Annotated in this window: 202 protein-coding genes, 2 tRNA genes and 3 pseudogenes (1 of these 207 running past the window's edge); 106 read left to right on the top strand and 101 right to left on the bottom strand. The window is 68.2% G+C overall.

Translation table 11 applies throughout. The features are described from left to right. Positions 1–119: 119 nt before the first annotated feature. Positions 120–1640, top strand: a complete 1521-nt coding sequence (gene adh / locus J2126_RS13830) for an aldehyde dehydrogenase (RefSeq protein ID WP_209487511.1) — start codon at positions 120–122, stop codon at positions 1638–1640. A gap of 385 nt (positions 1641–2025) precedes the next feature. Here adh and J2126_RS13825 read toward each other — a convergent pair whose 3' ends face one another. Then, the gene (locus J2126_RS13825) at positions 2026–2319 is read right to left on the bottom strand and encodes an ArsR/SmtB family transcription factor (protein ID WP_348634304.1); all 294 of its coding nucleotides are present in this window, start codon (positions 2317–2319) and stop codon (positions 2026–2028) included. A 113-nt stretch (positions 2320–2432) separates the two neighbouring features. Here J2126_RS13825 and J2126_RS13820 point away from each other — a divergent pair, with 113 nt between their 5' ends. From J2126_RS13820 to J2126_RS13805, 4 genes are all read left to right on the top strand, one after another. After that, positions 2433–2636 (top strand): YgaP family membrane protein, encoded by a 204-nt coding sequence (locus J2126_RS13820; RefSeq protein WP_209487509.1) that lies wholly within the window; start codon positions 2433–2435, stop codon positions 2634–2636. Between the two features lie 51 nt (positions 2637–2687). Further along, positions 2688–3725: an efflux RND transporter periplasmic adaptor subunit gene (locus tag J2126_RS13815; protein WP_209487508.1), complete on the top strand. Its 1038-nt coding sequence runs from the start codon at positions 2688–2690 to the stop codon at positions 3723–3725. 2 nt (positions 3726–3727) lie between these two features. Beyond that, on the top strand, positions 3728–6967 hold the full coding sequence (locus J2126_RS13810) for an efflux RND transporter permease subunit (protein ID WP_209487507.1): 3240 nt from the start codon (positions 3728–3730) through the stop codon (positions 6965–6967). 98 nt (positions 6968–7065) lie between these two features. Then, positions 7066–7141: transfer RNA gene (locus tag J2126_RS13805), tRNA-Ala, on the top strand. Between the two features lie 386 nt (positions 7142–7527). On the opposite strand, the gene J2126_RS13800 is transcribed toward J2126_RS13805, so the two are convergent. After that, positions 7528–8289 (bottom strand): phosphodiesterase, encoded by a 762-nt coding sequence (locus tag J2126_RS13800; protein WP_209487506.1) that lies wholly within the window; start codon positions 8287–8289, stop codon positions 7528–7530. Positions 8290–8621: 332 nt separating this feature from the next. Here J2126_RS13800 and J2126_RS13795 point away from each other — a divergent pair, with 332 nt between their 5' ends. The 8 genes from J2126_RS13795 (at position 8622) to J2126_RS13760 (ending at position 17376) form a co-directional block, all read left to right on the top strand. Then, entirely contained in the window at positions 8622–9920 is a 1299-nt protein-coding gene (locus J2126_RS13795; protein ID WP_209487505.1) for an ABC transporter substrate-binding protein, read from the top strand. A 64-nt stretch (positions 9921–9984) separates the two neighbouring features. After that, on the top strand, positions 9985–10887 hold the full coding sequence (locus tag J2126_RS13790) for a carbohydrate ABC transporter permease (protein ID WP_209487504.1): 903 nt from the start codon (positions 9985–9987) through the stop codon (positions 10885–10887). 8 nt (positions 10888–10895) lie between these two features. Further along, positions 10896–11783 carry a carbohydrate ABC transporter permease gene (locus J2126_RS13785; RefSeq protein WP_209487503.1) on the top strand — a complete coding sequence of 296 codons (888 nt, stop codon included), beginning with the start codon at positions 10896–10898 and terminating at the stop codon, positions 11781–11783. A 9-nt stretch (positions 11784–11792) separates the two neighbouring features. After that, positions 11793–12866 (top strand): ABC transporter ATP-binding protein, encoded by a 1074-nt coding sequence (locus J2126_RS13780; protein WP_209487502.1) that lies wholly within the window; start codon positions 11793–11795, stop codon positions 12864–12866. A 15-nt stretch (positions 12867–12881) separates the two neighbouring features. Continuing rightward, the gene (locus tag J2126_RS13775) at positions 12882–13694 is read left to right on the top strand and encodes a DeoR/GlpR family DNA-binding transcription regulator (RefSeq protein ID WP_209487501.1); all 813 of its coding nucleotides are present in this window, start codon (positions 12882–12884) and stop codon (positions 13692–13694) included. Beyond that, positions 13666–14493, top strand: coding sequence for a histidinol-phosphatase (hisN, locus tag J2126_RS13770; RefSeq protein WP_394030804.1), 828 nt, complete (start codon positions 13666–13668; stop codon positions 14491–14493). The genes J2126_RS13775 and hisN overlap by 29 nt, the downstream gene beginning before the upstream one ends. A gap of 133 nt (positions 14494–14626) precedes the next feature. Beyond that, positions 14627–16315, top strand: a complete 1689-nt coding sequence (locus J2126_RS13765; RefSeq protein WP_245327325.1) for a Na/Pi cotransporter family protein — start codon at positions 14627–14629, stop codon at positions 16313–16315. A 227-nt stretch (positions 16316–16542) separates the two neighbouring features. After that, on the top strand, positions 16543–17376 hold the full coding sequence (locus J2126_RS13760; RefSeq protein WP_209490155.1) for a transglutaminase-like domain-containing protein: 834 nt from the start codon (positions 16543–16545) through the stop codon (positions 17374–17376). A gap of 21 nt (positions 17377–17397) precedes the next feature. On the opposite strand, the gene J2126_RS13755 is transcribed toward J2126_RS13760, so the two are convergent. Then, positions 17398–18438 carry a helix-turn-helix transcriptional regulator gene (locus J2126_RS13755; protein ID WP_209487499.1) on the bottom strand — a complete coding sequence of 347 codons (1041 nt, stop codon included), beginning with the start codon at positions 18436–18438 and terminating at the stop codon, positions 17398–17400. Positions 18439–18942: 504 nt separating this feature from the next. On the opposite strand from J2126_RS13755, the gene J2126_RS13750 reads away from it, so the two are divergent. From J2126_RS13750 to J2126_RS13710, 9 genes are all read left to right on the top strand, one after another. Continuing rightward, on the top strand, positions 18943–19770 hold the full coding sequence (locus J2126_RS13750; protein WP_209487498.1) for an outer membrane beta-barrel protein: 828 nt from the start codon (positions 18943–18945) through the stop codon (positions 19768–19770). A gap of 135 nt (positions 19771–19905) precedes the next feature. Beyond that, complete coding sequence (locus tag J2126_RS13745; protein ID WP_209487497.1) at positions 19906–21156, top strand: Hsp70 family protein; 1251 nt, start codon at positions 19906–19908, stop codon at positions 21154–21156. Positions 21157–21278: 122 nt separating this feature from the next. Next, positions 21279–23792, top strand: a complete 2514-nt coding sequence (locus J2126_RS13740) for an alpha/beta hydrolase (RefSeq protein WP_209487496.1) — start codon at positions 21279–21281, stop codon at positions 23790–23792. A gap of 72 nt (positions 23793–23864) precedes the next feature. Then, on the top strand, positions 23865–24719 hold the full coding sequence (locus J2126_RS13735) for an alpha/beta fold hydrolase (RefSeq protein ID WP_209487495.1): 855 nt from the start codon (positions 23865–23867) through the stop codon (positions 24717–24719). A 206-nt stretch (positions 24720–24925) separates the two neighbouring features. Then, a complete protein-coding gene (locus J2126_RS13730; protein WP_209487494.1) occupies positions 24926–25690 on the top strand; it encodes a hypothetical protein in 765 nt (254 codons plus the stop codon). A gap of 46 nt (positions 25691–25736) precedes the next feature. Next, positions 25737–26873: an AraC family transcriptional regulator gene (locus J2126_RS13725; RefSeq protein WP_209487493.1), complete on the top strand. Its 1137-nt coding sequence runs from the start codon at positions 25737–25739 to the stop codon at positions 26871–26873. A 133-nt stretch (positions 26874–27006) separates the two neighbouring features. Continuing rightward, positions 27007–28011: a formylglycine-generating enzyme family protein gene (locus tag J2126_RS13720; protein WP_432445329.1), complete on the top strand. Its 1005-nt coding sequence runs from the start codon at positions 27007–27009 to the stop codon at positions 28009–28011. 10 nt (positions 28012–28021) lie between these two features. Continuing rightward, positions 28022–29491, top strand: a complete 1470-nt coding sequence (locus J2126_RS13715) for an arylsulfatase B (RefSeq protein WP_209487492.1) — start codon at positions 28022–28024, stop codon at positions 29489–29491. A 69-nt stretch (positions 29492–29560) separates the two neighbouring features. After that, a complete protein-coding gene (locus J2126_RS13710) occupies positions 29561–30310 on the top strand; it encodes an endonuclease/exonuclease/phosphatase family protein (RefSeq protein WP_209487491.1) in 750 nt (249 codons plus the stop codon). On the opposite strand, the gene J2126_RS13705 is transcribed toward J2126_RS13710, so the two are convergent. Both J2126_RS13705 and J2126_RS13700 read right to left on the bottom strand, forming a co-directional pair. After that, complete coding sequence (locus J2126_RS13705) at positions 30296–31756, bottom strand: ATP-binding protein (RefSeq protein WP_348634302.1); 1461 nt, start codon at positions 31754–31756, stop codon at positions 30296–30298. The two genes, J2126_RS13710 and J2126_RS13705, sit on opposite strands and share 15 nt — an antisense overlap. Continuing rightward, a complete protein-coding gene (locus J2126_RS13700; protein WP_209487490.1) occupies positions 31753–32472 on the bottom strand; it encodes a response regulator in 720 nt (239 codons plus the stop codon). Before J2126_RS13700 ends, J2126_RS13705 begins: the two co-directional genes overlap by 4 nt. A 270-nt stretch (positions 32473–32742) precedes the next feature. On the opposite strand from J2126_RS13700, the gene J2126_RS13695 reads away from it, so the two are divergent. The 4 genes from J2126_RS13695 to J2126_RS13680 all read left to right on the top strand — a co-directional run bounded on the left by J2126_RS13695 (position 32743) and on the right by J2126_RS13680 (position 39917). Beyond that, positions 32743–34953, top strand: coding sequence for a PepSY domain-containing protein (locus J2126_RS13695; RefSeq protein ID WP_209487489.1), 2211 nt, complete (start codon positions 32743–32745; stop codon positions 34951–34953). Positions 34954–35060: 107 nt separating this feature from the next. Further along, positions 35061–36638 (top strand): efflux transporter outer membrane subunit, encoded by a 1578-nt coding sequence (locus tag J2126_RS13690; RefSeq protein ID WP_348634301.1) that lies wholly within the window; start codon positions 35061–35063, stop codon positions 36636–36638. A 5-nt stretch (positions 36639–36643) separates the two neighbouring features. Beyond that, positions 36644–37903, top strand: coding sequence for an efflux RND transporter periplasmic adaptor subunit (locus tag J2126_RS13685; protein WP_209490149.1), 1260 nt, complete (start codon positions 36644–36646; stop codon positions 37901–37903). Positions 37904–37916: 13 nt separating this feature from the next. Then, positions 37917–39917 carry a MacB family efflux pump subunit gene (locus J2126_RS13680; protein WP_209487487.1) on the top strand — a complete coding sequence of 667 codons (2001 nt, stop codon included), beginning with the start codon at positions 37917–37919 and terminating at the stop codon, positions 39915–39917. A 12-nt stretch (positions 39918–39929) separates the two neighbouring features. Here J2126_RS13680 and J2126_RS13675 read toward each other — a convergent pair whose 3' ends face one another. Beyond that, complete coding sequence (locus J2126_RS13675; RefSeq protein ID WP_209487486.1) at positions 39930–40799, bottom strand: tetratricopeptide repeat protein; 870 nt, start codon at positions 40797–40799, stop codon at positions 39930–39932. 455 nt (positions 40800–41254) lie between these two features. On the opposite strand from J2126_RS13675, the gene J2126_RS13670 reads away from it, so the two are divergent. Beyond that, complete coding sequence (locus tag J2126_RS13670) at positions 41255–43609, top strand: TonB-dependent receptor (protein ID WP_245327323.1); 2355 nt, start codon at positions 41255–41257, stop codon at positions 43607–43609. A 76-nt stretch (positions 43610–43685) separates the two neighbouring features. After that, positions 43686–44369 (top strand): Fe2+-dependent dioxygenase, encoded by a 684-nt coding sequence (locus tag J2126_RS13665; RefSeq protein WP_209487485.1) that lies wholly within the window; start codon positions 43686–43688, stop codon positions 44367–44369. An 80-nt stretch (positions 44370–44449) separates the two neighbouring features. On the opposite strand, the gene J2126_RS13660 is transcribed toward J2126_RS13665, so the two are convergent. The 6 genes from J2126_RS13660 to J2126_RS13635 form a co-directional block, all read right to left on the bottom strand. After that, the gene (locus J2126_RS13660; protein WP_209487484.1) at positions 44450–44893 is read right to left on the bottom strand and encodes an SRPBCC family protein; all 444 of its coding nucleotides are present in this window, start codon (positions 44891–44893) and stop codon (positions 44450–44452) included. Between the two features lie 94 nt (positions 44894–44987). Further along, on the bottom strand, positions 44988–47201 hold the full coding sequence (gene paoC, locus J2126_RS13655) for an aldehyde oxidoreductase molybdenum-binding subunit PaoC (protein WP_209487483.1): 2214 nt from the start codon (positions 47199–47201) through the stop codon (positions 44988–44990). Between the two features lie 3 nt (positions 47202–47204). Continuing rightward, on the bottom strand, positions 47205–48155 hold the full coding sequence (locus J2126_RS13650) for an FAD binding domain-containing protein (protein ID WP_209487482.1): 951 nt from the start codon (positions 48153–48155) through the stop codon (positions 47205–47207). Continuing rightward, the gene (gene paoA / locus J2126_RS13645) at positions 48152–48793 is read right to left on the bottom strand and encodes an aldehyde dehydrogenase iron-sulfur subunit PaoA (RefSeq protein ID WP_209487481.1); all 642 of its coding nucleotides are present in this window, start codon (positions 48791–48793) and stop codon (positions 48152–48154) included. The genes J2126_RS13650 and paoA overlap by 4 nt, the downstream gene beginning before the upstream one ends. A 230-nt stretch (positions 48794–49023) precedes the next feature. Beyond that, positions 49024–50619: a DHA2 family efflux MFS transporter permease subunit gene (locus tag J2126_RS13640; RefSeq protein WP_209487480.1), complete on the bottom strand. Its 1596-nt coding sequence runs from the start codon at positions 50617–50619 to the stop codon at positions 49024–49026. Between the two features lie 33 nt (positions 50620–50652). Next, positions 50653–51897 (bottom strand): HlyD family secretion protein, encoded by a 1245-nt coding sequence (locus J2126_RS13635; RefSeq protein ID WP_209490145.1) that lies wholly within the window; start codon positions 51895–51897, stop codon positions 50653–50655. A 160-nt stretch (positions 51898–52057) separates the two neighbouring features. Here J2126_RS13635 and J2126_RS13630 point away from each other — a divergent pair, with 160 nt between their 5' ends. After that, positions 52058–52735, top strand: a complete 678-nt coding sequence (locus J2126_RS13630; RefSeq protein WP_209487479.1) for a TetR/AcrR family transcriptional regulator — start codon at positions 52058–52060, stop codon at positions 52733–52735. Between the two features lie 81 nt (positions 52736–52816). Then, on the top strand, positions 52817–53443 hold the full coding sequence (locus J2126_RS13625; RefSeq protein WP_209487478.1) for a hypothetical protein: 627 nt from the start codon (positions 52817–52819) through the stop codon (positions 53441–53443). Between the two features lie 23 nt (positions 53444–53466). On the opposite strand, the gene lldD is transcribed toward J2126_RS13625, so the two are convergent. The 3 genes from lldD to J2126_RS13610 all read right to left on the bottom strand — a co-directional run bounded on the left by lldD (position 53467) and on the right by J2126_RS13610 (position 56461). Beyond that, positions 53467–54642, bottom strand: coding sequence for an FMN-dependent L-lactate dehydrogenase LldD (gene lldD, locus J2126_RS13620; RefSeq protein ID WP_209487477.1), 1176 nt, complete (start codon positions 54640–54642; stop codon positions 53467–53469). Then, a complete protein-coding gene (locus J2126_RS13615; protein WP_209487476.1) occupies positions 54639–55406 on the bottom strand; it encodes an FCD domain-containing protein in 768 nt (255 codons plus the stop codon). The genes lldD and J2126_RS13615 overlap by 4 nt, the downstream gene beginning before the upstream one ends. Positions 55407–55537: 131 nt before the next feature. Next, positions 55538–56461, bottom strand: a complete 924-nt coding sequence (locus J2126_RS13610) for a cation diffusion facilitator family transporter (protein WP_209487475.1) — start codon at positions 56459–56461, stop codon at positions 55538–55540. Positions 56462–56723: 262 nt separating this feature from the next. Here J2126_RS13610 and J2126_RS13605 point away from each other — a divergent pair, with 262 nt between their 5' ends. The 4 genes from J2126_RS13605 (at position 56724) to J2126_RS13590 (ending at position 60753) form a co-directional block, all read left to right on the top strand. Continuing rightward, positions 56724–57962: an ABC transporter substrate-binding protein gene (locus tag J2126_RS13605; RefSeq protein ID WP_209487474.1), complete on the top strand. Its 1239-nt coding sequence runs from the start codon at positions 56724–56726 to the stop codon at positions 57960–57962. A gap of 96 nt (positions 57963–58058) precedes the next feature. Further along, the gene (locus J2126_RS13600; protein ID WP_209487473.1) at positions 58059–58679 is read left to right on the top strand and encodes a helix-turn-helix domain-containing protein; all 621 of its coding nucleotides are present in this window, start codon (positions 58059–58061) and stop codon (positions 58677–58679) included. 209 nt (positions 58680–58888) lie between these two features. Then, positions 58889–59974, top strand: coding sequence for an Ldh family oxidoreductase (locus J2126_RS13595; protein WP_209487472.1), 1086 nt, complete (start codon positions 58889–58891; stop codon positions 59972–59974). Positions 59975–60099: 125 nt separating this feature from the next. Then, positions 60100–60753, top strand: a complete 654-nt coding sequence (locus J2126_RS13590; RefSeq protein WP_209487471.1) for a pyridoxamine 5'-phosphate oxidase family protein — start codon at positions 60100–60102, stop codon at positions 60751–60753. On the opposite strand, the gene uxuA is transcribed toward J2126_RS13590, so the two are convergent. The 6 genes from uxuA to J2126_RS13560 all read right to left on the bottom strand — a co-directional run bounded on the left by uxuA (position 60732) and on the right by J2126_RS13560 (position 68834). Continuing rightward, the gene (uxuA, locus tag J2126_RS13585; RefSeq protein WP_209487470.1) at positions 60732–61949 is read right to left on the bottom strand and encodes a mannonate dehydratase; all 1218 of its coding nucleotides are present in this window, start codon (positions 61947–61949) and stop codon (positions 60732–60734) included. The two genes, J2126_RS13590 and uxuA, sit on opposite strands and share 22 nt — an antisense overlap. Before the next feature lie 592 nt (positions 61950–62541). Next, complete coding sequence (locus J2126_RS13580; RefSeq protein ID WP_209487469.1) at positions 62542–63756, bottom strand: ABC transporter substrate-binding protein; 1215 nt, start codon at positions 63754–63756, stop codon at positions 62542–62544. A 25-nt stretch (positions 63757–63781) separates the two neighbouring features. Further along, the gene (locus J2126_RS13575; protein ID WP_209487468.1) at positions 63782–65263 is read right to left on the bottom strand and encodes an FAD-dependent oxidoreductase; all 1482 of its coding nucleotides are present in this window, start codon (positions 65261–65263) and stop codon (positions 63782–63784) included. Positions 65264–65299: 36 nt separating this feature from the next. Then, entirely contained in the window at positions 65300–66508 is a 1209-nt protein-coding gene (locus tag J2126_RS13570) for a CaiB/BaiF CoA transferase family protein (RefSeq protein ID WP_209487467.1), read from the bottom strand. Then, positions 66505–67347 carry a citryl-CoA lyase gene (locus tag J2126_RS13565; RefSeq protein WP_209487466.1) on the bottom strand — a complete coding sequence of 281 codons (843 nt, stop codon included), beginning with the start codon at positions 67345–67347 and terminating at the stop codon, positions 66505–66507. Before J2126_RS13565 ends, J2126_RS13570 begins: the two co-directional genes overlap by 4 nt. 8 nt (positions 67348–67355) lie before the next feature. After that, the gene (locus J2126_RS13560; RefSeq protein WP_209487465.1) at positions 67356–68834 is read right to left on the bottom strand and encodes an aldehyde dehydrogenase; all 1479 of its coding nucleotides are present in this window, start codon (positions 68832–68834) and stop codon (positions 67356–67358) included. Positions 68835–69004: 170 nt separating this feature from the next. Here J2126_RS13560 and J2126_RS13555 point away from each other — a divergent pair, with 170 nt between their 5' ends. Next, entirely contained in the window at positions 69005–69673 is a 669-nt protein-coding gene (locus tag J2126_RS13555) for an IclR family transcriptional regulator (RefSeq protein WP_209487464.1), read from the top strand. A 64-nt stretch (positions 69674–69737) separates the two neighbouring features. Next, positions 69738–70067 carry a hypothetical protein gene (locus J2126_RS13550; RefSeq protein ID WP_209487463.1) on the top strand — a complete coding sequence of 110 codons (330 nt, stop codon included), beginning with the start codon at positions 69738–69740 and terminating at the stop codon, positions 70065–70067. Here the strand turns inward: J2126_RS13550 and J2126_RS13545 are convergent. Continuing rightward, a complete protein-coding gene (locus J2126_RS13545; protein ID WP_209487462.1) occupies positions 70051–71991 on the bottom strand; it encodes a helix-turn-helix domain-containing protein in 1941 nt (646 codons plus the stop codon). The genes J2126_RS13550 and J2126_RS13545 overlap by 17 nt on opposite strands. A gap of 319 nt (positions 71992–72310) precedes the next feature. Here J2126_RS13545 and J2126_RS13540 point away from each other — a divergent pair, with 319 nt between their 5' ends. The 3 genes from J2126_RS13540 to J2126_RS13530 all read left to right on the top strand — a co-directional run bounded on the left by J2126_RS13540 (position 72311) and on the right by J2126_RS13530 (position 75751). Beyond that, complete coding sequence (locus J2126_RS13540) at positions 72311–73567, top strand: CaiB/BaiF CoA transferase family protein (RefSeq protein ID WP_209487461.1); 1257 nt, start codon at positions 72311–72313, stop codon at positions 73565–73567. A gap of 1 nt (position 73568) precedes the next feature. Beyond that, a complete protein-coding gene (locus tag J2126_RS13535) occupies positions 73569–74333 on the top strand; it encodes an enoyl-CoA hydratase/isomerase family protein (RefSeq protein ID WP_209487460.1) in 765 nt (254 codons plus the stop codon). Between the two features lie 164 nt (positions 74334–74497). Continuing rightward, positions 74498–75751 carry an ABC transporter substrate-binding protein gene (locus J2126_RS13530; protein WP_432445328.1) on the top strand — a complete coding sequence of 418 codons (1254 nt, stop codon included), beginning with the start codon at positions 74498–74500 and terminating at the stop codon, positions 75749–75751. 51 nt (positions 75752–75802) lie between these two features. Here J2126_RS13530 and J2126_RS13525 read toward each other — a convergent pair. Continuing rightward, positions 75803–76021: pseudogene (locus J2126_RS13525) on the bottom strand (transposase); the annotation flags it as partial. A 238-nt stretch (positions 76022–76259) separates the two neighbouring features. Further along, entirely contained in the window at positions 76260–76910 is a 651-nt protein-coding gene (locus J2126_RS13520; protein WP_209490140.1) for a TetR/AcrR family transcriptional regulator, read from the bottom strand. A 96-nt stretch (positions 76911–77006) separates the two neighbouring features. On the opposite strand from J2126_RS13520, the gene J2126_RS25790 reads away from it, so the two are divergent. Further along, on the top strand, positions 77007–77633 hold the full coding sequence (locus J2126_RS25790; protein ID WP_348634299.1) for an AAA family ATPase: 627 nt from the start codon (positions 77007–77009) through the stop codon (positions 77631–77633). Between the two features lie 201 nt (positions 77634–77834). Here the strand turns inward: J2126_RS25790 and J2126_RS13510 are convergent, their stop codons facing one another. Beyond that, on the bottom strand, positions 77835–78068 hold the full coding sequence (locus tag J2126_RS13510) for a hypothetical protein (protein WP_245327321.1): 234 nt from the start codon (positions 78066–78068) through the stop codon (positions 77835–77837). Positions 78069–78287: 219 nt separating this feature from the next. On the opposite strand from J2126_RS13510, the gene J2126_RS13505 reads away from it, so the two are divergent. The 6 genes from J2126_RS13505 (at position 78288) to J2126_RS13480 (ending at position 84899) form a co-directional block, all read left to right on the top strand. After that, on the top strand, positions 78288–78698 hold the full coding sequence (locus J2126_RS13505) for a hypothetical protein (protein ID WP_209487458.1): 411 nt from the start codon (positions 78288–78290) through the stop codon (positions 78696–78698). A 114-nt stretch (positions 78699–78812) separates the two neighbouring features. Continuing rightward, positions 78813–79001: a hypothetical protein gene (locus J2126_RS13500; RefSeq protein WP_209487457.1), complete on the top strand. Its 189-nt coding sequence runs from the start codon at positions 78813–78815 to the stop codon at positions 78999–79001. 4 nt (positions 79002–79005) lie between these two features. Beyond that, entirely contained in the window at positions 79006–80130 is a 1125-nt protein-coding gene (locus J2126_RS13495; RefSeq protein WP_209487456.1) for a hypothetical protein, read from the top strand. A 2-nt stretch (positions 80131–80132) separates the two neighbouring features. Beyond that, entirely contained in the window at positions 80133–83726 is a 3594-nt protein-coding gene (locus tag J2126_RS13490) for a hypothetical protein (RefSeq protein WP_209487455.1), read from the top strand. Positions 83727–84156: 430 nt separating this feature from the next. Then, entirely contained in the window at positions 84157–84582 is a 426-nt protein-coding gene (locus tag J2126_RS13485; protein ID WP_209487454.1) for a terminase small subunit, read from the top strand. A gap of 104 nt (positions 84583–84686) precedes the next feature. Further along, the gene (locus J2126_RS13480; RefSeq protein ID WP_209487453.1) at positions 84687–84899 is read left to right on the top strand and encodes a hypothetical protein; all 213 of its coding nucleotides are present in this window, start codon (positions 84687–84689) and stop codon (positions 84897–84899) included. Between the two features lie 493 nt (positions 84900–85392). Here the strand turns inward: J2126_RS13480 and J2126_RS13475 are convergent. Further along, positions 85393–86147, bottom strand: a protein-coding gene (locus tag J2126_RS13475) for an IS5 family transposase (RefSeq protein ID WP_209487452.1) whose coding sequence is annotated in 2 segments (ribosomal slippage) — positions 85393–85814 and positions 85814–86147 — 756 coding nt in all. Because the reading frame shifts where the segments join, the coding sequence is not laid out codon by codon here. A 425-nt stretch (positions 86148–86572) separates the two neighbouring features. On the opposite strand from J2126_RS13475, the gene J2126_RS13470 reads away from it, so the two are divergent. Continuing rightward, the gene (locus J2126_RS13470) at positions 86573–88144 is read left to right on the top strand and encodes a sensor domain-containing diguanylate cyclase (protein ID WP_209487451.1); all 1572 of its coding nucleotides are present in this window, start codon (positions 86573–86575) and stop codon (positions 88142–88144) included. An 82-nt stretch (positions 88145–88226) separates the two neighbouring features. On the opposite strand, the gene J2126_RS13465 is transcribed toward J2126_RS13470, so the two are convergent. Continuing rightward, on the bottom strand, positions 88227–88517 hold the full coding sequence (locus tag J2126_RS13465; protein ID WP_209487450.1) for a hypothetical protein: 291 nt from the start codon (positions 88515–88517) through the stop codon (positions 88227–88229). A 145-nt stretch (positions 88518–88662) separates the two neighbouring features. After that, entirely contained in the window at positions 88663–89415 is a 753-nt protein-coding gene (locus J2126_RS13460) for a carbonic anhydrase (protein ID WP_209487449.1), read from the bottom strand. A gap of 229 nt (positions 89416–89644) precedes the next feature. Between J2126_RS13460 and J2126_RS13455 the strand changes: the two genes are divergently transcribed. The 4 genes from J2126_RS13455 to J2126_RS13440 all read left to right on the top strand — a co-directional run bounded on the left by J2126_RS13455 (position 89645) and on the right by J2126_RS13440 (position 92264). Continuing rightward, positions 89645–89887, top strand: coding sequence for a hypothetical protein (locus tag J2126_RS13455; RefSeq protein ID WP_209487448.1), 243 nt, complete (start codon positions 89645–89647; stop codon positions 89885–89887). A 139-nt stretch (positions 89888–90026) separates the two neighbouring features. Further along, positions 90027–90800, top strand: a complete 774-nt coding sequence (locus tag J2126_RS13450) for a hypothetical protein (RefSeq protein ID WP_209487447.1) — start codon at positions 90027–90029, stop codon at positions 90798–90800. A 320-nt stretch (positions 90801–91120) separates the two neighbouring features. Continuing rightward, positions 91121–91564 carry an SH3 domain-containing protein gene (locus J2126_RS25785; protein ID WP_209487446.1) on the top strand — a complete coding sequence of 148 codons (444 nt, stop codon included), beginning with the start codon at positions 91121–91123 and terminating at the stop codon, positions 91562–91564. Positions 91565–91712: 148 nt separating this feature from the next. Continuing rightward, on the top strand, positions 91713–92264 hold the full coding sequence (locus J2126_RS13440; protein WP_209487445.1) for a hypothetical protein: 552 nt from the start codon (positions 91713–91715) through the stop codon (positions 92262–92264). Here J2126_RS13440 and J2126_RS13435 read toward each other — a convergent pair. Further along, entirely contained in the window at positions 92261–92497 is a 237-nt protein-coding gene (locus J2126_RS13435; protein ID WP_209487444.1) for a helix-turn-helix transcriptional regulator, read from the bottom strand. The genes J2126_RS13440 and J2126_RS13435 overlap by 4 nt on opposite strands. Before the next feature lie 105 nt (positions 92498–92602). Between J2126_RS13435 and J2126_RS13430 the strand changes: the two genes are divergently transcribed. Next, the gene (locus J2126_RS13430; RefSeq protein ID WP_209487443.1) at positions 92603–92887 is read left to right on the top strand and encodes a hypothetical protein; all 285 of its coding nucleotides are present in this window, start codon (positions 92603–92605) and stop codon (positions 92885–92887) included. A gap of 322 nt (positions 92888–93209) precedes the next feature. After that, a pseudogene (locus J2126_RS13425) lies at positions 93210–94025 on the top strand (hypothetical protein); the annotation flags it as partial. A gap of 158 nt (positions 94026–94183) precedes the next feature. Here J2126_RS13425 and J2126_RS13420 read toward each other — a convergent pair. Both J2126_RS13420 and J2126_RS13415 read right to left on the bottom strand, forming a co-directional pair. Next, positions 94184–94273: transfer RNA gene (locus J2126_RS13420), tRNA-Ser, on the bottom strand. 204 nt (positions 94274–94477) lie between these two features. Beyond that, positions 94478–96916: a transketolase gene (locus J2126_RS13415; protein WP_245327318.1), complete on the bottom strand. Its 2439-nt coding sequence runs from the start codon at positions 96914–96916 to the stop codon at positions 94478–94480. Between the two features lie 152 nt (positions 96917–97068). Between J2126_RS13415 and J2126_RS13410 the strand changes: the two genes are divergently transcribed. The 5 genes from J2126_RS13410 (at position 97069) to J2126_RS13390 (ending at position 103435) form a co-directional block, all read left to right on the top strand. After that, positions 97069–97530, top strand: a complete 462-nt coding sequence (locus J2126_RS13410) for an Lrp/AsnC family transcriptional regulator (protein WP_209487442.1) — start codon at positions 97069–97071, stop codon at positions 97528–97530. A gap of 25 nt (positions 97531–97555) precedes the next feature. Beyond that, positions 97556–98365 carry a DUF72 domain-containing protein gene (locus J2126_RS13405; protein ID WP_209487441.1) on the top strand — a complete coding sequence of 270 codons (810 nt, stop codon included), beginning with the start codon at positions 97556–97558 and terminating at the stop codon, positions 98363–98365. A gap of 135 nt (positions 98366–98500) precedes the next feature. After that, the gene (locus J2126_RS13400; RefSeq protein WP_209487440.1) at positions 98501–99538 is read left to right on the top strand and encodes an HlyD family secretion protein; all 1038 of its coding nucleotides are present in this window, start codon (positions 98501–98503) and stop codon (positions 99536–99538) included. Beyond that, complete coding sequence (rbbA, locus tag J2126_RS13395; RefSeq protein WP_348634298.1) at positions 99535–102264, top strand: ribosome-associated ATPase/putative transporter RbbA; 2730 nt, start codon at positions 99535–99537, stop codon at positions 102262–102264. The genes J2126_RS13400 and rbbA overlap by 4 nt, the downstream gene beginning before the upstream one ends. A gap of 1 nt (position 102265) precedes the next feature. Beyond that, entirely contained in the window at positions 102266–103435 is a 1170-nt protein-coding gene (locus J2126_RS13390) for an ABC transporter permease (RefSeq protein ID WP_209487438.1), read from the top strand. 214 nt (positions 103436–103649) lie between these two features. On the opposite strand, the gene J2126_RS13385 is transcribed toward J2126_RS13390, so the two are convergent. The 3 genes from J2126_RS13385 to J2126_RS13375 form a co-directional block, all read right to left on the bottom strand. After that, positions 103650–104096 carry an RrF2 family transcriptional regulator gene (locus tag J2126_RS13385; RefSeq protein ID WP_209487437.1) on the bottom strand — a complete coding sequence of 149 codons (447 nt, stop codon included), beginning with the start codon at positions 104094–104096 and terminating at the stop codon, positions 103650–103652. 75 nt (positions 104097–104171) lie between these two features. Continuing rightward, complete coding sequence (locus tag J2126_RS13380; RefSeq protein ID WP_209487436.1) at positions 104172–104777, bottom strand: septation protein A; 606 nt, start codon at positions 104775–104777, stop codon at positions 104172–104174. A 111-nt stretch (positions 104778–104888) separates the two neighbouring features. After that, positions 104889–105560: a transglycosylase domain-containing protein gene (locus J2126_RS13375; protein ID WP_209487435.1), complete on the bottom strand. Its 672-nt coding sequence runs from the start codon at positions 105558–105560 to the stop codon at positions 104889–104891. Positions 105561–105687: 127 nt separating this feature from the next. On the opposite strand from J2126_RS13375, the gene J2126_RS13370 reads away from it, so the two are divergent. Continuing rightward, positions 105688–106614 (top strand): polyprenyl synthetase family protein, encoded by a 927-nt coding sequence (locus J2126_RS13370; RefSeq protein WP_394101383.1) that lies wholly within the window; start codon positions 105688–105690, stop codon positions 106612–106614. A gap of 51 nt (positions 106615–106665) precedes the next feature. Here the strand turns inward: J2126_RS13370 and J2126_RS13365 are convergent, their stop codons facing one another. The 7 genes from J2126_RS13365 to J2126_RS13335 all read right to left on the bottom strand — a co-directional run bounded on the left by J2126_RS13365 (position 106666) and on the right by J2126_RS13335 (position 111598). Beyond that, positions 106666–107289, bottom strand: a complete 624-nt coding sequence (locus J2126_RS13365; protein ID WP_209487434.1) for a 2,3-bisphosphoglycerate-dependent phosphoglycerate mutase — start codon at positions 107287–107289, stop codon at positions 106666–106668. A 17-nt stretch (positions 107290–107306) separates the two neighbouring features. Further along, positions 107307–108134 carry a 4-hydroxy-tetrahydrodipicolinate reductase gene (gene dapB / locus J2126_RS13360; protein ID WP_209487433.1) on the bottom strand — a complete coding sequence of 276 codons (828 nt, stop codon included), beginning with the start codon at positions 108132–108134 and terminating at the stop codon, positions 107307–107309. Between the two features lie 131 nt (positions 108135–108265). Then, positions 108266–108910: a DUF1330 domain-containing protein gene (locus tag J2126_RS13355; RefSeq protein WP_209487432.1), complete on the bottom strand. Its 645-nt coding sequence runs from the start codon at positions 108908–108910 to the stop codon at positions 108266–108268. Between the two features lie 11 nt (positions 108911–108921). Further along, the gene (pyrF, locus tag J2126_RS13350; RefSeq protein ID WP_209487431.1) at positions 108922–109644 is read right to left on the bottom strand and encodes an orotidine-5'-phosphate decarboxylase; all 723 of its coding nucleotides are present in this window, start codon (positions 109642–109644) and stop codon (positions 108922–108924) included. Next, positions 109641–110222: a histidine phosphatase family protein gene (locus J2126_RS13345; RefSeq protein WP_209487430.1), complete on the bottom strand. Its 582-nt coding sequence runs from the start codon at positions 110220–110222 to the stop codon at positions 109641–109643. The genes pyrF and J2126_RS13345 overlap by 4 nt, the downstream gene beginning before the upstream one ends. Positions 110223–110271: 49 nt before the next feature. Next, positions 110272–110889: a class I SAM-dependent methyltransferase gene (locus J2126_RS13340; RefSeq protein WP_209487429.1), complete on the bottom strand. Its 618-nt coding sequence runs from the start codon at positions 110887–110889 to the stop codon at positions 110272–110274. A gap of 64 nt (positions 110890–110953) precedes the next feature. Further along, positions 110954–111598 carry a TetR/AcrR family transcriptional regulator gene (locus tag J2126_RS13335; RefSeq protein WP_209487428.1) on the bottom strand — a complete coding sequence of 215 codons (645 nt, stop codon included), beginning with the start codon at positions 111596–111598 and terminating at the stop codon, positions 110954–110956. Positions 111599–111678: 80 nt separating this feature from the next. Between J2126_RS13335 and J2126_RS13330 the strand changes: the two genes are divergently transcribed. Continuing rightward, entirely contained in the window at positions 111679–112656 is a 978-nt protein-coding gene (locus J2126_RS13330; protein WP_209487427.1) for an NAD-dependent epimerase/dehydratase family protein, read from the top strand. A gap of 13 nt (positions 112657–112669) precedes the next feature. On the opposite strand, the gene dnaJ is transcribed toward J2126_RS13330, so the two are convergent. The 3 genes from dnaJ to dnaK all read right to left on the bottom strand — a co-directional run bounded on the left by dnaJ (position 112670) and on the right by dnaK (position 116236). Beyond that, entirely contained in the window at positions 112670–113812 is a 1143-nt protein-coding gene (dnaJ, locus tag J2126_RS13325; RefSeq protein WP_209490132.1) for a molecular chaperone DnaJ, read from the bottom strand. A gap of 4 nt (positions 113813–113816) precedes the next feature. Continuing rightward, on the bottom strand, positions 113817–114257 hold the full coding sequence (locus J2126_RS13320) for a hypothetical protein (protein WP_209487426.1): 441 nt from the start codon (positions 114255–114257) through the stop codon (positions 113817–113819). Between the two features lie 83 nt (positions 114258–114340). Next, positions 114341–116236 carry a molecular chaperone DnaK gene (dnaK, locus tag J2126_RS13315; RefSeq protein WP_209487425.1) on the bottom strand — a complete coding sequence of 632 codons (1896 nt, stop codon included), beginning with the start codon at positions 116234–116236 and terminating at the stop codon, positions 114341–114343. Positions 116237–116453: 217 nt separating this feature from the next. Here dnaK and pncA point away from each other — a divergent pair, with 217 nt between their 5' ends. Beyond that, the gene (pncA, locus tag J2126_RS13310) at positions 116454–117116 is read left to right on the top strand and encodes a bifunctional nicotinamidase/pyrazinamidase (protein WP_209487424.1); all 663 of its coding nucleotides are present in this window, start codon (positions 116454–116456) and stop codon (positions 117114–117116) included. Between the two features lie 22 nt (positions 117117–117138). Here the strand turns inward: pncA and J2126_RS13305 are convergent, their stop codons facing one another. Beyond that, the gene (locus tag J2126_RS13305) at positions 117139–117522 is read right to left on the bottom strand and encodes a VOC family protein (protein WP_209487423.1); all 384 of its coding nucleotides are present in this window, start codon (positions 117520–117522) and stop codon (positions 117139–117141) included. Positions 117523–117600: 78 nt separating this feature from the next. Beyond that, a complete protein-coding gene (locus tag J2126_RS13300; RefSeq protein ID WP_209487422.1) occupies positions 117601–118116 on the bottom strand; it encodes a hypothetical protein in 516 nt (171 codons plus the stop codon). A gap of 216 nt (positions 118117–118332) precedes the next feature. On the opposite strand from J2126_RS13300, the gene J2126_RS13295 reads away from it, so the two are divergent. The 10 genes from J2126_RS13295 to J2126_RS13250 all read left to right on the top strand — a co-directional run bounded on the left by J2126_RS13295 (position 118333) and on the right by J2126_RS13250 (position 129109). Beyond that, a complete protein-coding gene (locus tag J2126_RS13295; RefSeq protein WP_245327315.1) occupies positions 118333–118947 on the top strand; it encodes an alpha-ketoglutarate-dependent dioxygenase AlkB family protein in 615 nt (204 codons plus the stop codon). Between the two features lie 111 nt (positions 118948–119058). Beyond that, positions 119059–120009 carry a hypothetical protein gene (locus J2126_RS13290; protein WP_209487420.1) on the top strand — a complete coding sequence of 317 codons (951 nt, stop codon included), beginning with the start codon at positions 119059–119061 and terminating at the stop codon, positions 120007–120009. Positions 120010–120077: 68 nt separating this feature from the next. Continuing rightward, complete coding sequence (locus J2126_RS13285) at positions 120078–121463, top strand: sensor histidine kinase (RefSeq protein WP_245327314.1); 1386 nt, start codon at positions 120078–120080, stop codon at positions 121461–121463. After that, on the top strand, positions 121460–122470 hold the full coding sequence (locus J2126_RS13280; RefSeq protein WP_209487419.1) for a HupU protein: 1011 nt from the start codon (positions 121460–121462) through the stop codon (positions 122468–122470). The genes J2126_RS13285 and J2126_RS13280 overlap by 4 nt, the downstream gene beginning before the upstream one ends. Beyond that, positions 122467–123924, top strand: coding sequence for a nickel-dependent hydrogenase large subunit (locus J2126_RS13275; RefSeq protein WP_209487418.1), 1458 nt, complete (start codon positions 122467–122469; stop codon positions 123922–123924). The genes J2126_RS13280 and J2126_RS13275 overlap by 4 nt, the downstream gene beginning before the upstream one ends. Positions 123925–123945: 21 nt before the next feature. Continuing rightward, positions 123946–126240: a carbamoyltransferase HypF gene (gene hypF, locus J2126_RS13270; protein ID WP_245327313.1), complete on the top strand. Its 2295-nt coding sequence runs from the start codon at positions 123946–123948 to the stop codon at positions 126238–126240. Positions 126241–126294: 54 nt separating this feature from the next. Next, positions 126295–127263, top strand: coding sequence for a 16S rRNA (cytidine(1402)-2'-O)-methyltransferase (gene rsmI / locus J2126_RS13265; protein WP_209487416.1), 969 nt, complete (start codon positions 126295–126297; stop codon positions 127261–127263). After that, complete coding sequence (locus tag J2126_RS13260; protein ID WP_209487415.1) at positions 127256–127657, top strand: YraN family protein; 402 nt, start codon at positions 127256–127258, stop codon at positions 127655–127657. Before rsmI ends, J2126_RS13260 begins: the two co-directional genes overlap by 8 nt. 79 nt (positions 127658–127736) lie before the next feature. Continuing rightward, positions 127737–128681 carry a glutathione synthase gene (gene gshB / locus J2126_RS13255; RefSeq protein ID WP_209487414.1) on the top strand — a complete coding sequence of 315 codons (945 nt, stop codon included), beginning with the start codon at positions 127737–127739 and terminating at the stop codon, positions 128679–128681. A gap of 116 nt (positions 128682–128797) precedes the next feature. After that, on the top strand, positions 128798–129109 hold the full coding sequence (locus J2126_RS13250; protein WP_209487413.1) for a polyhydroxyalkanoic acid system family protein: 312 nt from the start codon (positions 128798–128800) through the stop codon (positions 129107–129109). A gap of 6 nt (positions 129110–129115) precedes the next feature. Here the strand turns inward: J2126_RS13250 and J2126_RS13245 are convergent, their stop codons facing one another. Next, positions 129116–129898, bottom strand: coding sequence for a class I SAM-dependent methyltransferase (locus J2126_RS13245; RefSeq protein ID WP_209487412.1), 783 nt, complete (start codon positions 129896–129898; stop codon positions 129116–129118). 137 nt (positions 129899–130035) lie between these two features. Here J2126_RS13245 and J2126_RS13240 point away from each other — a divergent pair, with 137 nt between their 5' ends. Then, positions 130036–131568, top strand: a complete 1533-nt coding sequence (locus tag J2126_RS13240) for a YifB family Mg chelatase-like AAA ATPase (protein ID WP_209487411.1) — start codon at positions 130036–130038, stop codon at positions 131566–131568. 104 nt (positions 131569–131672) lie between these two features. Here J2126_RS13240 and J2126_RS13235 read toward each other — a convergent pair whose 3' ends face one another. Next, positions 131673–132281: a hypothetical protein gene (locus tag J2126_RS13235; protein ID WP_209487410.1), complete on the bottom strand. Its 609-nt coding sequence runs from the start codon at positions 132279–132281 to the stop codon at positions 131673–131675. Positions 132282–132605: 324 nt separating this feature from the next. On the opposite strand from J2126_RS13235, the gene J2126_RS13230 reads away from it, so the two are divergent. Both J2126_RS13230 and arfB read left to right on the top strand, forming a co-directional pair. Then, positions 132606–133724, top strand: a complete 1119-nt coding sequence (locus tag J2126_RS13230; RefSeq protein ID WP_245327311.1) for a GNAT family N-acetyltransferase — start codon at positions 132606–132608, stop codon at positions 133722–133724. A 55-nt stretch (positions 133725–133779) separates the two neighbouring features. Then, positions 133780–134202 carry an alternative ribosome rescue aminoacyl-tRNA hydrolase ArfB gene (arfB, locus tag J2126_RS13225; RefSeq protein WP_209487409.1) on the top strand — a complete coding sequence of 141 codons (423 nt, stop codon included), beginning with the start codon at positions 133780–133782 and terminating at the stop codon, positions 134200–134202. Between the two features lie 17 nt (positions 134203–134219). On the opposite strand, the gene recN is transcribed toward arfB, so the two are convergent. From recN to murB, 8 genes are all read right to left on the bottom strand, one after another. Next, positions 134220–135902 carry a DNA repair protein RecN gene (gene recN, locus J2126_RS13220; protein WP_209487408.1) on the bottom strand — a complete coding sequence of 561 codons (1683 nt, stop codon included), beginning with the start codon at positions 135900–135902 and terminating at the stop codon, positions 134220–134222. Between the two features lie 6 nt (positions 135903–135908). Further along, positions 135909–136793, bottom strand: coding sequence for an outer membrane protein assembly factor BamD (locus tag J2126_RS13215; RefSeq protein WP_281066339.1), 885 nt, complete (start codon positions 136791–136793; stop codon positions 135909–135911). Positions 136794–137267: 474 nt separating this feature from the next. Next, positions 137268–138203 (bottom strand): UDP-3-O-acyl-N-acetylglucosamine deacetylase, encoded by a 936-nt coding sequence (gene lpxC / locus J2126_RS13210; protein WP_209487407.1) that lies wholly within the window; start codon positions 138201–138203, stop codon positions 137268–137270. A gap of 502 nt (positions 138204–138705) precedes the next feature. Continuing rightward, entirely contained in the window at positions 138706–140508 is a 1803-nt protein-coding gene (ftsZ, locus tag J2126_RS13205; protein WP_209487406.1) for a cell division protein FtsZ, read from the bottom strand. Positions 140509–140593: 85 nt separating this feature from the next. Then, positions 140594–141919 carry a cell division protein FtsA gene (gene ftsA, locus J2126_RS13200; protein WP_209487405.1) on the bottom strand — a complete coding sequence of 442 codons (1326 nt, stop codon included), beginning with the start codon at positions 141917–141919 and terminating at the stop codon, positions 140594–140596. Continuing rightward, the gene (locus J2126_RS13195) at positions 141916–142734 is read right to left on the bottom strand and encodes a cell division protein FtsQ/DivIB (RefSeq protein ID WP_245327310.1); all 819 of its coding nucleotides are present in this window, start codon (positions 142732–142734) and stop codon (positions 141916–141918) included. Before J2126_RS13195 ends, ftsA begins: the two co-directional genes overlap by 4 nt. A gap of 188 nt (positions 142735–142922) precedes the next feature. Then, positions 142923–143852, bottom strand: coding sequence for a D-alanine--D-alanine ligase (locus tag J2126_RS13190; protein ID WP_209490122.1), 930 nt, complete (start codon positions 143850–143852; stop codon positions 142923–142925). A gap of 97 nt (positions 143853–143949) precedes the next feature. Then, positions 143950–144909 carry a UDP-N-acetylmuramate dehydrogenase gene (gene murB / locus J2126_RS13185; RefSeq protein WP_245327309.1) on the bottom strand — a complete coding sequence of 320 codons (960 nt, stop codon included), beginning with the start codon at positions 144907–144909 and terminating at the stop codon, positions 143950–143952. 120 nt (positions 144910–145029) lie between these two features. On the opposite strand from murB, the gene J2126_RS13180 reads away from it, so the two are divergent. Further along, complete coding sequence (locus J2126_RS13180; RefSeq protein WP_209487404.1) at positions 145030–145692, top strand: sulfite oxidase-like oxidoreductase; 663 nt, start codon at positions 145030–145032, stop codon at positions 145690–145692. A gap of 187 nt (positions 145693–145879) precedes the next feature. Here the strand turns inward: J2126_RS13180 and J2126_RS13175 are convergent, their stop codons facing one another. Beyond that, positions 145880–146800, bottom strand: coding sequence for a LysR family transcriptional regulator (locus tag J2126_RS13175; protein WP_209487403.1), 921 nt, complete (start codon positions 146798–146800; stop codon positions 145880–145882). Positions 146801–146951: 151 nt separating this feature from the next. On the opposite strand from J2126_RS13175, the gene J2126_RS13170 reads away from it, so the two are divergent. The 3 genes from J2126_RS13170 (at position 146952) to J2126_RS13160 (ending at position 152570) form a co-directional block, all read left to right on the top strand. Further along, on the top strand, positions 146952–147794 hold the full coding sequence (locus J2126_RS13170) for an alpha/beta hydrolase fold domain-containing protein (protein ID WP_209487402.1): 843 nt from the start codon (positions 146952–146954) through the stop codon (positions 147792–147794). 28 nt (positions 147795–147822) lie between these two features. Further along, on the top strand, positions 147823–149112 hold the full coding sequence (locus J2126_RS13165; protein WP_209487401.1) for an efflux RND transporter periplasmic adaptor subunit: 1290 nt from the start codon (positions 147823–147825) through the stop codon (positions 149110–149112). 257 nt (positions 149113–149369) lie between these two features. After that, positions 149370–152570 carry an efflux RND transporter permease subunit gene (locus J2126_RS13160; RefSeq protein ID WP_209487400.1) on the top strand — a complete coding sequence of 1067 codons (3201 nt, stop codon included), beginning with the start codon at positions 149370–149372 and terminating at the stop codon, positions 152568–152570. Between the two features lie 176 nt (positions 152571–152746). Here the strand turns inward: J2126_RS13160 and otnK are convergent, their stop codons facing one another. The 3 genes from otnK to J2126_RS13145 all read right to left on the bottom strand — a co-directional run bounded on the left by otnK (position 152747) and on the right by J2126_RS13145 (position 158012). Further along, entirely contained in the window at positions 152747–154039 is a 1293-nt protein-coding gene (gene otnK, locus J2126_RS13155; RefSeq protein WP_209487399.1) for a 3-oxo-tetronate kinase, read from the bottom strand. A 202-nt stretch (positions 154040–154241) separates the two neighbouring features. Continuing rightward, complete coding sequence (ppc, locus tag J2126_RS13150) at positions 154242–157019, bottom strand: phosphoenolpyruvate carboxylase (RefSeq protein ID WP_209487398.1); 2778 nt, start codon at positions 157017–157019, stop codon at positions 154242–154244. A 102-nt stretch (positions 157020–157121) separates the two neighbouring features. After that, on the bottom strand, positions 157122–158012 hold the full coding sequence (locus J2126_RS13145) for a hypothetical protein (protein WP_209487397.1): 891 nt from the start codon (positions 158010–158012) through the stop codon (positions 157122–157124). A 162-nt stretch (positions 158013–158174) separates the two neighbouring features. Between J2126_RS13145 and J2126_RS13140 the strand changes: the two genes are divergently transcribed. The 3 genes from J2126_RS13140 to J2126_RS13130 all read left to right on the top strand — a co-directional run bounded on the left by J2126_RS13140 (position 158175) and on the right by J2126_RS13130 (position 159484). Then, positions 158175–158519: a hypothetical protein gene (locus tag J2126_RS13140; RefSeq protein ID WP_245327308.1), complete on the top strand. Its 345-nt coding sequence runs from the start codon at positions 158175–158177 to the stop codon at positions 158517–158519. A 37-nt stretch (positions 158520–158556) separates the two neighbouring features. Next, complete coding sequence (locus J2126_RS13135) at positions 158557–158829, top strand: hypothetical protein (RefSeq protein ID WP_209487396.1); 273 nt, start codon at positions 158557–158559, stop codon at positions 158827–158829. Between the two features lie 127 nt (positions 158830–158956). Further along, a complete protein-coding gene (locus tag J2126_RS13130) occupies positions 158957–159484 on the top strand; it encodes a prolyl-tRNA synthetase associated domain-containing protein (RefSeq protein WP_209487395.1) in 528 nt (175 codons plus the stop codon). 41 nt (positions 159485–159525) lie between these two features. Here the strand turns inward: J2126_RS13130 and J2126_RS13125 are convergent, their stop codons facing one another. Continuing rightward, the gene (locus J2126_RS13125) at positions 159526–160152 is read right to left on the bottom strand and encodes a hypothetical protein (RefSeq protein WP_209487394.1); all 627 of its coding nucleotides are present in this window, start codon (positions 160150–160152) and stop codon (positions 159526–159528) included. A gap of 72 nt (positions 160153–160224) precedes the next feature. Between J2126_RS13125 and J2126_RS13120 the strand changes: the two genes are divergently transcribed. Both J2126_RS13120 and J2126_RS13115 read left to right on the top strand, forming a co-directional pair. After that, positions 160225–160779 carry a DUF2975 domain-containing protein gene (locus J2126_RS13120; RefSeq protein ID WP_209487393.1) on the top strand — a complete coding sequence of 185 codons (555 nt, stop codon included), beginning with the start codon at positions 160225–160227 and terminating at the stop codon, positions 160777–160779. Positions 160780–160801: 22 nt separating this feature from the next. Next, positions 160802–161038, top strand: coding sequence for a helix-turn-helix domain-containing protein (locus J2126_RS13115; protein WP_209487392.1), 237 nt, complete (start codon positions 160802–160804; stop codon positions 161036–161038). On the opposite strand, the gene J2126_RS13110 is transcribed toward J2126_RS13115, so the two are convergent. Next, a complete protein-coding gene (locus tag J2126_RS13110; protein ID WP_209487391.1) occupies positions 161035–161439 on the bottom strand; it encodes a winged helix-turn-helix transcriptional regulator in 405 nt (134 codons plus the stop codon). The genes J2126_RS13115 and J2126_RS13110 overlap by 4 nt on opposite strands. A gap of 160 nt (positions 161440–161599) precedes the next feature. Between J2126_RS13110 and J2126_RS13105 the strand changes: the two genes are divergently transcribed. Beyond that, positions 161600–162436: an SDR family oxidoreductase gene (locus J2126_RS13105; protein ID WP_209487390.1), complete on the top strand. Its 837-nt coding sequence runs from the start codon at positions 161600–161602 to the stop codon at positions 162434–162436. 132 nt (positions 162437–162568) lie between these two features. Here the strand turns inward: J2126_RS13105 and J2126_RS13100 are convergent, their stop codons facing one another. Together J2126_RS13100 and J2126_RS13095 are read right to left on the bottom strand one after the other, a co-directional pair. Then, positions 162569–164260: an acyl-CoA dehydrogenase family protein gene (locus J2126_RS13100; protein ID WP_209487389.1), complete on the bottom strand. Its 1692-nt coding sequence runs from the start codon at positions 164258–164260 to the stop codon at positions 162569–162571. A 202-nt stretch (positions 164261–164462) separates the two neighbouring features. Continuing rightward, the gene (locus J2126_RS13095; protein ID WP_209487388.1) at positions 164463–165536 is read right to left on the bottom strand and encodes an FUSC family protein; all 1074 of its coding nucleotides are present in this window, start codon (positions 165534–165536) and stop codon (positions 164463–164465) included. Positions 165537–165834: 298 nt separating this feature from the next. On the opposite strand from J2126_RS13095, the gene J2126_RS13090 reads away from it, so the two are divergent. Then, positions 165835–166707 carry a YihY/virulence factor BrkB family protein gene (locus J2126_RS13090; protein ID WP_209487387.1) on the top strand — a complete coding sequence of 291 codons (873 nt, stop codon included), beginning with the start codon at positions 165835–165837 and terminating at the stop codon, positions 166705–166707. A 7-nt stretch (positions 166708–166714) separates the two neighbouring features. After that, a complete protein-coding gene (locus J2126_RS13085) occupies positions 166715–167191 on the top strand; it encodes an MmcB family DNA repair protein (RefSeq protein WP_209487386.1) in 477 nt (158 codons plus the stop codon). Positions 167192–167293: 102 nt separating this feature from the next. On the opposite strand, the gene J2126_RS13080 is transcribed toward J2126_RS13085, so the two are convergent. After that, positions 167294–167842, bottom strand: a complete 549-nt coding sequence (locus J2126_RS13080; RefSeq protein ID WP_281066338.1) for an ActR/PrrA/RegA family redox response regulator transcription factor — start codon at positions 167840–167842, stop codon at positions 167294–167296. Positions 167843–167924: 82 nt separating this feature from the next. Then, positions 167925–169265: an ActS/PrrB/RegB family redox-sensitive histidine kinase gene (locus J2126_RS13075; RefSeq protein ID WP_209487385.1), complete on the bottom strand. Its 1341-nt coding sequence runs from the start codon at positions 169263–169265 to the stop codon at positions 167925–167927. A gap of 188 nt (positions 169266–169453) precedes the next feature. Here J2126_RS13075 and J2126_RS13070 point away from each other — a divergent pair, with 188 nt between their 5' ends. Together J2126_RS13070 and J2126_RS13065 are read left to right on the top strand one after the other, a co-directional pair. After that, the gene (locus tag J2126_RS13070) at positions 169454–170878 is read left to right on the top strand and encodes a polyhydroxyalkanoate depolymerase (protein ID WP_209487384.1); all 1425 of its coding nucleotides are present in this window, start codon (positions 169454–169456) and stop codon (positions 170876–170878) included. Positions 170879–170939: 61 nt separating this feature from the next. Continuing rightward, entirely contained in the window at positions 170940–171707 is a 768-nt protein-coding gene (locus J2126_RS13065; RefSeq protein WP_209487383.1) for a M48 family metallopeptidase, read from the top strand. Between the two features lie 27 nt (positions 171708–171734). On the opposite strand, the gene J2126_RS13060 is transcribed toward J2126_RS13065, so the two are convergent. The 3 genes from J2126_RS13060 to J2126_RS13050 form a co-directional block, all read right to left on the bottom strand. Further along, on the bottom strand, positions 171735–172145 hold the full coding sequence (locus J2126_RS13060) for a DoxX family protein (RefSeq protein WP_209487382.1): 411 nt from the start codon (positions 172143–172145) through the stop codon (positions 171735–171737). 99 nt (positions 172146–172244) lie between these two features. After that, positions 172245–173297, bottom strand: a complete 1053-nt coding sequence (locus J2126_RS13055; RefSeq protein ID WP_209487381.1) for an AbrB family transcriptional regulator — start codon at positions 173295–173297, stop codon at positions 172245–172247. Positions 173298–173314: 17 nt separating this feature from the next. Next, positions 173315–174550 (bottom strand): pyridoxal phosphate-dependent aminotransferase, encoded by a 1236-nt coding sequence (locus tag J2126_RS13050; RefSeq protein WP_245327307.1) that lies wholly within the window; start codon positions 174548–174550, stop codon positions 173315–173317. 271 nt (positions 174551–174821) lie between these two features. Between J2126_RS13050 and J2126_RS13045 the strand changes: the two genes are divergently transcribed. Further along, positions 174822–175424: a malonic semialdehyde reductase gene (locus J2126_RS13045; protein ID WP_209487380.1), complete on the top strand. Its 603-nt coding sequence runs from the start codon at positions 174822–174824 to the stop codon at positions 175422–175424. A gap of 62 nt (positions 175425–175486) precedes the next feature. Here the strand turns inward: J2126_RS13045 and J2126_RS13040 are convergent, their stop codons facing one another. From J2126_RS13040 to J2126_RS13005, 8 genes are all read right to left on the bottom strand, one after another. Next, entirely contained in the window at positions 175487–177094 is a 1608-nt protein-coding gene (locus tag J2126_RS13040; RefSeq protein ID WP_209487379.1) for an ABC transporter substrate-binding protein, read from the bottom strand. A gap of 78 nt (positions 177095–177172) precedes the next feature. Then, the gene (gene truB / locus J2126_RS13035) at positions 177173–178279 is read right to left on the bottom strand and encodes a tRNA pseudouridine(55) synthase TruB (protein ID WP_209487378.1); all 1107 of its coding nucleotides are present in this window, start codon (positions 178277–178279) and stop codon (positions 177173–177175) included. Continuing rightward, positions 178276–178731 (bottom strand): 30S ribosome-binding factor RbfA, encoded by a 456-nt coding sequence (gene rbfA, locus J2126_RS13030; RefSeq protein ID WP_209487377.1) that lies wholly within the window; start codon positions 178729–178731, stop codon positions 178276–178278. The genes truB and rbfA overlap by 4 nt, the downstream gene beginning before the upstream one ends. Positions 178732–178902: 171 nt before the next feature. Beyond that, the gene (infB, locus tag J2126_RS13025) at positions 178903–182106 is read right to left on the bottom strand and encodes a translation initiation factor IF-2 (RefSeq protein ID WP_209487376.1); all 3204 of its coding nucleotides are present in this window, start codon (positions 182104–182106) and stop codon (positions 178903–178905) included. Beyond that, entirely contained in the window at positions 182103–182867 is a 765-nt protein-coding gene (locus tag J2126_RS13020) for an RNA-binding protein (RefSeq protein ID WP_348634297.1), read from the bottom strand. Before J2126_RS13020 ends, infB begins: the two co-directional genes overlap by 4 nt. Positions 182868–182886: 19 nt before the next feature. Then, positions 182887–184479: a transcription termination factor NusA gene (gene nusA / locus J2126_RS13015; protein ID WP_209487375.1), complete on the bottom strand. Its 1593-nt coding sequence runs from the start codon at positions 184477–184479 to the stop codon at positions 182887–182889. Continuing rightward, the gene (gene rimP, locus J2126_RS13010; protein ID WP_209487374.1) at positions 184479–185351 is read right to left on the bottom strand and encodes a ribosome maturation factor RimP; all 873 of its coding nucleotides are present in this window, start codon (positions 185349–185351) and stop codon (positions 184479–184481) included. Before rimP ends, nusA begins: the two co-directional genes overlap by 1 nt. 605 nt (positions 185352–185956) lie before the next feature. Further along, complete coding sequence (locus J2126_RS13005) at positions 185957–186454, bottom strand: universal stress protein (RefSeq protein WP_209487373.1); 498 nt, start codon at positions 186452–186454, stop codon at positions 185957–185959. A gap of 181 nt (positions 186455–186635) precedes the next feature. Here J2126_RS13005 and J2126_RS13000 point away from each other — a divergent pair, with 181 nt between their 5' ends. The 3 genes from J2126_RS13000 (at position 186636) to pnp (ending at position 190083) form a co-directional block, all read left to right on the top strand. Next, positions 186636–187073 (top strand): GlcG/HbpS family heme-binding protein, encoded by a 438-nt coding sequence (locus J2126_RS13000; protein WP_209487372.1) that lies wholly within the window; start codon positions 186636–186638, stop codon positions 187071–187073. Positions 187074–187399: 326 nt separating this feature from the next. Beyond that, a complete protein-coding gene (gene rpsO / locus J2126_RS12995) occupies positions 187400–187669 on the top strand; it encodes a 30S ribosomal protein S15 (protein ID WP_024281319.1) in 270 nt (89 codons plus the stop codon). A gap of 233 nt (positions 187670–187902) precedes the next feature. After that, positions 187903–190083 (top strand): polyribonucleotide nucleotidyltransferase, encoded by a 2181-nt coding sequence (gene pnp / locus J2126_RS12990; protein ID WP_209487371.1) that lies wholly within the window; start codon positions 187903–187905, stop codon positions 190081–190083. A gap of 116 nt (positions 190084–190199) precedes the next feature. Here pnp and J2126_RS12985 read toward each other — a convergent pair whose 3' ends face one another. Both J2126_RS12985 and J2126_RS12980 read right to left on the bottom strand, forming a co-directional pair. Further along, the gene (locus tag J2126_RS12985; protein ID WP_209487370.1) at positions 190200–190520 is read right to left on the bottom strand and encodes a YbaB/EbfC family nucleoid-associated protein; all 321 of its coding nucleotides are present in this window, start codon (positions 190518–190520) and stop codon (positions 190200–190202) included. Positions 190521–190621: 101 nt separating this feature from the next. Next, entirely contained in the window at positions 190622–192496 is a 1875-nt protein-coding gene (locus tag J2126_RS12980; protein WP_209490110.1) for a DNA polymerase III subunit gamma/tau, read from the bottom strand. 180 nt (positions 192497–192676) lie between these two features. On the opposite strand from J2126_RS12980, the gene J2126_RS12975 reads away from it, so the two are divergent. Then, entirely contained in the window at positions 192677–193900 is a 1224-nt protein-coding gene (locus tag J2126_RS12975; RefSeq protein WP_209487369.1) for a TIGR03862 family flavoprotein, read from the top strand. Here the strand turns inward: J2126_RS12975 and J2126_RS12970 are convergent. The 4 genes from J2126_RS12970 to J2126_RS12955 all read right to left on the bottom strand — a co-directional run bounded on the left by J2126_RS12970 (position 193890) and on the right by J2126_RS12955 (position 199164). Then, positions 193890–194447 (bottom strand): DUF924 family protein, encoded by a 558-nt coding sequence (locus tag J2126_RS12970; RefSeq protein ID WP_209487368.1) that lies wholly within the window; start codon positions 194445–194447, stop codon positions 193890–193892. The two genes, J2126_RS12975 and J2126_RS12970, sit on opposite strands and share 11 nt — an antisense overlap. Beyond that, entirely contained in the window at positions 194444–195613 is a 1170-nt protein-coding gene (locus tag J2126_RS12965) for a CobW family GTP-binding protein (RefSeq protein ID WP_209487367.1), read from the bottom strand. The genes J2126_RS12970 and J2126_RS12965 overlap by 4 nt, the downstream gene beginning before the upstream one ends. Positions 195614–195780: 167 nt before the next feature. Then, positions 195781–197145 carry a D-alanyl-D-alanine carboxypeptidase family protein gene (locus tag J2126_RS12960; protein WP_245327305.1) on the bottom strand — a complete coding sequence of 455 codons (1365 nt, stop codon included), beginning with the start codon at positions 197143–197145 and terminating at the stop codon, positions 195781–195783. A 222-nt stretch (positions 197146–197367) separates the two neighbouring features. Further along, the gene (locus J2126_RS12955) at positions 197368–199164 is read right to left on the bottom strand and encodes a glucan ABC transporter ATP-binding protein/ permease (RefSeq protein ID WP_209487365.1); all 1797 of its coding nucleotides are present in this window, start codon (positions 199162–199164) and stop codon (positions 197368–197370) included. A gap of 160 nt (positions 199165–199324) precedes the next feature. On the opposite strand from J2126_RS12955, the gene J2126_RS12950 reads away from it, so the two are divergent. Then, on the top strand, positions 199325–200038 hold the full coding sequence (locus J2126_RS12950) for a TetR/AcrR family transcriptional regulator (RefSeq protein WP_245327304.1): 714 nt from the start codon (positions 199325–199327) through the stop codon (positions 200036–200038). 3 nt (positions 200039–200041) lie between these two features. Here J2126_RS12950 and J2126_RS12945 read toward each other — a convergent pair whose 3' ends face one another. The 5 genes from J2126_RS12945 to ahcY form a co-directional block, all read right to left on the bottom strand. Next, on the bottom strand, positions 200042–201058 hold the full coding sequence (locus tag J2126_RS12945; protein ID WP_209487363.1) for a phosphotransferase family protein: 1017 nt from the start codon (positions 201056–201058) through the stop codon (positions 200042–200044). Next, positions 201055–202272, bottom strand: coding sequence for an acyl-CoA dehydrogenase family protein (locus J2126_RS12940; RefSeq protein ID WP_209487362.1), 1218 nt, complete (start codon positions 202270–202272; stop codon positions 201055–201057). The genes J2126_RS12945 and J2126_RS12940 overlap by 4 nt, the downstream gene beginning before the upstream one ends. A 128-nt stretch (positions 202273–202400) precedes the next feature. Beyond that, a complete protein-coding gene (locus J2126_RS12935) occupies positions 202401–203444 on the bottom strand; it encodes a lysylphosphatidylglycerol synthase domain-containing protein (protein WP_209487361.1) in 1044 nt (347 codons plus the stop codon). Between the two features lie 184 nt (positions 203445–203628). Next, positions 203629–205515, bottom strand: coding sequence for a potassium transporter Kup (locus tag J2126_RS12930; protein ID WP_209487360.1), 1887 nt, complete (start codon positions 205513–205515; stop codon positions 203629–203631). A gap of 471 nt (positions 205516–205986) precedes the next feature. Further along, complete coding sequence (gene ahcY / locus J2126_RS12925; protein ID WP_209487359.1) at positions 205987–207384, bottom strand: adenosylhomocysteinase; 1398 nt, start codon at positions 207382–207384, stop codon at positions 205987–205989. 574 nt (positions 207385–207958) lie between these two features. Here ahcY and J2126_RS12920 point away from each other — a divergent pair. Further along, positions 207959–208546, top strand: a complete 588-nt coding sequence (locus J2126_RS12920) for a CarD family transcriptional regulator (protein WP_209487358.1) — start codon at positions 207959–207961, stop codon at positions 208544–208546. Between the two features lie 556 nt (positions 208547–209102). Here J2126_RS12920 and J2126_RS12915 read toward each other — a convergent pair. Together J2126_RS12915 and J2126_RS12910 are read right to left on the bottom strand one after the other, a co-directional pair. Continuing rightward, positions 209103–209939 carry a glutaminyl-peptide cyclotransferase gene (locus tag J2126_RS12915; RefSeq protein ID WP_209487357.1) on the bottom strand — a complete coding sequence of 279 codons (837 nt, stop codon included), beginning with the start codon at positions 209937–209939 and terminating at the stop codon, positions 209103–209105. Positions 209940–210063: 124 nt separating this feature from the next. Next, complete coding sequence (locus J2126_RS12910; RefSeq protein WP_209487356.1) at positions 210064–211671, bottom strand: gamma-glutamyltransferase family protein; 1608 nt, start codon at positions 211669–211671, stop codon at positions 210064–210066. Positions 211672–211841: 170 nt separating this feature from the next. On the opposite strand from J2126_RS12910, the gene J2126_RS12905 reads away from it, so the two are divergent. Then, positions 211842–212084, top strand: coding sequence for a hypothetical protein (locus tag J2126_RS12905; protein ID WP_209487355.1), 243 nt, complete (start codon positions 211842–211844; stop codon positions 212082–212084). A 6-nt stretch (positions 212085–212090) separates the two neighbouring features. On the opposite strand, the gene J2126_RS12900 is transcribed toward J2126_RS12905, so the two are convergent. Continuing rightward, the gene (locus J2126_RS12900; RefSeq protein ID WP_209487354.1) at positions 212091–212768 is read right to left on the bottom strand and encodes a nitroreductase family protein; all 678 of its coding nucleotides are present in this window, start codon (positions 212766–212768) and stop codon (positions 212091–212093) included. A gap of 615 nt (positions 212769–213383) precedes the next feature. Between J2126_RS12900 and J2126_RS25625 the strand changes: the two genes are divergently transcribed. The 3 genes from J2126_RS25625 to J2126_RS12885 all read left to right on the top strand — a co-directional run bounded on the left by J2126_RS25625 (position 213384) and on the right by J2126_RS12885 (position 216018). After that, the gene (locus tag J2126_RS25625; RefSeq protein ID WP_348634296.1) at positions 213384–213920 is read left to right on the top strand and encodes a cold-shock protein; all 537 of its coding nucleotides are present in this window, start codon (positions 213384–213386) and stop codon (positions 213918–213920) included. Positions 213921–214069: 149 nt separating this feature from the next. Continuing rightward, positions 214070–214261 carry a hypothetical protein gene (locus J2126_RS12890; RefSeq protein ID WP_209487352.1) on the top strand — a complete coding sequence of 64 codons (192 nt, stop codon included), beginning with the start codon at positions 214070–214072 and terminating at the stop codon, positions 214259–214261. 128 nt (positions 214262–214389) lie between these two features. Beyond that, positions 214390–216018, top strand: a complete 1629-nt coding sequence (locus J2126_RS12885) for an AMP-binding protein (RefSeq protein ID WP_209487351.1) — start codon at positions 214390–214392, stop codon at positions 216016–216018. A 6-nt stretch (positions 216019–216024) separates the two neighbouring features. On the opposite strand, the gene J2126_RS12880 is transcribed toward J2126_RS12885, so the two are convergent. Next, on the bottom strand, positions 216025–216792 hold the full coding sequence (locus tag J2126_RS12880) for an aldolase/citrate lyase family protein (protein ID WP_209487350.1): 768 nt from the start codon (positions 216790–216792) through the stop codon (positions 216025–216027). 33 nt (positions 216793–216825) lie between these two features. Further along, positions 216826–217938, bottom strand: coding sequence for an NAD(P)/FAD-dependent oxidoreductase (locus J2126_RS12875; protein ID WP_209487349.1), 1113 nt, complete (start codon positions 217936–217938; stop codon positions 216826–216828). A gap of 172 nt (positions 217939–218110) precedes the next feature. On the opposite strand from J2126_RS12875, the gene J2126_RS12870 reads away from it, so the two are divergent. From J2126_RS12870 to J2126_RS12855, 4 genes and pseudogenes are all read left to right on the top strand, one after another. Further along, entirely contained in the window at positions 218111–219298 is a 1188-nt protein-coding gene (locus J2126_RS12870) for a pyridoxal phosphate-dependent aminotransferase (RefSeq protein WP_209487348.1), read from the top strand. A 9-nt stretch (positions 219299–219307) separates the two neighbouring features. Next, on the top strand, positions 219308–220012 hold the full coding sequence (locus tag J2126_RS12865; RefSeq protein ID WP_209487343.1) for a lysozyme inhibitor LprI family protein: 705 nt from the start codon (positions 219308–219310) through the stop codon (positions 220010–220012). 58 nt (positions 220013–220070) lie between these two features. Then, positions 220071–221015, top strand: a complete 945-nt coding sequence (locus tag J2126_RS12860; RefSeq protein ID WP_209487341.1) for a sugar kinase — start codon at positions 220071–220073, stop codon at positions 221013–221015. Between the two features lie 4 nt (positions 221016–221019). Further along, a pseudogene (locus J2126_RS12855) lies at positions 221020–221330 on the top strand (HigA family addiction module antitoxin). Positions 221331–221351: 21 nt separating this feature from the next. On the opposite strand, the gene J2126_RS12850 reads toward J2126_RS12855, so the two are convergent. The 6 genes from J2126_RS12850 to J2126_RS12825 form a co-directional block, all read right to left on the bottom strand. Continuing rightward, entirely contained in the window at positions 221352–222851 is a 1500-nt protein-coding gene (locus tag J2126_RS12850) for a phosphomannomutase/phosphoglucomutase (protein ID WP_209487339.1), read from the bottom strand. Positions 222852–222977: 126 nt separating this feature from the next. Continuing rightward, on the bottom strand, positions 222978–224504 hold the full coding sequence (locus tag J2126_RS12845) for an acetyl-CoA hydrolase/transferase family protein (RefSeq protein ID WP_209487337.1): 1527 nt from the start codon (positions 224502–224504) through the stop codon (positions 222978–222980). Between the two features lie 84 nt (positions 224505–224588). After that, positions 224589–225359: a DUF429 domain-containing protein gene (locus J2126_RS12840; RefSeq protein WP_209487335.1), complete on the bottom strand. Its 771-nt coding sequence runs from the start codon at positions 225357–225359 to the stop codon at positions 224589–224591. A 4-nt stretch (positions 225360–225363) separates the two neighbouring features. Next, positions 225364–226635 (bottom strand): extensin-like domain-containing protein, encoded by a 1272-nt coding sequence (locus J2126_RS12835; RefSeq protein ID WP_209487334.1) that lies wholly within the window; start codon positions 226633–226635, stop codon positions 225364–225366. Between the two features lie 250 nt (positions 226636–226885). Continuing rightward, positions 226886–227137, bottom strand: a complete 252-nt coding sequence (locus tag J2126_RS12830) for a hypothetical protein (protein WP_209487332.1) — start codon at positions 227135–227137, stop codon at positions 226886–226888. Between the two features lie 121 nt (positions 227138–227258). Further along, positions 227259–227597, bottom strand: a complete 339-nt coding sequence (locus J2126_RS12825; RefSeq protein ID WP_209487330.1) for a hypothetical protein — start codon at positions 227595–227597, stop codon at positions 227259–227261. A gap of 257 nt (positions 227598–227854) precedes the next feature. Between J2126_RS12825 and J2126_RS12820 the strand changes: the two genes are divergently transcribed. Then, positions 227855–228031, top strand: a complete 177-nt coding sequence (locus J2126_RS12820; protein WP_209487323.1) for a DUF1328 domain-containing protein — start codon at positions 227855–227857, stop codon at positions 228029–228031. Between the two features lie 217 nt (positions 228032–228248). Here J2126_RS12820 and J2126_RS12815 read toward each other — a convergent pair whose 3' ends face one another. Together J2126_RS12815 and J2126_RS12810 are read right to left on the bottom strand one after the other, a co-directional pair. After that, positions 228249–228518: a YMGG-like glycine zipper-containing protein gene (locus J2126_RS12815; RefSeq protein ID WP_024276680.1), complete on the bottom strand. Its 270-nt coding sequence runs from the start codon at positions 228516–228518 to the stop codon at positions 228249–228251. Between the two features lie 102 nt (positions 228519–228620). Further along, the gene (locus J2126_RS12810; RefSeq protein ID WP_209487321.1) at positions 228621–229022 is read right to left on the bottom strand and encodes a hypothetical protein; all 402 of its coding nucleotides are present in this window, start codon (positions 229020–229022) and stop codon (positions 228621–228623) included. A 179-nt stretch (positions 229023–229201) separates the two neighbouring features. On the opposite strand from J2126_RS12810, the gene otsB reads away from it, so the two are divergent. Beyond that, on the top strand, positions 229202–229984 hold the full coding sequence (gene otsB / locus J2126_RS12805; protein WP_245327893.1) for a trehalose-phosphatase: 783 nt from the start codon (positions 229202–229204) through the stop codon (positions 229982–229984). 5 nt (positions 229985–229989) lie between these two features. Then, positions 229990–230686, top strand: partial view of an alpha,alpha-trehalose-phosphate synthase (UDP-forming) gene (gene otsA / locus J2126_RS12800; protein WP_209487313.1) — the 5' end (the start) only. The gene runs 779 nt beyond the window's last position; the window shows 697 of its 1476 coding nt (coding positions 1–697); its start codon is at positions 229990–229992; its stop codon lies beyond the right edge, outside the window.

Raw genomic sequence — 230686 nt, 5'->3', positions numbered from 1 at the left:
CGCTGATAAAATCAAGACACGGCAGCATCTTCCCGCGCCGCAAATAAAGGCGTGCGGCGCACATTCGAGAACTGGCACGGCCGCTGCAAATCCTCCGGCACCACCAACGGGAGGAAAAAATGAACAGCCCAGCCTTTCTTTCGAGCGCCCACACCTCGCCCTTCAAGCCGCGCTACGGCAACTTCATCGGCGGCACCTTCGTCGAGCCGGTCAACGGCCGCTATTTCGAGAACACCTCCCCGATCACCGGCAAGGTGATCTGCGAGGTGCCGCGCTCCGACGAGCATGACATCGAGCGCGCCCTCGACGCCGCCCATGCCGCCAAGAAGGGCTGGGGCCGCGCCTCCGCCGCCGACCGCGCGCTGGTGCTGCTGAAGATCGCCGACCGCCTGGAGGCCAACCTCGACCTCCTCGCCCGCGCCGAGACCTGGGACAACGGCAAGCCGATCCGCGAGACCACCCTGGCGGACATCCCGCTCGCCATCGACCATTTCCGCTATTTCGCCGCCTGCGTCCGTGCCCAGGAAGGCACGCTGGGCGAGATCGACCACGACACCATCGCCTATCACTACCATGAGCCCCTCGGCGTGGTGGGCCAGATCATCCCCTGGAACTTCCCCATCCTGATGGCCGCGTGGAAGCTTGCCCCGGCGCTTGCCGCCGGCAATTGCGTGGTGCTGAAGCCCGCCGAGCAGACCCCCGCCTCCATCCTGGTGCTCGCCGAGCTCATCGCCGACCTCCTGCCCCCCGGCGTGCTCAACATCGTCAACGGCTTCGGCCTGGAGGCCGGCAAGCCGCTGGCCTCCTCGCCGCGCATCGCCAAGATCGCCTTCACCGGCGAGACCGGCACCGGCCGGCTCATCATGGGCTATGCCGCGCAGAACCTCATTCCGGTGACGCTGGAACTGGGCGGCAAGTCGCCCAACATCTTCTTCTCCGACGTGGCGGCCGAGGACGACGACTTCCTCGACAAGGCGGTGGAAGGCTTCGTCATGTTCGCCCTCAACCAGGGCGAAGTCTGCACCTGCCCGAGCCGCGCGCTGGTGCAGGAGAGCATGTTCGACAAGTTCATGGAGAAGGCGCTCGCCCGCGTCGCCGCCATCAAGCAGGGCTCGCCGCTCGATCCTTCGACCATGATCGGCGCGCAGGCCTCCTCCGAGCAGATGCACAAGATCCTGTCCTACATCGACATCGGCCGCGCGGAAGGCGCGCAGGTTCTGGCCGGCGGCGAGCGCAACATGCTCACCGGCGAGCTGGCGGACGGCTTCTACGTGAAGCCCACCGTCTTCCTCGGCAAGAACAACATGCGCATCTTCCAGGAAGAGATCTTCGGCCCGGTGGTCTCCGTCACCACCTTCAAGGACGAGGAAGAGGCGCTCCACATCGCCAACGACACCCTCTTCGGCCTCGGTGCCGGCGTGTGGACCCGCGACGGCTCGCGCGCCTATCGCGTCGGTCGCTCGATCGAGGCGGGCCGCGTGTGGACCAACTGCTACCACGCCTACCCGGCCCACGCGGCCTTCGGCGGCTACAAGCAGTCCGGCATCGGTCGCGAGACCCACAAGATGATGCTCGATCACTACCAGCAGACCAAGAATTTGCTGGTCAGCTATTCGCCCAAGAAGCTCGGCTTCTTCTGATCCGGCTTTCGTTGCGACGCGTTTTCTTCAGGCGAACCGGCCTCCCCTTCGCTCGAAAACGCGCCAGACTTGCCCCCTCCCGGGGCTTCACCGGGGGTGGCCGTGGCCCCGCGCGCGTTTAGTTTCACCGTCCCATCGGCGCGCGCGGCGGCCTCGAACAGCGGCCATCCCCGGCTTTTTCTTCCAGAGCGTGCAATAAAACGGAGGGCCGACAGCCATGCGCTACGACCGTAGACCCGTTTCCCCCGGGTCTGCGGCGTCGGTGCCTGGGCGGCCCGAGACGTGCCCTGCCCCGGCCAAGCCACGCCGACCGCGAAGCGCTGATCCAGGAGCCGGCGCCGGGCCATGACACTGCGCCGACGGCACCGCGCCGACGGCACCGCCCTCAGCACTCCACCCGCCCCGGACAGAAGGCCTTGTGAAGCGCGGCGATCACCGCCAGCACCTCCTCCCGCGCGATGCGATAGAACACGCTGGTGCCCTCCCGGCGCGCCTCCACCAGCCCGTCCGATCGCAGGCGCATGAGCTGCTGCGACATGGGCACCTGCTCGATCGCAAGCTCATCGCGCAGCTGCGCCACCGATTTCTCGCCATCCACCAGCGCGCACAGAACCAGCAGGCGCTGGGGGTGCGAGAGGCTGCGCATCAGTTCGGCCGCGCGCTCGGAGGCCGGGATCATATCAATAACATTCATAGTCTTGAATTTATGATAATTGAATGTTAGATGCAATGCCAACGCGGGGAGGCCCGCACGAACGGGGCGCCCGGAGAGGCGCCCACCGGAGCAGGATAATGTCTGTCGATCGCATCGTCATGATGTTTGCGGGTTTCATGGTGCTGGCGTCGCTCGGCCTCGGCCTCACCGTCTCCCCTTACTTCTTCTGGCTGACCGCCTTCGTGGGCGCGAACCTGATGCAGGCGTCCGTCACCGGCTTCTGCCCGGCGGCCATGCTGCTCAAGAAGCTGGGCGTGAAGCCCGGCGTCGCCTTCACCTGATCCGTTAGTTCAGACCCCCGCCCGGCGCGAGGCCGGGCAGAGAGAGCCACCATGTCCCTGCGCTTCATCCCGCCCGCCGCGGCCCTTGCGGCGGCGATGGCCGCCCTTTTGCCCGTCGCCGGAGCCACCCAGACCGCCCGAGCCGCCGACTTCACCGTCCGCAGCGTGGAGGTGCCGGAGCTGAAGGGCGTGTTCGGCGAGGTGAAGAGCCGCACCGTGGTGCCCGCCCGTGCCCGCATCGGGGGCACGGTGCGCGCCGTCTCCGTCTCCGAGGGCGACAGCGTGAAGGAGGGCGACGAGATCGCCCTGGTGGTGGACGACAAGAACGCCCTCACCCTCAACGCCGCCGACGCGAAGATCAAGGAGCTGAAATCCCAGCTCGAAAACGCGAGGACCGAGCTGGACCGCGCCCAGCAGCTCCTCGCCCGCGGCGTCGCCAGCCAGGCCCGGCTCGATACCTCGAAGACCCAGTTCGATGTCGCCACCAACCAGGTGACGGCCGCCGAAGCGGACCGCGCCGTGATCCTGCAGCGCGCGCGCGAGGGCGCGGTCATCGCCCCCGCCGATGGCCGCGTCCTCACCGTTCCGGTCACGCCCGGCAGCGTGGTGCTGGCGGGCGACGAGATCGCCCGCGTCGCCTCCGGCCCCTATTATCTCCGGCTGTCCTTGCCCGAGCGGCACGCCACCTCCATCCGCGAGGGCGGCACGGTGCGCATCGGCGAGCGCGGCATCTCGCAGGACAAGGCCGGGACGCCCGCCACCGCCCGGCCCGGCCGCATCGTGAAGGTCTATCCGGAAATCTCCAGCGGCCGCGTGATGGCCGATGTGGAGGTGGATGGCCTCGGCACCTACTTCGTCAACGAGCGCACCCTCGTGTGGGTGGAGATCGGCAAGCGGGCGGTGCTCGCCGTCCCGGCCGGCGCCGTGCGCACCGCCCACGGCATCGACTACGTGACGCTGGTGACGGCGCGCGGGCCGCTCGACGTGCCCGTCATCCTCGGCGCGCGCTTTCCCGGCGATGACGGCGAGCGGGTGGAAATCCTCACCGGCCTCAAGGACGGCGACGTGATCGCCACGGCGGGGCGCTGACCATGGGCGAGACCTCTCACGACAACCGCCCCCTCGGCATCGCCGGCGTGCTCACCCGCGCCTTCATCGCCTCGCCCTTGACCCCGCTGCTGCTCATCGCGGCCTTCGCCTTCGGCCTCATCGCGCTGGTCACCCTGCCGCGCGAGGAGGAGCCGCAGATTTCCGTGCCCATGGTGGACATCCGCGTCTCGGCCCAGGGGCTGAAGGCGGAAGACGCCGTGAAGCTCGTGACCGAGCCGCTGGAGACCATCGTCAAGGCCATCGACGGGGTGGAGCACGTCTATTCCAACACCGAGGACGACGGCGTGCTCGTCACCGCCCGCTTCCTCACCGGCACCAGCCCGGATGCCGCCATCCTGCGCGTCCATGAGAAGGTGCGGGCCAATCTCGACCGCATCCCGGTGGGCATCACCGAGCCTTTGATCGTCGGCCGCTCCATCGACGACGTGGCCATCCTCGTGCTCACCCTCGTGCCGAAGCCCGACGCGGCCTCGCGCTGGACCGCCAACGACCTGACCCGCGTGGCGCGGGAGCTTCAGGCCGACATCGCGAAGCTGCCCGACATCGGCCTCACCTACATCGTCGGCGAGCAGCCGGAGGAAATCCGCGTCGCGCCCGATCCCGAGCGCCTGTCCCTCTACGGCATCACGCTCGCCCAGTTGCAGGGCAAGCTGGAGGGCGCCAACCGCACCTTCAACACCGGCACCGTGCGCGAGGCCAATGGCCAGCGCACCCTCGTCGCCGGCCAGACGCTGCAGACTCCCTCCGAGATCGGCGCCATCCTCCTCACATCGCGGGACGGCCGCCCCGTCTATGTGCGCGACGTGGCGGACGTGAGCCTCGCCACCCAGCCGGCGGAACACTACGTCACCCATATCGAGAAGGGGCCGGACGGCCTCACCCGGCGCCCGGCTGTGTCGCTCGCCATCGCCAAGCGTCCCGGCACCAATGCGGTGGTCATCGCCGAGGCGGTGCTCCGCCAGATCGAGGCCGCGCATGGCTCCGCCCTTCCCGCCGACGTGGAGGTGAAGGTCACCCGCAATTATGGCGAGAGCGCCAACGAGAAGGCCAACGAGCTGCTGCTGCATCTCGGCCTCGCCACCGTCTCCATCGTCGTGCTGGTGGGCTTCGCCATCGGCTGGCGCGAGGCGCTGGTGGTGGCGGTGGTCATCCCCACCACCATCCTCCTCACCCTGTTTGCCGCCCGCCTGATGGGCTACACGCTGAACCGGGTGAGCCTGTTCGCGCTCATCTTCTCCATCGGCATCCTGGTGGACGACGCCATCGTCGTCATCGAGAACATTGCCCGCCACTGGGCGATGAAGGATGGGCGGTCGCGGGCGCAGGGGGCCATCGACGCGGTGGCGGAGGTGGGCAATCCCACCATCGTCGCCACCCTGACCGTGGTGGCTGCCCTCCTGCCCATGCTGTTCGTCTCCGGCATGATGGGCCCCTACATGAGCCCCATCCCCGCCAACGCCTCGGCGGCGATGGTCTTCTCCTTCTTCGTCGCCGTCATCCTCACCCCCTGGCTGATGCTGAAGATCGCCGGGCGGGCGAGCGGCGATCCCGGCCACGGGGAGGCCGCCGATGGGGGCCGGCTGGGGCGCTTCTATGTGCGGGTGGCGAAGCCCATCCTCTCCTCCCGCGCCCGGGCGGGGGCCTTCCTCGCCACCGTGGGCGTGGCGACCCTCGCGTCCCTGAGTCTCTTCTACACCCACGCGGTGACGGTGAAGCTGCTTCCGTTCGACAACAAGACCGAACTCGCCGTGATTCTCGACATGCCGGCTGACACCTCCGTCGAACGCACCGATTCCACCCTGAACACCCTGGTGAATGCGCTCTCGAACCTGCCCGAATCCGTCTCGTTCGAGACCCATGCCGGCACTGCAGCGCCGTTCAACTTCAACGGATTGGTCCGCCACTACGGCCTCAGGTCCGCTCCGAGGCAAGGGGACATCCAGATCAACCTGAAGGCGAAGGGGGAGCGCTCCCGCAGCAGCCACGAGATCGCGCTCGATGTCCGCAACAGATTGAAATCAATCGAACTTCCTTCGGGCTCCTCGCTCAAGGTGGTGGAGCCGCCGCCCGGTCCGCCGGTGCTCTCGACCCTCCTCGCCGAGATCTATGGCCCGGACCCCGAGACCCGCCGCGCGGTCGCCCGAAAGGTGCGTCAAGCTTTTGAAAACGTTCCCTTTATCGTGGACGTGGACGACAGCTTCGGCACCCCGGGAGAGCGCGTCCGCCTCGCCATCGACCAGGACAATCTCGAATTCTACAAGGTGGAACAAGGGGATGTGTACGACGCCATCCGCACCATCTTCGCCGGCGGCACCCTGGGCTATTCCCACCGCGGCAACGGCCGGGCGCCGATCCCGATCCGCCTCGAAATGTCCAAGGGAAACAACGTCATAGACGAGCGAACCCTGGCGACGCCCGTCCCCGCCAACACCCTTCCCGGCGGCCGCGGCGTGGTGGAACTGGGCGACGTCGTGAGCGTCGTCCGGGAACCCGCCTCCTACCCCATCTTCCGCCACAACGGCCGCCCCGCCGAGATGGTCACGGCCGACCTCGCGGGGGCTTATGAAGCGCCTGTCTACGGCATGCTGGCGGTGTCCAAAGCCTTGGCGGATATGAATTTCGGCGATCTGCCAAAGCCGGAGATCGCCCTCCATGGACAACCCTCCGACGAGGCGAAACCGACACTTCTGTGGGACGGCGAGTGGGAGGTGACGTGGGTCACCTTCCGCGACATGGGCGGCGCCTTCATCGTCGCCATCCTCGGCATCTACATCCTGGTGGTGGCGCAGTTCGGCTCGTTCAAGCTGCCGCTCGTTATCCTCACGCCTATCCCTTTGACATTCATAGGGATAATGACCGGACACTGGCTGTTCGGCGCGCCCTTCTCGGCCACATCCATGATCGGCTTCATCGCCCTGGCCGGCATCATCGTGCGCAATTCCATCCTCCTGGTGGACTTCATCCGCCACGCCCGCGCCCCCGGCCGGCCGCTGGAGGAGGTGCTGCTGGAGGCGGGCGCCATCAGGTTCAAGCCCATCCTCCTGACCGCTTTGGCGGCGATGATCGGCGCGGCGGTGATCCTGACGGACCCCATCTTCCAGGGCCTCGCCATCTCCCTCCTGTTCGGCCTCGCCTCATCCACGGCATTGACCGTATTGGTGATTCCCGCGATCTACGTGGTGCTGAGAGGCGGGCGCGCAGGAGGCTCGCGGAACGCATGACGCGGAACGGTGGATAGCCCGTGAATCCCGTCCTCTCGCGGATCATCCCCGCTTGACAGCATGGGCCCCCGAATCATAAATGGCGCCTCCCAAGGTTCGGGGCCGTAGCTCAGATGGGAGAGCGCTGCAATCGCACTGCAGAGGTCAGGGGTTCGATTCCCCTCGGCTCCACCAGTTAAATTTCATAACAAACTGAAATATAACGAAAATCCTTCCCTGCAACAATTTGTGCCCCAGCACGGGCGTTAGCTCGTGATGGTCCATGGTGGGCACAAGCGGGATTAGCCCGGCTCCCATACCCAGTTCTGGATCTGCGCGGTGAGCGCGCACTTGCCCTGTGGCAGGACCGGGCCGGGGTGGTTCGCGATCATCCTGCCCGCAGGAGTGGCGCGGCAATCAACTCGTAAGAGCCGGTGTCAAGCAGCTTGGGGGACCCGCCAGCCTGGGATCCGCCCCCGCACCTGGCCATTTTGGAAGCTCGTCTTCCAACAGCAAGGCAATTGGGCGTGGCAACACACCAGCGGACAAAAGGTCTCTTCTCAAAGGCCAGAGCCCCCTGTTCAGGGGCCGGGCACGAGATAGGACGTGAGCGCGCCATTCACCATCGTGTGGAGCGCGATCTGCGCCGGCTCCTGAACGATGCGGAAGCCTGACCCAACGGGATCGAATTCGAACTGATGTGCGGCGGCGGGGGCGATGAAGGCCCGGTGCCCTGCAAAGATGCCGCCGATCGCCCGATGCACATGGCCGCTCAGGATTGCGAGGATGTCGCTGCGCCCTTCCAGCAGCGTCCGCAACTCGCCTGCGCCTTCCCGAACCCCGATGGCATCCATGGCGGCAATGCCGATCTGGAACGGCGGGTGATGCGTGAAGATGAGCGCAGGCTCCCCATCGACGCCGCCCAGCACGCCCTTCAGCCATGTCAGTTGCGCCGGTCCGATCGCCCCGTGGCCGTGCCCTTCGACCAGCGTGTCCAGGCCGATGACACGCATTCCCGGAAATCCGACCGCGAGGCCCAGGTGGTCCTGCTCCGTCCCGACATGCCCGGCCAGACCGCGGCGCATCGGCGCGCGCAGATCGTGATTGCCCGGAACGGCGAGGAAGGGGATACCCAGCTCGCGCAACCCCGCCCGCGCGAAGGCGTATTCCTCTTCCGTGCCCGTCTCCGTGAGGTCCCCGCTGACGAGCAGGAGGTCGGGTCGAGGCCGGAGGGCGGCGACACGGGCCATGAGGGCGCTGAAGGCCGCGCGCGTGTCGATCTTGCCTCCGACCCTCTCGCCGGCGACCGTGACGTGGAAGTCGGTGAGCTGCGCGATCAGCATTTTTTACTCCAACACGCGCCGCGCGAGAGCGGGGCTCTGGCCACATGAACAGACGGTCGGAGTCTAGCCATCCCGCCTCTGTCGGTCGATGGCGATGATGGAAAATGTGGTTTTTTGTGCATCTTGCCCAATTTATGGCCTCGATTTCCAACATTCCCTAAAGTTACAGTCGCATCACTGTCACGGTCCCGATCCAAAAATGCGCCGCGCCCAGGTCCAATGCGACGCAGCGGCGCCTCCCTCGGGAGTTCTGTCACAAGGCTTACCAGCTGCCGTTCGGCAGCCGGAGATGTTCGCCTCCTCGATGCCCCCATCGCCCTGAGAGGAAAGAGATGTCGGTTATTTCAACATTTCCCCACATTTCCCGGCGCGGCCTTCTTCTCGGCGCGGCGGCTGCCACGGTGACCGGCCTCGGCGGCCGTGCCGCGTCCGCTGCGGACAAGGTGAAGCTGCAGTTCATGTATCCGGTGGGGGTGTCGGGTGACATCAACCGGATCGTGACGGGAATGATCTCCAAGTTCAACGCTGCCCATGAGAACATCGAAGTAGAGGCGATCTACGCCGGCAGCTACGACAACACCGAGCAGAAGGTGATCACGGCTCTGGGCGTCGGCGACCCGCCCGCCACCTGGCTGCCCATCAACTCGGCGCTGCAGACGTTCCTCGGTCTCGATGCCCTCGCGGACGTGACGGGCAAGGCCAAGGCGGCCGACATCTATCAGGACTTCCTGCCCGGCTTCCTCGAGACCTGCGTGTCCGACGGCAAGCTCTACGGTCTGCCGTTCCAGCCGTCGACGCCGGTGCTCTACATCAACAAGGCGGCCTTCAAGGCGGCCGGCATCGAGAAGGCGCCGGTCACCTGGACCGAGCTCCTGGATGTCGCCAAGGCCCTCACCGTTCGGGAGAATAACGAACTGAAGCGCTGGGGCCTGACCATCGGGGGCGGCTGGCACGACTGGATTTTCGAATGCTACTGCCGCCAGAACGCCCTGGTGCCGTGGACCAAGGACAAGGTGCTGTTCGACAAGCCGGAGGCCGTCGACGCGCTCGAATTCTGGGTGAAGATGGTTCAGGCGGGCGTGATGCCCCCGGCCTCCACCTGGGAAGGCTCGGCGAACGACTTCATGGCCGGCCGTACCGCGATGCTCTATCATTCCACGGGTTCGCTGACCAACCTGCGCAAGTCCTCGCCTTTCGAGGTGGACGTGGCCTTCATGCCGAAGAACAAGACCTTTGGGGCCTGCCAGGGCGGCGGACCCATCATGATCGCCAAGAAGCAGACCGACGCCCAGATCGAGGCCTCCTGGACGTTTGCCAAGTGGATGACCTCCACCGAAGTGCAGTCGCAGTGGGGTCGCGACACCGGCTATCTCGCCGTGCGCAAGTCGTCTTGGGAAACGCCTGAAATGAAGGCGTATCTGGAGCAGGTGCCGCAGGCCAAGGTGGCGTTGGAGCAGGCCGCCTATGCCGGTGCATTTCTCCAGGTGCCGGGCTATCACAAAGTCCGCGAATATCTCAAAAGCGCTCTCGACCGCACGCTCGCCGGCTCCATCAAGCCGGATGCGGCACTGAAGGAGGCGGCGGACAATTCCAACCGCGAGATCCAGCGCCTGTTGCGCCGGCGCTCCTGACACGACCAACGCGCCCCCCGGTGGGCGCCAACTCCTGCCCGTTCAGCCCCGCATGAGGATCGGCATGGTCACAGGTCACGCACTGCGAGCCCGCGTTTCGGAGGCCGGGCTCGCCTATCTGCTGCTTCTGCCCTCGCTGATCTTCCTCTGTGCCTTCACCTATTGGCCCATCGTCCGGTCCATATGGTTCAGCTTCCATGACGTCATGCTCGGGTCCGACAAGATCTTCTTCCTCGGACTTGAGAACTACCAGCGCCTGTGGACGGACGGCCTGTTCTGGAAGTCGCTCGGCAACACGGCCTTCTACACGCTGGTGACCATTCCCAGCGCCATCGCCTGCGCTCTCCTGCTGGCGGTCGCCCTCGACAGCAAGCTGCGCGGTATGACCTTCTACCGCTCGGCATTCTTCTATCCGGTGATGATCCCTTCGGTGGCTGCCGGCATGGTCTGGGTGTTTCTCTATGCCCCAGGCTACGGACCCATCAACGATGTTCTTGCCTTGCTGGGTCTTCCTAAACTGGAGTGGCTCTACAACAGCAACACCGCCATGATCGCGATCATCATCATGAGCATCTGGAAATATTCCGGCTACTTCATGCTCATCCTGCTCGCGGCGCTGCAGATGGTCCCCGATGACCTCTACGAAGCGGCGCGGCTGGACGGCGTCTCCGCCTGGCACCGCCTGGTGCACATCACCATCCCGCTCATTTCGCCGACGCTCTATTTCGTCATCATCATAGGGCTTCTGCACTCCTACCAGATCTTCGACTACGTCTACGTGATGACGCAGGGCGGACCGGCGGACGCCACCAACGTGCTGACCTTCTACATCTACCAGAACGGCTTCCAGTATCAGGACATCGGATACGCCTCGACGCTGGCGAACGTGCTGCTGTTGTTCGTGGGCGGCCTCATCTCCCTCGTGGCGCTGGTCTTCGGCCGGCGCGTCCATTATCTCGGGCGCTGAGGCGGGCCATGGCGACCATGCAGGATCCCATCGAAATGTCGGCTGCCGCAGGTGGCTCCCGCAGCTTGTCCGGCGTCCTCGCTGCCGTGAAGAGGAACTGGCTGCACTTCGTTCTTCTGCCGCTGCTCGCCGTGTGGGCCAGCCCGCTGGTGTGGATCGTCGTCACCTCCCTGAAGACGAGAGTGGAGGTCTTCGATCCCAACGCCGGCTTCCTGCCCGCCGTGGCGCAGTGGAGTAACTATCCGGCCGCGCTGGCCGTTGCCCCCTTCGGCACCTATCTCATCAATTCGATACTCGTGACAGGCGGCATTCTCGTCTGCGAGCTCATCACGATTACGCTCGCGGCCTATGCCTTCGCGCGGCTGAACTTCCCCGGGAAGAATATTCTCTTCACCCTGTTCCTGCTGCAGATCATGTTTCCGATCTACGCCACGTTCCTCACCAATTTCGTGACGGTGCGGGAACTCGGCATCCTGAATTCCCTGCCCGCCCTGATCGTACCCTTCGTCGCCTCGGGCTACGGCACCTTCATGCTGCGCCAGGCATTCCGGCAGGTGCCCACCGAGCTTGCCGACGCGGCACGACTGGACGGCTGCGGACATCTCGGCATCCTATGGCACGTCTATCTGCCGCTGGTGAAGCCGACGCTCGTCGCCTTCTCCATCATCGCCGTGGTGACGCACTGGAACGACTATATGTGGCCGCTGCTCGTCACCAATTCGGAAAGCGTGCGCACGTTGCCCATCGGCCTCGGGCTGCTCGCCAAGTCCGACAGTGGCGCCGACTGGACGCGGCTGATGGCGGCGACGGTCGTGGTGGTGTCGCCGCTCCTGATCTTCTTCGTCATTTTCCAGCGCCGCTTCGTGGACAGCTTCATGCACGCGGGTCTGAAGTAGAGGTTGAGCATGGCCGAAGTCGTTCTTCAGGGGGTCAGTAAGTCCTACCAGGGCCGAGCCACCGTGCACGGGCTCGACCTTGCGGTGGCGGACCGGGAATTCATGGTGCTTGTGGGCCCGTCCGGCTGCGGCAAATCCACCACCTTGCGCATGATCGCGGGCCTTGAGGAGATCACCTCGGGCCGGCTGCTCATCGACGGGCGAGACGTGACCCACGCCGAGCCGCAGAAACGCGACATCGCCATGGTGTTCCAGTCCTATGCGCTCTATCCGCACATGTCGGCGTATCAAAACATGGCATTCGGCCTGTTGAAGGCGTCGAAGCTGCCCAAGGCGGAAGTTGACAAGCGCATCCACGAGGCCGCGGAGATCCTTCACATCACGCACCTTCTGGACCGCAAGCCCAACGTGCTCTCCGGCGGCGAGCGTCAGCGCGTGGCCATTGGCCGGGCACTCGTGCGTCAGCCCAAGGTGTTCCTGTTCGACGAGCCGCTCTCCAACCTCGACGCGAAGCTGCGCACCCACATGCGGGCCGAGTTGAAGCGCCTGCACCGCGAGCTGGGCCTCACCGTCATCTATGTGACCCATGACCAGATCGAAGCCATGACGCTGGGAACGCGGGTCGCGATCCTCTCCGAGGGGCGGCTGCAGCAGCTCGGTGCGCCCATGGAGCTTTATCTGCGCCCGGCCAACACCTTCGTCGCCACCTTTATCGGCTCGCCTGAGATGAGCCTCCTGCGCTGCGCGCTGCTCCCCAATGGAACGGGCAGTGTGATCCAGCATGCCTCTTTCGGCGCCCACGTGCCGGCGCGTGCGGATGTCAGCGAGGTCTTCCTCGGCGTCCGCCCGGAAGAGGTACTCCTCGGCGCCGCCGACGGCACCGCCATGGCGCACGGGAGGGTGGAGCGCACGGAGCTCATCGGATCGGAGGCACTGACCGAGATCCTCGTGGGCGACGATCGCTTGATGGCCCGAACGGCGGTCATGGCCGCGCCGGCTATCGGCGCGACGGTCGGTGTGAGCTTCGACATGGCGCGCGCCCGCCTGTTCGACGCGGCCTCAGGCCGCTCCCTGCCGCACTAGGAGGCGAGACGCTCCATGGCCCAGACCGTGCGGCAACAAGAGATCGTGGATCTGCTTCGCGAACGCCGCTCCGCCACCATCACCGATCTTGCCGAACACTTCGCGGTGTCGGACGAAACCATCCGGCGCGATCTCAGGGCGCTGTCCGAAGCCGGCATGGTGGACAAGTTCCACGGCGGCGTTCGCCTCAACGTCGCCGATTGGGAGGCCCCGTTCGACCGCCGCCTGCGGGAACAGGCGGCAGCAAAGCGGCGTATTGCCCACGCGGCGGCGGATCTGGTGGAGGAGGATGCCACCATCCTCCTCGACAATTCCTCCAGCTCCTGCTTCCTCGCGCAGGCGCTGGCACCGCGTGCCCGGCGGCTCACCGCCATCACCTTCTCCGTGGAGGTGGCGCAGATTCTCTCCTCCGCCGGGCGGCACCATCGCGTGATCCTGCCGGGCGGGGAGCTGCGCGCCGAGGACCGCACCATCGTGGGCCCATCCGCCATCGATTTCGCCTCTCAGTTCACGCCGAGCCTGTTCGTGATGTCGGTGGCCGCCGCCAATGCATCGCGCGGCTGCATGGATTTCGACCTGTTCGAGACGGAATTCAAACGCGCCATGATCCCGCTTGCGGACAAGGTGATGCTGCTGCTGGACAGCTCGAAATATGCCAAGCCGGGCCTCATCCAGGTGTGCGAGTGGAGCGCCGTGAACATCCTCGTCACCGAGGAGGGGCCACCCGCCGCCGTCCGCGCCGAGTTGAAGCATGCCCGCATCGTCCCCGCCCCGCCGCTCACGGAGAATGGCGACGGCCATGGTCGCAGGCCCGCTTATGCCGACTAGCAACCGCCCTGAACTCGTCGCCTTCGCAGGCCAATTGGCTGACATCGCGCGACCGCTGGCGATGGCGCACTTCCGCACCCCCCTCGGCATCCAGTGGAAGGCGGACGCAAGCCCCGTCACGATTGCCGATCGCGCGATCGAGCGTGCGCTGCGCGCGGCCATCGCCCGCCGCTTTCCCGCCCACGGCATCCTCGGCGAGGAGGAGGAGGCCGTCGGCCTGGAGCGGGAATTGGTGTGGGTGGTGGATCCCATCGACGGGACCAAGAGCTTCATCACCGGGCTGCCCCTTTTCGGCACGCTCGTCGCCCTCCTGGTGGCGGGGCGACCCCACGTCGGCGTCATCGAAATGCCGGCTCTCGGTGAGCGGTTTGTCGGCGCGAGAGGCGAGGACACGCGGTTCAACGGCATTGTGTGCCGAACCAGCGGCGTGACGCGGCTCGGCGATGCGCGGCTGTGCGCCACCGCCCCCGACATGTTCGACAGCATCGAGGCACCTGCCTTCTCCGCCTTGGCCGACAAGGTCGGCCTGCGTCGGTTCGGCGGCGACTGCTACGCCTATGGGCTGTTGGCCTGCGGCCATGTGGACCTCGTCGTGGAGGCGAGCCTCAAGCCCTATGATTTCATGGCGCTGGTGCCGGTGGTCGAGGGGGCCGGCGGCGTCATCACCGACTGGGACGGAGCGCCACTCACGCTCTCCTCCGGGGGAAGGGTCATTGCTGCGGCCAATGGCGCCCTTCATGCGCAAGCCCTCGCAATTCTGAGCGCAGCCCGCGAACCGGGCTCGCGTCTCGCGGGTTGAACAAGGGATGTCCCTTCCACGCGCACATATTGCAGCGCAATATAGATGGCTAAGATTCTGAGATTCCGTTCTGGCGTGCGCGTCCTGACTTCGCCTGCGCCGGGGAGACGAGGTCATGTGAACGGAGGTCGCCATGAGCTCCTCGATGAGCTTTTCCCTCACGCTGATCGACCTCGCGGGTTTCGCAGCCCTGTTGCTGTGGGGCATCCACATGGTTCAGAGCGGCGTGATGCGAGCGCTCGGGCCGCGGCTGAAGATGGTGCTCGGCCGTGCGCTGGCGGGACCGCTCAAAGGCTTCTGCGCCGGCGCGCTGGTCACCACCCTTCTACAGAGCTCAACCGCAACCGCGCTCATGGTCTCCGGGTTCGCTGCGGCGGGCCTGGTGGCGCTGGTGCCAGCGCTGGCGGCCATGCTTGGCGCCAATATCGGCACCAGCCTGATCGTGCAGGTCCTGTCGTTCAACGTCGCCGCGCTCGCGCCGGCGGCGATCCTCGGCGGGCTCATCCTGTTCCGCAAGGGCGTCGGCACCAGCATGCGCGATCTCGGGCGTGTGCTGATCGGGCTGGGCCTGATCGTGCTGGCGCTGCACGCCCTCGTGGACCTGCTGCGGCCGCTGGAAGACGCGCCGAGCATCCGGATGCTGCTCGGCGCCCTGGCGACCGTGCCGGCGCTGGACGTGATGCTCGCGGCCATCCTGACATGGGCGGTGCATTCCTCGGTCGCCGTGGTGCTCATCACGGCCTCGCTGGCAGCGCAGGGGGTGGTGCCACCAAACGCAGCAATCGCCCTCGTGCTGGGGGCGAACCTCGGCAGCGCCATCGCGCCTGTGGTGGAAGTGATGGGCAGGGACGATCCCGCCGCCAAGCGCCTGCCCATGGGCAATCTGATCAACCGCGCCGTCGGCGTCGCCGTGGGCGTGGCCTTGATCGAGCCTATCGGCCGCCAGATGGTGCTGTGGCAACCCGACCTCGCGCGGCTCGCCATCGACTTTCACACGCTCTTCAACGTTGTCACCGCGCTCGTCTTCCTGCCTCTGCTCGGTCCGTTCGCGCGGCTGCTCGAGCGGCTCTTTCCCGACCGCGATCTTGCCGACGATCCGACCCGGCCGCGTTACCTCAATCCGGCAGCAACCGAGACGCCGGTGGTGGCGCTGGGCGCCGCGACTCGCGAGGCTCTGCGCCTTGCCGACGCGTTGGAGGAGATGCTCGACACCGCGGCCCGCGCCCTTCTGAGCGGAGAGCGGCGGCATATCGCCGAGACGCGGCAGGGGGACGACGTTCTCGATCGACTCAACCGGGAAATCCGCTCCTATCTGGCCTCCATCGATCCAGACGATCTGTCGTCCGCCGACAGGCGGCGCGTGGAGGAGATCCTGACCTTTTCCGCCAATCTGGAGCAGGCGGCCGACGTGGTGTGCGGGCGGCTGATGGCCGAGGCGGGCAAGCGTCTCAAGCGCGGCATCTCCTTTTCGACGGCGGAGGAAGGGGAGATTGCCGCCCTCATCCAACGGCTGAAGACGAACGTGCGCCTCGCCGCCTCACTCTTCATGACCGCCGATCCCCGCGCGGCGCGCCTGCTCGCCATGGAGAAGGCCGCCTTTCGGGAAAGCGAGACCGCAGCGGCACGTCTGCATTTCGACCGGCTGCGTCATGGTCTTGCCGCCCACGCCGAAGCGAGTGGTCTCAGTGCCGACATCGTGCGCGACCTGAAGCTGGTGAACTCTCATGTGGTGGCCGCGGCCGCCTATCCCGTTCTCGCCCGCTCGGGGGAACTGCGCGACAGCCGGCTGGCTGAACCTGGCTCTGCGCTGAGTAGCGGGTAAAAGCTTCGGCCGGAGGGTTAGAGCATCATCAAGGCGCGCAGCGCGGGCTAGTCTGCTCAAAACTGGACAGCCGGGAGCTGGGGCATAACACAACGAAGGTTTGCCGGATCGATTCCAACGCGACAACCCGATTGGAGGTAGCCGAAGGCAATTCGCATCGGAAGCGGAACAATACGCGTTGCGCGGAGTCTCCTCACCGCCTCCAGGCCCACCGATGGGGACGGAAAATGCGCTTTGCCGTGCGATCAAGCCTCCAGTACGACGTGAAGTCTCCCGCCGTTTTCATTCTGAACGTCGAGGCGGCCGCGCTGCATCGCCAGCGCATCATCGTCGAAAGCCTCACCCTCAATCCCGCCTTCCCCATCGAACGCTTCGCGGACGATGAGGGCGGAAGCCGGTTCATCCGCGTGAATGCCGAGCCCGGGCCGTTTCATGTCAGCTACCACGCGGTCGTCGAGGTCGACATGATCGACGAGGCGCCGGAGAGCATTCAGGAACTGCCGGTGGGCGATCTGCCGCTGGACATCATGCCTTATCTGTATCCGAGCCGCTTCTGCCAGTCGGACCTGCTCGGCCGCTTCGCCCGTCGCGAGTTTGGCGAAATCGAGCCCGGCCACTCTCGCGTGACCGCCATCTGCAACTGGATTCACGACCACGTCGACTACGTGCGCGGATCGAGCGATTCCCAGACCTCGGCCTATGACACCATGGTCCTGCGGGCCGGCGTATGCCGCGACTTCGCGCACCTCGGGATCGCTTTCTGCCGCGCGCTCAACATTCCCGCCCGCTTCGCCAGCGGCTATGCGTGGCAGCTCGATCCGCCGGATTTCCATGCGGTGTTCGAGGCCTATCTCGGAGGGCAGTGGTATCTTTTCGATGCAACGCGGCAGGCCGCGCTCCAGGGTCTGGTTCGCATCGGTGTCGGTCGCGACGCGTCGGACGCGGCTTTCGCGACGATCTATGGCGATGCCGAATTCAAGGGCATGTCGGTCGGCATCGATGCGGTCGACGGCGATGCCGAGGCCGAAGAGCCGACCACCCGCGCCGTCAGTGTCGCCTAGCAAAATGATGGCGCGAGGCGGCTATTCCGCCTCTTCGCCGCCGGCCAACCGGCCACCCGGTGCACTACGCCGCAGGCGGCTCGGGGACGTCTTGGTCCAGCGGCGGATGGCGCGGCTGAAACTGGCGTTGGAGCCATAGCCGACCTCGGCAGCCACGACCCGGATGGCGCTGCCGTCAGCCGTGAGGCGGGCGATGGCCTGCTCGGCCCGCACCTTGTCGATCAATCCGGACAGGCTCGTGCCTTCGGCCGCCAGCCGCCGCTGCAGCGTGCGGCGGCTCATGAACGCGAGGTCGGCGATGTTGGCGAGGTCGGGCTCCGCGCCGGCCTCCATCAAGGCCGGCAGGATAGTGGTGATGGAGCCGGCCAGTGTGCCGTCACCGCGGATCACGGCCGAACCCGGAGGGACGACCGTGTCGGCAAGCTGGCGGCCATTCATATAGGGCCGGTCGAGCACCGCGTCGGAGAAAAGCATGGTCACCGTCCGGTTGGCCGCCGGCATTGTCTCGCATCCGAACTGGGCGCTCATGCCGTCCACGCCGTGATGCGGATGAGGGGTCAGCTCGACCCGTTCGACAGATGGGCCCGCATGGCCGGTCCGCAGGACCACGGTGCGGATCAGCGCCGCCACATATTGCTGCACATAGCACAAATGCTCGGGGTCGACCGGCACACGGAAGGCATGGCGCACCGCGCCGCCGCCGGGATGGGGCGTCAGAGTGAACAGCTCGTGCGAGCCGTGGTGCTGATAGGCGCGCTCCACCTTGGTGAAGGCCTCGCGCGGGGTGCGGGAGGACATGACCAACTGGCCCAGCAGACCCAGTTCCTCGATCCCGGCATGGGCGACCATGCGGCCGGGCACGTCGTGGCCCTCGCGCCGGACAACATCCATCAGCAAGCGGATTCCCGCCATGAGGGGGATCGGACGTTCACGATCCTCGATCAGGCCGGACGGCAATCCGGCAGCACGGAGCATCGGGTCGAGCGGATGTCCGCCATCGCGCAGCCAGACCATGATCGGTGCGATGGCGCCAGCGCGCACCAGGGGCAGAGTGGTGGTCACGAACGAACTTCTCTCGCTCTCTTTGCGCCGAATAGGCTCCACCCTTGCGCGCCCGGCACCGGTGGGGCGGTCTCCGCTCAAGCTGATCCGTGACCAGAGTGTTCACACGCTTTCATCGTGGCGTTCAAGATCAAATCCGGCCTGCCGTCCGGGCGCGGGTTCAAACCCACGCGAATTGGAACGAGGTGACCAAACGTCAATGATTATAACGACGCACGCGAGAGGCCGCTGCCCTCTTGGTCGGCTCCGGCGCGAGTCGTCCCGCCGTGGCGTTGGAGCCACACTTCGGCGCCATCAGCGCGGGCGGGGCAGTTAAGGACGCGCGGCTGCGCTAGGATGCGACGAATGGCGGGTGGGGGCCTGCCGCAAACGCTGCCAACGGCATAAGCTCGACACGGGGGAATGATGGTCCGGGGGTATCAACTGGAAGCCGAGGTCGTGGGTGGCGCGACTGGGAATGGCCTGTCCGGCACGGGCCGTCGCCGCGCGGAGGGGCGTCGGGCCATGGGGCTGCGGACGGCGATCGCCCTGCTGGTCGCCGGCGCGGTGCTGGCCATGGCGCCGGACCGGGCCGCCCGCGCTGCGGATCTGGGGGCCGCGGCCGCACCGGCGCCGCAGCCTCAGGCGGAGTCGGGCTGGCAATATCAGGCGACCTTTTACCTCTGGGCCACCGGCATCGATGGCGACGTCGGCATCCGGAATCTGCCGCGCATCCCGGTCAACATCACCTTCGGCGACGTGATGGAGAATTTCCAGGGCGCCATCATGGGCAATTTCCTCGCGAAGAAGGACAATTGGACCCTTTTCGCGGATGTGTTCTGGTCGCAGCTCGGCAGCAGCAAGACCCTGTCGACCGCCGGCGCGCCGGTGGTGGACTTCAACCAGCGCCTGTTCATCCTGTCCGGAGCCGCCGGCTACCGGCTGCCCGTCGGCGATGCCGATTTCGACCTTTCCGCCACGGCCGGCTTCCGCTACCAGCGCCTGTCGGCCAACACCTCCATCACCTCGCTTTTCGTGCCGTTCGCCGTCTCGGAAGCCGACAGCAAGGACTGGCTGGACCCGACCTTCGGCCTCGCCCTCCAATGGAAGCTGAACAAGCAGTGGTTCGTGAACGCCCTCGCAGACGTTGGCGGCTTCGGCCTGCCGGCAAGCTCCAAGCTCTCCTCGCAGGGACTCATCGCCGTCGGGTACAACTGGAATGACACATGGTCGACGGCGCTGGGGTACCGGGCGCTGTACACCGACTACCAGTCCATCACCTCGCCCACCCGCGACTTCCGCTACAACACCACCATGCACGGGCCGTTCATGAGCATCGGCTACCATTTCTGAGCCGCGCGACCGCCCGGGTGACAGCGTGGCGCCCGGGCGCCATCCGCCGCTTTCCATCGCTCCGTCTCTTGCGCTGCAGCGAGACTTGGTCTAGCTAGCCCGGCCTTCCGCACCCGCATACGGCAAGGAGGCCCGATGAACGCCTGCGGCCTCGATTTCGGCACCTCCAACACGACCCTCGGACTGAACGGTCCCAACGGCCCGCGCCTCGCGCGGCTGGAGGGCGCATCCGACACCCTGCCGAGCGCCATCTTCTTCCCCTGGAGCGGCGCGCCGCTGGTGGGCCGCGCCGCCATGGCCGCCTATGTGGGCGGCGAGCAGGGCCGCCTGATGCGGGCCCTGAAATCGGTGCTCGGCACCTCCCTCATCGAGGAGACGACGCCGGTCGGCCGCCGCCGGCTCGGCTTCAAAAGCGTCATCGGCGAATTCCTTGCCGAGGTGAAGGCGCGCGGCGAGGCCGAGGCGGACGGAGCGCTGAGCGCGGTCGTCCTCGGCCGGCCGGTGCATTTCGTCGATGGCGATGCGGAGGGCGACAAGCGCGCCGAGGAGACGCTGGGCGCGATCGCCCGCGACATCGGCTTCACTGATCTCTCGTTCCAGTTCGAGCCCATCGCCGCCAGCCTCGATTACGAGCGGCAGGTGGCGGGCGAGGAATTGGCGCTGATCGCGGACATCGGCGGCGGCACCTCGGACTTCTCCATCGTGCGCATCGATCGCGGTCACCAGAACCGCGCCGACCGTGCCTCCGACATCCTCGCCAACGAGGGCGTGCGCATCGGCGGGACCGATTTCGACCGGCAGCTTTCGCTCGCCGTGGTCATGCCCCTCCTCGGCCACGGCAGCCCGCTGAAGCGCCAGGGCCTCGCCATGCCGGCGGCGCTCTACCACGACCTCGCCACCTGGTCGGCCATCAACCGGCTCTATGACGGGCGCACCGCGCGCTCCATCCGCGAGCTGGAGCGCGCAGCGGCGAAGCCGGAACTCGTTTCCCGCCTCGCCCGGGCGGTGGAGGAAGAGCGCGGCCACGGCCTCGCACTCGATGTGGAGGCGGCGAAGATCCGCGTCGCCGAAGATGGCGCCACGGAGCTTGATCTCGCGGTGCTGGAGGCGGGGCTTTCCGTCGGCATCTCCCACGACGATCTCATCGCCCACACCGGGCTCCTCGCCGAGCGCATCGCCGGGCGCATCGCGTCCTGCCTCTCGGCTGCGGGGCTCGCGGCGGACGCCATTGACGCCCTGTTCCTCACCGGCGGCTCGACGCGCCTCGCCCATGTGCGCGCGGCCATCTGCGCGTGCGTCCCGCAGGCCCGGGTGATCGAGGGCGACACCTTCGGCTCGGTCGGCACCGGCCTCGCCATTGAGGCCGCGCGACGCTACGGCGGCTAAGGGTCCGCGCCGCCCACAGGTTGCGCGCCTCGTTTCAACAGCCATGCTTCCCTTGGGCGCGGGGGCGTGCTGTTCTCTCCTCCAGACGGCGGCGATGACAGAGACCGGCCGCAGGAGGAAACATGAGGTATGCCATAGCCTTGGGCCTCGCGCTCGCCGCGACGGCCCTGTCCGCGACCACCCCTGCCGCCTACGCCCAGACGCCCGCCGCGTCGCAACAGCCTCTCACCGGCGCCTGCTCCCAGCAGAGGCTTTGCCAGCTCAAGAAATTCTACGAGGTTGCCAACTTCCGCATCGGCGGCCGCTATGATCTGTCGAGCCCGGACAAATGGGCGAACGGCGGGGAAGGCGGCACGACGCTGGAATCCCTCGGCGCCGGCCCGGCGAAGACCGCCTACATCGCGCTCGGCACGCCGAAGCGCAACGCCGCGGGCGAGATCACCAACGCGGTGGTGATCAACTCCTTCTATTCCGGCGACGCCACCGACATGTACGCCCAATGGGTGGAGGGCACGGCGCTTTCCGGCGGCTCGGTGATCGGGCCGGGCAAGCCCATCGATACGGATCAATATTATGTGGTGCTGGTGGATGCCCTTGGCCTCTGGGGCACCAGCAAGCCCTCCGAAGGGCTGGGGCAGAAGTTTCCGCAATACAGTTACCAGGACATGGTTCAGGCGAACTACCGGATGCTGCGCGACCATCTGAAGGTCGCCCGTGCCTCCCTCGTCACCGGCGTCTCCATGGGCGCCACCCAGACCTATGTCTGGGGCGTGATGCACCCGGACTTCATGGACGGCCTCATGCCCATCGGCGGCACCAGCCAGTCGGACGGCGAGGATCCGGTGGGCAACTGGACCTTCCAGCTCATGTCGGCGGCCATCGAGAGCGATCCGCAGTGGCGCGCCACCGGCGGCAATTACTACAACCTGCCCAAGGACAAGCATCCCAACCAGGGCGTCGCCTTCGGCTGGTCGATCCTCAACCTCACCGGGTTCGACTTCCAGCACCGCTCACAACAGGACTGGTCGACGGTGCAGCGGGATGTCTTCTACTGGAACCCGCCCAATCCGCAGGCGGGCGCCGCCATCGCCGCCCGATCGCTGCTGTTCGATGCGGTCGACCTGCTGTGGCGCAACCGCGCCGGCGAGACCTACAACATCAATGCCGAGCTGAAGCGCATCAAGGCGCGCACCCTCGTCATGCATATCGAGAACGACCAGTGGCTCACCTTCGACCGCGCCAAGCGCACGGTGGAAAAGGTGCCCGGCGCGGACTTCGTGCATGAGAAGAGCCCGGTCGCCCATTACGGCGTCTTCCCCATCCTGAAGAACCGCCAGTTCGATCCGACTGTCGCCAGCTTCCTCGGCGACGTGTCGCGCCTCACCCGTAATCGCGAGATGGCGGCCAAGACCTACCGCACCCCCTCGGTCGCGTCCGACATCACGCCCGACAAGTCCTTCTGGAATACGTTCGTCACCTATCCCTTCCCGGTGAAGAAGACCAAGGCGAAGGACGGCCGCGGCGTCGAGTGGGACATCGGCTACATGGACGAATATGCCGGCACGGCGGCCAATCCCGACGTACTGGTCATCGTCCACGGCAAGGGCGCGTTTGGCGGCCACTACGGCAACATCATGCGCATCGCGCTGGAGCGCGGGTTGCGCGTGATCGCCGTGGACATGCCCCATTACGGCATGTCCGGCCCCGGCAACCTGGACAAGAGCCCCGCCCGCACCCTGCAGGACATGCGCGACGTGCTGCACGCGGTGGTGGTGAACCAGCTGAAGGTTCCCAAGGCCGCCTATCTCGGCCATTCCATGGGCGGGCAGATCGTCCTCGGCTATGCCCTCACCTGGCCGGATGCCGTCACGAAGCTGATCCTCGAAGCCCCGGCCGGGCTTGAGGAATATCCCCGAGAGGTGACGGTCGCGCCGGGCAAGAAGCTTGATCTGTTCGATCCGGCCTTCGCCCATGATTTCGACGCCTGGAAGAAGGCGTGGGACCAGACCGGCCTGCGCGAGCGGGAGAAGAACCTCACCGCCCAGCAGATCGACGATTTCTACCACTTCCGCAGCCGCGATCCCGTGACCGGGGCGGTCACGCCCCAGCGCAACGGCTACTTCCTGCGCGACAGCGAATATGCCCGCCTCCACACCGCCCAGCGCATCGGCATGATCAAGGGCGATCCGCGCGAACTGCAGCAGTGGGTGGATGTGTTCACCTTCGATATCTACGCCATGGTGGCGGAGTTGCAGGAGAAGGATCCGCAGAGCCTCTACAAGCGGCTCACCGAGATCAAGGTGCCGATCTTCCTCGCCTTCGGCGACAAGGAGCCCTTCATCCCCGGCACCGCCTTCAACGGGCTCACCGACCTCTCGCGACAGCTCGTCCTGCCCTTCATGCGCCGCATGAACACGGCGGGGCGCGACGTGCAGGTGAAGATCTATCCCGGCACCGCCCATTTCATCCACACGGACGAGCCGGTCGCCTTCGCCGAGGATGTGGTGGACTTCGTCGAGACCGGACGCGTCCCCACCGGCGCGCCGGCCAGCATCGACCGCCTCATCCACGGTGCGCCCGCCGCCGCAGAGGCCGCCCCGGCCAAGGCAGCTGCGCCGACCGGGCTGAACAAGTAGACGAGCGGTATTCGGTTTGCGCGCCATCCCGGGCGCGCGAACCGCCCTCGGCACGCATCTGACGGAGGGCTCATGCAGACGCTTGACGCGAACGGCCTTCGCCTCGCCTACCGGGAATGGGGCTCGGGGGACACGATTGTCCTCTTCATCCACGGCAATCTCGCCAGCAAGGAGTGGATCGAGCTGGCGGCCCCGCATTTCCCGCGCGGCGTGCGCACCGTGGCGGTGGACTGGCGTGGCTGCGGCGACAGCGACAAGCCCGCGCCTGCCGCCGATTTCTCCAACTATTCCATCGCCCAGCATGCCGATGACATGATCGCGGCGCTGGATGCGCTCGACATCTCCTTCTGCCACCTTGCCACCCACTCCACCGGCGGCATCATCTCCACGCGGATGATCCTGAAGCAGCCGGACCGCTTTGGCCGGGTCTTCTCTTTGTCGCCGGTCGGCCCTCAGGGCATCGACTTCAAGCCCGAGCAGTCGGCCTTCTTCGGCCAGATGAAGGAGAGCTACGACGTCACCCGACAGGTCATGGCCATGACGGCGCCGAGCCTGTTCGTGGACGAGACGCTGGCGAACGGACCCGCCCGCTTCATTGCCGACGCCGGCGCGCGGGCCGGCCTGTTCGACCGGATCGTAGATCAGGTCTGGGCGGTATCTGACGGCATCTGGTTCGGCACGCCCGACACGCTCACCAAGGAGGCGAGGAGCGGCGAGCTGAAGGGGAAGATGGGTTCCATCCGCCATCCTCACCTCGTGGTCTGGGGCATGCGCGACGGCGTGATCCAGGAGGCGGACATGACGGAGATGGCCACGGTGATGCCCGATTGCCGCTTCGTGGCCGTGCCCGGCATCGGCCATTGCATGAATCTGGAAGCACCCAAGCTCTATGCCGGCTATTTCGGTGCATGGTTCGGCGGGTTCTAGCTGCACGCCAGCCCACCGCGCAGCACCGTGGCGCGTGGGGCAAAGACGCCGGCTGCCAGAGCCGGCGACTCATGGCATCCCTGGTGCAGGCTCAGCCCTGCCGTGCGCGAGGGCCGCGCGCGTGCGGCGCGCCCCCACGACAGCTTGCCCGCACGAGGCGCGGGCATAGCGGCTCCACATCACAATCAACAGGAGATATGCGGTCCATGCAGCGTTTAACGGTCCGGGCACGTCACGCCCTCGCTCTCGCCGCCGCGCTCGTGATGGCCGGCTCGGCCGCTGTCGCACAGGAGGCGGCCAAGCCGGCCGCGCCGGCGCAGCACGTCCCGCTCCAGAAGGTCATCGGCACGCCCCATGCCGACCGGCCGATCCCCTCGCTTGCCGTCATAAATGCCGCCGGCGCCAAGCTGGACGGCGGCAAGCTCACACTCACCGGGGTTGCCGCCAACACCATCGTCTTCGCCGACAGGCCCGTGCGCGCAGCGGGGCATGAGACACTGGTGCAGTTCCTGATGCAGTGGGACGAAGGCAAGGACAGCTTCGCCGTCGATCCGCCCAACGCCACCGTGTCCGTGCTCGGCGGCAGACCCGGCGAGGTCTCCGATGCCGTCGTGGTGCTCAAGGCGCCCAAGCTCGAGGGAACGACGCTCACCTTCGACGTGAAGGTGCTTGAGGGCAGCCTCACGCCCGGCGGCCCGGTGGCGCTCTTCATCGATGCCTGGGCCGTGCGTGGCTCCTATGGCGGCGGCGTCGCCCATGTGGGCGGTTATGGCTACCATGGCGGAGCTTATTACCACGCGCCGGTCTATCACGGCGCCTGGTATGCCCATCCGTACCCGGTTGCCGCCCCGGTCTATCCGGCGGGCGCGGCGGCGGCGGGTTTTGCGGCGGGTGCGGCCATTACCGCGGGTGCTGCGGCAGCGGCCGCCGCTCCGCGTTGCGGCTATTATCCCTACCCGCCCTGCTACTGATCAGGATATCGGAGGCCGCAGGAGGACCTTGACCGCCGGGCACCGCATGGCCTTCATAGCCGTGCGGGCCGGGGGGCCGGCGGTGGCGGGAGACCGTTTCGACCGCCGGACCATCTGCGCGCGCGTCATGCGCCCGCACCGGAGCGAGAACCTGATGTGGGACCGTCATCCGATCCGGCTCTCGCTCGTCCACATGCTGCCCGCCATCGCCGATGACCACGGGGTGCCGCTGGCGCCTCTGCTGGGGCGAGCCGGTCTCCCGGATGCAGCTCCAGCCGAACAGCTCCTCGGCGGGGATCGCGTCGTGGCCCGCGGCCAGGTCTCGACGCTGCTGTTCCATCTCGCCCGGCGCAGCGGGGACGCTGCCATCGGGCTCGACCTCGCGGCCGCCGCCGATCCCATGCGCCTCGGCCTCGCTGGCCGCGCGCTGTTTGCCGGCCGAACGCTGCGTGAGTGCTTTGACGCCCTGCATCACCAGATGCCGGACCTGCAAGGTGGCGTCTCGGTCGCCATCGAGGAGCGGGACGGCGTCGCCCGCTGGCGCCATCGGCTGGTGGACAGCGACCCCGATCATGCGCAGGTGCTGAACGAGGGCATCGGCGCGTTCACCCTGGAAGCACTGCGCGCCATCACGGGTGGTGATGCGGCGCCGGTCAACATGCGTTTCGCCCACCGGGCGAAGGCGCCGGCGACGCTCTACGAGGATCGGCTCAATGCCGGCGTCAGCTTCGGCGCGGGCGAGGGCATCGAGATCATGTTCGATGCCCGATGGCTCGACCAGCCGAACCTGCTGTATGCCCCGGCCCCCCAAGGCGCCGCCGCGAGCTTGCCGCCCGCGCCCGTGGCTCTCGACGACGATGCCCTGATCGCCATGGTCGATGCCCTGTTCGACAGCGCCGCGCTGTCCGGCACCCTCTCGCTGGTGGATACGGCCCGAAGCCTCGGGCTCTCCCCACGCACCCTGCAGCGGCGGCTCGCCCGGCTGGGCACCTCCTACGAAGTGCAGCTGGACAGCTGGCGGCACGCGCAGGCGAGGCTGCATCTGGGCGGATCGTCGGTGCCGGTGGCCTCGGTGTCGCGCGCCTTGGGCTATGGCCATCCGGCGCATTTCGTTCGGGCCTTCCGGCGCTGGGAGGGGCGCACGCCGCTCGCCTTCCGGTCCGCCGCAGGGCTGGAGCGGTGAGGCGCGATGGCGCGAAATGGCAATTGAGGACCCACCGCCCCAGCCGCTAGAGCAAGAGCCGGCTAAGACCGTGGCATGCGGGGGACATGAACGGGCGCAGGCCGAGAGCGGAACGGGCGCAGGCGGAGAGGTCATGCACGGGCAGAACGACTGCACCGTCGCACATCAGGGGACTGGCTCCGTCGAGCACGCACCAGCCGCGGCCGGCGATCCGGACATGATCCGGATCGCCGGCGGGCTGTTCCGCATGGGCTCGGACGATCACTATCCCGAAGAGGCGCCGGTCCATCAGGTGCATGTGGACGCCTTCCTCATGGACCGCACCCCCGTGACCAATGAGGCCTTCGCCCGCTTCGTCGCGGCCAGCGGCTATGTCACGGTGGCCGAGCAGGCGCCCCATCCCGAAGACTATCCCGGTGCCGACCCCGCCCTGCTGGTGCCCGGCTCTCTGGTCTTCCGCATGCCCGCCGGTGCAGGCGATCCCGACGATTGGACCCGCTGGTGGCAGTTCGTGCCCGGCGCATCCTGGCGCCACCCGCAGGGCCACGGCAGCGATCTTTCCGGTATCGAGGACCACCCCGTCGTCCACGTCTGCCACGCGGACGCGGCGGCCTATGCGGCATGGGCCGGCAAGGCGCTGCCTACGGAGGCGGAATGGGAGTTCGCGGCGCGCGGCGACCTTGACGGCGCGGCCTTCGCCTGGGGCGGCGACGAACTGGCGCCGGGCGGCATCCATCGCGCCAACACCTGGCAGGGGCGCTTCCCGATGGAGAACCTCGCCGAGGACGGCTTCGTCGGCACATCGCCCGTCACCGCCTTCCCGGCCAACGGCTTCGGCCTCCTCGACATGATCGGCAATGTCTGGGAGTGGACCGACGACTGGTATCGCCCGCGCCATCCCGCGCCGGCGGCCAAGGCCTGCTGCCTGCCGCGCAACCCGCGTGGCGGGACGATCGAAGACAGCCTTGAATGGGCCAACCCCGGTCTCGCTTTGCCCCGAAAAGTGCTCAAGGGCGGCTCACACCTCTGTGCGCCCAGCTATTGCCGACGCTATCGGCCCGCCGCGCGCCAGCCCCAATCCCTCGATACCGGCTCCGTTCACATCGGCTTCCGCTGTGTGCGGCGCTTCACCAGCTGAGAGGTTTCAAGTGACCGAGCGTGATGAGAGGATCGATGCGTCCGCCCCGAGCCGGCGCGACGTGCTCGCCGGCAGCGCCGGCTTCCTCGCCGCCGTCGCCGGCCTGTCCCTGCTCGCACCGGGCGCGCGGGCGCAGGGCGTGCCGCGTCCGCACATCCTCTACATCCTCGCCGACGACCTGGGCTTCGCCGACGTGGGCTTTCACGGCTCGGACATCAGGACACCGAACCTCGACCGCCTCGCCGCCGGCGGCGCGAAGCTCTCGCAATTCTACACCCAGCCCTTGTGCACGCCGACCCGCGCGGCGCTGATGACCGGACGCTATCCCATGCGCTACGGCCTGCAGGTGGGCGTGATCCCCTCCGGCGGCACCTACGGCCTTGCCACCGACGAATTCCTGCTGCCGCAGGCGCTGAAGGACGTGGGCTACCGCACCTCCCTGGTCGGCAAGTGGCACCTCGGCCATGCGGATCGCAAATACTGGCCCCGCCAGCGCGGCTTTGACAGCTTCTACGGTCCGCTGGTGGGCGAGATCGACCATTTCAAGCACGAGGCGCACGGCGTCACCGACTGGTATCGCGACAACACGCTGGTGAAGGAAGAGGGCTACGACACCGACCTGTTCGGTGCCGAGGCCGTGCGGCAGCTGAGCGCCCACGACCCCAAGGCCCCGCTCTTCCTCTATCTGGCCTTCACCGCGCCGCACACGCCTTACCAGGCGCCGCAGGCCTATCTCGACATGTACGCGCACATCGCCGACCCCTCCCGGCGGGCCTATGCGGCGATGGTCACCGCCATGGATGACCAGATCGGCAAGGTGGTGGCGGCGCTTGAGGCCCGCGGCATGCGCGAGAACACGCTCATCGTCTTCCATTCGGACAATGGCGGCACCCGCAACAAGATGTTCGTGGGCGAAGGGGCGCTGGCCGGCGATCCGCCCCCCAACAACGCCCCCTATCGCGACGGCAAGGGCTCGCTCTACGAGGGCGGCACCCGCGTCGTGGCGCTGGCCAACTGGCCGGGCCGCATCAAGCCGGGGCAGGCGGATGGCGTGATGCATGTCGTGGACATGCTGCCCACCTTCGCCAAGCTCGCGGGCGCGGACCTCAAGCAGGCCAAGCCCCTCGACGGCAAGGACGCCTGGGCCGCCCTGACGGCCGGCGCCCCCGGTCGCGACGAGCTGATCTACAATGTGGAGCCGACGACCGGCGGCGTGCGCCAGGGCAAGTGGAAACTCGTCTGGCACGTGCTGCTGCCGCCGAAGGTGGAGCTGTTCGACCTCGACGCCGACCCGGAGGAGAAGACGGACCTCTCCACGCAGAACCCGGCGAAGGTGGCCGAGCTGAAGGAGAAGGTGGTCGACCTGGCGCGCACCATGGCGCCGCCCCTGTTCTTCTCGACCGCCCTCAAGGCCACCCTCTCCGCCCCACTCGCGACGCCCGACGCCGGCCTCTATCGGATGGAGATGGAGGACGACTGAGGCATTGCCGCCACTGTGGACGCGGGCTAACACCCGGCCGGGGCCGATGCCCGGCCCGCGGCGGCGGCAATGAGTTCGATCAGGATCCTTCTCTGGAACGTCCAGTGGCAACGCGCCCGCACGGATCGCGGCGCGGCGATCCGCTCCATTATCGCCGCCCATGACCCGGACCTGATCTGCCTCACCGAAAGCAATCTCGACCTGCTCGACGAGACGGGACGCATCGTGTCGGATGCGGACTTCGGGTACCCCATCCGGGAAGACCGCAGAAAGGTTCTCCTCTGGAGCCGCTGGCCCTGGCAGGCGATCGACAATTTCGGCGATGCCGCCCTGCCCAAGGGGCGCTTCGTGCGTGGCCGCCTTGCAACGCCGTATGGACCGCTCGACGTGATTGGCGTCTGCATTCCCTGGAGCGCCGCCCATGTCAGCACCGGGCGACGCGATAGCCGCCCCTGGCAGGAGCACACCCGCTACCTCGACGGCCTCAGCCACATCCTCGACCGAGCGGACGCCCCTGCCCGCACCATCCTGCTCGGCGACTTCAACCAGACCATTCCGCGCCGCCACGCGCCGATTGCGGTGTTCGAGCGGCTGGAGGCCATCATGAGACCGCGTTTCGCGATTGCCACGGCAGGCGCGATTGCCGGTTTTCCCACCGCCGCCATCGACCACGTGGCGCACGGCCGCGACCTCGCACCGATCTCGGTCACTGTTCTGCCCAACCAGACCGATGACGGGCGGCGCCTTTCCGACCACACAGGCCTGCTTGTCACCCTCTCGCTTGAAGCTGTGCAGCTCCCGGCCTCAGGCCGCTCCTGATCCGGAGCCGACTGTCGGCAGCACGATCTTCGCACACAGGCCGCCGCCGGGGCGGTTGGCGAGGGTCAGCTCGCCGCCGTGGGCCTTGACGATGCTGCGGGCGATGGCGAGGCCGAGGCCAATGCCGCCGGTCTCCGTGCTGCGCGAGGGCTCCAGCCGCACGAAGGGCTGGAACGCCTCCTCGAAGCGATCTTCCGGAAGGCCGGGCCCATCGTCCTCGACCCGGATCGCGACCGTGCCGGCGACCGGCGCCTGAACGGACACCACAGCTTTTCCGCCATAGCGCACCGCATTGTCCACGAGGTTGCGGAGCGCCCGCCGCAGCGCGACCGGGCGGCACGGCAGGAGGATGGGCGCCGAAAGCACGCCGGCGGCATGCTCCGCCATCTCGGCATCGGCGCCGACGCCGGCAAATTCGTCCACCACTTCGGCGCACAGCTCCGCGATGTCCACCGTGCGGGTTTCCTCGCTCGTCGCCTCCGCACGGGTGAAGGCGAGCGTCGCCTCGCAGATGGCGACCAGTTCGTCGATGGTGGCGATGATGTCGTTGCGCACCTCCGCGTCGTCCACGAACTCGGCCTTGAGGCGCAGCGTCGTGAGCGGCGTGCGCAAATCGTGGCTGATCGAGGCAAGCAGGCGCATCCGGTCGCGCATGAACTGGCTCAGGCGCTGCTGCATGGTGTTGAAGGCGCGGGTCGCCGCAGCCACCTCGGTCGGCCCGTGCACATCGAGAGGCGGAACGGTCTCGCCCCGGCCGAAGCGCTCGGAGGCATCGGCCAACGAGCGCAGGGAGCGGGTCTGCAACCGCACGCAGGCCACCGTCACCAGCGAGACGGCCAGCGCCGAGATCAGGAAGGAGAGCACGATGGGCCGGCTCCAGATCCCTGGCAGGCCGACCACCGCATCCATGTGCAACCAGCGCTGACCGGAGAGCGGCACGCTGAGCGCCACCACGCCCAGTCCCGGCCGCAGCGGCTGGACAGGCCCACCCGTGCCGCGGCGCAGCCAGGGGAAATCCTCGCTGCTGCGCTCGGGGCAGCGGCGATCCCAGAGGCCATCGGTGCGGATGCGCACGGCCGGCGGTCCCTTGCCGACGCCATGCAGGCGGCGCCCCAGCAGGCGGGCGAGGCCCTCTTCCGTCAGCGTCATTTCGTGCGGATCGGGCGGATCGTCGGAAACCCAGGCGCAGGTGCCCCGCGTCGTGAAGGCGCCGGCGAGCCGGTCGGCCTGCTCCTCGGGCATGGATTCGATGAGGCGGGTGAGCGTCACCGTCTGGCTGAGGGCCTGTCCGCGCACGATGCCGGCGACCACGGCGTCGTGCTCGCTTTGCAGCACCAGCACGAGAAGCCCCTGCGCCAGCGCCAGCGTCGCCACCAGCAGCAGCACCAGCCGCCCCGCGAGACTGCCCGGCCAGATGAAGCGCAGCAGCCGGTTCCGTGCGCTCACGCCTCCACCTCCACCGGCGCGGCGAAGACATAACCGTCGCCCCACACCGTCTTGATGAGGGCGGGGTTCTGCGGATCACGCTCGATCCGGCGGCGCAGCCGGCTCACGAGGTTGTCGATGCTGCGGTCGAATACCTGGGCCGGCCGGCCGGCGGTGATGTCGAGCAGTTGGTCGCGCGAGAGCACCACGGACGGCCGGGTCACGAAGGCGAGCAGCAGCCGGAACTCGGCGCTGCCGAGGCGCGCCTCGCTGCCGGTCTCGTCCAGCAGCACGCGCCGGCCGGGGTCGAGCTGCCAGCGGTCGAAGCGATAGAGCGTGGGCTCGCCCTGCTGTGCCCGGGCCGGTCCCTGCGCGCGGCGCAGGATGGCGCGGATGCGGGCGAGCAGCTCGCGCGGGTTGAACGGCTTGGTGACGTAATCGTCCGCGCCCAGTTCCAGCCCGACGATGCGGTCGGTCTCTTCGGCCACGGCGGTGAGCAGGACGACCGGAATATCACTCCCCTGCCGAAGCTGGCGGCACAGGGTGAGGCCGTCCTCCCCCGGCATCATGATGTCCAGCACCACAAGGTCGAACGTGCCGGTGCGCATCTGCTGGCGCATGTCCACGCCGCCGGACGCGACGCTCACCCGGAGCCCGTTGCGTGTCAGGTACTTGGCGAGGAGCTCGCGGATCTCGCGATGGTCGTCGACGACGAGGATGTGCGGCGTGCGTTCCATTTGCCGTGGGGTTTCTGGTCTCTCTTGGGAGCGGGATGCGGATGCCGGCCGCGCTGCCCGCCGGCGACTTGAGCCGACAGGCCGGCGCGCCGCCACCGCGAATTTGTATCCAACTGTATCAGCCGCCCCGCATGGGACGAACATTTACGAAGCGACCGCCGCGGGACAAATTTTCCAGACGCGGATAAGGCACAACATCCGCAACGAAGCCTAGCCAGACCGCCCCGCGCGTCCAGCCAGCACGCTTAGGTTCCGTCTGGAGCAGCGAAGATGTCCTTTGCCACCGTGCGCCGCACGCTGATCTTCCTCCACCGCTGGATCGCGCTGATCCTCACGCCGGTCTTCCTCGTCATCATCCTCACGGGGGCGGTGCTGTCGTTCCGCCCCATCCTCAATGACGCGCAGGGACCGCGCCCCGGCGCCTCCGTGGACGTCGCGGCCCTCGGCCGGCTCCTCGGCGCCGTCGAGAAGGCGGGACAGCCCGGCGCTATCAGTGTGGTTGAGGGCGGCCGCGCGCTGCGGGTGATGGGGCAGGATCCTGCCGTCGCCGGCCGGTGGGACATGGCCACCGGCGACCACACGCCCGCGCCTGCTGGCGGCATCGATATCTTCCGCACCGCGGAGGGACTGCACAAGACACTGCTGCTCGGCCTCGGCCTCGTGGTGGAGGTGGCGAGCTTCCTCATGCTCGGGATCATGATCGCCGGGCCGTTTCTGGCCTGGCTGCGCTTCCGCAACAGCCTGATGGGCTGGCACACCGCCGTGGGCTGGCTCCTGCTGCCGCTCACGCTCACGTCGCCGGTGACGGCGGTAATGCTCTCCCTCCACATCGGCACCGGATCGCGGCCCGAGCTGCCGCGGACCAAGCGACCCGTGACCATCAGCCAGGCCCTCGACATCGCCGGGCGCGACCTCGACATCAGCCGCCTCGCCGGAGCCCGCAGGTTTCGCGGCGGCACGGTGATGCTGCAGCTCGCGCCGGATGCCGCCGGCCGGAATGGGGGCGGTTTCGTGGTGACGGATCAGAGCGTCACGCCCCTCGTCGGCGGCCCGAGCCTTGTGAAGCAGATCCATGAGGGTACGTGGGGCGGCGCTTGGTCGGGCGCACTGAACTTCGGAATTTCGCTGGCACTTCTGGGGCTTACGGTCACCGGCCTGTGGTCCTGGGTGCGCCGCAAGGCGCGCAACCGGACGCGGCCGGTGAAGGGCGGCGGGGACATCCTCGTCGCGCATGCCAGCCAGACCGGGACGGCGGCGCGGCTCGCCAAGGCGCTCTTCGAGGGGCTGGTCGCGGGCGGCGAGAAGGCGACGCTGGCCCCCATCGGCGCGTTGAAGCCGGTGGATATCGCCCGCTTTCCCCTCCTGCTCGTCGTCGCCTCCTCCACCGGGGAGGGGGAGGTGCCGGACGGGGCACGCGCCCTGTTGAAAAGGCTGAAGCCGAACGATTTCAAAGGCATGCGCTTCGCGATGCTCGCCCTCGGCGATCGCAGCTACACCCATTTCTGCGGCGGTGGCCAGCGCCTCAGGGCAGCGCTGGTGGCGGCCGGCGGGGTGGAGGCACTGCATATGCGGGAGGCCGACGGCGATCCCTCCGCCGCCTTCCTCGCCTGGGCGGATACGGTGCGCGGCGAACTCGCCCTGAACTGCGACATGGCCGGCCTGCTGCCGGTCTCCGCGCCGGTCGCCCTCACGGTGGCGGAGCGCCAGCGCCTGGATGCGCCGGATGCCGCCAACACGCAGGAAACATGGAAGATTTGGCTGGAAGGGGCGCAGGATCTCGCCTTCCGCCCCGGGGATCTGGTGCGGATCGCGGCGGGTGCGGGGGAGCGGCCGCGCTCCTATTCGGTGGGCAGCTCCAGCCGGATCGACCCGCGCCGCATCGCCCTGACCGTGCGCCTGCACGACTGGACCGAGGATGGTGCGCGGCACTACGGGCGCGTCTCCGGATTCCTGTTACGTGAGGCAAAACAAGGGGTTACGGTGGAAGCCCAGATCGATCCGCATCCCGCATTCAACCCGCCGGACGATCCCGCACGCGCCATCGTGATGATCGCCGCCGGCTCGGGCATCGCCCCGTTCCCGGGCTTCATCGCGGAGCGGCGGGCCTCAGGGCGGGCGGGACCGGCGTGGCTGATCTTCGGCAACCGCCATCGTGACGGCGATTTCCTGTGGCGGGATGCCTTCGAGACGGCCCTGGCCGACGGCACGCTAACCCGCATGGACACTGCATTCTCGCGCGATCCCGATGACGGCGCGCGGGTGCAGGACCGGCTCAGGGAGCAGGCCGCGACCGCGTTCGACTGGCTCGTGGAGAAGCAGGCCATGGTCTACATCTGCGGCCGCAGGGCCATGTCGGAGGCGGTGCTGGCGGCGCTTGCGGACGTGCTGGTGACGGAGGGCGGACTGAAGCCGGAGGCGGCGCGGGTGGAGATCGAGCAGTGGATCGGCGCGGGGCGGGTCCGCATGGACACGTTCGACTGATGCCCCATAGTGGCGCAGTTTCACCGGGTTTCCGGTGGGTGTCAGGCCGGCGTTCGGGTTCAGATTCGAATCGAGGTTTGGATTCGGGGCGGGAAGGCAGGTTACGCGTGCATCGTTTCGAAGGCCGATCTGGCCCGGCGACCGCCGCCGCGGCCGGACGCTCCTCCGGGAGACCCCTCCGGGTCGCCCCGGGCAGCCTCGCCCTCGTCCTCGCGGCCCTCACCCTCTCCGCCTGCGCGGTGGGGCCGGAATATGACACGCCGGCGCTCACCCTCCCCAGCCAATGGGGCGCGACGGCGAAGACGGGGGAGGCCGCGCCCCAGCTGAAGGCATGGTGGCGGCGCATGGGCGATCCCATGCTCGATGCTTTGATGGCGGAGGCGGTCGCCGGCAATCTCGATGTGGCGACCGCCAAGGCCAATGTGCGCGCCGCCCGCGCCTCCTACCGCCAGCAGGTGGGATCGCTGTTCCCGCAGGTCACCGGCAACGCCTCCGGCACGCGGGGCGACAGCGGCGGCGGGGTCTCCACCGGCGGCGACGTCACCGTGGACAACAGCTACGGCCAGTATCAGGCCGGCCTCGATGCCAGTTGGGAGATCGACCTGTTCGGCGCCAACCGCCGGGGGGTGGAGGCGGCGGCCTACAATGTGGATGCGGTGGTCAACGACCTCGACGCGGCGCTGCTGACGCTGGTGGGGGATGTCGCCTCCTATTATGCGGACGTGCGCGGCTATCAGGCGCAGATCGCGCTGGCCCGCCGCACCGCCGCCTCGCAGCGGGAGACGGAGGCGCTCACCCGGCGCAAGCTCGATGCCGGCGCCGCCTCCGCCGTGGACCTTGCCAACGCCTCCGGCCTCGTCGCCTCCACCGAGGCCAACATCCCGGAGCTGGAAGCGTCCCTCGCGGCGGCCATCCACCGCATCTCTGTGCTCACCGGCCAGCCGCCGGCGGCGCTCATGCTGCGGCTGTCGCGGGTCAAGCCCGTCCCCTCCCCGCGCCTGCCGGTGCCGCGCGGCATTCCGGCCGATGTGCTCACCAACCGGCCGGACGTACGGGCGGCGGAGCGCCAGCTCGGCCAGTCCACCGCCCTCATCGGGCAGGCGGAGGCGAACCGCTATCCGGCCATCAGCCTCTCCGGCAACATCGACACCACCGGCTCGCAGCTCGGCAATCTCGGCCGCGCCTCTTCCATCAGCTGGGCCTTCGGGCCGACGCTCACCGTGCCGATCTTCACCGGCGGGCAATTGAAGGCACTCGTGGATGTGGCGGAGGCCAATCGCGACGTGTCCTTCATCGCCTACCGGGCGAGCGTGCTCACGGCGCTGGAGGATGTGGAGAACGCCTCCGTGTCGCTGACCCAGCAGCGCCTCAAGACCGGCAAGCTGACCATTGCCGCCACCTCCTACCGGGAGGCGGCGCGGCTCTCGCGCGCGCTCTACGAGAACGGCTCCACGAGCTTCCTCGACGTGCTCACGGCGGAGCGCTCGCTTTATTCGGCCGAGACGCAGCTCATCCAGAGCCGGGTCGCGACCACCAAATATTACATCGCCCTCAACAAGGCGCTCGGCGGCGGCTGGGACGGGGTGGTCGATACCTCGAAGCCCGAAGTGGTGGACCAGAACACCGGCCCCCACTTCGCCCGCATCGTGCCGCCCGCGAGCAGTGACGGGAGCGCCCGACCGTGAACGCCATGCCGCCCCTCGACGAAACCCGCGCGCCCGCCGCCACGGGCACGAAGAAGAAACCCCGGCGCCGCCTGTGGCGCTGGCTGGCCCTCATCCTCCTCATCGCCGCCGGCGCCTATGGCTACAGCCGCTACACCGCCCCTGTGCCCGGCGCCGGGCTGATGAGCGCACCCGTCACCCGCGGCAATCTGGAGGAGACGGTGCTGGCTTCCGGCACGCTGAAGCCCTCCAACCTCGTGGCGGTGGGCTCGCAGGCCTCGGGCCGCATCCTCGCCATCAAGGTGAAGCTGGGCGACACGGTGAAGAAGGGCGACCTCATCGCCCAGATCGACTCGGTCACGCAGGAGAACGCTTTGCGCACGGCGGAGGCCTCCCTCGCCAACACCCGCGCCCAGAAGGCGGAGAAGGAGGCGACCCTCGTGCTGAACGAGCAGACCCTTGCCCGCCAGAAGACCATGGTGGCGCAGAAGGCCGTCTCGCAGGCGGACTACGAGGCGGCCGATTCGGCGGTGAAGGTCACCCGCGCGCAGCTCGCGGCGCTCGATGCCCAGATCATCTCCGCGCAGGTGGCGGTGGACACCGCCCGCGCCAATCTCGGCTACACCCAGATCACCGCCCCGGCCGATGGCACCGTGCTCGCCCTGGTGGCGCAGCAGGGCCAGACCCTGAACGCGAGCCAGACGGCCCCCACCGTCGCCATCCTCGGCCAGCTGGACGTGATGACGGTGCGCGCGGAGATTTCCGAGGCGGACATCATCAAGGTGGCGCCGGGAATGCCCCTGTGGTTCACGGTCGTCGGCGCGCCGGACGAGCGGCACACCGCCAAGCTCGGCTTCATCGAGCCCGCGCCGGAGAGCCTGAAGAACGACAGCAGCTTCTCCACCACCAGCAGCAGCTCTTCGTCCTCCTCGTCCTCCACCACCTCGTCGGCGATCTATTACATCGGCGTGTTCGACGTGCCGAACCCCAAGGGGCAGCTGCGGACCTACATGACGCCCGAGGTCCACATCATCCTCGGCCGGGCGGAGAATGTGCTCACCGTGCCCGCCACCGCCCTGGAGCGCGCCGGCAAGGGCTGGCGGGTGCGCGTGCTCAATGCCGACGGTTCGGTGGAGCGCCGGCGTGTGGAGGTCGGCCTCAACGACAAGGTGACGGCGGAGATCCGCTCCGGCCTTCAAGAGGGTGAACGCGTGGTGACGGGCGAAGCCGTGGCCGGCGGTGGCGCCGGTGGCCCGCCCCGCCGCCCGCCCATGGGCGGGCTGTGAGGGAGCCGCCGGCATGAACATATCCCTTGCTCCGCCCGTGGCCGGAACCGGCGAGGCGCCGCTCATCCAGCTCAAGGGCGTGTGGCGCGAATATCCCTCCGGCGAGGGCACCATCGCGGCGCTGAAGGGCATCGACCTCGACATCGCGCGCGGCGAGATGGTGGCCATCGTCGGCGCCTCGGGCTCCGGCAAGTCCACGCTCATGAACATCCTCGGCTGCCTCGACCGGCCCACCTCCGGCAGCTACCGGGTGAGCGGCAAGGAGACGGCGGCGCTGGAGCCGGACGAGCTGGCGGCGCTCCGGCGCGAGCATTTCGGCTTCATCTTCCAGCGCTACCATTTGCTGGGCGAACTCTCCGCACTCGGCAACGTCGAAATTCCAGCCGTCTATGCCGGCGCCAATGCCGAGGCGCGGCGCGAGCGGGCGGAGGCCATCCTCGCCCGGCTCGGCATGGCGGATCGCACCGGCCATCGGCCGGGCCAGCTCTCCGGCGGCCAGCAGCAGCGCGTCTCCATCGCCCGCGCGCTGATGAACGGCGCCGACGTGATCCTCGCCGACGAGCCCACCGGCGCGCTCGATTCGAAGAGCGGCGCCGAGGTGCTGCGCATCCTCGACGAGCTGAACGCGGAAGGCCGCACCATCATCATCGTCACCCACGACATGAAGGTGGCCGAGCGGGCGCAGCGCGTAATCGAGATCCGCGACGGCGAGATCGTCGCCGACCGACCCTCGGCCGCCGCCCGCACCCGCATCGTGAGCGAGCCCAAGCCCGCCGCCGCACCGGCCTCGCGCCTCGCCCGCTGGCGCGCCTTCGGCGACCGGCTCTATGAAGCCTTCATCATGGCGCTTCTGGCCATGAACGCGCACCGGCTGCGCACCTTCCTCACCATGCTGGGCATCATCATCGGCATCGCCTCGGTGGTGTGCGTGGTGGCGCTGGGCGAGGGCTCGCGGCAGAAGGTGCTCGCCAACATCTCCAGCCTCGGCACCAACACGCTGGAGATCTTCGCCGGCCGCACCTTCGGCGACACACGCTCGGGCCGCATCACCACGCTGGTGGTGGCGGACGCCGACGCCCTCGCCCGCCAGCATTATGTGGCGGCGGTGACGCCGACCGTCTCCAAATCCACCACCGTGCGCTACGGCGGCACCGAGGCCAGCGCCCTCATCAACGGCGTCGGCGACGGCTATTTCGCCGCCAAGGGCGTGCGGCTGACGCAGGGCCGGCTGTTCGACGCCGACAGCGTGCGCGGGCGCGAGCTTGATGCGGTGATCGACGAGAACACCCGCCGCACCCTGTTCCAGGACGTGCCCGGCGGGCCGCTCGGCAAGGTGATCCTCATCGGCGACGTGTTCGCCCGCGTGGTGGGGGTGGCGGCGCCCCAGCAGGGCGGGTTCGGCTCCAGCCAGAACCTCTCCGTCTATCTGCCCTTCACCTCGGTGCAGACGCGCTTCGTGGGCTCCAACTCGCTGCGCTCCATCACCGTGAAGGTGGCCGACGACGCGCCCATGGATGTCGCCGAGCAGCAGGTGACGCGCTTCCTCACCCAGCGCCACGGCACCAAGGACTTCTTCATCATCAACACCGACGACATCCGCAACACCATCACCGCCACCACCGAGACCATGACGGTGCTGATCGCCGCCATCGCGGTCATCTCGCTCATCGTCGGCGGCATCGGGGTGATGAACATCATGCTGGTGTCGGTGTCCGAGCGGGTGGGCGAGATCGGCGTGCGCATGGCGGTGGGGGCGCGGCAGAGCGACATCCTCAACCAGTTCCTCATCGAGGCGGTGCTGGTGTGCCTCGTGGGCGGTGTCAGCGGCATCGCGCTGGCGCTGGGGTTCGGCGTGCTGTTCGCCTATTCGGGCTCGAACTTCACGCTGATCTATTCGGCAAGCTCCATCATCGCCGCCGTGGTGTGCTCCAGCCTGATCGGGGTGGGCTTCGGCTATCTGCCGGCGCGCAACGCCTCGCGGCTCGATCCGGTGACGGCGCTGGCGCGGGACTGAGATGGGCGGGCCTCACCGCATGCGCAGCCAACGCCCGAAGCCGCGCCGCGGGCGGGAGCTGCGGGCGGCGGCGCGCGCTGCCGCCATCTCCTGCGCCGCCCGCCGTTCGGCCTCCGCCTGCGCCGCATCGGCCTGGCGCACCCGCTCCGATGCGCGATCGGCGATCGCCTGAAGCGCCGGATCGCCTGACGCGCTCAGGCCCTCCGCCGCCAGCCGGCAGAAGTCCGGGACCCCCGCCTCGATGGATCGCGCGAACCAGACGCGCGCCTCCTCCGCCGCGCCGTCCTCGTAGCGCGTGCGGGCATAGTCGAACTGGCCGCGATAATCGCCGCCCAGCGCCGCGCGGCGATACCAGCGGCGCGCGGCGACGGGATCGGCGGGCCGGCCCCACCCCTGTTCGAGGAACCTTCCGATCATGGCCATGGCCTTCGGATTTCCCTGCCGCGCCGCCCGCACGAACCAGTGGAGGGCGCGGGCGGGATCGGCGGCGAAATCGTCCGCGTTCACCAGCAGCGAGGCGAGGTTGAACTGCGCCCAGGCGTGCCCCTCTTCCGCCGCCGCGCGGTAACGGCGTTCAGCCTCGGCGAGGTCGCACGGCACGCCCCAGCCCTTCTCGTGGCAGCGGCCCACCATGTTCACGCCGTCGAGGCTGCCGGCATCGGCGGCGATGACGAACCAGCGGCACGCGGCCTCGGCATCGCGCGCGACGCCCGTGCCGTCGAGCAGCATCTGGCCGAACACCACCTGCGCGCTCTTGATGCCATTGTGCGCCGCCGCCCGCACCAGCGCGGCGCTCCGCCCCGGCTCGGCGGACAGCCGCGCGCGCAGCTCATCCGCGCTCATGCCCTTCAGGGCGCTGTAGGAAATCCGCTCGTCGCTCATGCCCGGCCCGCAAAGGGTATATCACGCGCGATAGACCGCCGGCGCGGCTTCCGATGTCAACCATGAGCGCGCAGTTCTTAAATGGAACAGTTCTTGTTTTGAACAATTTTAGATCACGTCGCGAATTGTATCATTCAGTATTGCAATATCACAATTCGCCACTTTTCCGCCCACCTTGGACCAGATCAAAAACATAATTGTTGCGCTGCGGAACGGCGGGCCTTTATACCTCCCGTAACAGAATGATGACTTCCAAAGTGGCGCGTCCAACGGCTGATGTTGGACGCGCCCCAAACCAGGCTTTGCTCGTCAGGGTCCGCAACAGACCTTAGAACAGTTTTACTTCGAACAATATTGCAGACACCACCCTGACGCACGTTCCGTCAGCGGTCGAATATTGCCGAACTCGGCCCGCCGGAAGCATCTCCGGGCCTCTCACCATACGGGGAAAGATCATGGGCGCACTAAGCACACTTCGGCCCGTCATGGCACGCTCGACGGTCGGCGCCGGCCTTGCGATGACCCTCTCGGCGGTGCCGCTGGCGGAGGCCTTCGCGCAGCAGGCCACCACGCCCGCCCCCAACGCCGGGGACATGGACCTGCCCACCATCGTGGTCGATGCCGATGGCGAGCCGGTCAATTCGCTGGAGGCGACCACCGGCCTCTCGCGCCTGCCCGGCACCCTCCAGGACACGCCGCAGACCGTCACCGTCATCTCCCAGCAGACCATGCAGCAGCAGGGCGTGACCACGCTGGAGCAGGCGCTGCGCAACGTTCCGGGCGTCACCGTCGGCATCGGCGAGGGCGGCGGCGGCATGAACGGCGACCAGTTCCGCATCCGCGGCTTCCAGGCCAAGGGCGACGTCTTCGTCAACGGCCTGCGCGATTTCGGCGTCTATGTGCGCGACAGCTTCGCATATGAAAACGTTGAGGTTTTCAAGGGCCCCAGCTCGGAAAGCTTCGGCTCCGGCACCACGGGCGGCGCCATCAACATGCAGTTGAAGCAGGCGCACCGCGGCGACAAATATGACGTGGACGGCCAGTTCGGCTCCGGCCCGCTCTATCGCGGCGTGTTCGACTTCAACAAGCAGATCGACGACACCACGGCGGCCCGCATCGTCGGCATGTTCAACGCCCAGGACGTGGTGGACCGCGACCATGTGGAGGCGAACCGCTGGGGCCTCATGGGCTCGCTCGGCTTCGGCCTCGGCACCAACCAGACGCTCTATCTCAACTATCTCTACCAGCACGGCGACCGCACGCCGGATTATGGCGTGCCCATCGTCACCCCCCTCTTCAACGACGTGAAGAAGTTCGGCTCCCTCGGCCAGCCGGTGACGGAATGGGGCGTCCCGCGCTCCAACTTCTACGGCAAGGAGACCGACCGCGACCGTACCGACACCAACATGTTCACGTCCAACTACAAGAACGAGATCAACGACTGGCTGACCTTCACCAACGACACCCGCGTCGGCTACTACACGCGCGACTTCGCGACCTCGGTGCCGGGTTGCAGCAACGGATCGACCAACACCGTGCCCGCCACCCCGGCAACCTACGCGGCGAGCTGCACCGGCCAATTCTTCGCAGGCAACAACCCGGCCATCACCTTCGGCGGCGGCAATCCCGGCTATCTGCAGGAGAGCTTCGCTGCCGAGAACGTGGCGACCATGATCGCCAAGTTCAACACCGGCTTCCTGAGGCATGAACTGGTGGCGGGCATCGACTATTACTTCGTCGACGACAACCGGACCGCGCTGTCGGTCTCCGGCACCAAGGGCCTGTCGACCATCTGGTTTCCGGTCTACGCGAATACGACGGGTTACTTCCTGTATGAAAATCCGCGCGGCAACAACGGCAAGAAGATCAGCAACACCACGGATTTCGGCGCCTTCGCCAGCGACCGCATCTGGTTCACCGACCAGATCTCCATCCTTGGAGGCATCCGCTGGGACAATTATTCCACCGAATACGATTACTGGTGCGTCGTGACCACCGGCGTCTGCCCGGGAACGAAAGACAAGAAAAAGGCGTGGGTCTATACCGATGCCGACACCCGCTTCTGGAGTCCCAAGGCCTCGCTGATCTGGGAGCCCACCAAGACCCAGACCTATTACGTCTCCTACGCCAAGTCCTTCACCCCGCAGGGCGCCTTCCCCACCAACGACGTGACGGTGGTCAGCCCGACGCAGAACGACCTCCAGCCGGAGGACAACGAGACGTGGGAAGCCGGCGCCAAGGTCTCGGTGCTGGACGGCAAGCTCGGCCTCACCGGCGCGATCTTCCGCGTGAACAAGAGCAACGTCTTTTACACGGACCCCGTCACCGGCAACCCGGTGGAGACGGGCGAAACCCAGCGGGTGCAGGGCATCGAGCTGGGCGTGACCGGCAACATCACCGACGCCTGGACCATCCAGGCCGGCTACGCCTATTACGCCACGACGATCCTAACCTCGCCCACGCTGAGCTATGTGGGCAACGAGGTGCCCTTCGTCTCGCCCAACAACTTCACCCTGTGGACCACCTACGACCTCATCAAGGGTGGCGTGGTGCGTCAAATTCCCGGGCAGCTGCTGGTGGGCGGCGGAATCACTTATGCCGATGGATACTTCACCAACAGCGCCAATTCGTCGATCATCCCCGAGACCTTCTCGCTCGATGCGCTTGTCTCCTACAAGCACGACAAGTATCGGGTGGCGCTGAACGGATACAATCTCACCAACGCCCTGAACTTCTCCTCGGGCTGGGGCAATCGTGCCATTCCGGCGCCCGGCCGCTCGGTCACGCTGAGCGTCGGCTACACCTTCTGAGGCCCTTCACAGGCCTCGACGACCACGGCGGCGCGGCTCTGAACCGTGCCGCCGTTCTCCCGTTCCAGGATGCGCGATGCTCGTCGAAATCCCTGAACTCCTTACCGCCGCCGAGGTCGCCCATTGCCGCCGCGTGCTTGAGGCCTCGCCCTGGGTGGACGGCCGCGTGACGGCTGGCGAGCAGGCGGCGAAGTCCAAGCGGAATTTGCAGATTCCGGTGGAGTCGGCCGAGGCTCTAGAGCTGGGCGATCTCATCCTGCGCGCGCTCGGCCGCAACCCGGTCTTCAATTCGGCGGCGATGCCGCTTCATGTGCTGCCGCCCATGTTCAATCGCTACGACGTGGGCATGAAGTTCGGCGCCCATGTGGACGGCGCCATCCGCGCCGTGCCGGGCGCCGGGCGCCGCATGCGGGCGGATGTCTCCACCACCGTCTTCCTCACCGATCCCGCCGACTACGATGGCGGCGAACTCCTCATCGAGGACAGCTACGGCGTCCACGCGGTGAAGCTCCCCGCCGGCCATGCGGTGGTCTATCCGGCGAGCAGCCTGCACAGCGTCAACGAGATCACCCGCGGCAGCCGCTGGGGCTCCTTCTTCTGGACCCAGTCCATGATCAAGGACGATGGCCGGCGGGCGCTGCTCTACGACCTCGACCTCGCCATCATGGCCGTGCGCAGCCGGCTGCCGGACGACGAGGCGGCCGTGCTGCAGCTCACCAACGTCTATCACAACCTGCTGCGGAGCTGGGCGCAGATGTGACCTGAAGCCCGCGCGGCGCATGAGCGAAAGCAACGACAAAGCCCGCGCGGCGCCTGAGCGGCCACCGCGCCGGCCCCGCGCTATTGGTTGATCTCGGGCTCCACCAGCCGCGCCAGATTGCGCAGCGACTCCTGCCAGCCGAGATAGCAGGCCTCGACGGGAATGACGTCGGGGATGCCGCTCTGCGAGATCTCCAGCTCGGTGCCCATGGCGACCTTCTTCAGCGCGATGGTCACGTGGATGTCGCCGGGCAGAGCGGGCGTGTCGAAGCGGTCGGTGTAGCGCACAAGTTCGCCCGGGATCAGCTCGTGGAACTCGCCGCCGAAGGCATCGCTGTGCCCGGTGGTGAAGTTGCGGAAGGACATGCGGAATGTGCCGCCCACCACCGCGTCGAGATGATGCACCGTGCAGGTGAAGCCGTTGGGCGGCAGCCATTTGGCCAGCGCATCGGCCTCGATGAAGGCGCGATAGACCTTCTCCGGGCTGGCGGTGAGGATGCGGTGCAGGCGGACGGAGCCGGGCATGTCTCTTCTCCCTGTCAGAGGCGGCGGCGCCGCCCGTCACTTCAATGACGGACGGCGCGCGACGCACCCGACACCTGCGCCGGCGTTTTCCCGCTCACCCCACCTCGGGCAGGCGGTGGATGTATTTGTCGAGGGTGATGGGATAGTCGCGCACCCGCACCCCCGTCGCGTTGTAGACCGCGTTGGCCACCGCCGCGCCCACCCCGCACAGGCCGAGCTCGCCCACCCCCTTCGCCTTCATGGGCGAGGAGATGGGATCTGTCTCGTCGAGGAAGATCACCTCCTGGTGCGGGATGTCCGCATGCACGGGCACCTCGTATCCGGCGAGGTCGTGATTGACGAAGAAGCCGTGGCGGCGGTCCACCGCCAGCTCCTCGAACAGCGCAGCACCAACACCCATGGTCATGGCGCCGATCACCTGGCTGCGCGCGGTCTTGGGGTTGAGGATGCGGCCGGCGGCGCACACCGCGAGCATGCGGCGCACCCGCGCCTCGCCGGTGGCGGCATCCACCGCCACCTCCACGAAATGGCCGGCGAAGGTGGATTGCTGGTAGCGCTTTCCGAGGTCGCCATATTCGATGGCGTCCTCCGCCGTCAGCCCCTCCGCCCCCGCCGCCTGCGCCAGCGGCACGGAGCGGTTGCCGGCGCGCACCTCGCCGTCGGAGAACGTGGCTTCCTGCGAATTGAAGCCGAGCTTGCGGGCCACCTCCTCGCGTAGCTTCATGCAGGCCGCATAGACGCCGGAGGTGGCGTTGTTGGCGCCCCACTGGCCGCCCGAGCCGCAGGAGGCCGGCAGGTCGGAATCGCCCAGTAGAACGCGCACCTTGTCGAGCCCCACACCCATCATCTCCGCTGCTGTCTGGGCGAGGATGGTGTAGCTGCCGGTGCCGATGTCGGTCATGGCGGTTTCCACCGTCACCCGGCCCTCGCCATCGAGCCGCACCCGCGCGCCGGACTTCATGAGGAGGTTGTTGCGGAAGCCCACGGCCATGCCGAGACCCACCAGAAGGTCACCCTCGCGCACCTGTCCGGGCTTCGGGTTGCGCCGGCTCCAGCCGAACCGTTCCGCACCGAGGCGCAGGCAGGCGACCAGCTGGCGCTGGGAGAAGGGGCGGTCGGGGTTTTCGGGGTCGCGCTCGGTGTCGTTGAGGATGCGGAACTCCACCGGGTCGAGGCCGAGCCGCTCCGCCATCTCGTCCATGGCGATTTCCAGCGCCATCATGCCCGGCGCCTCGCCGGGCGCGCGCATGGCGTTGCCCTCGGGCAGGTGCAAGGTGGCGAGCCGCATGGCGGTGAGGCGATGGGCGCCGGCGTAGAGCAGGCGCGTCTGGTTCACCGCCGTCTCCAGCCCGCCGCCGGGCAGGTCGCCGGACCAGCTCTCGTGGCCGATGGCGGTGATGCGCCCGTCCCGCCCCGCGCCGATGCGGATGCGCTGGATGGTGGCGGGGCGGTGCGTGGTGTTGTTGAACATCAGGGGACGATGCAGCGCCACCTTCACCGGCCGCCGCGCCGCCCGCGCGCCCAGCGCCGCCAGCAGCGCATCGGCCCGGACGAACAATTTGCCGCCGAACCCGCCGCCGATGAATGGCGAGACGAGGCGCACCTTGTCCTTGGGCAGGCCGAGCATCCTGGCGAGATCGCCCCGGCCCCACTCGATCATCTGGTTGGAGGTCCACACCGTCAGCCGGTCGCCCTCCCAGGCGGCGGTGGAGGCGTGCGGCTCCATCATGGCGTGGGCCTGATCGGGCGTGGAATAGGTGGCGTCGAGGCGCACGGGGGCGGCGGCGAAGGCACCGTGGAAATCGCCCACCATTGTGTCGGCCGGCCCGCCCATGCCGTCGCCCTTCTCGGGCTTCACCGCGCCGTCCATGGCCTTGGCGAGGTCGAAGGCGCCCTCGGCCGGCGCATAGTCCACCTTCACCAGAGCGGCGGCCGCGCGGGCCTGCTCGAAGGTCTCGGCCACCACCAGAGCCACGGCCTGGTGATAATGCTCCACCTCCGGCCCGGCGATGAGGTGGGCAGTATTGAAATTGCCCTTCTTCAGCGGCCCCGCGTTGGCGGCCGTCACCACGGCGAGCACGCCGGGCGAAGCCTCGGCCGCCGCCGTGTCGATGCCGGTCACGCGCCCCTTGGCGATGGTCGTGCCCACCACGAAGCCGTGGGCGGCGGTGGGGGCCACGTCGTGCCGCTCATAGGCATAGGGCGCGGTGCCGGTGGTCTTGAACGGCCCGTCGATGCGCGGCAGCGGGTGGCCGATGACCTTGAGCTGGTCGATGGGATTGTCGGCGGCAGGGGTCTCGAACTTCATGGCTCAGGTCCTCCCGTCCGCCAGCACGGCGCCGATGGTGCGTTCCACGAGCGTGATCTTGAAGGCATTGTCGTGGGTGGGCCTGGCGCCCGCGAGCAGGCGCTCGGACACGGCCTTCGCGCCGCGCGGCAGCTCGGCCTCCGCCGCCTCCACCCGCCACGGCTTGTGAGCCACGCCGCCGACGGCGATGCGCCCGGTGCCATCCTCCTGAACCACCGCCGCCACCGAGACGAGGGCGAAGGCGTAGGAGGCGCGGTCGCGCACCTTGCGATAGACCTGCCGCCCGCCCAGCGGCTTCGGCAAGGTGACGGCGGTGATGAGCTCGCCGGGCTCCAGCGCGGTCTCGATGTGCGGCGTGTCGCCGGGCAGGCGATGGAAGTCGGCGATGGCGATCTTCCGCGTGGTGCCGGTGGGCTGCACCGTCTCCACCACCGCATCGAGGGCGCGCATGGCCACGGCCATGTCGCTCGGATGGGTGGCGATGCAGGCCTCGCTCACGCCGATCACCGCGAGCTGGCGCGAATAGCCGCCGAGCGCGGCGCAGCCGCTGCCGGGGCTGCGCTTGTTGCAGGCCTGCGCGGGGTCATAGAAGTAGGGGCAGCGCGTGCGCTGGAGCAGGTTGCCCGCGGTGGTCGCCTTGTTGCGCAACTGGGCCGACGCCCCGGCGAGAAGCGCGCGGGAGAGCACGGGATAATCCCGCCGCACCCGCGCGTCGGCGGCAAGGTCGGTGTTGCGCACCAGCGCGCCGATGCGCAGGCCGCCGTCGTCGGTCGCCTCGATGCGGTCGAGGCCGAGGCCGTTCACGTCGATGAGGTGGCTCGGCGTCTCGATCTGCAGCTTCATGAGATCGAGGAGGTTGGTGCCGCCGGCGATGAAGCGCGCGCCGGGGTTCGCCGCAGCCGCGCCCGCCGCGTCGGCGGGCGTCAGGGCGCGCTCGTAGGTGAAGGGCCTCATGCGCGCCTCCCGGCCTCGACGATGGCCTCCACGATGTTGGAATAGGCGCCGCAGCGGCAGATGTTTCCGCTCATGCGCTCGCGGATTTCCGCCTCGGTGAGTTCGACGGGAACGGTGAGGTCGTCGGTGACGTGGCTTGGAATGTCGGCCTTCACCTCGGCGATCACCGCCACCGCCGAGCAGATCTGCCCCGGCGTGCAATAGCCGCACTGGTAGCCGTCATGCGCCACGAACGCCGCCTGCATGGGGTGGAGGTCATCGGGCGTGCCAAGGCCTTCGATGGTGGTGACGTTCTGGTGCTCGTGCATGAGCGCGAGGGAGAGGCAGGAATTGATCCGCCGCCCGTCCACGATCACCGTGCAGGCGCCGCACTGTCCGTGGTCGCAGCCCTTCTTGGTGCCGGTGAGGTGGAGGGTTTCGCGCAGGAGGTCGAGCAGCGTGGTGCGGGTATCCACCTCCAGCTCGCGGATGACACCGTTGACGGTGAGGGAGACCGTGGCGCGGGTAGGCCCTGCGCCCGCCGGAGGCGCGGCGGCCTGTGCCTCGGCACCGCCAGGAAGGGAAGAGGCGACCGCCGCGGCGGCCCCGGCGAGGATCACGTCGCGCCGGTTGATATCGAGATCGGGGGAGCTCGCCATGGGTGCCTGATCCTCCTTCGGACGGGTGCCTGTGGCTGTTGGAAACGGATGTGGAGCGGCGCGAGCGTGGCCGTTGTCTGAGCATGCGCACGGATAGGTCCGAGCGGCCAGTAGGTCGCCAGCCGAACCGGCGTCCAACGCGGCCGCGACCGTGCGGTTCCGCAATGCGGGATCACGGAAACGTCAGGCTGTCGCGGGATGGAGGGCCGGCGGCGGAGCGCCGGAACCACTCAGTGGCCCCCGCCCCTTCCGGCGCCGGGTTTGGGCCGGCGCATGAGCGGCGAGGCGATGACCAGCGCGCAGAACAGGAAGGTGAGCAGGTAGAAGACATCCCCGAAGGCCATCACCAGCGCCTGCTGGCGCACGATCGCGGCCATCTGCTTCAACGCGGCGGCCGAGGCATCCGAGCCGAGCTTCGCGAAGCCCGCGGTGATGGTGTCGAGCCGTTCCACGGCCGCCGCGCTCGCCCATTCCACATGCTCGTGCAGGCGGGCGAGGTGGAGGTCCCAGCGGTTGTTCAGCACCGTGTTGATGAGCGCGAGGCCCACCGCGCCGCCGAGGTTGCGCATGAGGTTGAACAGGCCGGAGGCGTTCTTCATCTGCGCCGGCGGCATGGTGCCCAGCGAGATGTTGTTGATGGGGATCATCGCGATCATCAGCCCCACCCCGCGCAGGATCTGCGGGATGAACAGTTCCCAGAAATCCCAGTCCTTGGTGATGAAGGTGACCCACCAGGTGCCCACCGCGAAGGCGGCGAAGCCCGCGCCCATCATGATGCGCGGGTCGATCTTGGTCATCAGCCGCCCGGCGATGGGCGCGGTGAGGAACATGGCGATGCCGGTGACGAACATGGTCTCGCCGATCTGCAGCGCCGAGTAGCCGCGCACCCGCCCGAGGAAGACGGGATAGAGATAGGTGAGGCCGTAGAGCCCGATGCCCATGATGAAGCTGAAGGCCGAGCCGATGGAGAAATTGCGGTTCTCGAACGCGCGCAGGTCCACCACCGGATGGTCGGTGGAGAAGACGCGCGCGAAGAAGGCGAGGGACGACAGCCCGCACACGATGGCGAAGGCGACGATGTACTGGTCCTCGAACCAGTCGTTGGTCGGCCCCTCCTCCAGCACGAATTCGAGGCTGCCGAGGAAGCCCGCCATGAAGAGGAGGCCCCACCAGTCGAACTTGTCGAGCAGCGAGAAGTCCGGCTCGTCGAAGTCGATCAGCGTCACCGCCGCCAGCACCACGAAGATGCCGGGGATGACGTTGATGAGGAACAGCCAGTGCCAGGAGAACAGGTCGGTGAGATAGCCGCCCACCGTCGGCCCGATGGTCGGCGCCAGCGTCGCCACGAGGCCGATCATGGGCGCCACGATGGGCTGCTTCTCGCGCGGGAACACCGTGTAGGCGGCGGCGAAGACGGTGGGGATCATGCCGCCGCCCAGGAACCCCTGCAGCGCGCGGTAGACGATCATCTCGTTGATGGAGGAAGCGGTCGCGCACATGAAGCTCATGAGCGTGAAGCCCGCCGCCGAGGCCGCGAACAGCCAGCGGGTGGACAGCGCCCGGGACAGGAAGCCCGAGAGCGGGATCATCACCACCTCGGCGATGAGGTAGCTGGTCTGCACCCAGGAGATTTCATCAGACGACGCGGCAAGGCCCGCCTGGATCTCGGCCAGCGAGGCGGAGACGATCTGGATGTCCAGGATCGCCATGAACATGCCGAACACCATGCACAGGAAGGCGAACATGCGCCGTCCGTCCACATGCGCGGCGGGGGCGGCAGGAGGGGCGCCCGCCGCGGATGGCTTCAGTGTCAGGGTGTCGGCCATGGCCGCCTCCTGTCGAGGCTCGGGATGCGCGCGTCAGGACGCGGGCGAGGGGGTGGGCGCAGCGGCGGTGGAGGTGGACGGGGAGGACTTGGTGTCCACCGTCGCGGTCACCGACATGCCGGGGCGCAGCTCGCGCTTGGCGAGCACGCGGGGATCGATGGCGATGCGCACGGGAATGCGCTGCACGATCTTGGTGAAGTTGCCGGTGGCGTTCTCCGGCGGCAGCAGGCTGAACACGGAGCCCGAGGCCGGCGACACGCTCACCACCTTGCCGGTGAAATCGTGGTCCGGATAGGCGTCCACATAGACATCCACGCTCTGTCCGGGCTTCAGGCGGCCGAGCTGGGTCTCCTTGAAGTTGGCGTCCACATAGACGCCCTCCAGCGGCACCACGGCGACGAGGCGCGTGCCGGTCTGCACCAATTGTCCCACCTGCACCGCGCGGTTGCCGACCACCCCGTCGATGGGGGCGCGCACCACGGTGAAATCGAGGTCGCGCTGCGCCTGATCGCGCGCGGTCTTCAGCTCGTCGAGCACATGGGACGCCTCCGTGCGCTGGGCGGCGAGCACCACCACCTGCGCCTCGGCCGAGGCGATGGCGGCCTTGGCGGCCTCCACGCTCGCGGCGGTCTTGTCCTTGTCGGCGCGGGCATTGTCGAGGGTGGAGCGGCTGGCGAAGTCGGAGCGGGCGAGCTTGTCCTGCCGGTCGAATTCCGCCTGCGCGCGCTTCTGGTCGGCCTCGGCCGAGGCGAGCTGCGCCTTCATCTGGTCGACGGTGGCGCGGGCCGCCGTCTCCTGCTGGTCGAAGCGGGCCAGCGTCGCCTCCTGGGTGGCGATCTTGTTCTGGGCCGCCTGGAGGGCGAGGCGATAGTCGCCGTCATCGATGCGGGCGATCACGTCGCCGGCCTTGACCCACTGGTTGGTGTCCACGTCCATGCTCTTCACGTAGCCGCCCACCTTGGCCGCGATGATGGAGGTGTCGGCCGCCACATAGGCGTCGTCCGTCGACACCTGGAAGCGGCCCACCTGCCACCAGTGCATGCCATACCAGCCGCCAACGGCGACCGCCGCCGCCAGCACCGCGCCGAAGATGAGGGGCTTGCGCGAGCGCGCCTTGGCGGGGTCCTTGGCGGGCGCCGCTGCCTCGGCTTCCACCGCCGGCGCGGCGGGAGGGGTCTCCTCCCGCCGCGCCTTGAGCACGGTCACGCCGGCCGCGGGGGCTTCGGCCAGCGCATCCGGCTGCGGTTCGGGGGTAAGGGCGGGCGCTGCCGCCTCCATCCTGCTGATCTGAGCCACCTTGCATTCTCCCGGCCAGCCGGGGCCTGACTGAACGGTTTAGTCATAATCTGAAGCCACTATATTGAACTGAACGGTTCAGTCAATTACTTTGACAAAAGGCTGCATCGGCCCCATGCAGGAGATTGTCGAAGGAGAGGACATGAACGAGGCACTTGAACGCGCACCCGAGGCGCGTGGGACATCCGGGACCGCCGCCGATCAGGATGTGGAGGCGAAGAAGCGCCTCGACATCATCGACGGCGCGCGCCGCGTGTTCTTCCACAAGGGCTTCGACGGCGCGAGCATGGACGAGATCGCCCGCGCCGCGTCCGTCTCCAAGGCCACCATCTACGTCTATTTCCAGAGCAAGGCCGATCTGTTCCAGGCCCTTGTGGAGGCCGACCGCCGCCAGTCCGCCGAGCGCCTGTTCGAGTCCGACGAGACCGACGCCGACGCGGAGAGCCTTCTGAAGCGCATCGGCGTCTCCTTCATGAGCATGATGATCCGGCCGAACCATATCCGCCTCGTGCGTATGGTGTTCGGCGTGGCGGAGAAATTTCCCGCCATCGGCCGGACCTTCTTCGAGACCGGCCCCTGCCAAGGCGGGCGCCGGCTCGCCGAGTTGCTGCAGCGGCAGGTCGAGGCGGGCCGCCTGGACATCGACGATTGCGAGGCCGCCGCCTTCGAGTTCTTCAACCTGTGCCAGGGCAACCAGGTGAAGGCGCTGATGTTCGGCCTCTCCGAGGCGCCGACGCCGGAGGACATCGAGCGCACGGTGGGCCGCGCCGTCCGCGTCTTTCTCGCCGCCTACGGGCCGAAGAGCCAGCCCGCCGGCTGACGCCGCATCCCGGTCTTTCCGGGTGGGTTCGCCAAGCGCCCTTCCCTATGGGTTGGCGATCAACCTGCGCGGGAGGACCTCATGTCCGGAACGCATCGCCAAAACCGGGTGACGCCCTTCGGCACGTTCGAGGCGGTGGCCGAACGCGGCCTGTTCATGGGCAACCGAGGCAATCTGCGCCGGCCGGACGGCACGCAAAAAGGCTGGCACGCGCGCGGCTGGGTGTGCTGCGTCACCTCCTTCCGGGGCCGGCGGATCGACCTCGACGATCCGCGCCGCTACACGCCGCTCTTCTTTACGGACGAGGCTGTCGCCCTCGCTGCCGGCCACCGGCCCTGCGGGGAATGCCGGCACGCGGACTATCAGGCCTTCAAGATGGCGTGGCGCCGGGCGTTCGGGCTCGTTGACGATGCGCCCCTCACCGCCGGGGACATGGACCGGGCGCTGCACGCGGCCCGCATTGCGCGCGGCCGTCAAACGACCTTCCGCGCCGCCCTGCACGATCTGCCCGCCGGCACCTTCGTGGCGCTGGACGACCGGCCGGGCGAGGCCTTCCTGGTCGATCACCGCGCGCTCCACCGCTGGAGCCAGGCGGGCTACGGCCCGCCCCTCCCCGTGCCGGGCACAGACGGCACCGTGCTCACGCCCCGACCCACGGTGGCGGTGCTGCGCGCCGGCTATGCGCCCCGGCTGGCGGCGCGGGGATAGAGCCAGCCCAAGGCCGCGCCCTCTCACTCCGCCGCGGCGGAGAGGTGCTTGAGCGGCTGCTCCACGTCGCGCACGAGGCTCTCGCGGGAGATTTCCGAGAGGTTGCGCGCGCCCGTGAGGGTCATGGCCACGCGCATTTCCTTGGCGAAGAGGTCGATGAGGTTCTCCACGCCCTTCTGGCCGTGGGTGGCCAGCGCATAGACGAAGGCGCGGCCCAGCAGCACGCCGTCCGCCCCCTGCGCCACCATGCGCACCACGTCGAGGCCCGAGCGGATGCCGGAATCGGCGAGGATGGCGAGGCTCCCCTTCACCTTGTCGGCGATGGGCGGCAGCGCGCGGGTCGAGGAGAGCACGCCATCGAGCTGGCGGCCGCCATGGTTCGACACCACGATGCCGTCGGCACCGAAACGCACCGCATCCTCCGCGTCCTCCGGATCGAGAATGCCCTTGATGACCATGGGCCCCTTCCAGAACTCGCGGATCCATTCCAGATCGCGCCAGCCGATGGCAGGATCGAAATTGGCGCCGAGCCAGCCCACATAGTCTTCCAGCGTGGTCTTGTGGCCGCGATAGGCGGAGACGTTGCCGAGATCGTGCGGCGTGCCCATCAGGCCCACGTCATACGCCCACATGGGATGAAGGGCCGCCTGCACCATGCGGCGCACGGCGGCGTTGGGGCCGGACATGCCCGAATGGGCGTCGCGGTAGCGCGCGCCGGGCACCGGCATGTCCACGGTGAAGACCAGCGTGCGGATGCCCGCCGCCCAGGCGCGCTCCAGCGCATTCTTCATGAAGCCCCGGTCCTTCAGCACATAGAGCTGGAACCAGAAGGGCTTCTCCACCTGCCCGCGCACCTCCTCGATGGGGCACACCGAGACGGTGGAGAGGGTGAACTGGATGCCCTTGCCGAGCGCCGCCTTCGCCGCCTGCACCTCGCCGCGCCGGGCGAACATGCCGCACAGGCCGATGGGAGCGAGCGCCATGGGCATGGCGAGGTCTTCGCCGAGCAGCGTGGTGGAGAGATCCACCTCGCCCACGCTGCGGAGCACCCGCTGGCGCAAAGCGAGCAGCGTGAGGTCCGAGACGTTGCGGCCGAGCGTCGTCTCCGCATAGGCCCCGCCGTCGATGTAGTGGAACAGGAAGGGCGGAAGGCGCCGACGGGCGGCTTCGCGATAGTCCGAGGCGGAGGAGATGATCACGGCGTCAGGTCTTTCTCGGTTTGGCGTTGGGCGACGCGGGAGGCACGACGGCGGCGCGCCGCGTCGTCCTCGATCCCGCGCAGGGTGTCCTCGACGAATTCCAGATGCAGCAACGCGGCGGTGCGCGCCTCTTCGGGCCGGCCCTCGATGATGGCGGCGGCGATGGCGCGGTGCTGGTCGTCCAGCGCCTGCGCGGTGCTGGGGATGAGGTAGAGCTTTTCGAGGCTGCGCGAGATGGAATGGCGCAGGAGGTCGAACAGCCCCGCCATCACCTGCCGCATGACCGCATTGTGCGAGGCTTCCGCCACCGCCATGTGGAAGGCGGAATCGGCTTTCGCTTGCGTGGCCGCGTCGGTGGCGCCCGCGGAAACGACATGCTCCAGCGCCGCGCACAGGCGCGCCTTGTCCTGCGGGCCGGCGCGCAAAGCGGCATGATAGGCCATGTCCGCATCCAGCGATTTGCGGATCTCCATCACGTCGTGCCAGTAGCCCGGCTCCCCCGCCGCCGCCAGCGGCGCCAGCGCGCCCGCGAACGGCGCTCCGGCGAACGACGTGTCTGCATCCGTGGGTGGCGCCACATAGGTGCCCCCGCCCCTGCGGGTCACCAGCCGGCCCCGGCTCGACAAATGCCGGATGGCCTCGCGGAGCTTCGGCCGCGACACGTTCAGCTCCGCCGCCAGCGCCCGCTCGGCCGGCAGGCGCGCGCCGGGCTGGAGGCCACGTTCGGCGATGAGGGCTTCGATGGTGTCGGTAAGGTCGGCCAAAGGGCGGCTCCCGCGACAGGGAGATATTGGTCAGTCCAATATGCTCTCTGGCGCCGGAAAGCTCTATGACTGGAGATTGGTCAGGCCGCAAGCGGAATTTTGGCCTGACCAATTTGCGCGCAATGCCGGCCTCAGTCCGCCCATTCGGGATCGGTGGTGAAGGCGATGGTCAGCCAGCGGTCGGGCGTGTCGCTGCCGATGGCGGCGCCGATCTCGTCGCGGATCACGTCCCACTCTTCCAGCCGCATGGCCGGCCAGCCGCGCGGGACGATGAAATAAAGCTCGATCTGCCGCCCCCGCCCGACCCGCGCGACATAGGAGCGGAAGGAGAGGAAGCCGTAGCGCGCGACGATGCCGGCGGCGACCTGATCCACATGCTCCTTCAGCGCCGGCGGGGTGACGAGCAGGATGTCCGCCAGCGCCTGCTTCACCGTGGCGAACGGCAAAGGGATGATGACGAGGCAGACCACCGCCAGCGCCACCGGATCGATATAAGGCGAGATCCACGCGCGCGGCGTCCCCTCCACCGCGAAGCCGACGAGGAAGGCCACCAGCAGCGCCGCCGTGAGCCCCGCCGACATCATCCAGGCCTTGGCATCGAGCGCGAGGAAATCAGATCTGATCGTCCGGTTCGCGCGGCGCACGAACAGCGCCATTGCGAGCGCCACCGCCACGGTGATGACGGCGTAGAGGATCGCCTGGTCGAAATCGAGCGGTCGCCCGCCGGACATGACGCTGCCCACCGCATTGATGAGCGCATAGACCGACGCGCTCATGAGCAGGATGCCGTTGAGGCCGAGCACCATGGGCTCCAGATGCCAGAAGCCCATGGTGAAATGCGCGACGAAGCCCTTCGCCGGCGTTCCGGGCGCGGTGGAGGTCGCGATGAGGCGCGCCACCACGAGGGCCAGCACCGTCATGCTGGCGTCGGTCATCGCATACACGCCGTCGAACACGATGGCGTAGGAGCCCGACATCAGGCCGAACACGATGCCCAGCAGCGCCAGCAGCAGGGTGACCCCGATGGATATGCGCAGCACCCCCTGCTCGGTCATCCCGCCCCTCCCCCGCCCGTGTTCGGACGCCACACTATCGCGCGCAGGCGCCGGCCTGAAACCGCCCTGTTCAAGCCGGCACCGCGCGGCCCGGCGCCGCGCCACGTCAGAGGCGCTTCCGTCCCGGCTTAAAAATGCGCCACAAACAATTTTGTTCTGCATGCAAATTATCGTTGACGACATGCGGGATTCGCAAAAAGATCGCGCCCGTCCAGGCCGGCCAAACGCCGGAGACGCATCAATGCGCAAGATGGGGACTCTCATGATCGCGAACACGCTCCGCTCACAAGCAAACACCTGGTGGTCCCGGCTTGCCATCGCGGCAGCGATTGCGCTGCAGGTAAACTGCGCCGCCGCCGAGCCGCAGGTGAGCGGCGACGCGGTGAAGATCGGCATTCTGAACGATCAGTCGGGCCTCTATGCCGACCTCGCCGGCCCCGGCTCGGTGGAGGCCGCGCGGATGGCCATCGAGGAGTTCGGCGGCACGGTCCTCGGCAAGAAGATCGAGCTGGTCTTCGCCGATCACCAGAACAAGGCGGACATCGGCGCCGCCAAGGCGCGGGAGTGGTTCACCAAGGACGGCGTGGACGTCATCGCCGACTTCTCCAACTCGTCCGTGGGCTTCGCCGTGCAGAGCCTGGCGAAGGATCTGAACAAGATCGCCCTCATCACCGCCGCCTCCTCGGATTTCACCGGCAAGGCCTGCACCGAAACCTCCGCGCAATGGGTTTACACGAGCTATTCCAATGGCTTCGGCCTGGCGAAGATCATGGCGGCCGCGGGCTATGACAGCTGGTTTCTCGTCACCGTCGACTATGCCTTCGGCCATGCGTTCGCGAACGATATCCGCAAGGCGGTGACGGCAGGCGGCGGCGCGGTGCTGGGCGAGGTTCGCTTTCCCCTGAACTCCGCCGACATGAGTTCGTTTCTCCTTCAGGCGCAGAGTTCCAAGGCCAAGGTCGTCGCCTTCTCCGCCGCCGGCAGCGACATGGCCAACGCCATCAAGCAGGCCGCCGAATTCGGCCTGAACCAGCAGAAGACCCTCGTGGCGCCGGCGGTTTTCCTGACCGACATCCACGCGCTCGGCCTCGACAAGGCGAACGGCCTGCGGTTCATCACCGCTTTCTATTGGGACCGGAACGAGGCCACGCGCGCGTGGTCCCAGCGGTTCTACGCGCGCCGCAACGCCATGCCCACCATGACGCAGGCCGGCGTCTACTCGGCCGTGCGGCACTATCTCAAGGCCGTGGAAGCCGCCGGAACCGACGATGCAAAGATCGTGATGGCGAAAATGAAGGACCTGCCGGTCGATGACATGTTCAGCCAGGGCGGGAAAGTCCGCGCCGATGGCCTCATGGTCCACGACATGTATCTCGTCGAGGTGAAGAAACCTTCGGAATCCAAGGGTCCCTGGGACTATTACAGGATTATCCAGACCATCCCGGGCGACCAGATCTTCCAGCCCCTGTCCGAGAGCGCCTGCCCCCTCGTGCGATCCTGATCGCAGACGGCGCCGCCACCCCGGTGGCGCCGTTGGCCTGCTTGCGCTGGAATTGAAGTTTCTCTACATGCATCAGGGAGAGCATCCGAGGGCGGAATGGACCAGGTACGCTTTGTCGCTCGCCAGATTGGCCAGCGTATCCGCGGGGCGCGGTCCGCGCGCAAGATGACCCTGAAGGAGCTCGGCGAGAAGAGCGGCCTGTCGGCGGCCTTCCTCTCAAGGATCGAGCGCGGCGAGGCCGCGACATCCATCGCCAACCTGATCGCCATCGCCACATCCGTCGATATCCCGCTGCGGGATCTGTTTGAAGAAAACCAAAGCGTGGCGGCCGTCAAAGGCTACAACATCTTCCGCAAGTCGGACCGGCAGAGCGGCCAGCTTCTGGAAGCGAATGGCTATCAATACCATTCCTTGTCTTCGACGGTCCCCGAGCCTCTGCTGAACACCTTCCTGCTTGAATTCCCGGTCACGAACGAGTCTTCGGTGAGCCTTCTGACCCACGAGGGGGAGGAAGTGCTCTACATCATCGAGGGCCGGATCGAGTTCCAGATCGGAAGCGACAGCTTCGTGCTGGAAGAAGGGGATTGCGTGCATCTCAAGGGCGACCGCCCGCACATGGGCCGCAACGTTGGCACCGGCCCGGCGCGCATGCTGATGGTGGTCACGCCGTCCCACGCTGTGGAGCACCAGGCCGAAAGCGCGACCCGGACGGATTGATTCAATCGGGCCGGCGACCGCGCTTCGCAAGAGAATGAGAACGTGCCGTAACGCGCGCGTTGGAACAGGCCAGGGCAGGACACGGACCGGCGCAAAAAGCAGACACCGCCGGCATATTGATTTGCACCGTATGCAAATATGTGCAGGATGCACTTTGCGCCTGGCCATTCCGGGCGCGGATCGATGAAGCCGTGAAGGGGAATTGACCGATGACCGATGCCGTTCGGATGTCGCTGGGAGAGATTCATGCCGCGGCCAAGGCTGCGATGCTCGGTCAGGGATTTGCCGAGAACCACGCATCCGCCATCGCCAACACGGTCACGGCGGCCGAGCGCGACGAGTGCCGCCATCACGGCCTGTTCCGCCTGCCCTTCTATGTGAACGGCCTGCGCTCCGGCCAGGCCTCGCCGGACATCGAGCCGGTCCTGACCGAGCTGTCGCCCAGCGTGATCAAGGTGGACGCCGGCTATGCCTTCTCGCCGCTCGCGCTTGAGACCGGCGACGCGCCGCTTGCCGAACGCGCCAAGGAATTCGGCATCGCCGCCCTCGCCGTGACCAACGCGCTCAACGTCGCGGCCCTCTGGCCCGAGGTGGAGCGGCTGGCGGTCCGCGGGCTGGTCGGCTTCGCCTTCGTCTCCTCCAGCCCCTACGTCGCGCCCGCGGGCGGCATGAAGCCTCTGTTCGGCACCAACCCGATGGCCTTCGCCTGGCCCCGGCTCGACAACCCGCCGATGGTTTTCGACCAGGCGTCGAGCGCAAGCGCCCGGGGCGAGATCCAGCTGCGCCTGCGCGACGGCGAGGCGCTGCCCGATGGATGGGCCATCGACACCGAGGGGCGCCCCACCAACGATCCGCAGCAGGCCCTGCTCGGCGCCCAGCTGCCGTTCGGCGGCTTCAAGGGCTCCAACATCGCCTTGATGGTGGAACTGCTGGCCGGCCCGCTTCTCGGCGACAAGATCAGCTTCGAGCAGGCCGCGCACGACAAGGCCAATACGGGCGCCCCCTGCGGCGGCGAGCTGGTCATCGCGATCGACCCGGCGAAATTCGTCGCGGGCGGTGATCGCGCGGCGCAGCTGCGGCATGCCGAAACCCTTTTCTCCCGGCTGCTGGCGCAGGATGGCGCCCGCCTGCCCTCCGGCCGGCGCTATGAGGCGCGCAGGCGCACCACGGCCGAAGGCGTCATGGTGCCCCGCTCGCTCGTCGCCTCCATCGAGGCTTACGCCGCAGGTCGGCAGGTGACAGAACGCGCCAGCTATGAAGGCGATCACATCACCGCCGGCGCCGCATCGGCATAGAGCGCGATCCCGACCGGATTGAAACAATCCGGTCGGTGAATCGCCCGCTAACTTAATGATAGAGAACGCGTTATCCGATCTGATTGCGAGGCAATCGGATCGGCGCGTGCTCTCAGGAGCTTGAGATGAGCGAGATCCAGCCCACGGAGCGAACGAAAATCCGGCGGCGGCCGGAGCGCGGCGTGTTCGACCGCGCGGTGGTCCATGCGATCATCGACGAGGCCCTGGTGGCCCATGTCGGGGTCAGCGTGAACGATGAGCCCCGGGTCATTCCCACCGCGATCATCCGGGTGGGGGACCATGTCTACATCCACGGCAGCCAGAGCAACCAGCTGCTGTCCACCCTCGCGGGCGGGGCGCCGGCGTGCATCACCGTCACGCTGGTCGATTCCATCGTGGCCGGCAGGTCCGGCTTCGGCATGAGCATGGACTATCGCTCGGTGGTGATCTTCGCGAAGGCGGAGGTGGTTGAGGACGTGGCGGAGAAGGAGCGCCTCGTGGCGGCCTTCATCGAGGACATCCTGCCCGGCCACGTCGTGCGCCCGCCGAAGACCAAGGAACTGAACGCGACCGTCTTCCTGAGATTTCCCATCGAGGAAGCCTCGGCCAAGATCCGCGACAAGGGCGTCGTGGACCCCGCCGACGACATCGCGCTGGATCTGTGGGCGGGCGTCATTCCGCTTCGGATCACCGCCGGCGCCCCTCGGAACTGCAAGGACCTGAGGCCCGGCATCGAAACACCGGACTATGCCAAGACCTACGCCCGGCCGAGAGGCTGAACCGGACCGACCTCCGGGGGGTGCCCCAGCGCGTGCAGAATGCCGCGCAATTCCGCCAGCCCTCGCATGCGCCCGATCGCCGGATAGCCCGGCGTCACGGTCTTTCTCAGATCGTCGAGCATGCGGTGCCCGTGATCGGGCCGAAAGACGATGGTCTCGCCGGGCGGCCGCTTCAGGTCTTCCTGTATCAGGCCCTTGAGAACACCAACCATGTCGGTGTCGCCGTCGAGATGCGCGGATTCATGGAAGCTGCGCGGATCGGCCTCGCGGCGCGTGTTTCGCAGGTGGGCAAAATAGATGCGCGGGCCGAAACGGCGGATCATCCCTTCCAGATCGTTGTCCGCGCGGGCGCCCAGGGACCCGGTGCAGAAGCACATGCCGTTGACGGGCGAGGGGACCGCATCGAACAGGGCGGCATAGTCGTCTTCCGTCGATGCGATGCGCGGCAGCCCGAACAGGGGGCGCGGCGGATCATCGGGGTGAAGCGTCAGCTTGACCCCGAAGCTCTCGGCGGCGGGCACGACGGCTGCAAGAAATTCGACGAGATTTCGGCGCAGCCGCGCGGCATCGATGCCGCGATAGTCTTTCAGTTTCTCGCGAAACCCGGGAATGGTCATCGATTCAGTGGTCGAGCCGGGCAACGCGCTGGCGATGTTGCGCGCGATTTCCGCCTCGGCGGCAGCGTCCATCGCCTCATAACGCGCGCGGGCCTGCAGGCGTTCTTGTTCGCTGTAGTCGCGCTCGGCGCCCGGCCTTTGAAGGATATGCAGATCGAAGGCGGCAAAGGCCTCGAATTCGAAACGCATCGCCGTCGCGCCGGTGTCGGTGACGTAATCAAGCTCGGTGCGGCACCAGTCCACCACGGGCATGAAATTGTAGCAGACGATCTTGATGCCGGCCTGCCCGACGCTTTCGAGGCTGGCAATCCACGCCTCGATCTCGGCGGACGCTTCGGCGCCGCGGCGCTTGATGGCGTCGGGAATCGGGATGCTCTCCACCACCGACCAGGACAACGGGGCGCGACCGGGCGGCGTCGTCTCGATCAGGTTGCGCCGCGCCTCGACCATTCCTCGGGTCCACACCTCGCCGATCGGCACCTCATGAAGGGCGGATACGACGTCGGTCGCGCCAACCTGGCGCACCTCGTCCAACGTGACCGGGGCGTCCGGCCCGAACCATCTCCAGCCCTGGCGCATGCGTTTCTCCCGTGATGCTCGACTGTCGGCGTCGCTGCCGAATGTTCTTGGGGCTAGACGGCGCGGCAGCAGCCGCAGTGCCAGGATTTCTCCCTCGGAAGCTCGAAGAGCTGCATCCCCGGCGGGGTCCGGCGCGTCGTGGGCGCATGCCTCCCGGTCGCCGATGATGGCGGAGCGGAGAGCGGATTGAGCGTCATTGAGTCATCTTCCGAACGCCTGGATTGAAATACTAATATACTAGTTGATGGAAGGTGCCAATTCGGTCGGCAACGCCGTCGCGGCGCAGACACGCGTCGACGCGGCCTTGCTGCCCCAGATCGAGCGCGTGTTCCGAGAGTTCGAGGGGTGCGGGGCACGCAAGGTCCGGCGGCAGATGGTGCGGGCTCGCCGGAGATCGACGTTCGAAGCCACGACGAGCCGAGCGAGCCGGATGTGACATGCCCATGTCGGGACCGCCGATGAGGTCGGCGCCGCCGTCTTCCCAAGATCGACATTGGGTTTGCCCGTCCTTGCACCCCGTCGGATCGACGGGGTGCAATTCCAAAACGGCGGGAAGGGCCAGCGCCGAACCGGGCCTTGAAAGCCGACCTGCCTACATCTTCTTCACCAGCGGGCATTCGCTTTCGGCGAGGGGGCGGAAGGCCTTGTCGCCGGGCACGGTCGCCGCGAGCTTGTAATAGTCCCATGGCGCCTTGGACTCCGCCGGCGTCTTCACCTGGAACAGGTACATGTCGCGGATGACGCGGCCGTCCTCGCGGACCTTGCCGTCCTTCGTCATGAAGTCGTTGACGGGCGTCTCCTTCATCTTCGCCATCGCAGGCCCGGCCGCATCCGTCTTCGCCGCCTTCACGGCCTTCAGGTAGTGCGTCACGGCACCGTAGACACCGGCCTGGTAGAAGGTGGGCATGGCCTTGCGCTTCTCGTAGAAGCGCTTGGCGAAGGCGCGGGTGCCGTCATTCATGTCCCAGTAGAAGGGCGCGGTCAGGCGGATGCCCTGCGTCGCCTTCAGCCCGAGGGCGTTGACCTCCGTTTCGGCGAGGAGGAGCGCCGCGATGGTCTTGCCGGATTCCGCAAGGCCAAACTCGGCGGCCTGCTTGATGGCGTTCTGCGTGTCGAGGCCGGCCGTGGCGAGGGCGACGACCTCGGCCTTCGAGCTTTGGGCCTGGAGCAGGAAGGACGAGAAATCCGGCGCATTGGCCGGCATCCGCACCGAACCGTAGACCTTGCCGCCGGCCGTCTGGACCACCGCGCTGGTGTCGCGCTCCAGCGCGTGGCCGAAGGCATAGTCGGAGGTCAGGAAGAACCAGTTCTTCAGGCCGGAGGCCACCACGGCATCACCGGTCACATGGGCCAGCGCGTAGGTGTCATAGGTCCAGTGGATGCCGTTCGGCGAACAGGCCTTGCCGGTCAGGTCCGAGGAGGCGGGAGAGGAGAAGATCGCGATGCGATCCTTCTCCCGCGTGATCTGCTGCACCGCCAGCGCCACGGCGGAATTCGGCACGTCCATGATGGCGTCGACGCCGTCCACCTCGTACCACTTGCGGGCGGTCGCGGCGCCGATGTCGGCCTTGTTCTGGTGGTCGGCGGAGATGATCTCCACCTTCGCGCCCTCGATGGGTCCGAAGTCCGCCACCGCCATTTCCGCAGCAAGGATGGAGCCGGCGCCGGTGGAGTCGGACAGCTGGCCGGACAGGTCTGTCAGGATGCCGATCTTCACCACGCCGTCCGAATAGGTCTGAGCCCGGGCGCCGGCGAGCGGCAGGGCAATGGCCACCGCGCATGCGGCCGCCAGCATCGTCTTTTTCATTGTTGTCCTCCCTCTTGTATCTGGTTCAGAGCGCCGTCTTCAGGCGTGGTGCGAGGCGGGCCGCGGCATCGAGGCCGGCGAGACGGCCGAACACGGCGCCGCGCAGCACGGAGGTCGAGCCCGTATAGACCTGGTGATAGAGACCGACGGTCTCGCCCGCGGCGTAGAGGCCGGGGATGATCTTTCCATCGCCATCCAGCACCTGGGCCGAGGCGTTCACCTTCACGCCGCCGAAGGTGAAGCACGCGGTGGAGATGATGGGATAGGCGCGGAACGGCGCCGTCTCGATCCGCCGGCACCAGTGCGACTTGCGGGGCTCAAGCCCCGTGGTCGCCCGGTGGTCGATGGCGAAGGGCGTGAAGTCACCGCCCTCGTCGGGACAGGCGGCATTGAAGGCGGCGATGGTGTCGAGGGTCTCGCCCGGCAGCCCCAGCTTTTCCACCAGTGCTTCCAGCGTGGGCGCCTCCACCGCCGGAACATCCGAGCGGATGGAGGTGCGCCAGCGCGGGATGTCCTCCACCTTGGCGTCGAAGATGACCCACGAGATGCCGCCCGGCTGGTCGGCGATGGCCCGGCCGATATTGTCGTAATGGGCATCCACCGTGCCGGGCGCCTCGTCGAGGAAGCGCCGTCCGTCGCGGTTCACGAGCACGCCATAGGGATAGATGAACACCACCGCCTCGGCCTGGAGCGAGCGGGGATCCACCGGCTCGGCGTGGTAGGAGCCGAACTCGCCGGCAGGCGCGGCGCCCGCCTCCAGCATCATGCGGATGCCCTCGCCGCGATTGTAGTAGCCGCCGCGGGCCACGGGGCGGATGTTGGCCGCCTTCTGGCCGATGTAGCGCGTCATCATCTCCGGGTTGCCCTGGAAGCCGCCAGAGGCGAACACGGTGGTGCCTGCGCGGATTTCTTCCCGCCGCCCGTCCGGGTCGGTCACGGCAACGCCCGCCACGCGCCCGTCAGCATCGCGCAGCAAAGCGGTGGCGGTGGTGCGGAAACGCACCTCGGCGCCGAGCCGCTTCGCCTCGGCCATCAGCCGCTCGATGAGCGCGAGGCCGCCCCCCTGCGCGGCGATGCGCGTGGTGTTCTGGGTGAGCAGGTAGATGGGCTGGGGGCCGAACTTCAGGCCGAAGCCCTTCAGCCAGGCGATGGTGGGGGGCACCTCGGCGGCAAAGGTGGAGATGACCTCGGGGTCCGGGAAGGGATGGGCCTTCACCACCGCCGGCCAGTCCGCATAGGCGCGGGCCACGTCGGTCAGCACGTTGGGATCGAGATTGGGGCCGGCATTCGCGGCGAAATGCTCCTCGAAATCGTCGGAGATCTCGCTGTCGTTCTTCATGCGCATGTAGGCTTCGGTCCAGCGCGTGTTGCCGCCGAACTCCTCTTCCGGCGCGCGCTCGAGCAGCGTCACCGAAAGTCCGCCTTCCAATGCGGACACCGCCGCGCTGAGCCCGGCGATGCCGCAGCCCACCACAAGGAGGTCCGGGCCTTTTGCTGTCGTTGGCATGTTCTCCTCCCGGAGTTTGATTGTCGTTGTTCGGCTTCAGCGAGACGCGGTGACGCCCATGGCCACCACGCCGTCGCGCGCCAGGGCGGCGATGGTGTCCGGCGCGTAGCCGAGGGCTTCGAGCACGTCGGCCGTGTCGGCTCCCACCTCCGGCGGATCGCTGCGCAGCGAGAGGTCCGCCTCGGCCATATGGATGGGCAGGCGCGGCAGGCGCGTTTCCACGCCGTTGGGCAGGCGCGTGGGCATCAGCCCGCCGGTCGCGGCAAGATGGGGATCGTGGAACAGATCCTCCGGCCGGGCGATGGGCGCGAAGGGAATGCGCGCCTTCTCACACAGCGCCACCGCCTCGTCCTGTGTCAGCGACCCGAACAGGCAGGCAAAACACGGCAGGATGCGTCCGCGGGCGGCGACCCGGCCGTTATTGGTGGCGAGGCTGGCGTCGGCCAGCATGTCCTGCCAGCCGACCAGCGCGCAGAAGCGCTGCCAGTGCCCATCGGTGGTGATACCGACGAAGATCTGTCGCCCGTCTTTCAGCGCAAAGGGCTCGTACACAGCCCAGGCCGAGACGCGCTCGGGCATGGGCGGGATGGGCTCGTTGGTCTGCGCCGCATAGGCGAGATGCTGGCCCATGAGGAAGACGGTGGTCTCGAACAGCGCCGCCTCCACCACCTGTCCCTCACCCGTCGCCTCGCGCTCGCGCAGCGCGGCGAGGATGGCGATGACGGCGAACATGCCGCCGGCGATATCCACCACCGATGTCCCCGCCCGCAGGGGCCGGCCGCTCGGCCCGGTCATGTAGGCGAGGCCGGACATCATCTGCACCACCTCGTCGAGGGCGAGGCGATGGGCGTAGGGACCATCGAGGAACCCCTTCAGGCTGGCATAGACGAGCCGGGGGTTGAGGGCGGTGGCCGCCTCCGCATCGAGGCCGAGACGGCCCATGGTGCCGGGGGCGAAGTTTTCCACCACCACGTCGGCGCCCTTGATGAGGCGGTGGGCGATCTCGCGGCCCGCATCGCTCTTCAGGTCCACCGCCAGCGAGCGCTTGTTGCGGTTGAAATAGCCGAAATAGCCCATGCCGAAGCCCTGGAGCTGGCGGGTGGGGTCTCCGCCTGGAGCGGGCTCGATCTTCAGCACGTCGGCGCCGAGATCGGCGAGGATCATGGCGCAGGATGGCCCCATGACCGTGTGCCCGAAGTCGAGCACGCGGATCCCGGCAAGGGGCAGGCGCTTCTCACGGATCATGGCGCAGTCCCTTCCGCCGCGGCGGTGGCGCGGGGAAGCGCACGCGGCTCCGCTCCGTCGTAGGTGTAGGCAATCCCCGGCGGCATCGGCCCCTTGATGCGGCCGCCCTGCGCCTTCTGCTCCATGGCATGGGCGAGGATGCCCACCGAGCGGGAAAGGATGAACAGCCCGCGCCCCTCGTCCGGCGCGAAGCCAAGTTCCGACAGGACCACGGCGGTCGCCCCGTCGATATTCATGGGCAGGCGCTTGCCCTTGGCGGCGGCGAGGGCCTCCTCCACCGCGCGGCCGATGGCGGCGAAGCGGCCCCCGACGGCGCCGCGCGAGGCGGCATCATCCACCAGCGACAGCAGGCGTCCGGCGCGCGGGTCCACCGGATGAAAGCGATGGCCGAAGCCCGGCACATGCTCGCGCCGCAGCAGGCGGGCGCCGATCTCGGCACCGGCGGCGGCATTGAGGGCGATGCCGTGTCCGGCCCGGCCATCGACGGCGGCGTACAGCTCCATGCATTGCTGGCCGGCGCCGCCATGGACATCGCCCAGCGCGTTCACGGCCGACGCCATGGCGTTGTTCACGCCCACGCCGCAGGTCATGGCCATGCGGGCGATGGCGATGGAGGGCGCCTGCGGGCCATGGTCCACCGCCGCCACAAGCACCGCGCCGAGCAGCGCCGCTTGATCGGCGCTCGGCAGGTCGCCGCGCAGCATCAGCCAGATCATCTCCGGAAAGGAGACGGCGCCGATGAGGTCTTCGATGGCGTAGCCCCGCACACGGATGGTGCCGGGCGCGATGTCGATGATGGCGGTGCGCCACCACTGGCCGGGATCGGGAGAGGATGCCACGGCGCGCCTCAGCCCAGGATGAAGGGGTTGGAGCGGTTTGGTTTGGTGGTGATCCACACGCTCTTGGTCTGCAGATATTCCTTGATCGCCTCCACGCCGCCCTCGCGGCCGAGGCCGGAGCGCTTGTAGCCGCCGAAGGGGGTGGCGAAGCTGGTGGAGCGATAGTTGTTCACCCACACGGTGCCCGCCTTCAGGCGGTCGACGCACCACAGGGCGCGGTGCAGGTCCTTGGTCCACACGCCGGCGGCGAGTCCGAATGGCACGTCATTGGCGATGGCCAGCGCCTCGTCCTCGTCCTTGAACTTCAGCACGCAGACGACGGGGCCGAACACTTCCTGCTGCGCGATGCGCATGTCGTTGCGCACGTCGGTGAAGATGGTGGGCGCCACGAACTGCCCCTGGCCGTAGTCGGGGCCGGACAGGGCATAGCCGCCGAGCGCGAGGGTCGCGCCATCCTCCTTGCCCATCTCGATCATGCGCAGGATCTTCTCGTACTGCGCGCGGGTGGCGATGGGACCGACCTGGGTCTCCATCAACGCGGGATCGCCGATCTTCGCGTCCCTCACCACCTCGATCAGGCGGGCGAGGAAGGCGTCGTGGATGCTCTCCTGCAGCAGCAGGCGGGAGCCCGCCATGCAGGTCTGGCCGGAGGCCCCGAACACGCCGGCCACCGCCCCCTTCACCGCCTGCTCCAGGTCGGCATCGTCGAACACGATGTTGGGCGACTTGCCGCCGAGTTCGAGCGTCACCTTCTTCAGGCCGGGCGCGGCCGCCTCGTTCACCTTCTGCCCGCCGATGTCGCCGCCGGTGAAGGCGACCTTGGCGGTGAGGGGGTGGCGGACCAGGGGCTCGCCCACTTCGGGGCCGAAGCCGGTCACAACATTCACGACGCCCTTCGGAAAGCCCGCCTGTTCCGCCAGCTTCGCCAGCTCCAGTAGGGAGGCGGAGGTGTATTCCGAGGGCTTGATGACGATGGTGTTTCCCGCAGCCAGGGCGGGCGCCATCTTCCAGGTGGTGAGCGCGAGGGGAGAATTCCATGGCGTGATGGCCACCACCACGCCCAGCGGCTCGAGCTTCGTATAGTTGAAGACGTCTGCCTTGTTGATCGGCACCACGTCGCCGCCGACCTTGTCGGCGAGCCCCGCATAATAGTGGAACCACTGCGCCACGTTGCGGACCTGCCCCGCGACCTCGGCCATGAGCTTGCCGTTGTCGCGCTGCTCGATCCTGCCGAGCAGGTCCACATTCTCCTCGATCAGCCCGGCGAGCTTGCGCAGCAGCGCGCCGCGCTGGGTGGCGGTGAGCGAGGACCATTCCGGCGAGAGGAAGGCGCGGTGGGCGGCCTCGACGGCGCGGTCGGCATCGGCGGCGCTGCCGCGGGGGATCAGCGCCCAGGCCTCGCCCGAGAAGGGCTCGCTGGTCTCGAACCACGCGCCGGACGCCGGATCACACCATGTGCCGTCGATGAAGAGCTGATAGCGCTCCACTCACGCCTCCCTGAAAATTCTGCTAGACAGAACTAGTTTCTTTCTAGTAGAACTATCGCCACAAGCCGGGCGTGTCAACCGCCGCCCGGGCGTGCGTCGGCATGGACGGGGGGGGGGGCATGTCTTCAGACGGGGAGAAGGACGCGAAGTCCGCGGGCGGAGTGGAGGCGGTGGACCGCGCCTTCCGCATCCTGGGGGCGTTCCGGGATGGCGACACGGCGCTCAGCCTGCACGAGCTTTCCGAGCGGACGGGCTTCTACAAGAGCACCCTCTTGCGCCTTGCCGTGTCCCTGGAGCGCGCAGGATGCCTAGTCAGGATGCCGGACAAGACCTACGCGCTGGGCTTTGAGGTAATGCGACTCGGCAGCCTCTATCAGCGCAGTTTCAGGCTCGACCGGCACGTCCGCCCCATCCTGCGCGAGCTGGTGCGGGAGACGGGAGAGAGCGCCTCGTTCTTCCATCGCGACGGGCCGGTGCGGGTCTGCCTGTTCCGGGAAGATTCCAATCAGCCCATCCGAGACCACATCCGCGAGGGCGACGTGCTTGCCCTCGACAAGGGCGCCGCCGGGCATGTGCTGACGGCTTTCTCGCGCTCCCGGGACGTGGCGGAGCGCCGGGCGCTGCTCGCAAATCTGCCCTTGGTCTCTCAGGGGGAGCGGGACACGGAAACAGCGGCGATCTCGGTGCCGGTTTTTTCCGGCGGCATCGCTCTTGCGGGGGCGTTGACGATCTCGGGCCCGCGCACCCGTTTCACGCCCGCTCAGATCGCGATCATGTCCCCCGTTCTGCTTGCCGCCGGACAGGAGCTGACAGCCATCCTTGGCGGCCAATGGCGATAGAGCGTGTTCATGTTTCGCTGAATTACCAGTATTAGCCAGGCCTATTCAAGCCGGCGCTCCGAGAGTGCTGTCGGCAGCATTTTCGGAGAACAGCGACGTCTTCCCCAAGTCGGCGTATTGGCGCCTCTTTATTTTCACCCAAGGTTCCGACGCCTCGAAAGACCCGGTGGAACAGCCACCCGGTCTGAGAGAAATGTCCGCAGTTGGGCGGCAGGTGAAGGTCGCTCTGAACCGCCCCGTTACTGAGGCGGCCATTTTCATGGGCTACATCGGCGGGACTGATCCGGGGCAGGTGTCGCTTCTGCCGGCGCGCGTCGAGGATCACGCGACCCGGGATGCGCTGCTCTGCAACGTTGGTTTTGAAGCCAGTTCGGCCATCAGCATCCCCGCCTAATGGCGTTGAGGCGCAGCGCCAAATGAATGTCGAGCGTGCGTCCAGCTTCGCTCCAGTTCGGAGCGATCTCGCCGATGCTTTCCAGGCGCTGCCGCATGGTGTTCACGTGGATCCCCAGCGAGGCGGCGGACTTATGAAGGCTGTGGCCGTTGTCCATATAGGCAAGCAGCGTCGCGGTGAGCCTGCTCTTCCGCCGGAGGTCGTGTTCGATCAGCGGGCCCACTGCGGACATGACGAACTGCTCGATGGCATCTTCGCCTTTTTGCTCGAACAGCAGGGCGTAGATGGAGAGCGTCTTCTCGAACATGATCTGCCCCGATTGTCCGATCGTGTGCATCAGTGCGCAGGCGCGGAGTAGGGCCTGGTAGGCGGCCGGGACGCCGTCGAGTTCGGGAACGGGCGCGGAGATAACGATGCTGAAGCGCGTTTGAAACGCCTCGTCCAGCGCTTCCGCAGCCCGTTCGGCGAGACCCGAGGGATTGCTGACGCTGGTCACGATCACCACGTCGCCGTTGAATTCAGCTAGGATAGTATCGCGGCCGCCAAGCCCGGAGCGCAATGCGGACGAGATTCGGGTTGCGGGCACATCGCCCGCGTCTACCAGCAGGAGGGTTATCGGCCATGATAGCGCGACCCCGCTCGGCAGCCGCCGCGCGCATTCCGGCGTGAAAGGGTCCGTGGCGCCACGCAGCAAGGCTGCGACGATGTCCGAGACGTTCCGGTAGGTGGCTTGAGCCACCCGCTCCAGTGACATGAGGACAATACCGGAAACAAGGGCGCTGCGTTCAAGCGTGCGAACCTCCGATTCTGAAAGTTCCCGCTTTCGGGTCAGGAGCAGCGCTCCCAACCGCGCCGAGCCACCCATCACCGCCGCCACGCGGGTCATATCGCCCTCGGCACTTCGCAGGGAGACCGAACGGCCAAGCACCGCGCTGTCTCGGATCGCCTTGGCAAGGTCCTCATCGGCCAGATCCTCCGGCAACTGGCCACAGGTGAGGCGACGGCGGTCGTCCAGCATGCAGGCATCGCCCTTGAGCAGATTGGAGACCCGTCGGGTTAGGTCCTCCAGAGAACCGCCGCGGGCAATCAGTTCGGTCAGTTGCTCGTGGGCGACGGCCGCTTCTTCCACATCCTCCGCCTTGGCCGTGAGAGCCGCGTTGGCCTGCTTCGCGATGCGCAAGGCGCGCCGAGCCTCTTCCAAAAGTCGTGCATTCTCGATGGCGAGCGCGGCGAACGTGGCGAGCGAGGACAGCACGGCGATCTCATGCGGCGTGTAAGAACGCGCGTAGCGGTCGCCGACAAACAGCACGCCAATGACCTGGGTTTCCAGCGCCAACGGAACGCCCAGGATGGAGACAATCCCCTCTCCGGCGGTGGCGCAGTCGATTCCGCGGTCATGGTCGAACTTCGTATCGGCCGGATAGTTGCTGGACTGGAATGGGCTGCGGCTCTTGGCGACGCTCCCGCACACGCCGATGTTCCTTGGAACGCGGATCGTGGCGAAGTCGCGCGAGATCACGCCCTCGGTGGCGCGCACATAGAAATCGCCATGCTCCTCGTCGGCCGCCGAGAGGTAGGCGATGTCGCTTCCCGAAAGCTGCTTAGCGCGCTGGACGATGGCGCGGAGCACCTGGTCGGTATCGCGCAGCCCCGCAAGGTCCCTCGCGGTCTCGTTCAGCGCGGTCAGTTCACCCTCGCGCTTGCGCTTCTGCTCGGCGCTATCGCGAAGGCGGGTCGCGACGGCGATGTCGGAGAGCAATTCCCGGGCGGCATCAGCATTGCGTACCTGGCGCCGAATATCGTCAGCGAGACGCTCGAAGCTGGAATTGGCAGCGTTCTCGTTGAGAAGGCGGAGGAGATTTCGGTAATATGAAACCGAATCAGGCGCCGCGTGAGCCGCAGCCCTCGTGAGCTGGATCGACATCTTTTCCTCCCCGGGGCGCACGTCTTCTTGGCCGTTTCCAGCCCGGATGCTAGCCCACTCTCGCACGAACAAATGGTACATGAATGGTGATAATGCACATCATTCGCACTTCCAAATGTGCCACAGCCATATTTCTCCGTCCCGCGAGCCCCCCCAAACTGGCAGGCTGAACAATGGACCGAAGCGCCGGGCGCTATCGCCGTGAGACCGCCTGAGACGCGGGGGTGTCGGACGGGGTTGGAGCGTGCTGAAACTGCAGGGCCGGCGCCGGGGCCGAGATCAACAAGGGCGCGGGAAAACCTCGCCTGGGGAGGTAAGCATGCCGCTCGATTTTCCATCTGCCACGGGGACCAGTTGCACCCCGGCTGATGCACCGCGAGGGCCTCTGGCGGGGCTGAAGGTGCTGGACATCACCCGTGTGGTCGCGGGTCCATACTGCGCCATGCTCCTCGCCGATCTCGGCGCTACCGTCATCAAGGTCGAGCACCCCGACGACCCCGACTATGCGCGCACGTTTCCGCCTTTTGTGGCCGGCGAGGACGCGGGGTTGAGTGCCTTCTTCACCCAGTTCAACCGCAACAAGCTCGGCATCTCGCTGAACATGAAGACGGAGGAGGGCAAGGCGCTACTAAAGCGTCTGGTGCGCGAGGTCGACGTGCTGGTCGAGAATTTCCGGCCCGGCACTATGGAAAAACTCGGCCTCGGCTATGAAGTCCTTCGGCTGGAGAACCCGAAGCTCGTGTACACCGCCATCAGCGGTTTCGGACGTACCGGTCCGAACTCCTCCCGCCCAGCGTTCGACAATACGGGTCAGGCCGCTGGCGGGCTCTGGTCCATGAACGGCTATGCCGATCGACCGCCAGTGCGGGTCGGGACAATCATCGGCGATCTCGCCGCCTCCCTCTATGCCGCCATCGGGACGCTGGCTGCGCTCCGGGTGGTCGAAAAGGGCGGCGAGGGCCAGGTGGTCGACATCTCCCAGCAGGACTCGGTGTTGAGTCTCACCGAAAATGCCGTAGTGCGCTACACGACCAAGGGCGAGGTCGCCACGCCGCTCGGCAGCGAACATCCCTTCGTGCGCCCCTACGGACAGTTCCCCTGCAAGGACGGATACGTCTTCTTCGGCGGCTATACGGACAAGTTCTGGCGCCTCACCTGCCAGATGTTCGGCGAGCCTGAGGTGGCCGCCGATCCGGCCATCGACACGATGGAGAAAAGGTTCGACCCGGTGGTGGCCGAAACGCGGGTACGGCCGATCCTCGAGCGCTGGTTCAGCACATACACCAAGGCGGAACTGGAAGAGATGGCGGGCGACACGATCCCGCTGAGCGCGATCAAGACGATTGCAGAGGTGGTCGAGGATCCACACATCGCGGCGCGCGAGATGATCGTGAATGTGCCCCTCGGGGCCGAGATGGTCCGCATGTTCGGTCAGCCTGTGAAGCTCTCCGCAACGCCCGCCACGACCTTTGCCAAGGCGCCCGACGTCGGCGAGCACAACGCCTTGGTCTATGGCGACCTCGCCGGCCTGTCCGCCGAGGACCTGGCGCGGCTTGCGGATCAGGGAGCGATCTGACGTGGCGATCGAACTCACCAAGGACGGCAACGTCGCCACCATCCGCATCGCCAGACCCGACAAGCTGAACGCGTTGTCGCTTCAGATGTACGAGGATTTAGGCAAGGCCTTTGCCGAAGCGCGGGACGATGACACCGTCCATGCCGTGGTCCTTACCGGTGCAGGGACGCGGGCCTTCTGCGTGGGCGCCGACCTGACCGAGTCCATTCCCGCCCTTGCGAGCGGCCGCTTCGACATCAGCGCCTGGGATCCGGCCCACCTCAAGGGGCAGCGCTTCCATAAGCCCCTCGTCTGCGCCGTGCGCGGGCTCTGCATTGGCGGTGGCTTCGAAATCATGCTCGCGAGCGACATCCGCATCGCCTCTTCGGACGCGGTGTTCCAGTTGCCGGAGCCGGTTCATGGCTTTGTGCCCGCCGGCGGCACACTGGTTCGCCTCGTCCGGCAGATCGGCTATGCCCACGCCATGGAGATCATGCTGACGGCGAGGCGCTTCTCTCCGGATGAGATGGTCCGGTTCGGGGTTGTCAATCAGGTCGTTGCACCCGAGGTGGTAGAGACCCGCGCGCACGAAATTGCCGACGGGATCGCAGCGCTCAGCCCGACCGCCATACAGACCATCAAGGAGGCGGCGCTGACGCTTCAGGACGCGTCCTGGGACGAGGCCTTCGCACGCGAGGCGGCTCTCGGCCAGCGGACCTTCACGAGCGAGGACGCCAGGCGGGGCCTCGCCGCGTTTGCCAGCCGTGCGGAACGTGGCAAGCACTGAGCCCGTTTCCAACGGCGGTATGTGGGATGGGCACAGCACTGGGCTCAACCCAGTGGCTTTCCCACATTGTGTCCAAGGATCGGCCACCCGTAAGATTCCGCAGCCGCCGCAGAGCTTTGCGCCCGAATAGGTGCGGCCCACAATAAATTCAAAGGGATGGATCAATGGCCAGTCGTGGGATGAAACGTCTCCGTCACGCTCTCACCGTGTCGGCGGCTCTTGCGCCGATGGCGCTCGTCGCGGCCTCGCTCGCCGCCGCGCAGACACCGAAGATCTCCGACGATGTGGTGAAGATCGGTCTGATTGAGGATATGTCGGGTGTCTATGCCGATATTACGGGGATGGGAGCTGTAACGGCCGCGAAAATGGCGGTCGAGGAGTTCGGCGGCAAGGTACTCGGAAAGCCCATCGAAGTGGTTTTCGCCGATCACCAGAACAAGGCCGACATCGGCGGCGCCATTGCCCGTCGCTGGTTCGATTCCGAAAACGTTGACGCGATTCTGGATGTCGCCTCTTCCTCACCGGCGCTGGCAGCGCTTGAAGTGGCGAAGGACAAGAAGAAGATCATCGCCCTCAGTTCGCCCGGCTCGATCCGCATCACGAACGATGCCTGCGGTCCCTATGTGATTCACTGGGCGTATGATTCCTACGCGATCGCGAACAGCACCGGCACGGCCCTGGTCAAGCAGGGGAATAACAGCTGGTATTTCATCGTGGCCGACTATGCGTTCGGACACAGCCTCGCCAAGGATACGGGCGACGTGGTCACCGCCAACGGCGGCAAGGTCCTCGGCAGCACGCGGCTACCGGTCGGCACGACCGATTTCGCGTCCGCCCTGCTGCAGGCGCAGGGCTCTGGCGCCAAGGTGGTAGCGCTGGCAAACGCCGGTGCCGACACCATCAACTCCATCAAGCAGGCCGCCCAGTTCGGCATCACGCAAAGCGGACAAAAGCTCGCCACGCTCGCCGGATTTATCAACGACGTCCACGGCCTGGGGCTGAAGGAGGCGCAGGGCCTTACCATCACCGAGGCAAGCTACTGGGACATGAACGACGACACGCGGAAATGGTCCCAGCGCTTCTTCGAGAAGATGAAAGCCATGCCCAACATGCTCCAGACCGGGACCTACTCGGCGACCTTGCATTATCTCAAGGCGGTCGAAGCAGCCGGGACGGACGAGACTGAGGCCGTCATGCGCAAGATGCGCGAGATTCCGGTCAATGATGTCTTTTACAAAAACGGGAAGATCCGCGTGGACGGCCGCATGGTCCACGACATGTATCTGTTTCAAGTCAAGACGCCCGCGCAATCGAAAGGCCCCTGGGACTACTACAACCTGATCGCCACGATCCCGGGCGACCAGGCGTTCCAGCCCCTTTCCCTCTCGACGTGTCCTTTGGTTACAAAGAAGGATTGAGGCTCGCACTAGGCTCCAGATCTGGCGCCTAGTGCGAGGCGACTCTCCAGGCGCGTCGGCGAGCATGCGCTTCAGCTTGGCGCTCTCGTCCTCGAGCTCGCGCAGCCGCTTGGCCTCCGACACGTCCATCCCGCCGAAACGGGCCTTCCACTTGTAGATGCTGGCATCGCTGACCCCGTGCTAGCGACACAGGTCCGACACCGGAACCCCGGCCTCGTGCTCCTTCAGGATGCCGATGATTTGCTCTTCCGTGAAGCGGCTGCGCCTCATGTTCTGGTCCTCTCATTGGGCCAGAACGAACTTCAAGCTGGATTATGATCCTCCCCCGTTTTTGTGGATACACAAACAAAATGTGGGACAAATTGAGGGAGTCGCGACCACGCATCGAATTAAGTCTTTGTTTTGTTGGGTTTTAAAGGTATCTGGCGGGCCGCGAGCGACCAAGAAGAGAACTACGTGTACGCCATAGCCCTATGACCGCGTCTGCGCGTGCGGGTTTCCGACCAGTTCACGCGCGCGCCCCGTCCGTGGCCGTTACGGCGAGGAAGGCGGCCCACCGTCGGTCGAACAGCAACGTCAGCACCTCCCCGTCATCCTCCTCGACGGGTGCGAGGCGGAGGCGGTTGTTCACGCCTTCGAGCAGATCGATGAGGAGCCCGGTAATCTCGGCGGGGCTCTCTGCGCGCAGCAGCCCGGCCTCCTGAGCCGCGCCGATCGCCTTGCTCAGCGGCTCCAGAGCCCGTTCCGACCAGAGGGCGAGGCGGTGCCTCAAATTGGCGGACAGGGCCGCCTCGGCACAGACGGACAAATAGAAGGCGGCATATTCCCGGCGGCTGCCGATCTCGACATAGCGGTGGGCCACGCGGCGGAGCGCCTCCAGCGGATCCCCGGTGTCGCCGTCGACCGACGCCGCCAGCAGCGCCTCGCGAAAGGCATGCATGTCGCGTTCGACCACGGCATCCAGCAGGGCCTGCTTGCTCGCATGGCGGCGATAGAGAGTGTGCTTGGAGATGCCGAGACTCGTGGCGATTTCTTCCAGCGAGGTGTTCGCGATGCCCTTTCGCCCGAACGCAGCCCGGGCGCCGTCAAGCAGCCGGGCATCCAGCGCCGCGGCCTGCTGTCGGCTGGGCCGCCCCCCCGGCCTTGGCGGTGAGTTCATCCTGTGCTCCTGGTCGAAACGGCACGGTATCGTTGCGTTTTCGGCGCCCACCTGATAACAGCACGATATCGTGTCGTTATCTAGAGGCATCCGAACGTGGCATCAATCCGCCTCGCCGGGCTCACCTGGCTCACCCCGGCCGGGCAGGCGGCCAGCAACTGCGGCCTCATCGCCGACGACGGCGAGCGCCCGGTGCTCGCCACCATCGAGAGCGGGCTGGCCGCCGGTCGGCTGAAGCCCCGCGACGTCCCGGACCGGCAGGAGCACCGTCACGAGATGCGCGGCACGGGCACCGACGGCCCAGCCCCGGCGCCGCAATCGATGCGGCGAGATCGGCACCAGATGGCCGAACCGCTGGAGGTGGTATGCGCGGCCGACCTCGCCGGCAAGCCAATCCCGCCCCGGCAGGAGCACGTGGAAGGCATGATCCCGGCCGGGAACGTGACGCTGCTCTATGGCGACGGTGGCACGGGCAAGAGCCTCCTCGCGCTCCAGCTTGCCGTCGCCACTGCGGCGGGCTCGCAATGGATCGGCCTTCCGGTGGCTCGAGGCTCCACCCTCTGCCGTGACGCCAAGGCCGAAGGTATCACGAAGGCGGGCTTCCTCACCGCGATGAACAACCTCTTCGCCGAGGGCCGGATCGTGAATGAGGTGTTCGGTCCGCCATCCAAGCCGAGGCACCGCATCGCCCTCAAAAGGGACAATGGCGATGCTTCCGACTGACTTCCAACGCTATTCCGACGCCCTTCCAACGCTTTTGAAGGGCTGGGGGAGACACACCCCCTATAACCCCCAGGGGCGTTGGAAGCGCCCCCACGTTGGAACGTGGGGCGCAACGCCAACTGGTCGGCGAAGGGTGCCCCATGGTCGGAGAGAAGACCCGCGCAATTGGCTGCTAGCCGAAGTCGATATCCCGACCTCGCCTCACGCCACCAGTCGCACCCGCAGCCCCATGGCGCAGGCGAAGGTCTCGAAGGCCTGCCAGGCCCGCGGCTCCATCTCCGGTTCGTCCGCTGCCTCCATCACGTCGATCAGGGGCTCGGTATGCTCCGCGATGGGCAGGGTCCGCAGGAAGTCCGCCGCCTCATCGAGGGAAGCCAGCACAGTGGACGACTGGCTGGGGCGGGCGTGCTGCGGGCGGATGTCGGTGCACTGCATGGCTCGGTTCTCCTGCATGATCGCTCGCCCCCGTCATCGCGATCCTTGCAGCGAAACGCGCCCCCACTTTGGGGGAGATGTGACAATTCCGGGGTGAGCGTCCGTGGTCGTCATTTGTCGTCCCCACCGAGCAACATCCGTGCCGGTGCGGCCAGTTAGCGCCAGTAGCAATTGGAACGCGCCGCGGGGCCTCGCCCCGGCAGCACAGGAGCCCGAACCATGTCGAACCCTCGCCCCTCGCTCCTCGCCACCCTGCTCCGCGCCGCCGCGGACTGGGCCGGCGCCCGCCATGGTGCGCCCAAGCGCGGCCGAGCCGAGCGCCGCCGCCGGTCTCGCCAGTGCCTGAAGGACCGGGCCGCCTTGTCGGACTTCTTCCGGGATCGCTGCCAGGACCTCGGCGGCCAGGTGGACGCCCTCCAGCAACTCGTGGCCGGCCTGAACGTCGAGCGGGATCGCCTGCGTCAGCAAATCCAGATCCACCACGAGTGCATGGACGACCTCGGCCGGCGGAACGCCTACCTGCTCGGCCAATGCGCCGCCTCCCAGCACGAGGCCGAACACTGGAAGCGCTTCGTGGAAGACGAGCGGGCGCGGGAGGCCGGGATTGCCCGCAAGCTTCAATTAAATTGATAGGTTAGTCTCTGGTAGTCTTCAGTGGACATATTGCTTCTACAATCCATCAATATAAATCGCAATATTACAGTTCAAAGTCGCTGTATCATGGGCCGAACTGGAGATTTGCAGATGGCCGGTTCTCTCACCGAAATCATGAACCTCCGCGGGCCTCAGGGCTTCAACGCCGCGATTACCGAGGCCGCGGCCCGCGAGAGCATCACTCAGGCCGAGTTCGCGCGCCGCGCCATCCTGGAGCGCATCGAGCGGGCCGGTGTCACCCCGCCGGCTGTGAAGCCGCTCCCGAAGCGGGAGGGCTGACGCCATGGCGTTCGATGTCCCGACGTTCTTCATCCCCGTCCAGCCCAATCAGGGCGCGCAGATCGCCTCCTATGCCGACCGGCTGCTGGGCGCCTATGACCAGGGCCAAGCGTCCCGGCGCCAACAGGACGTTCTCGACGGTCGAAAGGCCCTCGGTGCCGAGATGGCCGCGAACCCGACGGCGACGCCAAACTATCAGTCGATGGCCGCGCGCCTCATGGGCAATGGGGACCTGGAGGGCGCTCGCGTCTATCAAGGGCTCGGACAGCAGGCGACGCAGAACGATTTCGAGCGGCAGAAGATCGACATCTTGCGCCAGCGGGCCGGGAAGGCCGAACAGCCGACCTATGGTCTCAACCCGGTGTGGGGCGTGGACGCGAACGGCAATCCCGCGATCATGCAGCTGGGCAAGGACGGCAACCCGATCCAGCCGAAGCTCCCCGCCGGTTTCACGGTCGCGAAGGACCCGATCAAGGTCGATGCCGGAACCCACTTCGTGTTGCTCGATCCGCAGACGCGCCAGCCCATCACCACGATCCCGAAGAACGTGGCCGGCGTCGCGCAGCAGAGCGCCGTCGGCAAGGCGGCCGGCGAGGCGCAAGCGCAGCTCCCCGGCGCGGAAGGCATGGCGGGGCAGATCGCCAAGCAGATCGATGATCTGGCGGCCGATCCCTACCTGCCGAGTATGCTCGGGCCGCTGGCCTCCAGCCTGCCGAACGTGTCGGCGGACGCGGCGCGCGTGCAGGCTCGCATGGATCAGCTCAAGGGTGGCGTGTTCCTTCAGGGCTACAACATGCTGAAGGGCGGCGGCGCCATCACGGAAGTGGAAGGCCTCAAGGCCGAGAACGCCATGGCGCGCCTCAACGCCGCGCAGAACCTTCAGGATTACCGGGCCGCGCTCGGAGAGTTCAAGGATGCGCTGACCACTGGCCTTGCCAAGCTGCGGGCGCAGGGCGCCATGGTGCCGGGCGGCCAGCAGGGGCAGGCGGCGCCGTCCAGCCCGTCCACTGCGTCCCCGGCCGCCGGTGATCCGCTTGCGCAGGCCCGGGCTGCCATCGCCCGCGGCGCGCCACGTGACGCCGTGATCCAGCGTCTCCAGCAAATGGGCGTGAACCCGGCGGGGCTTTGACCATGCAGAACGCCTTTCAAGACCTCGTGCCCCTTCCGCCCGCCGACCCCAACGCCGCGAGCCTCGCGGAGCGCCTGATGGGCCAATCCCCGCGCGTCACGACCTATTCCCCTCAGCGCGGCGGCGACCGGATGGAAGGTGGATATGCATCATCTCGGCCTGGCCCGGACGGACAGGCCGTCGTGCGCACGCTGGAGGACTTCCGTACCGGACAGGCACCCTATGTGACCATCGCCGGCAATCCCGCGCTCTATGGGCGATCCTACACCATCCCCGAGGTGAGTTATCAGGCCGGCGGGCAGCGCCACGTGCTGCGCGACGTCCCGGTGGTGGTGCATGACACCGGCGGCGCGTTCCGCAATGCGCCGGAGGGGCGGTTCGACGTGCCCGTGGGGCGCGACCTCGGCCCGGCCGACACCAACCAGGGGCTTTCCGGCGTGCAGTTCATGCCGCCGCAGGACATGGCTTACACGGCAGAGCCGCCGAAGTCGGCCGGCGTGCGGGCTATCGAGGGCGCCATCCGTCCGGTGTCCGGTGCCGACCCGATCCCGCCGCGCCCGACGGGCATTCTCGGTCAGGCTCCGCAGGCTCGGCAGGGGCTCTTCGACGATCTGATCCCCGACGGGCCGCAGCAGCAGGCGGCCTCCGGCATGTTCGATGACCTGATCCCCAACTCGCCGCAGCCCGCCCAGCCCTCGCCTTCCGGTCCTTGGAACAACATCACCGCCGGCCTCAATGAGGCGATCTATGGCACGCTTGGCGCGCCGGTGGACGCCGCGACGTGGCTCTTCAACAAAGCGGCCGGGCAGGTGCGCGCCATGACTGGCGCGCCAGTGCGCAATATCGAGGCTCCGGTCGGCGGAAGTCAGTGGCTGGCCGGCGTCGGCGAGAAGGTCGGCGTGAACGATCCCGCCAAGGTGCAAGCGAACAGCACGGAAGAGAAGCTGCTGCGCGCTGCAGGTGCTGGTGTGGGTGGCATGATCGCTCCGGAAGCGGCACTGGGCGCTCTTGGCCGCGCCGGGGTCATTGGCGAAGGCGCCATGAACACGCTCGGGCAGATATTCGGCCGCTCGGCCTCGGTCGGCGATGCCGCGGTGAATGCCGGTGTCGGCGCCGCGGCTGGTATCGGCGGCCAGATGGCGGGGCAGGTTGTCCCCGAACCGTGGAAGCCGCTTGCGGAGACCGTGGGAGGAATGGCCGGGGCCGGTGTGGGTGTCGGTGCCGTGGCGGCCGGGCGCGGCGTGGCCGGCCTGCCGCAGGCGTGGCGCGACTTCCGCCTGTCCGATCCAGCGACGCAGGAGCGCGTGGCCGGCGAGCGCCTGCAGCAGTGGGCGACCGATCCCGCCGCGGTGCGCGACACGCTGGACGCGGCTGCAGCATCGAAGCAGGTCGGCCTGCCGACCGAGCCGGGCGCCGTGGCGCGCAATCTGGTGAAGGGGTCCGAGCCGACGACCTTCCAGTTGACGGGCGACATGGGCCTTGGCGCCCTGGAGCGCGCGAGCGCAGCGCAGAACCCGGCCGAGTTCATGCAGCGCCGGGCGGACCAGAACACGGCCCGCGTCGGCGCGTTGGAGGCGATCCAGCCCAAGGGCGCGCCCGAGCAGGTGGTGAACAGCCTGCGGCAGAACCTCGCCGCGCTCGATCAGCAGACGGGGCAGGTGTTGCAGAGCGCCACCACCCGCGCGCAGGGCGCGGCCGCGGCCATCGGTGGCGAGGGCGCGCCGGAGGCGTATGGCGGCGCGATCCGGCAGAACATCATGGACGCCCGGGCCGTGGCGAAGGAGCGCGAGCGCGCCCTGTGGCAGGCCGTGGATCCGGCCGGCGACCTGAACCTGCCGGCGACCGGCGTGCGCGACACGGCCCGGACCATCGTGAAGGGGCTGGAGAAGTCGGCCGCGCCCCTGGAAGGGGAAGAGAGGGCCGCCATCGTCACCGCCCTGAAGTATCCCGATGTAGTGCCGTTCCGCGAGATGACGGCGCTCCGCAGCCGGGTATCGGACGCCATGCGCCAGGAGATGATGACGAACGGGCAGACGCGCGTGTATGCTCGCTTGTCGCAGCTTCGCGGCGCCATCGAGCGTGATATCGAGAACGCCGTGGCCGCGAAGGCGGAGATGGAACAGCAGGCGGTGCGGGCCGGCACGATGTCCGAAGAGGACACCATCGCCGCCACGCTGGCCAAGTGGGAGCAGGACCGAGGCGCTTGGTATGACCGGCGAGCCACCGCTGAAATGGGGCAAGGCGTTTCAGAAGGTGGTGGCGGAAATGCCTCCTTCGGACCGGGCCGAGTTTCTCCAGCATATGGAACGCAAGGCCAAAGCCGAGGCGGACCTCGCAACACTGAGGGCAATTCGGGAGTACAAGGCTCTGGCTTCCTCCCAAACGACCTCCAGCCCAATTTCGACGCCGGAGCCGCCGACCGACTGAAAATCGCCAGCGAGGCGACCAAGCAGCGCGCGCAGACCTTCGACAGCGGCCGGGTGGGCGGCACGATCCAGCGCAGCGGCGCGGCTGGCCCATTCCAGATGGAAGCCTCCGTCGTCCCCGGCCGGTTCTTCGTGCCCGGCCCGCGCGGGTTCGAGGCCATGCAGGCGCTGCGCAACGCCTCCCCCGGCGCCATGGCACAGGTCCGGGAATATGCCATCAGCACCCTCCGCAAGGCCGCTCAGAGCCCCCTCGACGGCACGCTCGACCCCGCCAAGGTGCAGGCGTGGCGACAGAAGCACACCGACGCCCTGCGGGCCATGCCCGAGGTCGAACAGATGCTCGCCAGCCCGGTGGCGGCGTCTCAGGCCATGGCCAAAGCAGCGGCCGACCGCAAGGCGGCACTGGACGCCTTCGAGCAGGGCGCCGTGGCGCGGCTCCTGAACGTCTCCGACCCGGCCGACGTGACCAAGACCATCGGCGGCATCTTCTCACGGCAGGACGCCGTGCAGCAGATGGCGCGCCTTGCCCGCGAGACTGCCGGCAACGAGGAAGCCCGCAACGGCCTGCGCAAGGGGGTGGCCGACTACATCAACCTCCGGTTCATCGGCAACACCGAGGGCGCGGCGTCCGGCACGGACATGATGCGGTCGGATGCCTTCCAGCAGTTCCTCCGCCAGAACGTCCCCGCGCTGAAGCAGGTGCTTTCCGGACCGGAGATCATGACCCTCCAGGCGGTAGCGGCCGACCTGAAGCGGTCCAACCGCTCGCTGGCGGCGGTGAAGCTGCCGGGCGGCTCCAACACGACGCAGGACATGAACGCCGTGGCCAAGTCCGGCGGTGCGCAGTCCTGGCTCGCCCGCATCCTCTCTCCGGGCGCGCTCGCCAGCGCCGGGGCCGCGGCGGGCAGCATGACGGCCGGTGGGATTGGTGCGGCGGCCGGCGCCGGTGGCGGCGCGCAGCTCGGCCGCGTCATCGAGGCCATGCGGCAAGCCGGCCTCCAGAGCGTCGATGACATCGTGCGCGACGCCCTGCTGAACCCTGATCGCGCCCGCGCGCTGCTGGCGCAGGTGAAGGGCGAGCCGACCAAGGGGCAAGCACTGAGCCTCGCCCGCGTCTACATGCGCGCGGTGTCTAGCGGCGCTCCGTCGCCCACAGCCGAAGACAGGTGAACGCGAAGGCTCCAGCGAAAAACCCCTCGGGCGACCAGGTGAACCCACCAGATCCAGCGGCAATATCCCCTGCGAGTCCCGAGGCAATGAGCCCGGAAAACCAAAGCACGATGATCCGCAGCCGACCGCGCCAAGTCATAGGAGAGGGCTCATGGCTTCACTTTCTGAGCCGCAATCACTGCTTCACGTCCGAGGCGTTCGAGCTGGGATTGATCGAGCGCGATCCGAACTGGATTTGCTGGAGTATCGAATTCGAGCACAGCGTGCGTCGGAAGGGCGGGGCTTGTCAGAAAACGAAATCCCGTTGTCTCAACGGGTAGCGGAAGCTTGGATGGCGGGACTTTGGACACCGTGCACCCCCTCAGCGTGAGCCGTGCACGCTAGCACCGCCTCAATCTGAGGTGGAGTCGATCAAAAGAAGGAGCGAGCCGTGGCCCCTCTTCGCAACGGCCGGCGCGAGCGGTTCGCCCAGCTCGTGGCCGAGGGAAATGCGGCGGCCGAGGCTTACGCCGAAGCCGGCTTCCGGGCGGACCGCCAGAATGCCCACCGACTGGCCAACACTCCGACCGTCCGTGCCCGGATCACCGAATTGCAGGAGAGAGGCGCCATGCGCGCGGAAATCACCCTGGCCGACGTGACCGCCAACCTGAAGCGCATCGCTGAGGCCGCCGAGGAGGAGGGCGGAGCGCCCGGCCTCTCAGTGGCCCGTGCCGCCTGGATGGACGTGGCGAAGCTGAACGGGCTCGTGGTGGACAAGAGCGAGAACGTGAACATCCACCACGAGATCAGCGACAAGCCCATGTCGGAGGATGAATGGACTGCGGAGTATGGGGCGAGCGAGGGCGGTGCTGGATAACGAACTGGGGCGCTCGCCTCGCGTTAGCATTGAGGTAGCCGAGCTTCGAGCTACCCTGGCGTTCAGTCTCTCCCCGCTATCGCTGTGGCCAGGAAATTCCGTAGTTGGCGAGCCTGATCGAACGTCAGGCCAACGCGCGCAGGGTGAAGGCGACCAGGTACATTGATTTCCACAAACACGCCTTTCTCATCGTGGTGAGCGGAAACCTGATGGGCCACGATGTAGGCGTGACCTATATCCGATCCGGTTGCGTCCAGAACATCGATTGCTGCATCCTCAACGCTAGGCAGAGCTGCGAGCATTTGGCCTGCTGGTAGCGACACTGCTCCTTCAGCGCCGCGGTCATCCTGAACCACGAGCAGGACACGGGGCTCGTCGCCATCTCGCTCCGCGGCGACGAAACGATCCGCCACCAGCACGGTCCTCGGCCTGTTCATTGTGTCCCTCATTACGGGTTGTGGGCGGCTGCCTGCTAGGCTGAAGCTCTTGTAAGGCCTACCTCTTCTGTCATTGAGGGCCGCCGCGCTCGACCTTACGTTCGGCGAGGGCGAGGTGGTGCATTGAGGGGGTGAACCGGACGGCGACTGCTGTCCACCGTCCGGCTGCCTACCCCGTGTGAAACTTGGACCGTGGTGGGCTCGGCAAGCTAGCGCAACCTGAAGCAGAGCAGCACGAGCCGGGTAGGCATGTGCGGACACCGCCCGGATCACTGTCTGAACCATCTCAAATGAGGGCAAGCCGAGCGACCTACCGGGGCAGACCACCCGGCTTCCACCCGCCTCGATCAGGGCTAGGCTCAGGACTCACTAATCAGAGCCAGAAGATGACGGTAGCTGCGATGCAGATGGCTGAGAAGAAGGTGTGAGCGCAACGGTCGTAGCGGGTGGCGATGCGGCGCCAGTCCTTGAGTTTGGCGAACAGGTTCTCAACCTTGTGGCGCTGCCGGTAGAGGGTTTTGTCGTAGGGATAAGGCCGCTTGCGGCTCCGCGATGAAGGAATGCAGGGATCGATGCCCTTGGCGGCCAGTGCCTGGCGGAACCAGGCACTGTCGTAGCCCCGGTCGGCGATCAGGCATCTCGCCGGCGGCAAGGCATCGAGGACGAGGCGGGCACCCTTGTGGTCGCTCATCTGGCCCTCCGACAGCGCCATGATGATCGGCCGGCCCTCACCATCGCAGACGGTGTGGAGCTTGGAGTTCAGGCCGCCTTTGGTGCGCCCGATACGACGGGGAACATCCCCTTTTTAAGCAGGCTTGCCGCCGTGCGGTGGGCCTTCAGGTGGGTGGCGTCGATCATGATGCGCTCCGGTCTGGGCCCTTCGCCGGCGAGGTTGGCGAAGATACGGTCGAAGACCCCGAGCCGGCTCCAGCGGATGAAGCGGTTGTACAGCGTCTTGTGCGGGCCGTAGTCCTTCGGCGCATCCTTCCATTGCAGGCCGTTGCGGATCACATAGACGATGCCGCTCACCACCCGGCGGTCATCGACGCGCGGCACCCCATGGGCCAACGGAAAGAAGGGCGAGATCCGAGCCATCTGCCGCTCGCTCAGCAGGAACAAATCACCCATGCAAGCCTCCTCAATGGAGACTGTGAATCACAACTCAAGGCAGATTAATAGGTCCTGAGCCTAGAGGCGGGCCACCACACTATACACGCAACACCGCAGCTCGGCGTCAAAAGTGCAAGCAATTGCGACTTTGTTCAACGGAGTGGACTTTTCTTCGATGATGGGAGCGGAGCCGGGGGCTAGCGGGGGCGTTCATCCCGGCTCCGCGTCCTCCGGCCCTTTCAGGGACCGGATTCCCGGCGTAGGGATGACCGGGAGCGACGTTCTCGGCCGTAAGCCAACCTATCGCAAGGGAAGCCTATTGCGACATTGAGCTGAGCGCCAGTCTAAAACCATGGAAGATGCGTCCTTGATAAGCTAAGCGCCGGGAGCTAACTGCCCAAGCCCTACTTCCGGCGCGGTTGCCATTTCACAGCCTGAAGTGCATGTTTCCCATCGTCAGGGCACCGTCCGGATTGCTCGCGAGCGGATCGATTATGCGGCGTCTAATAGCCGGGGCGTATGTGCCGCTGATTGTGGTGACGCTGGTTGCTGTCATTATCCTTGCCCAAGGTCTGACCCTCTGGCGATCCTATCAGGCCACCTGGCAGCTCGCGGTCCACTCCGCAGAGAACGTCCTGAATACCGTTGCGGCCAACATCGAACGGAACTTGACCGTCATCGATCTGACGCTGCGCGGCGCCGAGGACGCCTTTACCGCAGAGGCGGTGAGGAATCTGACGCCGGAGATCCGGCGCATGGTGTTGTTCGACCGAGCCGCAAGCGCCCGATACCTCGGTGCGCTGGTAATTCTTGATCGCGACGGAAACCTCATCGAGGAGTCGGGGTCATCTCAGCAGCACCAGATGAATTTTGCAGACCGGGATTATTTCAAAGCGCAGGTGAATGGGAAGACCGGCACGTATGTGAGCGCGCCATTCCTGAGCCGGCTGCGCGACAATGACCCGAGCATTGCCTTGAGCCGGCGCATCTCCGGCCCGGATGGCCAGTTCGAAGGCACCGTGGCAGCAGCGCTCCGCCTCGCCTTTTTCCAGTCGCTCCTCAACTCCATCAATCTCGGGCCGGAAAGCGTGATCGCCATCACGCGCACGGATGGGACGGTGATCCTTCGATCGCCCTCGACCGATGGCAAGGGGAATTCCGGCATTAGCGTCGCTGCCTCTCCCGTGTTTCAAAGGATGATCGCAAGGCCTGGCGAACGATTCAGCGAACGGTCGCGGCTGGATGGCATCGATCGCTATTACCTTTACACGATCATCGGCGACTATCCTCTCCTTCTCTCCGTTGGCATTTCGCCGGCGGCGGCCATGGCTGAATGGACCGAATTTGCTCTGATTTCCTCTGCGCTCACGATCGGAATGTGCATTCTGTTCATTGTGCTGGTCCGCGTGCTCCGGCTTGCTCTCCGGCGAAGTCAGGAAGTCGAGGAGCAACTGGAAGTTCTGGCTGTCACGGACGAGCTCACGAGCTTGCCCAATCGCCGGGCCTTCGATCTGGCGCTGGCTTCGGAAATGCGCCGCGCCGCGAGGCACCGCACGTCCCTTGCGGTGCTGATGCTCGATGTCGATCACTTCAAGCGCGTCAACGACAATTTTGGACACGCGGTGGGCGACGTGGTTCTGGCGCGGATTGCCAAGGAAATCTCGCGGGCCATCCGCCGGCCCGGCGACTTCGCCGCCCGCTACGGCGGAGAAGAGTTCACTGTCATACTTCCTGCGACCGAGACGGGAGGGGCCAGCTTCATCGCCGAGCGGATGCGGCTGGCGATTGCTTCGATGGAGCCCTGTCCGAACGAGCCGGCACTTGGCAAGGTCACTGTGAGCATAGGCATTTCAGTGACGCTGGCGGACCCAACGACATCGGGAGCAGACATCGTCGCGCGGGCGGATCGTGCGCTTTATGAGGCTAAGGGCGCGGGCAGGAACCGCGTTGTGATCTACCAGCCGGACGAATTCGATAACGCCGTCGGGGCAACCGACGTGACACTCGGCGGGTAGATGGATTGTCTGGTGTCCCGCCGGTGCACGACCGATGCACGGGCGACGCCGCCCGCATCTCTCGAGTACAGGCAGGATAAGCTTACGATGCTGATTTAGAGGCGCATTTCGCTTCAGCGTCGGCAGCGATCACTCTGAAACGGGCGTGTTCATGTTTTTCATCCAAGCCGACCCATCTGTCAAAATCCCTCCCTCTGACCGCATCCGAATTTGCAGCGCGAAGATGAAGGCATTCGATATAAAAAACTGATTCCTCATGCGTAAGTCCGGACAATATTTCGCTTCCATCCTTGTCAATTGAAAGGCCGTGCATGTCTTTATGAAATGCGCGTTCAGAATCTGTGAGATCGAGCAATCTACTCTGCGGATCCATCTCGCTTCTCCATAAGCTCGCCTAAATGTAGCATGGGCGCCGCTTTAGGTGAACTTCGCCGACCGCGACTAGGGAGGACGCGCCGTCCTCCCCCCGCAATTGACGGTCCGCAATGGGTTGGGGCCGTATCAGTGCGCGCTTTGTCTCAGTTGAGGCGCAGCAGGAAGCGCCGGTTCACTGCCTGCAGCGGGCGGGCGTTCATGGGGAAGATGGCGCGGAAGGCGTCGATATCCGCCTGCGCCACTTCGATGGGCGCCGCGAACACGTTCCAGTCCACGATTTCAGAGCAGGGCGGGGTGGTCAGCGACCCCTCGTAGCGATAGGTGCCGCGGGCCGATGGCAGAAAGCCAGCCGGATCGAGCGGGGCGGCCAGCGTCTTGTCTCCGGCCGTGCGCGGCGCCGCCGCCATGATGGTGGAGAGAGCGGCATTGGCCGTGCCGGGCACCATGAAGACGCCCGCCACCAGAAGCCCGCCCTCGGGCGCCGCATGGACGAAATGCGCTTCCATGGCGGTGCGCTTGCCGTCCACGGCGTGCTCGCTCGGCGCATGGAAGTGGAACTGCTTCAGCGCATAGGTCTTGCCGCCGAGGGTGGCGGTGCCGCCGTCCCCGGTCACGTCGGCCTGAATGGTGTGGCCATTGTTCACCACCTTGTAGGCGAACGGTTTCCACGCGAGCATGGGGCCGGCGCTCTCGGCTTTCACCGCGCCTTCAAGATTAATGGGCGACTGCTGGGTGCCGACCGAGCAGGCCGAGAAGCCCTTCTCCAGCGAGCCCCATTCCTGCGGGCCGCCGTGGCCCTCATAGGTCCAGTGCGCCCCCTCGGACGCGCGGGCCGCGCTGGCGCAGACCGGGCAGGCGACAAGGCCCGCGAGCAGCGTGCGGCGATTGATGCTCATGATTTCTCCCCCTTGGGCGGCGGGCGCCTTCAGCATTCGGCCCGCTGCGGCCAAGCTTATCAGGGCCGCTGGGGCGTGCGAAAGCCGGGACTTTTCCGGAACGGATCAGTCGAGGGCGGTCGGTGCTCCGGAGAGAGCGGCGAAGGCGGCTCGGCGTCTGACGTTCCGGCACCGTCGAACGTCGTCTCGGCTGGTGATAGCCTCCCGTCACCACCTCTGGGAGGGACTCATGAAGACGTTCGCAATCGCGTTCGCCCTGCTGTCGCTTTCGGCTGCCGCCGCCTCGGCTGATACCTGCGTTGCCAACGCCGACGCGAAGAAGCTCGCCGGCGCGGCCCGGACGTCCTTTATCGGAAAGTGCCAGAAGGATGCGACGGCGGCTTGCAATACCCAGGCAGCCGACAAGAAGCTACATGGCGCAGCGCAAACCAGCTTCACCACGAAGTGCGTGAAGGATGCCGTGGGGCAATAGACCGGGCATCTCAGCCTCGCGGCGCAGTGTGGCGCCACAGCCACGCTGCTGCCTCAGGTTGTTAACTGAACGTTAACTCATCTCGACAGCCGGCTGCATATCTCCGACGATGCCCCTAAAGGTTGGGGGTGGGAAAATCATGCTGAGGCGGGGAATTCGCGTCGGCGCGTCGGCGACGGCTGCGCTCTTCATGGCGGGCTGTGTCACGACCGAAGTGGCCCGGTTCCAGCCGAAGGCCCAACAGGAAGCCATCGTGCGCGACGGGCAGCCGGCCTTAGTGTCTAAGAAGACAAAGACGGTAGCCCTCGTTCGGCCGGCCTCTCGCGGCCTCCGGCCAGGAGCCCGGCCCGTCTACGTGGTGGGCGTGTTCAACGCTACCGGCGCAGCGATCACCCTGAAGGCTGAAGACATCACGGTCGAGCAGCTGATCGATGGTCAGCCGGTGAAGCCGCTCAAGGTCTACAGTTACGAGGAGCTCGTGCGCGAAGAGCAGACGCGCCAAGTGATAACGGCCGTGCTCGTTGGTGTTGCCGCGGGCGCCAACGCCGCGGCTGCGGCCAACGCCGGCTATTACAACAGCACATCGCGGGTCTACTCGCCCTATGGATCGGCGACGGTCGTGACTTCCGGTTATAGCCCCACAGCCAACGCCATCGCCCAAGCGAACGCCTCCTACCAGAATGCCCAGATGATCAATTCTGCAGTCGAGCGCGGCCAACAGAACATGGCCGCTCTGGAGCGCGACGTGATCAAGGACAACACGATGATGCCCGGCGAATGGTACGGCGGGCAGGTGGTTTTCGACCCGCCGCAGACGTCGACGGGAGATCAGAAGGCCTATCGGATCACGATCAACGTGGGTGGCGAGCGTCATGAGGTCGATGTGGCGCAAGAGGCGCCGTTCCGCGCCTGACGGCTGTTTGCTCGCATCCAGATCTTGCGAGGCGGCGCCTGCGCCGTCCGCCGGCGCCGCCGGCTTAATGCGCACCTGAAATGGGGCGCCGCGCGACCATAGCCGTCGTGGCCATCGGGGGCGCCCTTTGGCTCATCGGACAGCTCGGGAGCGGCAACAGGGCGCCGCAGAGTTCGAGTGGTCCATCTCAGCAGGCAGTAGCCCCGAGCCGACCGACGGTCCCGCCGTCCGGTTCTCCGGCTTCGCTCGCACCGCCAACGTCCACGAAGATCCTACCGACGGCGCCGGAACCGGCCCGCCTGCAGGTCAGGGGATCTGACGTGGCATTCCGGGCCGGGCCATCGCGAGACGACGCGATCATCGATCGGCTCGCGAAGGGTCTGAAGGTGGAAGAAATCGACCGCGCCGGCGAATGGTCCAAGGTGCGGCACCCGGTGACAGGCCGGGAAGGATGGGTGTTCTCCAGGCTCCTCGGTCCACTCGACGGCCAGGACCGCGTAGAGCCAGCAAAGCCCGCGAAGCCGGTTCCGCAGGTGAAGCCACCCCCAGCGCCCGCGTTGTCGGTTGCCGTCATCGCCCAGCGTCTCATCGCGGAATCGCGCGCCGGCTATCCGGGCTCCTGCGCATGCCCCTATGACACAGATCGAGGAGGCCGACGATGCGGCGCGCGAAGTGCCTATTCGAAGCCGGGAGGCTATGCGCCGATCTGCTACGAAAGCGACGTCACGGCGCAGATGGTGGAAAAGTATCGCAGCAGGCACTGACTGCGGTAGCTCGGACCAGGCTGAGGATAGCGAGGATCATTGCCGGCGTCGCCTTTCCCTGCTGCTTCCATGGGATCACGCTCGCGTTCCGACCGAGGAGCCGAGCATGGGACTGCGGTGGGCAGCCAGGGGCGCGAGGATGGCAGAGATGGCCAGAGAGCGCATTGCGAAGACCGGTATGGCGCCGGGTGGGCGGCCGGTTTGGACAGCGCGGGAAATGGCTCTGCTGGCCGTGATCTATCCCGATTACACGAGGGCGCTCAAAGTATTGGAGAGGCGCACCCTGGCAGCATGCCGCTTCCAGGCTCGCGCTATGGGACTGGTAACCCGTCTCCACATGTGGACCGGGTCAGAAGAGGCTCGTCTGCGACGGCTGTATCCCGTTCTGAGCGGCGAAGCGCTGCTCGCTGCGTTCCCTGGCCTCACGTTGCAGAAAATAGGCGTAAAAGCCGGTGGCATGGGACTCAAAAAGAAGCGAAAACCTTACAATAACTCAGGGTTTCCCGCGATTGATCAGATTCGCAATAGGGCCTTCGAGCTAAATATTTCCATGTCCGATTTAGATAGTATGGCCGGCACCAAAACCTACTTCCGAAGGGGCGGCTGGATAGGTCGCCCGAAGCCAAATTACAGGGCAATAGGGCGCGCGGCAGAAGCCCTTGATGGACTGGTCGCGGTGCGCTGGAGCGAAGGGAGCTAGGGCCCGCCCTTCCTCAATCGCACCCCCGGCCCCTCGCCGTTCTCTGCCACGAAGATCACGCCAGCGGCTTCGAGGGCCTTCTGAATGGCGAGCAGGGTCGATGCCTTCGGATCGGCGGAGCCTCGTTCGATGTTGTTGAGGGCTGTTGCGGAAATGCCCGCCGCCTTGGCGAGGTCGGCCTGGGTGAGCCCCAACATGGCGCGGGCCCCGCGGATCTGCTGTGGTGTAATCATGCAGCTGGTATAGCGTCCGCTTGTTTTTTTCTCAAGTGCGCTTGACGCTGCCGCAAGTTGAGGTTAATCCAATCCTACTTGAGAAATTCTCAAGCGGAGACGATTATGCCCAACCTCTCCCACATCATGCGCCGCGCCTGGTCGCTCCTGCGCCAGTCCATGGCGCCCTACAGCCGGCCCGCCTTCGCCGCCCACCTGCGGCAGGCGTGGCACGAGGCCCGCAACGCCCCGGTGACAGATTGGGCGGTGCTCAAGCGCTACATTGTCGTGTCGCGCGGCGCTCACCGGGCCGAGGTGATCCGCAAGCTGGAGAACGCTCTCGCCGAGGACCGCGCGGTGCGCCGGATTGGCCCTCGGTTGCAGCGTCGTGCGGGATCGATGCGCAGGTGATGCTTCGAGCCGGCCCCGGGCTAGTCCCTGTCGTAGACGCGCTCGCTCGCGAAATCTCTTTGAGAAAGCGCAAAACGCAGTCCACTCGGTCCAAGCGGCCAGCGACTGCCTCCGTCGAGGCGACTGGCCAGCCTCGCCCGCTGCTGACGTCAGAGCCCTCCGAAGACGAGGCGCCCGAGACGAAGAGGAAGCGCGATTGGAAGACTGGACCGAAGCCCAAAGCCATCGTCGAATTCCCTGCCGCCCGAGAAGGCGAATGGGATGACCCTTCGACCTTTGCGGAGGCGCTCGCTCTTCACATGGAAAGGCACGGCGACACAACCGCGTCGTGCGCGTCCATCGTGATCCGTTCGAGCCGATCCTGGCGGTGCTCGAGGCGGAAAGCCCGGTGCGGGAGTATTTGAAGATCCCCGCGGAGATCCTCCGCCTCATGCCCGACGCCAAGCGCTATCCAGTGGCGGCAGCCGAGGCGGTCCGATCCTTCCTGATGATCCGCCTCGGTCTTCACCTCGGCCTTCGGCAGAAGAACCTTCGGCAGCTTCTTGTCTGCCCACGCGGGCAGGCGCCAGCGACGGAGCGCCAGCTTGAGGATGCAAAGCGAGGAGAGCTACGTTGGAGCGAGCGAGATCAGGGCTGGGAGGTGTTCATTCCGGCGTGCGCCTTCAAGAACGCCACCTCGTCCTATTTCGGCTCGAAGCCGTTCCGCCTGGTGCTGCCCGACCTCGGCAGCCTCTATCACTACATCGACGCCTATATCGACCGGCACCGGAAGGTGCTCCTGCGTGGCGCCTCTGATCCCCGCACCTTCTTCGTCAAGTCGGTGAAGGCCAAGACGGCGGACCCGGCGTATTGCCAGAACACGTTCTATGAGGCGTGGCGGCAGACGATACAGCGCTATGGCATCTACAACCCCTATACCGAGCGGGGCGCCATCAAGGGTCTGCTGCCGCATGGGCCGCACAACGTGCGAGACGTGCTGGCGACGCACATTCTGAAGGTGACGGGCTCCTACGAACAGGCGAGCTACGCCATTCAGGACACGCCCGAGATGGTCGCCAGCCACTACGGCCGGTTCCTGCCGCAGGACAAGGCCGCGCTCGCCGCGCAGATCCTGAACCGTGTATGGGAGGCGGCCTGAGCGCCGCCGTCCCGCCTCTTCCCGCATGGTCTCGGCAAATCCCGCTTGTGTCCACCGTGGACCACCACGAGCTAACGCACGTGCTGGGGCAGATGCTGGGGCACGACTTCGTGCCACCTAAAATATCAATTTATTTTCAGATGCTTAGTTGTTTAAACTGGCGGAGAGGGAGGGATTCGAACCCCCGATACGGTTGCCCGTATGCCGCATTTCGAGTGCGGTGCATTCGACCACTCTGCCACCTCTCCGCAGAGCCGGCGCCGGAGGAGGTCCGCGAGGGATCCGTGGGCGCCGGTGGCGTGGTCCTGCGCTTCTAGCGGACGTTGGAGCGAAGGACAAGCGGTCGCGCAAAGGTCCGTCGCGGAGACACGAACCGGTCTTCACCGCGGACACGGGGAGCCGCCGCTGGGCCGCAAGAGTCCAGCGGCGCTATGGGGCGCCGCGCCGCGCCTTCACACCGCCTTCAGGTGCCGCAGCGGCCGGCCGGAGGAGATGCCCTGGGCGGCGGCGATGATGGCGGCGGTGTCGAGGCCGTAGTGGGCATAGAGGTCGGCCAGCGTTCCAGTCTGGCCGAAATGCTCGACGCCCAGCGCCCGCACCCGGTGGCCGGCGACGGCACCGAGCCAGCCCAGCGTCGCGGGATGGCCGTCGATGACGGTGACGAGCCCGCAATGGCGCGGCAGAGGCGACAGCAGCCGCTCCACATGGCTCTGCGCCCCCGCAAAGCCGCGCTCGCGGGCGCGGGCGGCAGCGGTCCAGCCGGCGTTGAGGCGATCGGCGGAGGTGACGGCCAGCAGGCCCACGTCCCGCCGGTCCTCGGCGATGAGCGCCACCGCGTCGATGGCCTCGGGCGTCACCGCGCCCTGCACCGCAATCACCACGTCGCAATTGGGGCCCGGCTCGCGCAGCCAGTAGGCACCGTCCACAATGCCACGCTTCTGCCCTTCGGTGAGGACACGCTTCGGCTGCTCCAGCGGGCGGGTGGACAGGCGGAAATAGATGGAGCCGCCGGTTTCGTCGCGCAGCCAGTTGCGCTCGTCCGGCGCGCCATCCCCGTCGCGCTGCACATAGTCGAAGGCAAATTCCATCAGCACCGCCAGCTCATCCACGAACGCCGGCTCGAAGGCGGCAAGGCCGTCCTGCGCCATGCCGATGAGCGGCGTCGAGATCGACTGGTGCGCCCCACCCTCGGGCGCGAGCGTGATGCCGGAGGGCGTCGCCACGAGGATGAAGCGGGCATCCTGGTAGCAGGCATAGTTCAGCGCATCGAGCCCGCGGCAGATGAAGGGGTCGTAGAGCGTGCCGACCGGCACGAGGCGGGCGCCGAACAGGGAATGGGAGAGGCCGAAGGCGGAGAGCGTCAGGAACAGGTTCATCTCGGCGATGCCGAGTTCCATGTGCTGGCCCTTGGGCGAGAACTCCCAGGCGAAGGTGGAGGGGATGCGCTCGCGCCGGAACACGTCGGCCAGCGCCTCATGGGCGAACAGGCCGCGCCGGTTCACCCACGGCCCGAGATTGGTGGAGACGGTCACATCAGGCGAGGTTGTGACGATCCGGTCCGCGAGCGGGCTGTCGCCCTTGGCGAGATCCTGAAGGATGAGGCCGAACCCCGCCTGGGTGGAGATGCTGGGATTGGGCGGCGGCGCCAGCGCCGGCACCTTGAGCGCGGGGTCGGCATAGCGGCGCGGGCCGCCCTGCGCGAAGGGCACGCGATCGAGGAAGGCGCGCAGCTCGCCTTCAGGATGCTTCAGCCCCTCGAACGGCTCCCATTCGCGCCCGGCGCCCACGTTCATGGACGCACGCAGCGCCTCCATCTGGGTGGGGGTCATGAGGCCGGCGTGGTTGTCCTTGTGGCCGGCCAGCGGCAGGCCGAAGCCCTTCACCGTGTAGCAGAGGAAGGCCACCGGCCGGTCGTGGTCGATGGCGTCGAAGGCGGCGATGAGGGAGGCGATGTCATGGCCGCCGAGATTGGTTATCAGCGCGGACAGTTCGGCGTCCGAGCGCCGGCCGATGAGGGCGGAGACGTCGCCCTGGTCGCCGAGGTCGTCCATCAGGCGCTTGCGCCAGGCGGCGCCGCCCTGGAAGGTCAGGGCGGAATATTCGGCATTGGGGCAGGCGTCGATCCAGCGCTTGAGCGCATCGCCGCCGGGCTCGGCGAAGGCGGCCTGCTGGAGGGTGCCGTATTTCAGCACGACCACCTGCCAGCCCATGGCCTCGAAGATGCCGGTGAAACGCTCGTAGAGGCCTTCGCGCACCACGCCGTCGAGGCTCTGGCGGTTGTAGTCGATGATCCACCAGGTGTTGCGCACCTCGTGCTTCCAGCCCTCCAGCAGGGCCTCGAAGACGTTGCCCTCGTCCAGCTCCGCGTCGCCCACGAGGGCGATCATCCGCCCCTTGGGCCGGTCGCCGGCGAGGCCGTGGGCGTGGACGTAATCCTGCGCCAGGCTGGCAAACAGGGTCTGCGCCACGCCGAGGCCCACCGAGCCGGTGGAGAAGTCCACGTCGTCGGCATCCTTGGTGCGCGAGGGGTAGGATTGCGCGCCCTTGAAGCCGCGGAAATTTTCGAGCCGCGCGCGGTCCTGTCGGCCGAACAGATACTGGATGGCGTGGAAGATGGGGCTCGCGTGCGGCTTCACCGCCACCCGGTCCTGCGGGCGCAGCACGTGGAAATAGAGCGCGCTCATGATGGCGGCGAGGGAGGCGGAGGAGGCCTGATGTCCGCCGACCTTCAGGCCGTCCGCGGCGGGCCGCAGATGGTTGGCGTTGTGGATCATCCAGCTCGCCAGCCACAGCACCTTCTTCTCCAGCTCGCCGAGGATCGCGAGATCGGCGGCCGAGGGCGGGGCGGGTTGGGCGCGCAGGACGGGCGCGGTGGAACGGGGGGAGGCCATGGCGTTTCCTCGGGCGGAATTCTTCCGGGGCCGCAGCATCGGCCCGGTCACGAGTTTAGCGCGGGCCAAGCGGCGTTTCCGGTCAAATCGCCCTTACGTTACCGCAGCTCGCGCCATAAAATGCTACTAGACGCACCCGATGGAGCGGATTCATGCGCCTCGATGCCATCGACCGGAAAATCCTCGCCGCCCTGCAGGCCGATGGCCGCAAGAGCATTGCGGAGCTGTCCGGCGAGGTCGGCCTCTCTCCCTCGCCCTGCCTGAGGCGGGTGAAGGCGCTGGAGGAGGAAGGGCTCATCGCCCGCTATGCGGCGGTGCTCGACCAGCGCAAGGCGGGGCTGCCGGTGAGCGTGTTCGTCTCCATCAAGCTGGAGCGCCAGCAGGAGGAGGCGCTGGATAGCTTCTCCGCCGCCATCCGGGGCTGGCCGGAGGTGCTGGAATGCTATCTGATGACTGGCCCGCGCGATTACCTTTTACGGGTGGTGGCGGCCGATCTCGACGCCTATGAGCGCTTCCTGAAGGAGAAGCTCACGCGGCTCGACGGCATCGCCTCCATCGAAAGCTCCTTCGCGCTGGAACAGGTGAAATATTCCAACATCCTGCCGCTGCCGTGACGGCCGGATGCGAGAGGAGCATCAGATGGCCATATGCGTCGGCATCGGCGGCTGGACGTTCGAGCCGTGGCGCGGCGTCTTCTATCCCGAAGGCCTGCCCCACGCGAAGGAGCTGCGGCACGCGGCCTCCGTGCTGAAGACCATCGAGATCAACGGCACCTTCTACCGCACGCCCTCCGCCAAATCCTGCGCCGACTGGGCGCGGCAGGTGCCCGACGGCTTCGTCTTCGCGTTGAAAGCCACGCGCTACGTCACCCAGCGCCGCGTGCTGGCGGAGGCGGAGGAAAGCGTCGGCAAGTTCATTTCGAGCGGCATCGTGGAGATGGGCGACCGGCTTGGCCCCATCAACTGGCAGTTCGCGGCGACGAAAGCCTTCGATCCGGACGACATGGCCGCCTTCATGGCGCTGCTGCCGAAGGCGCATGAAGGCGTCGCCCTGCGCCATGCTCTGGAGGTGCGGCACCCTTCGTTCGTGGTGCCCGAGTTCGTGGCGCTGGCCCGCAAGCACAACTTCGCCATCGTCTACGCGGACCACGAGACCTATCCCGCCATCGCCGACCTGACGGCGGACTTCACCTACGCCCGTCTCCAGCAGACCGCCGAGGAGATCGAGACCGGCTATGGCGCCTCCGACCTCGCGCGCTGGGCCAAGGCGGCGAAGGACTGGGAGGCCGGCAAGGTACCCGAGGGCCTGCCGCAGGCGGGGACACCTGCAAAGGCCGCGAAGGGAAAGAAGGCCGACACGCGCGATGTCTTCCTCTACCTCATCGGCGGTGCGAAAGTGCGCAACCCGGCCGGCGCCATCGCCTTGCAGCGGGAGGTGGACGGCGAGTAAACAGCCGTTGACCTCAATCAACGCCAGACGTGTGCGCTGCGGTAAAGTGTTGACAGAGACGGTTCCCGACGCCCCGCGGGAGTGCCACTCTCGTGCGGCATCGCGGGGGCGTGCCCAGCCCCTGAAGGTGTCCCCATGAAGCGCTCCCTCGCCATCCTTGCCGTCATCGTCGCCCTCGCGGCCGCAGGCGGTGCCGGGGCGTGGTATCTCGCGCATCGCAGCCGCGCCCTGCCGCCCGGCTTCGCCGAGGGCAACGGGCGCATCGAGGCCACCGAGGTGGACGTGGCCACCAAGGCCGCCGGCCGCCTGCTGGACGTGCTCGCCGAGGAAGGCGACTTCATCAGGCAGGGGCAGGTGGTCGCCCACATAGACGTCTCGGACCTCGAGGCGGCCCTGCGCACGGCGGATGCGCAGGCGGCGCAGGCGCGCCAGTCCCGCGACACCGCCTTTCATGTGGTGGAGCAGCGCAAGGGCGAGCTGGACCTCGCCACCAAGGAACTGGAGCGGCAGGAGACGCTGGTTTCCAAGGGCTTCGCCACCGAGCAGAAGGTGGACCAGTATCGCACCACCAAGCTCACCGCCGCCGCCGCGCTCGCCGCTGCCCAGTCCAGCCTCGCGGCGAGCGAGAGCGCCATCCGTGCGGCGGAAGCCGAGGTTGACCGCCTGAAGCGCCTCGTGGCCGACGGCACCCTCATCGCCCCCAAGTCCGGACGGGTGATCTACCGCCTCGCAGAGCCGGGGGAGGTGCTGGGCGCGGGCGGCAAGGTGCTGACCTTCATCGATCTCTCCGACGTCTACATGACCATCTTCCTGCCCGCCGCCGACGCCGGGCGCATCGGCCTCGGCACGCCGGCACGCCTGCTGCTGGAGCCCCTGCCCGACCGCGCGGTGCCGGCCGCCGTCTCCTTCGTCTCGGCCCGCGCCCAGTTCACCCCCAAGCAGGTGGAGACCCAGCGCGAGCGCGACCGCATGATGTTCCGCGTCAAGCTCCGCGTCGCCCGGCCGCTGGTGGAGAAGTATCTGGAGCACGTGAAGACCGGCGTCACCGGCGTCGGCTACGTGCGGCTCGATCCCGCCGCCCAATGGCCCGCGTGGCTCGAGTCCGACCTCGTGCAGGAATTCGGCGAGCCCGCCAAGGACAGCGGAGCGAAGGATACGGGAGCAAAGAAGTGAGCGAGGCCGCTCCGGCGGCACGCCCGGACGCCGTCCGGCTCGCCGGCATCCGCCACGCCTATGGGAAGACGCAGGCGGTGGATGGCGTGGACCTCACCATTCAGGAAGGCTCCGCCGTCGCCCTCGTCGGGCCGGACGGGGTGGGCAAGTCCACCCTCCTCGGCCTGATTGCCGGTGCGAAGCGCATCCAGACGGGCCGCGTCGAGGTGCTGGGGGCGGACTTCGCGTCCCGCCGCGCGCGGGAGGAGGCGCAGCCGCGCATCGCCTTCATGCCGCAGGGGCTGGGGCGCAATCTTTATCCCAATCTCTCGGTGGCCGAGAACATCGCCTTCTTCGCCCGCCTGTTCGGCGAGGACGCGGCGACCAAGGGCGCCCGCGTCGCCCCGCTGCTTGCTGCCACCGGGCTCGACCCGTTCGCCGACCGGCTCATGCGCAAGCTCTCGGGCGGCATGAAGCAGAAGCTCGGCCTGTGCTGCGCATTGGTCCACGACCCCGACCTCCTGCTGCTGGACGAGCCCACCACCGGCGTCGATCCCCTCTCCCGCCGGCAGTTCTGGGACTTCGTGGACACCATCCGCGCCGACCGGCCACACCTCACCCTCCTCGTCGCCACCGCCGACATGGAGGAAGCCGCCCGCTTCGGCCGCGTGGTGCTGATGGATCGCGGCCGCATCCTCGCCGACGCCAGCCCGGCCGAGCACCTCGCCCGCACCGGTCAGCCGACGCTGGAGCGCGCCTTCATCGCCTTGCTGCCGGACGGGCAGCGCGGCGACGGAGAAGCCTCGCTGCCCGTCGCCGCCATTCCGCCGGACGCACCCATCGCCATCGAATCCCGCGGCCTCACGCGCCGCTTCGGTGACTTCGTGGCGGTGGACGATGTGAGCTTCACCATCCGCCGCGGCGAGATCTTCGGCTTCCTCGGCTCCAACGGCTGCGGCAAGTCCACCACCATGAAGATGCTCACCGGCCTGCTGCCGGCGTCCTCCGGCGAAGCGCTGCTCTTCGGCGTGCCGGTGGACCCGAAGGACATCGAGACCCGCCGGCGCGTCGGCTACATGTCGCAGGCCTTCTCGCTCTATGGCGAACTCACCGTGCGGCAGAATCTGGAGCTGCACGCCCGCCTGTTCGCTTTGCCGGAGGACGCGGCGGCAAAGCGCATCGCCGATCTCGTCGCCACCTTCGACCTCACCGACCATCTGGACGACCTGTCGGACGGCCTGCCGCTGGGCGTGCGCCAGCGCCTGTCGCTGGCGGTCGCGGTGCTGCACGAGCCGGAGGTGCTGATCCTCGACGAACCCACCTCCGGCGTCGATCCGGTGGCCCGGGACGGCTTCTGGGACCACCTCCAGCGGCTTTCGCGGGAGGAGGGCGTGACCATCTTCGTCTCCACCCATTTCATGGGGGAAGCGGAGCGTTGCGACCGCATCTCCTTCATGCACGCCGGCCGCGTCATCGCCACCGGCACGCCGCAGGCGCTGAAGGAGGCGCAGCACGCGGCGAGCCTCGAAGAGGCCTTCGTCGCCTATATGGAGATGGGCGGACGCGCCGCCGGCACGCAGGCCCGCCTGCCCCCTCCCCAGCCGCGGCCCGCGGGGCGGCCCTCCGCCTTCTCCCCGCGCCGCCTCGCCGCCTATGCCTGGCGCGAGACGCTGGAATTGAAGCGCGATCCGGTGCGCCTCGCCTTCGCGCTGCTGGGCACCGCGTTCCTGATGATCATCTTCGGCTACGGCATCACGCTGGACGTGGATCGCCTGCGCTTCGCCGTGCTCGACCGCGACCAGACGCCGGAAAGCCGCGCCTATATCGACGGCTTCGCCCACTCCACCTATTTCCGCATCCAGCCGGCGCTGACCTCGCCGGACGATCTCGACCAGCGGCTGAAATCCAACGCCATCGCCTTCGCCATCGAGCTGCCGCCGAGCTTCGGCGCGGATCTGCGCTCCGGGCGGCAGACGGAGGTGCTGGTGACCATCGACGGCGCCATGCCGTTCCGGGCCGAGACCATCAAGGGCTATGTGGAGGCGGTTCACACCCTCTTCCTCGCCGATGCGGCGCAGGCGGCCGGGCGCGCCTATTCCACCTTCGCCGGGCTGGAGATGCGCTACCGCTACAACCAGTCCTTCCGCAGCCTCGACGCCATGGTGCCGGCCAACATCGCGCTGATGCTCATCTTCATCCCGGCCATCCTCACCGCGCTGGGGGTGGTGACGGAGAAGGAGCTGGGCTCCATCACCAACCTTTACGTCACGCCGGTGACGAAGCTGGAATTCCTGCTCGGCAAGCAGGCGCCCTATGTGGGGGTGGCGCTGTTCAACTTCGTCATCATGGTGCTGATGGCGCTGTTCCTGTTCGGGGTGCCGCTGAAGGGCTCGTTCCTCGGGCTGGCGCTGGGGGCCTTCGCCTATGTGCTGGCAACCACCGCCATCGGCCTCGTCTCCTCCACCCTCACCAACACCCAGGTGGCGGCCCTGTTCGGCACCGCCATCGGCACCATGATGCCCTCCACCCAATTCTCCGGCATGCTCCAGCCGGTGGCCTCGCTGGAGGGCGGGGGATGGGTGCTCGGCACCTTCTTTCCCACCACCTATTTCATGCGGGTGAGCGTGGGCGCCTTCACCAAGGGGCTGAGCTTCACCGAGCTTGTGCCCTTCATCCTGGCCACCGCCGCCTTCTGGCCGGCGTTGCTCGCCATCGCCTTCCTCATCCTGCGCAAGCAGGAGGCCTGACATGGCCGCGCCCGCCCCCTCCCCCCTCAAGGCGAAGACACCCAGCCGCCTGCCGCTGGCCAACGTCCGCTGGCTGGTGGGCAAGGAACTGCTCGGCCTGTGGCGCGACCGCGCGCTGCTGGTGCTGGTGGTCTATGCCTTCACCGCCGCCATCGTGCTGCAGGCGAACGGCATGAAGCACGACCTCAACCGCGCCGCCGTGGCGGTGGTGGACGAGGACAATTCCGCCCTCTCCAACGCCATCCTCGACGCTCTGCTGCCGCCCTCCTTCCAGCGGCCGGTGCCCATCGCCCCGCAGGACGTGGACCCGGTGATGGATGCGGCGCGCTACACCTTCGTGCTGAATTTCCCGCCCAACTTCCAGGCGGACGTGCTCGCCGGCCGCAGCCCCGAGGTGCAATTGCTCATCGACGCCACGGCGCTGATGCAGGCCGGGCTGGGCGCCAACGACATCTCCGCCATCTTCCAGACCGAGGTGAACCGCTTCGTGCTGCGCCATTCCGAAGGGGTGGCGAGCCCGGTCAATCTCCAGATCCGCGCCGCCTTCAACCAGGGGCTGGAATCCTCCTGGTTCACCGGCACCATGGGCCTCATCACCAACATCACCATGCTCTCGGTGCTGCTCGCCGGTGCCGCGCTGATCCGCGAGCGCGAGCACGGCACGCTGGAGCACCTGCTGGTGCTGCCGGTGCGTCCCTCCGAGATCATGCTGGCGAAGGTGGTGGCGAACGGGGCAGTCATCCTCGTCGCCACTCTGGTCAGCCTCATCGTGGTGCTGAAATGGGTGCTGGGCGTCGCCATCGCGGGCTCGATCCCGCTGTTCCTGGCGGGCGCCGCGCTCTATCTCTTCTTCACGGCGTCGCTGGGTATCTTCCTCGGCACGCTGGCCGGGTCCATGCCGCAGTTCGGGCTGCTGTTCTTCCTGGTCGTGCTGCCCATGAACATGCTGTCGGGCGGCTTCACGCCGCTGGAGAGCATGCCGCAATGGCTGCAGGTGGGAATGCAGGCCTCGCCCTCCACCCAGTTCGTGGCCTTCGCGCAGGCCATCCTCTACCGCGGGGCGGGGCTGGAGACGGTGTGGCCGCGCTTCGCCGCCACCTTCGGCATCGGCGCGCTGTTCTTCGCCGTGGCGCTCGCCCGCTTCCGCACCTTCCTCGCCGCGCAGCAGTGAGGAAAGGGCCATTCGGCCCGTCATCCCCCGGCTGGTCCGGGGGATCCACTCCGCCGCGCGTCCTGCCCCGGCAATCGGGCACCCTGGCGGCCCCACGGTGGATCGCCCGCACAAGGCTCGCGATGACGACGGTCAGGGATTGAGGGTTGGCTCGCCTCCGCTCAGGCGCCGCGCGGGCTTTGTCGTTGCACTTCGCTCAAAGGCCGCGCGGGCTTTAGATGTAGTCCACGAAGGAGGCGAGCTGTTCCTGGGACAGGTCGCGCATCTGGGCGAGGGTGTAGGTGTCGAGCACCGTGCCCATGGCGTCACGCACCCGCACCATCAGCAGGCGCACCTCACAGGTGGCGATATCGCAATCCTCGCACGGCTCGTAGGCGTTGCGGCTGGCGCAGGGAAAGGGCGCCAGCGGCCCGTCGAGGGCGCGGATCATCTCGCCGACGATGATGTCGTCCGCGGGCTTCGCCAGCCGGTAGCCGCCGAGCTTGCCCTTCTTGGACGAGAGGAAGCCGGCGTTGCGCAGCTCGCCGAGGATCACGTCGAGGAATTTCTTCGGGATGTTGTTGGCCTCGGCGATGTCCGCCACCTGCGTGGAGCCGCCCGGCGGCAGGCGGGCCAGGTGGACCGCCGCCTTGAGACCGTATTTTCCCTTTTTCGTCAGCATTGTGCGCCCTCTTTCGGGCTTATGGGGACAGAGCGCGCCGCCGTCAACGGCGGGCGTTAGGAAAATCCCGCGGCTTCAGTCGGTGCCGGCGCCGTCCTTCAACTCGTAGCGGCTCATGAGCGGCGCTTGGGCGAAGGCGAAGGCGAAGGTCAGCGGCAGATAGCCGAAGGTCTTGAAGGTCACCCAGGTGTCCGTGGAGACGGTGCGCCAGACGATCTCGTTCAGCACCGCCATCACCAGGAAGAAGAGGCCCCAGCGGATGGTGAGCTTGCGCCAGCCCTCGTCGGTGAGCTTCACCATGCCGTCGAAGACATACGGCAGGAGCGGCTTCCTGAAATAAAGGCCGCCCAGCAGCAGCACGCCGAACAGGGCATTCACCATGGTCGGCTTGAGCTTGATGAAATGGTCGTCCTGCAGCCAGAGCGTCAGGCCGCCGAACACCATCACCACCAGCGCCGAGACCAGCGGCATCACCGCGATGCGCCGCGCCAGCACCCACATGGCGCAGAGCGCCACCAGCGTCGCCACCATGAAGACGCCGGTCGCCACATAGATGCCGCCGCGGCCGTTGGCGACGAAGAACAGCACCAGCGGGCCGATCTCCAGGCCGATCTTCAGCCAGGGGTTCATCTTGCGGGGGGCGGACGCGGACGCGGGCGAAGGGGCTTGCGATTGGGTCATTCAGGCGGGCCGGCAGGAGGAAGTTACCGCCGGGCACGGCGGGTTCAGCCGGAACGGCGCGACGTCTCCCATGTGGCGCGTGTGGCGCCAACAATCAAGCGGCGTGCGGGTTCAGCGCAGCTGGCCGAGGCAGGCGACGAGTTCCGGCCCCTCCTTGGGCACCCGCGCCTGAAGGCGGGACGCGAGCCGCTGGACGCCGGCGGTGGGATTGCCCGCATCGCGCCGGTGCGGATTGGGCAGCATCACCGCCAGCAGCGCCGCCTGCCGCGTATCCACCTGCGCGGCGGAAATGCCGAAGGCGCGCTGCGCGCCCGCCTCCACGCCGAATTCGCCATTCGGCCCCCATTCGGCGATGTTGAGATAGATCTCGATCAGACGCCTCTTGCTCACCACCAGATCGAGCCAGATGGCGAGCGGCATCTCGATGGCCTTGCGGATCAGCGCCCGCCCCGGCCACAGGAACAGGTTCTTGGCGATCTGCATGGGAATGGTGGAGGCGCCGCGGGTGTCCTCGAGTTCGTCCGCCTTCTCGATGGCCTCGCGCAGCTCGCCGAAATCGATGCCGACGTTCTGGCAGAAGCTGGCATCCTCCGAGGCGATGACCGTGCGCACCAGCGCCGGCGACATCTTCTCGATGGGCGTCCACACGCGCTCCACCCGCTCGCCGGTGATCCAGCGGCCGATCATCAGCGTCGAGACGGGATTGATGACGTTGTAGAGGACCGAAAGCACCAGCGGGATGGCAGCGAGGATGAGCACCACCCGAAGCACCAGACGGATCATCCTCCCCCCTCCCTGCCGCCATGCGGCTTGACCTTGACCCCTGGTTGAGGCACCCGGTGGCCCCCGTCAACGGTGCGCCCTCGCCGGGCGTTCCACCTTGCCCTTCTCAGCCACGCTAGGCCACCCGGTGACCTCTTCCCTCAAGGATCGTCTCGACGCCGCCGCCGCCATCACCGAAACCCGGCTCGCCGCCGCGCTCGGCGGTGCGGCGCTTGCCGGCGAGCGGCTGCGGCCGGAGCGGCTCATGGCCGCCATGCGCCACGGGGCTCTGGGCGGCGGCAAAAGGCTGCGGCCGTTCCTGGTGATCGAGGGCGCCGCCCTGTTCGGCCTTCCGGCCGAAGCCGCCGTGACCGCCGCCACCGCCATCGAGTGCGTGCACTGCTATTCCCTCGTCCATGACGATTTGCCCGCCATGGACGACGACGACCTGCGGCGGGGCCGTCCCACCGTCCACAAGGCCTATGACGAGGCCACCGCCATCCTCGCCGGCGACGGGCTGCTCACCCTCGCTTTCGACCTGCTGGCGGGTGAGGACGCCCATCCCGATCCGGCCGTGCGCATCGCGCTGGTGCGGGCGCTGGCGCGGGCGGCGGGCATCGGCGGCATGGTGGGCGGGCAGATGCTGGACCTCGCCGCCGAAGGGCGCTTTTCCGGCGGGGCGCCTCTCGCCCATGGGGAGGACGCCATCCGCGACCTGCAGGCCATGAAGACCGGCGCCCTGCTCGCCGTCTCGGCCGAGGCGGGGGCGATCCTCGGCGGCGCGGATGCGGGCCAGCGCGCGGCGCTGCTCGCCTACGGGCGGGCGCTGGGCGCGGCGTTCCAGATCGCTGACGACATTCTGGATGTGGAAGGAACGGCCGAGGAGGTGGGCAAGAAGGTGGGCAAGGACGCCGCCGCCGGCAAGGCGACGCTGGTCTCCCGCCTCGGCCTGCCCGAGGCGCGCCGTCTGCTGGACCGTCTGGTGGCAGAAGCGGCGGACGCCCTTGCGCCGTTCGGCGCGCGCGGCGAGATCCTCGCCGAAGCCGCCCAGTTCGTGGCCGCGCGGCGCAGCTGAGCGCATCTTGGAGGGGAGCGGCCGGCGAACCGGCCGCGGCCTCAGGCGTCCTCAGACCGCGAGGTCGCGCCGGTCCTCGACGGTGGAATCGGCGCGCATCCGATAGACCATCGGCACGCCAGTGAGCACCTCGCGCTTCATGATGCCTTCGGGAGACAGCTTCTCCAGCACCATGATGAGGGCGCGCAGCGAATTGCCGTGGGCGGTCACGATCGTGGTCTCGCCCCTCAGCACGCGCGGCAGGATCTCCTGATTGTAATAGGGCAGCGTGCGGGCCACCGTATCGCGCAGGCTCTCGCCGCCGGGCGGGGGGACGTCGTAGGAGCGGCGCCACACATGCACCTGCTCCTCGCCCCACTTGGCGCGGGCGTCGTCCTTGTTGAGGCCGGAGAGGTCGCCATAGTCCCGCTCGTTCAGCGCCTGGCTGGCCATCGTCTCCACGCCCTCCTGTCCCATCTCGCCGAGCACCAGCGACAGGGTGCGCTGGGCGCGGGAGAGGAGCGAGGTGAAGGCGACGTCGAACGTCAGGCCTTCGGCCTTCAGGAGCGCGCCCGCACGCTTCGCCTCCGCGACGCCCTGCTCGGTGAGGTCGGGGTCACGCCAGCCGGTGAAAAGGTTCTTGAGGTTCCACTCGCTCTGCCCGTGACGGACGAGGACGAGGATGCGATCCGACATGAAAAGTCTCCAGACACTCAGAAATCGGCAAGGCCGAGCACGTCGGCCATGGAATAGAGCCCGGGCTCGCGCCGGGTCTCTCCGCATTTCGTCCAACGGGCGGCGGTGAGCGCGCCGTTGGCGAAGATCATCCGGTCCTCGGCCTTGTGGACCAGCTCGATGCGCTCGGAGGCGCCGGCGAAGATCACCATGTGCTCGCCCACCACGGAGCCGCCGCGCAGGCTGGCGAAGCCGATATTGCCCTTCACGCGCGGGCCGGTGAGGCCGTCGCGGCCGCGATCGGAGCATTCGTCGAGCTTGCGGTTGCGGCCGGCCGCCGCCGCATCGCCCAGCAGCAGCGCGGTCCCGGAGGGCGCATCGACCTTCCGGTTGTGATGCATCTCGACGATCTCGATGTCGAAGTCGTCGCCCAGCGTCGCCGCCACCCGGCGGGTCAGGGCGGCGAGCAGGTTCACACCGAGGCTCATGTTGCCGGACTTGACGATGACCGTGCGCAGGGCCGCGTCGGCGATGGCCGCGTTGTCCTCGTTGGAGAAGCCGGTGGTGCCGATGACATGGGCGATTCCCGCCTCGGCGAGGCGACCGGCGAGGCGCACCGTGGCGGCGGGGGTGGAGAAGTCGATCACAACGTCGGCGCCGTTCAGCGCCGGGGCCACGTCGCTCTCCACCGTGATGCCGTTGGGGCCCGTGCCCGCCATCAGCCCGGCATCCTCGCCCAGATGGGCGGAGCCGGCATATTCGAGGGCGCCGACGAGCTTCAGCCCCTCGGTCTCGGCGATGGCGCGGATGAGCGTGCGGCCCATGCGGCCGCCGGCCCCGGCGATGACGATGCGCAGATCGGTCACGGGTAAAGTCCTCTTGGGCATTTTCAAGCGAAGGGGATACCGGTTCGCGTGAAGAAAATGCGTTAACTCGATACCGTCGATCGCTTCGCCGATTTAGCGAGTCGGGGAAAAGCGATCGAGAATGGTCGCGCTCAGGTGGGCGCGGCCTCGTGCCCGGTATAGCCGGAGATGAGGATGACGTCGGCGACCGACGCCTCCCGCCGGATGGCCAGCGCCTTCTGGTATCCCGGGGAGAAATAGCAGGCGCGCGCCGTCGCGACATCCTTGAACGCGATGACCACGTAGCGCGAGCGGCCATGGCCCTCCAGAACCTGGTTGCGCCCGCCCCGCACGACGAACCAGGCGCCGTATTCGGCCAGCGGCTCGGCATTGGCGGCCACGTAATCCTTGTAGCGATCGGGATCGGTCACATCCACCTTGGCCATCCAGTAGCCGCGCGGGTTCTCGGGCGTGCCTTCGGGCGGCGGTGCCGACGAAGGCTGTGGCCCGTCATAACCTTCGACAGCGGCGAGATCGGCGATGGCGGTGGAGCGGCGCAGATCGCGCACGTGCTGGTATTCGGGCAGGGTATAGGTGCTCAGGGCGTCCTCGTAGGAGGGCAGTTCCACCAGCACGTTGCGATGGCGCTTGATGCCTTCGAGCTGCTCGAAGTCGCCACCGCGGATCACGAACCGGAAGCCGTGCGACCGCGCGAAGGCGTAGTTCGCCTCGCGGTAGGTGATGTAGTCCACCGGGTTGACCACATCGAGATTGAGGAACCAGTAGCCGCTCGCCATCGCCGCCCCCGTCACGCGCCCTGAAGTTCAGCAAGGATCGCCCGCGCCGCCGCGACCGGGTCTTCCGCCGCCGTCACCGGCCGGCCCACCACGATGCGGTCGGCGCCCGCGGCCAGCGCCTCGGCCGGCGTCGCGATGCGCTTCTGGTCGCCCACGGCGGCGCCCTTGGGCCGCACGCCCGGCGTCACCACGCGCATATGAGGGCCAAGAATGCCGCGCACCATGGCGGCGTCGGTGGGGGCGCAGATGACGCCGGCGATGCCGGCCTCCCGCGCCTGCCCGGCGCGCAGGCGCACGGTCTCGGTGACGCCCCCGGCGACGCCGGTGGCGGCGAGATCGGCATCGTCATAGGAGGTGAGCACCGTGACGCCCAGCACCTCCAGCTTGCTGCCCGCAGCCCCGCGCGCGGCGGCGGCCATGGTCAGGGGATAGGCGTGGACGGTGAGAATGTCGAAGCCCCGCTCGGCGGCGGCAGCGGTCGCGCGCTCCACCGTGTTGCCGATGTCGTGGAGCTTGAGGTCGAGAAACACCTTCTTGCCGGCGGCGATGAGGTCGGCGGCAAGGTCGATGCCGCCCGAGACCGCCAGCTCCAGCCCGATCTTGTAGAAGCTCACCACGTCGCCAAGCTGGGCGACCGCGGCCTCGGCGGCGGCGACGGAGGGATAGTCGAGGGCGACGATGAGCTTGTCGCGGACATCCGCGCGGATCGGGGTGCCCTGAACAACCTGCGTCATGCCGTCTCCTCCATTGCGCGCCAGCGGTCCGGCCGGCGCGCGGGACCGGCGCGGAACCAGCAGCCGCCCCCAACCGGTGGCTGGTCGTGGACGCGGGAAATGGGGTAGCCCGCCAGGTGGCACAGAAGCAAGGTGCCCACCCCGCCATGACCGACGAACAGGAGGCGCTGTCCCGCCCCGCCGTAAACCGCCAGCGCCGCCTCCACCGCCGCAACGATACGGGCCTGCGCGTCCACCGCGCGCTCCCAGCCGCGCACGCTCTCGGTGGGGCGGGCGAAGAAGGCGTTGGCCATCTCCTGGAATTCGGCCTCGGGCAGGTAGCCGGTGGCGGAGCGGTCGTTCTCCTCCATGCCGTCGCGGATGACGACCGGCAGCCGGAGGGGCGCGGCGATCAGGGCGGCCGTCTCCTTCGCCTTCTCCTCGGTGGAGGAGATGACTTGGCTGATGGCGGAGAGATCGAATCGCGTGGAAAAGGCCAGCGTGCGCTGACGCCCCACGGGCGACAGACCCCAGCGCGGCACGGGGACGGCAGGGTCCACCTGGACCTGCGGATGGGTCAGATAGAGGAAATCGGTCACAAGCGGCACCGGCAGCATAAGGCCGGCGCCGGACCGGCCAAGATGAGGATCAGGGCCGGCGATAAGCCCAGACGCGGGCCGGGGGGATGTTGCGCCACACCCGCGGCGAGCGTTCGCCCTCGATGGCGCCCGGCAGCAGCGGCACGGGCGAGACCACCGCATAGGTGAATTGCACGAACGGCGTGCCGGGGTGGGAGAGGTCGAACGCCTCGTTGACCATCCGGTGGCGCTCGGCCTCGGGCATGGTGAAGAGCGGCAGCGAGGAGATGGTGCCCGCCGCCTTGCCGGGCAGGCGATCCTTCAGCGTCTTGCCGAGCTGGTAGGCATCACCGTTGATGACGGTGGCGCCGGGATAGCGCAGGCGCAGCAGGGCGCAGAATTCCGGATTGTACTCGATCAGGAACAGGCGCTCGGGGGCAAAGCCGCGCTGGATCAGCGCCTTGGTGACCGGGCCGGTGCCCGGCCCAAGCTCGATGACCGGGCCGTCCATCTTGGGATCGAGATAGCTCGCCATCATCTTGGCGAGCGCCGGGCTCGAGGGCGCGACCGCGCCGGTCTTGAGCGGATTCTGGAACCACGACTGCAGGAAACGCACCTCGTCCTTGAGGTTCGGCTTCTGGAGCAGGGGCTTTTGAAGCGGCCTGCGGTGGTCGTGGGACTGGAGCATCAACTGCACCTCGGGCGCCCGAGCGGGTCGGATATCAGGCGCTTAGACGGGAAAGGGGGCGGGGTCAAGGTTCGCTGGCCTCGCGCAAGGCCCCGTGTAGCAGGTTGTCGAGCGCTGTCGAAAGGAGATCCTCCTCGGGAGCCACGAGAAAGGCCGAGCAGGTCAGCTTCAGGCTGACCACGCCGTGCAGGAGGATCCAGAAGGTCAGGGCGAGGCCCTCCGGGTCAAGCCCATCCCTCAGCCGACCGGCCGTTGCGAGATCCTGGAACACCCCTCCGATGAGCGCAAACGCCGCCGCCCCGGCCGCGTCCTTCCCCCCCAGCGCGGTGGCCGCGAAGCCCGGCTCCATGAAGATCAGCCGGTAGGTTTCGGGCTCGGCGCGCCCGAACGCCGCATAAGCGAGCGCCAGGGCCTTGAGCCGGTGCAGCGGGTCCGCGCTCTTTCCGGCCTCGGCGAGGCCTTCGAGCAGCGCGCGCATGCCGGCCTCCCCGAGTTCGCGGGCGATGGCCTCGCGATTCTCAAAGTGAAGATAGAGCGCCCCGGCGGAATAGCCGGCGGCCTCGGCGATGCGGCGCATGGTGAGCGCCTCAAATCCCTGATCCAGAACGATCCGGCGCGCCTCGGCAAGGATGCGCGCACGGGCATCCTCCTTCCGCCTGGCGCGGGGCGAACCGCCCTGGGGCGGCGCGGACGATTTCAATTCTGACACGACAGACCCTTGTCGCTTGACATGAACGATGTTCAGTTTATGAACGATGTTTAGTGAACATTGTTCAGGACGCCACTCTAATGACCTCTCCCGCTTTCCCGCAAGTTGCCGGCGCCCCCAGAATTGCGCTGCTGGGCGCGACCGGCGCCATCGGCGCCAGCATCTCCCAGGCCCTGAGTGCGGCCGGCACACCGTTCTCGGTCGTCGGGCGCTCCGCCGCCGGCCTCTCGACCGCCTTCGGCGCCTATCCTCTCGCCACCCAGCGCATCTGGAACCCGGACGATGCCGCAAGCCTCCGCGCGGCGGTTCGGGGCATGGATACGCTCGTCCACATGGTGGGTGTGCCCTATGACGCCTTCCACCTCCACCCCCGCCTCATGCGGGCCGTGGTCGAGGCGGCCGAGGCGGAGGGTGTGCGGCGGGTGCTGCTCATCGGCACCGCCTATCCCTTCGGCCGGCCGCAGGCGCCGCGCGTGGACGAGAGCCATCCGCGCGACCCACACACCTTCAAGGGTCGCATGCGCAAGGAGCAGGAGGACATTCTGATGGAGGCCGACGCGCGCGGCGCGCTTCAGGGCGCCATCCTGCGCCTGCCCGATTTCTACGGACCCGGCGTGGACCGCAGCTTCCTCGCCGACCTCTTCGCCGCCGCCGTGGCGGGGCGCCGGGCGAAGGTGGTGGGGCCTATCGACACCCCACACGAGTTCGTCTTCGTGCCGGATGTGGGGCCGGTGGTGCGGGAATTGTTGCGGCGGGAGGACACTTTCGGCCGCACCTACAATCTCGCGGGCGCGGGCACCATTACAGTTCGGGAGGTAGCCCGGCAGGCCTTCGCACTGGCGGGAGGCACGCCCAAGCTGATGGTGGCGGGCAAGACGATGCTGCGCCTCGCCGGCCTGTTCGATCCGCTCATGCGCGAACTCGTGGAGATGCACTATCTGATGACCGAGCCGGTCATCTTCGACGGCAGCGCCCTCGAACGGGCCATCGGCCCCGTCGCGAAGACGCCCTATACGGACGGCATCGCCCAATGCATGGCTGCGGCCCGCAGGGGCTGACTGCCGGCGGGGATCACGCCCCCTCGCCGGCCGCGCCCTGGAAGAATTCCTTCACCTTGGCGAAGAAGCCGGCGGATTCGGGATGGGTCTCGCCGGAGCTTTCCTTGTCGAACTCGGCGAGAAGCTCTCTCTGCCGCTTGGTCAGCTTCTGCGGCGTCTCCACCACCACCTGCACATACATGTCGCCGGAGGAGCGGGAGCGCAGGATGGGCATGCCCTTGCCGGAAAGGCGGAAGCGCTTCTGCGACTGGGTGCCCTCCGGAATTTTCACCTTGGTCTTGTCACCGTCGATGGTCGGCACCTCGACCGCGCCGCCGAGCGCCGCCGTGACCATGGAGATGGGCACGCGGCAATAAAGGTCCGCCCCCTCCCGCTGGAAGAAGGCGTGCGGCTCGATGGAGAGGAAGATGTAGAGGTCGCCCGCCGGCCCGCCGCGCACGCCGGCCTCGCCCTCGCCACCGAGGCGGATGCGGGTGCCGTCCTCGACGCCGGGCGGAATCTGCACAGAGAGGGTGCGCTCGCGCGTCACGCGGCCCGCGCCGGCGCAGGCGCCGCACGGGTCCTCGATGACGCTGCCGCGGCCCTGGCAGGTGGGGCAGGTGCGCTCCAGGGTGAAGAAGCCCTGCGCATGGCGGATCTTGCCGGCGCCGCCGCAGGTGCGGCAGGCCTTCGGCTGGGTGCCGGGCTTGGCGCCGGAGCCGTTGCAGGCCTCGCAGGCGACGGAGGTGGGGATCTTGATCTGCGCCGTCTTGCCGACGAACGCTTCCTCAAGGGTGATCTCCATGTTGTAGCGCAGGTCCGAGCCGCGCCCGCGCTGCTGGCCACCCCCGCCGCCGCGCCCGCGGCCCATGGAGCCGCCGAACAGGTCGTCGAAGATGTCCGCGAAGGAGGAGGCGAAATCGTTGCCGAAGCCGGGGCCGCCGCCGCCATTCTCGAAGGCGGCATGGCCGAAGCGGTCATAGGCGGCCCGCTTCTGGGGGTCTTTGAGGACCTCGTAGGCCTCGTTGACCTCCTTGAACATCACCTCGGCTTCCGCATCGCCCTGGTTGCGATCGGGATGCCACTTCATGGCGAGCTTGCGGTAGGAGGCCTTCAGCACCGTCTCGTCGGCGCCGCGATCGCAGCCGAGGGTTTCGTAATAGTCGCGCTTGGCCATGACCTCAGAAAACCTCACTCAATTTTTCTGGCAGCTTCCGGTCAAAGACCACCATACCCGGCTGCCGTTCGCACTGCGCAACATCCCGCCGATAATTCATCCAGGCGCTGTTGGCCATACTTGACGGCGCGGTCCGCTGTTCCATGTGCTCGTGGGCGGTCACCGCGACCACGGCCAGCGCTGAAATCAATCGGGCGCACACGCGCCCATCTGTCTCTGCCGCCCGGCCCCACGTGACTTCGTACTCGTCAAGGAGCGCGTTATGCAGCGTCAGGAGACGGCGCGGCTTGTTGCTCCTAATCGCGTCGATGAGAACCATCTCCACCACGATAGCCCGGTCGTAAAACGACTGGGCCGTTAGGCGTCTCGGCTGGTCAGCGCCCGCCGATGAAACAAGAAGGGCGCCTGCTGCGGCGCCCATGATGACCTTCGCCGCGCCCTTCATCGTCCCACCCGATGCGATGCCTGCCCCGGCAAGGAACCGGGCCAGGCATCATATTGCCATCACCTTCGCTCTGGGCGAAGGGATCAGGCCGACTTCTTCTTGTCGTCGTCGACCTCGGTGAACTCGGCGTCCACCACGTCGTCCGCCGGCTTGGCGCCCGCCTCCGCGCCCGGCTGCTGGGCCGCGTACATGGCCTCGCCGAGCTTGAGGGAGGCCTGGGCGAGGGTGTTGGTCTTGGCGGTGATGGCCTCCACGTCGTCGCCTTCCAGCGAAGACTTGAGGTCATTGAGGGCCGCCTCGATGGCACCCTTCTCCGCCGCGCCGACCTTGTCGCCATGCTCGGCGACGGCCTTCTCGGTGGAGTGGACGAGGGCTTCCGCGTGGTTCTTGGCTTCCACCAGGGCCCGACGCTTCTTGTCCTCGGCCGCGTGGGCCTCGGCGTCCTTCACCATCTTCTCGATGTCGGCGTCATTCAGGCCGCCCGAGGCCTGGATGCGGATCTGCTGCTCCTTGCCGGTGCCCTTGTCCTTGGCGGAGACCTGCACGATGCCGTTGGCGTCGATGTCGAAGGTCACCTCCACCTGCGGCACGCCGCGGGGCGCCGGGGGAATGCCCATGAGGTCGAACTGGCCGAGGATCTTGTTGTCCGCCGCCATCTCGCGCTCGCCCTGGAACACGCGGATCGTCACCGCGGTCTGGCCATCCTCCGCCGTGGAGAACACCTGGCTCTTCTTGGTGGGGATGGTGGTGTTGCGGTCGATGAGGCGGGTGAACACGCCGCCCAGCGTCTCGATGCCCAGCGACAGCGGGGTCACGTCGAGCAGCAGCACGTCCTTCACGTCGCCCTGGAGCACGCCCGCCTGGATGGCGGCGCCGATGGCGACCACCTCGTCCGGGTTGACGCCCTTGTGGGGCTCCTTGCCGAAGAACTGCTTCACCACTTCCTGCACCTTGGGCATGCGGGTCATGCCGCCGACGAGGACCACCTCGTCGATCTGCCCGGCGGTGAGGCCGGCATCCTTCAGCGCGAGCCGGCAGGGCTCGACGGTCCGCTGGATGAGGTCGTCCACCAGCGCCTCGAACTTGGCGCGGGTGAGCTTCATGGTGAGGTGCTTCGGGCCGGTCGCATCCGCCGTGATGAAGGGCAGGTTGATCTCGGTCTGCGTCGCGGACGACAGCTCGATCTTGGCCTTCTCGGCGGCTTCCTTCAGCCGCTGGAGGGCGAGCTTGTCGTTGCGCAGGTCGATGCCCTGCTCCTTCTTGAACTCATCGGCGAGGTAGCCGACGAGGCGCATGTCGAAATCCTCGCCGCCGAGGAAGGTGTCGCCATTGGTGGACTTCACCTCGAACACGCCGTCGCCGATCTCCAGCACCGACACGTCGAAGGTGCCGCCGCCGAGGTCATAGACCGCGATGGTGCCGGCCGACTTCTTGTCGAGGCCATAGGCGAGCGCCGCGGCGGTGGGCTCGTTGATGATGCGCAGCACCTCGAGGCCGGCGATCTTGCCCGCGTCCTTGGTGGCCTGGCGCTGGGCGTCGTTGAAGTAGGCGGGAACGGTGATGACCGCCTTCTCCACCTTCTCGCCCAGGAACGACTCGGCCGTCTCCTTCATCTTCTGCAGGATGAAGGCGGAGATCTGCGAGGGGGAATACTTCTTGCCGTCGGCTTCCACCCAGGCGTCGCCGTTGTCGGCGCGCACGATCTGGTAGGGCACAAGGTTCTTGTCCTTGGCGACGGTGGGGTCGTCATAGCGGCGGCCGATGAGGCGCTTCACCGCGAAGAAGGTGCGCTCGGGATTGGTGACGCTCTGCCGCTTGGCAGGCTGGCCGACGAGACGCTCGCCGTCCTCCGTGAAGGCGACGATGGAGGGCGTGGTGCGCGCGCCCTCGGCGTTCTCGATGACTTTCGGGGTGGACCCCTCCATCACCGCGACGCAGGAATTGGTGGTGCCGAGGTCGATACCGATGATCTTGGCCATATGATTCTCCTTGCCGGCAGGCCGACCGGGCCCTTGCGGCGCCCGAGGTGGATCGTCGCGAGCCCCTCCCGCGACCGGTCCGCCGGCCCCCTGAAACTTAGAATTGGGGTTCGCCGCGAAAACGGCGATCGAGGCGCATATAGGGGGGGTGATTTGGCCCCGCAAGGCATGGTAGCAGGCGGCACGCTCCATTTTTCACAGCCGCGCGAGGAAACGGATGGCCCCTTTGAAGCCAGCCGCCGGGTCGGGTCCCGGCGCCGATCCGCGCGCCGCCCTCATCCTCGTCGATCTGCAGGTGGACTTCCTGCCCGGCGGCGCCCTTGCGGTCCCCGGCGGTGATGAGGTGGTGCCCCTCGCCAACCGGCTCGCCGCCGGCTTCCGCAACGTGATCCTGACTCAGGACTGGCACCCGCGCGGCCACATCTCCTTCGCCTCGACCCATGCGGGGCGCGCGATCTACGACATGATCGACCTGCCCTACGGCCGCCAGATCCTGTGGCCGGACCATTGCCTGCAAGGCACGCCGGGGGCCGCCTTCGCGCCGGGCCTGGAGGTGCCGCACGCGCAGCTGGTGGTGCGCAAGGGCCACCACAAGGCCATCGACAGCTATTCCACCTTCTACGAGGCGGATCGCACCACTCCCACCGGCCTCGCCGGATACCTCCGCGAACGGGGGATCGATACGGTGTATCTCGCCGGCCTCGCCCTCGACTTCTGCGTGTCGTGGTCGGCGGTGGATGCCGCGCGGCACGGCTTTACCACCTATGTGATCGAGGACGCCTGCCGGTCCATCGACGTGGACGGCTCGCTCGCGGCCGCCCTTGCCGACATGGAGCGGGTCGCGGTCCGCAGGCTGGCGGCGGCGGACCTTTTGGCCTGAGCCCGCCTGCCCCGGTGTCAGATCATCCCTGCTCGGCGGCGGTCATGATACCGAAGGGCGCGCCGGTGGCGTCGCTGACGATGGCGATGCGGCCGATGCCGGGGATCTCGAACGGCTCGCGCAGCACCTGGCCGCCGGCCGCCTTCAGCAGTTCCACCCGCGCCGTCACGTCGTCCACATTGATGTAGCTGAACCAATGGGGCGGCACCTGGGGCGGCAGGATGTCGGTCTTGTCCATCATCCCGGCCACCGGCTCGCCGCCGAGGGTTGCGACGTAATATGCGTGGCCGCCCCCGGTGGGCATCTCGCTGAAGGTCCAGCCCAGCGTCGCGGAATAGAAGGCCTGCGCCTTCTCCACGTCGTCGGTCAGAAGCTCGTTCCAGTAGAATTTCCCGTGCGGGCCCATCAACGCCTCCCTCGAACCGGCCGGATGGCCGGCGGCACTATGCCCGAGGCACGGCGCCGCCGCCACGCGGGGCGGGGTTTACTCCACGATCAGGATGATCCGGCGCGAACGCGGCTCCACCACCGCCGCCTCGTTGCCCGGCAGCGTGACGTAGCGGTATTGGGAGAGGCCGGCCCCCGGCGCGTATCCGGCCTCGTCCAGCGTCTGGTAGCCGTCCTCGTCATCGAAGCCCGGATCGTAGCCCTGCTGGCCATAGCCCGGCTGCGCCACTGCCTGCCCGTAGCGGCCATAGGGCTCCGGCGCGACGCCGAAGCGGCGCAGGTCGACATCGGGTGGCACCACCGCCCCCACCTCAGCGACGAAGCCGCCGGGGATATAGGCCGGCGGGACCGGGTGGCGCACCACATAACTCTCGATGTAGCGCCGCTGCACCGGCGTGAACGTGACATACCCGCCCGGCACCGCCACCGTGGTCTGGGCGACGGCCGGCGCGACGCTTCCAGCGACGACCAGCGGGACGAAAGCGACGGCGGCGAGGCCGGACAGCGCGACGCCGCGAGAGAAAGCACCCTTCCACAGGAGATGATTGCGCATGACGACAACTCCTCTTCCCGAACCCCAGCACCGGGAAGGCATCGTCCGCGTGGAATCTGTCGGCATATGGCCGAAACTTCAGATGAAATATATAGTTACTACCTTGTTAAAACCGGCGCCGGGACAAGGGAAAGCCACCATGCCGCTGCCGCGTCCTCTTCAATTCGCCAAGATCACAGCGTCCAGCCGATGACGGGATCTTTGGCGGGCGCGCCGATGCCGCTCGAACTCCAGCCCGGCGCCCTGTGGATCCGCGAGGCGCTCGACCGGGCGGCGCAGGCGGCGCTGCTGGCCGAGATCCGCGCGGTGCTCGCCGAGGCCCCCCTCTTCACCCCCACCATGCCCCGCACCGGCCAGCCCTTCTCCGTGCGCATGAGCAATTGCGGGCCGCTCGGCTGGGTGTCCGATGTGGCCGGCTACCGCTATCAGAGCTTTCATCCCGAGACGCGGCGGCCGTGGCCGGCCATGCCCGCGCGCCTGATGGACCTGTGGAATCGCCTCGCCCCGGAGGCCGCGCCGCCCGAGGCCTGCCTCATCAATTATTATGCGCCCGAGGCCCGCATGAGCCTGCACCAGGACCGCGACGAGGCGGACTTCACCGCACCTGTGCTCTCCGTCTCGCTGGGCGACACCGCCGTGTTCCGGGTGGGTGGCGAGACGCGGCGCGGGCCGACGCGCTCCATCCATCTGGCGTCGGGGGACGTTTTCCTGCTGTCGGGGCCGAGCCGCCTCGCCTTCCACGGCATCGACCGCCTGTTGCCCGGCACGTCCCGGCTCGTGGACGAGGGCGGGCGCTTCAACCTCACGCTTCGGCGTGTCACCGCCGCGTGATCCGCCACCTTTCCGCCACGCCATTCACAGAAAAGCCGGATTGACGCCCGACACAGGCAGACCGGCCCGCAGGCGAAGGCCCGCTTTGGCCGCGTCCCGCCGGAGCCCTCGATGCGCCTCGCCTTCACGTCCGCCTTTCTTTCCGCCGCCTTCGCTCTTCTCCTCGCCGCAGCGCCCGCCGTGCCGGCTGGCGCGGTCGAATTGATGTATCCGCGCGGCTCGGCCATCGGGCTGGTGCCGCCGCCGGGCATGGTGGAGAGCGAGCAGTTCGCGGGGTTCGAGGACGATGCCACGAAATCCTCCATCCTGGTGGTGGACATGCCGGCCGAAGCCTATGACCAGCTCGTCACCGGCTTCAGCGAGCAGGCCCTGACCACGCGCGGGGTGACGCTGGAAGACCGGGAGGACTTTCCCCTCAAGGGCGCCAAGGCGATCCTGCTGATCGGCCGGCAGACCGCGGGTCCGGTGAGCGTGCGCAAATGGGTGCTGCTGGTGGGCAGCGAGAGGGGCACCGGCATCGTCACCGTTCAGGTGCCGGAGGCGGGCGCTGCCGCCTATCCTGACAAGGTGGTACGGGAGGCGCTCTCCAGCATCACGTTCCGCAACGTGGCCGATCAGGCGGGCTCGCTGCCCTTTGCCGTCACCAACCTCGCCGGCTTCCGGCCGGTGCGGGCGCTGGGCGGCACGACGCTCCTGCTCACCGACGGACCGAAGGATACGCTGGACGGCCCGGACCAGCCGGTGTTCGTCGTCTCCATCGCCGGCGGCGCACCGCGCGACGACGAGCGGCGCCAGTTCGCCCTGCGCGCCCTGTCCACCATTCCCGGCGTGAAGGACCTCAAGCTCGACCGCGCCGAGCCCCAGCGCATCAACGGACAGGCCGGCTTCGAGGTGATGGCCACCGGCGCCGATGCCCGCACCGGCGCGCCCATCAAGGTGGTGCAGTGGATCCGCTTCGGACCCACCGCATACATCCGCATGGTGGGCGTGACCAAGCTCGACGCCTTCCCGGATGTCTACGACCGCCTGCGCGCGCTCAGGGACGGCGTGGAGGCGCGCTGACCCCTGCATTGCGCCGGGACGGCCCGCGGGATTACCCTTGCCGTCCCTTTCTCCGCCGGGAACCGCCCATGCCCACGTCCGGGCGTCAGGATATGCCGAGCGACCTGCTGCCCGACAGCCCGCTTTCCCTGCCGCGCGCGGGCACGGACTTCGGCGCCATCGACGCGGACGAGGCGTGGATCGCCGTCATCCGCAAGATGGACGAGACCTATGCGGAGCTGGTCCGCCAGCAGGTGGAGCTGGAGGCCAAGAACACCGCGCTTGAAGAAGCGCAGGGCTTCATCGCCGGCCTCCTCGGCTCCATGACCGACGTGCTGGTGGCGTGCGACCTCTCCGGCCGGGTGGAGCAGGTGAACCTCGCCGCCGAGCGCGCCTTCGGCCAGCGGGCCGACGCCCTCCTCGGCCGCCCCCTGTCCGATCTGCTGGATGCCGCCTCCGAGACCACGGCGGCAGACGTGCTCGCCACCGTCGCCCGGCGCCAGCGCATCGCCGACCGGGAATTCACCCTCGCGACGCCGGACGGGCCGCTCGCCATCGCGGTCAATGGCGCGTTGAGGTTTGATCCGCGCGGGCGGGCGGTGGGCATCGTGCTGGTGGGCCGCCCCATCGGCGAGCTGCGCGCCGCCTACGGCGCCCTCGCCAAGGCCCACGAGCACCTCAAGCGCACCCAGCAGCAATTGGTCCATGCGGAAAAGATGGCCTCGCTCGGCCGCATCGTGGCCGGCGTCGCCCATGAGCTGAACAATCCCATCTCCTTCGTCTATGGCAACGCCCATGCGATGAAGCGCTATGCCGAGCGGCTGATCGCCTATCTCGATCAGGTGCATGCCGGCGCGGACGGCGCCACGCTGGCGAAGGCGCGCGGCGAATTGCGCATCGACCGGGCGCTGTCCGACATCCCCGCCACCCTCTCCGGCATGCTGGAGGGGGCCGAGCGCGTGCGCGACATCGTGGCGGACCTGCGGCGCTTCTCCTCCGACCGGCGTGAGGCACAGGAGGTGTTCGACCTCGCCGGCGTGGTGCGCTCGGCGGTGGACTGGGTGGCAAAATCCCAGATGCCGGACCTGCCCATCACCGTCGCCGTACCCGAGGGGCTGGAGGCGGTGGGGCATCCCGGCCATATCCATCAGGTGATGATGAACCTCGTGCAGAATGCCGTGGACGCCATGGAAGGCCGCGCCGACCGGCGGCTGGAGATCACCGGAGAGCGGATCCAGACGGCCGACGGGCGGCAGGTGGCGGTGCGGGTGCGCGACACCGGACCGGGCATTCCCGATGCGCTCATGGATCGCATCTTCGATCCCTTCTTCACCACCAAGCCGGTGGGCAAGGGCACCGGCCTCGGCCTCTCCATCTGCTACCGCATCGCCGAGGAGCACGAGGGGCGGCTCGAAGCCGGGAACCACCCGGAGGGCGGCGCCATCCTCTCCCTCGTGCTGCCGGCGGCGCCATGAAAGCAGCCCCCTTTACCGTGCTCTGGCTGCAGTCGGGCGGCTGCGGCGGCTGCACCATGTCGCTGCTCTGCGCCGAGGCGCCGGACCTTGCCGCGACGCTCGCCTCCGCCAACATCCGCTTCCTGTGGCACCCCACGCTCTCCGAGGAGACCGGGGACGAGGCCATCGCCCTGTTCGAGGCGGTGCTGTCCGGCGCCATCCGGCTCGATGCCCTGTGCATCGAGGGCGCGCTGCTGCGCGGCCCGAACGGCACCGGCCGCTTCCACATGCTCGCCGGCACCGACACGGCCACCATCGACTGGGTGCGCCGGCTCGCCGCCGTGGCGGAGCATGTGGTGGCGGTGGGCACCTGCGCGGCCTATGGCGGCGTGACGGCGGCCGGGGTCAATCCGGCCGACGCCTGCGGCCTGCAATATGACGGGCGTCGCCCCGGCGGCGCCCTCGGCGCTGAATTCCGCGCCCGTGCCGGCCTGCCGGTCATCAATGTGGCCGGCTGCCCCACCCATCCCAACTGGGTGACGGAAACGCTGATGCTGCTTTCCGCCGGCCTGCTGCACGGCGGCGATCTCGACAGCTACGGCCGCCCGCGCTTCTACGCCGACCACCTCGTGCACCACGGCTGCCCCCGCAACGAATATTACGAGTACAAGGCCAGCGCCGAGAAGATGAGCGACCTCGGCTGCATGATGGAGCATCTCGGCTGCCTCGGCACCCAGGCCCATGCGGACTGCAACACCCGCCTGTGGAACGGCGAGGGCTCCTGCACCCGCGGCGGCCATGCCTGCATCAACTGCACGGCGCCCGAGTTCGAGGAGCCGGGCCACGCCTTCATCGAGACGCCGAAGATCGGCGGCATCCCCGTGGGCCTGCCCACCGACATGCCCAAGGCCTGGTTCATCGCCCTCTCCTCCCTCGCCAAGGCGGCGACGCCCGAGCGCCTGCGCCGCAACGCGGTGAGTGACCATGTGGTGACACCGCCCGCCGTCCGGGACATCAGGAAGCGATGAGCGACGGCACGAAACGGCTGGTGGTCGGCCCCTTCAACCGCGTGGAGGGCGACCTGGAGGTGCGCCTCGACGTGGCGGACGGGGCCGTGAAGCAGGCCTTTGTCTCCTCGCCCCTGTTCCGCGGATTCGAGCGGATTCTGGAGGGTCGCGACCCGCGCGACGCCCTCGTCATCGCGCCGCGCATCTGCGGCATCTGCTCGGTGTCGCAATCCCATGCGGCGGCACTGGCGCTGGCGGCTCTGGAGGGGGTGGTGCCCACCGACAACGGGCGCGTCGCCACCAACCTCATCCTCGCCACCGAGAATGTGGCCGACCACCTCACCCATTTCCACGTCTTCTTCATGCCGGACTTCGCCCGCGCGGCTTATTCCGACCGGCCCTGGTTCGCGGAGGCCGAGAGACGGTTCAAGGCGTCGCATGGGCTGAGCGTGCGCGAGGCCCTCGCCACCCGCACGACACTGCTGCACGTCATGGGCCTCCTCGCCGGCCGCTGGCCGCACACGCTGGCGCTCCAGCCCGGCGGCGTCGCCAAGGGGGCGGACGCGCGGGACAAGATGCGCCTCTTGGCCACGCTGGGCTCCGTGCGAGCGGACCTTGAGGCACGGCTCTACGGCGCCCCGCTGGAGCGCGTCGCGGCGCTGGCCGACGCCGAGGAGTTGGACATCTGGCGCCGCACGGGGCCGGACGGCGATTTCCGGCTGTTCCTCACCATCACCGAAGACCTCGACCTTGCCGCACTGGGCCGCGCCGACGATCGCTTCCTCTCCTACGGCGCCTATCCGCAGGAGGAGGGCAGGCTCTATGCCGGCGGCACCTTTGCGGCGGGGCGCCTCGGCTCTGTCGATCCCTCCGCCATCGCCGAGGATCATTCCTTCGCCCGTATGGAGGGGCGGGAGGCGCCGCATCATCCGTTCGAGGGCTCGACCTTTCCCGATGGCGCGGACGAGACCGGCTACACCTGGTGCAAGGCCCCGCGCCTCGCAGGCTTGCCCTTTGAGACCGGCGCCTTCGCCCGGCAGGTCATCGCCGGCCAGAAGCTCGCCCGCGATCTCGCGGCGAAGGAAGGCGCGAATGTGCGCTCGCGCGTTGTCGGCCGGCTCATCGAGACCGCGCGCACGCTCATCGCCATGGAGGGCTGGGTGAAGGCGCTCAGGCCCGGCGAGCCGTGGTGCGCGCAGGGCGCATTGCCTCAAGCAGGCCGCAGCTTCGGCCTCACCGAGGCGGCGCGCGGGGCGCTCGGCCACTGGATGGTGGTGGAGCGCGGCCGCATCGCCCGCTACCAGATCATCGCCCCCACCACCTGGAATTTCTCCCCCCGCGACGCCTCCGGCCAGCCGGGACCGCTGGAGACCGCCCTCGTCGGCGCGCCGGTGCGCCAAGGAGAGAAGACGCCGCTTTCCGTGCAGCACATCGTGCGCTCGTTCGATCCCTGCATGGTCTGCACGGTGCATTGAGCGGCCATGGAAGGGGCGGAATTGGACGGGTTCGCGGGCGAGATCATCGAGATTTCCGGCATCGTGCAGGGCGTGGGCTTCCGGCCCTTCGTCTATCGCCTCGCTTTGCGCCTCGGCCTCGACGGCACAGTCTCCAATGCCGGCGGCCGGGTGCTGATCCATGCGGGCGGCCCACGCGCGGGCCTCGACGCCTTCGCTGCCGCCCTCACAGCGGAGGCGCCGCCGCTGGCGCGCATCGAGCGGGTGGAGCGCCATCCGGCCGCCTTGCCGGAGCCCGGATTCCGGATCGTGGAGAGCGGGGCCGGCACGGTCTCCATCGGCGTTGTGCCGGATGTGGCGACGTGCCCGGCGTGCCTTGCGGAGATCGCCGATCCGAAGGCACGGCGGCTCCGCTACGCCTTCACCAATTGCACGGATTGCGGCCCGCGCTTCTCCATCGTCGCCGGCCTGCCCTACGACCGGCCGGCGACCACCATGGCCGGCTTCGCCATGTGCCCTGCGTGTCGCGCGGAGTATGAAAACCCTGCGGACCGGCGCTTCCACGCCCAGCCCATCGCATGCCCCGATTGCGGCCCGCGCCTGTGGCTGGAACGGGAGGGGGCGAAGATCGCGTCATCCGATCCGATCCTCGATGCCGCCGAGCTGTTGCGGGCCGGCCGCATCCTGGCGGTGAAGGGCATCGGCGGCTTCCACATCGCCTGCGACGCCACGAACCCCGAGGCCGTCGCGCTCCTGCGCACCCGCAAGCACCGCCCCACCAAGCCTCTGGCGGTGATGGCCGACCTTGCCACCGCCCATCGCCTCTGTGTCATCAACCCGGACGAAGAGGCGGCGCTGCGCGCCCCCGCCGCGCCCATTCTGCTGCTGCCGATGCGACCGGACGCCGGTCTCGCCCCCGGCCTCGCGCCGGGCCAGAGCCACCTCGGCCTCATGCTGCCCTATACCCCCCTCCACCATCTGCTGCTGGAGGCGACCGGCTGCCCGCTGGTGATGACCTCCGGCAACCGCTCCAGCGCGCCGCAGATCTTCCGGAATGAGGAAGCTCGGACTGGCCTCGCCGGCATCGTCGATGCCTTCCTCATGCACGACCGCCCCATCGCCCGCCGGCTCGACGACAGCGTGGCGCGCTTCGCCGCCGGAAGGCTCCGCGTGATGCGGCGCGGGCGGGGCCTCGCGCCGCTCCCTCTCGCCTTACCGGAGGATTTCGCCGATGCGCCCCCGGTGCTCGCCATGGGCGGCGAACTGAAAAGCGCGCTCTGCCTCACCCACGGCGCCCGCGCCCTCCTCTCCCACCATCTCGGCGACCTCGACGAGCCAGCCACGGGCGACGCCTTCGAGACGGCGCTGGCCGATTATTCCGCCCTCTTCTCCCATGTGCCGCAGGTGATCGCGGCGGACCTCCACCCGGACTACCGCGCCAGCCGCCTCGCCGCCGCCCGCGCCGAGGCGCGCGGGCTCCCGCTGGAAAGCGTGCAGCATCATCACGCCCACATCGCCGCCGCCATGGCCGAAAGCGGCTGGCGTCGCGCCGACGGCAAGGTGGTGGGCATCGCCCTCGACGGGCTGGGACTGGGCGAGGACGGCACCGTGTGGGGCGCCGAGGTGCTGCTCTGCGATTATCGCAAGAGCCACCGCATCGCCCGCCTCTCCCCCATCCCCCTCGCCGGCGGCGATGCGGCGAGCCGCGAGCCGTGGCGCGTGTTGCTCGCCCATCTCGACCGGGCGCTCGGCCGCGCGGCGGTGGACGGCGATGCCCAACTCGCCGCGCTGTTCGCCGGAAAGCCGGTGCCGACCCTGCGCGCCATGATGGACAAGGGCCTCAACGCCCCCCGCGCCTCCTCCGCCGGACGCCTGTTCGATGCCGTGGCGGCGCTCCTCGGCCTCGCGCCCGACCGGCTCTCCCACGAGGGCGAGGCGGCCATGGCGCTGGAAGCCGTGGCGGCGGGGGACGCCGCGCCCTACCCCTTCGACATCCGCACGCAGGGCGACCTCATCGAGATCGATCCCGCCCCGCTCTGGCGCGCCCTCCGCGCCGACCTTGCCGCCGCACGGCCGCGCGCGGACATGACGGCGGCCTTCCATGCCGGGCTGGCGGATGCCTTCGTCTTGGTCGCGGCGCGGGCGGCTGAGGAGGCCGGCACCCGGGCCGTCGCCGTCTCCGGAGGCGTGTTCCAGAACGCGCGCCTGCTGGAGGAGACAGCCGCCCGGCTCGGCGCGCGTGGCCTCACCCCCCTCATCCCCGCCGAAGTGCCAGCCAATGACGGCGGCCTCGCCTTTGGGCAGGCGGTCGTCGCGGCGGCGCGACACATGGCGTGAAGCCATGCAGGCGGGGCCGTTCCCGTCCGGCGCGGGCGGGACTATGGTGGGGCCATGACCACGCCCCATCGTCCGCATCCGCACAGCCGCCCCGAAGGCCGCGCCGCGGGTGCCGTGAAAACCTTCCTCCTCGCCGGCTCAACCCTGCCCGCCCCCGGCCTCGCGCCCGGCCTGCACGTGGTCGCGACGCCCATCGGCAACCTCGCCGACGTGACCGTGCGCGCGCTGGAGACCTTGGCGGCGGCCGACGTGATCGCCTGCGAGGACACCCGCATCTCCCGCCGGCTGCTCGACCGCTACGGCATCCAGACCCACCTCATGGCCTATCACGACCACAACGGCGCCAGCGCCCGGCCGAAGCTGCTCGCCCGCCTCGCCGCCGGCGAGCGTGTCGTGCTCATTTCGGATGCCGGCACGCCGCTGGTGTCGGACCCCGGGTTCAAGCTGGTGGTGGAGGCCGCCGAGGCGGGGTTCCGCGTGTATCCGGTGCCGGGAGCCTCCGCGCTCCTCGCCGCGCTGGTGGCGGCGGGCCTGCCCACCGACTGCTTCCTGTTCGACGGCTTCCTGCCGCCCAAGGCCGGCCAGCGGCGCAACCGCATCTCAGCGCTTGCCGCCGTGCCGGGCACGCTCGTCTTCTACGAGACCGGCCCGCGCCTCGCCGAGAGCCTCGCGGACCTTGCCGAGGTGCTCGGCCCCCGCCGCGCCGCCGTGTGCCGCGAGCTCACCAAGGCGTTCGAGGAGGTGCGGCGCGCCGATCTGTCCGCCCTCGCCGCGCACTATGCGGACGCGGAAGACCCCAAGGGCGAGATCGTCCTCGTCATCGGCCCGCCACTGGAAGAGGCGGCCGGCGACGCGGACGTCGACACAGCGCTGTTGCGCGCCCTGAAGGACGCCTCGCTGAAGGATGCGGTCGCGGCCGTCGCCGGCGCCACCGGCCGGCCGAAGCGGGACGTCTACGCCCGCGCCCTCGCCCTCACGCAGGCGCGGGGTGCCGGGGAGCCGGAGCCGGGCGGGGATGCCTGAGGCCCCGGCCAGCCCTCCGCCGGACGCGGGGAAGCTGCGTCGCCGTGCAGCCCACGATCGCGGTCTCGCGGCGGAAGAGCGCGCCGCGACGCTGCTCGCCGCCCACGGCTTCCTTGTGCTTGCCCGGCGGGTACGCACCAAGGCGGGCGAGATCGACCTCATCGCCCGGCAGGGCGACCTCCTCGTCTTCTGCGAGGTGAAGCTCAGGGCGCGCCTCGCGGACGCCGCCTTCTCCCTCCAGCCCCGCCAACGGCGGCGCATCGCGGCGGCCGCAGAGGCCTACCTCGCCGAACACCCCGAGCTGTCCGCGCTCAACATGCGCTTCGACGCGGTGCTCCTCGCCCGCACAGGCGAGGCCGAGCACCTGCCCGGCGCCTTCGAGATGGACGTGTGAGCCGAGTGGCGGCGGGCGCCGCCCGCCTATAGATAGAGCCGACAGATAGCGTGGCCTGAGAGGCCAGCGGGAGATTGCCATGGCCCTGAAGGTCGCGGTCCAGATGGACCACATTGCCAGCATCAATATTCAAGGCGATTCCACCTTCGCCCTCCTGCTGGAGGCGCAGCAGCGCGGCCATGCGCTGTTCCATTACACGCCCGACCGCATGGCCATGCGCGACGGCGAAGTGTTCGCCGCCGTGGAGCCGCTGACCGTGAAGGACGAGGCCGGCGCCCACTTCACCCTCGGCGCGCGCGAGCGCATTCCGCTCACCGAGATGGACGTGGTGCTGATGCGCCAGGATCCGCCCTTCGACATGGCCTATGTCACGGCGACCCACCTGCTGGAGCGCATCCACCCGAAGACGCTGGTGGTGAACGACCCGGCCCATGTGCGCAACGCGCCGGAGAAGATCTTCGTCACCGAATTTCCGGACCTGATGCCGCCGACCCTGATCTCGCGCGACCTCGCCGAGATCAAGGCCTTCCGCGCCGAGTTCGGCGACGTGGTGATGAAGCCGCTCTACGGCAATGGCGGCGCCGCCGTGTTCCGCCTCACCGCCGACGACCTCAACTTCGGCTCGCTCTACGACCTGTTCTCGGCCACCTTCCGCGAACCGTGGGTCATCCAGCGTTTCCTGCCGGCGGTGAAGCATGGCGACAAGCGCATCATCCTCGTCGACGGCGAGGCGGCCGGCGCGGTGAACCGCGTGCCCAGCGAGGGCGACCTCAGGTCCAACATGGTGCGCGGCGGCGCGGCGAAGCCCACCGACCTCACCGACCGCGAGCTGGAAATCTGCGCCCGCATCGGCCCCTCCCTGCGCGAGAAGGGGCTCATCTTCGTGGGCATCGACGTGATCGACGGCAACCTCACCGAGATCAACGTCACCTCCCCCACCGGCCTGCGCGCCATCAAGCGGCTGGGCGGGCCGGACATCGCGGCCCAGATCTGGGACCGCATCGAGGCCCGCCGCGCCGCCTGAGCGCACGCCTTCCCATCAGGACCGACGCGGCGGCACCATCGGCTCGCCGCGCGAACCGCCATGCGTCCTCGGGCGTTAACGAGCGGAACGCACAGCGGCACATGACAGGACCGATCATGGCACAGCCCTTCACCGCCTCCATCCCTCACCGACTCGGCAAGGCCGAGGCGACGCGGCGCCTGCAGGCGGGGCTGAGCGGCGCGCGCGAGCGCTTTTCCCGCCACATCTCCATCCTCGAGGAAACCTGGACGGGCGAGCACCTCGACTTCCGCATCGCCGCCCTCGGCCAGACCGCCAGCGGCAAGCTTCAGGTGGCGGACGACGCCGTGCATCTCTCCGTGGAGCTGCCCTTCATGCTGGATCTCGTCGCCCGCAAGGCGAAGGACCTCATCCAGAAGCAGGGCCGGCTCATGCTGGAGAAGAAATAGGCCGGTTCAGGCCGTCTCCAGCTCAAGGGTGAGCGTATCGATGGAGAAGGAACCGTCCGGCTCGAACTCGAAATGGGTTGCCACGTCCGCGCTCGCGCCGGCCATGAGGGAGCGTATGGCGGCCACGTGCAGTTCCGGCGTGCGGATGCGCGCCACCCAGGACCCGAACTCCAGCCTCAGGCGACGGTGCGCCGTGCGCACCACCCGAAACCCCGCCTCCTCGGCGGAGCGGGTCCATTCGGAGGCGCTGTAATCCCGCCCGTGGGAAGGATCGCGCAGCAGTTCGACGGTTTGCAGGAAGGTGTCCGCCACCGGCCATTCGGGGGCGATCACATCCATCATCACCACCTGCCCGCCCTCTTTCACCACCCGCCGCACCTCGGCGAGGGCGTGGGGCACGTCGCGCCAGTGATGGGCGCTGTAGCGCGAGGCGACCATGTCGAAGCTGGCGTCGGCGAAGGGCAGGCGCTCGGCGACGCCCTGCCGCGTGGCGATATTGGCAAGGCCGCGCGACTTGGCCTCGGCGGCGACGGCGCCCAGCATGTCCTCGGACAGATCGTAGGCCAACACCTCGCCCGCGAACGGCGCGGCGGTGAAGCTCACATGACCGCCGCCGCAGCCGAGATCGAGCAGCCGGGCGGGGCGCGCCTCTTCCACGAGGGCCTTGAGCGCATCGAGGTCGGCGCCGCGCGCATGGACGGCGCTCGCCACATAGGCAGCGGCCTGGGGGCCGAACATCTCGACCACATGCGCCTCGTGACTGCGCGCGCCTGCACCTTCGGCGGCCATGGCTGATCTCCCGTTTCTTCCGCCAGCATAGCCGCGGCGACGGCCGGCGCAAGCGCGATTGTTCCGCTTTCGTTCTTGCAGAGCAAAGCGGGCTTCGCTACCTTGGGATGCAGACGGGCAGCAGGCAGGGGGCGGCTGTGATCCAGCGGGTGGCAACAGTCGCGTTCGAGGGCGTCGAGGCGCGTCCGGTGGATGTGCAGGTGCATGTGGCCGCGGGCCTGCCGGCCTTCACCATCGTCGGTCTTCCAGACAAGGCGGTGACCGAGGCAAAGGAGCGCGTGCGCGCCGCGCTGATCGCCTCCGGGCTCGCTTTGCCCGCGCGGCGCATCACCGTGAACCTCGCTCCCGCCGACCTGCCCAAGGAAGGCTCCCATTACGACCTGCCGATCGCGCTGGGCCTGATGGCCGCCATCGGCGCCATTCCCGGCGATGCGCTGTCCGGCTTCACGGTGGTGGGCGAGCTGGCGCTGGACGGCGCCATCGCGGCAGTAGCCGGCGTGCTGCCGGCGGCGATCGGCGCCAATGCGCGCGGGCACGGCCTCATCTGCCCCGCGCCGTGCGGCGCGGAGGCCGCCTGGGCCAGCCCCGACATGGAGATTCTCGCCCCGCAGTCGCTGATCCAGCTCGCCAACCACATGACCGGCCGCCAGGTGATGAGCCGGCCCGAGCCGCGGATGAAGCCGCCCGGAGACACCATGCTCGACCTTCGCGACGTGAAGGGCCAGGAGACTGCCAAGCGGGCGCTGGAGGTGGCCGCGGCGGGAGGCCACAACCTCCTGTTCGTTGGCCCGCCGGGCGCGGGCAAGTCCATGCTCGCCCAGCGCCTGCCCTCCATCCTCCCGCCCCTGTCGCCGGCCGAGATGCTGGACGTGTCCATGATCGCCTCGGTGGCCGGCACCATCGAAGATGGAGCGCTGATGGACCGCCGGCCGTTCCGCGCGCCGCACCATTCGGCCAGCATGGCGGCAATGGTCGGCGGTGGCGCCAAGGCCAAGCCGGGCGAGGTCTCGCTCGCCCACAATGGTGTCCTCTTCCTCGACGAACTGCCGGAATTCACGCCGCAGGTGCTCGATTCGCTGCGTCAGCCGCTGGAGACGGGCGAGGTGCTCATCGCCCGCGCCAACCATCGCGTTACCTATCCGGCGCGCTTCCAGCTCATCGCCGCCATGAACCCGTGCCGCTGCGGGCGCGCGGGGGAGCCCGGTTTCACCTGCAAGCGCGGACCGCGCTGCGCCGACGAATATCAGGCGCGGCTCTCCGGGCCGTTCCTCGACCGCATCGACATCCATTTGGAGGTGCCGTCGGTCTCAGCCTCCGATCTTGTGCTGCCGGCGCCGGCCGAAGGCTCGCGGGAGGTGGCGGCGCGGGTCGCCATGGCGCGGGAGATCCAGCTGGAGCGCTATGCCGCCCTTGGCCGGCCGGATGTGCGCACCAATGCCGAGGCCTCCGGCCCGCTGCTGGAAGCTGTGGCGACGCCCGATTCGGCCGGCGCGATCCTGCTGCGCGATGCCGCCGACGCCATGCGGCTGAGCGCCCGCGGCTACCACCGCGTGCTGAAGGTGGCGCGCACGCTCGCCGATCTCGACGGCGCGGACGGGGTGGGCCGCCGCCATCTGGCGGAAGCTCTCGCCTATCGCGCCGCGGCCGAGCGGCCGCGGGCTGCGGCATAGATCCGGGGCGGGGCCGTTGGCCAGCGCCTTGCGCAGTCCGCACCGCGGAGTGCGATCTCCCGGCACCATCCGATGCCGGGAGATCGCTCTGAGGGTCCTCCGCCTCAGCGCATGGCGTTGACGGCAAGGCCCTCGATATAAGTGATCTGCGCGAGATCGCCCGGCCGCACGTTCTGCACGTCCGCCAGCACCTTGTCGTTGGCGGCGCGGACCACGCGGACGTTGCCGTCCGGCCCCTCGAAGGTCACGGTGCCGGCCGCCGGGTCGAGGCCCACGAAGATGGAGGTCAGCTTCACCTCGCGGATGCCGAAGCCCTCCGGCCAGCCCGGCAGGCCGTCGTTGATGGCAACCTCCGCCATCACTTCGCCCGGCCGGCCCTGGTGCGCCTTGCCGAGGGCGGTGACGACGCCCGGCGCCACGCGGATGAGCAGGTTCTCGCCGACCCGGTAGAGCGAAAGGTCGCCGAGCAGCGGGGGCGCGATCACCGCCCAGCGGCGGCCGGCGGGATCCTCCAGCACCACGCGGCGGGTGGCGGGGTCCGCCGAGACGAACTTGGCCTTGTAGGCGAGCACGTTCACCTGCCCGATGCCCTGAACGAAGACCTGCGTCACCTCGACCGGCGCCGGGCGCTGCTGCGCCTTGAGGCCGGCCGGCGCGAAAAGGACGAGCCCGGCGAGGAGCACGGCCGAAAGATGCGTGCGGTTCGAAATCATCTGGTCCCCCAACGAATCACGGGCGCTGACGCGCCGGAAACCTGCCGCTACCATCCGAGGCGCCGTAGCGGCAAGGCGCGTCCGCGAGGCTTTGGCGTGAGCGGTCCACCCATTGTCACAGTGGCGTCGGAAAACTATGGTGATGCTGGCGTTCAAGTCCTGGGCACCCGCCTTAAGCGGGGCATCTTCCAGGTCGCTCCTCGCAGCCCGTGCGGCGCGTCGGCCGGGTAGCTGCCCCGGACTGCGCTCGGGCGGCAGGGCGATACCAAGCGTTGGTTGCGGCACGCCTGCCAGCGGCGGCGGCCCGGAGTGGGGGTCGTTGCGATGAAACGGATGGGACAACCGGATCCCGGCTTCAACCTGCCGGCCCTGTTCGGCCGCGGTTTCGATGTCGCCCGCGACGCCGCACGGGATTTTGCCCGCGATTTCGCCAAGGACCTGAAGAAGGACTTCGGCCGCGAGGGGGCCGTGACCCCATTCGGCACCGAGCCCGGCGCCTTCCCCTTCCTGCGCGCCCAGCAGGCGACGCCCGCCGGCCGCTCGGCCCTTCCGGCCCCGCAAAAGCTGGTGACCGACCTGCGCGCCTATTCCGGGCTGCGCCACCGCGATGCGGTGCCGACCAAGCCCGAGAGCATCGTCCTCGGCCGCCTCGGCGCGCTGGAGGTGCGGCTCGCCCGCACCGCGCGCGACGTCCGCCGCGCCCAGCGCCTGCGCTACAAGGTCTTCTACGAGGAGATGTCGGCGACTCCCGACGCCCCGGCGCGCCTCGCCCGGCGCGACATGGACAGCTTCGACACCATCTGCGACCACATCCTGGTGCTGGACCACGACGCTGGAAAGATCGTGCTCGGCCGGCGCAAGCCCAAGGTGGTGGGCACCTACCGGCTGCTGCGGCAGGAGGTGGCGAACCGCCACGGCGGCTTCTACACCCAGGGCGAGTTCGACGTGGGCGGGGTCATCGGCTCCCACCCGACCCTGCGCTTCCTGGAGCTGGGCCGCTCCTGCGTGCTCAAGCCCTATCGCAACAAGCGCACGGTGGAGCTGCTGTGGCACGGGGTGTGGACCTACATCCTGCGCAACAAGATCGACGCCATGTTCGGCTGCGCGAGCCTCGAAGGTACTGACCCGACGGAGCTCGCGTTGCCGCTCTCCTTCCTCCACCACAACGCCCTGGCGCCGGAGGAATGGCGCGCGCGGGCGGTGGAGGGACGGCATGTCTCCATGGACCGCATGGCCAAGGCCGACATCGACATGAAGAAGGCGCTGCAGGCCCTGCCACCGCTCATCAAGGGCTATCTCCGGCTGGGCGGCTTCGTCGGCGACGGCGCGGTGGTCGATCATCAGTTCGGCACCACCGACGTGCTCATCATCCTGCCCGTGTCCGTCATCAGCCCGCGCTATGTGGAGCATTTCGGCCCCACCGCGAACCGTCACGCCATCTGAGCGTTGGCAGGCCGCGCCGGGCGGTGCATAAGCGGCGCCCTCAGGAGAGGGCGCCATGATCGAGATCACGCCCCGCATCGCCATCGCCGAGGACGAGATCGAACTCGTATTCGTGCGCGCGTCCGGGCCCGGCGGGCAGAATGTCAACAAGGTATCGAGCGCGGTTCAGCTGCGCTTCGATGCGGCGCGCTCGCCCAATCTGCCCGAGGGCGTGAAGATGCGCCTTGCCCGTCTCGCCGGCCGGCGCATGACGCAGGATGGAGTCATCGTCATCCAGGCCCAGCGCTTCCGCACCCAGGAGCGCAACCGCGAGGACGCCATCGAGCGCCTCGTGGAGCTGATCCGCGCCGCCACGGTGGTGATGCCCGTGCGGCGGCCGACACGGCCCACCCTCGCCTCCAAGGAACGGCGCCTCGCAGCCAAGGACCGGCGTGGTCAGGTGAAATCCATGCGGCAATCGAAGCCCGACGCGGACTGAGAGGATCTAGCAGCCCGTCAGCGCGCCGCCTTCAGCAGGCGGTCGGCGGCGGCGCGGGCTTCCTGGGTCACGGTTGCCCCGGCGAGCATGCGGGCGATCTCCTCGCGCCGGGTGCTGGCGGTAAGCGCGTTGACGCGGGTGGTGACGGGCGCATCGGGATCCACCACATCCTCAACGCTCGCCTTGGCGATGAGGAGGTGGTTGCGCGCGCGGGCGGCGACCTGCGGCGCGTGGGTGACGCACAGCACCTGCACCCGCTCGGCGAGGCGGCCGAGCCGCTGGCCGATGGCGTCGGCCACCGCGCCGCCCACGCCGGTGTCGATCTCGTCGAAGATCAGGGTGGGTGCCGAGCCGCGATCCGCGAGCACGACCTTGAGCGCCAGAAGGAAACGCGCCAGTTCGCCGCCGGAGGCCACCTTCATCAGCGCGCCCGGACGGGTACCGGGATTGGTGCGCACCCAGAATTCCACCTGGTCCTGCCCGGCCGGTCCTGCCGCAGCGGCATCGCTGGTGACGCGGGTGATGAAGCTCGCCCGCTCCAGCTTCAGCGGCGGCAGCTCGGCGGCCACCGCCTTGTCGAGCACGGCGGCGGCGCTGTGCCGGGCGCGGGACAAGGCCTCGGCGGCGGCGCGATAGGCACCCTCCGCCTCGGCCACGCTCGCTTCCAGCCGCGCCAGCGTCGCGGCGCTGCGGTCGAGGCGCTCCAGATCGGACTGGTAGCGGGCAGCCAGGGCCGGCAGATCGTCGGCGCTGACGTGATACTTGCGGGCGGCGGCGCGGAGCGCGAACAGCCGCTCCTCGATCCGCTCCAGCTCGCGCGGGTCGAAATCGGCATCGGCGCGGGCGGCTTCCAGATGCTGGCGCGCGGTCTCCAGTGCATCGAGCGCGAGGTCGATGGCCTCGACGGCCGGGCGCACCAGCGCCTGCGCGTCGCCGGCCCGGCGCTCCAGCCGGCGCACGGCGGCGGCCAGCGACGGCACGGGCGAGCCGCCGCCGGAGATCGCATCCAGCGCCTCGTCGAGATCGCCGGCGATCTTCTCGGAGCGCATCATGGCGGTGCGCCGCTCGGACAGCGCGAGTTCCTCGCCCGGCTCGGGACCGAGCGCGCCAAGTTCCTCCACCGCGTGGCGGATGAAATCGGCCTCGCGGGCGGCGATCTCCAGCCGTTCCCGCTCGTCCTTCGCCTCGGTGAGCGCGGTCCGCCACGCCCGCCATAGCTCGCCCACGGCCGCGACCTGCGGGGCGAGGGCGCCGAAGGCGTCGAGCAGGAGGCGGTGGCTCGCGGCATCCACCATGGCGCGGTCGGCGTGCTGGCCGTGCAGTTCGATGAGGCTGGCGCCGATGAGGCGCAGCGTCTGCACGCTCACCGCCTCCTCGTTGACGCTGGCGCGGGTGCGCCCGTCCGCCATCTGGATGCGGCGAATCACCAATTGGTCTTCGTCGGGCAGTTCGGCGGCGGAGAGGATGGCGTGGGCGGGATGGTCGGGTGCGAGATCGAAGGTGAGGGTCACCTGCCCCTTGGGCTGGCCGTGGCGCACCAGCGCGCCATCCCCCCGCCCGCCGAGGGCGAGGGACACGGCATCGAGCAGTATCGATTTGCCGGCACCCGTCTCACCTGTCAGGACCGTGAGGCCCTCGGACAAGGTGAGATCGAGCTTCTCGATGAGGACGATGTCCCGGATCGAGAGCGTCGCCAGCATGGATCGTCAGCCGAGCCCCATCTTCTTGAACGCCTGGCTGATCCAGGACGCCTTGTTTTCCTGCGGCTCGCCCCCTCCGGACTGAACCAGCCTGTAGGCGTCCTTATACCACGTACTGTCGGGGAAGTTATAGCCAAGCACGGCGGCGGCGGTCTGCGCTTCACCGATAATACCCATGGCCATGTAGCACTCGGTGAGGCGGTAGAGGGCTTCCTCAACCTGGCGCGTGGTCTGGTATTGCGTCACGACCACCTTGAAACGGTTGATGGCCCCCGTGTAATTGCGCTGCTCCAGATAGTAGCGGCCAATGGCCATCTCCTTGCCGGCGAGCTGGTCGCGGGCGACCTCGATCTTCTTCTTGGCGGTGGCGGCGTATTCCGTGTTGGGATACTTGCGCACCACGTCTTCCAGCGCATCGAGCGCCTGACGCGTCTTGCGCTGGTCGCGGGTGATGTCGGGAATATTCTCGTAGAGCGCCGAGGCGACGAGATATTGCGCGTAGGCGGCGTCCGCCGAGCCGGGGTAGAGCGCGATGTAGCGCTTTCCGATGCCGATGGCCTCGTCGTACTTGCCGGCCTCGAAATAGGAATAGGTGGTCATGAGGAGCGCCTTGCGGGCCCACTCCGAATAGGGATGGGACTTGTCCACATCCTCGAATCGCCGGGCGGCCTTTTCCGGCTCCTGCCGGCGCAGCAGGGTCAGGCCCTCGTTGTAGATCTTCTCGGCCGGCTCATCGGGCGGAATGGTGTCGTCCTTGTCGCTGGCGCAGCCGGACACCAGCAGGCCCATGGCCACCGCCAGCACCAGCGCGCCGCCGCGCAGCAGACCGAGCGCCAGCGCGCCGCTGCGGAAAAGCGTGCGCGTGGGCAGGACATCATTCAAGAATCGCATCACGGTTCAGCTTCCGTCCCGCGCCTTACGGCGTCGCTTGTACCCGAAGGACCGCACCGGGGAAAACCGCGCGGCCGACAGACCGCCGACCGGGCGCCTCCGCCCCATTCCTCGGCACGCTCCCTGCTCGTTCCCCCTCGTCCGAGCCGCCGCCGGCGATGCCCGCGCCCGGTCCGGATGCCCTGGTCCCCGCACCCATGGCGACGGCAGGAAAACAGCCCCTCCGCGCTATCGGTGCTTTCGGTCGGCAATGTGGCGGCGGACGCTCCGCGGCCGGTTCCGTGGCCCGGGTGTGGCCACCCCGCCACGCCCGCTCCCGCAATCGCGGGCGCCGACGGGCATCTAAATCGGGATGGGGTTAATACTTCGCATGCGAACGGCCGCTTGAGACCGCTGGGTCATCTCGAAAGAAATCAGACCCCGAAAAGCAAAACGGCGCCCGCAGGGGCGCCGCCGCAAATAGGTGCAGACAGATCAGATTTCCGGAGCGAACACCGGCACCGGGCTGGACACGCCGATCTCGGCACCCACGGTGTCGCGGACGGGCCGGACCGGAGCCTCGACGATGGCGTAGTTGGCGCGGTCGGCGAGGAGGGCGTCCACCACCTGGAAGTTCAGCTTGTGGCCGCCACGGAAGGAGCGGTAGCGGGCCAGCAGGGGCATGCCGGCGAGGGCGAGGTCGCCCACCGCGTCGAGCGCCTTGTGGCGGACGAATTCGTCGGAGAAGCGCAGACCCTCGGGGTTCAGCACGCCGCCTTCGTCTAGGCAGACGGTGTTTTCCAGGGCAGCGCCACGGGCGTAGCCGGCGGCGCGCAGGCGCTCCACATCCTTGAGGAAGCCGAAGGTGCGGGCCGAAGCCAGCTCACGGCGGAACACGGCCGGAGACATGGTGGCGGCGAAGCGCTGGCGGCCGATCATCTCGTGGCCGAACTCGATCTCCACCTCGAGGCGGAAGCCGGCCTCGTAGGGGAGAAGCTCGCCGAAGGACGCGCCATTCTCGACGCGGACGGGCTTGAGCACCTTGAGGAACTTGCGGCGGCCGCGCACCTCGGCGACGCCGGCGGCGTCGATGGCGGCCACGAAATCGCCCGCGCTGCCGTCGAGAATCGGCACTTCCGGGCCGTCGATCTCGACCGTGGCATTGTCCACGCCGAGGCCGCTCAGGGCCGCGAGGACATGTTCGACGGTGGAGACAAGAGCGCCGGAGCGATCGCCGAGCACGGTGGCGAGGTCGGTGGCCTGTACGGAGCGGCGGCTGACGGTGGCCTTGCGGGGCGCCTGATCGGCGAAGGAGCGGATGAAGACGACACCAGTGTTCGCGGACGCGGGCTTAAGGGTGATGGTCGCCTCGACCCCGGCGTGTACGCCGACACCCTTCAGTGCAATCTCGCGAGCCAGAGTGGTCTGCATCTTTGGTGCGTCCCGTTTCGGGGAAGTTTCCGGCTAACAGGTGTGACCTGCTTGCCGCACTCCTTCCCTCAAACCTTCACCTTGGGTCCCAACTTTCGCCCCGGTTGTACAAAGAAAGTGTCAACACGGTCGGCGAGTCGGTCCCTTAGGATGGGTGCACCCTAGTCGTCACGGGGGGTGACGCCAAATCACGCTTGCTTACCCTCTGTTACGAACCCTCATTTTCAATTTCTGATTAACTATCAAATAGTTAGCGGCGAATTTAAAGGTGCCGGAGAGGCCCTTGTTACAGCCTTCCGGAGGGTTGGAAGCACACGAATCAGGACAGATGTTGCGCGGATGCCACAGGGTGCAGGCCATCCGAGGCCGACCCGCGCCGGGCATGTTCGCTGCCACCGATCGGCCTTGAAAACGGCCCGGGGTGGACGCGACCGGCGCCGGGAACACCGGCACCGGCCAATCCTTCGTCACACTTTCAGGTACCGAACTTGGTCCGAGACCCTCAGTTCGCCTGGCGGCGCAGGAACGCCGGGATTTCCAGCTGGTCGTCGTCATGGTGCGGGCCGGGACGCGAGGGCACCTCGGCGGCCGGCCGCATGGGCGGGCGCTTGGCGAACTCGGACACCGGCGGCTCACCACCGCGCGAGGGCATGGTCGGGCGGGCATCGCGGGGCTCGCCGCGGCTTTCGGCGCGGGGATCGGGGCGCTGCTGCTCGGGACGGCGCTCGGGGGCGCGCATGCTGGGCTGCTCGCGGCGCGCGGGCTCGGGTTCCGGCTCCTCGCGGCGACCGACGTGGGCGAGACGCTGCAGCAGCGTCATGCGCTTCTTGTCGGGCTGGGCCTGCTCCACCGGCGGCTCGCCCCGCTGGGCGCGGATCTGGTTCTGCGCGGGCAGCGGCAGCTCGTCGACGCGGGGCATGCGCGGGGACCGCGGACGCTGGCCGGCCGGCGGGATGTAGGGGGCGAACTCGTCCTCCACCATCGGCGCGGGCTGGGGCGCGGGCTCCGGCTCGGCGAAATAGGTGGGCTTGGGCGGCGCGGTGCGGATGGTCACGTCGTCGATGGCGACGGCGCGTTCGGCCGGGGCCTGCTGGGTCTGGGGGGCATAGGCCTGAGACGCGTACCCCTGCGGAGCCTGCGGGGCATAGCCCTGCGGCGCCTGCGCCTTCTGCGCGGCGTCCTCCATGGCGATCAGGTCCTCGGCCTGGATCGCGGCGACGGCGCTGCGGATCTGCGCCTCGCGGGTCGCCTCGACGGCAGCCCGGCCGGCGTTGGAGATCTTGCGACCGGCGAGCTCGGGGAAGCGGTCGGCGACCGGCTGGAGCTGCTCGGGGATCACCGCCGGATCGATGCCGGTGGCCACCACCGAGACGCGGATGATGCCGTCGAGCATCTCGTCGAAGGTGGCGCCGAGGATGATGTTGGCGTCGGGGTCCACTTCCTCGCGGATGCGGGTCGCCGCCTCGTCCACCTCGAACAGGGTCATGTCCTTGCCGCCGGTGATGGAGATCAGCAGCCCGCCGGCGCCGCGCATGGAGGTCTCGTCCAGCAGCGGGTTGGCGATGGCGGCCTCGGCAGCCTGGATGGCGCGCTTGTCACCGGAGGCTTCGCCCGTGCCCATCATGGCCTTGCCCATGTCGCGCATCACGGCGCGGACGTCGGCGAAGTCGAGGTTGATGAGGCCTTCCTTCACCATCAGGTCGGTGATGCAGGCGACGCCCGAATAGAGCACCTGGTCGGCCATGGCGAAGGCGTCGGCGAAGGTGGTCTTCTCGTTCGCCACGCGGAACAGGTTCTGGTTCGGGATGACGATGAGGGTGTCGACGCTCTTCTGCAGCTCGCTGATGCCGTGCTCGGCGACGCGCATGCGGCGCTGGCCCTCGAAGTGGAAGGGCTTGGTCACGACGCCGACGGTCAGGATGCCGAGCTCGCGGGCCGCGCGGGCCACCACGGGGGCGGCGCCGGTGCCGGTCCCACCGCCCATGCCGGCGGTGATGAAGACCATGTGCGAGCCGGACAGGTGATCGCGGATCTCGTCGATGACTTCCTCGGCGGCGGCGCGGCCGACCTCCGGCTGGGAGCCGGCGCCGAGACCCTCGGTCACCGCGACGCCCATCTGCACCACGCGCTCGGCCTTGGTCAGGGCGAGGGCCTGGGCATCGGTGTTCGCCACCACGAACTCCACGCCGTGGAGCCCGGAGGTGATCATGTTGTTAACGGCGTTGCCACCGGCGCCGCCCACACCGAACACCGTGATCCGGGGACGAAGCTCACGAATGTCGGGCATCTGAAGGTTGATCGTCATGCTATTGCTCCGTCCCGATCGGCCCTGTCCGCCGCTCGCGAATCCTTGATGACCTCTTTGTTACGGCAGCTTTCGTTAACCATGTCTAAAAGCTGTCCTTCAGCCAGCGGCCGACGCGACCGAAATAGCCCGGTCCCTCGCCCACTGCCGCCTGCCGCCGGCGCGGCTCGAAATGTTCGAGCCCTGCCACCTGCGGATAGACGAGAAGACCTGCCGTCACCGCGAAGGCCGCGCCGCGCGCCGCCTCCGGAAGACGGGAAACCCCAAGCGGGCGGCCGATTCGCACCTGCGGGCCGATGACCCGCGCCACCAGATCCGCAAGCCCCTGAAGCTGCGCCGCGCCGCCGGTGAGCACGATGCGCCGGCCGGCATCCCCGGCATGGCCGGAGGCCCTGAGGCGATCGCGCAACAGTTCGACGATTTCCTCCGCCCGCGGCCGCACGATGGTGACCAGACGGGACTTCGGGACCATGTGCGGCTGGTCGCGCGAATCACCCGACAGGGGCGGCACGGTCAGCATGTCGTGATCGTCGGAGGAGACCGCCACCACGGCACCGTGCAGCGCCTTCAGGCGCTCGGCATCGGCGAGGCGCGCGGGCATGCCGCGGGCGACATCGTTGGTGATGTGCTGGCCACCCAGCGCCACGCCGTCCACATAGAGGCAGTGCCCGCTGGCGACGATGGAGAAGGTGGTGGTGCCGGCGCCCATGTCGATGAGCGTGACGCCCAGCTCCATCTCGTCGTCGGTCAGCGAGGAGAGCGCCGCCGCATAGGGCGCCGCCACCATGGCCTCGATGGAGAGATGGCAGCGCTCCACGCACAGCACGAGATTCTTCAGCGCGGTGAGGTCGGCGGTGATGACGTGCATGTCGGCGCCAAGCTCGCGGCCGAGCATGCCGCACGGCTCGCCGATGCCCCTGCGGCCGTCCAGCGAATAGCCCACGGGGAGCGCGTGCATCACGGCGCGGCCGTCGCCCACCGCATATGTGGAGGCGGCCTCCAGCACGCGGCGGATGTCGAATTCCTCCACCGCCGGGGCGGAGAGGCGCACAGCCGCCTCGTAATGCTGCGAGGCGAGCCGGCCGCCGGAGACGCCGACCACCACGGAGGCGATCTGCACGCCCGAGGCGCGCTCGGCCATGTCCACCGCCTGGCGGATGGCAAGTTCCGCCTTGGCCATGTCCACCACCGCGCCGCCCTTGATGCCGTGGGCGCGGGTGTGGCCGATGCCGAGCACGTCGATGGCGTGGGTGCGCCGCGTCAGCACGTCGGAGGCGCCGCGCGGCTTCAGGCGGGCGATGGCGCAGACCACCTTGCTGGTGCCGATGTCCAGCACCCCGACGATGCCGCCCTTCTTCGGCGGCAGCGGGCGCATCTTCGGTGCGAAGCCCTGGGCGAGCCGTCCCCTCATGCGGGGCCTCCCTTCTTTGCCTTGGCGCGGGCCTTGAGCATTTCGGCGCGGGCGGCGGCGGCAGCTTCGGACTGCCGCACCACCACGCGATCCGGCAGGCGCAGATCCACGATGGTGATGTCGCGGCTGAGCAGTTTCTTCTCGCGGTCGAGATCCATCAGCGAGACGAGCGCCGCCTCCAGATTCTGTTCCGGCAGGCGCACGTCGATGCCGTTGCGCGTCTTCAGCGTCCAGCGCCGCTCGGCGACGAAGATGGCAGCGCGCACCTGCTCCTTCAGCGCCGGCAGGCGCGCGAGCACGTCGACGATCTCGCCCACATGGTTCTGCGCCCCCTCGCCCACCACGATGGGCAGTTGCACGTAGCGCGGATCGTCCGAATAGGGCGCGATGGGGATGCCGTCGCGGGCGATCACCTTGAGCTCGCCGTTGATCTGCCACAGCGCATAGGCCTGGCGCTCGGAGACCGCGATCTCGATCCGGTCGGGATAGAATTTGCGCACGCTGGCGCTGGCGATCCAGGGCATCGCCTCGAGGCGCGTGCGCATCTCATCCGCGTTCAGGAAGAGGATGGAGGTGGAGGACTTGATGCCCGCCGTCTCCAGGATCTGCGCCGGGGTGACGTGATTGTGCCCGGAGATGTTGACTTCCTTCACCTTGAAGCCGGCCACGTTGCCCGCCGCGTCGGCCACGTCGAGGGCGATGGTCTTCGCCTCCTCCACATGGCCGCCGAGCACGGTACCGTAGGCGGAGAAGCCGCCGATCACCGCGATGGCGAGCAGGCTGGCGCTGCGCCGGCCGAGGCGCGAAGTGGACATGCGCACCGACAGACGACGCAGGAGAAGCGCGAGGCGGCTGGCCGGCCTTGTATCGATGGCGAGGCGCTTGTGCCGCCCGGGCGGCGGCGCAGCGGCGCGGGGCGCGGTGTCCGGCCGTGCGCCGTAGCCCGCTCCTTGGCGCTCGCCTGGGCGCTGCGGGGGTCGCCTGCCCGCGCCGGGGCGGGGTCCTAGCGATCCAGCGACGCGTCCTCCACCATCCATGTCACAAGCTCGCCGAATGAGATGCCCGCGTGAGCGGCCAGTTCCGGCACCAGAGACGTCTGCGTCATGCCAGGCTGGGTGTTGACCTCGAGACAGACGAGGCCGGAGGCATCGCCCTTCGATGGATCGAAGCGAAAATCGCTCCGCGACACCCCCCGGCACCCGAGAGCTCGGTGTGCCATGAGGCTTAACATCTGCACCCGTTGGTAAATTTCGGGTAAAATACGCGCGGGAAGGATGTGGCGTGATCCTCCCGGTGCATACTTGCTTTCGTAATCGTAAAACGCCTGGGTCGATTCAATTTCAATGACATCAAAGACCTTGTCGCCCATCACGGCGCAGGTCAGCTCGAGCCCGGCAATGAATTCCTCCACAAGAAGATTTTCTCCGTGGGGCCAGTCCTCGCGCGTGAGTTCCTGCGGCGGGTGGGCCTGATCCTCGCGCACGATGAACACGCCGACGCTGGAGCCGCCCGCATTGGGCTTCAGCACATAGGGCGGCGCCATCACATGCGCCTTCGCCGCCTCGGCGCGGCTGACGATCCCGCCCTTCGCCACCGGCACGCCGGCCGCGGCCAGCATGATGCGCGCCTGCGCCTTGTCCATGGCCAGCGCCGAGGCGAGCACGCCGGAATGGCTGTAGGGGATGCGCAGGATTTCGAGGATGCCCTGGATGGTGCCGTCCTCGCCCGGCGCGCCGTGCAGCACGTTGAACACCACGTCCGGCTTGAGGCGGGCCAGTACCTCGGCGACATCGCGGCCCACGTCCACCGGCGTCACGCGGTAGCCGGCCCCTTCCAGCGCGGCGGCGCAGGCGGCGCCCGAATTGAGCGAGACTTCCCGCTCGGAGGACCAGCCGCCCATCAGCACCGCGACGTGTTTCGCCATCGACGTCATTCCCGTTCCGAATCCGGCGCGCGCCGGCACCCGCCCTGAAGAGAGCAGCTTTGCGCCAGCACCATGGCGCGGTCCGGTTTTAGGTTTTGCTAACGGCTCAGGCGGGAGAGAGGGGAAGCCCGATCCTCTTGATCTCCCACTCCAGCGTCACGCCGGACGTCTCCTTCACCCGCCGCCGCACCTCCTCGCCCAGCCCCTCGATCTCGGACGCCGTGGCGCCGCCGAGGTTGATGAGGAAATTGGTGTGCAGCTCCGACACCTGCGCGCGGCCGATGGTGAGGCCCCGGCAGCCGGCGGCGTCCACCAGCTTCCAGGCGCTGGTGCCGGGCGGGTTCTTGAAGGTGGAGCCGCCGGTGCGGCTCTTGATGGGCTGGGTCGCCTCCCGGCTCTCGGTGATCTTGGCCATCTCGGCCGCGATCTCGGCCGGGTCGCCAGGGCGGCCTTCGAAGGTGGCGCGGGTGAAGATCACGTCGTCCGGCACGCCGCAATGGCGGTAGGTGAAGCCCATCTCGGCGTTGGTGAAGCGCACCTTGGCGCCGGCGCGGGTGACGCCCTCGGCCTCCACCAGCACGTCCTTGGTCTCGCCGCCGTAGGCGCCGCCGTTCATGTGCAGCGCGCCGCCGATGGCGCCCGGGATGCCGCGCAGGAAGGAGAAGCCGGCAAGTCCCGCATCCGCCGCCGCGCGAGCGACCTTCACGTCCGGCACGCCAGCGCCCGCGACGATGCGCGTGCCTTCGACCGCGACATCGGTGAAGCCGCGGCCGAGGCGGATCACCACGCCGGGCACGCCGCCGTCACGCACGATGAGGTTGGAGCCGAGGCCGATCACCGTCACCGGAAGATCGGCCGGGATATGCGACAGGAGATAGGCGAGGTCGTCGGCATCGGCCGGCAGGAACAGGAGCTGGGCCGGGCCGCCGACGCGGAACCAGGTGAAGTCGGAGAGCGGCGCATTGGCGGTGAGCGTGCCGCGCAGCTCCGGCAGGAGCGGCCGCAAGGCGGGTAGAAGATCAGGGAATGCGGCGGGGGCCGCCCCGCTGGTCTCGGCCATGCTCATGGTGTCACCGGTCCTTCGGGCGTGCCTCTCCCACACAAGGGGCGGCAGGGCAAGCCGGGCGATTTCCCCATGGCCGCCGACGTGGCATCATGTGGCTCCATTCGCCTGGAGCTGCCCACCATGAGCGAAGACGCGCTTCCGCCCGACACCAAGCTCACCACCACCAAGCAACGCTGGGCCGAGGAAGGCCGCTTCCTCACCGGCCGCATCGCCCGCCCGGATGCCGAGCGCCTGCCGCCCGGCCAGCATCTGGTGCGCGACTGGCCGGTGCTCGACCTCGGGCTCCAGCCGGTGGTGACGCGCGAATCCTTCCGCCTCGACGTCACCGGCGCGGTGGAGACCACCCTCTCCCTCGACTGGGCCGCCTTCTCGGCGCTGCCGCAGAGCCGCAGCCTCAGCGACATCCACTGCGTCACCACCTGGTCGCGCTATGACAATACCTGGGAGGGCGTGCTCACCCGCGACCTGCTGGAAGCCGTGCGTCCCGCCCCCCACGCGGCGGCGGTGATGCTGCACAGCTATGACGGCTACACCACCAACCTGCTGCTGGCCGACTTCGCCGCCGAGGACGCCCTCATCGCTCACAGCTGGGACGGCCGCCCGCTGACGCAGGAGCACGGCGCGCCCGCGCGCCTCGTGGTGCCGCACCTCTACTTCTGGAAAAGCGCCAAGTGGATCAAGGCGATCGAGTTCATCGCCCGCGACAAGGCCGGCTTCTGGGAAGAGCGCGGCTACCACATGCGCGGCGACCCATGGGCCGAGCAGCGCTATTCGGACGATTGAGGGCGCGCCACCCTGAGGCGCCCCTCCCCGAGCACCGTCATGGCCCGGCTTGTCCGGGCCATCCACCCCGCCGCGGGACACGTGCCCGCAAGCCGTTGACCGCTCTGGCCGAAACGTGGATCGCCCGCACAAGGCGGGCGATGACGGGGTGAGAGGAAGCGGGAAAGAGGAGCGATTGAGGTCGCCCTCACGCCGCGCGGCGGCGCGTGACCTCGGAGCGGGCGAAGAGTTCGGCCACCCAGTCCACGAACACGCGCAGCCGGCTGGTGAGGTGGCGGCTGGGCGGATAGACCACATGGATGGGCATCTCGCCCGCCTCCCAGTCCGGCAGGATGGGCACCAGCGCCCCGGAGGCGAGGTGCTCCTCCACCTGGAAGGTGGGCGACATGATCGCGCCCATGCCGGCCAACGCCGCCGCGATATAGGCGTTGCCGTCATTGGTAGCGACGTTGTAGCGCCCGGTCAGTTCCACCACCTCGTCGCCACGGGTGAAATCGAAGGGGTGGTAGCGCCCGCTCTGCTGGCTGAAATAGCGGACGAGCTTGTGCGTCTCCTCGAAGTCGAGAGGATGCTTCGGGACGCCGTAACGCGCGAGATAGCCGGGCGACGCGGCCAAGACGAAGCGCAGCACGCCAATGCGCCGCGCCACGAGGTTCGGATCCCGAATTTCGCCAACGCGGATAACGCAGTCCACATTCTCGCTTAGAAGGTCGACCGGCCGGTCGGTGCAGCCCACGTCCACGGCGATGTCGGGATAGCGGTCGACGAAATCCGGCAACGCCGGCATCAGCAGTTGCGTCGCGAGCGAGGGCGAGATGTCGATGCGCAGCTTTCCGCGCGGGACCGCCTGCGCCGAGGAGAGCGAACCGTCGAGCTCATCGATGTCGTGGAGGATGGCGAGCGCCCGCTCGTAATAGGCCGCCCCGTCCGGCGTCACCGTCACCCGCCGCGTGGTGCGGTTGAGGAGGCGGGTCTGCAGGTGCGCCTCAAGCGTCTGGATATGCTTGGTGAGCGTCGCCTTGGGCATCCGCAGGAGATCGGCGGAGCGCGTGAAGCTCCCCGTCTCCACAACACGGGTGAATGCGCGCATTGCAGCAAGCTGGTCCATCCGAAGCCCTCAAATGCATCATTATTCCCATAAGTGAACAATGAACTCATGAACTGGCGGTTTATCCCCTTCTAGATCGCCAATATGGTTTCCGCATCGCACAAGGGCGTGACGGCCGAAGAATGGCTTACCGCCCGAAAGGACGAGGCAGATGACCCCCACCAGCCAGACCATAACCCTCGAGACCGGGACCGGCACGCTGCCGGCGCGGCTCTACGGGTCGCGTCCGGCGAAGGGGTCCGCACCGCTCGTCTTCCACCTGCACGGCGGCGCCTTCACCGGCGGGACGCTGGAGTGCGGAGCCTATATCTCCGGCATTCTCGCGGCGGCCGGGGCGGTGGTGGTCTCGGCGGACTATCCGCTGGCCTGCGAGCACCCGTTTCCCTTCGCGCTGACCGCGCTGTTTGCCGCCGTCACAGAGGTCTATCGCCGCCGGGCCGAACTCGCCGGGCGCGGCGCACCGCTCTATCTGGCGGGGGAGGAATCGGGTGGCAACCTCGCCGCCGGCCTCGCCATGATGGCGCGTGACCAGCGCTCCCCTCCCATCGCCGGGCAGATCCTCGTCTCGCCCATGCTCGACCCCAGCCTCGCCACCGCCTCCATCCGCCGCGCCGATGCCGGCAGTTGCGGCTGCAAGTGGGCGGACGGCTGGCAGACCTATCTCGGCTCGCCCGAGAAGGCGGCCCATCCCTATGCCGCGCCCCTCGCCTCCTCCCGCCTCGGCGCCCTGCCGCCGGCCCTGGTGGTGAGCGCCGAGGACTGCCCCATGTGCGACGAGAGCCGGCGCTATGCCGACGCGCTCGCCTCGGCCGGCGTGCCGACCTGCGTGCACATCCTGCCGGGGCCGACCGAATGGCCCGACAGCATCTCGTGTCCGGCGCCGAAACCGGCCGCCTGGACGGGCGCGATGCGCGACCTGTTCCGCGATTTCTTCGTTTCCACGCGTCCCGCTTCACGGACCGGTCGGCTCAAGGCCGATCCGGCCGTCCTCTGACAGACCGACCGCCAAGGACTGCCCCGCCATGACCGCTCCGAACTCCGCTCCGAACTCCGCTCCGAACGTTACGCCCCCCACCCCCGTGTCGGCCGCCGACAAGCCCGCTGCCGCGAAGAAGTCCCGCCTCCGGGAGGCCCTGCTGCTGGGCACCGCCGCGCTCCTCGCGGTGTTCGGCGTCCTCTATGGGCTGCCCAAGGAAGGCGGCGCCCACGCCGACAAGCCCGCCGCCGCGACAGCCGCCCCGCCGGCCGTACCGGTCTCGGTGGCCACGGTCGAGCAGCGCGAGGCGCGCCTGTTCGACACCTTCTCCGGCCGCCTGGAGGCGGTGGAGCGGGTGGAGGTGCGCTCCCGCGTCGCCGGCGCCATCAAGGCCGTGCATTTCCGCGAGGGCGCGCTGGTGCGGGAAGGCGAACTCCTCGTCTCCATCGATTCCGAAACCTATGAGGCGGACGTGGCCGAGGCCGAAGCGCAGGTTGCCTCCGTGCAGGCCCGGCTGGACCTCGCCCGCAGCGAGCTGGAGCGCGGCGAGAAGCTGTTCACCACCAAGACGCTCTCCCAGAGCACCCTGGACGAACGCCTCAACGGCCAGCGCGCCGCCGAGGCCGGCCTGAGGGCCGCGCAGGCGAAGCTCGCGGCGGCGAAGCTCAATCTCTCCTACACCAAGGTCCGCGCCCCGGTTTCGGGCCGCGTCGGCAAGTCGGAGATCACAGTGGGCAATCTCGTTGCCGCCGGCCCCGGCGCGCCGGTGCTGACCACGCTGGTCTCGGTCGATCCCATCTACGCCAGCTTCAGCGCTGACGAGGGCACCGTCGCCCGCGCCCTCGCCGGCCTCGGCGGCGGCGGTGACGTGGCCGACCGGCTCGACCAGATCCCTGTCCTGATGACCGTCGCCGCCGGCACGCCGCCGGTGGAAGGCGTCATGCAGCTGGTGGACAATCAGGTCGATCCGCGCACCGGCACCGTGCGTGTCCGCGCCCGCTTCGCCAATCCGGACGGGCGGCTCCTGCCCGGCCAGTTCGTGCGGCTGGAGATGGGCCAGCCCAAGGCCGCGCCGGCGGTGCTCGTCAGCGAGCGCGCCGTGGGCACCGACCAGGACAAGAAGTTCGTCTTCGTGGTCGACGGCTCGAACACCGCGGTGTGGCGCGAGGTGACCCTCGGTGCCCCGGTGGACGGCCTGCGCGTCGTCACCAACGGCCTCTCGGCCGGTGAGCGCGTCGTTGTCAACGGCCTGCACCGCGTGCGCCCCGGCGCGGCGGTGACGCCAGAGCCCGTCCCCATGCGGGTGAGCGAGGCTGCAACCTCGACCGTCCGCTAACCCTGGCCCGTCATGGCCCGGCTTGCCCGGGCCATCCCCCGGACACGCCGGGGGATGACGGCTGAAAATTCCCCCTCGCCCCCTCCCCGCACGGAGGGGGTCGGGAGAGGGCTGCGCCGGGCGTAAACGCCCCCTCGCCCGGTGCAGCCCCTCACCCCCATTGCCGGACATATTCCCGCGCGCACCGCAGCGGGGGTGCCGGCTGCGTTCCGCGTTTCGCCCGTTTTCATCCAGCCGCCGCGTGGCGGGAGGGTTCCATGAACCTGTCCAGATTCTTCATCGACCGCCCGATCTTCGCCGGCGTGCTCTCCGTCCTCATCTTCCTCGCCGGCCTCATCGCCATGCGGGCCATGCCCATCTCGGAATATCCCGAGGTGGTGCCGCCGCAGGTGGTGGTGCGCGCCACCTATCCCGGCGCCAATCCCAAGGTGATCGCCGAGACCGTCTCGACCCCGCTGGAGGAATCCATCAACGGCGTCGAGGGCATGCTCTACATGTCGAGCCAGGCCACCACCGACGGCATCATGACGCTGACCGTCACCTTCAAGCTCGGCACCGACCCGGACAAGGCACAGCAGCTCGTCCAGAACCGCATCTCGCAGGCGGAGCCCCGCCTGCCGGAAGAAGTGCGGCGCCTCGGCGTGACCACGGTGAAGTCCTCCCCGGACCTCACCATGGTCGTCCACCTCATCTCCCCCAACAACCGCTACGACACCACCTACCTGCGCAATTATGCGGTGCTGAACGTGAAGGACCGCCTCGCCCGCATCGACGGCGTGGGGCAGGTGCAATTGTTCGGCGCGGGCGACTATTCCATGCGCATCTGGCTCGACCCGCAGAAGGTGGCCGAGCACGGCCTTTCCGCCGCCGACGTGGTGCGCGAGATCCGCGCCCAGAACGTGCAGGCGGCGGCCGGCGTGGTCGGCGCATCACCCGGCGCGCCGGGACTCGACCTTCAGCTTTCCATCAACGCACAAGGCCGCCTCGCCAACGAGGAGGAGTTCGCCAACATCGTGGTGAAGAGCGGCACCAACGGCGAGATCGTGCTGCTGAAGGACGTGGCGCGCATCGAGCTGGGCGCATCCGAATATGCCCTGCGCTCGCTCCTCAACAACACCCAGGCGGTGGCGGTGCCGATCTTCCAGGCGCCGGGCTCCAACGCCATCCGCATCGCCGACGACACGCGGCGGGTGATGGAGGAGATCAAGGAGAACATGCCGGAGGGCGTGGACTATTCCATCGTCTACGACACCACCCAGTTCGTGCGCGCCTCCATCGACGCCGTGGTCCACACGCTGCTGGAAGCCGTGGCGCTGGTGGTGCTGGTGGTGATCGTATTCCTCCAGACCTGGCGGGCCTCCATCATCCCGCTGCTCGCGGTGCCGGTGTCCATCGTCGGCACGTTCGCGGTGATGTACGTGTTCGGCTTCTCCATCAATGCCTTGACGCTGTTCGGCCTGGTGCTCGCCATCGGCATCGTGGTGGATGACGCCATCGTCGTGGTGGAGAATGTGGAGCGCAACATCGAGGGCGGCCTCTCCCCACGCGAGGCCACCTACAAGGCCATGCGGGAGGTGTCCGGGCCCATCATCGCCATCGCCCTCGTGCTGATCGCGGTGTTCGTGCCGCTGGCCTTCATCACCGGCCTCACGGGCCAGTTCTACAAGCAGTTCGCCCTCACCATCGCCATCTCGACAGTGATCTCGGCCGTCAACTCGCTGACCCTCTCGCCGGCCCTCTCGGCGCTGCTGCTGAAGGGTCACGACGCGCCCAAGGACCGGCTCACGCGGGTCATGGACTTTGCATTCGGCTGGTTCTTCCGCGGCTTCAACAAGGCCTTCGTGCGCGGGTCGAGCGCCTATGGCTCGGTGGTGCGCCGGACCATCGGCCACAAGGTGCTGATGCTCGGCCTCTACATCGTGCTGGTGGCGCTGACCGGCGTGCTGTTCAAGGCGGTACCGCCCGGCTTCGTGCCGGGGCAGGACAAGCAGTATCTGGTGGGCTTCGCCCAGCTCCCCGACGGCGCCACCCTCGACCGCACCGAGGAGGTGATCCGCAAGATGAGCGACATCGCCCTGAAGGAGCCGGGCGTGAAGTCGGCCATCGCCTTCCCCGGCCTCTCCATCAACGGCTTCACCAACTCGTCCAACTCCGGCATCGTCTTCGTCGGCCTCGACGAGTTCGAGGCGCGGCGCGACCCGGGGCTGAACGGCAACGCCATCGCCATGAAGCTGAACGGCAAATTCGCCGGCATCCCGGACGCGATGATCGCCATGTTCCCGCCGCCGCCGGTGCAGGGGCTCGGCACCATCGGCGGCTTCAAGCTGCAGATCGAGGATCGCGCCGGCCTCGGCTATGCCGCCCTCGACGCGGCGACCAAGGCCTTCCTTGGCGCCGCCCGGCAGGCGCCCGAGCTGGCCGGCCTGTTCTCCTCCTATCAGGTGAACGTGCCGCAGCTCTTCGCCGACATCGACCGGGTGAAGGCGCGCCAGCTGAACGTCGCCGTCACCGACGTGTTCGAGACCATGCAGATCTATCTCGGCTCGTCCTATGTGAACGACTTCAACAAGTTCGGCCGCACCTACACCGTGCGGGTCCAGGCCGACGCCCCCTTCCGCGCCCGCGCCGAGGACGTGGGCACGCTGAAGGTGCGCTCGGCCACGGGCGAGATGATCCCGCTCTCCGCGCTGCTCAAGGTGCGTTCGTCGGCGGGACCGGAGCGGGCCATGCGCTACAACGGCTTCCTCTCCGCCGACGTGAACGGCGGCGCCGCCCCCGGCTTCTCCTCGGGCGAGGCGCAGCAGGTGGTGGAGCGCATCGCCAAGGAGACCCTGCCCAAGGGCTTCTCCTTCGAGTGGACCGAACTGACCTACCAGGACATCCTGGCCGGCAATTCGGCGGTGTTCGTCTTCCCGCTCGCCATCTTCCTAGTGTTCCTGGTGCTGGCGGCGCAATACGAAAGCCTCGTCCTGCCGCTCGCCATCATCATGATCGTGCCGACGGGCCTCTTCGCCGCCATGACCGGCGTGTGGCTCGCGGGCGGGGACAACAATGTCTTCACCCAGATCGGCCTCGTGGTGCTGGTGGGGCTCTCGGCGAAGAATGCGATCCTGATCGTGGAATTCGCCCGCGAGCTGGAATTCGAGGGCCGCACGCCGGTCCAGGCCGCCATCGAGGCAAGCCGGCTCCGGCTGCGGCCCATCCTGATGACCTCCCTCGCCTTCATCATGGGCGTGGTGCCCCTCGTCACCTCCATCGGCGCGGGTGCGGAGATGCGGCAGGCCATGGGCACGGCGGTGTTCGCCGGCATGATCGGCGTGACGGTGTTCGGCATCTTCCTGACGCCGGTGTTCTACGTGATGCTGCGCGGGCTGGCGGGGAACCGGCCGCTCACGCAGCACGGGCACGCCCCGGCGGGCGAGGAGCCGGCCGCACACGCGCTCCAGCCGGGGGAGTGAGATGAGATCCCCCTCTCCCCTTGCGGGAGAGGGCCGGGGTGAGGGGTATTTTCTGCCGTTGGCACAACGGCCGGGACTGCGGTGCCAGCCCCCTCACCCCCAACCCCTCTCCCGCAAGGGGAGAGGGGAGCCGCAGCCAAGCAAGAGGATGTGAGGCGCCCCCCTGGGCGTCCGCCTCAGACGGCCACACCCATCATCGCCAACGCCTTCGCGAAGAAGTCCGGCCCGCCGAAATTGCCGGATTTCAGCGCCAGCACCATGGGTTCGCCCGGTTGGCCCTCGGTGCGCAGCAGCGGCACGCCGGGGGCGATCTCCGGGCCGACAAGGAAGGCGGGAATCTTCAGCCGGTCCACGCTCGCGCCGGAGGTCTCCCCGCCGGCCAGCACGAGGCGGCGCACGCCGGCCGCCACCAGCCCTTCGGAAATCGCCGCCGTGCCGTGCTCGATGGCGACGCCCGCCGCATGGCGGCCGAAGCGGGCCTGCACCTCCGCCACCTGCTCGGGCGCTCCGCTCGCGGCGATGAGCACCGGCCCGGACGCGAGGCGCGCCTTCGCCCAGTCCAGAGCGGCGGCGACCTCCGCCTCGGGATGGGTGACGAGCCGTTCGGCGGAGAGCCGCAGCACCGGCATCTGTCCTTCCGCAATGGCAATCTGCTCCAGCGTCGCCTTCGAGCAGCTTCCCGCGACCACGGCCGCAGGCCCGCCGATGCCCGCCGCCAGCGCCGCGCCGTCGCTCGCCTGCCGCAGCACCCGCCCGTCCGCGATGAGCGCGCGCGCCAGCCCGAGGCCGAGGCCCGACGCGCCGGTGGAGAGCGGCAGGGCCGCCGCCGCGATACCCACCGCCTCCAGATCCCGGTCGAACACGGCATCCACGATGGCCGCCGTGCGTCCATCCAGCGCCAGATGCTCCAGCCGCGCGGACACCGCATCTGCGCCCGCCGCCACATCCTTCAGCGGCACCAGTCCGACCCGGCCCGCGCTCTGGCGGGCGAGCACGCGCTTCAGGTCCGAATCGGTCATGGGGTTGAGGGGATGGTCCTTCAGTGGGCTCTCGTTCAGCGGCACGTCGCCGACGAAGAGATGGCCCATGTAGACGGTGCGCCCGGTCTCCGGGAACGCCGGGGTCACCGGCACGATGGCCGCGCCGGTGGCGAGGCGCAGGGCATCGGTGACCGGCCCGATATTGCCCGCGTCGGTGGAATCGAAGGTGGAGCAGACCTTGAACAGGATGTGCGAGGCCCCCCGCGATTTCAGCCACGCACAAGCCGCCAGCGACACCGCCACCGCCTCATCCGCCGGGATGGAGCGGCTCTTGAGCGAGACGACCACGGCATCCGCATCGGGCAGCGCCAGCGCGGCATCGGGCACGCCGATGGTCTGGACCGTGCGCACGCCCTCCTTCGACAGGGTGTTCGCGAGGTCGGAGGCGCCAGTATAGTCGTCGGCGATGACGCCGAGGGTGAGGGGCATGGGAAATCCCTTGGGCTCTTGGTGTTGGGGCCTGAGCCCTAATCGTTTCGATTAGAGCGCCACGCCCGTCCCGGCGAAAGGGGCATTGGAGGAGAACGGAGCGGGAAAATCGGGCGCGAAGCGATTCGGTCACGCCCCGTTCCCCCTCCCGACCCCGCCTCCCCGCCGATGTGTGCCGGAACGGGACAGCCCCCGGCCGCCTTCACCCCGAGTTGCGCAGGCCGGCCGAGATGCCGTTGATGGAGAGCTGGATGCCGTGCAGCACCTGGTCGTCGCCGGGGCTGGCGCGGTGCTGGCGCAGCAGTTCCACCTGCAGGTGGTTCAGGGGGTCGAGATAGGGGAAGCGGTTGCGGATGGAGCGGTCCAGCAGTGGATTGCCCTCCAGCAGCTTCTGCTGGTCCATGATGGCGAGCAGGTGCTTCAGCGTCAGCTCGTATTCGGCGCGGATGCGGCCGAAGATGGCGGTGCGCAGCTCCACGTCCGGCACCAGTTCCGCATAGCGCGAGGCGATGGCGAGCGAGCTTTTGGCCAGCACCATGTCCATGTTGGACAGGAGCGTGCGGAAGAAGGGCCACTCGTGTTGCATGGCCTTGAGGAAGGAGAGGCCATAATCCGGCCGCCGCGCCACGAACGCCTCCACCGCCGTGCCGAAGCCGTACCAGGCCGGCAGCATCAGCCGGCACTGGGCCCAGGAGAACACCCACGGAATGGCCCGCAGCTTCTCGATGGAGCGCGTCTTGGCGCGCGAGGCCGGGCGCGACCCGATGTTCAGCGTCGCGATCTCGTTGATGACGGTGGAGGACCAGAAATAGTCCTCGAAGCCCTCGGTCTCGTAGACGAGATTGCGATAGGCGGCGAAGGCCGTGTCCGAGATGTCCTCCATGGCGGTGAGGAATTCGGTGCGCGGCGCCTTGTATTGCGGCTGGAGCAGGGACGCCTCCAGCGTCGCCGAGACCAGGATTTCCAGGTTGCGCCGCCCCACGTCCGGGTTTGAATATTTGGAGGCAATGATCTCGCCCTGCTCGGTGATGCGGATCTGCCCGTTCACCGCCCCGCCCGGCTGGGCGAGGATGGCGTCATAGCTCGGCCCGCCGCCGCGCCCCACCGAGCCGCCGCGCCCGTGGAACAGGCGAAGCCGGACCTTGTGCGCCCCGAACACCTCGATGAGACCGATCTCCGCCTTGTACAATTCCCAGCCGGAGGTGACGAAGCCGCCGTCCTTGTTGGAATCCGAATAGCCGAGCATCACCTCCTGCTCGGCGCCGCGGCTTTCCACCAGCTTGCGATAGGCGGGAATGGCGAAGGCGCGGTCCATCACGCCGGCGCAGGCCTTCAGGTCCGAAATGGTCTCGAACAGGGGGATGATGTTCACCGCGCTGGCGAGACCGCCCGCCCCGTCGCTGGAGACGAGGCCGACTTCCTTCAGCAGCAGCGCCAGTTCGAGGAGGTCTGAAACGCCCTCGGCCTTGGAGATGATGGCGTTGGGGATCACCTCGCGCCCCAGTGCCCGGTGCGCGGTGGCTGCCTCGCGCAGGATGTCGAGCTCCGAGCAGGTCTCTTCCGAATAGGCGATGAAGGGTGAGGCAAGCGGGCGCGGCGTCGCCAGCTCCCGGAGGAGCACGGCGATGCGGGCCTCCTCGTCGAGGCCCGCATAGTTCGTGCCCGGCACAGCCTTTTCCAAGAGCTCGGCGATGACGCGCTCATGCACGTCCGAATTCTGCCGGAGGTCGATGCAGGCGAGATGGAAGCCGAAGCAGTCCGCCGCCCGCCGCAGCAGGCGCAGCCGCCCGCGCGCCAGCACCTTCGAACCGTTGGCGACGAGCGACTCGTCGATCACGTCGAGATCGGCGCGGAACTCCTGCGCCGTGGCATAGGGGGCGAGCCCTTCGGCCGACAGGGGCTCGCCGCGCAGTTTGCGGGCGGTCTGGCGCAGGCGCTCCAGCACATAGGCGAGGGCGAGGCGATAAGGCTCCTCCCGGTGCTCCTGGGAGCGGTCCGGGGAGCGGGACGCGAGTTCGGTGAGGGCCTCGGAAACGCTGACGAGGCGCTGGGCGAGGGACAGTTCCGCCCCGAGCGCGACCAGCTCCTCCTCGTAATGGGCGAGAATGCGGTCGCGGTGCAGCCGCACCGTCTCCTTCAGCACATGGGCGGTGACGAAGGGATTGCCGTCGCGGTCCCCGCCGATCCAGCTGCCGATGCGCAGGAAGGAGGGCAAATCCAATTCGCCGCCCTCTTCCGCGAGGCGATCCTCGATGGCGCAATAGAGGCGCGGCACCTCGGTGAGGAAGGTGTAGTCATAATAGGAGAGGCCGTTCGCCACCTCGTCCAGCACGGTCAGCTTGATGCGGCGCAGCAGCGCCGTCTGCCACAGGGTCAGCACCGCGCGGCGCAGGATCTCCTCGCCCTCCTCCCGCTCCTGCGGCGTGGGCACCACGCGCTCGCGGCGGTCGAGTTCAGCGGCGATCTCCATCTCGCGGTTGAGCGTGCTCTTGCGCCGCACCTCGGTAGGGTGAGCGGTGAGCACAGGGCTCATGAGCGCCCCGGAGAAGAAGTCCGCCAACGCCGCGCGGCCGATCCCCATCTGCTCGGCGCGGGAGAAGGCATTGGCGAGGCTGCCCGCGCGCGGCGCCGAGCCGGCGATGGCATGGGCGCGGTTGCGGCGGATGTGGTGCTGGTCCTCGGCGATGTTCGCGAGGTGGGAGAAATAGCTGAAGGCGCGAATGGTATCGAGGGATCGGTCCGCCGGCAGGGCGCCCAGCAGGGCGCCCAGTTCGTCGCGGGCCGCCTGGTCGTCGTCGCGGTGGAAGCGGATGGACAATTGCCGGATGCGCTCCACGAGGTCGAACACCTCGCCGCCCTCCTGGTCGCGCACGGTGTCGCCGAGGATGCGGCCGAGCAGCCGGATATCGTCACGCAGCGGCTGGTCCTTCACATCCTCAGCGCGCGGCGCGACGCCGCTTGATCGTGCCAAACCCGTCATGGTCTTCCCCCGAAACCGGCCGCGCTGCGGCGCACATCTCTTTCGACCTTAGTCTTAAGGAAATTGTGCAGGAGCGAAAGCTCGTTCCGGGCGAAGGTGATTTCACGAGACGCGAAGACGGGCCTCGGCGGCGCGGGCGGCCCCGCCCATCACCGCGAAGATGCAGGCGAAGAAGCGCTCCAGCGCGTCCCGGCCGAGAGGGGAGAGCCGGCCGGTGCCGCGCGCGCCCCGCTCCACCAGTCCGCGCTCCTCGCTGAGCCGCAGCAGATCGAGCACATGCGCCCGCGACAGGTGGAAACGACGCGAGAGATCGGCGATGGAGGGCGGCTCGGTGCCGGAGCCCTCGGCGGTCAGCAGGGCGATCAGCACCATCAGTCCGCCGTCGCGATCCACCAGATCCTCCAGCTCCATCGCGGCCGAGACGGGCCGGAAGCCGGCGATGAAGGCCTCGCCCAACAGGATCGCGAGACACCGCGTGAAGGTTTCCTCATCCAGCCGGGGAGCGAGCCGGGCGAGTTCGGGATCGAGCGCGCTGCCGGCCTCGAAGACGAGACGCCAGCGCTTGTGCTGGAGCGCGACGAGCTTGGCCTGCGGCATCAGCGGCTTCACCCGGCGGTCCTCGGTCGGCGCCGCCGACGCCAGATAGCCGCCCCAGCGCATGAGGGCGAGCATCGCCTTCGCCCGGCCCCGGCTGCAGACGCCGGTGGCGGTACACAGGGCGACGATTCGCGCGGCGGTGAGCCCGCCGCCCTCCGCTGGCGGCAGGGCATCGAGATAGAGCACCAGCAGGCCCAGCATGTTGCGGCCGCGATCACTGAGCAGGCGATTGAGCAGGCGGTTGCCGCTGTATAGCGCGCTGATCTCGCCGACGAGGCGCGCCACCGCCGGCCGGAAGGCGGGATGGGCGGCGAGCGCAGCCCGCGCCTCCGGTCCGCACGCGTCATCGATCCAATCCACCGCCGGATCTACCCGCACCACCAACCGTTCCGGCACCCGCGCCTCCGCTTCGTCGTTCCGCAGCGACCCGACGTCAGTCAGGCCAAGAATCGCCATTGCGGTATGACAGGATGGCGTCTAGGTCACCGGGAGTCACCTCGGCGCGATGTCACCCCGGGCGTCACGCACAGGTGTCTTCTGAGGATGCCGAGGCCGCCCATGCGACTGCGCCTGCTGACACGTTCCGCTTTCCTTGCCGCAACTCTCGCCGCGCTGCCTCCGGCCGCCGTCGTCACGCTTGCGACGACCGCCCCGGCCGGTGCCGTGGTCTATTGCAGGGCGGTTGGTGTGCCGAAGGGCTGCGTCGCCCGTCCGGCGGCCCCCGCGGCGCGCGCTGCTGTCTATTGCACCCGGCCCGGCTATCCTGCCGGCTGCGTGCCCGGTGCAGGTGCACCCGGCGTGGGCGTCACCCCCGGCGTCGGCGTCGGTGCGCGCGGTGTCGGCGTCGCGCCCGGAGCCGGCGTGAATGCCGGCGGCCCGGTGAACCGCGTCGGCGTGCGCTGATCGCGCGTGTTCTGAAATCCACTGGAGGCAACACCCCATGAAGTCCCTGCTCTGCGCCGCTGCCCTCACCCTCGCCTGCGCCGCCCCGGCGCTCGCCGACAAGGCGGCCGCCGACCAGTGCGCCGCCGGCCTCGGTGCCGACGCCAAGGCGATCTATGCCGCCGCTGCGCCGGGCTTTGCCGGCGCTTCCGACCCCCGCGCGCTCGTGACCGAGAAGACCAAGGCCCTGGTCCAGTCCGGCGCCGTCTCCATGAGCAACGCCCGCCCCGCCGCCGAGGCGGCCGGCGCCTGCCTCACCCAGCTCCGCTGATCCAACAGGCCGCCGGCTCCGCTGGAGCGGGCGGCCGATCAGGGATCCTTAAGCCGGTAGTCGGCTTGCCCGAGGCGGCGGGACGGGTCTAAGGCTGGCTTCCCCTGCCTCCCGCCCCGACCGGCCCATGACCCAAAAGTCCGACACGCCCCACACGCCCGATACCCTTCTCGCTTTCCTCGCGCAGAACGACATCCCCGGCACCACCTATGATCACCCGCCCGTGCATACGGTGGCCGAATCGCAGGCGCTGCGCGGCGACATTCCCGGCGCCCACACCAAGAACCTGTTTCTGCGCGACGGGAAGAAAACCTATTTCCTGCTGACGCTGGCCGAGGACACCCCGGTGAACCTCAAGGCGCTGCGCGGGCCGCTCGGGGCAAAAGGCTCGCTGTCCTTCGCCTCGCCCGAGGCGCTCATGGAGCATCTCGGCATCCTGCCCGGCTCGGTGAGCCTGCTCGCGCTCGCCAACGACACCGACGGCCGGGTCCGCTTCGCCATCGACGCCGCGCTCATGCGCGCCGATCTCGTGGGCTGCCACCCGCTCACCAATGCCCGCACCACCGTGCTCACACCGGACGCCCTGCGCGCCTTCTTCCGCCTCACCGGCCACGAGGCGATGGAGGTGGAGATTCCAACGGCCGAGGAGGCCTGAGCCCCGCCTGACGGGCGCAGGGTTTCAATTTTCGCAGGGTTTCAATTTTCGCAAGGCTTCATGGCGCTCTCGTCCGAGCCGGCCTGGGCGAGCAGCCCGCGAAGGTCGATGTCCTGGATCAGCGTCACGAAATTCCCGCCCGGCTTCAGGCGGAGATAGGTGCTGAGCAGCAGCGGCCCGGCCGGCAGGGCGCCGCGCACGCAGCCCTCCGCTGACACCGCGAGCGACCCGCTGGCGCGCCGCCCCTTCGCCAGCTCGTCCGATTTCAGCGCCAGCGCCGCGCTGCGCGCCGCCTCCAGCTTGCGCCGGCCCTCGTCCGTCAGCCGGAAGACGGTGATGCGCATGCCCGCCCGCTCCTCCTCCTTCAGCGCCGCGAGGGCCTTCGGGTCCGTCTCCACCTCCAGCGTTGCCTGCACGACGGTCTTGCCGGCCTCCTCGCCCTGTCGCCAGTAAGACATGACGACGAACGCCCCGCCGGGCACCGGGGCGATCTCCTTCGGCGCGCGCACGGCCGCGCGCAGGACGGTGAGGTCCGCCGTCTCGAGATCGAGCGTGGCCAGCTGCGGCAGGGAACTGATCGGCACATGGGAGCAGGCCGCCACCGATAGAACAAACGTCAACAAGGCGAGCGGCCGCAAGGAGCGCGCAAGGGCGGGAAAGAAACGCATTCGATCTCTCATTTTGGGTTGAATAATTGCTGTTTTACGATAAAAAATGAATGCGTCAAGGAAAGGCCACGCATGTCACCTCCGCCCCTCGATCCCAGACTCCACCGCGTCGTGCGCCTCGGCCGCGCTCTGTCCGTCGCCACCCTTGTGGTCCTGCTGCTGCTGGTGGCGTTCGGCCTCGGCATCTGGCTGTCGCCGGGGCTGGTGGAGCGGGTGATCGTCCCGCGCGTCGGCCTCGCCGGGCATCCGGTGGCGCTCGATGGCGCGAGCCTCGCCGCCGGCCTCGCGATTTCCGCGATCCCGCTCGGCATCCTCGCCTACGGCCTGCTTCAGGTGCGCCAGATCTTCCGGGATTTCGGGCGCGGCGAACTCATCTCCGCCGTGCTGGCGGTCCGGCTGGAGCGCTTCGGCGCGGCCGTGGCGCTTCAGGGGCTGATCGCGCCCTTCATCGGGGTGGCGCTGAGCATCGCCCTCACCCTCGGCAACCCGCCGGGCGCGCGGGCCATCGCCATCTCGATCTCCAGCCATGACGTGGTGGCGGTGATCGTCGGGCTGCTCGTCATCGGGGTGGGCGCGGTCATGCGCGAGGCGGCGCGGATCGCCGAAGAAAACGCGAGCTTCATCTGAGCGGGGAGGCTATGGGAGCACCATGCCCATCATCGTCAATCTCGACGTGATGCTGGCGCGCCGCAAGATGCGCTCGCGCGAGCTTGCCGAGCGCATCGGCATCACCGAGCAGAACGTCTCATTGCTCAAGTCCGGCAAGGTTCGCGGCGTGCGTTTCGATACGCTCGCCCGCATCTGCGAAACCCTCGGCTGCCAGCCCGGCGACATTCTGGAATTCGTGCCCGGACCGGATGCGGCGGACGAGAGCGAGGGGGATTAGAGCCCCGCTTCGCCCCCCGCCCGGGCGTCATAGGCGGCCTGGGCGGCCAGCACCGCATCCATGTTGTGCTCGGCCCAATGGGCGATGGCTGCCACCGCGTCGGTCAGCGTGCGACCGAGGGGCGTGAGCGCATATTCCACCGTGACCGGCACCGTGGGGAAGACCGCCCGCGAGAGGAGGCCGTCACGCTCCAGCTTCTTCAGCGTCTGCGACAGCACCTTCTGCGAGATGCCCTTGATGTCCCGCCTCAGGTGGTTGAACCGCACCGGCCCCTCGCGCAGACGGTCGAGGATCAGGACCGCCCATTTGTCGGCGATCCGGTCCAGCACCATGCGCGTGGGGCATTGCGCCTCGTAGACGTCGAGCGGCCAGGCAAGGCGGCAGCTGTCGTCGCCTCGCATCTGGATGTCCTGCGGTTTCCCGGAAGTGACCATGTGAGTTCGAAGTGCTCTCTTTTGGGCTCTGTCGCGCAAGAGTATGTATCCGATCGGAAGCTGGTTTCAAATTGAAACCTATCCTTGGGCGCCGCGCCGCCGTGCGCCGGCCAGCAGGAGAGCCATCATGTCCGGTCAGATTTTGGTTTTCGCCGCCAATGGCAATGTGGGCCAGCCGCTGGTGGCGACCCTTCTCGCGAAGGGTGAGCAGGTGAAGGCCGCTTCCCGCACGGGCACGGCCGTTGGCGGAGCGCAGGGCGTGGCGGTCGATATGGACAACCCGTCCACCTTCGCGACTGCCTTCGAGGGCGTCGACCGGGTGTTTCTACTTGCCCCCACCGGCTCCCTCGACATCACCGGCCGGCTCCTGCCGGTGATCGAGGCCGCCGCCGCCCGCAAGGTGAAGGTGGTGCTGATGACCGCGCTGGGCGTCGATGCGGACGAGGCCATCCCCTACCGGCAGGTGGAGCTGGCACTGGAGCGCTCCGGGACGCCGTTCGTGATCGTGCGGCCGAACTGGTTCGCGGACAATTTCCACACCTTCTGGAAGCCCGGCATCGACCATGGCGTGATCGCGGTGCCCGCAGGCGACGGCAAGACGAGCTTCATCGACACCCGCGATATCGCCGAAAGCGCCGCCGCGGCCCTCACCACGGACCGCTTCGATGGGCGCGCCTTCAACCTCACCGGCCCCGAGGCGCTGAGCTATGGCGAGGCGGCGGCCGTCCTCTCGCGGGTGACGGGCAAGGCCATCGCCTATACGCCGGTGGACGACGACGGTTTCGTCGGCATCCTCACGGGCGCGGGCGTTCCGGAGCCCTATGCGCGCTTCCTCGCCACCCTGTTCCATCCCGTCCGCGAGGGATGGACGGCGCGCATCACCGGCGATGTGGAGACCCTGACGGGCCACGCACCTCGGTCACTCGCGACCTACGCGCAGGACAACGCCGCCCGGCTCGCCTGAAGCGCCGGGTCACGGCTCCATGCGGGAGCGGACGAAAGCGGGAGCGGACGAAAGCGGGAGCGGACGAAAGCGGGAGCGGACGAAAGCGTCCGCTCCCAGCTCGATTGAAGGGACCTTCGTCGCCCGCCGCGCTCAGTTGCCGCCGTCCAGCAGGCGGCGGGCGATGACCTGCGCCTGGATTTCCGCCGCGCCCTCGAAGATGTTGAGGATGCGCGCGTCGCACAGGATGCGCGACACCGGATATTCCAGCGCGAAGCCGTTTCCGCCGTGGATCTGCAAGGCGTTGTCCGCCGCTGCCCAGGCGACGCGCGCGCCGAGCAGCTTGGACATGCCGGCCTCGAGGTCCGTCCGGCGCCCCTCGTCCTTGGCGCGGGCGGCGAAATAGGTGATCTGGCGGGCGATCATGGTCTCCACCGCCATCATCACGATCTTGTCGGCAACGCGGGGGAAGTTGATGAGCGCCTTGCCGAACTGGATGCGCTCCTGGGCATATTTCAGGCCGACTTCCATGGCCGCCTGGGCCACGCCCACGGCGCGGGCGGCGGTCTGGATGCGGGCGCTCTCGAAGGTGGTCATGAGCTGCTTGAAGCCCTGCCCCTCCTCGCCGCCGAGCAAGTTCTTCGCCGGCACGGTGAAGCCGTCGAAGCCGATTTCGTATTCCTTCATGCCGCGATAGCCGAGCACCTCGATCTCGCCGCCGGTCATGCCCTCGGCCGGGAACGGGTTCTCGTCCGAGCCGCGCGGCTTTTCGGCGAGCAAGATGGACAGGCCCTTGTAGCCGGGCTCCGCCGGATTGGTGCGCACCAAAAGGGTCATGATGTCGGCGCGGACCGGATGGGTGATCCAGGTCTTGTTGCCGTTAACCTTGTAGACGTCTCCCTCCTTCACCGCGCGGGTGCGCAGCGAGGCGAGGTCCGAGCCGGTGTTGGGCTCGGTGAACACCGCCGTGGGGAGGATTTCGCCCGAGGCGATCTTGGGCAGGAAGTGGCCCTTCTGCTCATCGGTGCCGCCGGCGAGGATCAGCTCCGCCGCGATCTCCGAGCGGGTGCCGAGCGAGCCGACGCCGATGTAGCCGCGCGACAGTTCCTCGGTGACGACGCACATGGCCTCCTTCGGCAGGCCGAGGCCGCCGAATTCCTCAGGGATGGTGAGGCCGAACACGCCCATCTCGGAGAGCTGGGCGATGATCTCCAGCGGGATGTAATCGTTCTTCAGGTGCCACTCATGGGCGTGGGGGGCGACCTCCGCCTCCACGAAGCGGTGCATCTCGGTGCGCATCGCCTCGGTGGTCTCGTCGAGGCCCGCTTCGCCGATGGTGCCGGCGAGATGCGCGTCGCGGATGATGTCGGCGAGCGCGGCGCGGCTGGCCGCCGTGTTGCCGTTCTCCACCAGCGCCGCGATGGCCGGCTCGGCGGCCAGCGCCGCAATGGTCGCGCCGGAGACGTAAAGATCGGGCAACCGCACGATCTCGCCCTGGCTCATGGGAATGCCGCCGAGGATCTGCGCGAGATACTCGCCGAGGCCGATCTGCACGATCAGCTTCTCGGTATCGCCGAACTTGCCCATCTCGGTCAGGCGGTCGGCGTAATGCACCAGCTCGCGCACGGAGAAGACATAGGTCGCGAGCCAGGCGAGACCGTGGGTGGCGCGCTGCTCCTTCTCCAGCAGGACGGAGGAGATGCGCCCGCCGTCCGTCACCTTGGCCTTCACGAGGGAGGTCGCCTCGGCCAGCAGCTTCTCCAGGCTGTCGGTGGCGGCCCGCCCGAGCGCAACGGCATCGAACTCTTCTGTCGCGACGGACTGAACGGCAGCGCTGGCGGACATGAACTCTCCCCCTTGATTGTGCATTGCGCAATTGACCTATCCTTGCCCCGGAACCGGGCCAAGGCAACGCCTGATTACGAAAGCCGGGATTGCTCCGGATCAGGCGCTGCGCCTGCGAAGGGTGCGGCGCATGCGCCTTGATACGGCATCCGCCGGCGCGGTCGATCCGACTTTCGCCGTGCGGCGGATCAGCGTCGCCCGGTCAGGGGGCCTCGCCCTGCACTTCGGCGAGGCGGGCGGACAGGTCCTCCAGGTTCTCGCGCATGTGGACGCAGGCCGAGACCGCCGAGAAGAGGGCGGTCAACGCCTCCGAACTCACCCCGCCCAACGCGCCTTGCGTGTTGAGCTGCTCGATGCGCGCCTCCAGCGCCGCCACCGCCGCCCCAGCCGCATCGGCGCGGGTGGAGAGATCAGGCGCGGGCTGGCCGTCGAGCCGGTCCGCGATGGCCGTCATGTGGGCCGAGAGGGCCACCGTCGCAGCGGTGAGGGCGGCGGAGACGAGGCCCGCGACGGGCTCGTCCAGCGGCCGGTCCGCATTGCGCAGCAGGATGATGGCGGAATGCCACAGCCGCCGGGCGCCGCGCACCACGGGTGCCGGATCGGTCTGGGTGGTCAGGCGACCGGCCTGCTCCGCCCGCACCTCCACCAGCCGCAGGTCGGCCGCGCGCAGGGCAAGGCGCGCCCCGGCGTTGAGCCGGTCGATGGCCGAGGGGTCGAGCCCTTGCCCCAGAAGCCCGCCGCGCCCGAGGTCCAGCAACTGGGCAGTGAGACGCAGCGCCTTGGCGCAATGGGGAAAGAGTTTCCCCAGCGCACGTTCGGGCAGGATCAGGATGGCGCACAGCAGCCCCACGACGCCGCCGAGCGCGATCTCCGCCACCCGCGTCAGGCCGGAGATCCAAGGCGCCACGTCGCCGGGATGGGCGAGCATGACGATGACCACCGTCACGGGGGCCAGCTTGAAGCTGGTCGAGCGCGCCGCCAGCGCCGCCGCGATGAACACCGCCACCGCGAGCACGAGCACCGTTTCGAGCGGCGACCCGCCCGCCAACATGGCCCCGGCCACGCCGACGACGCCGCCCGCCAGCGTTCCCAGCGCCCGGTCGATGGCCACCGACAGGCTAGCGCCCAGCGTCGCCTGCACGACGAGGATGGCGGTGAGGACCGCCCAATAGCCGTTGGGCAGGGAAAACTGCTCCGCCAGCAGATAGGTGACGATGCCGGCGATGGTGGCCCGCAGGGCGAGCTTGAGATGGCCCGGCGCGATGAGGGTGCCCATTCGCTCCCGCAGCGTGGGAACGCGCGGGGCGTCCAGCGGCGTTGCATTCAAAGACGCGGCCGGAGAAGGCGCGGCCCCGGGGGCTTCAGCCGGGGGTGGGGCCGGGGGCGGATCAGCCGGGGACTCGGGCTGGCGCGGCATGGGGATCTCGGCGGGGTCCGGGCACCGGAGGGGCAGGCGACCTGTCCTCGCTGTTTAGCCGAAGGGCGCCGCCGCCACCAGCCGGGCGGTGGACAGGCGGCCCGGGCGCTTGCCATTCCGCCCGGAAAGCCCGATGTGACTTGAAACGGGAGACCACATGCTGCGGCGCATCTACCATATCGTTCTGGATGCGTTCTGGACCTTCTCCGCCGACGACGGCTGGGCCATTGCCAGCCATATCGCCCTGTCGGCGCTCATGTCCCTGTTCCCGTTTCTCATCTTCGTCACCGCGCTCGCCGGCTTCCTCGACCTGCGGCCACTGGCGCAGGAAACCATCCAGCTCATTCTGGAGACGTGGCCGGAGCAGGTGGCCGGCCCCATCTCCCGCGAGATCTACAATGTGGTGAACCAGGTGCGCACGGACGTGCTCACCTATGGCGTGGTGCTGGCCCTCTATTTCTCCTCCAACGGCATCGAGAGCCTGCGCATCGGCCTCAACCGTGCCTACGGCATGAAGGAGATGCGGGCCTGGTACTGGCTGCGGCTGGAATCGATCGGATACGTGCTGATCGCCGCCGCCGCCATGCTGGCGCTCTCCTTCCTCGTCGTGCTGGGGCCGCTCTTGTGGCAGACGGCGGTGGCGCAGGTGCCGGCGCTCAAGCGTTTCTCAGGCACCATCACCGTGCTGCGCTTCGGCGCCACCTCCATCATCCTGGTGGTGTCGCTGCTGGTGGCGCATCTGTGGCTGCCGGCCGGGCGGCGCAAGCTCGCGGAGGTGGCGCCCGGCATTCTGGTGACGCTGGTGATGTGGCTGGTCGGCGCGTCGGCGTTCGGCTTCTATCTGGCGGAATTCCCGGCCAACTACGTCACCACCTATGCCGGCCTCGCCTCGGTGATGATCGCGCTGGTCTTCCTCTACCTCACCGCCTCCATCTTCGTGTTCGGCGGCGAACTCAATGCCGCCATCAAGCGCGCCTTCGCCCCCGAGCCCACGCATGACGAGGCCGAGGCGTTGAAGGCGGCGTCCTGAGGCGGCCATGCGCGCGCTCCCGCCCGACCCCCGGCCGGATGGCCGCCAGTCGGAGACCGCCCGGGCGGTCCAGCGCGGCGTGCTGCGCCATCTGGCGCTGTCGGGCATGGCCGGGCTGCCGGAATTCTCGCTGGTGAGCGGGCGGCGGGCCGACATTCTCGCTTTGGGTGCGAAGGGCGAGATCACCATCATCGAGATCAAGTCGTCGGTGACGGATTTCCGCACCGACGCCAAGTGGCACGAATACCGCGATTTCTGCGACCGGCTGATGTTCGCCGTTCCGATGGATTTCCCGGTGGAGATCCTGCCCGAGGACACCGGCCTCTTCGTCGCCGATGCGTTCGGGGCCGAATGCCTGAGGCCGGCCCCGCTCCATCCCCTGCCGGCTGCGACCCGCAAGGCGCTGACGCTGCGCTTCGCCCGCGCCGCCGCCACCCGCCTTGCCGTGCTCTACGACCCGGATCTGCTGCGGGCAGACCTGTAGCCCGCTCGCTCAGCCGACGGAAACTGCTAGCACGGCGCCCGCGCCCTTGCCTTGGCGGGAGCCGCTAGCGCGGCGCCCGCGCACTTGCCTTGGCGGGAGCCGCTACCGCGGCGCCCGCTTGGCCAGAATCCGCTGCAGGGTGCGGCGGTGCATGGACAGGCGGCGGGCGGTCTCGGACACGTTGCGGCCGCACAATTCATAGACCCGCTGGATGTGCTCCCAGCGCACCCGGTCCGCCGACATGGGATTCTCGGGCGGGGTCGGCTTGTGATCGGCATTGGCGAGGAGCGCCGCCACCACGTCGTCCGCATCGGCGGGCTTCGCGAGGTAATCCACCGCGCCCAGCTTCACCGCCGTGACTGCGGTGGCGATGTTGCCATAGCCGGTGAGGACGATGGCGCGGGCACCGGGGCGGTGCTTCTTCAGGGCCGAGATCACGTCGAGGCCGGTGCCGTCACCGAGGCGCATGTCCACCACGGCGTAGGCCGGGGCCGAGGCTTCGACGCGGGCGAGGCCGTCCGCCACCGTCTCGGCGGTGGCCACCTCGAAGCCACGGGCTTCCATGGCCCGCGCGAGGCGCTGGAGGAAGGACCGATCATCATCGACGATCAGAACCGATCGGTCTTCCCCCACCTCAGGCATCTCGTTCATCGCGTCTTCCTCAATCCCTCATCGGCAATGCCGGCAAAACAAGCTCGGGGCTCTGCGGCTTTTACGCCGATATCCCCGTAGATTAATCCGATCCGCGTCCCTTTGTCGCGTCCCCATCCACTTCGATCGCCAACGCATTGCGCGGCCAGTGAATGCCGATGACCGCGCCGGTGGCCGGCGGAGGGCGGTTTTCAAAGGTCAAATTCGCCCCGGTGCGCTCCAGAAGCGTCTTGGCGATGAAGAAGCCGAGGCCGAGGCCGCTCTCCGCCTCAAGGTCCGCATCCTGCCGCTCGCGGGCGCGGGAGGTGACGTAGGGCTGGCCGATGCGGCCGGAAATCTCCGGCGAGAATCCGGGGCCGTCATCGGCGACGACGATGTCGAGGCCCGACGGGGTCCACTGGGCGCTGATGTCCACCCGGGTCGCGGCGAAATCGACCGCATTCTCCACGAGATTGCCGAGGCCGTAGAGCAGCCCCGGATTGCGGGCGATGACCGGCGCGTCCGGATCGTCCTTCACCGAGACGGCGATGGTGATGCCGAAATTGCGGTGCGGCTCCACCACCTCCTCCAGCAGCAGGGCAAGGGGCATGCGGTCGAACGGCGCATCGCCGGACCTGAGCGAGGTGAGCGTCTGCAGGATGTCACGGCAGCGTGCCACCTGATCGCGCAACAGCGCCACATCCTCGCTGTAGGGGCTGTCGTTGCCGATGGAGCGATGCATCTCTTTCACCACCAAGGCGATGGTGGAAAGCGGCGTGCCCAATTCATGGGCGGCGGCGGCGGCGAGGCCGTCGATGGCGGTGAGGTGCTGTTCGCGGGCCAGCACCAGTTCGGTCGCCGCCAGTGCGTCGGCAAGCTCCCGCGCCTCCTCCGCCACGCGCCACGCATGCATGCCGATGAAGCCGACCGCCACGGACAGAGACACCCATATACCGGCGAGATACAGGTCCGGCAGCACCGGCACATCGGCACCGGCCCATGGCAGCGGGCGAGTCCACAGCCCCACCGCGCCGGCGCAGGCGACCGCGAGGATGCCGAGCAGCACGGTCGTGCTCCAGGCGAGGGCGGTGGCGGAGATCATCACCGGCGCCAGATAGAGCAGGACGAACGGGTTTTTCAGTCCGCCCGTCAGATAAAGCAGAGCCGTAAGCTGGAGCACGTCATAGGCGAGCAGCGGTCCTGCCGCCGCGTCCCCGAGCCGGCGGGCCACGGGATATTTCACTCGCAGCAGGACATTCACCAGCGCGGAGAGGCCGACCACCGCAAGGCAGGAGGTCAGCGGCAATGGGAAGCCGAGGCCGAGATTGACCACGATCAGCGCCGCAATCTGGCCCGAAATGGCCAGCCACCGCAGGCGAATGAGCGTGTCGAGGCGCAGGCCGAACGATCTGCCGTTGGGCGGCGTTATAAAGGCTGTGGTCATGGGGTAGCGATTCCGGTGTCCCGATGCAGGTGAGCAAGCCTCTGGAAAGGGAATAGTGACCCTAGTGCCATAGCAGCCGAACAATAGCGGCCTATGTCTTTTGTCGGCATTGACCAACCTTGGAAGTCGGCTCACGCTTGCGTCAACGTGCCGCCTTTCTAGGCAGGCAGTAACGGTGAGGACCACTCATGGCAATCGGCGAGTTCGCAAGTGCCACCCGGCTGCCGCGCCAAGGCGACGTCGGGCTCTCGACGCCGCTCTACTGGATGTACGAGATGGGCTATGCCGCGCTCAACCCGTCCCGGGCGATGGCTGACGCCAGCCGGATGTTCCTGAAGAACCCGATCAACCCCGTCTCGCATACCACCATCGGCAAGTCCATGGCGGCCGCCTGCGAGCTGTTCGAGCGCACCACGCGCCGCTACGGGAAGCCGGACTGGGGCATTACTCATACCTCGGCCGGCGGCCAGAATGTGCCGATCCACGTCAACACCGTGTGGGAGCGCCCCTTCTGCCGGCTGCTGCATTTCGAGCGCGCATTCGAATATCCGCCGCGCCGTCCGCAGCCGCGCCTGCTCATCGTCGCCCCGGTGTCGGGCCACCACGCCACGCTGCTGCGCGGCACGGTGGAGGCCATGCTGCCGACCCACGACGTCTACGTGACCGACTGGATCGACGCCAAGCTGGTGCCCATGTCGGAAGGCCGCTTCAACCTGTCCGATTATGTGGACTACCTCATCTCCATCTTCCACCGCATGGGCGGCAACTGCCACGTGATGGCCGTGTGCCAGCCGGCGGTGCCTGTGATGATGGCCATCGCCCGCATGGAAGCGGAGGAAGACCCCTTCGTGCCGAGGTCCATGGTGCTCATGGGCGGTCCCATCGATACGCGCGAGGCGCCGACGGCGGTGAACGCCCTCGCCAAGGACCGTGGCATCGACTGGTTCCGCCGCAATGTCATCACCACGGTGCCGTGGCCGCATCCCGGCGCGCTGCGCGAGGTCTATCCGGGCTTCCTGCAGCTGAACGGCTTCATGTCCATGAACCTCGACCGGCACCTTCAGGCCCACTGGGACCTGTTCCGGCACCTGGTGAAGGGCGACGGCGACTCGGCGGAGAAGCACCGCGACTTCTACGACGAGTACCTCGCCGTCATGGACCTCACCGCGGATTTCTACCTGGAAACCGTGGAGAATGTCTTCATCACCCATGCCCTGCCCAAGGGCGAGATCATGCATCATTCGCAGGTGGTGAAGCCGGAGGCCATTCACCGCGTCGCGCTGATGACGGTGGAAGGCGAGAAGGACGACATCTCCGGCATCGGCCAGACCAAGGCCGCGCACAAGCTGTGCCCGCGGATTCCAGAGGACATGCGCGCCCATTGGGAGCAGCCCGGCGTCGGCCATTACGGCGTCTTCAACGGCTCGCGCTTCCGCTCGGAGATCGCCCCCCGCATCTCCGACTTCATCCTCTCCCAGGAATTCCGCCGCGACGGTCGCGCTCGCCCCATGCCGGACCGCCCGGCCCCGGAAGCCGCCGGAGAGGAAGAGCCGGACGTGTTCGCGCTCAACAAGAAAGTGACCGCGCTTTATCCCCGGATTGCGCCGACTTAGTACTGGCGGGCGGGCGCAAATCTTGTGAAGATGCCGGAGGTAACTTCGCTCCGGCTGTCCAATGCTGTTTCGTCGCCAGACTCGCAATGAGGACCGCAAGACGCCGCTTTCCACCGGCGCCGAGACCATCGAGCTTGAGCTCGATGACGAGTTGCTGCGCGTCATGGTTCGGCGCCATCCGCAGGCGCGCCGGCTGACGCTGAGGGTCCGCGCCACCTCCCGCGACGTGACCCTGACGGCGCCGCCGCACGTCGCGCTGTCCTTCGCCCGCGCTTTCGTGGAGCGGCATCGCGAATGGGTCCGGGTGCGCCTCGTGCGCCTGCCGGAGGCGGTGCCGTTCGTGGACGGTGCCGTCATTCCCCTCCGCGGCGAGCCCCATCGCATCGTCCATCGTCCCGATGCGCGCGGCACGGTGTGGATCGAGCCCGGCCGCGGCATGCCCACGCTCTGCGTCGCGGGGGAAGCGCCGCACATCGCCCGGCGCGTGCAGGACTTCCTGAAGAAGGAGGCGCGGCGCGATCTCGCCGCCGCGGTCAAGCATTATACCGGTGCGCTTCGGGTCGAGGTCGGCCGGCTGACGCTGCGCGACACGGCGAGCCGCTGGGGCTCGTGCTCGGCGCGCGGCGACCTCTCCTTCTCCTGGCGGCTGATCCTCGCGCCCGCGTTCGTGCTGGACTATCTCGCGGCGCACGAAGTGGCGCACCGCCTGGAGATGAACCACGGGGTGCGCTTCTGGCGGCTGGTGGAGCAGGTCTGCCCCAACCGGAAGGAAGCGGAAGCGTGGCTGAGGCGCCACGGCTCCGAACTTCACCGCTATGGGGAAGGCTGAGCGGCCCGTCCAGGCCGCATCGCCTCTTCAGCCGACCTTCTTGCCGCCGATGGCGATCGCGCCGGGGCCGGCCGCGAAATAGATCAGCAATCCGCCGATGATGCCCACGTTCTTGAGGAACTGGGTCTGCTGGGCCGCCTGGGCAGCGGCGTCGGGGAACGTCCAGAACAGGTGCGAGACCATCGTCGCGACAACGGTGAAGCCGGCCATCCAGATGGCGGTCGCCCGCGGAAAGAGCCCCACGATCAACAGCAGCGGCCCGACCACCTCGGTCGCGGCGGCGATCGGCGCAAGCACCTGCGGCACGGGAACGCCCTTGCCGGCCAGGAAACCGGTGAAGCCGGAGAGATTGCTCAGCTTGCTGATGCCCGAGGGCAGGAACAGGGCGGCGAGAAAAAGCCGGCCCACGAGCAGGGCGAGATCATCAAGGATACGCAAGGCGTCATCTCCAACACGCACTTCACGATACGGAAGCGTGGCGAGTGTGTGCTGTCGGTAACCGGGCGCTGCAACCCCGCAGAGGGAGGTTTCAGGACACTATTGCGTGTGGTCCCGCCCTGCCTCCTCGGCGGCGGCGAACATCAGCCGGGCCGCCACCGGCAGGGCCACCGACAGGCCGGCGAAGCGGAACAGGTGGTGCGCGCTCATGAAGGCCGGGTCGTAGCCCATGGCGAAGCCGAGGGCCGTCATGGCTTCAAGCGCGCCGGGCGCGAAGGCAGTAACGAGCTTGCCGAGATCGTCCCCCGTCAGCCAGGCGGCGAGCACGGCAAACAGGGTGGAGATCGCCACCGCCACCAGGAAGGCTCCCAGCGAGGCGAGCACATAGGCCCGGATGGTGGTGAGCGACGTGCCGATGAAGCGCACGCCCACGCTGGCGCCCAGCACGACGAATGCCGGGATGAGCAGGCCCGAGGGCAGCACGGCGGTGGACAGGCTCGTGGCATGCAGCACGGCACTGCCGGCCAGCGCCCCGAGGATCAGCCCGCCCGGGAGCTTGAGCCGCGCCGCGAGCAGCGCCGCGCCGGTGCAGACGACGATGAGGACGACGATCTCGCCCAGGGTCGAGACATGGGGCGGCGGCGGCACGCCACCTGCCGTCAGGCCGAGCGCGGCCAGAACGTTGGGAAGGGCCGCCACCAGCAGGAACAGGCGCAGCGTCTGGGCGAAGGCCACCTGCCGCAGGTCCGCGCTGGTATCCGCCGCCATGGCCACGACCGTACCGAAGGCGCCAGGCGCGGAGGCCCAGAAGGCGGTCTCCCGGCTCCAGCCCGCGATGCGGGTGAGAAACAGCGTTGCACCCGCCATGGTACCGAGCACGCTGGCCCCGAGGCACGCCATGCTCACCGGCCAGGTGGCGGCGCGGGCGAAGGTCTCCGGCGTCAGCATGGTGCCCATGGAGGTACCGAGCACCACGAAGGCGAGGAAGTGCAGCCATTCCGGCAGCACGATCCGCACCCCGGCCAGCGCGAGGCCGATGCAGGCGACGAGCGAGCCCGAGATCCATGCCGCCGGCAGGCCGAGCAGCGCGAAGGCGCCGCCGCCAAGAGCGCCGGCCCCCAGCGTCACCGCCGCCGAGGCGGCAGACCGCATCCGGAAGGGCAAGCCCCTCACGCGGCGTCCGATCCCGGCGGCCGGGTCCGCTCCAGCCAGTTCACGAGCCGCCGGCTCGCCTCGGCGAGCTGCGCATCGCCACGCGCGAAGCACAGGCGCATGAAGCCCTCGCCGCCGTGACCGAAAGCCGTGCCGGGGGCGAGGCCCACGTTGGCCTCGTCCACCAGCGTGAGGCCCAGGCTGCGCACGTCGCGCCGGCCCTCGATGCCGAAGAAGAGGTAGAAGGCGCCGGGCGGCTTCACGAGATCCACCCGGCCGGTGGCGAGCAGCGCATCGCCCACGAGATCACGGCCGCGCCGGGCGCGGGCGATCTGCTCGGCCACGAAGGGCTCGCCCTGATCCAGCGCCGCGATGGCACCGCGCTGCATGAAGGCGGCGACGCCGGAGGTGGAATACTGGATGAGATTCTCGATGATCTGGCCGAGGCGCGGATGCGCTTCCAGCCAGCCGATGCGCCAGCCGGTCATGGCCCAGTTCTTGGAGAAGGTCTGGACGAAAAGGATGTGGTCCTCCTCGTCCATGATGTCGTGGAAGGACGGCGCCCGCCCCGCCTCGCCATAATAGAAGCGGCCGTAGATCTCGTCGGCGATGATCCACAGGCCATGGCGGCGGGCGAGCGAGAGCACCGCCCTGAGGTCATCCAGCGTCGCCACGAAGCCGGTGGGATTGGCCGGGGTGTTGAGGAAGATGGCGCGGGTCGCGGGTGTCACGGCCGAGGCGAGGCGGTCATGGTCGAGGGTGAAGCCTTGGGGGCCATAGTTGAAGGGCACATAGACGGCGCGCGCGCCGGCCTTCTGTGCTGCCGCCGCGGCGTTGGGCCAGGTGGGGGAGGGAATGAGCACCTCGTCCCCCGCCCCGGCCACCAGCGCCATGGCCACATGGATGGCCTGCATGCCCGATCCGGTGACGAAATAGCGCTCCGGCGCTTCCGGCACGCCGTAGAGCCCGCTCATGTAGCGGGCGATGGCGGCGCGCAGCTCCGGCAGGCCGCGCTGCCAGGTGTAGAAGGTCTCGCCCGCGTGGAGGGCGGATGCGGCCGCCTCGCAGATGAAGGGCGGGGTGGGCACGTCGCCCTCGCCGGCCCACAGCGGGATCATGCCGCGCCGGTCGCGGCCGTAATTCATCACCTCCACGATCCCGCTCTCGGGCAAAGCGCGCACATGCTCGCGCACGCGCTCCAGATAGGGATCCTCAACGGGCAAGGCGGGGACGGGCGCAGCAGGGGACATCATGGCTTGCTCGCGGGCATGAAGCGGGGTGGCGGCGCGGCGAGACAGGCCCTGCGCCGGCGCGACTTATAGAGCCTCGGCGCGCCCGTGCGCCATCAAATGACGTGGCAGGCGCATCAGCATCGATGATGAATCCCGCCTCCCGTTGCGGCATTGCACAAACGCAATGGCCTCTTGCGAAGCGAGGCCGTTGCCGGCGGGGACGCGCGGTCCTACGTCCTTTGCATCACCAACGCACCTCCGTGCGCCCGCCGGTTCAAATTGGATGCCCCCCATGTCGCAGACCGTCACTCCGGCCATTGATGCCGCCGCTATCGACCGCCTCTTCCTCGCCGCCCGGACCCAGAACGCCTGGACCGATGCCCCCGTCAGCGAGGCGGAAGTGCGCGCGCTCTATGATCTGGTGAAGTACGGCCCGACCTCCGCCAACACCGCGCCCGCCCGCTATGTGTTCCTCACCACCCCGGAAGCCAAGGAGCGCCTGCGCCCGGCCCTGCCGGAGAGCAACCACAAGATCCTCGCCGCGCCGGTGGTGGCCATCATCGGCTACGCCCTCGACTTCCACGACAAGATCCCCGAGCTGTTCCCGCACTATCCGCAGTTCCGCGACCTGTTCATCAACAATCCCGGGATGATCGAGCCCCACGCCTTCCGCAACTCCTCGCTGCAGGGCGCCTATCTCATCCTCGCCGCCCGCGCACTGGGCCTCGATGTCGGCCCCATCTCCGGCTTCGACGCCGCCAAGGTGGATGCGGAATTCTTCCCCGGTGGCACCACCAAGACCAATTTCATCGCCGCCATCGGCCATGGCGATGCCTCCAAGGTGATGCCCCGCCTGCCGCGCCTCGCCTTCGAGGACGCCGCGCAGATCCTCTGATCGCGCTCCCGGAACGAAAAAGGGCGCCCCACGGGGCGCCCTTTGCGTTTGGGGAGAAGGCCTCAGTTGAGGCCGATGGTGGTGAGGTCCTGGAACCAGTGCTGGGCCTGCACGAAGCTCTTCACCTTGGGGGAGAGGGCGTGCGGGTTCACGTCGTGCACCACCCAGACCAGAACGGCGTCGTCCACCACCTGCTGATGGACCTGGGCGAGCAGTTCATCCTGCTTCCTGGTGTCGAAGGTGCGCTTTGCCTCGTCGATGAGGGCGTCCACCTTGGGGTTGGAATAATAACCCCAGTTCACGCCCACCGGCGCCACCTGCCGCGAATCGAAGAAGCGGATGAGGGCGTAGAGCGGGTCGGAGGTGACATAGGCGATGTTGTTGGAGGTGATGCCCTCGTTCATCGGGTCCTTCGCCCCCTTTCGCCAGGCGGTGTAGAGCGCCTCCAGCTCCACCACCTTGAACTCCACGTCGATGCCGATCTCCTTGAAGCTCGCCTGCAGGAACTCGTTCATGGGCAGGGAGAGCATCTGGCCGGTGCCGCCGGCGGCGATGATGAAGGTGGTCTTGAGCGGCTTTTCCTTCGAGTAGCCCGCCTCCTGCACCAGCTTCTTGGCGGCCGCTGGATCATACTTCAGGTCGAAGCTGGGCTTGCCGAACCACGGGCTCGTCTTGTCCACCTGCCCCTTGGCCGGCTGGGCGAGGCCGTTCATCAGCTCCACCACGCCGTCACGGTCCACCGCGAGGTTCAGCGCCTTGCGCAGGCGGACGTCCGTCCACGGCGAGCCGGGCAGCACGGAGAGGTGGTAGTTCCAGACATGCGGCGTGACGTTGGTCACGATCTTCATTCCGGCCGACTTCAGTTGCGGCACGGCGTCCGGCGCGGGGGTCTCGATCAGGTCCACCTGTCCGGCGAGCAGCGCATTGGTGCGGGTCAGCGCCTCCGGCATGGGGATGAGGATCATCCGGTCGGTCTTGGGCAGGCGGGACTTGTCCCAGTAGTCCGGGTTCTTCACCAGCTCCAGCCGCTCGCGGGGCACCAGCTTGTCCTGCTTGAAGGGGCCGGTGCCGGAGGGGTTCTGGGCGAACTTGTCCCAGTCCTTGCCGAGCTTCTCGTACTGGGCCGGGCTCGACACCAGGAACCAGAGCATCTGGTACGGGAAGAAGCTATCCACGTCCTTGGTGGTGATCTCCACCGTCATGTCGTCCACCTTGCGCCAGGAGGCGATGGACGGCAGTCGGGTCTTCACCTGGGCGGACTGGCGCTTGTCGAAGTGGGGTGCCTTCTCGTCCAGCACCTTGTCGAGGTTCCAGACCACCGCATCGGCGTTGAAGTCCGAACCGTCGTGGAACTTCACGCCCTTGCGCAGGGTGAACAGCCACTTCTTGGGGTCGGCCGGATCCACCTTCCACTCGGTGGCAAGGCCGGGCACCAGCTTGCCGGGCCGGTCGGCCACGTTCATTTCCCAGGCGACCAGCGGATCGTACAGGGTGTAGCCGGTGAATTGATAGGCACCTGCCCCACGATCAGGCTGACCGGTGGTCTGCGGAATGTCCGCCATGGAGATGCCATAGCGGATCACGCTCTCCGCCCCGGCGGGCGCCGCTCCGGCAAGACCGAGGAAAAGCGCGGTGGCGAGAGTGGTTCGAAGCGCGCGGAAACGCAGCATCTATCGTCCTTCCGTGAGTAAGCCCCACGGAAGAAAGGCAAGAGATATGCCGTATGCTTCGCTTTTGCGAAACGGGCGTCAGCGGCTGCGCCGGGGCGGACGGCCGGAAGACTTGCCAGCGGACTTGCCCCAGTTGAACACGCGGTGCGGGAACACCTCGCCATTCTCGCCGTCGCCGATGGCGATGAGCGCGCCCTGGCAGGACACGGCCACATGGCCCTCGACGATGGGCGCGTCGCGGCCGCGCAGGATAATGCTCTGGCCGCAGCGCAGGCGATGGGCATCCTGGGGCGTGACGCTCAGCTGGGGAATTTCCTCCAGCGCCACGGCCACCGGATCGAGGGCGTCCATCAGCGCCTCTTCGCTGGCCTCGGCGCGGTCGCGCAGTTCGTCGAGGGGAACGAGGCGCTCCTCCAGGAACGGCCCGACGCAGGCGCGGCGCAGCTGGCAGATGTGGCCGCGCGACCCGAGCATCCGGCCGAGGTCGCGGGCGATGGCGCGCACATAGGTGCCCTTGCCGCACTCGGCTTCCAGCACTGCGTGGTCGGCGTCCGGGCGCTCCATCAGCTCGATGCGGAAGATGGTGACGGGGCGCGCCTCCAGCTTCACTTCCTCGCCCTCGCGGGCGAGGTCATAGGCGCGTTCGCCGCCGATCTTCAGCGCCGAATAGGCCGGCGGCACCTGCATGATCTCGCCCCGGAAGGTGGGCAGGGCCGCGATGATCTCCTCGTCCGAGGGGCGCAGGTCCGAGGTCTCGACCGCCTTGCCCTCGGAATCGTCCGTGTCGGTCTCGACGCCGAAGCGCACGGTGAAGCGGTAGGTCTTGCGGCCGTCCATCACATAGGGAACGGTCTTGGTGGCCTCGCCGAAGGCGATGGGCAGGCAGCCCGAGGCGAGCGGATCAAGGGTGCCCGCATGGCCGGCCTTCTTGGCGCCGAAGATGCGCTTCACCACCGCCACCGCCTGGGTGGAGGTCATGCCGGTGGGCTTGTCCAGCAGCACCCAGCCGTCGAGGTCGCGCTTGGGCGCGCGGGGGCGGTTGTCCTGCTCGCGGCTGGGGCGGGGCCGTTCGTCCGTTTGGGGCGCGGCGGCCGCGTCAGGAGCGATGGCGGTCTCGACAACGGCTTCAACGATGGGCTCGGCGGCGGCTTCAGCCGCGGCTTCGGCAATGGCTCGGACGGTCATTCGGCGTCAGTCTCTTTGTCGGTCGAAGTCGGGTCGGTCGCGTCCTCGGAGCCGCTCTCAAGGGCATCGAGGTCGCGCTGCACCACGGGCGAACGCAGGAGCGCATCCATGCGCGCGCCTTCATCGAAGGACGTATCCTTGCGGAAGCGCAGCTCGGGGACGCTCTTCAGCTCCACGCGCCGTGCCAGCTCGCCGCGAATGCGGCGGGCGTTGTCGGCCAGCGCCTTGATGACGGGCGTGATGTCCTTGCCGCCGAGCGGCATGACATAACAGGTCGCGATCTTGAGGTCCGGCGACATGCGCACCTCGGGCACCGTGATGATGTGCCCGGCGAGCACCGGATCGATATGGTCGCCGCGGGACAGCACGTCGGCCAGGGCATGGCGGACAAGCTCGCCCACGCGCAGCATGCGCTGGGAGGGGCCGCCTCCCGTGCGGGTGTCGGGTTTCATGGTGTCTTCTGCTTCATTCGGCGCCGGCAAGGCCGTGGCGCCTCTCCTCGATTATGGAGCGGACGGGCTTGGACCGTTCCGTTCCGGTTAAGCGCCGGCGCCTCCGGCCCTCTTCCGTTCAGGGAAAAAGGATCGGAGGCGGAAACGCCGAGCGATGGGCTCGTCGTCAGGTCACAGCGAGCGCTGGATCACCTCGACGCGGAAGCACTCGATCACGTCGCCAGCACGCATGTCCTGGTAGTTCTCGAAGGACATGCCGCAGTCCTGGCCCGCATGGACGGTGTTCACCGCATCCTTGAAGCGGTTGAGCGTCGCCAGCTTGCCTTCGTGGATCACCACGTTGTCGCGGATGAGGCGCACGTGCTGGCCCTTCTCCACGACGCCGTCGGTAACCTGGCAGCCCGCCACCTTGCCCACCTTGGAGACCAGGAAGATCTCCTTGATGAGGGCGTTGCCGAGCATGGTCTCGCGGTTGATGGGCGCGAGCAGGCCGCTCATGGCCTTCTTCACGTCATCCACGAGGTCGTAGATGATGTTGTAGTAGCGGATCTCGATGCCCGCCCGGTCGGCCGCGTCACGCGCTTCCTTGTTGGCGCGCACGTTGAAGGCGATGATCGCGGCGCCGGAGGTCTCCGCCAGCGTCACGTCGCTCTCGTTGATGCCGCCCGCGCCCGCGTGGATGATGCGGGCCTGCACCTCGTCGTTGCCGACCTTCTCCAGCGCGCCGATGATGGCTTCCACCGAGCCCGACACGTCGCCCTTGATGATGAGGGGGAATTCCTTCCGCCCGGTCGCCTTGACCTGGCTCATCATCTGCTCGAGCGAGCCACGCACGGTCGCGGACCGGGCCGCCGCCTTCTCGCGCTTCTGGCGCTGACGGTAGTCGGTGATCTCGCGGGCGCGGGCCTCATTCTCCACCACGGCGAGGCGGTCGCCCGCCTCCGGGGTGCCACCGAAGCCCAGCACTTCCACCGGAAGGGACGGGCCGGCGGTGTCCACATTGGCGCCGGTGTCGGAGATGAGGGCGCGTGCGCGGCCCCATTCGGCGCCGGCCACCACGATGTCGCCGACCTTCAGCGTGCCGCGCTGGACCAGGACGGTGGCCACCGGGCCACGGCCGCGATCGAGCTTGGCTTCCACCACGGTGCCCTCGGCCTCGCGGTTCGGATTGGCGCGCAGGTCGAGCAGTTCCGACTGGAGGGCGATGGCCTCCAGCAGCTTGTCGAGGTTGAGGTGCTCCTTGGCGGAAACCTCCACCTCGAGCGTCTCGCCGCCCATGCTCTCCACCTGCACTTCATACTGAAGCAGCTCGGAGCGCACGCGCTCGGGCTTGGCGCCGGGCTTGTCGATCTTGTTGATCGCCACGATCAGCGGCACCTTGGCGGCGCGGGCGTGGTTGATGGCTTCCACGGTCTGGGGCATCACGCCGTCGTCCGCCGCCACCACCAGCACCACGATGTCCGTCACCTTGGCGCCGCGGGCACGCATGGCGGTGAAGGCGGCATGGCCGGGGGTATCGATGAAGGTGATCTTCGAGCCCGAAGGCGCGGTCACCTGATAGGCACCGATGTGCTGGGTGATGCCGCCGGCCTCGCCGGACACCACGTTGGCCTTGCGCAGGGCGTCCAGCAGCGAGGTCTTGCCGTGGTCGACGTGGCCCATGATGGTCACGACGGCCGGGCGCGGCAGCAGGGTCTCGGGGGCGTCCGGGGTATCGAACAGGCCTTCCTCGACGTCGCTTTCCGACACGCGGCGCACCGTGTGGCCGAGATCGGTGGCGATCAGCTCGGCCGTGTCCGCGTCGACCACATCCGTGATCTTCAGCATCTGGCCCTGCTTCATCAGCATCCGGATCACGTCCACGGCCCGCTCCGACATGCGGTTGGCGAGTTCCTGGATGGTGATGGTCTCCGGCAGAATTACCTCGCGCAGGATCTTTTCCTTGCTCTCCTGCTGCCGGTGACCGGTCATGCGCTGGGTGCGGCGGCGGAACGACGCCAGCGAGCGCTGGCGCTCTTCCTCGCCCGACTGGGCGGTGACGAGCGTCAGGCGGCCGCGCTGCTTCTCCTGGCCGGCGGGCGCACGGGGCACCTTGACCGGGGCGACCGGGCGCGCGCCCGGTCCACGGCGGACCGCGCCGCCACGGCGCTCCTCTTCCTCGGTACCGCCCGGGGCCGGGGCGGTGGTGCCAGCGGGACGCGGGGTGAGCGGGCGGGCGCTGGTGGCGCCGGCACCGGCACCGGCAGGACGGGCGCTCGCGCCCTGGTCCTCGCCGCCGAAGCGCTTGCGCGCTTCCTGCTCGGCCTTGCGCTTCTTGTCTTCTTCCTGGGCGCGGCGAGCCTCGTCCTCGCGCTTGCGGGCCTCGGCGGCCTCGCGCTCGGCGCGCTCGGTGCGCTCACGCTCGGCGCGGCGACGGGCCTCCTCCTCGGCGGCGCGGCGCTCCTCGGCCATGCGCTGCTCTTCGACCGCACGGACGCGGGCGTCGGCGAGGGCGCTGGCGCGGGCGTTGCGCTCTTCCTCGGTCAGGGTGCGCAGCACCACGCCGGAACCGCCGGGACGCTGCTGGCCGGGACGCGACGGCGCGCCACCACCACCGGGGCGACGGTCACGATCCGATCCGGGCCCGCCGGAACGCGGCGGCTGTCCGGGACGCGACGGCGCGCCAGGGCGCGACGAGGACTGGCCCGCGGAACCGGGACGGGACGTCTGGCCGGAGGCGGAGCGCGGTCCCTCGGAGAGACGCGCGCCGGCAGGCGCCGACGGCCGGGACGCGGACGGAGCGGGCGCCGACGGAGCGGCCGGCTTCGGCGCGGCAGGAGCAGCAGCGACCGGGGCGGGAGCAGCCTCGGGCTTGGCGGGAGCCGGCTCGGCGGCGGCAGGCGCCGGAGCAGCAGCAGGCGCAGCCGGGGCCTTGGCCTCCACCGGAGCGGCGGGAGCCGGAGCCTCGGAAGCCGCAGCGGGCGCAGCCGGAGGGGCCGGAGGTGCAGCCGGGGCCGCCGGAGCCTTGGCCTCCACCGGAGCGGCGGGCGCGGGAGAAGGCGCAGGCGCAGCCGGTGCCGGAGCGGCAGCGGCGGGAGCAACCGGAGCGGGCGTAATCGGTGCGGGTGCGGCAGGACGGGCGGGCGCGGCCGGTGCGGCAGGCGCCTTCGCCTGCGCAGCCGGGGCCGCCGGAGCCGGCGCCGCGGGCGCGCTCCCATGGCCAGCCTCACCTGGGGCGATGACGCGGCGCTTCACCTTCTCCACCACGACCGCCTTCGAGCGGCCATGGCTGAAGCTTTGGCGCACCGTTCCCTGCTCCACCGGGCGCTTCAGCGTGAGCGTCTTGCCGGGGGCGGGATGCAGCGTCTTGTCGCCTGGGGTCTTGGTGTCGTTCATTCCGTATCCGTTCCTTGCATCCGGCCGGGGTCATGCGGGAGATCAGCACCATGGCTCAAATCATTGCCATGGCTGGGGTTTGGACCCTGCCCGGGCGTCTCGCCGAGGGACGTACCCGTCCGCCAGCGCGAGAGCCTGTGGCAGCGCTCCAGAAACCCTTTGGCCGTCGGATGCGCGAGTAGCGCCGCATGTACCACATTTGACCGCCCCAACGCCAAGTCCAAATCGATGCCGGGAAAGCAATCGACCGTGTGTACCGCACGGAAACCGGCGGCCTCGACCTGTCGCAGGAGGGCATTGAGCTTGCGCACCCCGTCCGGGCGCGCGTCACTGGCGTTGAGGACGACCAGCACATCGCCGGTGCCCAGGGCCGCCTCGACCTTGGTGAACCCCGTCACGACCCGTCCCGCCTTGTTGGCGAGGGAGAGGGCGGCGAGGGCATCCTTGTAAATGAGCCGATCCACCAGATCGGCGAGATCGGGCGCCGCCTTGCCACGGCCCTTGAAGGCGCGGCCAAAGGCCTTCTTCTTCAGCGCCGCGTCGAAATCGGCGCGCGTGGCCCCCACCCAGGCACCACGGCCGGGGAGCTTACGCGAAAGATCCGGGATGATGGCGCCGTCCGGCGCCACCACGAAGCGGAGCATGTCGGCCACCGGCAGCACCCGCCGCGTGGCGAGGCACAGGCGCGACAAGGGTGCCCGCGCCGCAGCCAGGCTGCGCGGCCCCTCGTCCGTCTCGTCCTCGTCCAGTATCGCGGGCACCAGTGGTCATCTCCTTGGCTCAGGCGTCTTCGGCCGGGGCGTCTTCGCCCTCGGCTTCAGGCTCGGCCTCGATCCAGCCCGCGGCGACGCGGGCCTGCATGATGAGGGCCTCGGCCTCCTCGCGGGAGAACTCGAAGCCGTCCAGCGCGCCGGCATGGCGGATGGTCTCGCCGTCCTTGCGCTCGCTCCAGCCGATGAGATCGTCGGTGGCGCAGCCGGCGAGATCCTCGACGGTCTTGATGTCGTTCTCGCCGAAGGCCACCAGCATCTTGGAGGTAACGCCGGGCACGTCCTTCACCTCGTCCTCGACGCCGAGTTCCTTGCGGCGGGCGTCGAGCGCCTCCTCCACCTCGGCGAGGTGCTTGAGGGCGCGGGACTGCAGCTCGGTGGCGGTGTCCTCGTCGAAGCCTTCGATGGAGGCGAGCTCGGAGATCGGCACGTAGGCGATCTCCTCCACCGAGGTGAAGCCCTCCGAGGTGAGCAGCTGGCCCATCATCTCGTCGAGATCGAGGGCCTCGGAGAACATCTTGGTGCGCTCGGCGAATTCCTTCTGCCGCCGCTCGCTCTCCTCCTGCTCGGTCATGATGTCGATGTCCCAGCCGGTGAGCTGGGTGGCGAGGCGCACGTTCTGGCCGCGACGGCCGATGGCCAGCGACAGCTGGGCGTCGGGCACCACCACCTCGATGCGCTCGCGGTCCTCGTCGAGCACCACCTTCACCACCTCGGCGGGGGCGAGGGCATTGACGATGAAGGTGGCGATGTCCGGATTCCAGGGGATGATGTCGATCTTCTCGCCCTGCAGCTCGTTCACCACCGCCTGCACGCGCGAGCCGCGCATGCCGACGCAGGCGCCGACCGGGTCCACCGACTGGTCGCGGGAGATGACGGCGATCTTGGCGCGGGAGCCGGGGTCGCGGGCCACCGCCTTGATCTCGACAATGCCGTCGTAGATCTCCGGCACTTCCTGCGCGAACAGCTTCGCCATGAACTGGGGATGGGTGCGGGACAGGAAGATCTGCGGGCCGCGCGGCTCGCGGCGCACGTCGTAGATGTAGGCGCGGATGCGGTCGCCGGTCTTCACGGTCTCGCGCGGGAGCAGCTCGTCGCGGCGCAGGATGCCTTCGCCACGGCCGAGGTCCACGACAACGTTGCCATACTCGACGCGCTTCACGAGGCCGTTCAGCACGTCGCCGATGCGGTCCTTGTATTCGTCATATTGCCGGTCGCGCTCGGCCTCGCGCACCTTCTGCACGATGACCTGCTTGGCGCTCTGCGCGGCGATGCGGCCGAAATCGAAGGGCGGCAGGGTGTCGGCGATGGTGTCGCCCACCTGCGCCGCCGGATTGTGGCGGCGGGCGCCGTCCAGCGTGATCTCGGTGGCGGTGTTCTCCACGTCGTCCACCACGAGCAGATGCCGCGCGAGGCGCAGCTCGCCGGTGCGCGGGTTGATGTCGGCGTGGATGTCCGTCTCCTGGCCGTAGCGCGAGCGCGCGGCCTTGGCGATGGCGTCCTCCATGGCGGCGATCACGATGCTGCGGTCGATGGACTTCTCCCGCGCGACCGCATCGGCGATCTGCAGGAGTTCCAGCCGGTTTGCGCTGACGGCGACCATCAGTGCTTCTCCTTCACGCTGCTGGCGTTGGCCGAGGAGGCGGCCGTCTCGAGGCCCGCCTTCTTCTTGGCATTGGATTTCTTGGACACGGGTTTCTTGCCCGCGACCTTGGATTTCTTGGCCTTCTTGCCGGCGACCTTGCCAGTGGCGCCCTTGTTGGCAACGGGGCCGCGCGCCGGAGCGGCGGGGGCCTCGTCTTCATCGCCGTCCAAATCGCCCGGCTCGAACGTGTCGTCGGCTTCCAGAGGATCGACGGTGTCGAGGAAATCCTCGGCATCCTCGTCGATCTCGTCGTCCACCGCCTGTCCGGCCGCCTTCGCCGCGCGCAGCGCCTCGCGGACCAGCGCGTCGGTCAGTACGAGGCGGGCATCGTGGATGTCGCGGAGTGGCAGGCGGACGGTAGGCTCCTCGTCGGCGCGCGCATCGGTGCGGCGCACCAGCGCATCGCCGTCCTCGGCGCCGGTGAGAATGCCGCGGAAGCGCTTGCGGCTGTCCACCGGCACGCTCATCTCCACCTTCACCTCATGGCCCGCCCAACGGACGAAATCCGACAGCCGCACCAGCGGCCGGTCGATGCCGGGCGAGGACATTTCCAGGCGGTAGGCGCTGGCGATGGGGTCTTCCACGTCGAGCACCGGCGAGAGGGCGCGGGAGGCGGCCTCGCAATCGTCGATGGACATGGTGCCGTCGGGACGCTCGGCCATGATCTGCACGGTGCCGCCGTCGCGGTTCGTCACCTTCACGCGCACCAGCCGGTAGCCGAGGCCGCCGAGCACGCCGGAAGCGATGGCGGCGACGCGGGCCGCCACGCCGGTCTCGGTGATGAGGCGCGGCTCGTTGGGATCGTCCAGCACGGCGTTGATCTCGGTCATGTCACTCCGGGCGCGGACTGTTCGCATCGGCTTCCGCCATGCGCCGTCCGCTGGTTCATTTGCGCCGGACGCGGCGGCTTGGCACCGGCGCCCGAAATTCTTCTTCAGCCAGCAGCCCGCCCGACGCCCGAGGGCGCATCCAATGTCGATGGACACCGGATAAGCAGAAAAGGAGCGGGTCCCGACCGGGGCCCACTCTCATCACCTTCGACTGCGATGGCGCTGAGGCATCCCCATGGGGGACGGCGCTAATATAGACGGAAATGACGCGCACGCAAGTCCGGCGTTCGCGTCCGTGCTTTGCCGGCAACGATCTGCGATTCGCGCATGGCACGTCCGCCGATCCCGAACCGCATCGCCGCAATTGCGCCGCACGGGGGGTGTTCCTGCCCGCCGACCGCGTTCCGCCTCGACCCGTCGATGGCGACGCCCGGCGCTGAAGCGCTCGCCATCGCCACGATGACGCGTCCGCGCCCGATCCGCCAAAGCTGCCGGATCAACCAGACATTCGAACCGCCGTCCCGAGCGAGGATCTAGTCCTTGCGTTTCTCGTTCGGGCCGCGCGACCGCCGGGATGGAGCGATCTGTCCCGGCGGTGCATCTTTTCAGGCGAGCCCGTCCAGCTCCTGATCGGTCAGCGCGCCCGGCACGATGGTGACCGGGATGGGAAAGCGCGCCGCATGGCCGGCGGCCAGCGACGCGACCAGCGGCCCCGGCCCTTCCTTCCCCGTCCCGGCCGCGAGCACCAGGATGGCGATGTCGCGGTCCTCGCGGATCACCGCGCCGATGGCCTCGGCCAGCGCACCTTCGCGGATCACCGTTTCCGGGGCGATTCCGGCCACCTGCCGCGCCCGTGCGACATATTTGGCGAGCCGGGCCTCCATCTCCTCATGGGCCTCGGCCCGCATCAAATCGGCGACGCCCAGCCATTGCTGGCTGACGCCTTCAAGCTCCAGAACGCCCAGCATCACCACCCCGCCCTCGGTACCGGCGGCGCGGCGGGCGGCGTAATAGACGGCGCGATCGCATTCGGGCGTGTCGTCCACCACCACCAGGAACTTCCGGCGATGCCCGGGCTCGCGGCTCTGTCGGGTCGGGATCATGTCGGCGCTCTCCCGGATCGGCTCTCTGGGGCGGGGCGCATGGTGGCACGGCGGCGGGGGCGCAGGGGAGAGGATTCTCGGCGTCTCCCTCCCGGTTCGCATTGACCGCCGCTTAGTTTAGAGGGAGGCGTCAGAGGCAATCGCGACGCCGCCCGGCGTCCGAAGGGGAAAGGACCAAGCCGTGTCGGAACTCAAGCTCGAACAGGCCCAGACCATCGTCACGACGGCCCTCGCCCATGCCCGGGCGGGCGGCATGAACCCGCTCGCCATCTGCGTTCTTGATGGGCGCGGCGCGCTCAAGGCGGCCGGCTCCGAGGACGGCACCAGCCTCAACCGCATGGATATCGCCCTCGGCAAGGCCAAGGGTGCGCTGGCGCTGGGCATGGGCTCGCGCTCCCTGTTCAAGCGGGCGAAGGACCAGCCCTTCTTCATCGCCGCCGCCACCTCCGCCATCGGCGGCTCGCTCATCCCGGTACCGGGCGGCGTGCTGATCCGCTCCGGCGACGGCAAGGTGATCGGCGTGGTCGGCATCTCCGGCGACACCTCCGACAATGACGAGGCCTGCGCCATCGCCGGCATCACCGCCGCCGGCCATGCGGCCGACCAGGGCGCTGACTAACAATCCGGCCGACCAGGGCGCTGACTGAGCCACCGGAGGCGGCGAAACATTCCGCTGGCCGGGCGCGGAAATTTAGCTATAGTCCGCCGCGCGGACGGTGCCCCTCGGGGCGCCGCGTTTCCCGTTGGCAGCTTAATATGCTGACGGCAATACGGAAACGGCAACGGATGGTCATTGGACCGATCCCGCGTTTCGCACAGCTTCGACCGTGCTGGACGACATCCCGGCCCGGCCGAACGGAGATCGAGAGCCCGCCGCTACCTCTACGAGGGACCCGGCACAAGGGCTTCCGCCTCCTCCCCACTCTCTGTTGAAAGGATTGACCGATGTCGATCACGGCGGAGCGCAAGCAGGCGCTCATCAAGGACTTTGGTGCCAAGGACGGCGACACGGGTTCGCCCGAGGTGCAGGTTGCGATCCTCACCGAGCGCATCACCAACCTCACCGAGCACTTCAAGTCCCACAACAAGGACAACCACTCGCGTCGCGGGCTTCTCAAGCTCGTCTCGCAGCGGCGCAGCCTGCTCGACTATCTGAAGAAGAAGGACGAGGGCCGCTACAAGTCCCTCATCGGGCGTCTGGGCATCCGCCGCTGACGCCGGTTTCCGGCGCCGGCCGGGCGACAGGCTGGCGCCGCGCGCCCCCGCCACGGGGGCGCATATACGCAGCGGGCATGGGGCCTGCTGCGGGTCCGTGAATGGAAGAAGCCATGGCAGGATCGCCGGACGCAACCGTCGGAGCCCCCGTATGAGGGTTTGGCTTCGCGCGGCGCGTCCGGCCGTCTTGCTCATGGCTTTTTTCGTTCGCGCCTGAACTGAAAGAGCAAGACATGTTCGACATCCACCGCGAAGAGCTGGACTGGGGCGGAACCACCCTCACCCTCGAGACGGGCAAGATGGCCCGCCAGGCCGACGGCTCCGTGCTGGCCACCTACGGCGACACCAAGGTTCTCGCCACCGTCGTTTCGGCCAAGGAGCCGAAGCCCGGCCAGGATTTCTTTCCGCTGACCGTGAACTATCAGGAAAAGACCTACGCGGCCGGCCGCATCCCCGGCGGCTATTTCAAGCGCGAGGGTCGTCCGTCCGAGAAGGAGACGCTGGTCTCCCGCCTCATCGACCGCCCGATCCGCCCCCTGTTCCCCGAGGGCTACAAGTGCGACACCCAGGTGGTCGTCACCGTGCTGGCGCATGACCTCGAGAACGATCCGGACGTGGTCGCCCTGGTCGCCGCCTCCGCCGCGCTGACCCTCTCCGGCATCCCCTTCATGGGTCCGGTGGGCGCCGCCCGCGTCGGCTTCATCGACAATGAATACGTGCTCAACCCCACCGTCGACGAGGTGAAGGAAAGCTCCCTCGACCTCGTGGTCGCCGGCACGGGTGACGCGGTGCTGATGGTGGAATCGGAAGCCAAAGAGCTGCCCGAGGAGATCATGCTCGGCGCCGTGATGTTCGGCCATCGCCACTTCCAGCCGGTGATCCAGGCCATCATCAAGCTCGCCGAGAAGGCCGCCAAGGAGCCCCGCACCTTCGCGCCGCTCGACGTCTCGGAGATCGAGGCCAAGGTGAAGGAGATCGCCGAGCACGATCTGCGCGCCGCCTACAAGATCAAGCAGAAGCAGGACCGCTACGCCGCCGTCGGCGCCGCCAAGTCCAAGGTGAAGAAGTATTACGAGGAGCTCGCCATCGGCGGCACGTCCGTGCCGAACCCGCAGGTGGTCTCCGAGGTGTTCAAGGCGCTCGAAGCCAAGATCGTGCGCTGGAACATCCTCGACGACGGCATCCGCATCGACGGCCGCGACGTGCGCACCGTGCGCCCGATCGTCTCCGAGGTCGGCATCCTGCCGCGCGCCCATGGCTCCGCGCTGTTCACCCGCGGCGAGACGCAGGCCCTCGTGGTCGCCACCCTCGGCACCGGCGAGGACGAGCAGTTCATCGACAGCCTGGAAGGCACCTACAAGGAGCACTTCCTGCTGCACTACAACTTCCCGCCCTTCTCCGTGGGCGAGACCGGCCGCATGGGCTCGCCCGGCCGCCGCGAGATCGGCCACGGCAAGCTCGCCTGGCGCGCCATCCACCCCATGCTGCCCGCCAAGCACGAGTTCCCCTACACCCTGCGCGTGGTGTCGGAGATCCTCGAGTCGAACGGCTCGTCCTCCATGGCCACCGTCTGCGGCACCTCGCTGGCGCTGATGGATGCGGGCGTCCCGCTGCGCCGTCCGGTGGCGGGCATCGCCATGGGCCTCATCCTCGAGGATGAGAAGTTCGCGGTGCTCTCCGACATCCTCGGCGACGAGGATCACCTCGGCGACATGGACTTCAAGGTGGCCGGCACGGAGCAGGGCGTGACCTCGCTCCAGATGGACATCAAGATCGCCGGCATCACCGAGGAGATCATGAAGGTCGCCCTCACCCAGGCGAAGGACGGCCGCGTCCACATCCTCGGCGAGATGGCGAAGGCCCTCACCACCGCCCGCGCGGAACTCGGCGAGCACGCCCCGCGCATCGAGGTGATGAAGATCGCCGTGGACAAGATCCGCGAAGTGATCGGCTCCGGCGGCAAGGTGATCCGCGAGATCGTCGAGAAGACCGGCGCCAAGATCAACATCGAGGACGACGGCACCATCAAGATCGCGTCCGCCAATGGCGAGGCGATCAAGGCCGCCATCAACTGGATCAAGTCCATCGCTTCCGAGCCGGAAGTGGGCCAGATCTATGAGGGCACCGTCGTGAAGGTGGTGGACTTCGGCGCCTTCGTGAACTTCTTCGGCTCCAAGGACGGCCTCGTCCACGTGTCGCAGATGGCCAACGAGCGCGTGGCCAAGCCCTCCGACGTCGTCAAGGAAGGCGACAAGGTGAAGGTGAAGCTCATGGGCTTCGACGAGCGCGGCAAGACCCGCCTGTCCATGAAGGTGGTCGACCAGGCCACCGGCGAGGATCTGGAAGCCAAGGCCAAGGCCGAGCGCGAAGCCGGCCGCACCGCCTCCGAAGGCGAGGCCGGCGCGGCGGAGTGATCCTCCGCATCAGCGTTGAATAGAGACGGGCGGCCGCGAGGCCGCCCTTCTTGTTTGAGGATGCACCCCCTGGCTACGGACGGCCAGCGGACGCTCGCTTTGGTGACGAGGCCCCCTCAGAACAGCTTCAGCCCCGGCGGCAGCGCCAACCCGCCGGTGAGGGACTGCATCTTTTCCTGCATCACCCGCTCGGCCTTGCCCCGCGCATCGGCCAAAGCGGCGACGATGAGGTCTTCGAGGATTTCCACCTCCTCCGGTTTCACCAGCGAGGGGTCGATGCGCACCGCCTTGCATTCGCCCTTGGCCGTGACGCGCACCGAGACGAGGCCGCCGCCGGAGCTGCCTTCCACCTCGACCGTCTCCAGCTCCGCCTGCATCTGCTGCATGCGGTCCTGAAGCTCCTTGGCCTGCTTCATCATGCCCATGAGGTCGCGCATGGTACTCCTATCCCTTGCTTGAGCAATTCCAGCGAAAGTGCGAACCGGTTTCGCGTCCGGAATTGCGTAAAAACAAACAAATAGAGCACACCCGGTGTGCTCTAGAATTCGATCTCGTCGTCGGCGCCCGGGCCGGCGAGGTAATCCTCCTCCGAGGGCGCGAGGCCCTCGTCGGCGGGGGGCTCCTCGCGGGTGCGCACGTCCACCACCTCGGCGCCTGGGAAACGGGCGAGCACGGCGGCCACCAGCGGATGGGCCTTGATGCCCTCCTCCCGCTCGGCCTTCACCGCCGCATTCTCCTCCGCCAGCGTCGGCCCGCCGGACTGGGAGGAGACGGAGACCATCCAGCGCCGGCCGGTCCAGTCGTTGAGCTTGCGGGAAAGATCCTGAATGAGGCTGCCCGGCGCGCCGGGCACCAGCGCCACCTCGATGCGCCCGTCCTCCACATGCACGGGGCGCAACTGCGTCTCGATGCCGTGCTTCAGGGCAAGGTCGCGGCGGGCTGCGGCAAGGGCCGCCACGTCGGCGAGGCTGCCGAGGCGCGGCCCCTCGGCAGGCAGCGCCGCGCGGGCATCGGTGCGAATCTCTTCGCGCGGCTGCGGCCGGGCTTCCGCCGGGCGCGGCGCGAGGGAGAGGCGCGGACCGCCACCACCACCCCCGCCGCCGGAGGGCAAGGACGGCGCGGCGGGCGCGGGGACCGGCTGGTCCTTCAACCGCCGCAGGGCCTCGTCCGGGGTCGGCAGGTCGGCGGCATAGGCGAGGCGCACCAGCACCATCTCCGCCGCCTGGGCGGGCTTCGGCGCCTGCTGCACTTCGCCGATGCCCTTCGAGAGCATCTGCCAGGCGCGGGCCAGCACCCGCATGGAGAGGCCCTGGGCCATCTCGGAGCCACGCACCCGCTCGGCCTCCACGAGCGCGGCGTCGTCGGCCGCATCGGGCACGATCTTCAGGCGGGTGACGAGATGGGTGAAATCGGCGAGGTCGGTGAGAATGACGGCGGGGTCGGCGCCGGAATCGTACTGGTCGCGGAATTCCGCCAGCGCGCGAGCGATCTCGCCCTTCATCAGCGCCTCGAACAGGTCGATCACGCGCCCCTTGTCGGCGAGGCCGAGGAGGCGCCGCACCTCGTCCGCGCCCACCGTGCCGCCGCCGTGGGCGATGGCCTGATCCAGCAGGGACAGGCTGTCGCGCACCGAGCCCTCGGCCGCGCGGGCGACGATGGAGAGCGCCTCCGGCTCGATGGTGACGCCCTCGCGCGCGCAGATGCCGGAGAGGTGCGCGGCCAGCGTGCCCGCCTCCACCCGGCGCAGGTCGAACCGCTGGCAGCGGGACAGCACGGTGACTGGCACCTTGCGGATCTCGGTGGTGGCGAAGATGAACTTCACATGCTCCGGCGGCTCTTCCAGCGTCTTCAGCAGCCCGTTGAAGGCCGCAGTGGAGAGCATGTGCACTTCGTCGATGATGTAGACCTTGTAGCGCGCCATTACCGGGCGGTAGCGCGCGCTCTCGATGATCTCGCGGATGTCGTTGATGGAGGTGTTGGACGCAGCGTCCATCTCCATCACGTCCACATGGCGGGATTCGATGATGTCGCGGCAGTGCTTGCCCATCACCGCAAGATCGAGGCTCGGCCCGCCGGGGGCGCCGTCCGCCGGCTCGTAGTTCAAAGCGCGGGCAAGGATGCGGGCGGTGGTGGTCTTGCCCACGCCGCGCACGCCGGTGAGGATATAGGCCTGCGCGATCCGCCCCGAGGAGAAGGCATTGCGCAGGGTGCGGACCATGGCCTCCTGGCCGATGAGGTCCGCGAAATTCTGCGGGCGGTATTTGCGCGCCAGCACCCGGTAGGCGCCGGGGGAAGCCTCGGTGGGTGCGGTCTGGGCGGGCGCTGGGGCGGCAGGCGTCGGCGCAGCCTCGGGCAGGCCGAGGTCGAAGCCCGGTCCGTCCTGCTGGTCGTCGATCTGCTGCTCGTCGCTCATCTGGCTGCCTTCGGGGCCGTCGCTGGCCTGTCCCATACATAGCATCGCGCGCCCGCACGTCGATGGCCGCTGCGCCAAATCCCCGCCGTCCACGGCTTTGCAGGCCGCAGAGCCGAGAATGCTGGCGTCCGGAGCCCGGCCGTGCTTACACCCGGTCGCCCCCAAACCTTGGACCAGATCGTGACCCAGCCTTCCCCCTACATCGCCATCGTCGGCGCCGGCCCCGCCGGGCTCGCGGCCGCGGAGGTGTTGTCAGCGGCGGGGATGCGGGTGGCGCTCTACGACCGCATGCCATCCGCCGCGCGGAAATTCCTGATGGCGGGGCGCGGCGGGCTCAACCTCACCCATTCCGAGCCGGCCGACGCCTTCCTCGCCCGCTACGGCACGGCGGCGGAACGCCTCGCCCCCGCGCTGGCCGCGTTCCCGCCGCAGGCGCTGCGCGACTGGGCGGCGGGGCTGGGGGAGGAGACGTTCGTCGGCTCCAGCGGCCGCGTTTTCCCGAAGAGTTTCAAGGCCTCACCTTTGCTGCGCGCCTGGCTGGGCCGGCTGGCGGCAAACGGCGTCACCTTCCATCCCCGCCATGACTGGCGGGGCTTCGACGCCGCCGGTGCCCTGCTGTTCGAGACGCCGGACGGACTGGCCGAGGTGAAGGCGGATGCCGTCATCCTCGCCCTCGGCGGCGCCTCCTGGCCGCGGCTGGGATCGGATGGCGGGTTCGTTCCGGCGCTGCGAGCCCTCGGCGTGGCGGTGAAGAATTTCGTGCCGGCCAATATGGGCGTTCTCGTCCCATGGTCCGAGGTCTTCCGGCAGAAGTTCGCCGGCACGCCGCTGAAGCGCATCGCCCTCACCTTCAACGGCGTGACGGTGAAGGGCGAGGCCATGGTGAGCGCGTCCGGGCTGGAAGGCGGGGCCGTCTACGCCCTCTCTGCGCCGCTCCGGCGGGCGCTGGCGGACGGCCCCGTGATCCTGCACGTGGATCTACGGCCCGACCTCGACGGCGCAGAGCTGGCGAAGCGGCTCGGCGGCGGGCCGGGCAGCGCCTCGCTCTCCACCTTCCTGCGCAAGGCGGCGGGGCTCGCGCCGGTGGCGGTGGGGCTCATCCGCGAGGCGACCGGCCCCGCGCGGCCTGATCCGGCGACGCTCGCCCGCCTCATCAAGGCGTTGCCGCTGACCGTCATCGGGCATGCCGGGCTGGAACGGGCGATCTCGTCCGCCGGCGGCATCGCCTGGGATTGCATCGGCCCGGACTTTTCGCTGCTCGGACTGCCGCCCCATCTGCCGCCGGTGTTCGTTGCCGGCGAGATGCTGGATTGGGAGGCGCCCACCGGCGGGTATCTCCTTCAGGCGGTCATCGCCACCGGCCGGACCGTCGGAGAAGGCGCAAAGGCCCGCCTCAGCCGCTGAAGCCGCCGTTCGCGAGATAGTCTGCCTCTTCCGGCGTGGTCGCGCGGCCGAGGATGACATTGCGATGGGGGAAACGGCCGAAACGGTCGATGCACTCCTGGTGGATGAGGGCATAGCGCACACCCTCCTCCTGCCCCAAAGCACGATAGAGCGCGACGCATCTCGCCTGCGCCGCCCGGTCCTCGGCATGCATGAAGGGCAGATAGAAGAAGCTGCGCAGCGCATCGGGAATGGACGGGTCCTTGTCGAACCCCCGATCCAGCGCCTTCTGAGCCGCCGCCAGCGCCATGGCATCCGTGGCGAAGGCCTGCGGCGTGCCCCGGAAAACGTTCCGCGGCACCTGATCCAGCAGGATGATGCGGGCGAGCGCGCCGGGCGCGGTGCCCTGCCAGCCGTCGAGAGCGCTTGCCGCCGCCGCCTCATGGGCTGGCAGCAGGGCGTCGCGGACCTCGGCGTCGAAGGCCGGGCCGCCGCCGAACCACTTCTCGCGGCCGGCGGCCTGCCAGAAGGAGAGCACCGCTTCGGATGTGGGGACGCGGGCGCTCATCGGGCCATCCCCGGAGGCGCCAGCGGGTTGTCGGTGAGCGCGGCACGGTCCGGCATGTCCACCTGCGGGATGCCGAGGAAGGCGTTGAACAGGCGGGCGATCACCTGCGGGTCGAGGTCGCGCACGATCATCACGAGGCGGCTCCTGTGGTCGTCGTCGGGCCAGCCGGGAAGGCGGGCGGGCGGGTGCATCACATGCTGCACGGCATGAAGCACCACGGGCGTCTCAGGTTCCTCGGCAAGCTTCACGATGCCCTTCATGCGCAGCAGGCTGGCGCCATGGGTCGCTCGCAGCAATTCGAGGAACAGGTCCAGCGTCGCGGCCGGAATGGCGGCGTCGGTGGCAAGGGTGAAGGCGCGGATGCGGCTGTCGTGCCGGTTGGGGTCGAGACCCGAGGGATCGACCTCGGCCTGCGCCGCGGCGACGTCCTCGGCGGCGAGCCAGCGGGCGACATCCGGGATCCGCGTCTTCGCATCGAACAGGCCGGCGCCGAGCAGCGCGTCCGCCGTCGCTTCCCCCGCCGCCGCATCCACGATCTTCGCCGCCGGGGCGAGCCGATGGAGCCGCGTCCTCAGCGCGTCGAGGGCTTCGGTGTCCGTGACGAGATCGGTCTTGGTGAGGACGATGCGGTCGGCCACCGCCGCCTGCTTCACCGCCTCGGCATGGGCGTCGAGGGTAGCGTCGCCGTTCACCGCGTCGACCACGCAGACGATGCCGTCGAGCCGGTAGCGCAGGCCGAGATAGGGATGGGTCATCAGCGTGTGGATCACCGGCGCCGGATCGGCAAGGCCGGTGGTCTCGATGACGACGCGGGAGAAGGGCGGCAGGCGATCGTTGTCGCGGCCGCGCAGCAGATCCTCCAGCGCGGCGACGAGATCGCCCCGCACTGTGCAGCACAGGCAGCCGGAGGACAGCATCACGATGCCCTCCTCCACCGACCGCACGAACAGATGGTCTAGCCCCACCTCGCCGAACTCGTTGATGAGGACGGCGGTGTCGGCCAGCGCGGGGTCGGCCAGGAGGGCGTTGAGCAGGGTGGTCTTGCCGGCGCCGAGAAAGCCGGTGAGCACGGTGACGGCGATGGGCGCGGGCGGGCCGCGGCGCGGCGTGGCGGCTTCTGGTGCGGAAGCGCCTTGCTGTGGGAGTGCGTCGGAGGAGCCCGGCATGGGACGTTTCCCGGCAGGAGGGATGGATTGCCTCCCTGCCTCTACGAGACGGTCTGCGGGGTCAAGAGTGCGGTTGGCAGCAGGCGAAGACCTGCCGCCTTATGTCGCCGATGTTCTGCGAGGAACCGGCGACCAGCGTCTCCGAAACGCCAGGGTTGGCCGGCGATCTACGTCGCCGGTTTGGGGGCCGGTGCGGTTGCCTCGGGTTTGGCGGGCGCGGGGGCCGGCTTGGGCTTGGGCTTCGGCGTGGCCGTGCTTCCGGCAGCGACGGCGCCCTGCGGCTGCACCTGCTTCTTTTCGGCGGAGGCCGGCTTCTTCGCATCCCCGCTGGGCTTGTCCCCGCTGGCCTTGGGCTTGTCGGAGGTGGCGGCGGACTTGCTGTCGGGCTTCGATCCGGCAGCCGCCTTGGGCTTCTTCGGCGGATCGGGCTCGTAGGCGGTGGCGTAGTCCTCCACCGCGTTGCGCGTGCCCACATAGACCGGAACGGGCGGCATGGAGGGCGGCAGGGTCTGCAGCAGCTCGGCGCCGGACTTGGGCAGCGCGGGCGTCGCGAAGGAGAAGCTGGAGCTCGCCTGCGGATCGGGCTCGTCGTCCGCCTCGGACGCGGTCACGGCGCGCTTGCCGCCGCACACCTCGGCCCGCATGTCATAGATCGGCCCGCTGCTGTTGGGGATTGCGGACAGGAGCGGGGCGGCGGCGCCGAACACCGACCAGGACGACTGGAAGCCCTTCTCGAACAGCAGCGCAGCCTGCTCGGTGCGGGCGGTGCCGGAGCGGGCGCCGAGAATGACGGCGATGAGGCGCTTGTTGCCGCGCGTCGCGGTGGCGACGAGATTGTAGCCGGAGCCGCAGACGAAGCCGGTCTTCATGCCGTCCGCGCCGGGATAGCGGTCGATCAGGCGGTTGTAGTTGCGCAGAACCACCTTGCCGATCTTGATGGCGGGGATGCGGAACAGGGCCTCCTGCTCCGGGAAATGATAGATGATGGCGCGCGCCAGGATGGCGAGATCGCGGGCCGTGGTCACCTGGTCGGGGTCCGGCAGGCCGTTGGGGTTCTCGAAATGGGTGCCGGTCATGCCGAGGTGGGCGGCGGTGGCATTCATCTCGGCGACGAAGGCAGGCATGGAGCCGGCGACCCCCTCGCCCACCAGCCAGGCCATGTCGTTGGCCGACTTCACCAGAACCATCTTCAGGGCGTTGTCGAGGGTGACGACGGTGCCCACCTTGAAGCCCATCTTGGACGGCTGCTGCGACGCCGCCGCAGGCGAGACGGGGATGGGCGTATCGAACTTCAGCCGGCCGTTGCGCACGGCGTTGAGCGCCACATAGACCGTCATCAGCTTGGTGACGGAAGCGGGATGCCAGGGGCGCCCGGCCTCCTTCTGCTCGATCACCCGGCCGGTATCGGCCTCAACCAGCAGGATCGGATTGGCACGGGCCGGGGCGGCGGCGGCGAGCACGAGCCCGAAAACGGCCAGCAGGCAGCCGATAAACGAGGCTCGGAGGGCGAAACGTGATGTCGTGGGCGCCAACCGATCCGCTCCCTGTTGAGAAATCGCGCGCAGGAACTGCCCTTCCATAACCGGTTTCGCTTGCGCGGAAAAGGCGCAATGGGGCGCACGGCCGATGCGGCACAGGTCGAAGCCTCGCCTAGTCTGCCACAATTCTGCCCTACTCCTTTAATGCGCGAAACCTTTACGACGAAGACTTCAGCTTGTCCTTGACGGTACGCAACCCCGAGCCGCCGCGCTGGTTCACGTCTCGACGATCAACGCCGACGCCGGCCGCTCGGTCTCTTCCGCGCCTGCCATGAACTGTGCGCGGGCGAGCGCCGCGAAGCGTCCACCAAGGCGCACCAGCTCCTCGAACGTGCCGGCCTCCACCACCTGCCCATGCTCGAACACCAGGATGCGGTCGGCATTGCGCACGGTGGCGAGGCGGTGGGCGATGACGAAGGTGGTGCGGCCCTTCATCACCTCGTCCAGCGCCGCCTGCACCTTCACTTCGGTGGCCGCGTCCAGCGCGCTGGTCGCCTCGTCGAGGATCAGGATGGGCGGGTTCTTGAGCAGCGCGCGGGCGATGGACAGGCGCTGGCGCTCGCCGCCGGAAAGCGCGCGGCCGCGCTCACCCACCACCGCCTGGAGGCCGAGCGGGTTGCGCTCCACCAGCTCCAGCGCCTGCGCGCGGGCCAGCGCCTCGCGCATCTCCGCCTCGGTGGCGTCGGGCTTGCCCACCCTGAGGTTGTCGGCGATGGAGCGGTTGAACAGCAGCGGCTCCTGGAACACCACGCCGATGGCGTGGCGCAGGGAGGAGAGCGTGACGTCCCGGATGTCCTCGCCGTCGATGCGGATGGCGCCCGATTGGGGGTCGAACACCCGGTGCAGCAAGGCGAGGGCGGTGGACTTGCCCGCGCCAGTCGTGCCGACGAAAGCGAAGGTCTGGCCGGGCTCGGCGTGGAACGACACGTCCGCCACCGCCGTGCGCTTGCCGTCATAGGAGAAGGACACGTCGTCGAACGTCACGTCGCCCTTCACCGGCGGCAGGGGCTTGGCCCCCGGCCGGTCGCGCACCGCGCCCACCGTGTCCAGCACATCGAAGAACTGGGCGAGCTGCGGCGCCGACATCATCAGCCGGTTGAAGAAGGACACGGTGTGGTCGAGGCGGCCGATGAGCATGTTGGCGAAGGCGACATAGGTGACGATGTCGCCGATGTTGGCGAGGCCCTGCATGTAGAGCCACGTGCCGATGAGCAGGATGGCGAGGATGGTGAGGGTGGTCGCCGCCTTGGTGGCCATGGACACCATGGCCCACCACGACAGCACCGGAATCTGCACCGCCAGCACCCGGTTCACCGTGTCGCGGAGGCCCGAGACCTCGGCCTCGGTGCGGGTGTAGCTCTGGATCACCGCCACGTTGCCCAGCGCGTCGGAGGTCTGCTCGGCGAGGTCGGAATTGTATTCCTCCACCTGCCGCTGCATGGCCTCGGTGCGGCGGATGACATAAGCGGTAACGGCGCCGAACACCGCCATCAGCACGATCAGCACCAGCCCCAGCCGCCAGTTGAGGTAGATGCCCACCGGAACGAGGATGATGAGGGAGAGGATCGCCGCGCAATCCTCCCGGAAGAAGGACAGCCAGAGCCCCCACAGGGCGTCGACGCCTTCCAGCATCACCTTCAGCAGGCGGCCGGAATGGGTTTCCCCGTGGAAGCTCAGCGGCAGTTGCAGCACATGCTCGAAATATTGCGTCAGCACGCCCAGCCGGCGCCGGTGGGAGAGGCGGTCGGCGTGGAGCGAGATCAGCACGCCGGCGCCGATGTTGAACAGGCCGAAGCACACCCAGGCCGCGAGCAGCGGCACGAGGTCGTCGGTGTGCGGCAACCGCTGGGCGGCCTGGGCGGTGGCCAGCGCATCGATGATGCGGCCGAACAGGATGGGCTCGGCGAACTGGGACACCGCCAGGGCGAGGTTCGAGCCAGCCAGCAGCGCCCCCAGCCGGGCCTCCGGTCCGAGGAGGCTGATGGTGCGGGCATAGACGCGCAGAAGGCTCATGCGGACGGGCTCCGGTCCCTTTGCGCCACAAAAGCGAAGGCGGGGCCATGTTGCAAGGGGATGGGACAAATGCCCCCGTGCCGCGCCCGGGCAGGCAGCGCCTCGCTTGACATTCGGCGGGCCGCCCGCAGTCTGCGGACAGCTTTGGCGGGGGTCTCGATTGGGCGAGGAACAGGCGACGGACGCGCGGATCGCGGCATCCCCATTGGCATCCCAGGCGCCGGATCATTCCCTCGAGGCCAGCGCCGCGCGCATCCTTGCCCGCCATCGCGACACCATCAAGGTGCGCAAGCCGCATCTTGCGGTAGCCAATCTCGCCCGCATCCTCGGCGCGGCGCTGACGCTCGCCAACCGCCACGGCTTCCACGCCATGACGCTGCGCCAACTGGCGGAGGAATCCGGCCTCAGCATGGGCGGGCTCTATTCCTACCTCGACAGCAAGGACACGCTGCTCCTCATGATTCTGGAGGAGGTGGCAGAGGCGGCGGAAGGCGCCCTCGCCGGAGCGCCGCAGGCGGTGCGCGCGGACCCGGCCCGGCACCTCGCCTGGCTCATCGAGCGGCACATCCTCCTGACCGAGGCCATGCACCCCTGGTTCGTCTTCGCCTACATGGAGGCGAAGGCCTTCCCGCCCGAAGCCCGCAAGCGCGCGGTGGAGAGCGAGCGCACCACCGAGCGCATCCTCGCCGACGCCATCGCGGAAGGCATGGGACAGGGCACGTTCGCCGCGGGCGATCCGCTGTTTGCGGCGACGCTCATCAAGCCGCTGCTGCAGGACTGGTATGTGAAGCGCAGCAAATACCGTGAGCGCGGCATCGAGGCTCCGGCCTATGCGGAAAAGGTCAACGCCTTCGTGCTGAAGGCGCTGGCCTGACGCTCAGGTGAAGGCCGCCGCCCGCGCGGCGAAGGCTTCGGCGAGGCGGCCGGTATCTGCCGCGCCCTCGGCTGCCGCATTGCCGGCCCTGGCCCGCGCTGCGATGCCTTCGAAGATCACCGCCCAACGGAATAAGGCGAACGCCATGTGGAAGGCGGTCAGCTGCGCCCCGTGGGTCGCGGCGGCCTGATAGGCCTCGACGAAATCGGCACGGGCGGGAATGCCCAGCGCATCGAGGTCGAGCCCGTCGATGCCGCCATATTCCTCCGGCCGCGACACCCAGGCCATGGCGCAATGGGCGAGGTCCGCGAGGGGATGGCCGAGCGTCGACAATTCCCAGTCCAGCACCGCCACGACCTCGGGCCGGGTGGGATGGAACATGAGGTTGCCGATGCGGTAGTCGCCATGGGCGATGCGGCTGGTCTCGTCCGCCGGCACATGCTCCGGCAGCCAGGCCACGAGGCGGTCGATGTTGGCGTCCTCGCGGGTCTTGGAGAGGTCCCACTGGCGGGTCCAGCGGGCGATCTGGCGGCTGAAATAATTGCCGGGGCGGCCGAAGTCGGACAGCCCGACGGCGGCGGGGTCCACGTTGTGCAACGCTGCCAGCGTCTGCGCCATGGCCGCGTACATGGCCCGGCGCTCCTGCGGCGTCACGCCGGGCAGGGTGCAGTCATGGAAGACGCGGCCGTCCACCTTCTCCATGACATAGAAGAGGGTGCCGATGACGGACCTGTCCTCGCACAAAGCGAGCACGGGCGGCACCGGCACGCCGGTGCCGGCCAGGGCGTGCATGATGCGGTATTCGCGATCCACCGCATGGGCGGACGGCAGAAGCTCGCCCGGTGGCTGCTTGCGCAGCACGAGGGCGCGATCGTCATAGGTGACGAAGAAGGTGGGGTTGGATTGCCCGCCGGAAATGGCCTCGAAGCGCGGCGCGCCGGAGAGACCAGGCACGCGGGCCTTGAGCCACGCATCCAGCGCGGCGGAATCGAAGCCGAGGGAGGAGGTCTGATCGCTCACGCCGCTCCTCCCGCCACCGGCCAGTTCCAGAAATCATCGCCTTCCTTGTCCAGGAAGCGGTTGAGCACCATCTCGTGCACCGCATCCGCCCCGTCCACGATGCGGGCCTGCCGGGCGTAGCGGTAGATCCACTCCAGCACCGTGTCCTTGGAATAGCCGCGCGCGCCGTTGATCTGGATGGCGGTGTCGGCGGCGAGATGCAGGGTGTTGGCGGCCTTGATCTTGGCCATGGAGATTTCCTTGCGGGCGAGCCCGCCGCGGTCCAGCTCGAAGGCCGCCTTCATGACCAGCAGGCGACCGATCTCGATCTCCATGGCGATGCGTCCAAGCATGGTCTGCACGCTTTCGCGATCGGCGAGCCGGATGCCGAAGCCCTCGCGCACCGCCGCATAGTCGCGGGCGATGGCCACCGAGCGCATGGCGAGGCCGAGCCAGCGCATGCAGTGGGTGAGCCGCGCCGGGCCGAGGCGAATCTGGGTGACCTTGAGGCCGTCGCCCTCGTTCATCAGCACATCCTCGGGCGGGATGGTGAGGCCGTCGAACTCCAGCTCGCAATGCCCGCCATGCTCTTCCGGCCCCATGATGGGGATGCGCCGCACGATGCGCCAGCCCGGCGCGTCGCGGTGGAAGGCGAAGGCGGTCAGGCCCTTGCGCGCATCGTCGGAGGTGCGGGCGACGATGATGAAGTGCGCCGCCTCCTCCGCGCCGGTGATGAACCATTTGCGGCCGTAGATGCGGTAGGAGCCGTCCGGCTGCTTCTCCGCCCGGGTGAGCATCATGGACGGGTCGGAGCCGCCGCCGGGGTGGGGCTCGGTCATGACGAAGGCGGAGCGGACCTCGCCGCGGGCGATGGGGGCGAGCCAGCGGGCCTTCTGGTCGGCGGTGCCGACCTGCTCCAGCACCATCATGTTGCCGTCGTCGGGGGCGGCGGAATTGAACACCACCGGTCCGAAAATGGAGCGGTTCATCTCCGTGTAGCAGACCGCCATGCCCATGCGGCCGACACCGAGGCCGCCATTTTCCGGCTTCAGCTGGAGGCACCAGAGCCCTTCCGCCCGCGCCTTCGCCCGCAGGCGCTCCAGCAGCGCGGCGGCGATGTTCTCGTGCGCGTCATAGGCCGACGGGTCGCTCTCAAGCGGGATGATCTCCTGCGAGACAAAGCCGGCGATGCGGCTGCGGAGGTCTTCCAGGGCCGGCGAGATGGTGAAGTCCATGGATGCGCCCTCAGGTGCGATCAGAAAAACGAGCGAGCGCTCGCTTTTTATATCGGATGCACGGCGTTGGCAACGGCTCCGGCGGCCGTGCCGCCGGTTAACACCGGCAAATCGGACGTTGAACTTGCCTACTCCGCCGGCGTCTTGGACGCGGCGGCCCTTGCTTCCGCCTCGGCCTTCGCGGCGGCGGCCTGCTCCTTGCCGGCCAGGCGCAGGCTAAGTTCGCGCGCGCCGAGCAGGGTCAGGGCGAAGGCGAACGGCACGATGTAATAGAACAGCCGGAACACCAGCAGCGCGCCGAGCAGTTCCGCCTTGTCGAACTGCGGCAGCGCGACCAGCAGCGCCGCGTCGAACACCCCGAGACCGCCCGGCGCGTGGCTCGCGAAGCCGAGCAGGGTGGCGGTGACGAAGATGACCGACAGGCTGATGGGGTCGATATAGGGCGAGGCCGGCATCAGCATGTACATGGCGGCCGCGCACAGGCTGAGGTCGAGGATGCCGATGCCCACCTGCAACAGGGTGGTGGGGCCGCGCGGCAGCGTGACGAACCAGCTCGAGCGGCCGATGGTGCGTGGCGCCAGCGACACCCAGGTGATGTAGGCCACCAGCGCGCACAAGGCGCCGACGCCGATGAGCCGGTTCACGAAGGGCGGCAGCTGGTCCACGGCGGTGGCCGCCTCGGGGTGCAGCGTGATGCCGAGGCCGAGCACGGCGATGTTGCCGAGCCAGAAGGTGAGGCCGGCCACGAAGCAGATCTTCGCCACGTCGATGGCGCCGAGGCCCCAGGCGGAATAGATGCGGTAGCGCACCGAGCCGCCGGTGAAGACGGTGAAGCCCACGTTGTGGCCCACCGAATAGGAGCAGAAGCCGGCCAGCGCCGCCGTGCGATAGGGCACATGGCCCTTGCCGATGGTGCGCAAAGCGAACCAGTCATAGAAGGTGAGCGTCAGATAGGCGCCGGCCACCAGGAAGAAGGCGATGGCTACGTCGCGCGGATTCTTCTCGCGCAGGGCATCCAGCACATCCGACCATTTGAGGTTGTGCAACATCCGGTAGAGCACGACCGCCGCAAAGGCGATCACGATCAGGCTCAGGATGAAGCCAAGGCCATGCAGGCCCACGCGCTCCTTGAAGAACGTCGATACTCTCACCGCCAGAGTGCGCGCAGCCATATCGTCACCGTTCCCCCCGCCCGCGACGACGTCGGACGCCCCTGTTGTAGTTTGGTCCCCTGCCCTATGGGGAGCCTTTTTTTGAGGCGCGTCGATCGCGGTCAGGCCGTCTTTCGGTTCGTGAAACACTATAAGCCCTGCCTGAGGCTGGGATCGGACGAGCCGCCGGTGCCGGAGCGGACGCTCAGAGCTTCACCGGATAGCCGATCTCCACCGTCCGGGCGCGCGGCAGGCCGAAACGGTCGACCGAGCGCTCGGCATTGCGCGCGAGGAACGCGAAGACGTGGGCGACCACGTCCCTCAGCTTGATGACCTCATCGGGCGGGATGATCCGCTCGTGGCCGATCACATAGATCGCCGCGTCCGGATCGATGCCCCGCGCGCTCAGCGCCGGACCCAGCACCGACGGCACGTCGATCTGCTGCATGTAGCCGAACCGCAGATCGACCCGCACGAACCCCTCGTTGAGGGTGGTCACCTTGACCCTGTCCTCCACCGACACCCGCGGACGGGCGGCGATCCAGACCGAGACGATGACCGCCTTCTCGAACCGGACCTTGAGCAGGTCCGCCATTCGGGAAAGGGCCACGGGCGTCATCGCACCCGCACGAGACAGAAAGATGGCAGTGCGCGGCGCCTCGACATCGTTCACCCGGTCCTTGCGGGCGACGAAATTGTCGAGAGGTTCGGTGAAGCGCACCTGCTGGGCCACCACGGCCTCGAGGCCGCGCCGCCAGCTGACCATCACGAAGATGATGACCGCCGCGATGGAGAGCGGCAGCCAGCCACCGTCGTGGATCTTCGTCATGTTGGCCGAGGCGAAGGCGAGGTCCACCGTCAGCAGGCCGGCCGCCATGGCCCACACCGCGAAGGAGGGCCAGCCCCACGCCCGCTTGACCTGGGCGATGAACAGGATGGAGGTGGTCACCATCGCGAACGCCACCGCGATGCCGTAGGCCGAGGCCAGCCGCTCGGAGGCCTCGAAGCCCAGCACCACCGCGATGCAGGCGATCATCAGCAGCCAGTTCAGCCGGCCCACATAGATGTGCTGCTCGTTGTGCTCGGAGGTGTAGCGGATGCGCATGGGCGGCAGATAGCCCAGCTCGATGGCCTGCTTCGCCAGCGAGAACACGCCGGTGATGATCGACTGGGACGCGATCACCGTGGCCGCCGTCGCGAGGAACAAGAGCGGCACGTCGAACATGTCGGGGCAGAGGTCGTAGAAGGGATTGCGGACCGCGCTCGGGTCCACCAGCAGGATCGCGCCCTGCCCGAAATAATTGAGCAGCAGCGCCGGCATGGCCACGAACAACCAGGCCCGCGCGATGACCGGCCGGCCGAAATGGCCGAGGTCCGCATAGAGCGCCTCGCCGCCCGTCACCGCCAGGAAGCAGGCGCCAAGGATGACGCCGGCGAGCCCGGGATGCTCGACCATCAGCATGATGCCGTGGCGCGGATCGAGGCCGGCGATCACCTGCGGCGCCTGGACGATGCCGTAGACGCCGAGCGCCGCCAGCGATCCGAACCACAGCAGCATCACGGGACCGAAGAAGGAAGCGATGCGCTCGGTGCCGAGCCGCTGGGAAAAAAAGATGGCGAGCAAGACCAGGCAGGTGAGCGCCACCACCCAGTGCTCCAGCTCCGGCGAGATGACCTGCAGGCCTTCGATGGCCGAGAGCACGGAGATGGCCGGGGTGAGCACGCCGTCGCCGATGAGCATGGCGGCCCCAAGCAGGCCCGCCGCAAGCAGGTACCACCTCAGCCCGATGGCGCTGCGATGGAGATCGAGCAGGGTGACGAGCGCGAGGATGCCGCCTTCGCCGTCGTTGTCGGCCCGGAGCACGAGGAAGACGTACTTCACCGTCACCGAGAGGATGATGCTCCAGGTGATGAGGGACAGCAGGCCGAGCACGTCGGCGCCGATGAAATTGGTTCCGCCCACGGCCAGGACGCCCTGCTTGAGGGCGTAGAGCGGGCTCGTGCCGATATCGCCGAAGACGACGCCGAGGGCGCCGATCTCCGCAGCGAACGGCAGGGTGCGCGAACGGTCGCGGGAAAAGCTGGTGGACATGGAGGGCGGCTGCCTCTCAGCCGGGCGCGAGCGTCAGGGGTGCGCGCGGCGAAACGCAGCCGGAGCACCGGCCAGCGGTAGGATGGGCATCGCAAAGAGATGCATCGCGCAGAAAGGAGTCTCGCGAGAGTCGCACGTAACCGTTCAAGGCCAAGCCCCCGCAACTAGTCCCCTCAACACGCCCCGCTGCAGATCTCCGCCTCGAGCATCCTGAGGCCTGAACCCGCCCCGGTCCTTGCAGGAAGCCTTCGCTCCGGAACGCGGCATGCCCCGGATCGAACGTCCCGACGACACGCCGCATGGCGACCGTGGAACCGCTTCCCGCGCGTCGCGGGTTCCCAACACCTATCTCCGTTCGCAGGTGAACACAATGCGGTGCCGCACGCGGCGTGACCACCCGGTCTCCAACGCAGAACGCCGGCCCGAGGGCCGGCGTTCGCGAGAACCGGGGACCGACGCGGGACGCGGCGATCAGTAGCGGTAATGCTCGGGCTTGAAGGGGCCCTGCTGCGCCACGCCGATATAGGCCGACTGCACGTCCGAGAGCTTGGTCAGCTTCACGCCGATCTTGTCGAGATGCAGCGCCGCCACCTTCTCGTCGAGGGACTTCGGCAGGGTGTAGACCTTCTTCTCGTACTGGCCGGGCTTGGTGAACAGCTCGATCTGCGCCAGCGTCTGGTTGGTGAAGGAGGCCGACATCACGAAGCTGGGATGGCCGGTGGCGTTGCCGAGGTTCACGAGGCGCCCCTCGGAGAGCAGGATGATGCGCTTGCCGTCCGCGAACTCGACCTCGTCCACCTGCGGCTTCACATTGTGCCACTTGAAGTTCTTCAGGCCGGCGACCTGGATCTCGCTGTCGAAGTGGCCGATGTTGCACACGATGGCGCGATCCTTCATGGCGCGCATGTGCTCCACGGTGATCACGTCGAGATTGCCGGTGGCGGTCACGAAGATGTCGGCGCGGGGGGCCGCGTCCTCCATCGTGGTGACCTCATAGCCTTCCATCGCCGCCTGGAGGGCGCAGATGGGATCGATCTCGGAGACCATCACGCGGCAGCCGGCGTTGCGCAGCGAGGCGGCCGAGCCCTTGCCCACGTCGCCGAAGCCCGCGACCATGGCCACCTTGCCGGCCATCATCACGTCGGTGCCGCGGCGGATGCCGTCCACCAGCGATTCACGGCAGCCGTAGAGATTGTCGAACTTCGACTTGGTGACGCTGTCGTTGACGTTGATGGCGGGCCACAGGAGCGTGCCCTTCTTCTGCATCTCATACAGGCGATGCACGCCCGTGGTGGTCTCTTCCGTCACGCCCTGGATGGACTTGGCGAGCATGGAATACCAGCCGGGCTTGTGCTTCAGGCGGCGCTTGATGGCGGCGAAGAGGACTTCCTCCTCCTCGTTGGTGGCACCTTCGAGGAAGGCGGTGTCGCCCTCTTCCGCGCGCTTGCCGAGGTGGACGAGCAGGGTGGCGTCGCCGCCGTCGTCCAGGATCATGTTCGGGGCGCCGCCGTCGGCCCACTCGAAGATGCGGTGGGTGTACTCCCAGTATTCCTCCAGCGTCTCGCCCTTGACGGCGAAGACGGGGGTGCCGGCGGCGGCGATGGCGGCCGCGGCGTGGTCCTGGGTCGAGTAGATGTTGCACGAGGCCCAGCGCACGTCGGCACCGAGCGCCTTCAGCGTCTCGATGAGCACGCCGGTCTGGATCGTCATGTGCAGCGAGCCGGCGATGCGCGCGCCCTTGAGCGGCTGGCTCGGGCCGTATTCGGCGCGGGTGGCCATGAGGCCGGGCATTTCGATTTCGGCGATGTCCAGTTCCTTGCGGCCCCAGTCCGCGAGGTTGATGTCCTTCACCACATAATCGTTGCTCATGGATCGCTCCGCTTGAGATCGTCTCGGGCGGCGGGCGTAAAGCCGCCGGTCATGGCGCGCCATTTAGCATGGCAGGGGCATGGGGGCAATAAGGATATAAAGAAATGCTTATATGAGGGAGTCGACCCGGACGGCGGCGCGACGCTGCGGAATGCTCCCCGATGCGCCGCAAGTCAGCGCGCAGTGAGGACCAGTCGTCGCGCAAGTCCCCGCCCCTCGCCCGCGTAGGTAAGGTTGGCGACATGCGCGCTTTGATTCCGACAAAAATTGTGATATACGTGACTTTACAGTCGATTGCTTCCACTACCAGCCACATCGCGCCCGCAATGTGTTCGCGCATGTTCTAGGGCGCATTCTCGGGAACAAAGGGGCGAGAATATTGTGCCGGCCGTCTTCATGCGGCGCGGCGACATGGCTGTCTTTGCATCGTCTGGCAGAGCGGGGTAGCGGGCGTTCCGGCCGCAACCCATATCCGCAGCTGAAGGTGCGCGCCGTACCGGGACCGGACCGGCCGGCCGGCGCACCAACAGGTTCGGCCCCGTTTTTCGCGGGCCGGATCAGGAGTGTCAAGAGCATGTCGGCAAAGAAGAACGCGCAGGCCCGTCTCGGCTTCAAGACGGGCGAGCACATTGTTTACCCGTCCCATGGTGTTGGCCGGATCATGGCCATCGAGGAACAGGAAGTCGCCGGTTTCAAGCTCGAACTCTTCGTGATCTCGTTTGAAAAGGACAAGATGACGCTGCGGGTGCCCCTCGCCAAGATCGCCAGCGTCGGCATGCGCAAGCTCTCCGAGACCAACATCGTCGAGAAGTCGCTCGAGACCCTGCAGGGTCGCGCCCGCGTCAAGCGCACCATGTGGAGCCGCCGCGCGCAGGAATACGAAGCCAAGATCAATTCCGGCGACCTCGTCGCCATCTCCGAAGTGGTGCGCGACCTTTACCGGTCCGAGGCCCAGCCCGAGCAGTCCTATTCCGAGCGCCAGCTCTACGAGGCCGCCCTCGATCGCATGGCCCGCGAGCTTTCGGCGGTGCAGAACATCACCGAGACCGAGTCGGTGAAGCTCATCGAGCAGAACCTCCTCAAGGGTCCGCGCCGCGGCGCCGCCAAGGTGGCGGACGAGGCCGACCTCGACCAGGACATGGAAGCCGAAGAGGCCGCCTGAGCGTCCACGACTGCCAGTTTTACACGGCGAGCGACAGGAACCCGGCTTCGGCCGGGTTCTTTTTTCTAAGATGACGCACCCGGCTTCGGCCGGCTTTTTTGTGCGGACGCCCACCCCGGCGCCTGTCCAGATCAAGTTTTCGCGCGGCAGCCTGGGCGGGGTGTACGCCGCCTCCCGGCACGCTATGATGACAGTGCTGAGCAGGCGGGGGCGCCGGCATGGAGACGTCTCATGCTCCCCCAAAGTCCGCTCCCCAAAGCCCGCGATCGGCAACATCCCAAGCAAGATCAAGAAAGCCCCGCCGGGGTCCGGCGCGCCAGCACCTGCGGGCGCAAAGGCCGGGCTGCGTGCGTGGCACCGAGCAAGGAGGTCAAGTTGACGTCAAGACCTAGCAGCGGCGCGATCTGCGTCGGGCTGTGACCCGTGCGGCGCCGCGGGCCCTGCCCGCCGGCGCAGCCGAAGCTCCCCGGCTGTCGTCTTCCCCGGACGGCAGCCGGATTCATGTCAGGCCCGAATGGCCGACCTTCTCCCGGCCCCTCCCCGGCCCCTCCTGGACTCAGCGCAATTCCAGCGCGATCTCCCACACATGCGGCCAGCACTTGCCGGTGACCAGCAGATGGCCGGTGGCCTTGTCGAAGGCGATGCCGTTGAGCACGTAGGGATAGACCAGCTTGGCCGGGTCCGGATTGAGGCCGGACAGGTCGATCCAGCCGAGCATTTTCCCATCCGCCGGATCGATGATGGCGATGAAATGGCTCTGCCAGACGTTGGCGTAGAGCTTGGCGTCCGCATATTCCAGCTCGTTGAGGAAGCCCACCGGCGCCACCGCATCGGAGATGAAGATGGTGCGCACCCGCTCGAAGGTGGCGGGATCGCGGAAGACGATGGAGGACGAGCCGTTGCTGGTGATGAGGTGGGTGCCGTCATGGGTCATCCCCCACCCCTGCTCGGTGTAGCGGAAGGCACCGATCCGCTCGAACGTCCTGCGGTCGTAGACGTAGGCGTGGTTGTCCAGATAGGTGAGCTGGTAAATGCGCTCGCCCATCACCGTCACGCCCTCGCCGAAGACGTTGGGGTCCAGCGCCCGCTCCCGCAGCACCCGTCCGGTCGCCAGCTCCCACTCGATCAGCCGCGAGCGGCCGTAGAGGCCGGTCCCCTCATAGATGGTGCCGCCCTCCAGCACGAAGCCCTCCGTGTAGGAGGAGGTGTCGTGCGGATGCACCTTCACCACGCGGTAGCGATAGACGGGGATGGCACTCTGCCCCAGCACGCGCTCGGACGTGAGCTGCACCGGCCCATGGGTGGGCGGCTCGCCGGACAGCGTCTGCTCGCCCGCCGCATGGGTCCGGCCGGCGGCCAGCGCCGCGAGGCCGAGGCCAGCCATGCCCTTCATCACCGACCGTCGCCCGATTGTCTCCCGTGCGATCCCGTCCCTCCCCACCATGGGCGCCGCTCCCGATTGTCTTTATTGGCGGGCATGGTCGGCGTGCAGCGCGTCGGGCGTCAAGCTCAAGCCGTCAGACGCCCGCCGCCCCGCCGTCCGCGCGCGGATCGTGGGCCCCTTCCAGCTGGCCGCTCGGGTGGATGACCACGCCACCGGCATGCCCCATGGTGTCGGAGTAATCTTCCGGCAGAACCACGAGTTCGTGCCCAACCGACAGCAAACGATCGACGATATTGCCGTCGAAGCGCGCTTCAAGCTTGAGGTTGGTCTCCTGGTCGCCCCAGGTGCGGCCCAGGAGCCAGCGCGGCCGGGCGATGGCCTCGCCCAGCGGCACGCCGAACAGGGCATGGCGGGTGAAAACCGCCGCCTGCGTCTGCGGCTGGCCCTCCCCGCCCATGGTGCCATAGGCGAGGATGCGCCCATCTGCGAGTTCCGCGAGCGCGGGGTTGAGGGTGTGGAACGGGCGCCGGCCCGGCAGCAGCGGGTTGAGCGACTTCGGGTCCAGCACGAAGCTGGAGCCTCGGTTCTGCATGAGCACGCCGGTGGACGGCAGCACACAGCCCGAGCCGAACTCGAAATAGATGGACTGGATGTAGGATACCGCCAGCCCCGAGGCGTCTGCGGCGCCCATCCAGATGGTGTCGCCCGGCTTCGCCTCGTGCGGCCACGGCAGCGCCCGCTTCATGTCGATCTTCGCCGCCCGCTGCGCCAGCGACTTGGGATCGAGGAAGGAGGCGGGATCGTGCGGCAGGTGTTCGGGATCGCACACCACCTGCTGGCGCACCAGAAACGCGCGCTTGGTAGCCTCCACGAGGCCGTGGATGTGCTCGAAGGTCTCCGCCCGCGCCACCTTGAGCTGGTCGAACAGGCCGAGGATGAGGAGGGAGGCGAGGCCCTGCGTCGGCGGCGGGGCGTTGAACAGGCGGGCGCGGCCGATCTTCATCTCCAGCGGCGGCCGCTCGCGGGCGGTATAGCGCGCGAGATCGGCGCGCGTCACCGGGCTGCCGATGCGCTCCAGGTCCGCCGCCATCTCGCGCGCCACGTCGCCCCGGTAGAAGTCTGCGAGGCCGGCGGCAGTGAGGTGGTCCAGCGTATCGGCAAGGCGCGGCTGGCGCTGCAGCGATCCCTCCTCCGGCACGGCGCCGCCCGGCAGGAACACCTCGGCGAAGCCGGGCGCGCTCTCCAGCTCCGCGCGCTTCTCGCGGGTGAGCCGCGTCTGGGAGCGCGTCACCGCCACGCCTTCCCGCGCGAAACGAATGGCCGGCTCCAGCAGCCGGCGCAGGGTCATCCGCCCGCCATGGCTGCGCGCCGCATCGAGCGCCAGAGCCCAGCCGCCCACCGCGCCGGGCACGGTGACGGCGGCATCCGGGCCGCGGGTGGGGATCGTCTCGAAGCCGAGGTCATGGTAGCGGGCGATGGTGGCGAGGCTCCCGGCGAAACCGCACGCCTCGATGTAGCGCACCCGACCGGACGGCTCGCGGATGAGCCAGAAGCCGTCGCCGCCCACATGATTCATGTGCGGATACACCACGGCGATGGCCGCCGCCGCCGCGATCATCGCCTCGACGGCGTTGCCGCCTTCCGCCAGCACCTCCTGCCCGGCCGTGGCGGCGAGGTGATGCGGCGCGGCGACGATGCCACGGGCGGCGTGGGTGCTTTCATACTCTTCGGCGGCCAGCATGAGGGTCCTCGGGGCAAAGCGGGAGGGGACCGGGCCGGCCGGACTTGACCCGGCGCCGCGCCCAGCGCAGTTTCCGCCCTATATAGAGCAGCGGCCGGCGAAAGACTCCAGCGTCCGACGCCCGCCGCGCGGTTCGGCGGGAATCGCGCCGAACGGTACAGGAGACTGGAATGGCGGGTTCGGGTGTGGGCAAGACGGGGGGCGGCAGCCTGTTTACCGTGGTGAGCGCCACGACGCTGGTTGCGACCCAAGCCGTCGCCACCGCCATCGCCGCTGGCTGGGCACTGGCCGGCCTGATGCATCTCGGCGACATCGGCGAATATGCCCTGATGGCCCTGTTCAGCCTCGCCGCCCTTTACATTTCGGTGAAGTATTTCCGCCGCGCCTATGCGGTGGAAATGTCGCTGGGCTGAGCTGCGTCAGGCGGTCCATCGCGTCACCACATCGGCCAGCGACGGTCGCGGACGATCCTCCACCCGTGCCGCCGGCCGGCCGATATGGATGAAGCCGGCCACTTTCTCACTCGCTTCGACCCCGAGCAGCGCGGCCGCGGCGGGATCGCGCCCCGGCCATTTCAGCAGCCACAGCGCGGAAAAGCCCAGCGCCGTCGCCGCCACCACCAGATTCATCGCGGCGGCTCCGGCCGAGAGAATCTGGTTCAGCTCCGGAATTTTCGACGCCGGGTCCGCACGGCTCACGACCACGATGGTGAGCGGTGCCCGCATCAGGTAGTCCCGCCACATGCGCGCCTTGTCCGGTGCGAGTCCGGGGTTCTGCTCCGCATAGAGGGCATCGAGCCGCACGCCGGCCGCCTCCCGCGCCGCCCCCTCGATGACGATGAAGCGCCAGGGCACCAGCCGGCCGTGGTCCGGCACCCGCGCGGCGATGGCAAGCATCCGGTCCAGTTCCTGCGGAGTCGGGCCGGGCGCGAGCAGCGCGCGGAGCGGGAGGGAGCGGCGTGTCTCCAGCAGTTCCAGGGTCTCCGCCGAAACCGGAACATCCGCCAGCGGTGCCGCGTAGGCCGGTGCCGTGCCATGGGCGTGCGGGCGCGGCACGGTCTCGCCAAGGGCGGATTCGGATGCGGCGGGTTCGGCCATGCTGGCTTCCTGTGACGCGGGCGCGGGCGGGCTCATGAATAGATGCGCCGCCGCAAAATAGAACGAGGTACAATCAAACTAGAAGTCTTCCCATCGCCCTGCGGCCGGCCCGACCACCGCCTCCGCCGGCGAGGCCCGGCAGGACAGAACGGCCGTTGCGGCGCGGCATCATCATCAAGCAGCGCCGTCGTTCAACATTCATGTACCAAAGCGGGAGAGATGTGTTAGTCTGCATGTTGGTCGGAGCCGTGCGCCCGAGTGCGTGGGCATGTTTTCCGACCTGTCATATAGGCTGCGAGGCGAGACGCGGGTGGCTGGAACAGGCGTTGTGCGAAGGCGGATTTCAAGACGCCCGAAACGTGCAAGTTAAAGTGTGGCACGTAGAAACGCATCATTGTCCAGCAGTGGTGGATGGCCCTAAGCCAAAATTGGCGACTGACCTCAACGGAAATACACATGAGCCGTAACCGAGACTTCCGAGAGCCGCGCCGCCGTGGCTTTGACGACGACTTTGCGCCGCCGCGTGACCGCGGCTTCGGAGGGGACCGTCCTTTTTCCTCGCCCAGCAGCAGCTTCAGCGCCCCCGCCCCTTCCGGCCCGACGATCGACGCCACCGTGAAGTGGTTCAACCCTGAGAAGGGTTTCGGCTTCGTCGAGCTGTCGGACGGCTCGGGCGACGTCTTCCTCCATGCCCGTGCCCTCGAGGCCGCCGGCCAGGAAAGCGTGCCCCCCGGCTCCAAGCTGTCGGTGCGCGTCGGCCAGGGCCAGAAGGGCCGTCAGGTCACTGAAGTGCTCGAAGTCGACACCTCGACCGCGGAGGCCGCCCCGGCCCGCCGCAGCTTCGGCGACCGTCCCGGTGGTGGTGGCTTCGGCGGTGGTGGCGGCGGCTTCGGCGGCGCCCCCCGCGCCGGCGGCGGCCCCCGTGCTGCGACCGGTCCCACCGAGGAGCGCGTGGGCACCGTGAAGTGGTACAACCCCGAGAAGGGCTTCGGCTTCATCGCGGTGGAAGGCGGCGGCAAGGACGTGTTCGTGCACGTCACCGTCATCTCCCGTTCCGGCCTCAGCGACCTCGCCGAGGGCCAGCGCGTTGTGGTGCAGGTGGGTCAGGGCCCCAAGGGTCCGGAAGCTCGCGGCATCGAGCTCGCCGACTGATTTCGCATATTCCTTCGCCGCCGGCCGGCTCGTCCGGGCGGTGGCGAGGCGCGATGCAACCAGCGGTGCCGGGCGAAAGCGCGGCACCGTTTCCATTTCTGCCGCTTCCGCAGGCGCGGCCGCGGACGTTCCCGGAGTTGAACACGAACATGGCGCAACAGGCCGAGGCCAACCTCGCAAGCCTTCTCGATCGCCTCAAGGCGGCGCAGCGCGAGCTGATCCTCACCGCAGCCAGGGGCTCGACCCTCCCCTCCGACGGTATGCTGCGCAAGATTTCCGAGCTGGAAGGCGCCATCGCCGCCACCGAGGCTCTGATGCAGGAAGAAGGCGTCCGGCGCTGATCCGCTTGCCTGATCCGATCGCCTTTTCCGCTTCAAGGTGCCCGGCTAACCGCCGGGTGGACCTTCCGCCCCCGAGCCTGTAGCGTGCGCCGCAACATAAGGATTGGGGCGGAAAGGCACGGGTCGGGATGCTGGCGCACAGCACGGGCGCTCCGGGATCGGACGCAGAAACCAGCGCATATGAGCGCCGGCGCCGGGCTTTCCTCTGGATGGTTCCGGAGCGCTACAACATGGCGGTGCACGCCTGCGACGCCATCGCGACGCAGCATCCGAACCGTCCGGCGCTCTTCCTGCCCTCGGGCAACGGCTTCGCGCCCGTCTCCTACGGTGCGCTGGCGCGGCTTTCGAACCGTCTGGCCCATGCGCTCGTCGCCTCCGGCATCAGGCCAGGCGACCGGGTCGCCATTCTCCTCCCCCAGTCGCTGGATGTGCTCGTCACCCATCTCGCCGTCTACAAGATGGGCGCGATCGCGGTGCCGCTCGCCGGCGCGTTCGGCGTGGATGCCATCGCCTATCGCCTGCTGGATTCCGGCGCCCGCGCCCTCGTCACCGACGATGCCGGCCTCGCCAAGCTGATCGCACGGCCCGAGCCGCTGGATCTCGTGATCAATGTGGACGGCCCGCGCGATGGCGCCGTGGGCTTCTCCGCTCTGGTGGAGGCGGCCTCGGACCGCCCGCTTCCCATCGCCTCCGGCCCGGATGATCCGGCGCTGATGATCTATACCTCCGGCACCACGGGACAGCCCAAGGGCGCGCTACACGGCCACCGGGTGCTGCTGGCCCATGTCAGCGGCGTCACCTTCACCCATGACGGCATCGGACAGCCGGGCGACCGCATGTGGACGCCCTCGGACTGGGCCTGGGCCGGCGGCCTCCTGAACACCGTGCTGCCCGCGCTGGCGCTGGGCGTGCCTGTCGTGGCGCAGCCGCGCGGCAAGTTCGATCCCGAAGCCGCATTCGCCTTGATGAAGACCGCCGAGGTGCGCAACGTCTTCATCCCGCCCACCGCGCTGCGCATGATGCGGCAGGTGCGGAACCCGCGCACAAAATTCGGCTTCGATCTGCGCACGGTGGGCTCCGCCGGTGAGGCGCTCGGGGCGGAGACGTTCGAGTGGGGCCGCGAGGCCCTCGGCGTGCCGGTGAACGAGTTCTACGGCCAGACCGAATGCAATTACGTCATCGGCTCCTCGGCAGCGCTGGGCGTCGCCAAGGCCGGCGCCACCGGCAAGGCGGTGCCCGGCCACGACGTGGCGGTGCTGGGCGAGGACGGGCGCATCCTGCCGCCGGGCCAGATGGGCCAGATCGCCGTGCGCACGCCCGACCCGGTGATGTTCCTGAATTATTGGAACCGCCCCGAGGCCACCGCGGACAAGGTGAAGGACGGCTGGCTCCTCACCGGCGATCTCGCGACGCGGGACGAGGAGGGCTATTTCCACTTCCTCGGCCGCGACGACGACGTGATCACCTCGGCCGGTTACCGCATTGGCCCGGCGGAGATCGAGGACGTGCTCTTGAAGCACCCCGCCGTCGCCATGGCCGCCGCAGTGGGCAAGAAGGACCCGCTGCGCACGGAGATCGTCAAGGCGGTCATCGTGCCCATGCCCGGCGTGGAGCCGACGCCGGAGCTGGAAGCCGAGATCCGCGACTTCGTGCGCACCCGCCTCGCGTCCTACGAATATCCCCGCGAGATCGCATTCGTGGACGAGCTGCCGCTCACCACCACCGGGAAGGTCATCCGCCGAATGCTGCGCGAGTAAGGGCCGTCAGACTTTGTATTGCTTCGCCAGCGCATCGGCGCTGCGGGCGAACAGGGCCGCATCCACGCCCACGGCGGTGAAGACCGAGCCGGCCGCCATGTAACGGCGGGCCAGCGCCTCGTCTCCCACCACCAGCACGCCGCCGCGATTTCCGGCGGCCGTGATGCGCCTCAGCCCGTCCTCGATGGCCTCCACCACCTTCGGGTGGGTGGGCTGGTGCAGGAGGCCCATGGAGGCGGAGAGGTCGCCGGGGCCGATGAAGATGCCGTCCACACCCGGCACGGCGGCGATCTCCTCCACCTTCTCCAGCGCTTCCATGGTCTCCACCTGCACCAGCACGCACATCTCGTCGGCATAGCGGGTGAAGTAATCGCCGATGCGGCCGAAGCGGGTGGCGCGGGAGGCCACCGCATAGCCGCGGATGCCGTCCGGCGGATAGCGCGTCGCCGCCACCGCCGCGCGCGCCTCCTCGGCGTCCTGCACCATGGGGATGAGGAAGCTCTGGGTGCCGATGTCGAGGAAGCGCTTCAGGGTCACCGCATCGTTCCACGGCACCCGAACCACCGGCTGGGTGGCATAGCCCACCATGGACTGGAGCTGGTTGAAGACGTTCGGCAATTCGTTGGGTGCATGCTCGGTGTCGAGCACCAGCCAGTCGAAGCCCGCGCCGGCGAGGATTTCCGAGACATAATTGGACGGCACGGCGCACCACAGGCCGATCTGCTGGGTGCTGGCATGGAGCGCACGCTTGAACGGGTTCTCGGGCAGTTGCATGGGGCTTCCTCGGGGGATTCTTATCGGCGAAGCTTATTCCGGGCGGAGCATAGCGGGCACCTCCTCGCCCAGCACCATGCCGGCGAGCATTTCGCCCAGCGCCGGGGCGAACTTGAAGAGGTGGCCGCCGGCGAAGAAGTCCACCGCGCCGCGCCGCACCACTTCCAGCCGTTCGGATTCCCACGGCGCGCCGTCGTCGGGATGCTCCAGCGAGGTGGAGACGCAGCTCTCGATGGTGAAGCGCGCGGTGTCGAGGCCGGGCAGCGTCTGCGCCGCCAGCGCCAGCGTGTGCTCGATCACCTGGTCGGGATGGCCGCCGCCGCTGCGGTCGGTGTCGCTCGGCTCCAGCCCCACGGCGAACAGGCCGTCATGCAGCGCCGGCAGGCCGTAGGTGTAGAGCACGCCGTGGCGGTGGTCGCTCTTGTCGCGGAAGGAGACCATGGGCCGCGCGGCGAGATCGCCGGTCATGGGGAAGAGCAGGCGCTGGTGGACGCTGTAGACCTGCGGCACCTTCACGCCCATGGCGCCGGAGAGCATCGGCGTCTGCATCCCCGCCGCCACCAGCACACGCCGCGCCCGGTAGATGGCGCTGCGGGTGGAGACCAGCACATGCCCGGCGCGCTGGGTGAGGCCCAGCACCGGCGTATGCTCGTGGAGCGCATCGCCCAGCGTCGCGGCAAGCCATTGGATGCTGTCGCGGGCGCGGATGGTGCCGGCCTCCTCCTCCAGGATCACCGGCTTCGCCCAGGGCCGATGCACCGGCAGCAGCTCTTCCTGCTCGGCGGGGGAGACGAAGCGGACCTTCAGATCGAGCCCGGCGAGGCGCTTCAGCTCGGCCTCGGCCTCGGAGACGATGAGGAAGGAGCCGGTGCGCTCGATGAGGGGGCGGCCGGCCTCCTCCTCCCACCGTGCCCAGCCGGTGCTGGCCTTCCGCGCGAGCCAGAGCATCTTCGGGTCGTTATAGGCCGCGCGCATGATGCGCGAGCCGCCCGCCGACTGCGCGCCGCCGGCCGCTCCGGCATCGAAGCAGCGCACGGAAATGCCAAGGCGCGTCAGCACATGGGCCACCGAAAGCCCGACGATGCCCGCACCGACGATCGCGATCTCGGTGTCCTGGAACGGCGGGCGGGGGGTCGGTGCTGGCATGAGGGCTCCTCGCGATTCGGCACGCGGCCCCTCGTAACATGCTGACCATGGCTACGCTTTGCGCGCTGCAGCAGATTTTCGCCCACTCCCCACCTGCGGCCTTCGGTGCTATCCAAGGCGTCCTTTTTGAACGCGGCGCACGAGACGCCGCGCGCCCGAGGATCTGCCGGCCATGCTCACCACCAATCCCGCCTTCGACCGCATCGGCGAGGAGAATGCCTTCGCCGTTCTGGCCCGCGCCACGGCGCTTCAGGCGGAGGGGCGCTCCATTCTCAACCTCGGCATCGGCCAGCCCGACTTCCAGACGCCCGCCCACATCGTCGAGGCGGCGGTGAAGGCGCTGCGCGATGGCCAGCACGGCTACACGCCCTCGGTGGGCATCCTGCCGCTGCGCGAGGCGGTGGCGGGCGATCTCAACCGCCGCTACGGCGTGGAGATGGACCCGAACCTCGTGATGATCGTGCCCGGCGGCAAGGTGACGATGTATGCGGCCATCCGCCTGTTCGGCGAGCCCGGCGCGGAAATTCTCTATCCCGATCCCGGCTTTCCCATCTACCGCTCCATGATCGAGCACACCGGCGCGACGCCCATCCCCGTGCCGATCCGCGAGGAGAACGGCTTCGCCTTCTCGGCCGAGGAGACGCTGGCGCTCATCACGCCGAAGACGCGGCTGCTCATCATCAATTCGCCGGCCAACCCCACCGGCGGCGTCACCCCGGCCGCGGAGATCGACAAGCTGGTGAAGGGCCTTGCCGCCCATCCCCATGTCGCGCTCATGTCGGACGAGATCTACGATCGCTTCCTCTTCGACGGGGAAGAGCACCGCACGCTCCTCGCCTATCCGGAGATCCGCGACCGGCTCATCCTGCTCAACGGATGGTCGAAGACCTATGCCATGACCGGCTGGCGCCTCGGCTATTCGATCTGGCCGAAGAGCCTCTACGATCAGGTGCGCAAGCTGGCGGTGAACTGCTGGTCGTGCGTCAACGCCGCGACGCAGTATGCCGGTATCGCCGCCCTCGAAGGTCCACAGGATGCGGTGTTCGCCATGACCGCCGAGTTCGACGCCCGCCGCCGCATCGTCGTGGAGGGGCTGAACGCGCTGCCCGGCGTCACCTGCGCGACGCCCAAGGGCGCCTTCTACGCCTTCCCCAACATCACCGGCACCGGCTGGACCTCGGCCAAGAAGCTCGCTTCCGCGCTGCTGGAGGAGGCGGGCGTCGCGGTGATCGGCGGGCCGGATTTCGGCGTCCATGGCGAGGGCTATCTGCGCCTGTCCTACGCCACCTCGCGCGAGAACATCACCGCCGCGCTCGGCCGCATGGGCGATTTCCTCGCCGCCAACCGCAAGGTGGCCTGAGGCGTGGGGATGGCGCGGCGGCGACCAGGGCGGCGGGCGCTTCTCGCCCTCGCCCTCGTGCTGCTGGCCTTTTCGCCTGTGCTGCTGGTGCTGACCCGCCCGCCGCCGGACGGTCCCGCCCCCATGGTCGCCCCTGCTCTGCCGGAGCCCGAGCCGGCGCCGGGCCATTCCGCCGACACCGACCCGCAGCCCGGAGCCACTTCGCAGCTGACCGCGCCCGCCGTCCGAACCGGCGGCGATGCGGCGATGCCGGAGCGCGCGAAGGTGGTCGTCGCTTGCCCGCGCGAAAAGGTCTCCGGCGGGCAGTACAATCGCTGCCTTTATGATGTCACCCGCACCTCCGAGCAGGCGCTTGAGGCGGAGCTGGCCAACGCCTTCACCGTGATCGAGGCGCGGACCGACCTGCAAGGCACCCAGCGCGCCCGCTGGAAGACGCAGCTCGACGAGGCGCAGTCGCGATTCCTGCTGTTCCGCAATCTCGATTGCCAGGGCGTCGCGCCATTCGAGGGGCCGCGCGGCATCGGCAATTTCGAGCAGCGCTCCCTCTGCCTCATCGCCGCCAACCGTGCCCGCGCCGCCGACCTCAAGGCCCGCTACGGCGCGCGGCAGGCGACCTCTGACGGTGCCAAGGCCGGCCCGGGCGTCTCCGGGCCGAGCGGTCCGGCGCCCCGCGCGGGCACCTGGACCCACGCGGTGCCGCCGCCGATGGAATGAGCCTCGCCCTGTGATAGGGTCCGGCGCCAGGCGCAGGGCGCGATGAACGGAGGCAGCCGTGGCGAAAGTGGTCTGTGTGGGCGAGGTAATGGTGGAACTCGCCCGCGGTTCCGACGGGCGCTTCGGCCTCGCCTTCGGCGGCGACACCTTCAACACGGCGGTCTATCTCGCCCGCGCCGGCGCGGACGTGGCCTATGCCACGGCGCTGGGTGACGACGCCTTCTCCGGCGACATCCTCGCCCTCGGCGCGGCGGAAGGCGTTGACATGAGCCTGGTGCCGCGCGCCAAGGGCAAGGTGCCCGGCCTCTATCTCATCACCACGGACGACGCCGGCGAGCGCAGCTTCCATTACTGGCGCGACACCTCCCCCGCCCGCTCCCTCTTCGAGGCGGATGGCTGGCAGGACGTGGCGGCGGCGCTGGTGGGCGCGGGTGCCGTCTATTACTCCGGCATCACCCTCTCGCTTTATTCCAACCAGGGGCTCGGCCGCTTCCTCGCCGCGCTGGAGATGGCGGGCGGGACCGGTGACAGCCGCAGCGGACCGCCGGCCTGGCGGGTGTTCGACGGCAATTTCCGCCCGCGCGGCTGGGGCGGTGATCTCGCCCGCGCCCGCACCGTGTTCGCCGAGGCGCTGAAGCGGTCCTCCATGGCGCTGCCCACCTTCGAGGACGAGGCGGCCCTGTGGGGCGATGCCTCGCCCGCCGCCACCATCGAGCGCATCACCACCTACGGGGTGAGCGAGGTGGTGGTGAAGAACGGGGCCGGCGGCGCGCTGGTCCATGCCGAGGGGCGCACCGTGGAGGTGCCGGTGGAGCGCACCGTCTCTCCCCTCGACACCACGGGGGCCGGCGACAGCTTCAACGCCGGCTATCTCGCCGCCCGCATCGCCGGCGCGACGCCCGAAGCCGCCGCCCAGGCCGGCCACCGCCTCGCCGCCGAAGTCATCATGCACCGCGGCGCCATCATCCCCCGCGCCACCCAGGAGGGCGCCACGGCGCATTGAGGGGATGGCAAACAGGACCAAGCGCAAGCCGGCAGGGGTCGGCGAAATCCTCGTGGAGGAATTCATGGAGCCGCTCGGCCTCACCCAGGCGCCGCTGGCCGAGGCGATGGGCGTTCCGAGGAAGCACGTCACGAACTGTGCAACGACCGTCGCTCCGTCACGGCCGCGACGGCGCTCATTCTGGCGCGGGTGTTCGGCAACAGCGTCGATTTCTGGCTGAACGTCCAGCGCCGGACGGATCTCTGGCGGACGCTGAACTCGCCCGAGGAGCGCGCGCGGATCGAGCGGGCGAAGCCATTGGCTCCGGCCGCCTGATCCACGGCACGCGATACCGCCTCAGATCGTCTGGTTGTATTCGCCGATGCCGGGGTGCTGGCGCAGCACGCCGTCGATCTCCTTGAACATCTCCCGCATGCGGGCCTCGGAGACCGGGCTTTCCACCACCACCACCAGCTCGGGCTTGTTGGAGGAGGCGCGCAGCAGGCCCCAGGAGCCGTCCTCGCAGGTGACGCGCACGCCGTTCACCGTCACGAGGTCGCGGATCTTCTGGCCGGTGACGGTGGCACCTTCGGCGGCCAGCTTCTCGTAATGCTCCACCACCTTGGCGACGACGCCGTACTTGACCTCGTCCGCGCAGTGGGGGGACATGGTGGGCGAGGACCACGTCTTGGGCAGTGCCTCGCGCAATTCAGAGAGCTTCTTGCCGGGGTTGCGGTCCAGCATGTCGAGCACGGCGATGGCGGAGACGAGGCCGTCGTCATAGCCGCGGCCCACCGGCTTGTTGAAGAAGTAGTGGCCGGACTTCTCGAAGCCCACCAGCGCGCCGGTCTCGTTCACCCGGCGCTTCATGTAGGAATGGCCGGTCTTCCAATAGTCCGCCTTCACGCCGAGCTTGATCAGCTCTGGGTCGGTGGCGAACAGGCCGGTGGACTTCACGTCCACCACGAAGGTGGAGTTGGGGTAGATCTTGGCGAGGTCGCGAGCAAGCAGCACGCCCACCTTGTCGGCGAAGATCTCCTCGCCGGTGTTGTCCACCACGCCGCAGCGGTCGCCGTCGCCGTCGAAGCCGAGGGCCACGTCCGCATTGTGCTCCAGCGCCGCGTCCCGCATGGCATGGAGCATCTCCATGTCCTCGGGATTGGGATTGTACTTGGGGAAGGTGTGGTCCAGCTCGGTATCGAGCGGCACCACCTCGACGCCCAGCGCCTCCAGGATCTTCGGAGCGAAGGCGCCGGCCGTGCCGTTGCCGCAGGCGACCACCGCCTTGATGGGGTGCTTCAGCTTCGGCCGGTCGGTAAGGTCCTTGATGTAGACCTCGGGGAAGTTCTCGACGAACACGTAGGCGCCGCCGCCCTTGAGGTCGAACTTCGCGCCGAGCACGATTTCCTTGAGCCGGGTCATCTCGTCCGGGCCGAAGGTGAGGGGACGGTTGACGCCCATCTTCACGCCGGTCCAGCCATTGTCGTTGTGCGAGGCGGTGACCATCGCCACCGCCGGCACGTCGAGGGCAAACTGGGCGAAATAGGCCATGGGCGACATGGCAAGGCCGATGTCGTGGACCTTGATGCCCGCCGCCATGAGGCCGGACACCAGCGCCAGCTTGATGGAGGAGGAATAGGAGCGGAAGTCGTGTCCGGTGACGATCTCCGGCTTCACGCCCATCTCGTGCATCAGCGTGCCAAGGCCCATGCCCAGAGCCTGCACCCCCATCAGGTTGATTTCCTTCTGGAACAACCAGCGGGCGTCATACTCCCGGAAGCCGGTCGGCTTCACCATGGGCTCGGATTCGTAGGCGTAGGTGTTGGGCGTCAGGACCGGCTTCGGCGTCGGGAACATGGGCACCATTCCTTCGCAGCACGTAATTTCGCGGTCGCGAGATAGCACGGATTCGTGACCGAACGAACGGCTGCGCTTGGGATTAGTTCCCCGCGCCGCGGCGGCACGGTGACGCCGCCGTGGCGCTCACGCGATCTTCCGTGTCTTTTCCGGGAGCATGCTGCCCTCCTCCCGCGCCCGCACATGCCAGGAGAGCGCCTCCTCGATGATGTGCGGCGTGTGCCCGCCGCGCGCCGTGGCGCGATCGAAATAGTCGGACAGCGCATCGCGATAGAGCGGATGCACGCAATTGGCGATGATGGTGCGCGCCCGCTCGCGCGGGGCCAGCTCCCGCAGGTCCGCGAGGCCCACCTCGGTGACGAGGATGTCCACGTCGTGCTCGGTGTGGTCCACATGGCTCACCATGGGCACCACCGAGGACAGGGCGCCGCCCTTGGCGATGGACTTGGTGACGAACACCGACAGATAGGCGTTGCGGGCGAAATCGCCGGAGCCGCCGATGCCGTTCATCATGTGGGTCCCGCCCACATGGGTGGAATTGACGTTGCCGTAGATGTCGAATTCCAGCGCCGTGTTGATGCCGATGAGGCCGAGGCGGCGGATGATTTCCGGATGGTTGGAAATCTCCTGCGGCCGCAGGATGAGGCGCGACTTGTAGTCGGTGATGCGCGGCATCACCTGGTCGTATTTCGCCTTGGACAGGGTGATGGACGAGCCGGAAGCGAAGTTCAGCTTGCCGGCGTCGAACAGGTCGAAGGTCGAATCCTGCAGCACCTCGGAATACATGGTGAGGTCGCAGAACGGGCTCTCGATGAAGCCGTGCATCACCGCGTTGGCGATGGTGCCGATGCCGGCCTGCAGCGGCTGCAGGCGGTTGGTCATGCGGCCGAGCTTCACCTCGTGCTTCAGGAACTCCATGAGATGGCCGGCGATGGCGGCGGTCTCGGGGTCCGGCGGCAGCACGTTGGAGGCGGAATCGAGCTTCCGCGTCACCACGATGGCCGCGATCTTTTCCGGGGGCACGGGAATGAAGGGCAGGCCCACCCGGCTTTCCGGCGTCACCACCGGGATCGGCTCGCGGAACGGGCGGCGGGTGGGGATGTAGATGTCGTGCAGGCCCTCCAGCTCCGCCGGCTGGGTGAGATTGATCTCGACGATCACTTTCTTCGCGAGAATGGCGAAGGTGGCGGAATTCCCCACCGAGGTGGTGGGAATGATTCCGCCGGACGCGGTGATGCCCACCGCCTCGATCACCGCCACATCGATCGGGCCGAGCTGGTTGGTGCGCAGATGCTCCACCGTCTCGGACAGGTGCTGGTCCACGAACATCACTTCGCCGGCGTTGATCGCCTTGCGCAGGGCGGGATCGGACTGGAACGGGATGCGGCGGGAGAGCAGGTGCGCTTCCGCCATCTGCTTGTCGAGGTCGTTGCCCAGCGAGGCGCCGGTGATGAGGGTGATGCGCAGCGGCTCGCCGCGGGCGTGCGCCGCATTGGCTCGGGCGGCCAGCGCCATGGGCACCGCCTTCGCCTCGCCGGCGCGGGTGAAGCCGCTCATGCCCACGATCATGCCGTCGCCGATGAGCGCAGCGGCCTCCTCGGCCGGGACAATCCTGTCACGCAAAGACGAGAGGCGGATGCGGGTCTCGGGCATGTCGGCAATTCCGTCGAGAGGACAATCCCTTGCGCATAGCGAGGCGCGCGGGACCACCGGAATTCGACTTAAAGGGAAGGCCGCTCAGGCGGTGATCGCCACCGGCAGGCCAAAGGCGTCGCGCGCGGGCGGGTCGGGAAAGCGCAAGGCCTTGCCTTCCAACACTCTTTTGGCGGTGACGGCGCAGGCGCAGGCATCCACGAGGTCATCCAGCCCTGCGCGCAGCGCAGTCGCGGTCTTCGCGTGGAGCAGATCGACCGGCACGCCCGCACGGGCGAGGAGGCCGATGCGCAGGTCGAGGCCGGGGCCATGCGGCCGGTTCTTCACCTTCTTCGCCACGTCCAGCGGAGCGCCGTTCATGATGCGGAACGACACCTCCGGGTGACACTCGATCAGCCGGTCCCGCAGTTCCAACCGGCGCAGCAGCAGCTCGTCCAGCTCCGCGATCTTGGGGAAGAGGTTGAAGCACTGGATGGAGACCTTGCGCGGCGGGCTCGAATGGGCGAGGGCGGCGGCGCAGGCGGCGGCGAAGCGCTCCCGTTCGTCCCCCGGTCCCACGCCGGCCATGACCGCCGCGCGCGCCGGGACGGAGAAGACAGACGATTGCCGCCCACCGAGCAAAGGGCGCACCGCACGCTCCGCCTCCCGGCCGCCGATCTCGCTGGTCTCCGGCAAGCCGATGGGCATGTCCACGCAGGCGATGGCGGGTGCATCCGGCGCATCGAACAGCTCTTCCACGCGGGTGCGGCGAAAGAGCTGGAGATGATCGCCGCCGTCCCATTGCGCGATGACCCAGCCGCCCCGGCAGCCGTCGATGCCCGCGAACGGCAGATCCGCGCGCGCTGGGCGTGACATGCGCTCAGTCCTCTCCGGCCTTGGCCTTGGGCAGCGGGATGGTCGAGGGCTGCGGAATGGGCGCGGTGTAATACTTCCGCTTGATGGAGCCGGTCTCCGGATTGCTGTTCGACGAATAGGACATAGGCACGCCCTGCGGCCCCACCTGCCAGCCGGGCGGCAGGCCTTGAGACGCGCCCTTCGTCTGGGACGGCGGCGCCGATGGTGGCGGCGCGGCACGGGCGGCGGCGGGCGCCGGCGCGTGGCCGACGGACGCGGGCGGATAGTTCGACGGTGGGTAGCTGGGCGAGGGATAGCTGGGGGCCGGATACCCGGCAGGGGTCGGTGCCGGCGAGGCGATGATCTGCGTCTCGGGCGGGCGCATGCTCTGCACCGGCGGCAGGGGCGGCGGCGGCTCGGCGGCAACCGGCTCGGGCTGCGGCTGCGGCGCCGGGCGCGGTCCGCCGAACAGCGTGGAGAAGAAGGATGGCTGCTCCGCCGGGGCGGACACCTGCTGCGCCGGCGGCGCGTAGACCGCCGGGGCCTCCGCCACGGACGGTGCGGGCGCCACGGGCTCCATTGTGGAGACCATGGGCGGGGCCTTCGTGGGCATGGTCGGCGCGGGCATCGGGCGCGGCGCCGGCTTGCAGATGGTCCGCCCCTTGGCGTGGCGCATCAGATCCACATGGATGTGGTCGTAGTGGAAGATGTTGGAGCCGGGCGCGAGCACGGTGGTGAAGCGCTCACATGCGCCCGCCTGCACCTGAAGCAGGAAGCCGCGCTCCTCGGGCGAGCCCTTCCAGCCGTTCTTCACCGTGATCCAGCGACCGTCGGCAGTCCGGAAACCGCCGATATCGAGCGCGTTGCCGAACGCATGCTCGGAAATCTTCGCATTGGGATCGCCGTTCATGCCGCGGCAGGAATAGGCCGACATCTGGCTGATGGCGACAATCGGCTGGCCGAGCCACGCCAACGCCGCCGGCTGCACCACCTCCTGAACCCACATGTCCACCTGGTAGATCACGGGGCAGGCCAGCCGGCCGGCCGGCTCCAGCATCACATTGCCCTGCGCCAGCGCGCTGACACGGAACGGATGGTCCATGCCGCAGGCGCCCGGACCCTGGACGGCGGGAACCGGCTCCATATAGGCGGATGCCACCACGGCCTTGGCGGCAAGGCATTGCTCCTCGGCCTGGGAGCGCCACGAATCGCGTTCCTCCAGGCCGAAGCGACAGCCCGAGAGGGCGCCGGCCAGAAGAAGGAGGGCGAGGAAGATGCGGGGCGTGTCGCGCGACATGGCCCCACCTTGCGGAGCCGGCCTTGCAAAGGGGTTAAGGCGCACCGCCGATGACCGCAAAAATGATCGCAGCCCATTGAAAAATATAACCCCCATGCCCTTCCGCTACGCAATCGCAAGCGGAGGAAATGGGGGTCCAGGACGATTTCAGAAAATGATTCAGGCGGCAGGGATCGTCGCCGATCGCGCTGCCGCCAGAACTGGGATCAGAGCCTTGCCGCAGAAACGCCCGCAGCGATCAGGGCCGGGCCTAGTCCTTCTTCGGCTCGGCCGCCGGCTGGGCGGCGCCATCGGCGGCTCCTGCTTCACCGTCGGGCTCCCGACCCTCGAAGGCCGCCTGAAGACGCTCGGCAAGATCCTGCAGATCGTCCGGCATGTCTTCCTGCGTGTAATCGTCGAATAACTGGCGCAGCTCGCGGCCCAGCAGATCCTGACGGGCGGAGATGTCGCGGCGGTGAGGCGTTCGCATGCCGCCTGCCTCTTTCTGGTGCTGCGTCGTCATGGGGGTATCGAGGGGGCCTTGGAAGCGAGCCGATCTCATGGCGAGGGTCTTCTGACAGACGCGGGCGAGCTCAAGATGAGCCACGCCCGCGTGCGTTGCAATAAGGTTCTGGCATCGGACATCATTCGCGATACAGGCGCGAGAGATGCGCGGTGTCAGGGTGTGTTTCGGGGCCGTCCGCATTCACGCCCGGACCATCGTCCATATCGTGCCGCTTGTCCGGCCCCTCGAACGCCGCGCTGATCTCCTTGAGCAGCCGACGCTCCTCATCCGCGCCACGCTCGCGGCGCGGGGGGAAATCGCGGCGGCTTTCGCCGGGACCGAACTCGACCGGATCATAGCCGTGAGGAGAGGTATCCACGCCCGCCAATGCGCCTTCGTCGGCACCTTCATGGCGACGCGCGCCCGTGTTCCGCAATGCGGAATCAACCGGCAGGGATTCGTTTCGCAATTCGCTCATCCGCCTCCTCCTGCGTGTCCAGATCGCCGAGAAAACGCGGGGCGAGCGGATTTGTTCCGCCCTTCGTTCACCAAACGTGGCGCCACCGGCAAAGCGTTCTTTGCGGCGGATCGGCGGCGAAGACAGGGAACAAGCGGAGCCATTGGAAGTTGTCTGCCCGTGTAACAACTGCACGTCGGCGAGATGTGATCTGGTCCACCCACCCGCTTCAGCCGGCGGTGCACGATTATCCCGGTAAATAGCAAGGAGACACGGCAATGATGAGCTGGGCGATTACCTTTCTTGTCGTCGCGCTGATCGCCGCAGTCCTGGGCTTCGGCGGAATCGCGGGCACGGCGATCGAGATCGCGAAGATCATTTTCTTCGTCGCGATCATTCTGTTCGTCATCTCCGCGGTCATGGGGCTGATGCGGCGGGGACGAGGCCCCGTCTGATCGGGGAAAGCGAAGGGGTAAAAAACAGGGCGGTCCGATTGGGTTCGGGCCGCCCTGAAGTCACTTGGAGATGCCTCGGTCATAAACCGCTAAGGTAAAGAGCGACCTAATGGCGCCGCTATGGCGGTCAGAAGAAACGCAAAAGGCGCCCTTAGGGGCGCCTTTCGTTTTTAACGGTGCGCCCCACGCCAGAACCAGCGCGGGGCAGCCCCTCAAATCAGGGACACTGCACGCGATAGCGGTTGCCATAGGCATCGCGCGCCCAGCAGGCGCGGGGGGTGGTCTCGGCGCCGATGATGGCGCCAGTGCCGGCGCCGATGAGGCCGCCCACAAGCGCGCCCGTGCCGGTGCCGGTGGCAGCCGCGCCGATGAGCGCGCCGGTGCCCGCGCCGATGGCAGCACCGCCCACCGCGCGATCCTGCCGCGAATATTCGCTGCAACCGCCGAGCGCGAGCGCCATCACGCCAATCATGAGAGCCGCTTTCATCTTTTTCTCCCTTGCCCTGCCGGCGGCATGCCGGACATCCATTCTAACCCTTGACCGGCTCCGGGCCGGAAAGGCGATCCCATGTGCCTCGACGCAGGCGCGTCAGAAGCTGTTATCCACCGTCTCAGGCCCCTGCTCGCCCGCATCCGCGCGCGCGCCGCGAGCGGTCCGGCGGCCGCGCGACGTAACGGCATATAGCACGCACCCGACTCCGACGCCCACCGCCACCGCTGCCGCGATCACCGGCAGGGCTGAAGCCTCAGCGCGGAATGGGCGATGGGGCAGCGCCGGGAGATGCCGGCGCAGGCTGTCGAAGGACAGGCTCGGCAGCGCTTCCGCCCGCTCAGCCACCCAGTCGTGCGCATCGGACGCGACGTTCGACGCAAGCCGCCCCCATTCGCGCTCCCGCTTGTGAAACGACGACTGAAGGGTGTCGAGTTCGTCCCGCAACGCCGAAAGGCGCCGGGAAAACCCGTCGGTCGAACTCCTGTGCAAGCCAAGCATATGCTGTCTCCCGTAACGCCGAGACGAACGCCGCCGAACCGCTCCGGTTCCGCAGTTAAAGCCGAAGCCAAGCTGTTCGCGCCTCCCTGTGGCGGCATTGAGTCGAAGCTGAGGGGGAACCGTGGCGCCGCAGAGGCGTTATCTTACCGGATATTCCAAAGGTCTGGCTCGTGCTCGGTATGCCCAAAGGATCGCTTCCCGCCGTGGATTCTGAAATTCCGGGAGCCTTTATGGCCCTCGATCCTGCGACTCACGCCTTTTTCCTCGACGTGGATGGCACCCTGATCGACATCGCCCCGCGGCCGGACGCCGTGGTGGTGCCGAGCGGCCTGCCCGACACCCTTTTCGCCCTGGCCGCTCGCGCGAAGGGGGCCTTGGCGCTGGTGAGCGGGCGTTCGCTCGCCTCACTCGATGATCTGTTCGGCGCTGGCCGGTTCGCTGCCGCGGGCGTTCATGGCGCGGACATTCGCCTTTCCGCCGGGCGACCCTCGGAGCGCGCGCCTGCCCTTGACGAGGATCTGCGCCACGACCTGCGCACCACCGCCGCGGAGTTCGAGGGCGTACTGGCCGAGGACAAGGAAAACGCGGTGGCCATCCATTACCGCGCCCGGCCGGAAATCGCGCCGGTGCTGAAGCGCGCGCTGGCGCAATTGGTTGGTCGGCGGCAAGGCATCGAGATCATGCCCGGCCATTGCGTTTTCGAGGTGCGCCGTCAGGGAATCGACAAAGGCGCGGCCGTGGGGCGTTTCATGGCCACCACGCCTTTCGCCGGTCGCCGGCCCGTCTTCATCGGCGACGACGTGACCGACGAGGCCGGCTTCCGCGCGGTGAACCGCGCCGGGGGCATCGCCGTCGCTGTCGGTGTGCCCCGGGACGGCGCCCAGGCCCTGCTTCCGAACCCGCGCTCGGTGCGCGCTCTTATCACCCATCTCGCGGCCGAGCCGCGACAACGAAGGAGGTGACCTCCGTGTCCCGCATCGTGGTCGTATCGAACCGAGTGGCTCTCCCCCAGAAGTCCGGCGCGCCGGCCGGGGGTCTCGCCGTCGCCGTCAACGCCGCCCTCAAGGATCGCGGGGGCATCTGGTTCGGCTGGAGCGGCCGGATCTCGCCGGACCCCTCCGATACACCCCAGGCGACGAACCAGGGGGGCGTCACCTATGCGGTGGTGGACCTGGCCAACGAGGATTATCAGGAATATTACAACGGCTTCGCCAACCGCGTGCTGTGGCCGGTCCTGCACTATCGGGTGGACCTGTCCGAATTCTACCGCTCCGACCTGTCCGGCTACATCCGCGTCAATCGCATGTTCGCCGATCATCTGGAAAAGATAATCAAGCCCGACGACATCCTGTGGATTCACGACTACCACATGATGCCGCTGGCGAAATACCTGCGGGAGCGGGGCCACAACAACCGGATCGGCTTCTTCCTGCATATTCCGATGCCGCCGGCCGACATCATCCAGGCCCTGCCCCAGCATGCGGATACCGTGGGAGCGCTGGCCTATTACGATCTCGTCGGCTTCCAGACGGAGGGCGACCGGGAGAACTTCGCGCGCTACCTCGAGACCCGCGGCGGCCAATCGACGCCCGATGGCACGGGATGCGACATCGGCGGCCGTCGCGTTCGGCTTGGCACCTTCCCCGTGGGCATCGAGACGGGCG

Source organism: Xanthobacter flavus (assembly GCF_017875275.1).
GTDB lineage: Bacteria > Pseudomonadota > Alphaproteobacteria > Rhizobiales > Xanthobacteraceae > Xanthobacter > Xanthobacter flavus_A.
The sequence above is the reverse complement of the archived record's forward strand: the minus strand, read 5'-3'. Positions and strand labels throughout refer to the sequence as shown.

Bases quoted from the DNA above. Each gene is read 5' to 3' on its own strand.
- adh (WP_209487511.1), top strand. From the start codon at position 120: ATGAACAGCCCAGCCTTTCTTTCGAGCGCCCACACCTCGCCCTTCAAG.
- J2126_RS13825 (WP_348634304.1), bottom strand. From the start codon at position 2,319: ATGATCCCGGCCTCCGAGCGCGCGGCCGAACTGATGCGCAGCCTCTCG.
- J2126_RS13820 (WP_209487509.1), top strand. From the start codon at position 2,433: ATGTCTGTCGATCGCATCGTCATGATGTTTGCGGGTTTCATGGTGCTG.
- J2126_RS13815 (WP_209487508.1), top strand. From the start codon at position 2,688: ATGTCCCTGCGCTTCATCCCGCCCGCCGCGGCCCTTGCGGCGGCGATG.
- J2126_RS13810 (WP_209487507.1), top strand. From the start codon at position 3,728: ATGGGCGAGACCTCTCACGACAACCGCCCCCTCGGCATCGCCGGCGTG.
- J2126_RS13800 (WP_209487506.1), bottom strand. From the start codon at position 8,289: ATGCTGATCGCGCAGCTCACCGACTTCCACGTCACGGTCGCCGGCGAG.
- J2126_RS13795 (WP_209487505.1), top strand. From the start codon at position 8,622: ATGTCGGTTATTTCAACATTTCCCCACATTTCCCGGCGCGGCCTTCTT.
- J2126_RS13790 (WP_209487504.1), top strand. From the start codon at position 9,985: ATGGTCACAGGTCACGCACTGCGAGCCCGCGTTTCGGAGGCCGGGCTC.
- J2126_RS13785 (WP_209487503.1), top strand. From the start codon at position 10,896: ATGGCGACCATGCAGGATCCCATCGAAATGTCGGCTGCCGCAGGTGGC.
- J2126_RS13780 (WP_209487502.1), top strand. From the start codon at position 11,793: ATGGCCGAAGTCGTTCTTCAGGGGGTCAGTAAGTCCTACCAGGGCCGA.
- J2126_RS13775 (WP_209487501.1), top strand. From the start codon at position 12,882: ATGGCCCAGACCGTGCGGCAACAAGAGATCGTGGATCTGCTTCGCGAA.
- hisN (WP_394030804.1), top strand. From the start codon at position 13,666: ATGGTCGCAGGCCCGCTTATGCCGACTAGCAACCGCCCTGAACTCGTC.
- J2126_RS13765 (WP_245327325.1), top strand. From the start codon at position 14,627: ATGAGCTCCTCGATGAGCTTTTCCCTCACGCTGATCGACCTCGCGGGT.
- J2126_RS13760 (WP_209490155.1), top strand. From the start codon at position 16,543: ATGCGCTTTGCCGTGCGATCAAGCCTCCAGTACGACGTGAAGTCTCCC.
- J2126_RS13750 (WP_209487498.1), top strand. From the start codon at position 18,943: ATGGGGCTGCGGACGGCGATCGCCCTGCTGGTCGCCGGCGCGGTGCTG.
- J2126_RS13745 (WP_209487497.1), top strand. From the start codon at position 19,906: ATGAACGCCTGCGGCCTCGATTTCGGCACCTCCAACACGACCCTCGGA.
- J2126_RS13740 (WP_209487496.1), top strand. From the start codon at position 21,279: ATGAGGTATGCCATAGCCTTGGGCCTCGCGCTCGCCGCGACGGCCCTG.
- J2126_RS13735 (WP_209487495.1), top strand. From the start codon at position 23,865: ATGCAGACGCTTGACGCGAACGGCCTTCGCCTCGCCTACCGGGAATGG.
- J2126_RS13730 (WP_209487494.1), top strand. From the start codon at position 24,926: ATGCAGCGTTTAACGGTCCGGGCACGTCACGCCCTCGCTCTCGCCGCC.
- J2126_RS13725 (WP_209487493.1), top strand. From the start codon at position 25,737: ATGGCCTTCATAGCCGTGCGGGCCGGGGGGCCGGCGGTGGCGGGAGAC.
- J2126_RS13720 (WP_432445329.1), top strand. From the start codon at position 27,007: ATGCACGGGCAGAACGACTGCACCGTCGCACATCAGGGGACTGGCTCC.
- J2126_RS13710 (WP_209487491.1), top strand. From the start codon at position 29,561: ATGAGTTCGATCAGGATCCTTCTCTGGAACGTCCAGTGGCAACGCGCC.
- J2126_RS13700 (WP_209487490.1), bottom strand. From the start codon at position 32,472: ATGGAACGCACGCCGCACATCCTCGTCGTCGACGACCATCGCGAGATC.
- J2126_RS13695 (WP_209487489.1), top strand. From the start codon at position 32,743: ATGTCCTTTGCCACCGTGCGCCGCACGCTGATCTTCCTCCACCGCTGG.
- J2126_RS13685 (WP_209490149.1), top strand. From the start codon at position 36,644: ATGCCGCCCCTCGACGAAACCCGCGCGCCCGCCGCCACGGGCACGAAG.
- J2126_RS13680 (WP_209487487.1), top strand. From the start codon at position 37,917: ATGAACATATCCCTTGCTCCGCCCGTGGCCGGAACCGGCGAGGCGCCG.
- J2126_RS13675 (WP_209487486.1), bottom strand. From the start codon at position 40,799: ATGAGCGACGAGCGGATTTCCTACAGCGCCCTGAAGGGCATGAGCGCG.
- J2126_RS13670 (WP_245327323.1), top strand. From the start codon at position 41,255: ATGGGCGCACTAAGCACACTTCGGCCCGTCATGGCACGCTCGACGGTC.
- J2126_RS13665 (WP_209487485.1), top strand. From the start codon at position 43,686: ATGCTCGTCGAAATCCCTGAACTCCTTACCGCCGCCGAGGTCGCCCAT.
- J2126_RS13660 (WP_209487484.1), bottom strand. From the start codon at position 44,893: ATGCCCGGCTCCGTCCGCCTGCACCGCATCCTCACCGCCAGCCCGGAG.
- paoC (WP_209487483.1), bottom strand. From the start codon at position 47,201: ATGAAGTTCGAGACCCCTGCCGCCGACAATCCCATCGACCAGCTCAAG.
- J2126_RS13650 (WP_209487482.1), bottom strand. From the start codon at position 48,155: ATGAGGCCCTTCACCTACGAGCGCGCCCTGACGCCCGCCGACGCGGCG.
- paoA (WP_209487481.1), bottom strand. From the start codon at position 48,793: ATGGCGAGCTCCCCCGATCTCGATATCAACCGGCGCGACGTGATCCTC.
- J2126_RS13640 (WP_209487480.1), bottom strand. From the start codon at position 50,619: ATGGCCGACACCCTGACACTGAAGCCATCCGCGGCGGGCGCCCCTCCT.
- J2126_RS13635 (WP_209490145.1), bottom strand. From the start codon at position 51,897: ATGGAGGCGGCAGCGCCCGCCCTTACCCCCGAACCGCAGCCGGATGCG.
- J2126_RS13630 (WP_209487479.1), top strand. From the start codon at position 52,058: ATGAACGAGGCACTTGAACGCGCACCCGAGGCGCGTGGGACATCCGGG.
- J2126_RS13625 (WP_209487478.1), top strand. From the start codon at position 52,817: ATGTCCGGAACGCATCGCCAAAACCGGGTGACGCCCTTCGGCACGTTC.
- J2126_RS13610 (WP_209487475.1), bottom strand. From the start codon at position 56,461: ATGACCGAGCAGGGGGTGCTGCGCATATCCATCGGGGTCACCCTGCTG.
- J2126_RS13605 (WP_209487474.1), top strand. From the start codon at position 56,724: ATGATCGCGAACACGCTCCGCTCACAAGCAAACACCTGGTGGTCCCGG.
- J2126_RS13600 (WP_209487473.1), top strand. From the start codon at position 58,059: ATGGACCAGGTACGCTTTGTCGCTCGCCAGATTGGCCAGCGTATCCGC.
- J2126_RS13595 (WP_209487472.1), top strand. From the start codon at position 58,889: ATGACCGATGCCGTTCGGATGTCGCTGGGAGAGATTCATGCCGCGGCC.
- J2126_RS13590 (WP_209487471.1), top strand. From the start codon at position 60,100: ATGAGCGAGATCCAGCCCACGGAGCGAACGAAAATCCGGCGGCGGCCG.
- uxuA (WP_209487470.1), bottom strand. From the start codon at position 61,949: ATGCGCCAGGGCTGGAGATGGTTCGGGCCGGACGCCCCGGTCACGTTG.
- J2126_RS13580 (WP_209487469.1), bottom strand. From the start codon at position 63,756: ATGAAAAAGACGATGCTGGCGGCCGCATGCGCGGTGGCCATTGCCCTG.
- J2126_RS13575 (WP_209487468.1), bottom strand. From the start codon at position 65,263: ATGCCAACGACAGCAAAAGGCCCGGACCTCCTTGTGGTGGGCTGCGGC.
- J2126_RS13570 (WP_209487467.1), bottom strand. From the start codon at position 66,508: ATGATCCGTGAGAAGCGCCTGCCCCTTGCCGGGATCCGCGTGCTCGAC.
- J2126_RS13545 (WP_209487462.1), bottom strand. From the start codon at position 71,991: ATGTCGATCCAGCTCACGAGGGCTGCGGCTCACGCGGCGCCTGATTCG.
- J2126_RS13540 (WP_209487461.1), top strand. From the start codon at position 72,311: ATGCCGCTCGATTTTCCATCTGCCACGGGGACCAGTTGCACCCCGGCT.
- J2126_RS13530 (WP_432445328.1), top strand. From the start codon at position 74,498: ATGGCCAGTCGTGGGATGAAACGTCTCCGTCACGCTCTCACCGTGTCG.
- J2126_RS13520 (WP_209490140.1), bottom strand. From the start codon at position 76,910: ATGAACTCACCGCCAAGGCCGGGGGGGCGGCCCAGCCGACAGCAGGCC.
- J2126_RS13510 (WP_245327321.1), bottom strand. From the start codon at position 78,068: ATGCAGTGCACCGACATCCGCCCGCAGCACGCCCGCCCCAGCCAGTCG.
- J2126_RS13505 (WP_209487458.1), top strand. From the start codon at position 78,288: ATGTCGAACCCTCGCCCCTCGCTCCTCGCCACCCTGCTCCGCGCCGCC.
- J2126_RS13500 (WP_209487457.1), top strand. From the start codon at position 78,813: ATGGCCGGTTCTCTCACCGAAATCATGAACCTCCGCGGGCCTCAGGGC.
- J2126_RS13495 (WP_209487456.1), top strand. From the start codon at position 79,006: ATGGCGTTCGATGTCCCGACGTTCTTCATCCCCGTCCAGCCCAATCAG.
- J2126_RS13490 (WP_209487455.1), top strand. From the start codon at position 80,133: ATGCAGAACGCCTTTCAAGACCTCGTGCCCCTTCCGCCCGCCGACCCC.
- J2126_RS13470 (WP_209487451.1), top strand. From the start codon at position 86,573: ATGTTTCCCATCGTCAGGGCACCGTCCGGATTGCTCGCGAGCGGATCG.
- J2126_RS13465 (WP_209487450.1), bottom strand. From the start codon at position 88,517: ATGGATCCGCAGAGTAGATTGCTCGATCTCACAGATTCTGAACGCGCA.
- J2126_RS13460 (WP_209487449.1), bottom strand. From the start codon at position 89,415: ATGAGCATCAATCGCCGCACGCTGCTCGCGGGCCTTGTCGCCTGCCCG.
- J2126_RS13455 (WP_209487448.1), top strand. From the start codon at position 89,645: ATGAAGACGTTCGCAATCGCGTTCGCCCTGCTGTCGCTTTCGGCTGCC.
- J2126_RS13450 (WP_209487447.1), top strand. From the start codon at position 90,027: ATGCTGAGGCGGGGAATTCGCGTCGGCGCGTCGGCGACGGCTGCGCTC.
- J2126_RS13440 (WP_209487445.1), top strand. From the start codon at position 91,713: ATGGCCAGAGAGCGCATTGCGAAGACCGGTATGGCGCCGGGTGGGCGG.
- J2126_RS13435 (WP_209487444.1), bottom strand. From the start codon at position 92,497: ATGATTACACCACAGCAGATCCGCGGGGCCCGCGCCATGTTGGGGCTC.
- J2126_RS13430 (WP_209487443.1), top strand. From the start codon at position 92,603: ATGCCCAACCTCTCCCACATCATGCGCCGCGCCTGGTCGCTCCTGCGC.
- J2126_RS13415 (WP_245327318.1), bottom strand. From the start codon at position 96,916: ATGGCCTCCCCCCGTTCCACCGCGCCCGTCCTGCGCGCCCAACCCGCC.
- J2126_RS13410 (WP_209487442.1), top strand. From the start codon at position 97,069: ATGCGCCTCGATGCCATCGACCGGAAAATCCTCGCCGCCCTGCAGGCC.
- J2126_RS13405 (WP_209487441.1), top strand. From the start codon at position 97,556: ATGGCCATATGCGTCGGCATCGGCGGCTGGACGTTCGAGCCGTGGCGC.
- J2126_RS13400 (WP_209487440.1), top strand. From the start codon at position 98,501: ATGAAGCGCTCCCTCGCCATCCTTGCCGTCATCGTCGCCCTCGCGGCC.
- J2126_RS13390 (WP_209487438.1), top strand. From the start codon at position 102,266: ATGGCCGCGCCCGCCCCCTCCCCCCTCAAGGCGAAGACACCCAGCCGC.
- J2126_RS13385 (WP_209487437.1), bottom strand. From the start codon at position 104,096: ATGCTGACGAAAAAGGGAAAATACGGTCTCAAGGCGGCGGTCCACCTG.
- J2126_RS13380 (WP_209487436.1), bottom strand. From the start codon at position 104,777: ATGACCCAATCGCAAGCCCCTTCGCCCGCGTCCGCGTCCGCCCCCCGC.
- J2126_RS13375 (WP_209487435.1), bottom strand. From the start codon at position 105,560: ATGATCCGTCTGGTGCTTCGGGTGGTGCTCATCCTCGCTGCCATCCCG.
- J2126_RS13365 (WP_209487434.1), bottom strand. From the start codon at position 107,289: ATGTCGGATCGCATCCTCGTCCTCGTCCGTCACGGGCAGAGCGAGTGG.
- J2126_RS13355 (WP_209487432.1), bottom strand. From the start codon at position 108,910: ATGGCGAGCGGCTACTGGTTCCTCAATCTCGATGTGGTCAACCCGGTG.
- pyrF (WP_209487431.1), bottom strand. From the start codon at position 109,644: ATGACGCAGGTTGTTCAGGGCACCCCGATCCGCGCGGATGTCCGCGAC.
- J2126_RS13340 (WP_209487429.1), bottom strand. From the start codon at position 110,889: ATGCTCCAGTCCCACGACCACCGCAGGCCGCTTCAAAAGCCCCTGCTC.
- J2126_RS13330 (WP_209487427.1), top strand. From the start codon at position 111,679: ATGACCTCTCCCGCTTTCCCGCAAGTTGCCGGCGCCCCCAGAATTGCG.
- dnaJ (WP_209490132.1), bottom strand. From the start codon at position 113,812: ATGGCCAAGCGCGACTATTACGAAACCCTCGGCTGCGATCGCGGCGCC.
- J2126_RS13320 (WP_209487426.1), bottom strand. From the start codon at position 114,257: ATGAAGGGCGCGGCGAAGGTCATCATGGGCGCCGCAGCAGGCGCCCTT.
- dnaK (WP_209487425.1), bottom strand. From the start codon at position 116,236: ATGGCCAAGATCATCGGTATCGACCTCGGCACCACCAATTCCTGCGTC.
- pncA (WP_209487424.1), top strand. From the start codon at position 116,454: ATGGCCCCTTTGAAGCCAGCCGCCGGGTCGGGTCCCGGCGCCGATCCG.
- J2126_RS13305 (WP_209487423.1), bottom strand. From the start codon at position 117,522: ATGGGCCCGCACGGGAAATTCTACTGGAACGAGCTTCTGACCGACGAC.
- J2126_RS13300 (WP_209487422.1), bottom strand. From the start codon at position 118,116: ATGCGCAATCATCTCCTGTGGAAGGGTGCTTTCTCTCGCGGCGTCGCG.
- J2126_RS13295 (WP_245327315.1), top strand. From the start codon at position 118,333: ATGCCGCTCGAACTCCAGCCCGGCGCCCTGTGGATCCGCGAGGCGCTC.
- J2126_RS13290 (WP_209487420.1), top strand. From the start codon at position 119,059: ATGCGCCTCGCCTTCACGTCCGCCTTTCTTTCCGCCGCCTTCGCTCTT.
- J2126_RS13285 (WP_245327314.1), top strand. From the start codon at position 120,078: ATGCCCACGTCCGGGCGTCAGGATATGCCGAGCGACCTGCTGCCCGAC.
- J2126_RS13280 (WP_209487419.1), top strand. From the start codon at position 121,460: ATGAAAGCAGCCCCCTTTACCGTGCTCTGGCTGCAGTCGGGCGGCTGC.
- J2126_RS13275 (WP_209487418.1), top strand. From the start codon at position 122,467: ATGAGCGACGGCACGAAACGGCTGGTGGTCGGCCCCTTCAACCGCGTG.
- rsmI (WP_209487416.1), top strand. From the start codon at position 126,295: ATGACCACGCCCCATCGTCCGCATCCGCACAGCCGCCCCGAAGGCCGC.
- J2126_RS13260 (WP_209487415.1), top strand. From the start codon at position 127,256: ATGCCTGAGGCCCCGGCCAGCCCTCCGCCGGACGCGGGGAAGCTGCGT.
- gshB (WP_209487414.1), top strand. From the start codon at position 127,737: ATGGCCCTGAAGGTCGCGGTCCAGATGGACCACATTGCCAGCATCAAT.
- J2126_RS13250 (WP_209487413.1), top strand. From the start codon at position 128,798: ATGGCACAGCCCTTCACCGCCTCCATCCCTCACCGACTCGGCAAGGCC.
- J2126_RS13245 (WP_209487412.1), bottom strand. From the start codon at position 129,898: ATGGCCGCCGAAGGTGCAGGCGCGCGCAGTCACGAGGCGCATGTGGTC.
- J2126_RS13235 (WP_209487410.1), bottom strand. From the start codon at position 132,281: ATGATTTCGAACCGCACGCATCTTTCGGCCGTGCTCCTCGCCGGGCTC.
- J2126_RS13230 (WP_245327311.1), top strand. From the start codon at position 132,606: ATGAAACGGATGGGACAACCGGATCCCGGCTTCAACCTGCCGGCCCTG.
- arfB (WP_209487409.1), top strand. From the start codon at position 133,780: ATGATCGAGATCACGCCCCGCATCGCCATCGCCGAGGACGAGATCGAA.
- recN (WP_209487408.1), bottom strand. From the start codon at position 135,902: ATGCTGGCGACGCTCTCGATCCGGGACATCGTCCTCATCGAGAAGCTC.
- J2126_RS13215 (WP_281066339.1), bottom strand. From the start codon at position 136,793: ATGCGATTCTTGAATGATGTCCTGCCCACGCGCACGCTTTTCCGCAGC.
- lpxC (WP_209487407.1), bottom strand. From the start codon at position 138,203: ATGCAGACCACTCTGGCTCGCGAGATTGCACTGAAGGGTGTCGGCGTA.
- ftsZ (WP_209487406.1), bottom strand. From the start codon at position 140,508: ATGACGATCAACCTTCAGATGCCCGACATTCGTGAGCTTCGTCCCCGG.
- ftsA (WP_209487405.1), bottom strand. From the start codon at position 141,919: ATGAGGGGACGGCTCGCCCAGGGCTTCGCACCGAAGATGCGCCCGCTG.
- J2126_RS13195 (WP_245327310.1), bottom strand. From the start codon at position 142,734: ATGTCCACTTCGCGCCTCGGCCGGCGCAGCGCCAGCCTGCTCGCCATC.
- J2126_RS13190 (WP_209490122.1), bottom strand. From the start codon at position 143,852: ATGACGTCGATGGCGAAACACGTCGCGGTGCTGATGGGCGGCTGGTCC.
- murB (WP_245327309.1), bottom strand. From the start codon at position 144,909: ATGAGCATGGCCGAGACCAGCGGGGCGGCCCCCGCCGCATTCCCTGAT.
- J2126_RS13180 (WP_209487404.1), top strand. From the start codon at position 145,030: ATGAGCGAAGACGCGCTTCCGCCCGACACCAAGCTCACCACCACCAAG.
- J2126_RS13175 (WP_209487403.1), bottom strand. From the start codon at position 146,800: ATGGACCAGCTTGCTGCAATGCGCGCATTCACCCGTGTTGTGGAGACG.
- J2126_RS13170 (WP_209487402.1), top strand. From the start codon at position 146,952: ATGACCCCCACCAGCCAGACCATAACCCTCGAGACCGGGACCGGCACG.
- J2126_RS13165 (WP_209487401.1), top strand. From the start codon at position 147,823: ATGACCGCTCCGAACTCCGCTCCGAACTCCGCTCCGAACGTTACGCCC.
- J2126_RS13160 (WP_209487400.1), top strand. From the start codon at position 149,370: ATGAACCTGTCCAGATTCTTCATCGACCGCCCGATCTTCGCCGGCGTG.
- otnK (WP_209487399.1), bottom strand. From the start codon at position 154,039: ATGCCCCTCACCCTCGGCGTCATCGCCGACGACTATACTGGCGCCTCC.
- ppc (WP_209487398.1), bottom strand. From the start codon at position 157,019: ATGACGGGTTTGGCACGATCAAGCGGCGTCGCGCCGCGCGCTGAGGAT.
- J2126_RS13140 (WP_245327308.1), top strand. From the start codon at position 158,175: ATGCGACTGCGCCTGCTGACACGTTCCGCTTTCCTTGCCGCAACTCTC.
- J2126_RS13135 (WP_209487396.1), top strand. From the start codon at position 158,557: ATGAAGTCCCTGCTCTGCGCCGCTGCCCTCACCCTCGCCTGCGCCGCC.
- J2126_RS13130 (WP_209487395.1), top strand. From the start codon at position 158,957: ATGACCCAAAAGTCCGACACGCCCCACACGCCCGATACCCTTCTCGCT.
- J2126_RS13125 (WP_209487394.1), bottom strand. From the start codon at position 160,152: ATGCGTTTCTTTCCCGCCCTTGCGCGCTCCTTGCGGCCGCTCGCCTTG.
- J2126_RS13120 (WP_209487393.1), top strand. From the start codon at position 160,225: ATGTCACCTCCGCCCCTCGATCCCAGACTCCACCGCGTCGTGCGCCTC.
- J2126_RS13115 (WP_209487392.1), top strand. From the start codon at position 160,802: ATGCCCATCATCGTCAATCTCGACGTGATGCTGGCGCGCCGCAAGATG.
- J2126_RS13110 (WP_209487391.1), bottom strand. From the start codon at position 161,439: ATGCGAGGCGACGACAGCTGCCGCCTTGCCTGGCCGCTCGACGTCTAC.
- J2126_RS13105 (WP_209487390.1), top strand. From the start codon at position 161,600: ATGTCCGGTCAGATTTTGGTTTTCGCCGCCAATGGCAATGTGGGCCAG.
- J2126_RS13100 (WP_209487389.1), bottom strand. From the start codon at position 164,260: ATGTCCGCCAGCGCTGCCGTTCAGTCCGTCGCGACAGAAGAGTTCGAT.
- J2126_RS13095 (WP_209487388.1), bottom strand. From the start codon at position 165,536: ATGGGCACCCTCATCGCGCCGGGCCATCTCAAGCTCGCCCTGCGGGCC.
- J2126_RS13090 (WP_209487387.1), top strand. From the start codon at position 165,835: ATGCTGCGGCGCATCTACCATATCGTTCTGGATGCGTTCTGGACCTTC.
- J2126_RS13085 (WP_209487386.1), top strand. From the start codon at position 166,715: ATGCGCGCGCTCCCGCCCGACCCCCGGCCGGATGGCCGCCAGTCGGAG.
- J2126_RS13080 (WP_281066338.1), bottom strand. From the start codon at position 167,842: ATGAACGAGATGCCTGAGGTGGGGGAAGACCGATCGGTTCTGATCGTC.
- J2126_RS13075 (WP_209487385.1), bottom strand. From the start codon at position 169,265: ATGACCACAGCCTTTATAACGCCGCCCAACGGCAGATCGTTCGGCCTG.
- J2126_RS13070 (WP_209487384.1), top strand. From the start codon at position 169,454: ATGGCAATCGGCGAGTTCGCAAGTGCCACCCGGCTGCCGCGCCAAGGC.
- J2126_RS13065 (WP_209487383.1), top strand. From the start codon at position 170,940: ATGCTGTTTCGTCGCCAGACTCGCAATGAGGACCGCAAGACGCCGCTT.
- J2126_RS13055 (WP_209487381.1), bottom strand. From the start codon at position 173,297: ATGCGGTCTGCCGCCTCGGCGGCGGTGACGCTGGGGGCCGGCGCTCTT.
- J2126_RS13050 (WP_245327307.1), bottom strand. From the start codon at position 174,550: ATGATGTCCCCTGCTGCGCCCGTCCCCGCCTTGCCCGTTGAGGATCCC.
- J2126_RS13045 (WP_209487380.1), top strand. From the start codon at position 174,822: ATGTCGCAGACCGTCACTCCGGCCATTGATGCCGCCGCTATCGACCGC.
- J2126_RS13040 (WP_209487379.1), bottom strand. From the start codon at position 177,094: ATGCTGCGTTTCCGCGCGCTTCGAACCACTCTCGCCACCGCGCTTTTC.
- truB (WP_209487378.1), bottom strand. From the start codon at position 178,279: ATGACCGTCCGAGCCATTGCCGAAGCCGCGGCTGAAGCCGCCGCCGAG.
- rbfA (WP_209487377.1), bottom strand. From the start codon at position 178,731: ATGAAACCCGACACCCGCACGGGAGGCGGCCCCTCCCAGCGCATGCTG.
- infB (WP_209487376.1), bottom strand. From the start codon at position 182,106: ATGAACGACACCAAGACCCCAGGCGACAAGACGCTGCATCCCGCCCCC.
- nusA (WP_209487375.1), bottom strand. From the start codon at position 184,479: ATGGTCGCCGTCAGCGCAAACCGGCTGGAACTCCTGCAGATCGCCGAT.
- rimP (WP_209487374.1), bottom strand. From the start codon at position 185,351: ATGACCGAGATCAACGCCGTGCTGGACGATCCCAACGAGCCGCGCCTC.
- J2126_RS13005 (WP_209487373.1), bottom strand. From the start codon at position 186,454: ATGATCCCGACCCGACAGAGCCGCGAGCCCGGGCATCGCCGGAAGTTC.
- rpsO (WP_024281319.1), top strand. From the start codon at position 187,400: ATGTCGATCACGGCGGAGCGCAAGCAGGCGCTCATCAAGGACTTTGGT.
- pnp (WP_209487371.1), top strand. From the start codon at position 187,903: ATGTTCGACATCCACCGCGAAGAGCTGGACTGGGGCGGAACCACCCTC.
- J2126_RS12985 (WP_209487370.1), bottom strand. From the start codon at position 190,520: ATGCGCGACCTCATGGGCATGATGAAGCAGGCCAAGGAGCTTCAGGAC.
- J2126_RS12980 (WP_209490110.1), bottom strand. From the start codon at position 192,496: ATGAGCGACGAGCAGCAGATCGACGACCAGCAGGACGGACCGGGCTTC.
- J2126_RS12970 (WP_209487368.1), bottom strand. From the start codon at position 194,447: ATGAGCGCCCGCGTCCCCACATCCGAAGCGGTGCTCTCCTTCTGGCAG.
- J2126_RS12965 (WP_209487367.1), bottom strand. From the start codon at position 195,613: ATGCCGGGCTCCTCCGACGCACTCCCACAGCAAGGCGCTTCCGCACCA.
- J2126_RS12955 (WP_209487365.1), bottom strand. From the start codon at position 199,164: ATGAGCCTTCTGCGCGTCTATGCCCGCACCATCAGCCTCCTCGGACCG.
- J2126_RS12940 (WP_209487362.1), bottom strand. From the start codon at position 202,272: ATGGACTTCACCATCTCGCCGGCCCTGGAAGACCTCCGCAGCCGCATC.
- J2126_RS12935 (WP_209487361.1), bottom strand. From the start codon at position 203,444: ATGGCTGCGCGCACTCTGGCGGTGAGAGTATCGACGTTCTTCAAGGAG.
- J2126_RS12930 (WP_209487360.1), bottom strand. From the start codon at position 205,515: ATGTCCACCAGCTTTTCCCGCGACCGTTCGCGCACCCTGCCGTTCGCT.
- ahcY (WP_209487359.1), bottom strand. From the start codon at position 207,384: ATGAGCAACGATTATGTGGTGAAGGACATCAACCTCGCGGACTGGGGC.
- J2126_RS12920 (WP_209487358.1), top strand. From the start codon at position 207,959: ATGTCGGCAAAGAAGAACGCGCAGGCCCGTCTCGGCTTCAAGACGGGC.
- J2126_RS12915 (WP_209487357.1), bottom strand. From the start codon at position 209,939: ATGAAGGGCATGGCTGGCCTCGGCCTCGCGGCGCTGGCCGCCGGCCGG.
- J2126_RS12910 (WP_209487356.1), bottom strand. From the start codon at position 211,671: ATGCTGGCCGCCGAAGAGTATGAAAGCACCCACGCCGCCCGTGGCATC.
- J2126_RS12905 (WP_209487355.1), top strand. From the start codon at position 211,842: ATGGCGGGTTCGGGTGTGGGCAAGACGGGGGGCGGCAGCCTGTTTACC.
- J2126_RS12900 (WP_209487354.1), bottom strand. From the start codon at position 212,768: ATGGCCGAACCCGCCGCATCCGAATCCGCCCTTGGCGAGACCGTGCCG.
- J2126_RS12890 (WP_209487352.1), top strand. From the start codon at position 214,070: ATGGCGCAACAGGCCGAGGCCAACCTCGCAAGCCTTCTCGATCGCCTC.
- J2126_RS12885 (WP_209487351.1), top strand. From the start codon at position 214,390: ATGCTGGCGCACAGCACGGGCGCTCCGGGATCGGACGCAGAAACCAGC.
- J2126_RS12880 (WP_209487350.1), bottom strand. From the start codon at position 216,792: ATGCAACTGCCCGAGAACCCGTTCAAGCGTGCGCTCCATGCCAGCACC.
- J2126_RS12875 (WP_209487349.1), bottom strand. From the start codon at position 217,938: ATGCCAGCACCGACCCCCCGCCCGCCGTTCCAGGACACCGAGATCGCG.
- J2126_RS12870 (WP_209487348.1), top strand. From the start codon at position 218,111: ATGCTCACCACCAATCCCGCCTTCGACCGCATCGGCGAGGAGAATGCC.
- J2126_RS12865 (WP_209487343.1), top strand. From the start codon at position 219,308: ATGGCGCGGCGGCGACCAGGGCGGCGGGCGCTTCTCGCCCTCGCCCTC.
- J2126_RS12850 (WP_209487339.1), bottom strand. From the start codon at position 222,851: ATGTTCCCGACGCCGAAGCCGGTCCTGACGCCCAACACCTACGCCTAC.
- J2126_RS12845 (WP_209487337.1), bottom strand. From the start codon at position 224,504: ATGCCCGAGACCCGCATCCGCCTCTCGTCTTTGCGTGACAGGATTGTC.
- J2126_RS12840 (WP_209487335.1), bottom strand. From the start codon at position 225,359: ATGTCACGCCCAGCGCGCGCGGATCTGCCGTTCGCGGGCATCGACGGC.
- J2126_RS12835 (WP_209487334.1), bottom strand. From the start codon at position 226,635: ATGTCGCGCGACACGCCCCGCATCTTCCTCGCCCTCCTTCTTCTGGCC.
- J2126_RS12830 (WP_209487332.1), bottom strand. From the start codon at position 227,137: ATGACGACGCAGCACCAGAAAGAGGCAGGCGGCATGCGAACGCCTCAC.
- J2126_RS12825 (WP_209487330.1), bottom strand. From the start codon at position 227,597: ATGAGCGAATTGCGAAACGAATCCCTGCCGGTTGATTCCGCATTGCGG.
- J2126_RS12820 (WP_209487323.1), top strand. From the start codon at position 227,855: ATGATGAGCTGGGCGATTACCTTTCTTGTCGTCGCGCTGATCGCCGCA.
- J2126_RS12815 (WP_024276680.1), bottom strand. From the start codon at position 228,518: ATGAAAGCGGCTCTCATGATTGGCGTGATGGCGCTCGCGCTCGGCGGT.
- J2126_RS12810 (WP_209487321.1), bottom strand. From the start codon at position 229,022: ATGCTTGGCTTGCACAGGAGTTCGACCGACGGGTTTTCCCGGCGCCTT.
- otsB (WP_245327893.1), top strand. From the start codon at position 229,202: ATGCCCAAAGGATCGCTTCCCGCCGTGGATTCTGAAATTCCGGGAGCC.